This is a genomic window from Vibrio agarivorans, from assembly GCF_030409635.1.
Lineage (GTDB): Bacteria > Pseudomonadota > Gammaproteobacteria > Enterobacterales > Vibrionaceae > Vibrio > Vibrio agarivorans.
Genome location: NZ_JAUFQF010000004.1, coordinates 2,012,907 through 2,243,592, shown reverse-complemented (window position 1 = coordinate 2,243,592; position 230,686 = coordinate 2,012,907). Strand labels below are relative to the sequence as shown.

The following is a 230,686-nucleotide window of genomic DNA, read 5'->3' as shown; positions in this document are numbered from 1 at the left end:
AACCTCCAACAAATCTAACGGACTCTATTCTGGAGTAATATTTCTCTTTAACATCAGAGTTAAGGCGTACACGGGATTCTGAATCTGAAAATGCTAATTTAAACGAGGAAAAGCTAGGTGTTGACATTTTTACCAAACAAGTCGCATTTTCTTTTCTTAATGTTTCAGGATCTTCTATATCTTTAGCGTTGATAATCGCAATCTTTTTATCGCGTTTATAATCAGGATTTTTATTTAAAAGAATCTGGTGATTTGCTTGGTCGCCTTGTTCTTTTAAAGCATCTAATGAAGTAGGGATTTGCGCCGCAACTAAGTTTTTATTCTTCCAAATATTGTTTAATTTTTGCTTTAAGACTCCGCTATCATCTGTGCAATGTGCGGCATAAACGAAGCCGCCTTTATCTATAACAGTTGATAGAATAAAGTCAGCACTTTTCGTTGAAGGGGCTGTTCCATTAGATGTATCTATATCAAACTCATACAAATAATTGTTTAACATTTGAATGCTTGTGCTTTCTGGATATAGACAAACCAAGTGTATTTTTTCACTTGATGCGATCTCAAAGCCAGGAAAGACAACGATTCCTTGTGCATTGAAGGTTTCTTTAATTTTTGCTACTGAATCAACATTCCCGTGATCAGCTATTCCTACAACCTTTATTGATTCTTCAAGACAAACCTCTAATAATTTTTGATTATAGTCATCTTCTGAAAAATCCTGATTTTGTCCTCGATACGTTATATAGCTAGCTGGATTTACTTGTAGTGCGCATTTCCAAAATTTTGCCTTAGTGTGTTCGGCAGTCATATTCATATATTTAGTCCTTAAATTTTGCACCGAGGCTTGCAGGGCTTTATAACATTTTAATAGGGATCTGGCCCCTTTTGTCAAAAATGTCGCGCACTACTAAGTCTCTCTAACTATCTAAATAATCGCAGAAAAACTCGCCAAACACCACTAACAAATGCCGAAAAAACGAGCTGACTTGAATACGTCTAATTCGCTCATTTTCATCGTCTTTCTGCACTCATTGCTCGATAATCTGTACATAACGCCAGTACCTTGTATTGCGATGACTACAAAAGAATCATCACTCTTGGGCATAAGAAAAAGTAGGGCAAACAGGATCAGGGTACTGCAGAGGGGACAGCATTCGTAACAAGGAACGGGGCATCTTCTTGTTACATCCCTACCTCAAGGTAACTTTTGACTTTGAAACGACTCCTGGACAGTCATGAATCATCAAAAAGTCATCAATGGTTTTTAAGTTCTGCGATGGCATTTGAGGACCAATGGTAACTGTCTTGATATGTGACAAATCAATTGGAACTTCTGTATAAGTTGTTAAGCCAAGTCTGTGGGGACGATACTTTATAGAGCTATCATTAGCACCATCGATACTGAGCACCCACCGAACTTCTTCTTCGGGTTTAAATGACTGGTTTTTAAAACCTATTAGTGCGGAGATAATCGACTTTACGTACTTTTCCCTGCCATTCGGCGTTGATAGAAGATTGTTTAAAGATTCATCGTCGGCCTTGAGGTTCCTATCTTTAATAACCGCTCTACGCTTGCTGTCAAAGTCATATACACAATTGATTTTTCTTGCATTGGCATCGATAAATCCATCTTCAAACTCAATGCAAACCCCTAAGCCTAGAGTTGTATAAGCTCGCCATTGGCTAATATCATCTTTCAAAGTTGAAGCGCTAAAAGACATCTGATACCTCAGGTGAGTATCAATAGTGGCATCGATTAGCTTGAGGGCGCTTTTACACTGTTCTTCCTCATATTTGAGACCAAGGACCTCAGCGAGAACCTGATGTAACTCAAATCCTTCCATCTCATCATTCATAAAAGCGAGACTACTAAACCAAACTTTTCTAGTTTGAACAATGTGAAACAGTGACTCAATATTTGTGTAATGGAAATAACTCATCTATACGCAATCTCTTGATGCTGAAAGGTCTCTAATTATTGACGTTACACAGATAAGAAATAGTTGGTCAAACAACCTCAACTTGATTTGTGAGGTCGAGCGTTACTGGCACAAAAAGGGGCAAATATGTGTTGATTATTCGAATGGCACTCTTGTTTGGAAACAGTCTGAATAGGCTTTAAACGATTCATAGACATCTTTAGTTAGCTGAGGTTGCCCAGTTAAAATAGATGCGAGAACTGCAACCAATCCATTGACACCATTTGAATTTTTGAGGACTTGCTCTAACATGGGTAACGGATAGCCTTTACTATGTCTTTCGATTACATGTAATCCACCATGTACGTAAGAACTGAGTGGCTTCCACGAGTATTCTTTGAATTCGAGAAGTGGGTCTACAGCATTTTTAGGAGCGTGTTTCTCAAGTTGGCTAATACAGGTCAGTAGGTATATTTCACACATTATGATATCTGCGAGCTAAGCTTCATCATATTTGCCCAAATCTAATTCAGTGAAAAACTTATCGCCTTCCATTAAGTCATCTTCTTTGATGTCGAAAAACCGAGAGTAAACCAGCCTAATTTTATCTTCTTCCGTAAGAGCATCATTTTGCCCTAGCCCTAGCTCTATTGGTGTTACATGTGCAAATTCATCAGCGTGTACAGTAGAAGAAGTCATTCCCTCAAGAAGTTCTTTTTGTGATGGTCGTATTTTACTCATTCTTCACCTCTCAGCACTTGATGACATTAGGGAATGTATAGCATAGTGGATTACAAGACAACACAGCAACCCAATTGACTTTCGCATTGGCTAAGGTATGGCGGGCAAGACTGCTGGCCACTATCCATGAGCATCCTCAGTTATGGCTACCAACGCAGATACCAAGCCAATGGATAGTCGATTGCCGCTGTGTTGGTCGGGGGAAGCATGCACTGGAATACCTTTCTCGTTACCTCTATCGAGGCGTGTTACCCGATAACGATATCATCAAGGTGGATGAGAGTGCGGTGACGTTCCGCTACAAAGAAAGTAAAACCCAGCATGTGGCAATTAACTTCTTGATAATTGCCACATAAAATAAAAAGGCCCCACTTTGGAGCCTACGAACTTTCCATATCAAATTCTGTCATTTTTTGCACTAACTCAAGCTAGAGCTTGAAACTCTTGTGTAGATCGTCCCGTTTTTTAGAGGAGGATTACATCCTACAAGGTAAGCTTTATACATTCTTGCATAGTGAGTCATAGATATTCTTGCTTTCTGAAGCCGTGGACTGTTCCTACCGATTTCAAATCCAAGTTTTGATATTAGCGAATTAAGATATCGCGTAGCTTGAGAGGGGGTTTCAACCCTTCTGAGCTTAAAGTAATCAGGAAAGTATGAATTTAGTATTTTCTCATTCTGATGCAACGCATTAACAAGTCTAACCCTCTCGTCATAGTTCAAAAAGAGCTTGGATTTTTTATCATTAAATTCATAGTATTGAAACAGCACTGAACAGATTAACGACGCTACACGTTGGGTTTCTGGTGAATAGTTTTCTTGTCTCTTCAACCGTTCATCACTTAAGACAAATGGTAAGTGTGCAAACAATACTCGATCAAACTGCCGATGAAAAACAACATCTTTTTCAACCACTTTTGGTAGACTGTAGAATCGTTTAATGTCAAAACGCTCTAAAGATGCTAGATCTTGTGATGTTCTTTGACTGTACATCAATAGTGAGGTCGCCGTTTCGGAAGTAAGATCTCTTGCGTTAGTAACAGCTATTATTTCCCTTCTATTTTTTTCTCTTTTTCTCTTTAAAACATCATGATTTGCTGATTTCCGCTGTTGCTCATCTCTAGTAATGCATGCCACTTCGAAACCCAATTTTTTCAACGTAAACAACAAAGAAATTGGTAGTAACTCATTCAATTTTTGTTTTTGCTGTTCAAATTTTTGCCTTTGTCTTTGCTTGTCATTTGAAGCTGCTAAAAAGTCGGAGTCGATGTACTCACCGTCATTTGAGTAGGAGATGACATCTTTCACAGCAAACAATAATTTTGATGCCAATCTGAAGCGACGAGCAAAGTTAACTAACTCGCGAGGTATATAGGTTCCGTCGCACACGATACAAACCTGGTCTGTATAAGACTTTATGATAGAGAACCCAGCGCCGAGGCAAGGAGATGCGATAATTGCGTTGTAACTGCCTATCTCATCATTTGGGTTTGCTAGGAATGCCGCTTGAGCATCCATCTCTTTGTTATCTGCATGAATAACTAACACTCCATGCTCTCGTGCAACGCTCTCGCAATCAAGCCCGTCACTATTTACATATCCCAAGGCTACAACAGATTCCTTCAGGGTTTTTAGGCTATCGAAGAGAATTACTTTATTAGTAAGTAAAGCCTTCTTTAATGTCTCAGGGTTTTGTAGAAATGTGTTCTTATCTTGAATCGTAGCCTGCATACCGAGATACGGGTTTTTACTACAATCAACAAGAGTTAGGTCACCTCTCAGTGTTCGTAAGAATCCCAACGAAATGTCAGTAAGATCTGCGTCAGCAACTAAAACACGAGGGGCATGTTTTATGATTAAACACAGCGCTTCAAAAACTTTGTCAGCTTGCATCGTTTTAGAGTTTTCACTGCATACTACCGTTTTAAACACTTTTTCAAATTCATCGATAATGATAACTTCTGCATCATAGATCTGGCACAAAAGATGTGGTTTCCAGATGCTGTTTATGACGACAGCAGTAGCATTGGCTTCTCTAAGATATTTTCGGTTCTCATTTTGGTACGAGACTGCCCCAGTCTTGTCACAAAACTGATCAACCAAAGCAATCAAATTCGAGATGTATACAACTCTATTGGTTGATGATGCCTGCTTCGCCATTGGCGAAATTATTTTTTCTGTTTTTCCAGTGCCAGTTGCAGCATAGACAGCGACAGTGCTTAGTTGACTCAGTTGCTCCGAGAGCAAGTCTAAGCTACTCACTTTCATTTCATTGTTAATTTCTGTCTCATGTACGAAGTCTTGCTGAACCATTTTTTCTATTTGTGAAATCCTTCTTTCTATTGCTCTTATCATAGGATTGCGTAACGTTTCATCTGATACGTATTCATCCACAAGGTTTTCTGATGAGCTATAAACTATCGGGATTTTCTTTACTGCCTCCCTAGCCGCATAAATCAAAAATGTGCCATTTCTGGTTAGCTCAAATGACCGAAATAGATAAGCTAGCCGATCTTTTCCTACGGGTGGAAAAACCTCATCGTTGGCTATATCAATCACTTTTACACGATTATGAAATAAATTACCCCTTAATGCTGCGATAGCATTTTTACGGTCATTTCTTGTATCTACAACAAGGGTTACTGCCTGCTGTGCGTTGCGATAATAACTACAAATCTCGTTAACATCTGATACATCGTCTTCGAGTGGCATAACAACGGTATCAAATTCAGTTTTGTACTCTAGATTTGGAGACGCTAAAACTAATACTCGTCTTGATTGACTCTCATTCACTACGCGATGCGCAAAAGGGAAATCTGGTGCTAAAATTGTCATTTTTTATTCTCTTTATTATTGTTTTTATTGAGGGAGAAAAGTGCAATTCGACTGTGATATATATAAGTAACAGGGACAAAATGCACTTTTCTGGTCAGTCAGGCATAAATGCCTGAAGTTCAACTTATGAGCTACTATGTGGGGATGGTTTAGTTGTGATTTTCTCAATTCTACCCTCGAGATAGCCATTCCTAACAAGTAGAGTTTCAATGGTCTGATTCAGGCCATTGAGTTGCTTTTCAAGAGCGTTATTGCACTCTTTCAAGCTATCTCTCTTCACCTCTAATGTAGTGACCTGTCTCTCTAGACCAGCGTTAAGATCCAACTTTTTTTGTTGCTCAGCTAATTGCTCTAGACGTTTGTCATGTTGGATTTTAAGCTCATCATACTCACAATTTAGTTGCTTGTAGGAAAGGCTTAAATCGTTTAACTCTTCTAACTCGACCTGTAAACGATCAATCACCAAGTCTGATTCTAATAACTGTTCAGAACATTTCGCTAGCTCAGAGTGTGCTGATTGGGTTTGACTATTTACAATTGCATAAATATCTTTGTCTACTTCAACCCACAGCCTCTCTATGTCAAGTTGAATTGCTTCTTTCAAAGGTTTGACAAACCAATCGGGCGCATTTCTAACCAATACTTTTTCAGGTTGCGCTGACGTTATAGACGTATAAGCAACTCGTGCTTTAGCGTACTTCCCTCCCGCTGCATTTTGCAGTTGTGATGGGTTTTTAATTGGTTTTCCGTTCGACTCTGCTAACTGGATTGCATCTAGATAATCTTCATATTTGCAACCTAGTTCGGTGTCATAACCAGCGGATTCCATCGCCTTGTTATAAGCTGCTTTCATGTAATCAGTCATAGATAGCTCCTCCGAAATGAGTTAAATGCTCGTTAGTAAGTTCGTATGTACGTAAGTAAGTCCGTGAGTTAGTAAGCTTCATGACTCACCCTCCCTCGTTTTTGCTTCTAACCACTGCTCAATAGTGCTAGCTCTCCAACCAACCACCTGATCAGACAATTGGATCGGTTGTGTGATAATGCCCGACTTTCTCCAGCGCCAGAGTGTCGTAGTCGTCACACCTAGAATTTGCGCCACTTCTTTTTGTCTTAAAAATTTATCTTCCATTTTCTTCTTCTTATTTTGTTTTTGAACTTGACGCTATAGTAAGTAATCCGTTGTAATGACATAAGAATCATAATTACCTTAAACCCTATTGACAGACGAGATGAAACTGTGGGTAATGAATTACGTAAAGAAATGAAAATAGCGATAGACCAGCTTGAAGTTCGTGCGAAGTTAGAAGGAAGGCGTATAGTCAAAGCGAAAGGGGTAAAAAACATTTTTATTGGCGAGGCATATAAGGATATAAAGCTAAACCTAAAGATATCGTCAGTGCTGGCCTGTGAAATGACTTTTTCGAAAAAGTATGAAAAATCATCACCGTCTTCTGTTCTAGAGTTGATCTATGCTTGCCGCGGATTGAACAATACCATTGAACAACTTCAGCGTTTCCAGCTTTCAAATTTAATGTCATATCCAATTGATGTGATTGATTATGTTGACACACTAGAACAAGAACTATCGTTTGCAAAAGGACGTACATATGAAAGACGTTCTTCATCAACAAAAAATTCAATCCCCTTCTGTGCTCTGTGCTGGAAACGTACGTTTTCATCAGATTACTACTGTAAAGATCACCATAGCACCCGAAATCATGCGATTCACAAACAGGCGAAGAATCAGCTTTTTACAGCAATAAAAACGCTATGCGATGATGAAAGTACCCTGGAAAAGTATGACTATTACCAAAAGGGATATTTGAAAGGCGGCAGATTAGCGCACAACCTTTACAGTTGGACAGCGAGCTTCGCTCCTAACATTCAAATACCGATAGTCAGTCACACTCTTTCTGACAACCCTTTCGATAAGACAATTGCTTCAACTATCCAAACAGTCAAAAAAATCTACCCTATAACAGCAAGCAAACTAGCTCCAACACTTGAAAATAAAACTGTTTCCGATTTGAAGGTGTGGATCATCAAAATCATAGATACTTTAGATTCAACAGAGGCCACAGTCTGGGCATATAAAGACGTTGAACTGTGGCTAAAGAAGTCATCAGAACAAGAGTTACTCTCAACACTACTGAATGTTCTACGCAGGTATGAAGCTTTTAAGACGATTCAGAGCGCTACGTCTACTAGCGGTCCGACAAAAGGTAAAAACGCTAATGTGGAGCTTAGGGAAAGCATACAGCGGCTAGCTAAGCAGCAGAGAGAACAAACAGGAAAGGTGAATCAATCAGAAATAGCTAGGAAACTGGATCTATCCCGACAAAGAATTAGCATGTTGATGAAAGAACTAGAAGGCAAAGCCTAGGGTCATAAACACTGAAAGCGGTACGCTGTATTCAGAATGCAGATTGAAAAGGGCTTTCAACTAATTACATTAAGCAACACGCTTACTTGACTAGTTACTTGACTAGAAATGGCAGAAAACAAAAAGGGGTTAGCAAGTACTAACCTGCTAACCCCCGAAATAAATGGCACGCCCTGTAGGATTCGAACCTACGACCACATCCTTAGAAGGGACGTGCTCTATCCAGCTGAGCTAAGGGCGCGCTACAGGGATGTAGTATAAGGCGAGAATCGTGTAAATCAACGGGTTTATTCAACTTTACTAATCAAGTGCTTAATTTTAAATCACGAATTGTCTAACTGTTGGTTTTTAACACAACGCAAACGTTTGCCTATAGATGTTATCAATTAGATCTGCGACAATACTTGCCGATATATGACCATAAAATCGAAAGGAATGTCATGTCTGCTCAAAATATTGATGGAAAGCTGATTTCTCAAACTGTTCGTTCAGAAGTTGGGGCTCGTGTGAAGGCTCGACTGGATGCTGGTTTACGTGCTCCTGGGTTAGCTGTTGTGTTGGTAGGTGAAGATCCTGCTTCGCAAGTTTATGTGGGCAGTAAGCGCCGTGCGTGTGAAGAAGTCGGTTTTGTTTCTAAATCTTTTGACTTACCCGCAACGACTTCAGAAGAAGAGTTGCTGTCACTGGTGGAAGAATTAAACAATGACCCTGAGATTGACGGCATCTTGGTTCAATTGCCATTACCAGCGGGTATTGATGACACTAAAGTGCTTGAGAGTATCACTCCAGAAAAAGATGTTGATGGCTTCCACCCATATAATGTTGGTCGTCTTGCGCAACGTATTCCTAAATTACGCTCTTGTACACCGAAAGGCATCATTACCTTGCTAGAGCGCTACAACATCGAAACTCGCGGCAAACATGCCGTTGTGGTTGGTGCTTCAAACATTGTTGGTCGCCCAATGACATTGGAATTGCTGCTCGCGGGTTGTACAACAACCACATGTCATCGCTTCACCAAAGATCTTGAAGGGCATGTACGCCAAGCCGATATTGTTGTCGTCGCTGTCGGTAAACCTAACTTCATTCCAGGTGCATGGATTAAGAAAGGCGCTGTTGTAATCGATGTTGGTATTAATCGTCTTGATAGCGGTAAGTTAGTCGGCGATGTCGAATATAACGTAGCAAAAGAGAACGCGAGCTTCATAACGCCAGTACCTGGAGGCGTTGGCCCAATGACCGTAGCAAGCCTAATTGAAAATACGATGATTGCTTGTGAGCAGTTTCATACCAAATAATCACCGTTGCTGAAGATAATTAAGCCCTCCCATTGCGGAGGGCTTTTTATTCGGTTCCATTCGTGAAATACAATGGATAGTGACGTCTGACAAATCCTTGCTGATGCATCATGTCTTTGAAGCTTGGCCCAGTAAACAGTTCAACAATCAATTCATTCCCTTCGACTCGCAGCACTTGGCCCTCTAGATCTAAAGAATGCCCGCCTTTTAGCGCGATACGTCCTGTCACCATAATACCCGGTAAATACACTTCGGGGTGACGCATTTCAACACGCACTCCCCCTTCCGAAAGCTCGTTGACATGAAAGTGCTGATCATCCAAACGAATCACAGGTCTCGCGCGTTTTGGGTAGCGCAGGCGAAAATGACGGCGTTTTTGCTCAAATTCTGGAAGCGCTGTTACAGATGGCAAAACTAATTCTCCTTAATTAGATAAAAATTGAGTCAAAGATCGTTTAGAATGCATAATACTCAAGAATATCAGACCATAAATCAATGATTTCGGACATATTTACTAAAAACACATTAGTGTTGGGGATAGTCATCGCCCTAAGTGCTTGCTCTCACAACCAAGCAACGCAACTTGGTATGCGTGGCAGCACAGTTAACGTTTATGCCCAAGGCATGACTAACATTCAGTTGTGTGAAACTTTGTACTACGGCCGCAGCACAACGCAAACTCAAGTTGCAATCGGTGCTGAATTTAATCGACGTAACTTGAGTAAGTCTTGGTGTGATGAGCAGTATAAAATGTGGTATCTCGAACGTGCCGCCAAATCACTGCTTGCTGCATCAGAGGCAAAGTCTGATGCAGAAGCGGCTGTTCAACCAGTAACAATGGACTGAGCTAACAAAACTATTAGCCCTTAACCATTAGTACTGTTTGATGACTTGAGAAGATGGGATGCGGTGTCTTGAGCTGTAGATACCATCATCGGCTTTTACACCGCAAGAAATTACCATGGTGATCTCTTCATCTTGGCTTAGCTTTAATTCTGCTTTAATGCGCTTAGAGTCAAACCCTTCCATTGGACAAGTGTCGTAGCCCATATCCTGCATCGCTAACATGAAAGTCATTGATGCCAGTGATGTGCTTTTGTGTAAACAAACACGTAAATCAGCTTTGCTCACTTCACGAACCATCGGTTTATTACGCCCTACCCACCAGCTATAACACTGACGAAGTAATCCTCGAACACCCAATTTATCGTTGTTGTATAACGTTGGAATCAACTTGTCGTAATATTGCAGCGCTCGTTTTGCGATAGCATCATCACGACCTTCAAAAGCGTCTCGCACTTGTTGCGCATTGAGCTCCGCTCTTTCTCGCCAATATTGAGGTGTTGTGGTGATAACCACCAATTCATTCGCGGTTTTTGCGGCATTTTGACCCATGCAGTAGTGAGCGATCTTTGCCCTCACCTCTTCGCTAATTACGCGATGAAACTTCCACAACTGCATGTTGCTGCTGTTAGGGCTTAATAGTGCTAATTCGAGTGCCTTTTGCACATCGTCATGGTTGAATTGAGCACTTGGGTCATATTTACGAACAGAACGACGGGCATGAAGAAGTTCACTGAGAGTTTTGATGTCTTGCATTTGAAACTTACTGCTGATTTTTAACTGGCGCGATTATACGCAACTTACTGCAAAAATACTCTGACTTATGCACTCTACCCCTTACTGCATATGACTTGGTCACAAATAATTCATAATAAAAAATTCACAGAACATTCATTAATTTACCCCTTTAAGTACATCTAGGAATGAATTTAGACAAAAATAGTATAAAAACGAGTTTGACGGTTAAATATTCGCCATCTAGATTTTTATCTCTAGTCCACAAAAACATAGGGGAATGTTATGAGACGCGCGAGTACATCTTATCGTTTGCAGTTGATCAAAGAAGCGGCTTTAAAGACTCAAGGAGTGCAAACGCACGACCCTATGGCAGACTATATCCATCACCTGATGGAGGAACGACCGGATAAAGATAGTGTTATTGAAGCCAACACCAGATTCAGCGGAGCACACTTCGATGAAAGCGCTGGTGGTTGGGTCAGTGACATGTGGAATATGAAATAGCAAGTTTTGACCACTTTACCGCATTTATTCATGAAGCCCTCGAAAATGAGGGCTTCAATATATTTAGCACCTGAGCTTTAAAAACCAGAACCTAAATTAAAATAGAAGGCATTTTCATCGTCACTAAATGCAAAGTCCATTCCCATATGGATGCCATACCGTCTTGCGATTTGGTAGCGAAAACCGACCCCGTATGCCCACTCGTTCTCTGAGTATAGATTTGACGCCTGATCAGCAACACTGCCAACTCCACCAAAACCTAATAGTGACCAACGGGGACCGATGTGCCACATTAGCTGGGCTTGCAGAGTTGATACCGTATCACCAGAGTAGGCATAAGCAGCAATGCCACGCATATCAATATAGGGCTTAGCCAATGGGGGCAGGGAAAGACCAGGAAAGTTTGGCGCGTTGGATTCTTCCTTTTGCTCTAAAGAATCTAACGTAGCATACCCTACCAATGTAAAGCGTGAGGATAAGGGTTGGTATTTTGTCACACTGAATGCAAAGGTATCGTATTCAAAATCACTACCGAAAGCGTCACGATACCATTTGTATTCCGTTTCAATACTCATTCCTTCGGTCGGGAAAAAGAAGCTATTCGTCGTATCGTACTCTAGCGTTATTCCTAGCCCGGATGTCGTTGAGCTCTCTCCAAAGCGTCGTTTAAAAATTGCATCGACAAAATTATTGCTTGAGCGGATTTCTGAACGAATGTAACTCTGAGAAAATCCCAAAAACAAATCACTGTCATCCATACGAAACTGAAGGTGCTGTATACCACCAAGCCCTTTGGTATCTGTCTCTATTGTGCGTTCAAACAATCCACCCACATCGACAAAAGCATTCCCATACCCCGCTCCCCCCATATAACGAATAGAATCCTGCTTCCAAGTCCGTCGATGACCAAACGCAGCAAACCAAGTACCGTTTTCAGTTGCAGCGCCACCGAACACCGTTACAGCAGGAGGAATTAGCCGTGCACCACCATCGAGAGAGTGTAATGCCTGCTTCTTACGCTTCTCTTTCTCTTGCTCATTTTCATGAAGAAATACACCGAACATGCCTGCACCAAATCCCACTGCGGGTTCAGTAATAACAATCGGTACGGGTAAGAATCCGTAAGCGTTTTCTGCTAGATACTCCCCCATATCGAACATACCGTCGATTGGATCAGTAAATGTAGAAGCATGGCTAGAAAATGAAATGAGGCTGATAGACGTAAAAGCAAGGCAGAGCGTCTTTTTCATGGTCGAGGGTCCTTCTCCCGATCAATCAAAAAGCGACTCTTGGGGTCCGTTTGAATCGTCTTCTTGAGGGTGATTTATCTTATCTTTCATCATTTTGCGACGATATCGCTGGCGACACAAATGAATAATATGTTTCTGCTCTCGCGGTGTGAAGTTAAGCCAGTTAAAGCGCTCTTCCCTTTTTCGCATACACCCTTTGCAATAACCACGCTCATCAGTGCTACACACTCCGATACAAGGGCTAGGTATATTAAAAAACTCAAGTTGTTCCTTCACTAAAGTTCCTCTCTGCTCTCTACCTAAGGGAGTTATTGCAACATTTCATCTATACTATATGCAATCATGACAGTGCGCTAACAAAAACACTGTTTTATTATATACAATTCAACACATTGCTAGTTGGCACTTACGCCATTTATTTTTTGGAGTTTATCCTATGAAGCTTAGTTCAAAATCACTGCTCGCAGCAATCACATTACCTGTGCTACTGACTGCTTGCCAGAGTAATGGAGAGAGTATGGAATTGACAGCGACTGATTTCCAACACCACAACTGGGAGTTGGTACAAATTGATGGTCAAGATATCACACTTGAAAATGAGCAAGCGGCACCACGCCTTGAAATCGGCGAAAACATGACAGCCAATGGTAACGCGGGTTGTAACAACTTTTTCGGCCAAGCTGAACTTAAAGACAATCAAATTCGCATCGACAAAATGGGCATGACAATGAAAATGTGCCCTGACGCTGCAATGGAAATTGAGCAAGCGATGTCGAAAACGTTAATGGAATGGAGTGACGTGACTCTAACGAAAGAACAGATGGTTCTTTCAAACGGCATTCATACGCTAACGTTTAACTTGCGTGACTGGGTAAATTAATTCCATTACTCCGTTCGTTAAAAGAAAGGCTCGCAATTGGTTTGCGAGCCTTTATGATTTTGTCATACTGAGCTTGACTCAGTATCTACTCAAGGCGCACTCTCCGCCCTTTTCTTGTGCTGTAACTAGACCCTGAAACAAATTCAGGGTGACTGGCTAATGAATAACAACCAGAATAAAAATTTGATAAGTTACAACTAACAAAAGTTAAGAGAACGAGCCCACATAAAAATTAAGAAAGGACTAATGTTTTATAATGGCTTACGCTCAAACAACATCACCTTCAAACTCGCCTCCGCGTCTATATCTGCAAACTCTGGAGGGTTGTCTAGACGTTCAACAAACTGAATCTCTGGCGCTTCTTCTTGCATTGAATCAACAATGAACTCACTGCCCACTGCGGGTGAATTGACACATGCCATCACTTTACCGTTCTCAGTAAGCAAATCAGGCAAGCGGCGTAAGATCTTTTTATAGTCTTTGGTTAGCGCAAAACTGCCTTTCTGAAATGATGGCGGATCAATAATGACCAGATCATAAGGGCCATTTTTCTTGATTTTTCCCCACGACTTAAAGATGTCATGCGCCATAAATTTTACTTGCTGAACCTTGTGTCCATTCAGTTTATGGTTTTCGCGCCCCTTGCTTAGTGACGCCCCTGCCATATCCAGATTCACCACTTGATCAGCACCACCCGCAATCGCCGCAACTGAAAAGCCACAAGTATAGGCAAACAGATTAAGTACGTTTGCATGTTTCGCGTTCTGTTGTACCCACTCTCGGCCCAAGCGCATATCAAAGAACAAGCCCGCATTTTGGTTCGAGCCAAGGTGAAGCTGATATTTCAAGCCATTTTCAACCACAACAGGTCGTGATTCTAGCTCACCGCTAATGACTTCTGCTGGTGCTCCTGATTCGTATCGGTGCTGCAATAAGATACAACGCCCTTCGCGCTGTTGCCAAAGGTCACCCTCTGCCAAAGCAACCAGTGCTTGTCGTAGTGCATTGAGAAACTCTTCATCCACCGCCTTAAACAGGCTCACGACGAGTTGACCTTGCAGCCAGTCACAAGTTATCTGCTCAAGCCCTTCCCAACGACGACCACGACCATGAAACAGCCTGCGAACTTCATCCGGTGCGACTTGTAGTGCTTGCTCTACCTGTGTGATGAATGTAGAGAGTTGTTGTAACTGCATGTATTTAACCTGTAATTGATTTTGGTAATGTTGGCCATGAGAGTTGCCAAGGTGACGCCCATTTCTGAACCGCTTCGACCACTTTAGGGGCTTGCCATAATTCTCCCGTGCTGTCAGTACATGGGTCGACTTTCAATCGATATGTCTTTCCCTGATACTCAAAGCCGATACAGAATGCGTGTAAATAGCCTCGATCAGCCTCGCTCTGTGGATTGTAAATCGGATCACCTACAATCGCTGAACCGACTGACTTAACTGCAACACGGATCTGGTGTGTTTTGCCAGTATAGGGCTTGCAGAGAAATAATCGTTGCCCTGCGCTTGTTGCCTGGGTAAAAAACTGCGTCACGGCCGGATTTTCAGTGGTCGGGTTTAGCTTCCACGCAGAACGACGTGAACGGCTCATATCACCACATATTAGGCCTTGTTTCTTCTTGGGCTTTTTATCCGCGATAGCAAGGTAGTATTTTTCAACTTCTCGCTGAGCAAACTTGGATGATAGTTCAGACGCTGCAGCGCCGGTTTTAGCCAACAACAGAAGACCGGATGTCATTTTGTCGAGTCGATGAACTAAATACAATGAGTCACACCCAAGTTGCTGACTCACTTCTTCCACCAACATGGTATCGCCATCATCTTTGTGTACAGACACATTGGGATGTTTGTTTATCACCACAAAATCAGGTGCATCAAAAACTATATCGAACATAAGCCCTCACTATTTGTCGCGCAGTATACCCACTCAACGCAAATACTTGAACTAAGAACTTAACGCTAGATTTTAAGTGGGATTCATTTGTGGGACTGCTTGGCAAAATGTGTGCTATATCAACGTTACGTAATGAGGTTTCTTGGGGTTGCTATTGTTTAAGTATATGATGTTGCTTCCTCTTCGAGTTGGCAGGGCCAAATGGACGCTTTTTATCACTATTTCACGCTTACGTTAATTGGGCTTTACTGGTTTCTCGTTGCGGGTGTTACCCTTCGAGTGGTTCTAAAAAGACGATCTGTCAGTGTCTCGCTTGCATGGCTAATGATCATCTACATTATTCCTGTGGTTGGGGTCATTTGCTATTTCATGTTTGGCGAGCTGAATCTTGGACGCAAACGTGCTGACCGCGCTTTAGAGATGTTTACCCCTTTTGGTGATTGGTTTAGCTTGCTCAATGAGTGCCAAGCTCATACTCCAGAACGTATGGATGTTCATATCTCTCCTATCGATGAGCTATGTAATCGTCGTATCGGTATTCCAACACTGTGCGGTAATAGTTTAGACCTTCGCACCAACCCAGATGAAATTCTAGAGTCGATCATCGAAGACATTAATCATGCTCAACACTCCATTAAGATGGTGTTCTATATCTGGCACCCCGGTGGACTGGCTGATGCGGTAGCCAGTGCTCTGATTCAAGCTCGGAAGCGTGGTGTTGAAGTTAAAGTGCTACTCGATTCAGCGGGTAGCCCGCGTTTTTTCCGCAGTTCTTGGTACACAATGATGAGAGATGCCGGCATACAAGTCCGCCAAGCTCTCTCGGTTAAGCCTTGGCGAATGTTCCTTCGCCGTCTCGACCTGCGTCAGCATCGCAAAATTATCGTCATTGATGACGAAGTTGCTTATACAGGTTCAATGAACCTTGTTGACCCTAAGCACTTCAAACAAGATTCAGGTGTTGGTCAATGGATTGATATTATGATTCGCGTAACAGGCCCTACGGTGAATGTTCTTTCAGCGATCCATAGCTGGGACTGGGAAGTAGAGACCGGTAAACGTGAGTTGCCAAAAGTACCAGAGTGCCCGATTATCGAGCCTGAACGTCCTCTGCCGATTCAAGTCGTGCCGTCTGGCCCGGGTATGCCTGATCATCTCATTTCACAAGTACTGACTCTCGCGATTCATCAGTCTAAGCACACAGTACGCATCACCACACCCTATTTTGTGCCTAGCGCTGATTTGACAGAAACCTTAAAAACCACCGCTCAGCGTGGCGTTAACGTTGAGTTGATTATTCCTCATAAGAACGACTCCTTAATGGTGCAATGGGCTTCTAGGGCGTTTTATACCGAACTGCTCGAAGCTGGTGTCAAAATCTATGAGTTTGATGGTGGGCTACTGCACACCAAGTCGGTGGTGATTGATGATCTGTTTTGTCTAGTGGGTACGGTTAATATGGACATGCGCAGCTTGTGGCTCAACTTCGAGGTCTCACTCGCTGTTGAAGATCAAGAGTTTACCGACCAGATGACGCATCTACAAAAGCAGTACATCAAGCAGTCATATCCGGTTGATCTCGACAAATGGCAAGAGCGCCCTGTTAAAAACCGTCTGTTAGAGCGCTTTTACTACCTGTTTAATCCCTTACTCTAGTGGTACAGCCAGCTAGGGGTTGCAAAGATGTCTTTTTGTTGAGAAGGTCATAGCTATAACTGAACTCAACCGAATAAAGGAATATCAATGTCTGAAGGCAAAAAGACTACGCTGATCACAGCGGGACGAGACAAAAAATGGACGCATGGTGTGGTTAACCCACCGGTTCAGCGCGCCTCAACGATTGTGTTTGATACGGTTGCAGAGAAACAACAGGCCACCATTAACCGCGCCAACAAAACCCTGTTTTATGGACGCCGAGGCACTGAAACACACTTTGCTTTCCAAGATGCCATGACAAAAGTTGAAGGCGGCGCAGGTTGTGCTTTATACCCGTGCGGTACTGCTGCCATTTCCAACGCTATTCTATCCTTTGTCGAAACGGGTGATCACGTGCTTATGATCGATACCTGTTATGAGCCGACTCGTGATTTCTGTAATACCATTCTCAAAAAGATGGGCATTGAAACCACCTATTACCCACCTGAGGTGGGTGAAGGCATTCGTGAATATATCAAGCCTAACACCAAGATACTCTTCACTGAATCTCCAGGCTCGATCACCATGGAAGTTCAAGACGTTCCAACGCTTGCACGCATTGCCCACGAGCAAGATATTATTGTCATGCTTGATAATACTTGGGCTGCGGGCGTTAACTTCTCACCATTCGAACATGGTGTGGACATTTCCATCCAAGCAGCTACCAAGTATATCGTTGGCCACTCGGATGTGATGCTTGGCACAGCGGTCGCGTCAGAAAAATATTGGGATCAACTGCGTGAACAGAGTTACCTGATGGGACAGTGCGTATCACCTGATGACGCGTATCTAGGTCTGCGTGGCCTACGCACAATGGATGTACGCCTCAAACAGCATGCAGAAAACAGCCTCAAAGTCGCACAGTGGTTAGCAGCACGCCCAGAAGTCGACCATGTGCGTCACCCCGCACTTGAGACTTGCCCAGGGCACGAGTTTTTCAAACGAGACTTTACTGGTGGTAACGGCTTGTTCTCATTTGTTCTTAAAACTAGCAATAGCAAAGCGACGACCGCTCTACTCGATGGTATGGAACACTTTAGCATGGGCTATTCTTGGGGCGGTTTTGAAAGCTTAATCTTGGCGAATGAGCCGAGAAGCTTTAATAGCTTGCGTACTGTTGCAAATCCAAATTTCACAGGCACACTAGTACGCCTGCATATCGGATTAGAAGATATCGAAGACTTGATTGCAGATTTAGAGCGAGGGCTTTCTCGTTATAACTCTGTAATTTTAGACAGTGTCGCGACTGCGTAGAGCGCATCACCATCTACAAACCATTGATATAATAAGAAAGAGCGGCCTTGTATAGCCGCTCTTTTTATTTCAACCATTGCTTCTATTGTGTCACAACAGGGTACTCTTTGAACATTTCATGAACCTGCTCAACGATAAACTCTTGTCTATCCGCCGGCTTCATAGTTTCGCGCAACTGTCGTTGAGAAATCGAGCGCCAAACGACTTCGTTTGTTTCACTGTCGACCAAATCAACGGCTATCTTGCCGTATTTTATCTCTGTAACTCGTGTTGGTGTACTTGCACCAATGCCGTAGCCCATTCTGCTATGACGGCTGCCGGAGCCAATACCAAAGCTGAATGTTGGCCCGTCTGCACGAAGTTCACTGGCTTCGAGAATATCAAAACGTACCACAAGGTCGTTGTTCTGCTCTGACGCTGATAACCCTTTCATCTCCAACTCTGTATTGACTGCTTGCTGGATTCGGCTGCCATCAAGGCTCAAAGGCGCATCGCCTCTGTCTTCAAACTGGAAGGTTTTGTAAGCGGAAAAATTTGCGCTGGCATCATAGTCGGTTGCCACGCTCGATGCGCACCCCGATATAACTACCAATGCCGAAAGAAGTGTGATGGATCTCTTGAGCGAATTTAGCATTACTGAACCTCTTTTTGCTAAGTGCTTGGAATAATTCTAGTCGATTTCTCTGTATCGATTTTGCAACTAGCGCAACGCGAATACGACCTATTTAATTTGCTTATAATTATGTACGAACTGCCGCAAGGTTTGTTTTGTCACCGTTAAAACTTTATCTATTACGACAAACACAATCGACATCATGATCATTGACGATGCCTGTCGCTTGTAAAAACGCATACATAGTAGTGCTACCAACAAACTTAAAGCCGCGCTTTTTCAGATCTTTAGAGAGTGCGTCAGAGAGCGGTGTCGTCGCGGGTGGGTAGTCATCTTTCGCTCGAACATCCACCACTTGATTATCAACAAAGCCCCAAACATATCGACTAAAACTGCCAAACTCTTTTTGTACCTCTAAAAATCGCTGTGCATTATTGATTGCTGACTCGATCTTCGCCCGATGACGAATGATGCCCTCATCTTGCACAAGTGCATCCACTTTGTCGCTGTCGTAAGTAGACACTATTTGAGGGTCAAAGTTCGCAAATGCGTTTCGATACCCTTCACGGCGACGTAGAATTGTGTACCAACTTAAACCTGCTTGAGCTGATTCAAGTATCAGGAACTCGAAGAACACTCTGTCATCATAGACTGGAACGCCCCACTCTTTATCATGATATTCAACATAGTCAGGCTTACTCTCATCAAGCCAATGGCACCGTTTCATTGCATTTACCTCACAAAGTACACCTTGAAAGAAAGAGTACCTCAAAACAAAGCACGCCTCATCAGAGGCGTGTGAACTATATACCTTCAATAGACGGCATATTTTCAATAGCTTACGCTGGAATCTTCACCTTGTGCAAGATGCGATACAGAACCGGAACTACAATCAAGGTTAAGACAGTAGCAAAGCCCAAACCAAACATGATGGTCACTGCCATTGGTTTAAAGAAGATATCCGGTAGCAACGGAATCATACCAAGAATCGTGGTGATTGCCGCCATACAAACCGGTCGAACACGACTCAATGCGGCATCAACTACGGCGACATAAGGCTCTTTTCCTGACTCGATCTCAATGTTGATTTGATCAAGCAATACAATACCGTTTTTCAATATCATGCCAGACAAACTCAAGAACCCGAGCAACGCCATAAAGCCAAACGGAGTATCAAGCACCAGTAGGCCGGTGGTGACCCCTATCAATGCCAGAGGCACCGTACACCATACAATTATCGGCTCTTTAACCGTGTTAAATAGGAACACAGTAATCAAGAACATGAACAGATAGCCAAGCGGCATCGTGGTAAACAGCGATTCTTGTGCGTCACCTGAAGACTCATATTCTCCGCCCCACTCTAATGAGTAACCCGGAGGCATCTCTATCGCCTCAATCAGTGGCTGTAAGCGTTTTTGTAACGTTGCGGCGGTTTCTTCACCAAGCAGATCTGGGTCAGCAAACACGGTTAACATACGTTTGCGGTTCTTACGCACAATAATTGGGTCTTCCCAATAAATGTCATAGCCCAATGCGACTTGCTGTAGCGGAATATAATCCGATTGCGCTGGACTCCAAATCCGCATCCCTTCAATACTGCGAACATCAACACGTTCATCTTCAGGCAGTCGTGCCACGATTGGCATTAGGGTCGTACCATCACGGTAGACACCCACTGATTTACCTGAGAACGACATGCTAAGCACATCATCAACATCCGACTTGGTAATACCATAACGACGAGCTTGGCTTTCATTAAACTGTGGTTCAATGACTTTGGTACGTTCACGCCAGTCGTGACGGATGTTTGTTGCACCTGGGTCTGCGTGCATGAGATCCGCGACTTGCGCTCCTATACGGCGCAACTCATTTGGGTCAGAACCAATAATTCTCGCTTCAATTTTTGCACCACCGCCTGGGCCTAACTCAATCTTTTTCAGTTTGTAGTTAATTTCTGGGTAGTTTTGTTCCACATGCTCCCTAAAGCGAATCATTAACGGATCTAGGTTAAGGAAATCGTCTACACGCGTGGTAATTTCACCATAAGCGGCGTAACTCTTTTCAGGTGCGTAGGTCAGCATAAAGCGCTGTAAGCCCTTACCTGCTGTAGTGGTGATATGCTCAACATGATCTTGAGTCGAAATCCATTGTTCTAACTCACGCAGCTTGTCGTTGGTTGCGCGAATATCCGTTCCCTCTGGTAGCCATATGTCTACCTGAAACATCGGCGTAGTCGACGATGGGAAGAAGGATTGCTTCACAAAAGTGAAACCATAAATACTCACCACTAAGCCGACAATCAGCACTGTCATGGTTATCCAAGCTCGATGCATACAATATTCTAAGAACTTCTTATACATGACAAAGATAAAGCCATTGTAAGGATCACTGTCTTCACTGGCCTCAGGGGTTTTCTGGCCTTTAAAAAACAGGTCTGCGAAAAACGGCGTTAGTGAAATGGCGGTAAACCAACTGAGCATCAGCGAGATCAGTAACACCGTAAACAAGGTGCCACAATACTCACCCGTAGCATCCTCAGACAGGCCAATCGGTGCAAATGCGGTGACCGCAATGACAGTCGCACCAAGCAGAGGCCACTTGGTTTGCGTCACGATATCTGTGGCGGCTTGTAACCTTGTCCGGCCCTTTTGCGTGCCTATCAATATCCCCTCAACCACCACAATGGCGTTATCCACCAGCATCCCCAATGCGATAACCAACGCACCAAGTGATATACGTTGTAACTCGATACCGTAGTATTGCATGAAGATGAACGTACCGAGCACAGTCAAAAGGAGAATCAAACCGATGAGTAAGCCCGAACGTAACCCCATGAAAAACAGAAGCACAACAATAACGATCGCAACTGCTTGCCCTAGACTGACGACAAAACCACTCACCGATTTGTCAACTTCTGTTGGCTGGCTGTAAACACGCGCGATTTCAATGCCTACAGGTTGCTGGTATTTTAACTCGGCAAGCTTTCTATCAAAGGCTTTGCCGATCTCAACAACGTTCACACCCTCAGCAAAAGACACTCCGACGTTGAGCGCCGTCTTACCATTAAAGTTGATGATGTTGGACGGAACTTCCACAAAGCCACGTTTGATATCTGCCACATCACGCAAGTAAATTAAGCCATCCGATGAACCCCCACCGGTAAGAATCAGGTCACCGAGCTGGTCAACGTCTTTAAACTCACCCGTAGGATGAATGCGAATATATTCGTCACCGATTCGTACCGCACCAGCATCAGATACCACATTCTGCGTGGAGAGTAGGTTAAACACTGTATCAGGAGAGAGCCCGAGGCTACTCATTTTCTTCATTGAGATTTCGATGAAGACCTGCTCTTGTTGATCACCAGAGACCGAGACTTTGCTAACCCCATCCACCAGCTCGAGTTCACGTCTTAGGTAATCGATGTAGTCCAATAATTCCTTATATGAATACCCTTCACCAGTGACCGCCAGCAAAATACCAAACACGTCGCCGAAGTCATCAATCACCTGTGGGTCATTGACCCCCGGCGGAAGTGACGGTTTTAAATCATTGACCTTTCGACGCAATTCATCCCAAATTTGCGGAAGATCATCTGGACCGTAGTTATTTTTCATTGTTACCGTAATCTGAGACAAACCACGGCTTGAAATAGAATTTATTTCATCGACGTAAGAAAGTTGTTGTATGGCTTTCTCTATTGGGTAGGTGACTTCCTCCTCTACCTCCTGTGGCGTAGCGCCCGGATATGAAGTGACCACCATCGCATCTTTGATAGTAAAGGCGGGATCTTCTAAACGCCCTAGTTCAAAAAATGCTGCTGCACCGCCAATAAGAAATATCAATGATATCATCCAACTGATAACGCGATTGCGAATAAAATAGGCAGCGATGCCCGTGATATCGTCATCACTCTGAACAGCCTTTTGTGGCATGCTTTCACTACTCATTACCCGCCTCCTGCGCTGCTGAGCTTTCAATCAAATTCACTGTCATTCCATCTCGTAGACGAGAAAGCCCTGAACTGACTATCTTTTCACCTTCTTCTAGTCCACCCAATATTTGAAGGTGATTGATAGAAGCACTTCCTACCACAACCTGACGCTTGCTCACGGTATTATCTGCGTTGTAAACCCAAACGAATTTATTGCCTCTATCCAACGTATCTCCATCTTCATTAAAGATAGTTTCGATAGGCACTTTAACTCCAGCATTGAGGCTTAAGCCTGCGCCCTTCGCATCGGACGTTACCTCTACCGCCATACCATCTAAAATCAGGTCATCTTCGGGAACGGGAAGTGACAGTGTCACTGAAAAAGTCCCCGTATCTGGGTCTGGTTGAGTGGTAAACTCTTTGATTCGAGCGGGATATTCGTTGCCACTTGGCACTTTGACTTGAGCCCCGATCTGATCAAGCACCTGATTAGTGGGCTGTTTCTGGTAGAGCTGATCAGGTAGCTGAATAACCACCTCGATATCATCAATGCTGTGTACATTGACGATATTTTGCCCTACTTGAATATTCTCAAATTGGTCTACAACGACACGCGAAACAATGCCATCCATGGGAGAGCGTAGCTGAGTAAATGACAGTCTCAGTTCGGCTAGATCTAGCTCCGCTTTGGCAATTTGGCGCTCTGCGGCAATCTCATCAAATTGTGACTGAGCAAGGAGGCCTTTTGTTACAAGAGGCTTTGAACGGCGTACTTGACTATTGATAACAGAGTATCTTGCTTTCGCATTGTCTACATCAATCTGATAATCAGTCGGGTCTAATACGGCAATTAAGTCACCTTTCGATACCTTATCCCCCTCTTTAACGATTAAGCGGCTGATCTCGCCAGACACCCGAAAACTCAGGTGAGAACGCTCGGCTGCATTGGCTATGGCGGGGAAATAGAGCTTATCGACTTCATCGTTTTCCCCAACTAAAACCACTTTTACACTCGGTACAAAAACCTCAGGCTCTACTGTGGGACGCTCACAACCGACCATCATGGTACTCAACAGAATCGGAACTAGGATATTACTTTTCATATTACAGACCTCGCTCCTTCACCCACGGACGTACTTTTATGCCATCTTGTAAACTTGCCACTCCAGAGACCACAATCTGATCCCCATCGTTCAATCCTGAAACCACCTGCCTTTGTTGGTTTAACTCGACTGGAATCCGCTTCACGATCCCCTCGTCATTTACCCGCCATACATAGTTACCTCCATCAACATCCTGAATAGAGGTAAGAGGAATGCGACTCGCGTTTGATTTCGGCGCGACTAAATTAACGCTACCCACCATCCCTGGTAAAACCCCAATATCACTAGGACGATCCATTATCATGGTCACTTTATATGACGCAGTGGTTGGGTCGGCTTCAGTATCAATTTCCTGGAATGTTAGCGGAAAGCTTCTCTCAGGAAAGGCATCAAACTGCATGCTCGCCTGGACTTGTATCGCTTGGCTATAACGACTAAGAAGATGATCCGGTAACTGGAAAACGATTTTCAATAGTTGGTTGGTTTGAATGTTCATCACCCCCTGCTGGGCAGCAACGTATTCGTGATTGTCAGCCGGGATGATAGAGATTGTTCCGTCATAAGGCGCAACTAACTGGGTATATCTCACATTGGCTTTGGCTTGATTTAAGCTAGCGCGTGCGACATTAAGATTGGCCTTTGCCTCATCGTAATCTTGCTCAGAGACCACTCGGTCTTTTCGTAGCCGCTCTGCTCGCTTGAACTGAACATTAGCTAGGTTGAAGTTTGCTTGTGCCTGCTGCGCTAATAAGGTGTATTCATCAGGGTTAAGGCGCGCAAGCACATCCCCTTTATTAACCAACTGCCCTGACAAAGCATCAATGCTCATCAGCAAACCAGGAACACGAAACGCTAGCACTGCACGATCACCCGCTTCGGATACCGCTGGAAAGCTTCGCTCAAACCGGCTATTGCCTACTGATACTGTGGTCATCTTGACCGGTCGTGACTCCGGTTCAGGTACCGGAGGGAGTTCTTTACCACATCCTGCTATCGCAGCAGAAAAGGCTATAAAAACAAGTGACTTCTTAAACATGGTCCATCCATCATTATTTGTATCCTTATAACAAGAAAGATAGATGACCACACCGTTAATCGCTAGTTAACGCACTGTTATTTTTCATAAAATATCGAGAGACGACAAATAAAGAAAAACCCAGCACATCACTGTTTTAAACAGCAATAATACTGGGTCTTGTCTTATGTGGGTTAACTAACGCTTATAGTTTCGAAAATTCTCTATCAAACTTAAAGCGCTCTGAGGTCACATAACTTTCTATATTTTGTGTTCTCGATTCTATTTCATCGAGATCTCGCGATACGGTCGCAAGTAAATCTGCCGGTGCTCTTCCTTGCTGCCACACTTTACTTTTTAAGGTGTGATCTTTTTTCTCTTCCCATTGAGACTGATAGCCCTTTGGTTGTTTCTCTATCATCAAAGTCATGGCTACATAGGCTACCACCACTAAAAATGCGCCGCCTAGCAACGCTAAAGTAATGGCGATGATTCTGACTAACCACACCTCGATATTGAAGTAGTTGGCTAGACCGGCACAAACACCGGTCAATTTGCCATTAATTGGATCGCGGTATAACTCTTTACGCATCATATCTTCGCCTCCAATCAGGTGTTTCACTATCTAAAACGCTCTCTAGGTGAGACACTCTTTGCTTGAGCTTATCGGCACGCTGCGAGAGCTGTTCAAGCTTGTCTAGATCTTGACTCGATAGCCCCGTTGCCGTGTGCTTTTTGCTTCGATAGTGAAGAAATAGCCATAGCGGGGCCACAAAAATCAGGAAAATGATCAGTGGTGCTGAAATCAAAAATGAACTCATATTATTTCGACTCCTTCTCACTCAGTTGCTGTTTTAGCTTTTGCAGTTCGTTCTCAATCTCGTCTTCTACTTGAAGCTCCATGAACTCTTGCTCTAAGTTGCGAGAAGATTGGCTGTCTAGATGAATGTCCGCCTCTGCTTCAAGCTCATCAATACGACGCGAAAACTGCTCGAACTTCGCCATGGTTTCGCGTGTTTTGCGAGAGTTAAGCTGCTGATTAACATCCTTGCGATTTACCGCTGTTTTGGCACGAATCATCAGCGCTTGCTGCTTGGCTCTTGTCTCGGTAATTTTACTTTCTAGCTTATCGATTTCTATTTTGAGTTTGTCGATATTTTCGTTAACTAACAACTGTTCATCGAGCAAAGTTTTATGAATATCACTGACTTTCTGCTTCTCCATCAGCGCAGCTCGTGCAAGATCTTCACGCTGCTTGGTCAGTGCTAACGTCGCCTTGTTCTGCCAATCTTCCACTTGCTCTTCGATATATTCAATTCTTCGGCTGAGCTCTTTTTTGTCTGCAATCGCCTTAACTAGATTGCTGCGAACTTCAACCAACGTATCTTCCATCTCTTGAATGATAAGGCGAATCATCTTTTCTGGATCTTCGGCTTTATCGAGCAGTGCACCGACGTTAGAGTTAATGATGTCTGCGAAACGTGAAAAAATACCCATAATTGTTCCCCTTTGTTTACACATGTTCAAAGCAACTAAACAAAGACTAAACTTTGTTTGTTTGCATTGCTTGCTGTTACTTGCGACTACCCGATGTATTGCGATAATCGTGCCAACCAAGTCAGCCCCGTAAAATCAGCACCTTAGGGACTTGTCGCAAATAAACCGATACCACGAACATGCGAAAATAGCCTATCATTGGTTATTATTACCTCCATGCGGTTAATTTATGCTCCCTAATATTCGTGGTAGTTCCAGCGAGATTTTGTCTGTTCTCGATAAAGTGTCTAACATCGCCAAAATTGACCGGCCTGTGCTCATTTTGGGAGAGAGAGGAACGGGTAAAGAGCTGGTAGCTCAGCGCCTCCATTATCTTTCTCAGCGTTGGGATCAACCTCTTGTCTCGATGAACTGTTCGGCGTTATCTGAAGGGCTTGTGGACTCTGAACTCTTTGGTCACGAATCTGGGGCGTTTACTGGTGCCAACAAACGCCATCAAGGTCGGTTTGAACGTGCAGAGGGGGGAAGTCTGTTTCTTGATGAGCTTGGAACCATGCCGCTGAATGTGCAAGAAAAGCTGCTACGTGTTATTGAATACGGTCAATACGAGCGTGTTGGCGGCTCATCAATGATCAACACCGATGTTAGGCTAATTTGTGCCACGAATGTTGATTTGCTTGAGGCGAGTAAGACTGGTCAATTTCGTGCTGATCTGCTCGACCGACTGGCTTTTGATGTGATTCACCTGCCCCCACTCCGTTATCGAAAAGACGATATTCTTGAGCTTGCGGAACACTTTGCGTTCAGTATGTGTCGTGAGTTAGGCCTATCACACTTTGAAGGGTTCAGTCACATCGCCGTTAATCAACTACTCGATCACCACTGGCCAGGTAATGTGCGCGAACTGAAAAACGTGGTAGAGCGTGCGGTGTATCAGCACGGCAGTCACAATGCTCCCATTCAACACATCACTCTTAACCCTTTTGTTAGCCCGTGGTCAACGCTCTCTAGTAAAGCCGTTGATACGAAAAGCCCTGATGTAGATGACATAAAAACGCAAGAGCGTACACTAACCTCCCCCTCCTGCGATGATGTGGATATTCCAGATGACTTAAAGCAATGGCTTAAAGACCAAGAGTGTCACTGGTTGCAAATGGCTTTAGCGAAATCTCAATTTAATCAACGACAAGCAGCAAAACTGTTGGGGTTAAGCTATGATCAAATACGTGGTTTGGTGAGGAAACATCAAATTACGAACGTTTCTTAAACAAGACCCATGTATGCCATAAATAAAAAATGAGTTTAGCCTGCGTTTTTTATTGGCCATTATTGTTTTGAATAAGGCATAATCCACCACTTAACCTATTTTTATGTTTGCGCTATGAAAGCACTGATTCGCTTGACATTAGGCCTATTAGGGGCCGCGACTCTCTCTGGTTGTGGAGAGCCGATAAAACACACCAAAATCCGCCAAAGCGGGTTTGTTTTTTGTGGTCAGGGTGTGCCGCAAACGTTCAACCCACAACTGGTGGAAAGTGGTGTAACCGCTGAAGCGATCAGTCCGCAAATTTTTGATACGTTATTAGTGCTCGATCCTAAGAGCCACCAGCCTACGGCAAATATTGCCCAGAGTTGGGATACGAATGAAGATCGCACAGAATACACTTTCCATTTACGATCTGATGTTGAGTTCCAAACCACACAATGGTTTTCTCCAACACGCCCTCTTAATGCGCAAGATGTCGTCTTTTCGTTTGAGCGTATAATTCACTCTCAACACCCGTTTCATTATAGCGGGGGTGGCAGCTATCCTTGGTTTAGCAGCATCAACTTTGCCAGCCTTTTAAAAACCGTCGAAGCGTTAGATGCACATACAGTGAAATTCACACTCAATCGCCCTGACAATGCTTTTTTGTCGAATATTGCAACGGCATTTGCGGTTATCCACTCCGCTGAGTACGGCAACGAGCTCTTGTTGCATGATGAAAAAAACAAGCTAGATTCGCACCCAGTCGGAACAGGTCCTTTCTATTTTGACGAATATCAGGTCAATGACTTAATTCGGTTGAAACGTCATGAAGGCTACTGGAATGGCGTAGCCAAAATGAAACAAGTGATTTTTGACGTATCGGTACGTGGAACAGGCACGCTCGCCAAGCTTCTTCGTCAAGAGTGCGATGTGTTGAGTTCGCCTATATCAAGCCAGCTTCCGGTTATTAAAGAGCAAGATGATTTGGTGCTTAACACCAAACCTGCGATGAATGTGTCGTTTATATCCATTCACACCTTGCACCCTGCATTGAGTGACGCTCGCGTTCGTAAAGCACTCAGCCTTGCCATCAATCGCCAAAACATTTTGGAGTCTGTTTATTACGGCACGGGAACCCAGGCATACACCTTGTTGCCCCCCTCCTCTTGGGCTTATCAGCCAGATGCTACGCAGGTTCGCTACGACCGTAATTATGCCCTTGGTCTCTTGCGTGAGGCAGGTCATGACCGAGGCCTTGTGCTCTCAATGGCGGTGCCACTCGAACCTAAAGCCTACAACCCAAGCCCCCGCAAAACTGCAGAGCTGATCCAATCAAACTTTGCCGATATTGGTGTGACACTCCAGTTGGTTCCAGAAGAGCGCCTTAACCGAACGGATACTGAGCGAAACAGTCGCTTTGACCTTGTTCTCGCAGGCTGGGTGGGAGATACCGGCGATCCTGATAACTTCTTGCGTCCGTTACTCTCTTGTGATGCAAAACCGTCTGGTTTAAACCTGTCGTCTTGGTGTAATACTGACTTTGACTTCCTGATTGATCTCGCTTTAGAAGTGGATAAACCCCGCTATCGCACCAATCTATACAATCAAATTCAGAACTTACTCAATGAAGAAGTACCTGTTATCCCAATCGCCCATGGTATGCATTTTCAAGCGCACCATGAGTCATTAAAAGGATTTAAAATGAGTCCATTCAATGTTCAACCATTGAACGATGTGGAGCGTGCTCAATAATGTTTGTCTACGCTGTTCGTCGCTTTAACTTGTTTGTCATTACTATGATGATTATCACCATGGTGGGCTTTAGTATTCTAAGGCTAGATCCTCTCTCGCCATGGACTCAATTAGATTTCTGGCAAGGATGGCAAACCTATCTTGGTGAACTAATTCACTTGAATTTTGGCATCAGCAAAAGCGGCGTACCCGTGATTGAAGATCTGAAAATGGTCTTTCCTGCCACCCTAGAGCTTTGCATTATTGCGTTTATTTTAGCCCTTGCTATTGGAATCCCTCTCGGGACTCTAGCGGGTATGCGTCAAGGTAAATGGCAAGATCTGTCAATCTCATTCACGGCGATGGCAGGACAATCTGCACCGGTATTTTGGGTGGCCCTGATCTTGATTATGGCTTTCTCTCTAAACTACGAGATGTTTCCCGTCTCTGGCCGCTATGACTTGCTGTATGAAATTCCAAACGTGACTGGTTTTGCCATTATTGATGCCTTTATGATGAAGAGTGAGTATCGTACCCATGCACTGCAGAGTGTGCTTGACCACCTTGTTCTTCCTGGTTTCGTCCTAGCCCTATCCCCTACCATGCAAGTTATTGGTTTGATGCGTGCGTCAGTAGCGGAAGTGATGACCAAAAACTACATCCGGGCTGCGCGTATCAAAGGTTTGTCTGCGTATGAGATCATCACCGAGCACGTGCTGCGTAACGCGATTCCACCTATTGTGCCCAAAGTAGGAGTTCAGCTTTCTAGCATGCTCACGCTCGCCATCATCACCGAAACCATCTTTAACTGGCCAGGGATTGGGCGCTGGTTGCTAGATGCGTTAGGAAATCAAGATTACGTGGCGATACAAGCTGGCGTTATCGTCATTGCAACATTGGTGTTAAGCGCCAATATTCTCTCAGATTTGGTTGGCGCAATGATCAACCCGCTGGTAAGAAAGGAATGGTATGCTAAGCAATAACGTCTACCAAGAAGAGCAGATCCCAACCCAGTTTGAGCGATTCTGGCGCAGTTTTCGCAGCAACAACCTCGCGATGTTTAGCTTATGGTGTCTTGGGCTTTTGACGCTCATTACTTTGTCAGCAAACTGGTTAACACCGCATGACCCACAAGTACAATCTGGTTACCTATTACTGCCGCCTTCATGGAATGCAGAGGGCACTATCGATTACTTTTTGGGAACCGACGACTTAGGCCGAGATATTCTCTCTCGTCTCATTAAGGGCTCTCAATTGACTTTTGGTGCAGCGATTATCGTTACGGTTGTCGCGGCTGCTATTGGCTCACTCATTGGCGTTCTCGCCGGAATGACCAAAGGTCTACTCTCAAGTACGTTGAACCACTTGCTAGATACCGTAATGTCGATTCCATCGCTACTATTGGCCATCATTTTCTGTGCCTTTTTGGGCTTCGGCGAGTTCAATATTTTGCTAGCGATTGGCTTGGCGCTGATCCCCCGATTTATCCGCTCTGTCTATATTGCTGTTCACAGTGAGATGGAAAAAGACTACATCATGGCGGCGAGACTCGATGGCGCAAACAATATTTACCTCCTGTGGAACTCGATCCTGCCGAATATCCTTGCAGTGTTTGCGACTGAGTTTACATTTGCACTCGCGGCTGCCATTTTGGACATCACTGCCCTTGGTTTCTTAGGTCTTGGCGCTCAAGCCCCTAGCTCTGAGTGGGGTGCAATGCTCGGTGATTCGGTAGAGCTTATCTATATTGCTCCTTGGACCGTCACCCTACCCGGTTTAACCATTATGTTTACTGTTATTGTCGTTAACTTGGTTGGCGATGGTGTTCGCCAAGCGCTTAACGCAGGGGTTGAGTAATGCCCATTCTAGATATTCGACACTTAACAATTGAAATTGAAACACCACACGGTATCGTTCGCGCGGTAGACCGTATGAGTATGACCCTTACTGAGGGAGAAATTCGTGGTCTTGTAGGGGAATCTGGCTCTGGAAAAAGCCTAGTAGCCAAAGCCATTGTGGGAGTCTGTAAAGACAACTGGCGTATCACCGCAGACCGAATGCGTCTGGGTGATATAGATTTACTACAGTTGACCCCGAAGGAGCGACGTCGCGTGATTGCACGCGACATTGCCATGATTTTCCAAGAGCCCTCAACCTGTTTAGACCCTTCAGAAGACATCGGAAGGCAGCTGATTGAGTCTATCCCTTCACGCATGTTTGAAGGTCGATGGTGGCAAAGGTTCCAATGGCGTAAAAAACAAGCCATTGCGCTACTCCATAAGGTTGGCATCAAAGATCACAAACGGGTGATGGACAGCTACCCGTATGAGTTGACCGATGGAGAGTGCCAAAAAATCATGATCGCGATGGCGATTGCTACCAAGCCTAAACTGTTGATTGCTGATGAGCCTACTAACGACTTAGACCCGATCACACAGTCACAAATTTTGCGCCTCTTGAGTCGGATGAATCAGCTGCAAAACACGACGATTCTGTTGATTGGTCACGATCTCACCACCATTACTCAATGGGCGACCCGAATTACCGTTATGTATTGTGGGCAGTCGGTCGAATCTGCCAGCACCAAGAAGCTAACTAAAGTACCTAAGCACCCGTATACTGTCGCTCTTCTCAAAGCAGTACCCGATTTTAGTGAATGGGTTCCTCATAAACAGAAACTGCAGTCATTGCCGGGGTCGATTCCACCGCTGCAGCATTTGCCGATTGGCTGCCGTCTCGGCCCTCGTTGCCCGTATGCACAACGTGACTGCGTTGAAATGCCACGAACAAAACACCTTCGTGACCACAAATTTGCCTGTCACTTCCCGCTTAACTTGGAGAAGAAAGCATGAGTTCTTTACTTGAAGTCCAAGAGTTAAGTAAGACATTCACCAACCGCTCTGGTATTTTTCGCAAAACGGTTCAACAAGCAGTGAAGCCTGTAAGCTTTACGCTAGAAGCCGGCCAAACGATTGGTTTTATCGGTCAAAATGGCTCGGGAAAGTCGACTCTTGCTCGCATGTTAGCCGGTGTTGTTGAACCCACTTCAGGCACTATCGCCGTCAATGGGGAAACCTTAGCGCATAAAGATTATTCGACCCGCTGTAAATTGATTCGAATGATTTTTCAAGATCCTAATACGTCATTAAACCCTCGCATTCAGATTGGCCGTATTCTAGAAGGTCCGCTAAAAAGAAACACCAGCATGCCTCCCGAAGCGCGAATGGAGCGTGTAAAGGCGACGCTGCTCAGAGTCGGCCTGCTTCCAGAGCACGCGTACTTTTATCCACAGATGCTAGCGGCAGGACAAAAACAACGTGTTTGTTTGGCGCGAGCATTAGTGCTGCAACCGTCGGTGATCATCGCTGATGAAGCGTTAAATGGTCTCGATATGGCGATGCGTTCGCAGATCATTAATCTTTTCTTAGAACTGCAAGAAGAGATGGGCGTATCGTTTGTCTATGTATCACAGCATATTGGTATCGTAAAACACATTACCGACAAGCTGATGGTGATGCACGAAGGCGAAGTTGTGGAGGCTGGCGATACACATGAAATCCTAAGCCACCCTCAGCATTCGGTTACACAGCGTTTGATAGAGAGTCACTTTAATAAAGCGCCTTGTTTTAAATAATATCATTGAACCTACCAATCAATTGAATTCTAAGGGGCAGATCGTTAAGATGTGCCCCCTTTTTATGCTGGTAAAACCCTAAGCCGAACCATGAAACTGAACCAAAGCCCAGTGACACAGCATCAATTTGATGGTCTCTCCTTCCACTTAAAAAGAGACGACCAGCTCCATCCTCTGTTCAGTGGCAACAAAGCTCGTAAGTTCAGTGCACTGCTCAATCCAAAGCTTGATGAGTCAGTACATGCAATTCCAGAAAATATTGACACCCTAATATCTTACGGTTCAGTTCAAGCTAATTCATTGTATTCACTTGCCGGTCTGGCGAAAATCAAAGGCTGGAAGCTCGAGTATTACGTCCACAACATCCCTAGCTGGCTCAAAGCGCAGCCGATAGGAAACTATCGTGGTGCATTGGAGCTTGATGCTCAAGTGATTTCAGTAAAAGAGTTGGACAACGCGATTCACCCTAGAGAGTTTATCGATCGCATTCGAAAACCCACAGACAACTGTTTGGTGATCCCTGAAGGGGGGCGTTCAACACATTCTGAGTCTGGAATTAAGCAACTTGCTATAGAGCTACTCGAATATATCCAAATGCAGTCAAACTCACACTTTACGGTTGCCCTCCCCTCCGGCACTGGCACCACCGCTTTATATCTCCACAAGTATCTTAAACCTTACAATATAGAGGTCGTAACCTGTGCATGTGTGGGTGGAAAGCAGTACCTAATTGAGCAGTTTCAAGAGTTAGGTGAAACTGATTTCCCAACCATCATCAAGCTTGAAGATAAACATCATTTTGGTCGTTTGTATAAAGAGGACTATGAGATCTGGGCTGCTCTTGAAGCGCAAACACACGTTGAGTTTGATCTGTTATACGATCCTCTAATGTGGCGCTGTATCAAGTCATGGGCATCACAGAACCTGAAAGGGGAACTTCTCTATGTCCATCAAGGTGGTATTCTAGGCAATGAAAGTATGCTGCTGCGTTACCAAAGAGAGTTTGGAGTGGAATCTACATGGTAAAATTATTCAATGGCAAAGTATGGTCTTCTATGCTGTCTCTTTTGCTATCAGCCTGTTTTCTATCAAGCTATGTATATGCAAACGACAATGTTGTGACCAAGGCATCAGTGGGCAAAAATAAAAGCAAGCCTATCGTAGTACTAGATGGTGCTCAAACCAATCAGCGTATTTGCCTTTATCAGGGTGAAGCGTATTCACTTGGGGCTATTTTAGAGATCCGTGACCTTGTTCTAGTATGCCAAGAAAGCAATGATTTTGAGCTTAATGGAACCTTGAAATGGGTACTGTTAGAGAGCAGTCATACGCGAAATACTCATTCTGAATAAAATGTCTATCGATCAAGCAGCGCTCACACTGAGCGCTGCTTAATGAACTCTATTCCCACCAATAATCCAACGGCATTGTCTCTCCAATCACCAAACGTTCTCCCATTTTAGGCATCACGACTTGTACCCCTCTTTCTTGCGCGTTTTTAACTGCGCGATTAATTGGCTCTTGCCAATCATGAATGGACAGGTCGAACGTGCTATTATGAATGGGAAACATCACTTTCCCTTTGAGGTCGATATGCGCTTGAACACTTTGCTCGGGAAACATGTGAATTTGCGACCATGCCTCGTTATAAGCACCTGTTTCTATGAGTGTTAGATCGAAAGGACCGTATTTGTCACCTATTTCTTTAAAGCCAGAGAAATAGCCTGAATCACCACTGAAAAACACACGTTGACTTGGTGCTGCGATCACCCAACTCCCCCATAAGGTGTGGTCTCGATCCAACCCCGTTCTGCCTGAGAAATGCTGAGTTGGCGTAAGGGTATATTCAACACCATTGAACACATACGACTCCCACCAGTTTAGCTCAATGACCTTATTGGTCGGCACTCCCCATTTTGCAAGGTGCTCACCCACCCTCAAAGGCACAAGAAACAAAGATGTTTTCGCTGCAAGTTTCTTTACTGCATTTTTATCTAAGTGATCATAATGGTCATGACTAATCACAATTACATCAATAGCAGGCAGTTCTTCAATCGTGAGCGGTGTTTGATGAAAACGCTTTGGGCCCGCCCACTGTACCGGTGAAGCTCGGTCGCTAAAAACTGGATCTGTCAAAACAAACTGCTGTTCGATCTTTAATAAGACACTCGAATGCCCTAATCGGTAGGCGACACTCTCTTCTTCTGCAATTAATTCATCCTTGGTCATTGCCATTACAGGCAATGCCGATTTTGGCGTTGGTTCAACACGGTCGGCATTGAGGTACATCTTCGTGATATCTATCAAGTCTCTAAACCCTGACTTATATTCCATCTCATTATTGGTGAATTTTTTTGGTAAAGCTTGAGATTCACTGCCGCTAAGGGTGGTACAAGTCAATTGAGTTGATGCCATGAGTATCGCTCCTAATAGGAAAATTCGACTAACTTTCACATTACGTCTCTAGATGTAAACTACACCGGCTAGTTTACTTAATGTCATTTAAAAGTAAACTAGTTGGTGTAAAATAAATGGTGGCGGCAAAATGAGACGGTAGAATGACATGACAGTGACAAAAAAAAGTCGCAGTGAAATCAAACGTGAAGCGATTTTGAGTGCAGCTCGCGAGGCGTTTTTAGAATATGGTGTGGCAAACACCAGTATGGATAAGTTATCTGCATTGGCGGGCGTTTCTAAGCGGACAGTCTATAACCATTTTGAGTCTAAAGAGGCGTTGGTTCTTGCCCTACTTTCCTGCTTGTGGAGTAACCAAGAAGCGCTGGATGATGAATTTTTCCTTGGTGAGTTAACGCTCAAAGAACAGCTAAAAAGCCTAATTAAAGAACAGATTACCGTTGCCAGCGATCCTGCTTATATCGAACTTTCTCGCGTAGCGATGGGTCATTATTTATTTAAACCAGAAGAGTTAAGACAGCAAGTTCGCAGTATTGATAAAAAGAAGACAAATCTCTATCAATGGCTGTTTCTTCAAGCGGAGAATGGTCGTTTGAAATTACCACTTACTCAAGTTGAAACCGCAATGACACAGATCCATCACCTCGTAAAAGGGGCTTGCTATTGGCCGCAGGTAACGGGTTTAGCTGATATATTGTCGAGTGAAGAAGCTAATCAAGTCGTCAATGATACTGTCGAGCTTTTTTGGGCAAGGTACGGGAAGTAACTAGTTAGAAGAAATAAGAAGGTATTGGAAATCAGCCACTTCATCCTTCACTGTTAGGTTAACAATGAAGGATGATTATCAACAAATTAGCCTTTATAGATACAGCCAGCTGTACAAGTTTCCTTGATCTCAACTTTGCTCAGTAGTGGAAGTGAAGGCTTCAACTGTTCCCAAATCCATTTTGCTAACACTTCGCTCGTTGGGTTCTCAAGACCTTCAATATCATTCAAATAGTAGTGGTCAAGGCGGTCATAGATCGGCTTAAATGCCGCTTTGATTTCCGCGAAATCAACAACCCAACCCGTGTGCGGATCAACTTCCCCTTCAACATAAAGTCGAACTAGAAACGAATGTCCATGTAAACGACCACACTTGTGTCCTTCTGGCACATGCGGCAGGTGGTGTGCGGCCTCGAACATAAATTCTTTGTAAAGTTCGGTTCTCATCTTGGTATCCGGTAATTTTAAAAGCGCAATTCTAAGCATTCACTCCATCAATCACAAGCGTTTGCCTAAGCAAACTGTTGCCAATCTTTAACACATTATCCAATTTGGTCGTGGAGATTTCATAAGACAAACGTGACATTGAAAAAATCGCCTCAATCAACAAATAAGGGCTTGAAGCTATAGAATTGCTAGGTAATATGGTCGTTTGATTTAAAAAATTAGTATCACTGCGTAATTTGCTTAAATTTCACACGTTTTGTGAGCAGTTAAGCCTATTGCTCAGTTTAGTATCCCTCAATGGAGAATGAAATCAACATGACTTACGCGCCTGTAAAAGACGTACTTGGCGGCAAGCTAGCGGTAGACAGTGAAGTAACTGTACGCGGCTGGATCCGTTCACGTCGTGATTCCAAAGCTGGAATCTCTTTCCTTGCCATTTATGACGGCTCTTGTTTCGACCCGATTCAGGCCGTGGTCCCTAATAATCTTAATAATTACGAAGACGAAGTACTAAAGCTAACTACTGGCTGCTCTGTTGAAGTAACAGGTAAGATTGTTGAGTCTCCTGCGAAAGGTCAAGACTTTGAACTTGCTGCGACTGACGTTAAAGTCGTAGGTTGGGTTGAAGACGCAGAAACTTACCCAATGGCGAAAACTCGCCACTCTATCGAGTACCTACGTGAAGTTGCACACCTGCGCCCACGTACTAACGTAATCGGTGCTGTTGCGCGTGTTCGTAACTGTCTATCTCAGGCAATTCACCGCTTCTACCACGAGCAAGGTTTCTTCTGGGTATCTGCTCCACTGATCACAGCTTCTGATGCTGAAGGTGCTGGTGAAATGTTCCGTGTTTCTACGCTAGACATGGAAAACCTACCTCGCACAGATAAAGGCGATGTTGACTACAACGAAGATTTCTTCGGTAAAGAGACATTCCTAACGGTATCTGGTCAGCTAAACGCAGAAGCTTACGCCTGTGCACTAAGCAAAGTTTACACGTTCGGCCCTACGTTCCGTGCTGAAAACTCAAACACAAGCCGCCACCTAGCGGAATTCTGGATGGTTGAGCCTGAAGTGGCATTCGCTGACCTAGACGATGTTGCTAAGCTGTCTGAAGACATGCTTAAGTTCGTGTTTAAAGCCGTACTTGAAGAGTGTCGTGATGACCTTGAGTTCTTCGCTCAACGCATCGACAAACAAGCAATCACTCGTCTAGAGCAGTTTGTTTCTTCTGACTTCGCACAAGTTGACTACACTGACGCAATCCAGATTCTTCTAGATTCAGGTCGTGAATTCGAATTCCCAGTTGAATGGGGTATCGATATGTCTTCCGAGCACGAGCGTTACCTTGCTGAAGAGCACTTCAAAGCACCGGTAATCGTGAAGAACTACCCGAAAGACATCAAAGCATTCTACATGCGTGCGAACGATGACGGTAAGACAGTAGCGGCAATGGACGTACTGGCACCTGGTATCGGTGAAATCATCGGTGGCTCTCAACGTGAAGAGCGTCTAGACATTCTTGACGAGCGTATGCGTGAAGTAGGCATCGACCCAGAACACATGAGCTGGTACCGCGACCTACGTAAATACGGTACAGTGCCTCACGCTGGTTTCGGCCTAGGTTTTGAGCGTCTGGTTTCTTACGTAACAGGTATGGGTAACGTTCGTGACGTAATTCCATTCCCACGTACACCGCGCTCGGCTAACTTCTAATTACCGAGTTAGAATCTGATTTTGAAGCCTCCTTAACAGGAGGCTTTTTTTGTTTGTTAGCCCCAGAATGGACCATTGAGCAACTGCGCTGGGTCGATTTCTACACGAACGAATAACCCAGCTAGTAAACAACCTTAACTTGATTTTTACCCGCTTTTTTCGCCTCGTACATAGCTCGGTCTGCTAATTTTAGACTCTCTTCCAAATCAAGCTGCGCCACAGATACAAATACTACCCCTACGCTTGCACTCACTTTGCTATGCACTCGCTCTAGGCTATGCATTCGGTTGTCGGTGAAAAGATTAAGTATCTCATGTCCCATCTGAACCACTTCGGCTTCATCGAAAGCGTCCTCAACGAAGATGGCAAACTCATCACCGCCTAACCTTGCAATATCATAGTCTCCAAGTTCTCGCCCTAAGCATTGAGGGACGAGTTGTCTTATCTTTTGACCAAACTCCCCAAGTACTTTGTCGCCATAATCATGCCCATACTGATCGTTTACTTGTTTAAAGTTATCAAGGTCGATATACACCAATGCCGACTTTTCAAACAACATACGCTGAGTTGAGTGGTAAAGAATAGAACGAAAAGTGGCTCTATTTGCCAATTGAGTCAGAGAATCAAAATACGCGAGCTTATGGATACCCTCTTCATGCATTTTCATGATGTAGTCATCCATTTTCTGTTGGAAGAAGATCGCGATATGACACATTCCGCCCAAAGCCATAAGAGTCAAAACAAAACGAAGCTTAATTAACGCGTTGTAATCCGTGACAAGCCAATTTTGGTTGAGGAGAACAGAGAGCACCGCCACAAACGTGAGGTTTAACAACAGGCCGACCTTAAAACGATTGATAAAGATTACGATCGCTGCAAGCGGATAAACCCACATGATGCCGGTGTTGTCATGCCCACCGGTCACGACGAGATATAGGGATAAGCTATAGATGATTAACGTCAAACCAATCAAGCCCCACTCTCGGCGGTAGCTCAACAAGTACAAATTAGCCGCTCCCCAAACTGAGAAGAAAGCGAGTGTACCGCCAATCGCAACGCTACCAATCCAAAAGGCTTGAATAGAGAATACCGTTAAAAAGATTAAGCCAAAGATCGCTAAGGACTTGACCATAAGGTGCTGTCGACGCTGCTTGTCTTTGACAACTTCCGACAGTTTTTCAGCAACAAAGCTGTGGGCATGTGTAGTCAATGTTTACTCGCTCACTAAATGACGACTGTTAAAAGAGCACGTCCTCTAAACTCGACATTCTTCTTTCCGACAGGTGAAGTGCCAGATTAAATTTATTATTTATTAGTATGAAACACACTGTACACATACGACTTAATAACAAAAGTTAGATTTCGGCACAGTTGAACCTAATGTAGCAACATATCGCTTATTTTTCCTTAAAAAGTAAACGCTAGATGACTAAATCATGAGCCAAGTTTTATTTTTGATAATAGTATCAGCTCTCTACCCTTTGTCCATTCAAATGACTAATGCTTGAGTTTTAACCAATTCACCTCAATGACAGCTAAAAATAGTCTTACCGATGTTCCTCCAATGGCCATCAGCACGAAAACGTTTGCTTATAATCCCCTGCATAGCGATAGAAAATACTCGAGACAAACTTTTTACTCAGTTTAATTCTCAATAAATCGTACTTTTCTTACTGATTTTGTTGTTTATTGACGAGGTAAAAGGTATAAAAAAGCAAGCTATCTTCTACTACAAGGACGAGACTGATGTTTGAAAAAGTAATCGCAGCTCCAGCGGACCCTATTCTTGGTTTGACTGAAGAGTTTAAAAAAGACCCACGTGCTGAAAAAATCAACCTAGGTGTTGGTATTTATAAGAACGAAGATGGTCAAACCCCTGTATTGGCTACCGTTAAAAAAGCCGAAGCCGCACTACTTGAAACGGAAAAAACAAAGTCTTACCTAACGATAGAAGGTACCGCAGAGTACGGGTTAGCTGTACAAAAGCTGTTATTTGGTGACAATTCTGACATTGTTAGCCAAAAACGTGCAAAAACAGCACAAGCGCCAGGTGGTACAGGCGCACTTCGTGTTGCGGGTGAATTTATCAAACGCCAGCTAGGTGACGTGAAAATCTGGATAAGCAACCCGACTTGGGCGAACCACAATGGTGTTTTCACTGCTGCCGGCATCGAAACCGCACAATACGATTACTACAATGCAGAAACCAAAGATAAAGACTTTGACGGTATGCTAACTAGCCTTCAAGCCGCAAAAGAAGGTGATATTGTTCTTCTACACGGCTGCTGTCATAACCCAACAGGTATTGATCCTACTGCTGATGAGTGGGAAGCACTTGCTAAACTGACCGCAGAAAAGAAACTGCTACCATTGTTTGATTTTGCCTACCAAGGTTTTGCTTCAGGTGTTGAAGAAGATGCCGCAGGTTTACGCACATTCGCAAAATACTGTGATGAGATCTTAGTCGCGAGTTCATTCTCTAAAAACTTTGGTTTATACAACGAACGTGTTGGTGCCTTCACGCTTGTTGCAAAAGCTGAAGATGTAGCAGCTACCGCATTCTCTCAAGTGAAAGCTATTATTCGTTCTATCTACTCTAACCCACCAGCGCATGGTAGCGCGGTTGTGACGCATATTCTGAACAACCCAGAGCTGCGTGCAGAGTGGGAAGCTGAAGTTGCAGAGATGCGTGACCGTATCCAAGAGATGCGTGAGCTGTTTGTTAGCACGCTAAAAGCGGAAGGTGTTGCAGCGGATTTCAGTTTCATTGAGCGTCAGAACGGCATGTTCTCTTTCTCTGGTTTAACCAAAGATCAAGTAACTCGCCTAAAAGAAGAATTTGGTATCTACATCGTAGGCTCAGGCCGCATCAGCGTTGCGGGTATGACGAAATCAAACATGGGTCCACTGTGCAAAGGTATCGCAGCTGTGCTTTAAGCCCTAGCCCAACCCTTTAGTAGTATTTCAAAGCCAACCACTCGGTTGGCTTTATTTTTATCGGTAATCAGACACATTGTGGCTTGAAGTTAGCTACCTATATAACTAAAATTTCACCGATTTTTGATTACACCGGATGTTATCGCACAAGAAGCCGCTCCGTGGCTCTACTTTTCCACCAACTCTGTAGGTAAACGATGAACAACGATAAGCGCCCGCTTTATATCCCTTACGCCGGTCCAGCTCTTCTAAGTACCCCTCTTTTGAACAAAGGCAGTGCATTTTCTGCCGAAGAACGAATCTCTTTTAACTTAGAAGGCCTTCTCCCTGAAAACACCGAGACGATCCAAGAACAAGTAGAACGCGCCTATCAGCAGTACCTCAGCTTTGAGAATGATATGGATAAGCACATCTACCTGCGTAACATTCAAGACACTAACGAAACACTCTTCTACCGTTTGGTGCAAAACCATATCTCCGAAATGATGCCAATCATTTACACACCAACCGTTGGCGCAGCGTGTGAGAACTTCTCTAACATTTACCGCCGTGGTCGTGGTTTATTTATCTCTTACCCAAATCGCGATCGCATTGATGATCTGCTGAATAACGCAGCTAACCACAATGTTAAAGTGATTGTTGTGACAGATGGCGAGCGCATCTTAGGTCTAGGAGACCAAGGTATCGGTGGTATGGGTATTCCTATCGGTAAACTTGCACTTTATACCGCCTGTGGTGGGATCAGCCCAGCTTATACGCTACCGATCGTGCTCGATGTTGGCACCAACAACCCACAACGTTTAGCTGACCCTATGTACATGGGTTGGCGTCACCCTCGTATCACAGGTCAAGAATACGATGCGTTTGTCGAAGAGTTTATCCAAGCGGTTCAACGCCGCTGGCCAGATGCCTTGATTCAGTTTGAAGACTTCGCACAGAAAAACGCAATGCCGTTGCTTGAGCGTTACAAAAACCGCATCTGTTGCTTCAACGATGATATCCAAGGTACGGCAGCAGTAACCGTAGGCTCTCTGCTTGCCGCTTGTCACGCTGCGGGCAGTAAATTGTCTGATCAACGTGTGACCTTCCTCGGCGCTGGCTCTGCGGGTTGTGGTATTGCAGAAGCAATCGTTGCGCAGATGGTATCTGAAGGTATTTCAGAGCAGCAAGCGCGTTCACAAGTCTTCATGGTCGACCGCTGGGGCTTGCTACAAGAAGGTATGCCAAACCTACTCGACTTCCAGCAGCGACTGGTACAAAAGAAAACCGACACCGCTGATTGGGAAGGTTCAGAAAACGGCTTCTCGTTGTTTGATGTCATCAAGAACGCTAAACCTACGGTATTAGTAGGTGTGTCAGGTGCGCCTGGCCTATTTAGCCAAGATGTTATCCAAGAGATGTACAAGCACTGTCAGCGCCCTATTGTGTTCCCACTATCGAATCCAACCAGTCGAGTAGAAGCAACACCGGTTGATATCTTAACTTGGACTGAAGGCAACGCACTCGTTGCTACCGGAAGCCCATTTGCACCTGTTGTCATCGATGGCAAGACTTACCCAATTGCACAGTGTAATAACAGCTACATCTTCCCAGGAATTGGCTTAGGCGTGCTTGCTGTGGGAGCAACTCGCGTCACCGATGAGATGTTAATGGAATCAAGTCGCGCACTGGCAAGCTGTTCACCACTGGCTATCAATGGTCAAGGTGCGCTGCTTCCGCCACTCGAAGAGATTCACTTGGTGTCGAAGAAACTGGCTTTCGCTGTCGCCAAGAAAGCGATTGAACAGGGTGTTGCGCTAGAGATCACAGATGAAGCACTAGAACATGCAATTGACCAACACTTCTGGCAGCCTGTTTACCGCAAGTATAAGCGTACAGCTTTCTAAGTTAATTTAATCACTTACAACGCCCTTGCCCTAATGCTAGGGCGTTGTTTTATCATGGATGTTATGTTGAACTTCTTTGCCTCAATTGGCCAAAATTTTTATCCCTATTTGTCTGAAATTTCCACGGCTTTAATCGCCTGCCTTCTTGTTATGTGCGGTGGTGAAATCAATCGCTTTTTACGTAAGCTACTCCGAGAACAAAATTTTATTGTCAGAACGCTCATTTTCATTATTATCAATGCTTTCGGTTATGGTTTATTGATTGTTAAAGCAGCTCCTTATCTCAGTGACGGGCTGCGCCAAATGTCATCTTCCTATATGGCAATCACGATCATCGTCTCATTTATCGTGGTTGGGGTTTGGGCACAAAAAAACCGACAAATCTAATTCACTAAGGATATTGTGATGTTTCGATATTGCATACTAACGCTAAAGGGGCTGCTTCTGGTGGTCGCGCTTGCGTTTGTGTCGGTCATCGCAATTGACACCTGGATTACCAAACAAAACCGCTCAGTTATTTATACTGAACTGTCTGAAGTACCCAACTTTGACGTAGGCCTAGTGCTCGGAACCAGTAAATATCTTGGTCGGACTCTCAACCTCTATTATCAATATCGTATCGATGCAGCCCAAGCCCTATTCGAACAAGGCAAAATTAGCCATGTACTTTTGAGTGGTGATAACGCTCACCGCTCATACAATGAGCCTTGGACTATGAAGCGTGATTTTCTCAAATTGGGCTTTACTGAAGATCAAATACACTTGGATTATGCTGGCTTTCGAACGCTCGATTCTGTGATTCGCGCCAAAGAGATTTTCGACACTAATCGATTTATCGTCATTACACAGCAGTTCCACTGTGAGCGCGCCATGTTCATCGCACGGAACATTGATATTGATGCGTCGTGTTTTGTCGCACAGACGCCAGGAGAGACCTTGTCATTAAAACTGCGTATTCGAGAGCTTCTAGCGCGAGTAAAGGCGGTACTCGATCTGTTTATTTTCAACACTCAGCCTAAGTTCCTTGGCCCTAAAGAACCAATCCATTCTGAGGAAGCACTCTCTGAAGAAGTGCTCTCACAGTTATTGCCAACCTCGGCTGCGCTTCCTATTCCAGTGAGCTCTGCAGTCACGAACTAAGAAGACAGCCCCCTTCACACGCTAACATTGCCTGATCTCGACCTTGCTTTTTCGCTTGATAGAGAGCCTCATCAGCGCGAGCAATCGCAACTTCAGGCTCTTCATGCCCTAAGCGAGCAATACCGATACTGCAGGTCAACACTTTATTATGAGTCCATTTATGCAGTTTGACTGATTGTAGAATTTTATCTGCGAGCTGCTCTGCGCGCGCTTGGGTAACATCGGGACAAAACACAATAAACTCTTCCCCTCCCCATCGTACGACTCGGTCTACCGGTCTTACCTCACGAAGAATGACCATGACAAACTCTCGCAGAATGTCGTCCCCCATCGAATGGCCATAGGTGTCATTGATTGACTTAAAAAAGTCGATATCTAGATACAAAATGCCTAACTTGGTTACTGCGTGATCATCCTTGGCAGCTTGCGCTTTAAGCCAGTCTCGCACTGCATGGCGCGTCATTGCACCGGTAAGAGCATCACGATTCGCCAATTCGGCGTATTCAAACGTTTGTGCGCGAAGTGATTGGTTTATCGCATGCAAGTGCTGTTGACGTAGTTTGGCACGCTTCAACTCTTCGCGACTAAGTCGAACCTCTCGATAAGAAAGGTAGATCCCCATAAAGATCCACACCATCAGCAGAAACAAGAACACATTCTCTGCAGAGGTGTAATTCCCGACAAACTCAATTCGATGAATAACTAAACGATAGCGACCTTCACCCAATCCCGAGCCAGTAGCAAACTCAATTTTATTGACATTGGTTCGCTCAGGGGCAGAGTGTTTAATTGGAATTTCATTGTCTACCAGCCACCAAGACATCACTTGAAGTGCATCGAGAGGGACGTCAAACGCATCTTTATCTTCACGTGGATAGTAGTCTAAGCCATTGTATTTATGAGTGTACTCATCAGATAAATTGGAATATTCAGGGTTGAAATTACGCAAATAAAAACGCATTCGAGGATGCTCACCCGTCTCTATGTTGACTAAATCTACATTGAGCTTAACGGTGTGATAGCTTGATAAATCGACACCCTTAGCCGGATTATCAGTCAGGTGGACGGAGACACCACAATACGGCCACGGATAGTTTTCCGAGCGCTTGATTTGGCATTCAAGCAGTGCGGAATCTCCAACAAAATTCATCTCAGTCGTTGAAGCGCCACCTTGAAGTTGATCGTTGGTCGCTAGAAAATTGAAATTGTTAGGCTTGATCACCGTGCTCTTCTTATCACCCCACAGAGCAAAACAGATCAAAACTACGCCGCTAAACAGGATGGTTAACCATACAGACCGACTAATGTACGTCATCTACTTCCCTCAAGCCCAGTCGCTCAACTGGCACACGCACTCTCAAAAACGAGACATTGATTCACGGTAGTGTCACCACTAAGTGAGTATCAACACAATAATCTCGGTTATAACATTATTCGCTTACCGAACAAAGTACGCTTGCGCTGCAAATGTGATGAAAACGATCAAATCTTCACGTATCCATTACAATATCAATGCAAAATATCTATCCAGCTCGAAACTTCTAAGTTGATGACCTCTATAGACAACTCAGTATACTCAATATGCAATTCCAAAAGCTGGTCATCAAAAAGTACGAGTGAGCTAGATTAACTAGCCTGCGTCCTTTCTTCCCTCCTATCCTTTGGGAAAAAAATCGACACAGAGTGAACTATATTCTCAATCAAGACTAGACAAAGAGACAAGGCTCAAAGGAAAAGAGTTGATTATGAATGTACTCATTGTTGGAGGCGTTGGTGGTATAGGGCAGGCATTAGTGTCATTATTTCACGATATTGGCCATAACGTCTTTGCTACCTATCATCACACCCCTCCGCCCACTTCTTACGGACGTTGGTTTCAGTGTGACGTCACCGACGAAGCTTGCATAATTGAGCTCGCAAAAGTGTTACCCAAATTAGACATAGTGATTAATTGTGTCGGTATTCTTCACACTGACAACGCAACACCCGAAAAAACCATTCAAAGCCTAGATGTTGAGTTTTTTACGCGTAATATAGAAACCAACACGCTTCCAACATTACTCTTGGCTAAGCACCTTCAAGCTCATCTCACGTCTAAGCATGCTACCTATTTTGTTGCCTTGTCGGCCAAAGTTGGAAGCATTGAAGACAATCAACTTGGTGGTTGGATAAGCTATCGCGCCTCAAAAGCTGCCCTTAATATGAGCATTAAAACCATCGCTATTGAGTGGAGAGCAAAGCTCCCTCGCTGTTGCGTCATTGCGTTTCACCCTGGAACTATCGACACCCCACTCTCTGCCCCTTTTCAACCGCGAATCCCATCTCATCAGCTACATCAACCAGAATGGCTTGCGAGCAAACTACACCAGTTGCTTAACAAGCTGGAACATTCTGATACCGGCCAGCTGATTGATTACAACGGAACAAAATTGCCTTGGTAAGGGCTTATACAGTCTAACAATTGATATGTCACACAAGTGCATTATTATACAAACACCAACTATTGATTTGATATAAATAGCACCTGCTATACCGACAAAGTTCGGTGAAATCACTCAATTTTTCACAAAATTCCAACCTCTTTGCACTGTTTGATTTTTAGACTAATTTTGCGTAATTAGGCATTCCTTTCTAAATTATGATAGGCTTGCCGCCGGTTGTGACTAGCACGCTTAACTCCCAACTAGATTACTTCGTAACTATCGACTATTTTTTAACGAAGATGTTGGAGACATTTTGAGCTTTGTCTCCGTGGGTTAGCACAGTGACAACAGTCAATATTTTATTGGTTAGGTTCTCCTCGCGTTGTTTTGTAACGGAGCCATTTTGGTACAACACAGGGGGAACAACAGACAATCTCGATTTAAGAGCCTAAATCGCTCTTACAACATTTTTGGGAATGATCACGACACATATGATCACAGGCGAACATACACACACCGCCTATATAGACCCTCAAATTAGCCTAAGGCGCACACACTTTGGTTTTCGTTCTACACAAACCTGCGAGATATTCTGCTTTCCAATAAAGTAATGTTAACACTCAAGCATCAGGAAGAATGTGAGAGTAAGATTACAAGAGGCTTTATGAATCAAGTAATTTCTGTCGGTGCTTTAGAATCGTTTCTGATTGCTATCATCGTTCTTTTTTTAGGTCATTTCATTAATGCAAAACTGCCACTATTGAAGAAGTTCAACATACCTGAACCGATTGTTGGCGGTTTGATTGTAGCTTGTATGATCACCATCTTACACTTTAACGGTGTTGATCTAGAGTTTGACTTACCACTACAAAATACATTTATGCTGATGTTCTTCTCAACAGTAGGTTTAGCCGCAAACTACACCCAGTTGATGAAAGGTGGTGCTAAGGTTTTCCTATTTTTGGCTGTCGCATCGGTTTATATCATTATTCAGAACGGTGTCGGTGTTTCTCTCGCCACGATGCTCGGCTTAGACCCGTTAATGGGACTTATCGCTGGCTCTATTACACTTTCAGGCGGACATGGTACGGGTGCGGCTTGGTCAACAACCTTCCAAGAAGTGTATGGTTTCGATAACGTTCTCGAAATTGCTATGGCTTCAGCCACATTTGGCTTGATCATCGGCGGTATTATCGGCAGTCCGGTAGCGCAAAGACTGATCCAGAAAAACAACATGGAGTCGGAGTACGGTGTTGGCACCCACACCCATGAAAAATTCCCTGAACTCGTGACCTACAATGAGTACGAAGAAGATAAAGTCACCGCGAAAAAAGTCGTCGAAAAGCTGTTCTTCTTACTTATCTGTGTCACTGGCGCAAAATATGCGGAGCAATGGGTTGCGACATTTGAGATTAGCTGGCTAATGATCCCTGACTTTGTTTATGCCCTGTTTATTGGTGTAATCATCACTAACTTCCTTGAGGTGACAAAGCTTAGAAAGCTCGACGCTGAAACGATTGATATGCTCGGTACGGTATCCCTGTCGCTATTCTTGGCCATGGCATTAATGAGCTTACGCTTATGGAATATCTTTGACTTGGCGATCCCGTTCTTGATTATCCTCGCAGTTCAGTCTGTGGTGCTTGCTGTGTTCTCTTACTACGTCACCTTCAAGGCGATGGGTAAAAACTACGACTCGGCAGTTATCGCAGGTGGACACTGTGGTTTTGGCCTCGGGGCAACGCCAACGGCGGTCATGAACATGGGCACCATCGTTAACCGATTCGGTCCTTCACCACAAGCATTTATGGTAGTGCCAATTGTTGGCGCGTTCTTCATTGATATCGTCAACTTAATCATCCTTCAGGGTTATATCTCCTTCTTAGGTTAACCCGATTAAAATACTCCTAAGCGGCCTCATTGGCCGCTTTTTCATTCCTATCTCATCCCTACTTAATAACAATTTCAAACTCTAAAGACAACGCACTGCGCTAACCTCTGATTAGATATGGGGAATTACCTATCGCCTCAAAGGAAGATGCATGCCAGAGTTAAGTCATAAACGTTTTGAAGTTCTCGATTCATTTCGGGGGATCAGTGCAATATGTGTTGTGGTTTTCCACCTACATTTTGTCGGCAGCTTTACAGAGTGGTCTTTTTTTCGCGGCAGTTATTTATTTGTTGAGTTTTTTTTCGTTCTCAGCGGATTTGTTCTCGCGCACGGTTACGGCATGAAAGAGGGTTTGAAGTTCACTCCTTACATAAAAGCGCGTTTCTATCGTATCTATCCGCTTCATCTAACCATGTTGATGGTGATGTTTGGGTTTGAAATAGCCAAACTAATAGCCTTTGAATTTGCCGGAATTACGTTCAATGACATTCCTTTTACCGGTAGTAACCACCCTATTCAGCTTATTCCCGATCTGCTACTTATTCAGTCATGGTTTCCGGCAACCGCCAATGGTAGCTTCAATTACCCCGCTTGGAGTATCAGTATTGAGTTTTACCTCTATATCATTCTTTTCATCACAATAAGCGTATGCAAGCAGCAGCGTGCACTGCTTTGGGCATCGATTTCTCTAGCCACACTTGCTTTATTAACACTGTTCCCTCAAAGCCCCCATCGGGTGCCTTTAACAGGTCTCGCCTGTTTCTTTGGCGGTGCTAGTATCTATATGTTGTATCGACAGCTTCACGCTATAAAGGCGTCGTATGTCGTAGCAACGCTGCTTGAGTGTCTCGCACTATTAGCCATCATCGCTTTAGTCCAGTCTGACCCCTTTACCTACAGAATGCAGTTAGCCATCGTTCTATTTTTGGCTGCCGTATTACTATTTGCCTTCGAACAAGGCGCGCTGTCTCAGCTTCTGAAACACCGCCCATTCTTACGACTAGGCGAGCTTTCTTATTCAATTTATATGATTCATGTAGCTCTAATATTTGTCTTTACGTCGGTGTTTATCGTATTTAACCGTAAGTTCATATTGGATATCGCTCCAACAATTAACGGCCAACGCTATATCACTCTCGGAGATGATCACATCAACAATCTTGTTGCCCTGTTGTTAGTCTTTACCATTACTATTTGTGCTCGATGGAGCCATAAGCATATTGAACTTAGAGGACAGCGACTTGGTAAAGTCCAACCGATTCAATCGACAACACAACCTAAAACGCCTCGTCAAAAGCAGATATAAGAAAGAGCACGCTATTTTTCAGCGTGCTCTTTTTACTCTTGTCATTAATCATGTTGTGATGTATGAGCTATCCACGAATGAAACGGTTATAGACAAACAGCAGTACAAACGCACCTAAGGTAGCAGTGACAATACTGCCGATGTTCACACCGTCTGCACCGCCAAACCCTAAGAAACTTCCGATAAAGCCGCCAACGAAGGCCCCCGCTATACCGAGTAAAATCGTCATGATCCAGCCACCACCATCTTTACCCGGCATCAACCATTTTGCCAACGCACCGGCAATCAACCCTAAAATAATCCACGAAAAAATTCCCATCACTCTCTCCTTACTTTAGCAAAAGAGAAAAGCCAAACAGCTTTCCAATAATACGTTTAAAGCATAGATGAGCTTGGCTAAATCGCTATTTTTACAGTTATAAACTCCTCAGGATTAAAACGATTGAGACAGTGTTAACGCAAGGGATTACTCCGAGTGGGCATTAAAAAACCCGATTCAGCTAACTGAATCGGGTCTAAAATTAGTAATGGCTTATCAGGCTGGCTACTTATAAGAAGTTTAGTGATGCCGTTATTGCAAAAGTACCGATATCGCCTTTATTCATGTCGTATACCATGTACTCTGCACCCACTGATAGTGGACCGAACACTTGATAATCAGCACCTACACCATACATGATGTCATAGCTGTCTTTATCATAGTCGCCGCTTGCCGACCAAGAGTGCGCACCCGCTTTACCATAAATTTGAAGTGGACCAAAGTTAATGCTTGGCTTTGCTGCGAAATAGATAGACTCAACGTCAAACTTCTCAGAAGCAACCTCAAAAGAACCGTGGTTAGTGTAACCTAGCTCAAGGCCAATGAATGGTAGAATACCTGTACCAGCGTGAATGCTAAATGCAGTGTCATTGCTGCTCTCTAGATCAGATTGACCTACAGAAGCACCAGCGTAAATCCAAGAGTCCGCTGCCGCAGTGGCAGATGCACCCATAAGTGCAACAGCTAAAAGCGCTTTTTTCATAATTACCTTCTTAATCTCCATGTTTTGCCAAGGCGGCAAAAAATGCCAGTCCTATTAATTGTCGGGGATTCTAAAGCATACAACGTGCCAATGACTACCATTAATTCAGCACGCTGATGCTTTTTGTTATTCTGATGCAAAATAAGCGCTTACGGTTAAATCGCTTCTATCGCATTTTTTACTCGTTTATCTGAAACCGGATACGGTGTACCCAACTGCTGTGCAAAATAGCTCACTCGCAGCTCTTCCAACATCCATCGGATCTCTTTCACCTCAGGCGGAATCATCATGCCTTTTGGTATCTTGTTGAGAAGCTCTTTATAGTCACTCGCTACTGATTCAATCTTCAGCATATGTAAGCGGTCTTTATTCGGATCGATCGGCAGCTTTTCCATGCGACGTTCAATCGCCCTCATATAGCGTAGGATGTCTGGAAGACGTTTCCAACCGCACTCAGTGGCAAAACCTTTAAAGATCAGACCTTCTACCTGCGCCTTAATGTCCGACAACGCAAATGCCATGGTAAAGTCAATCTTACCTTTTAGCTTTTTGTTGATATTAAATGCGGTAGTCAGAATGGTTTCTACCTGTTTGGCAATCTCTACCACGGTATCACCCAGCTCCGCTCTAATGTGTTCCTTTAAGGCCTCGAACTGCTCAGGCTCCCAAACGATGCCGCCTTTTTCCTCGATTAATTTATCAATACCACAGGCAATACAGTCATCAATAAGATCCAGCACCTTGCCGTAAGGGTTAAAATATAGACCTAGCTTTGACTTGTTTGGTAAATTACTGTGCAAATATTTGATCGGTGAAGGCACATTCAGAAGCACCAATCGACGCTGACCGGCCTGCATCGCTAGCTGCTGCTCTTGCTCAGTCTCGTACAGTTTGATCTCAACGCTATCTTTGTTATCAACCAACGCAGGGTAAGCTTTTACATCATAGCCGCCGCGCTTTTGTTGATAGACTCTTGGTAGCTCACCGAAGCTCCAAGTATGTAAGCCCTGCTGCTCAATATCATCGTCTGCCACTTTAGATAGTGTTTGCTGAACTTTCTCTTTTAGACTCTCTTTCAATTCATGCAGATCAGCGTGCTCTTTAAGTTTACGATTACGGTGATCAACAGCGCGGTAGGTCACCTTCAAGTGATCAGGAACTTGATCCAGCTTCCAGTCATCACGCAAAATTTCTGTGCCTGTCATGCGACGTAGCTCTTTCTCTAGTGCATCCAGCAATGGCATTTCCATTGGAGTAACGCGAGCGAGGAATGCATCGGCATAGTTTGGTGCAGGTACAAAGTTTTTGCGCAGTGTTTTCGGCAACGATTTAATTAGACTCACCACAAGCTCATGGCGTAGCCCCGGGATTTGCCAATCAAAGCCTGCAGGTTCTATTTGATTCAGAATTGGCAACGGAATATGCACAGTGACACCGTCATTATCATCGCCAGGTTCAAACTGATAGCTTAACTTGAGTTTCAAGCCATTTTGGTGCCAAAAGTTTGGATAGTCTAAATCAGTGACATGGCTTGCATCACCCTTGAACAGCATCTCTTTTTCAAAGTTAAGTAGCTCACTGTTCTGCTTTGATGCCTTCTTCCACCAGCTATCGAAGTGACGTCCAGAGACGACCTCGGTGTCGACACGTTGGTCGTAAAAATCAAACAGTTCATCGTCATCCACCAAAATGTCACGGCGACGAGACTTGTGCTCTAGTTCTTCTACCTCTTGCAGCAATTTTCGGTTTTGCTTAAAGAAAGCATGCTTGGTTTCCCACTCACCTTCAACTAATGCACTGCGAATGAAGATTTCGCGGCTCACTGGCGTGTCAATGCTTCCGTAGTTAACGAGACGTTTTGGCACGATTGGGATGCCATACATCATCACTTTTTCATGTGCCATCACTGCTGCACGTTTCTTTGACCAATGAGGTTCGCTATAACTGCGCTTGATGATGTGTTTTGCTAATGGTTCGATCCATTCTGGCTGGATCTTGGCAATGATACGTCCCCAGAGCTTAGAGGTTTCCACAAGCTCTGCCGACATGATCCATTTAGGTTGCTTCTTAAATAGGCCTGATGCAGGGAAAATATGAAAACGGGCATTACGTGCACCCTGATACTCATTTTTCTCCTGATCTTTCATGCCCACATGAGAGAGTAAACCCACCAACAATGCAGTGTGTACACTTTGATAAGACGCTGGCTCATCATTGAGTTTGAAATCCATTTCACGCATCGCTTGATGGATTTGGAAGTACACATCTTGCCACTCACGAATACGCAAGTAATTGAGATAGTCCTGTTTACATTGTTTACGGAACTGGTTGCCTGATAACGCTTTTTGTTGCTTTTGGATGTAATCCCAAAGGTTCACGAATGTTAGAAAATCTGACTCTTCATGGAAGAATCGACGGTGCTTATCATCTGACGATTGCTGCTTATCGCTTGGGCGTTCACGTGGGTCTTGAATTGACAGAGCTGAGGCAATCACCATCACCTCTTTTAACGCGCGCTCTTTTGGCGCTTCGAGCACCATTCGAGCAAGACGTGGGTCGATAGGTAGGCGAGCTAATTGTCGGCCAATATTTGTTAAACGCTTCTTCGGGTCTTTCGCTTTGTCATTAATCGCACCCAGCTCTTCCAACAGACGCACACCATCTTGGATATTGCGTTTATCCGGCGCTTCAACAAATGGGAAGGCTTGAATATCACCAAGGCCAAGTGCGGTCATTTGCAGAATAACAGAGGCTAAGTTAGTTCGTAGGATCTCTGGGTCTGTAAACTCAGGGCGAGACTCAAAGTCTTCTTCAGAATACAGACGAATACAAATACCTTCCGCGACACGACCACAACGGCCTTTACGCTGGTTGGCACTCGCTTGTGACACGGGCTCGATAGGAAGTCGCTGAACCTTTGTACGATAACTGTAACGACTGATTCGCGCAGTACCTGGGTCAATCACATACTTGATTCCAGGAACAGTTAGGGAGGTTTCAGCCACGTTAGTTGCCAATACGATGCGGCGTCCTAAGTGTGGCTGGAAGATTTTATTTTGCTCCCCCGCCGAAAGGCGCGCATAAAGCGGAACGATTTCTGTGTCACGCAGCTTACGTTTGGTTAGAGCATCCGCTGTATCGCGAATTTCCCGCTCACCATTCATGAATATGAGGATGTCCCCTAACCCTTCATCACACAGTTCGTCCACCGCATCGAAGATACCTTCCATTTGGTCTCGGTCAGCATCATCTTCGTTGCTGAGGGGGCGATAACGAACATCAACTGGATAAGTGCGGCCTGAAACCTCAATAATAGGGGCATCACTAAAGTGTTTAGAGAATCGCTCTGGGTCGATAGTCGCAGAGGTGATGATCACCTTTAGATCAGGGCGGCGTGGTAGGAGTTCTTTCAGATAACCCAAGATAAAATCGATGTTTAAGCTGCGTTCATGCGCTTCATCGATAATAATGGTGTCATATTGATTTAAGAATCGATCGTGTTGAATCTCAGCCAGCAAGATACCGTCTGTCATCAATTTAATCTGGGTATTTTCCGAGATCTGATCATTGAATCGAACTTTATAACCAACAAACTCACCGAGCTTGGTTTCCATCTCTTCAGCAATACGCGTCGCTACTGAGCGTGCTGCAAGACGACGTGGCTGTGTGTGGCCAATGAGGCCGAACTTGCCTCGACCCAGCTCAGCACAAATCTTTGGTAGCTGCGTCGTTTTACCAGAACCTGTCTCACCGGCAACGATCACGACTTGATGGTTCTTGATCGCCTCTGCAATATCATCGCGCTTTTGGCTAACCGGGAGTATTTCCGGGTAGTCGATAGTCACAGGAGCGTTACCTCGCTGCTCAGCTTCCATCATCGACTTTGCAATATCGAGTGCAATTTCATCAAATACCGCATTACGCGAGGCTTCTTTTTTAATTTTGCTTGCCCCTGAAATGCGCTTACTCAAACGAAAGCGATCGCGCATCATACACTGGTTCAGTGCTTTACGAAGAGATTGGGGACTATTGGCTTGTGCTTGCTCAGGATTAGCTTGCTGAGCGTTTTTATCTGGCTGAGACGAAGTCAAAGCATTTCCTATTATTCTTACTCTTAAAACTGCGCGAATTGTATCACAGATTATGACAGTTTTTGCGCGCGCCATTTATGCAAAACCCAGCCGAAGCTGGGTCTGAGTTATTGAGTGCAGTGATTAGCTTTACGTGATTAGCTTTCTCTCATTAGAAATCAAACTGCAGATACACCATATTATAGTTACTGCCACCTTTCATGCGACCATATTGCGCTGATTGCTCAAAAATTGCAGAACGATGGTGCAAGGTATAACCAAGCCATACGTCGTTCCAGTCACTATTGTTAAAGGCATCACCTAAATTGAAATCGAATGAGATATCAAGGTAGTTCAACAAACGACTTGGTGTTGTGTAGTCCTCTTTTTCGTCAATCATATCGACATACTCTAAGTAGGTCGTGCGATCGACCCAAGAGAGACCTTCGGCAACGCCGAATCGCCATTTAAATGGCCACTGAAAAGTATAGTAGGCTTTAACCGCAGCAATATACTCTGTGCTGTGTCCTTGAACTTCCGACGACCAGTGATGGCCGATGCCCGGTGTGAAGTAGATTTCGAGAGGCAAACCAAATAAAGTATCGCTCACTGGGTGACCATAAAACACCGATGTCATCTGGTTATTGTATTCGTCTTTTTCAACATCCCAGCGCAGCAAAATATCACCCATGTTCGAGATCGTACCCCAACCATGAGCGACACGAACATACGGTTTGGCTTTGACATCCGAACGACGTGTTTGCTTAGGTTCATTAAAGAAGCCAAAACCAACGTACACTTCACCTTGAGTATGGCTATCAACCGCTTGGCTTTGATAAGCATTGTCATCCAACACCGTTAAACTGGTTGAACCCATTAAGTACAAATTAGAAGCCAGGTGATAACGCCCTTCTATACCAATATTCGCATCAATACCGGCCCCGATACGCTCGTTAGTCAAATCTTCGACGGCGTAATAATGCGAGTTGAAGTCTGCCGATTTATAACGCAATGTCACACTTGGCTTGAACCACCAGCTTTCGCCACTGTATTCGGTAGAGATTCGCCAGTTACCATGAATACTACCGTTGCTATCAGACAGAAGCTCTAGCTCTGTTTTTGTCGCATCAGTCAATTGATAGCCAAGTGCGCCACCAAGATCCACACGCGCACCGCCGTATTCATGTTGTAGATCTTCAGGTAGATCGATAAAGCGTAAACGACTTATTGCGTTGAACGACCATTTTCCTTGCTCAAACGCTTTATAACCAGCACTCACTCCATCAACAAAAAAGTAATCATTCTCAAAATGAAGCAGTGGAATAAAACTGCCTGTTGAACTGTCACTCTGGTCTAGATCATACGGAGTAGTCGCAATACGGTATTGCGCTGAAACACCCCAGGTTTGATGCTCATTCTCGCGTTCAAGAGAAAAAGGCGATCTTGATTCGGTTTCAGCATACGCGCCACATGACAAAATGCTGCTTACCAATGTCCAATTTATTAAAGTTGAGCTTCTCATTGAGCCTCTAATCATAATTTTGAGGGACTTATTAGCCGTTCACTGACAGGGAAGTATACCTACCCTTCATGAAAAAATCGTAAAATCCTTGTAAAACAGACAGCTATCTTTCCACATAATTTAGTTTAACCCGTACGTAAACACCCCACACAGTGCTATCCATTCGTGATCGGGCGCACATTATGTCATTATCATTAAAGATTTGCGATAATTGGTCGCTACTCCATGTATAAAAACATTAATATCATTAATAGTTGAGCGACAAGATTGAAAGTCTCTGATTTAAAAATCATTTTGGAATCCCTACCGCAACACAGCGACCCCGAAGTCGTCACGGGTGAAGTATGGCTTCCTGAACGTCTGATTGATACCCAGTTTGACAACGAACTATTACATTTAACATTCGATAACGCCCCCAACGATCTCATCAAAGATGAGGAAGGCCGAGGGTTTGTTGAGCATGAAATAGCTTTGCTACAAAGCAAAGTCATGCAAATTTTGCACGAACCTGCCTCCGTAGCCGACAAAGCTGAAGCCCTTGTGGGGTTAATTCTCATGGCGCATGAAAACTCCAGCGCTCAAGTTATCGAAACACTTGAAGAGCTCGAAGACGAACCAACATTTTCCTAGCACCAACCTTTCTTCGCATGCCCCGGCGGACAGAAATCTCCGTCGGATCGATCCCCATCTTTTGTACTCACTTTCACTTCAACATCTTTTACTTCACCTTCGACACGTGTCAGTTGGCACGCCGTCAATGAACTCACAACAAACATCATTGCAACTAAAACCTTCATAAACCACCTCAATGCCGCATTCTTGCACTTTGCTCATACATAAGTTTAGTTGCCTTAACCAAAACACAGACGTCTTTCTGTCCTAGCGAGTTTTGAGGAAACACTCTTACTATGGTGATTTCCGCTTCAACATTCGTACATTATTTCAACATTTTCACTCTAAACGCTTGATCTCCAGAAAAAACAGTAATACTGTATAGGCATACAGTATGTATATGGAGACAGTAAATATGTATCACTTCGAATCACACATGCACCATTCTACTTCTGGTTTTCAATCCAATAGTTCAGCAGGCATCCCTCAATGTGTCTTCACTCAACTGTCTCATGCATCACACTCTCGTCAGTGGATTTTCTTTACCGCCCAATGCCCTCGTCCAACTTACGGTGAATGCCTACACTACTCGGTCGATGTGGATAAAGTCATGCAACTCAAACCTTCTCATCAGTACAGTGAGTTAGAGGTCGTGACACGCGTTCTTCAAGCGCGTAATGCCAGTGCTATCGTTACTTCCGGTCAATTTTCTGCTGTAGAGAGGCATTGCCTAGAGTCACTGGCCAAAGAACAAGGTTGCCAAGTTGTCTTTCTAAATGATTCAGTCGCGGCTTCCAACCACTTTGACCGTATTCACTAATTAAGCTTATTCATACCAAAACACAGCGTTTGCTCGTTGCTTATTTTCGTTAACAGAGACTCAAGGCATGCTGTTGAACAACAATGAAGCAAACGTTTGCTTTTTCACTGGAACATCGCTTTCGTTCTGGTATTATTCCTTCCGTTGTACCTATCCTTGGAGCCTTCAGGGATATTTTATTAACCGACTATCCCGCTATCGCTGGATAAATACACGATAGGAATGCCTAGATGAGCCTCGCTGATCAAGTTCTAGCCGTAAATGATGATCTTCCAATCCGCACAGATAAGCCTGTTCACAGTGGTAAAGTCCGCTCTGTTTATTGGCTAACAGAAGAAGACAGCCGTCGCCTGATTAAAGAGAAAGGCTACGATGTCGCTGAAGATGCCCCACTGGCTATCATGGTGATCAGTGACCGAATTTCTGCCTTTGATTGTATCTGGCGTGGTGAAGGTGGCTTGAAAGGTGTTCCGGGTAAAGGCGCTGCACTCAATGCAATCTCTAACCACTGGTTCAAACTGTTCAAAGATAATGGTCTTGCAGATAGCCACATCTTAGATATTCCTCACCCATTCGTTTGGATTGTGCAAAAAGCCAAACCTGTGATGATTGAAGCGATTTGCCGCCAATACATTACCGGCTCAATGTGGCGTGCCTACGACAAAGGTGAACGTGAATTTTGCGGTATTGAACTTCCTGAAGGTCTAGAGAAAGATAAAAAACTTCCAGAGCTGTTAATGACACCATCAACTAAGGGCATTCTAAAAGGTATCCCTGGCGTACCAGAAGCTGATGATGTGAACATTACTCGCAACAACATTGTCGACAACTACTCTGCATTCAACTTTTCAAATGCCGAAGATATTGCACTGTATGAAAAACTGTTAAAAGAAGGCTTTGGTGTCATTAGCGATGCACTAGAAAAAGTCGGTCAGACTTTCGTAGATACAAAATTTGAGTTTGGTTACGTAACGGATTCAAAAGGTGTAGAAAAATTGATCTATATGGATGAAGTCGGTACTCCAGATTCTTCACGTATTTGGGACACAAAAGAGTATCTAGCAGGTAACATCGTAGAAAACTCAAAAGAGGGCTTCCGTCAGTTCCTTCTTAACCACTTCCCTGACCCTGATGTTCTTCTTAATAAAGAGCGCATGCCTGAGCGTGATGTACTCGCGCGTGATAACGAGCTTCCAGTCGACGCGTTGATGGATATTTCTCGCACTTATACTGGTATTGCAGAGAAAATTACAGGTAAAGCAATCACTCTGAGCGAAAACCCAAAACAAGAGATCATTGATGTTCTTGATAAAGAATACGGGTTGATTGCCAAGTAACCGTTATTAGCACTTATCATCTTCTATCAAGCCAGCACTGCTGGCTTTTTTCTATTTAGTTATGCGCGATTAATAGTTTGCATAATCCAGGAACTCTCTTCACAATACGCACCCTTTGATTTCATAGAGTATGCTTAAGTCTGCATCTCTCTTCTATTACGAGCACCGTATATGAGTTTCACTTCCCTAGGTCTATCCGTTCCACTTTTAAAAGCGATTGACGAACAAGGTTATACCGAGCCATCGCCAATCCAAGCGCAAGCGATCCCTGCGGTTATCACAGGTAAAGATGTGATGGCAGCTGCGCAAACCGGAACTGGTAAGACTGCGGGTTTTGTGCTGCCAATTTTGCAGCGACTGTCTAACGGTCAACGTGTGCGTAGTAACCATGTTCGTGCGTTGATATTAACTCCGACTCGTGAACTGGCCGCTCAGGTTCAAGAAAACGCCTTTAAGTACAGCCGCTATACTGACCTTAAATCTACGGTAGTTTTTGGTGGGGTTAAGATTAACCCGCAGATGATGGCACTTAGAAACGGTGTCGATGTCTTAGTCGCAACGCCAGGTCGTCTACTCGACCTTTATCAACAAAATGCGATTAAGTTTGAACAGCTTGAAGTGTTAGTTCTTGATGAAGCGGATCGTATGCTCGATATGGGGTTTATTCGTGATATCAAAAAGATTCTCGCTTTGTTACCTAAACAACGTCAGAACCTACTGTTTTCTGCGACTTTTTCTGACGAAATCCGCGCGCTTGCCAAAGAGCTTGTCAATGACCCTGTTGAAATTTCTGTTAGCCCAAGAAACACCACGGCAGAAACCGTTGAACAGTGTATCTACACCACAGACAAGCGTAAAAAAGCACCACTGCTTGTTAGCCTCATCAAAGAGAATAACTGGAAGCAGGTGTTGATTTTTGCTCGCACTAAGCACGGCGCAAACCGATTAAGTTTTCACTTGGATAAACAAGGTATCTCATCAGCTGCCATTCACGGCAATAAGAGCCAAGGCGCTCGCACACGTGCACTTGAAGGTTTCAAAAATGGTGAAATTAGTACCTTAGTCGCGACGGATATCGCCGCGCGTGGCATCGACATTTCTCACCTGCCTTATGTCGTTAACTTCGATTTACCCCATGTCGCAGCCGATTACGTTCACCGAATCGGTCGTACGGGCCGTGCGGGTGCTGTGGGCGAAGCGGTATCGCTAGTATGTAATGATGAAGTGAGTGAGCTGTTTGCAATAGAACGCCTTATTCAAAAACTCTTGCCACGCAAAGAACACCCTGAATACAAAGCGGTTAACGAAGTGCCTGAATCGGTATTAGATACTCGTCCTACCAAACCAAAGAAACCGAAAAAGCCGAAGAAGCCAAAGACAGCGCAGATGAATGCAGACAAGCCTGAGCATGCAGATGGACAACGCTCATCGAGTAAGCGTCGTGGTAATAAGCCTGTGAGCAAGAACCCTCGCCATAAACAGGTAAGAAAATTCAAACCAAAGACGACACAAAGCGACAAATAGCAACACGCACTGCTGCTGTTCATTGCAAACGATAAGACCAGTTCATTTCTGGTCTTTTTTTTCGCCCTAAAATGGGTAACTTAACACGTTTGCTCATTGCCAATTATTTCAACAATCAAAGCCAGCATGGCATAAAAATCAATAGACTAGCCTGCGACACGCTATACATCAGTGAATACCTTAGCTAACATGCTACGCTTTATATGAATAAAATCATTATCGCGTCACAGAAGGAAGGTTCATGGAAGTTGAGCTGCTCGAAATTCAAAGTTTTTTATCCATTCATCCCCCTTTTGACGAACTGCCAGAAGAGGTCATGCAACATGTCACTAAACATGTCGAGATCTCCTACTTTCGAGCTGACACCCCCATCATCCACTTTGGCGATCCTATCCATGACCTTTATGTCGTAAGAACTGGCGTTGTCGAGGTATATCGCCGCAAAGGTGAGCTCTACAATCGTCTTGATGAAGGCGATATGTTTGGTCAAATGGGGTTATTAACCAACAACAAAGTGCGCTTCCCGGTCAAAGCGATTGAAGATACCTTGGTTTACTGTATTCCAGAGCCCATCTTCCAAGAGCTTTATGATGAGTTTGATGGCTTTGCGGATTTTGTCGAGATTGATGATAAGCGACGCCTTCGCAACGCCATCTCTGTCTCGAACGAAGAGAACGACCTAACGACAGCAAAGGTTCGTTCACTTTTAACCGGTGATGTGCCTCAGATTATGCGTGATGAAACAATTCAAGCAGCGGCCGTCATGATGGCCGACCAGGCCGTCTCCTCACTGTTAATCATGGATCCAAACATTCCTGATGATGACGAAGAAGATCGCTCTCAACTAATTGGTATTATTACCGACCGAGACCTTTGTACTCGTGTGTTAGCCGCTGGTTTAGACCCTCAGGCGCCACTTGATACTGTAATGACAACCGAACTGGTGTCACTTGATCACAACGCTTACGTTTATGAAGCGATGCTAACGATGCTACGTTACAACGTTCATCACCTGCCAGTGCTAAAAGATAGAAAACCGATTGGCGTGATCGAGACTACCGATATCATCCGCTATGAATCACAAAACTCACTGCTACTAGTAAGTAGTATCTTCCAGCAACAAACTATTGAAGATCTCGCCGCACTGTCTGAACAAGTAAAAGATAGTTTCGTGCGCATGGTCAATGAAGATGCTAACTCGCACATGGTGGGCAGTGCCATGTCAGTTATAGGCCGTTCGTTTAAACAGCGAATTATTGAGCTTGCTGAAGAAGAGTTGGGTAACGCCCCTATCCCATATTGTTTCTTAGCGCTTGGTTCTATGGGCCGCGACGAGCAGCTTATTGTCACAGACCAAGATAATGCCATTATCTTAGATGACAGCTTTGAGAAAGAGAAACACGGAGAGTACTTCGAGAAGTTCGCCAAATTTATCTGTGATGCCCTCGACAAGTGCGGCTACAGTTACTGCACTGGTGACATTATGGCCACAAACCCTGAATGGCGTATGACGCGTCGCGAGTGGGAGGCGTGTTTTGCTAACTGGATCGATGATCCAAATCCAAAAGCGCTACTCAACGCTTCTATCTTCTTCGACCTCGATGGTGTCTATGGTCGCTTAAAGTGGGCAGAACAACTCAACGGATTCATTGTTCGTCGCGCCCGAAAGAACAATCGCTTCTTGGCCTGCCTTGCACGTAATGCGCTGAATCGCACGCCGCCACTCGGCTTTTTCCAGGGTTTTGTTATGGAGAAAGACGGCCAACACAAGAACTCTATCAACTTAAAACGTCGTGGCACCGCCCCGCTTGCCGATCTCATTCGTGTTCATGCTATGGCTGTGGGCTCTAGGGCTAAAAACTCCTTCGAGCGTCTCGACGACATTATCGATGCAAACATCTTACCCAAAGGGCGAGCCAAAGATTTACGTGATGCGATGGAGTTTATCTGCATGGTTCGCATTCGCCACCAAGCACTTGATGTTGAACATGGTATTGAAGCTGACAACAACATCGAACCAGACAACCTGTCTGACTTTGAACGTCGAAACCTCAAAGATGCGTTCCAGATCTTAAGCAATGCGCAAAATTTCCTTAAATTCCGCTATCAAGCCAGTAACAATTTTAGGTAGGTGCCTATCATGATTAAACGCCTATTAGAAGCACCCAGTATTGACTGGGCCGGTAAATTTGAAAAACGTGCAGCCCTGTCTGCACATCCCGCATTGAAGGCATTCTATCAATCTGGCCTACCAGACGGTGATACGCCCCTTAAAAATATTCGCTTCCTCGCGATGGACTTTGAAACTACAGGCCTTGACTACAAAGACGACAGTATCATCTCTATCGGTGTCGTCCCGTTCGATTTAAATCGAATCTATCTGCGGGAAGCGCAAGAGTGGAAGGTACGACCACGCAAACAATTAAGCGAAGATTCAGTTGTAATACACGGTATCACCCACTCAGACCTCATTGATGCGCCGGATTTTGAGGATGTGATTCCTGAAGTGTTGAAATCGATGCAAGATGTCGTGACTGTGGTGCACTATCACCACATTGAGCGCCGCTTTCTTGATCACGAATTTCGCAGTCGATATGGCGATCGCGTCGAGTTTCCATTAGTTGATACCATGGCGATAGAGTCAAATATCCAACAAAGACTCAACGGTGGGCTTATCAACAGACTAAAAGGTAAGACAACCGAGTCGCTTCGATTGGCCAAATCCCGCGAGCGCTATGGTCTGCCAACCTACTCTCCGCACCATGCTCTCACCGACGCAATAGCAACGGCAGAGCTTCTTCAGGCACAAATTCACTATAACCAATGGCAAGAAAGTCGAATCAAAGAGATCTGGATCTAATTCCCAGTTAAAGTTTCTCCGCTATCTATTTGAGATTTCATCAATTACTAACTATATCTACTGTATGCGTTAGTCTTTGTAACAGCTCAACTTTTCACCACAGGCGGAGATCCAATGAAGGGAATCATTTTTACCGAATTTTTAGAGTTGGTCGAACAAGAGTTCGGCCTTGAAGTCCTTGACAAGGTGTTAGAGCTCTCTGACGATGAAGGGATTTACACCTCTGTGGGCAGTTATGACCATAAAGACTTGGTCAAACTGATCGTCAACCTCAGTAAAACGACCGAAGTGCCACCCGACCAACTACAAGAGGTGTTTGGTGAAACTGTCTTCAAAAATTTGCTTGCTACCCTCCCCTCTAATGCCACTTTGGTAGATTGTACCCACTGCTTTGAATTTGTCCGTCACGTAGAAGAGTACATTCACGTTGAAGTTAAAAAGCTCTATCCGGATGCCAACCCTCCAAAGTTTGAGTTCATTTCAGAAACAGAAACTGAGCTCGTATTCGATTACAAAAGTGCACGCTGTATGGCGCACGTCTGTGTCGGATTATTAAAAGGTTGTGCCAAACACTTCGACCAATCGATTGAGATGGCAATGGCACCCTTAAATGAGCAGGGAAGCGAAGTGCGTTTCACTGTAACCGCCGTTTAGCAATACAACCATTCTAAACGACACGAGGCAACGTCTTGACTACAGAGAACAATGATCAAATTGCCAGCAGAGCAATGATGCGAAAGCTTGCGAGAGAAATCGCCTCTCGCAAGCAAGCCGAACAGTTGCTTGAACAAAAAAGTCTTGAGCTATTCCAAGCGAATCAAAAGCTGGAAGTTGCGGTCGCGCAACTAGAAAAGTCTTCAGCAGAAAACATCGTTAAGTTAGAGTTTCAACAACAAATCGACTCGCTACTGATCTATTTTGGGCAAGCTTTTCTTAATCATCATCTCGACGACATTCTTATCGGAAATTTAGTTAAACGAATCATTGAAACTCCACTCGTCGATACATGCCACGTTAAATTGGATGAAGACCTGCTGCTCAATTTACAAAAAAGCGATTACGGTAGTATTGAGCTTGCTAAAGTCTTCTCTAAAACACACTGGGATGATCAAGTCTTACATATCGCTCTCATCGCCAATAGAAAAAATATCGGCACCTTGAGTATCAAAGTGGTTAATGAGAACTATGAATTAGATTTTTTCCAACGCTCTTTCCAACTAATTGCTGATTTGCTCTCTGGCGCAGTGAATCGACAGTTAATTATCGATACCAATATCGAGTCACGGAAGAAAGCCGAGAAATCAGAGCAAGCCACACGTGATTTCGTGGCTATGATAAACCACGAACTCAGAACACCTCTTAATGGCCTACTTGGCAGCTCGGAACTACTGCAACAAACCCCATTAGACAACCAGCAAACAGAGTTAGTGAATAACCTCTCCCAGTCCGGTGAGTTTCTTCGGGTTATCATTAACGACTTACTGGATTTCAGTAAGATCAACGCTGGTATGTTTGAGTTGATTCCTAGCAATTTTGAATTCAAAACACTCTCAAACACATTGACGAGTATTTTTGAGCCCAAAGCGACAGAGAAATCTCTTAACTTTACCATCTTAGTTTCAGAATCCATGCCCAGTGCTTTTAAGGGTGATTTAGAGCGAATCACTCAAATTTTGGTCAATTTGATCGGCAATGCTATCAAGTTCACTGACTCCGGCGCGATTACTGTGCGTTTTGACTGGTCGAAACACATCTTAAATTTCGAGGTAGAAGACACCGGGATTGGTATCAGTGAACAGGCACAGAAAAAGCTCTTTCAACCTTTCACGCAAGCAGACCGTTCGAGTAAAAGAAACTTTGAAGGGACAGGGCTAGGACTTGCAATATGTCACCAGCTTATCGAGCTGATGGGTGGTAGTCTCTCTCTGCGAAGCGAGCTTGATAAAGGCACACGATTTTTTGGCCACATCCCGCTTGAGATGCTTTCCGCCGAAGAAGCCCGGCCGAAAACCGAACAAGACAAGACAACAAACGTACTACCGGAAAACCTCTCGATTCTCGTCGTTGAAGATATCAAGATGAACCAGATCATCATAAACCAGATGTTGAACAAGCTGGGTATTACGCCTGATATTAAAGAAAACGGTGTAGAGGCTCTAGAAGCGATAGAAAGCAAAGAGTATCACTTGGTATTTATGGATTGTCGTATGCCTGTAATGGATGGTTTTGAGGCAACAGCCAAAATGCGTGCAGCTGGTTTTCAGGGACCGATTCTCGCATTAACTGCCAGTACTACATTAGCAGAAAGAGAGTTGTGTATTGAATCAGGAATGAATGACATTTTGACAAAGCCTTATCGAGCAGAAGAGATCTCAAATGCGTTGTCAAAATGGCTAATAAACGGCTTCTCAAATTGAGAAACCCCATTATCCGGCTATTTCTCATTTTGAGAATATTGCCTAGAACAAACTTAACGCATTGAATATATAGATTATTTATTTTTGGCACAGATACTGCTTTGTAGGAGTAACAGACAAATGTCGTTACGGAGACATCACCATGGAACTACAAACAACAGCAATCAATGAACAAGTACTATCTCTGGCAATTTTCGGCGATTTTGATGCATCAGGAAGCAAGCAAGCGCAGATCTGTATCGACTCTCTGCTGCAAGGCGATGATCATCAAGAAATCGAAATCGACCTGGCTAATGTTGAGTTTCTTGATTCATCGGGTATCGGTGCCATTGTCTACTTTTATAAACGCTTGGTTGAGTCAGAGCGCAACATGCGAATTGAAAATGTGCATGGTCAACCATTAAAAATGATGGAACTGCTTCGCATCGGCCAAGCGATTCCGCTGAACAAAAACGCGCTAAGCACGGAGAAGGGAGAGCTCGCTGTCGCTCACTAACCCTTAGCTACCCGCAGTCGCGTACCGAATGCATAAAAAGATATAACGGTAACGCAAGGAGCATAACGTTATGAAGCTAGAGTTGATTAGAAATACATGTGTCGTAGCCTGCGCATTAAGCTTGGTTGCTGGTTGCTCTAGCTATCCCGAAGAGGGTAAAGGCGGAATGGGAGAATATACTGCAACATCAGAGTTTTCTCCTGTTTTACCCGACGAACCCCTAGGTCCCGAACATGGCCTGCGCTTTGATTTTCATCTCACTCAACTGCACCTTGACTCATTGATCCAACAAGGTGCTGAGTGGTGCTTCCCCGCATCAGTCGTTCAAGCGAAAACCAAAGAGAATCGTATTGCCCGGGAATTGGAAGGAGGATTGCTGGTTGATGCAGCCAACGACATTGTTATTCAACGCAAAAACCTTGGCCTTCTCGAGCGCCGACTCGATTACGTCACTAACGAAGCTGAATGCGTTCCACCCGAGCACAACCTCGCTTTTCAGAGTGAAGTCAGTGTGATAAATCAACTTGTTGAGATCTTGAACGTCGATAATCAGTTTGCGGTCAACTCGGTTGAGATTAACCCCAAATACATGGGTAACCTGGCGGAAGCGGCTAATATTCTCAAACAGTATCAGCACCTCAATCTTCGCGTAACCGGGCATGCTGATGCCAGTGGCACCCAATCATATAACGATACGCTAGCGATGGGACGTGCAAAACAAGTTGAGCGCTACCTAACTATTTTTGGCTTGTCGCCAACACGTATTCAAACGCTCTCTGTAGGGGAAACTCTCCCCCTTTTTGAAGGTGATAGCCCGGGGGTCAAACTGACCAACCGTCGTGTCAGCATCGATATCGTCTCCACTAAATCTCAAGGAGGCGGAAATGCCCAATATTAGTCGAAATTTTTTGCTCTTTGCCGGCTTACTACTCTCTATTTTTGCATGGGCCAAACCGGTACAGATCGGTGATCTGGTTCAAGTTAACCTGCCGGGAGAAAGTACATTAAACCGCGGTTTTCAGGTAGACAAGAATGGTCGAATAAACCTTCCGGAAGTCGGCCCTACCTATGTGGCTGGTTATGATGAAGAGCAGCTTCAACGTGTTGTTTCTGATGCGTTGAGTACTGCATTTCGTGACGTAACGAATGCCAGAATCTACGTCTCCGAACGTCAAATATTGGTTTCAATCCAAGGTTATGTTCGTTCTCCCGGCGAATATACATTGCCGGAGAGCTCTACCGTGCAAATGGCCTTGTACGCCGCAGGTGGGTTAAGACCTGGCGCACAGTTAGACAAATTGCAGCTTAAACGCGGCTCGACTCGCCAAGACTTCAACTACAAACGCTTCCTTGACACTGGGGACAGCCAGTCATTACCTGTCCTTCAGTCACTCGACGCTATTTTTGTACCTGCATCACCGCTAGTTGGTAATATCGAGCAAGAATTTGATGCTGCGAAACTGGCCAACTCTGGCGACAGTGCAGATTCTCGCATGGCGATTAAAGTCTTTGGCGAAGTTAACGCACCCGGTTCTTTCAGCTTTAAAGAAAATACCGACTTGGTGGATATTATCATGCGCTCAGGCGGCGTCACTCGCTATGCCAGTGTCGAACAGATTCGTGTTATCTCAGACAACACCCCTACCCTTTTCAACTTAAAACAGTATCTCGATTCAGGTGATGCGAGTTTGCTTCCTACTCTTACACCGGGCTCAACGGTGTTTGTTCCTAAAATGGAGGAGGAAATCAAAGCTGGGGCGAATACTGTCTATGTCATGGGCGAAGTCGCAGCGCCGGGGGCATTTGAAGGAAATAAAGGGGCGACCTTTATGGACATCCTTGCCAATGCGGGTGGCCCGACACGTTTTGCTGAATCTCGACAGATCCGTGTTCTAAAAGCATCGGGAGAAGTGATTAAATTTGACCTCACGGCTTACACTGAAGGGCTTAATGGCTTAAAGCCACCGCCAATCCAGCCAGGTGATGCGATTTTCGTCCCCGAGAAAACCGATATGAACGAAAAATCTTGGCTCAAGATTTCACCCGACAGAGCGGTTAACGTGATGGGCGAAGTCGTTCGTCCCGGCCGCATTGAATGGTCTGATGAAATGGATTTGATGGACTTGCTTGCTCATGTTGGTGGGCCGACTCTGCGTGCAGACACAACCAAGTTAGAAATTGCCACTGGTCGTGGGCCAGTGCAGGTATTTGATTTAGACCAATACATCAAAAATGGGGCTCGACGCTCTGAATTACCAGAGATCTACGCGGGTACTATCATTCGCATTCACGATCTTCCGCAAGATCCCTCTGACAACAAATCGCAATGGGTACGCCAAAGCTCTGATGCCTCTATCTATGTCTTTGGTCAGGTCAATGCGCCCGGGCGCTACCGCTTTACCAAAGAGATGCACTTCTTAGACATTCTGTCTGCTGCTGATGGACCGACAAAAGATGCAGATATTCACAATATACGTGTCACTCATCGCGACAAACCCTATTCGAAAGTCAGTAAACTGAATCTGTCTCTTTACTTTGAGACTGGGGATGAGTCTATTTTGCCAATCGTGCTACCGGGTGACACCATTTACATCCCAGAAAAAGACAAAAACTGGCTTGACCGTCCGAAAGAGACCACCGTGCGTGTACTTGGCGCAGTGCGTAACCCGGGCCGTTATGTCTTCGACGACAACATGACTATACTCGACCTGCTTGCCGAAGCTGGCGGACCGACAGAGTTTGCTTATTTGGAGAAGATAAGTGTGGTAAATCTCTCATGTTGCCAAAACCAAGCCCGCACTTTTGACCTGATAGAGTTCAGTAAAACGGCCCAATATCGCGACCTTCCAGTGATTCGCTCTGGTGATACCGTTTATATTCCTCATCGTAGAGACAGCTTCATGGAAAAAGCACGGAACAGTCTGGATGATGTACTGCGCATTGCCACAGCAATCGCATTGATAGGAGCGTTATGATGACGATTTCAAGTACCCATGCGGAGATGGAGCAGATCTTTATCAAGCTAGAACTTGCTGAGGCAAAAACCATCTGTATTACCTCTGACAAGCCGCGCTCAGGGTCCACCAGTCTTGCCTCTGCGCTGACTGAACGCTATATGCTCGCAGGCTACAAGACCCTGTTGGTGGATTTTAATCTATTCAACCCCTCTTTTAGCGATATGACGCTCAATCACACCACCAATAACGAGCCTTTAGTGCTGAGAGAGGATACTCAGCAAGTTTTCAGTGGTATCGCAGCACCAACCATTTTGTCTGATCAACTCGCCTATCGCGACCCGACGAACCTCAGACACAACATCAAACAGTGGACTCACCACTTTGACCGTATTGTATTTGACACTTGTGCCCTTTCTCAAACCAATCAATCGAACATCCCTACCGCGGTAGTTGCCCACGTTACGGATGCTTCTGTACTGGTTGTGGCAGGTGGGCAAACCACTGGCGAGGAGCTAAATAGTGCCGTAGCACAGCTCAAGGCAACGAATGCGAATATCGTCGGCATCGTTCTTAATCAATTTGGTCAAAGTACCTTGTCAGAAGAGCTTGTACGTGTCGCAGACAAAGGCCGCTTCTTGCCACAATCTTGGAAGGTAGGCATAAAGTCGTGGCTCAATAAAAGCACACTCTTTCGACAAGCGGTATAACGCGAATTTCAACTAAATGATACACCCTCATGACGTAGCACTCGTGAGATAACAAAAGGATAATACGTTATGTCTTCAACTCCATTCCCAATCATTGACCAAAGCGTGGTAGACCAAGTGGTTAGCGACACAGGCATTGAAATCTTACCTTTGTTGATTGATAGCTACTTAGAAGAGTCATCAACGCGTTTAGGCAATATGGCTCAAGCAGTTGAAAAAGGCGATGCCCAAACGCTCGAATTTGAAGTACACACTCTCGGCAGCACCTCTTTGGCGATCGGGGTCGAAGCATTAGGTCGATTATCACGCCAAATTGAGCATTTATGCCTTGAAGGGAAACACGATGAGGCTTTTGCGCTCTACCCTCAAGTCACTGAACTCGCAGAACAGTCGCGCAGCGCTTTGCAAACCTTGAAGCAGGGTCTATAACTATAAATACAACACAATTTACTAACTAATTGAACTAATAATAAAAATCAGCGCCGTATGCTGAACAAGGATGTTTTATGAGACCCAAAGTTCTCTTGGTGGAAGATTCAACTTCACTGGCTATTCTCTACCAACAGTACGTCAAAGATGAGCCTTACGATATGTTTCACGTTGAAACGGGTCGTGAGGCCAAAGCGTTTATTGAAAAGCAGTTACCACAACTGGTCATCTTAGATTTAAAACTCCCAGATACATCGGGGGAGGAAATTCTCGATTGGATCGTCGCAAATGAGTTCCCAATCTCAGTCGTCGTGGCAACCGCTCATGGTTCAGTAGACATCGCTGTTACCCTGATTCAAAAAGGCGCCGACGACTTCCTTGAAAAACCGATTCAGGCTGACCGCTTGAAAACATCGGTGAGACTGCACCTCAAACGCGCCAAGCTCGAAACCCTCGTCAATAAGATGGAGTCGGAGTTCGACAGGACCAACTTCCACGGTTTCATCGGCTCAAGCTTACAAATGCAAGCCGTCTACAAAACCATTGAATCAGCTGCCCCGACGTCTGCGAGTGTCTTTGTCCACGGTGAAAGTGGTACAGGTAAAGAGGTGTGTGCAGAAGCTATCCACCAGCAAAGCACTCGTGCAAATAAGCCATTTGTCGCCATCAACTGCGGAGCTATTCCAAAAGACTTGATGGAGAGTGAGATTTTTGGCCACGTAAAAGGCGCATTTACCGGGGCGACTACTGACCGTAAAGGTGCCGCAATGCAAGCCAATGGCGGCACGCTGTTTCTAGACGAGCTGTGTGAGATGGAACTCGAAATGCAGAAGAAGCTACTGCGCTTCCTGCAACTGGGGACTTTCACCCCTCTGGGTGGTAGCCGAGAAATTAAAGTGGATTGCCGTATTATCTGTGCAACTAACCGCGATCCACTTCAAGAGGTGGCCGAAGGGCGATTTCGTGAAGACCTTTACTATCGTGTACACGTTATTCCGATTGATATGCCGCCACTGCGCGAACGTGGCCCTGATATTGTTACACTGGCGAATCATTTCGTTAAGCTCTATTCAAAACAAGACAAAAAGAAATTCAAAGGTCTTAGTAAAGATGTTGAAAAATACTTCTTAAGCTATGAATGGCCAGGGAATGTCCGCCAACTGCAAAATATTATGCGTAATATCGTAGTGCTTAATGATGGTGATTATGTCGAAATGGCCCAACTGCCTCCACCACTTAATTCGGCGGTTGTCACAGAGACAAAAGCGAGCCCGCAACCTCAACCCGTTTCTGCTCCGCAACCCGTTGTAGACGATGAAGCGCACGTTGCTATTGTTCCAACTTCGCAAGCCGAATCTGTGCCCAAACAAGAGCCTGTGAGTGAAGCCATCGTTCATGAAACGACAACAAAACCGCAGACCATACGCCCAATGTGGCAAGTAGAAAGGGAAACCATCCAAAATGCGATTGAATACTGCGATGGCAATGTTCTCAATGCCGCGGTGTTACTCGACCTCAGCCCATCGACGGTTTATCGCAAAAAACAACAATGGGAGCAAGAAGAAGAGCAGAGCTAACCTGCTCTTTTCTCGATTATGGTTCTGCAGGTGAGTGATACATCAAACAATCACATATCAAGCAACAGCTCTCAGCCCTCACAAGGAGAAATCTGGCTACTTCTAGACAGTTTCACCTTTGGGGGAATAGAGACCCACGTTGTTGAACTTGCTCATGGACTAATTCAATTTGAACAACCTGTTCGAGTCGTGTTACTCACTCAGTTCGATACCCCATCAGCGATTATCGACAAGCTTACTCAAGCAAAAATTCCCTACAGCTACTTATATCAACTTGCCCAAGCAAATCCATCGAGACAGGTTTGGGCGCTAATGAAGCTGTGCTTTAACGCCTGTCAACAATGGCAACCCAAAGTGCTACACGCTCACGGGTATAAGGCAAACCTCATCAGCAAACTGTGCTCTGGCTCAACGCGCCAAGTCGCTACCTTTCATTCAGGTGAAACACCCACAGGCGCAGTGCGCCTCTATGACTGGCTTGATCGCTACAGTGCATGTCTTTCTAGTCATAACTTTACCGTCAGCCCTCAAATTGCAGACAAGATTCCCTATCGCACCCAAACTTTGAATAACTTTGTTAATACGCAAAACCTAAAGCCCTCTGCGGGTAAACGTATCGCGTTTGTCGGCCGTTTAAGTCACGAAAAAGGGCCTGATACTTTTATTGAAATCGCTCAAGCCCTACCCGAACATCATTTTTACCTTTATGGGGATGGCGACATGATGGATGAATTAAAAAGTGTTACCCCAAACAACGTAACCTTTGAGGGGTTCCAGGCGGATATGACAAAGGTGTGGCCGCAGATCGGATTACTACTTATCACCTCACGCTATGAAGGCTTACCAATGACTGCGCTTGAGGCAATGGCTCGAGAAATTCCGGTCATCAGTTTTGCTGTCGGTGCGGTGGAATCCTTGATTCAGCATGAACATAATGGCTGGATCGCACGCAATCAAGACGACATCATTCATTATATCGAGCAGTGGCACTCTATCGAGCAACATTGTCGCCAAACGTTGACAAGCAACGCTGCAAAAACCATCACTGAGTACTACTCAACACAATCTGTCATTCCTCAACTCATTGAATCTTATCAATAGGGAAAATTAGCTATAGTTTTGCCTATCCTAACGACAAAATTTGTTCGTTAGACTCCTTCCCCTTTTTATCCGTTAATGCGCACTCCGAAATGAGCCCTATCTGTTTCGGAAACGGGTTGCTCCCAACCCCATTTTACTTCTGTCCCTACAATTTAAAATATAAGTTAGGGGTTATTTTTCTCTGATTGTTTTGTGAGATTCGCGATGAAAAGCAATGCATCTCAACTCGACCAAATCCGAGCTGATTACAATGTTCATTACTGGAGCCAAGGCTTCTACGGCATCAACGACTATGGCGAAATGTATGCGTCACCGACGACAAATCGTGACCATCAAATACCGTTTAGCACAATTGAAAAAGAACTAGAATCTAAGCAGATTAACTTGCCTGTATTGGTTCGTTTTCCGCAGATTATTCACCAGCGTGTAAATAGTATTTGTCAGGCGTTTAATCAGGCAATCGAAGAGTATCAATACCCGAATAACTACCTGTTGGTTTATCCAATTAAAGTAAACCAACAAAAAGAAGTCGTGGATGAGATTCTTGCAAGCCAAGCGTCTCTTGAGCATAAGCAACTCGGCTTAGAAGCAGGCAGCAAACCTGAACTTCTTGCGGTATTAGCGCTCGCACAACAAGCGAGCTCAGTAATTGTCTGCAATGGTTACAAAGACCGTGAATACATCAGACTGGCTTTAACCGGTGAAAAGCTGGGCCATAGAGTGTTCATTGTTCTGGAAAAACTTTCAGAGCTTGACATTGTACTCGAAGAAGCGAAAAACCTTGGTGTACCACCTCGTCTGGGTATTCGTATTCGTCTGGCGTCTCAAGGTGCGGGTAAATGGCAGGCAAGCGGTGGTGAAAAATCAAAATTTGGTCTTTCTGCATCCCAAGTATTAACTGTAATCGAGCGATTAAGAACACTGAACCTACTCGATAGAATGCAGCTTGTGCATTTCCATTTAGGTTCACAAATGGCCAACATTCGTGACGTTAGAAACGGAGTGAACGAGTCTGCTCGTTTTTACTGTGAGCTGCGTAAACTCGGTGCGGCGATTGATTACTTTGACGTTGGAGGCGGGCTGGCTGTCGACTACGATGGTACTCGCAGTCAATCTTCGAACTCAATGAACTACGGCTTAGCAGAATACGCTCGTAACGTTGTTAGCAGTGTCGGTGACGTGTGCGTTGAATATAGCGAGCCCATGCCAGTAATTATCTCTGAGTCTGGTCGCTCACTCACAGCGCACCATGCAGTATTGATTTCGAACGTGATTGGCACAGAATCATACCAGCCAGAAGTGATTGAAGAGCTAGAAACAGACGCGCCAGTGCTGCTGCAAAACATGTGGCGCAACTGGCAAAACTTACAAGATGGGACTGACGCTCGCGCGCTAATTGAGATTTACAACGACACTCAAAGTGATCTGTCGGAAGTGCACTCTCAATTTTCAATGGGCTTGTTGAGCCTACAGCAAAGAGCTTGGGCAGAAACGCTTTCATTGAGAATTTACTATGAGTTGAATCGACAGATGAGTGCGAAAAACCGCTTTCATCGACCGATTATTGATGAGTTGAACGAACGTTTGGCCGATAAGTTCTTTGTTAACTTTTCGCTATTCCAATCACTGCCTGATGCATGGGGTATTGATCAAGTTTTCCCTGTCATGCCGCTATCTGGACTAGGACAAGCCGACGAACGTCGCGCTGTCATGCTGGATATAACATGTGATTCTGACGGGGTGATTAACCACTATGTTGATGGTCAAGGTATTGAAAAAACTCTACCAGTACCAGCATGGAGCCAAGATAAGCCTTATCTAATGGGGTTCTTCTTGGTCGGTGCTTACCAAGAGATCTTAGGCGACATGCACAATCTATTTGGTGATACACACAGTGCGGTGGTGAATGTTGATGAGCATGGCCAATTTGAGGTAAGCAACATCAACCCAGGTGACAGTGTTGAAGATATGATGCGCTACGTGCATATCGATGTAGATAAAATCCGTGAAAACTATCGTGCGCTAGTAAGCCAACGAGTTGATGCACATGAGCAAGCACTGGTGCTTGCTGAGCTTGAGCAAGGCCTCACAGGCTACACCTATTTAGAGGATTATTAACATGAATGATTTGTTCTCAAAAACTGATTATTCACTGTACTCAAATTCGATGTCTTTTGTTCGTCGACCTACGGTACAAAACCCGGTAGATGCAAGTGCAGATGTGGTGGTTCTTGGACTGCCACTCGATCTCGCGACTTCAGGCCGCTCTGGCGCACGCTTGGGCCCTGATGCGATTCGCCGCGCGTCAGTGAATCTCGCGTGGGAAGGTAAGAAATACCCTTGGGACTTTAATCTGTTTGAAAAAGTCAAAGTGGTTGACGCTGGTGACTTAGTATTTGATGCCGGTGATGCCGAAGATTTTACGTACCGTTTAGAAAACGCGGCTAGCGAAATTATCCGTAGCGGTAAGACACTTCTTGGTTTGGGGGGCGATCACTTTGTCACTCTTCCGATATTGCGTGCTCATGCAAAACAGTACGGTGAAATGGCACTGATTCACTTTGATGCGCACACCGATACGTATGCGAACGGCAGCACATACGACCATGGAACCATGTTCTACCATGCGCCGAAAGAAGGGTTAATTTCTGCCAAGCACTCGATTCAGATTGGCATTCGCACAGAATACAATAAAGAAGATCATGCTTTTAATGTGATTGACGCGATGAGAGCCAACGACTTGGGTGTTGACGATATTGTCGCGCGAATCAAGGAGACCGTGGGTGATAAACCCGTTTACGTTACCTTCGATATCGACTGTCTTGACCCAGCATTTGCACCAGGAACCGGTACACCTGTGATTGGCGGCCTAAACTCCGATAAGGTGATGAAGATCCTGCGTCAATTGGTTGGGCTGAATATTGTTGGAATGGATGTGGTTGAGGTTGCCCCTGCTTATGACCAAAGTGACATTACTGCATTGGCTGGCGCGACAATCGCGTTGGAAATGCTCTACCTATGGGCTGCTGGTAAGTCACTAAACAAGTAATCCATGATCCTGTTGTTAAAGCCACCCTATCTCAATTTGAGAAAGGGTGGCTTTTTTGCATTCTGATTTAGAGACAAAAAGCATCTCAAAATAAGAATCCCTCTGCCCTTTTGCTATTTTTATCATTCTCATTTTGACAAAAACAACCACCAAAGACACGTAAGGCACTGATTAATAAATAATTATTCTAATTGGCATTGTCTTTGCTCTCTCCTTAGTAACTCACAAATAACAAGCACGGTTAGTAGCGGCTTACAGAGATGCTTATCAGCATCACGAGGAGAACACTATGAATAAGAAAATCCAACTCCTTATTGTTCATTATGGCGATAATTGGATCCGAGGCAGCGAAGTATGCCTAATGAACATGATTGAATCTCTTGATGACCGTTATGAACCCGTTGTGTGGACAAATAATCCTGCACTAGCAAACTACGCAAACGCTAACCAGATCCGTGTAGAGGAAACCGAGTTTCCAACCTTAGTCTCGCTTTATTCTGGTCAAAGAAAATTAGACTGGAGCGAATGGTGCGTACTTTATAACAAAGCGCGTTATCTCATCCGCAAATATCACATCAACTTAATTCATGTAAATAGCGGAGCGCCTTGCCAATGGATGTCAATGGCAGCACGCACAACGCATACCCCAATGGTCGCTCAATTACATTGTGAATATAACCTTCATGACCGTTTTACTTTAGGTCTGCATGCCGTGCCTAATATCATTACTGTTAGTCACGCGGTGAGTCAGTCTTTACTTGATGAAGGTTATGGTAAACATCGCTTGCACGTCATTCATAATGGCGTACCTGCTCAAAATGCTGACGATATCGAGACTCTAGACATCCGACAACAACTAGGCATCAACCCCGAGGCCAAAATCATTCTCAGCATTGGTTCACTGATCGAGCGCAAAGGCTTTGACCGCCTTATCTCTAGCCTTTTTCACCTACGAGCACAACACATTGACTGCCACTTAGTCATCATTGGTGGCGGAGAGAACCTAGTGCTACTTGAGCAATTTGCTGATGCCATTCACATGCAAGACTACGTTCACCTCGTCGGTGAGCAAGACAATGTCGCTTCATGGTTACATGGCGGGGCTGACATGTTTATCAGTGGTGCGCGCAGTGAAGCGTTTGGTTTAGTTATCGTCGAAGCTGCTCTCGCAGGTTTACCGGTTATCGCACCTGCTACTGGCGGCATTGTCGAAGTGGTTAAAGATCGTGAGACGGGCTTGTTGTATCCCAATACCAAAGACGCCGTTGATCACATCACTCATCTTGCTAGCTCTATTATTTATGACCCTGACTATGGTCAAGAGCTTGCGACTGCTGCAAAAGCTTTTGCAGAACGTCACTTCTCAGTGGAAAACAATGTCTCTCACATTGAAGCAGTCTATGAACGAGTGCTTATGCAGCCGAATCAACATCGAACTATATTTGGCGTTATTGCACGCTGCCTACGCCCTATCAAGACGCTCTTTCGCAAACATGTCGTTGCACGTTTTTTAAATCGAGGAGCGAGCTATGAAAACTGTTAATCAACAACATGTCATTGTCTACGATCCTATCCCATTCCATGGAGGCTCAAAAGTCGCAACGCTCAACGCAATGGAGCAGGCCGATGAGAATATCCACTTTCATGTGATCTCTTCTCATCCTAAGAGCTGGGCGCTCAAAGAGACGGTAGTCAATGTCAACCTATCGATCAGTGTGTCTCAGCTGCCTTTACCACAGTCCCTAGCGAGGCATACTCAAGGGGCACTTTACTGGTTAAAACAGTGTTATCTGCTTATGATGCTGGTGATCTATACGCTGGCGTTGTGTACACGCTACTGGCAGCTACCGAGCAAAATTATTTTAGCATCTGGCCCGGGTGTTGATCTCGCGGGCTACCTACTCGCTTTTGTAATTCGCCTGCCTGCCGTGCAGCTTGTTCATGGCCCCGTTGGTAAAAGCCGAGCATCAAAATGGTGCTTGTCTCAAGGCCATCCAACCTTCTATCTTGAGTCTGCAAAACCATCACTAATCACAACGTTAGCAACACCATTCGCAGAGCTACCTAAGCATTTTCATCCGTTTGTCAATGGTATACCGCGCTCCCAATGGCCAACAGACAGACATGAGAACAAAGATTGGCACCACCCAACTGTATTTTGGGCAGCATCACTTTTGAAATGGAAAGGACTCGACTTACTCGTAAATTCGTTACAGCGTCACGAACTTAGTCAGCACCTACACAGCACCATTTGCTATATCAAGCCCGAAAAAACATCAGCAGAGGTATGCCAAGCCCCTGTCGCGCTTGAAAACAGTCACTGGCATCGCTCCCCCTCGCAACTCGATGAGCTCAGAGCAGCTAGCGATATATACGTATCCACTAGTCAATACGAACCTTTTGGCTTGTCAACTTTGGAGGCGTTAGCAGCAGGGCTGATTGTGGTGATCCCCGCTGATGGTGCCTACTGGGATCACAAACTTCAACACGGGTTCACATGTTTCAAATATCGCCAGAATGATGCAGATAGCTTGAACCAAATTCTTGAACACATATGCCGAAATCTCAGTACCTGCCAAAAAGTCGGTAAAAATGGTCAGAAAATTGCAAACCAGTATAAAGCCAGCGACACCTATCGTGATATCGCCCAAGCAATGCAAGGTAACGTCACCAACCACAGGTCGCACAAACTGGGAGAATTGTAATGTCAGCAAGCAAATCAGCAACGGGCCGTTTAGCTACACTCTTTCACTCGCAAACGGGTGCTATGGCGAGCTATGCCGTAGCACTGTTCTTCATGAAAGGCCTGTCGCTCATCATGCTGCCTATCATCACGCGCTACCTTGCCCCAAATGAAATGGGCCAACTCGAGATATTGGCCGTCACTGGTGCGTTAATGGGCATTCTCTTCTCCGTCGCCTTGCACGAAGCGCTATACCGTTTTGCGGGCGAGGCCAAAGGCAGTGAACAAAAACATATTGCTAACCAACTGTTTACTCTTACATTTCTATTCTCGTTTATCGCGGGTCTCTTTTTCTTGGTACTTATCGCAACAAGTGAGTGGCCAACAGAGTGGGAACTAGAGAAAAAACCTGTTCTTATTTTGTTCGGCTCTTTGACCATCGAGGGCGCATTGGCCATGTCACTGGCATGGCTCAGAATGCAAGACCGAGCACGTATTTTCAGTTTGATTTGCATAATGACAAGCACACTGCAAGTCACTTTAGTTCTTATCAGCATCGATCTCGGATATGGTATTGAGGGTGTACTGGCTTCCGGATTTATCGCCCACCTTTTGCAATTGGTTTGGGTGGTAAAAACCAGTCAGTTACGTTTTCAGTTACCGCCAGCACTTTTCATTAAAACGTCGTTGCGATACACGGCTCCAATTATGCTCTCTGGTTTGTGTGCATTTGGGCTCAACGGCGCAGAGCGTTGGTTTATTCTTGAAGGTGAGTCATTCACCACTCTCGGCCACTATGCGATTGCGGCTAAGTTTGCTTTAGCAATGTGTATCCTAGTGCAACCTTTTGGGATGTGGTGGATGCCCAAGCGTTTTGCGATGCTCGATTCAAACCCAGAAAATGCGACTAGAATTACTGAAAAAGGTATCGCATACATTTGTTTACTGGCTCTTAGCATCAGTTTGTTTGGACAGTGGGCACTGGAATTTATACTGACCGATACCTATACGCCAGCGTCACAGTTGCTAATAGGAGCCCTGTTCATGGTATTAGGGAAAGAGGTCTGCGAGCTCGTCAATTTAGGGCTTTTGAAGCAGAAGAAAACCAGCACGTTATTCTATATTAACCTAGTTACAGCCTGCGCTGCACTGCTTTGCCTCGCGCTCACTTATCAATTTGGGATTTGGAGTATCATCATTACTATCGGTGCGGCTCAACTCCTAAGAGCCGGCTCAATTTTCTATTTCAGCCAGCGTAATTTTCCTATGCCATATAGGATTCATAGGGTGGGATTTATGATACTAGCAACCTTGGTTGGCATGTATCTCCTACATCAACTTGAGTCTGTGCTTAGCCTAATTGTGGTTTGGTTTATCTCCTGTGCTAGTGTCCTTTGGGTTGTTGCACCCAGAGTTAATGCTCATCTAAACCTCTTTTCAAGACCGAGCAGCAAATCGCTATGAATCACTCATTGTTCACGCCTGCCCCCCTTTTAACGCTGCTCTTTATTTTCATAGTGGGCGCAGCATGGATATTAGTGCCGCACCCTGCGCTTGTTATTGTTCTGTGCGCGCTACCCATCGCTATTTTGGTCGTGATTCGTCACCTTTTTTGGTTCGTGATACTTTTCGTTGTGTTCTCTTTTTTCCGAATACACGAAGTGATTCCACAGCTTATGCCGTTCAAGCTCCCATTGTTGCTATCACTCGGAGCACTGGCATCACTGTGCTGGCACGCCTTTATCAGTCGCACCCTACCTCTCTATTGGCATCATTCAATGAAGTGGTTAGTAATATTTTGGGTACTGGTCGCTGTCGGGCTTGTGTTTGCCTCAAATCGTGGCATTGCCATTACGTCGTTCAAATCGGTGTACTGGAAAATCATTATTATGACGTTGGCAATTATCTGGATCGTTAACAACAAAGAGCAGCTTTCTCAAACATGCTGGCTTATCGTCTGGGCGGGCTTGCTGGTGGCAGGAGTCGCGATTTATAACGCACAAGCTGGCATCGGTTTAGTAGAGGGTTCACGCGTCACTATCGGGCGCAACATTGGTTCAATGCTCGGAGACCCGAACGATCTTGCGCTCGTACTGCTGTTTCCACTCGCATTCTCGGTCAGTTTCTTATTCAATACCCGTTTAGGGCTTGCTCCAAGAGCGTTTGGTTTGTTAGTCGCCGCCTCTCTGTCACTTGCTATTATCGAAACCCAAAGCCGTGGTGGTCTGCTAGGCATGCTTACAGTGTATGGCGTTTTTATGCAGCAATCGATCAAATCGAAAACCTTGCTGGCTTTTATTGCCGTCGCCGGTATCGCGTTTCTGTATGTTGCAGCTGGTATTTCTGACCGTGCTTCCGGAGGCGCAGCAGAAGAAGGGATTGATGCCTCTGCAATGGGGCGTATCTACGCATGGGAAGCGGCCGCTCGCATGGCACTGGGTAATCCCCTAACGGGAGTTGGCCTAAATAACTTCTACTTCAATTATTATTTTTACAGCTCTCATTGGGACGGGCTCAACCATGCTGTCCACAGTACGTGGTTTGGTGTTTTGGCTGAAACCGGTATCTTAGGGCTGATTATTTTTGTCACACTGATTGTATCACTCGCCAGAACCGCCAAGCAGTCCCTCAACTTGCTCAATCAACAACAATCCCCCTCTCCTTATTTAGTCTCTGCAGCCAAGGCCGTGTTCGCAGGCTTAATGGGGACGATTGTCTCAGGTACCTTCCTCACTCAAGGCTTTGTTTGGCCCATTTATATCCTCGCTGCGCTCATCATTTCCATCTCAACCATCGTTCAAAAAGATTCTCAGAATGAGAAAACAAATTAACGTTAATATAAATAACTGAAAATTAAACGTATTTTTATTGGCACACAATATGAAACGTCCTTAGTAATCCGGGAGTTTTTGGATTCCAAATTGAGAACAGCTTTTCAATTTGCGTCCGACACCCGTTCCATAACACATAGAGGACGTGACGATGAATTATGCCCCAGTAATGCAACTCAAACGTTGGCTGAAAGAGAGCGACAGCCCTACAGCACAAAAAATGTTTCACCTCGCGAAAACGCTGCGTGTTTGTGATATTCGCTATCCAAAAGTCGTCAATCAAGCGCTGTACACACTGTACACTGCCGGACGAGACAGCTGGAGCAACCTCATTAGGGTTCTTATCCAAACCCCAGCATTTCGTGGACGCTGCACCCATTGTGGTGACAAGCTGTATCTGTATGCCGGTATGCCCTTTATCTCGGGCCCACTCAACATTGATGTGGGCAACGATTGTCGAATCTCCGGTCAAACTACGTTTTCTGCAAGTGGTCATTGCCACTCACCGACACTGCAGATCGGCAACAATGTCGGGATAGGTTGGCAAACGACTATTGCGGTGGGTACCAAGGTCATCATCGAAGACAACGTAAGAATCGCGGGACGCGCTAACCTCTTTGGCTATTCTGGCCACCCTCTTGATGCCCAGCGCCGTGCTGCTGGAGAACCCGACGATATTGATCAAATCGGCGATATCGTTCTGAAAAAAGACTGTTGGTTAGCCACCAATGTGATTGTCAAAGCGGGTGTCACCATTGGTGAAGGAGCGATTATCGCCGCAGGCAGTGTCGTGACCCAAGACATCCCCCCTTACGTTATTGCAGGTGGAACGCCAGCCAAGGTGATAAAAACTCTAGAGCCAAGCTCTATGCAAGAGGAGGCTCATTATGCGTGATCTCATCGTATTCGGCGAAGATTTTGGTGGTCTTCCGTCTAGCACACAGCACTTGATCTCTAACCTGAACAAAGAGCGCAAGGTGCTTTGGGTCAACTCTATTGGTCTGCGTAAACCTCGCTTGTGCGTGAACGACGCGAAACGTGTCGTTGATAAAGCACTTGGAAAAGGTAAGCAAGATTTTGTCCACTCATCCGCTAAAGTGGCAACGCCTGACAACATTAAAGTGGTCAACCTACGTACCATTCCGGCTCCCAAGCACACTTGGGAACGCCAACTGGCTAAAACCATGATGCTGACACAATTAAAGCCACTGCTTGAGAAATATCGGATTGAAAATCCCATTTTATGGTCTTCTCTGCCTACAGCGGCTGACTTATGTGGAAGTTTGAATGAAGCTGCAGTTGTCTACTACTGTGGTGATGACTTCAACTCACTCGCCGGGGTTGACCACGACACAGTAAGTGAACATGAAACCCATATGGCGCAGCAAGCGAATATTATTCTTGCAGCTAGTCAAAATATCAGTGGTAAGTTCCCACAAAGCAAAACTCACGTTCTGCGTCACGGTGTGGATTATAACCGTTTCACAACGCCAGTAGAGCGTGCTACTGATTTACCTCAGGGCAAACCTATTGCTGGGTTTTACGGCAGTTTATCCGAGTGGCTTGATTACGACATGATCAATGCTGCAGCAAAGGCACTGCCTGGATGGAACTTCGTATTTATCGGAAAAAATGAGCTACGCTACAATCCGCTGGCTGATTTACCCAATATTCACGTGCTTGGACCTAAGCCTCACTATGAGTTGCCAAAATATAGTCAACATTGGGACGTAAGCCTACTACCCTTTAAAGATAACGAACAAATTCGTGCCTGTAGCCCGTTGAAGCTACTCGAATATATCGCTACTGGAAAACCTGTTATCAACACACCCTTTCCTGCAGCTAAAACTTATGAAAACCAGTTGAATCAAGTGAATAGTACCGACGAGTTCATCACTGCGCTGCGTCAGTATCCTCGCCTGGTTCAAACTCGACCCGGGACGGTAGAGTCAGAAAGCTGGGCATCTCGCGCCTTGTTTGTTGATTGGTTATTGGAGCTACTATGACGCAGTTAAAGTTAAGAATTAGCAACATAATATTGGCAGGATGGCGCCGCCGTTGGGTAATCGTATTACCCATGCTCATCTTGCCTATCATTGCGCTAGGTGTTTCTAAACTTGCCCCGCTAAAATACACCTCACACACCAGTATGCTGATACAAGAAACAGCGAAAATGAATCCATTCTTGGAAGATATCGCGGTTTCTACCATGCTGAACGATCGGCTCAATGCGGTTAAAACCCTGTTAAAGAGCCGACACATACTCACTATGGTCGCAGAGGAGCGCGGCCTGATTAATGAAAACAGTTCCCCTTCGGATAAAGACCGAGTGATTGGTAAAATTGCTGCAAATTTGACTGTCAGTCAAATGGGAAAAGATTTACTGAAGATCCAATACACAGCCGATTCACCAGAGGGAATGAAAGAGCTGTTAGAGTCAATCAGTGAACACTTTGTCGAGCAGATTCTCGCACCTGAGCGCTCCTCTATTCGCGATTCTAGTACTTTTTTATCGCAGCACATCGATGAACGTTTTTCTGAGCTACAGCAAGCAGAGCAGCGATTAGCGGACTATACCAACCAAAACTCTGCATTGACGCCAGAGCTGCAAAGCCAAAGCTACGCGCGTATTGCCTCACTCAAACAAACCCTAGCAGAAAAAGAAGCGCAATTATTTGGGCTCGAGAAAGGCTTGGGCTCGTTAGACCAACAACTGTCTCAAACCAACCCTGTCGTTGGGCGAATTGAAGAACAAATTATCGAAATTCGCAGCGAGCTAACATTACTGCAAGCTAAATACACCGACAATCACAGTGCGGTGCAAGCAAAAAAACGCGAACTTGAACGTCTGGAGCTAGAAAGAGAGACACTTCTTCAAACTCAACAACCTAGTCTCAACACTGAACAGCTTTGGGATATGGCAAGCAGCCAAAACCTTCAGTCTTCCAGCTCTGTTCAGCCTCTATTGATGACACAGTTACAAAGCCTACAAGAAGCACGCGGAAAATACGAAGCATTGAAAGAAGAGACGTCTCGCATGCGTTCGATGATCATTGAACTTGAAGAACGCACCCGCAGTTTCGGGGATGACGTCAAAGAGATCTATCGCTTACAGCGAGATGTCGAACTTAAGCGTGACCTATATGAAGAGTTACTACAGCGCTATGAAATGGCTGAGCTAACGGGATCACTCGGCGAGTTTGAGGAGGATAAACGTGTAAAAGTGATCGATTTGCCCTACACCCCGAGCACGCCATCTAACTTACCTACTATTATTTTTGTTATCGCTGGACTGTTCGGCGGGATTGCTATGGGTATTGGCATCTCAATCATCATTGAGTTGTTCGATTCGACTATTCGCAACGCCTCTGACATTGAGAATCTAACCGATATTCCTGTCATTACCTCACTTCCTAAATTTCCAAACCCTCACGCGCAAATTCATTCTCAAATTGAAAAAAACTAATCAAACCGATCTCAAATCACTACAAATCAATAATTTAAAAACTGGCACGTACCATGCTTAGTCTCTTGTAGCAACGTCTTAAAAGAAACTAGAGTCGACACAGGAGGCTAGCATGGGAAGCGGCTATAACAGAAAAACCATCTTTCACATCGTTCAACACTTGGCACCGGGCGGACTTGAAAGCCTAGCGCTCGACTTCATTACTTTTGCCGATGACAATACCGATGTTTATGTTGTAAGCCTTGAGGGAACGAAAGTCCGCTCCACAGTCATGTGGCCAAAGCTTGCACAGTTTGAACAAAAACTTGTGTACTTAAATAAAGAGCCGGGCTTTCAGTACGAGGTTATCGAAACACTGATTGCGCTGTTCAGAAGCTGCAAAGCAGATGTCGTTCATACCCATCACATTGGTCCGCTACTCTACGGTGGTATCGCTGCTAAACGAGCTGGTGTTCCCGTTCGAGTTCACACCGAGCATGATGTCTGGCATCTAGCAAACACAAAAAACCGCATCATGGAGTCGCTGCTTCTAAAGTATGTCCAACCAAAACTGGTTGCGGATGCACATCATGTTGGGCAACAGCTCAGCGATCTCTTCGGCTACTCTGAGCTTTCCACAATTCAAAACGGCATTGATGTTTCCCGCTTTACTCAGGGTTCTAAAGACAAAGCGCGTGAGAAGTTTGATATTCCCAGTAATGCGTTAGTGATTGGCAGCGCAGGTCGCCTTGAAACCGTAAAGGGGCATGATGTTCTCATTAAAGCAATGCGATATGTACCGAACAACATCCGCCTAGTCATTGCTGGTGATGGGTCGCAAAAACAAGCGCTGCAAAACATCATAGATACCCTACAGCTCAATGACCGCATCACGTTATTAGGTCGCATCGACGATATGACGAGCTTTTATCAATCTCTTGACTTGTTCTGTCTGCCATCACGGTCTGAAGGTTTCCCGCTCTCCTCGCTTGAAGCTCAATCCTGTGGTATTCCCACCGCAGTCACAGACGTTGGTTCATCCAAAGAAACCCTTTGCCCTCACAGTGGTGTTTTAATTAAACCCAATCGCATCATGGCAATGGCTTGTGCTCTAAGCCGCAGTGCGAAAAGTCTCACTAATGTATCCCCCCGACAGCATATTGTTGATAACAACGACATAAGAAAAATGGTCAGCAAATATGAAATGCTTGCATTTAAAGGAGAAATAGCATGAGTAATTTTGAATGGATTTGGCTAGCCATCTTTATCACCAGCAGCTTTCTGATTGTTTACCACCACGTTGGCTATCCGTGGTTGCTTAAGATGTATTTGAAGTACCGTACGCGAAAAATCAAGAAAGGGAATGAACGTCGCTTTGAGTTTAACCACTCAGACTACTTCCGTCCGAGCATTACGGTCATTGTCCCCGCCTACAACGAAGAAGCGTGGATTGCTCAGAAGATTCGTAATCTTGCTATGGTTGATTACCCACGTGACAAACTTCGTGTTGAGATCTACTGCGATGGCTGTACTGACAACACGGTCGATATTGCTCAACAAACCATTCAAGAAGCCACCTGTGCTGACACCTTATTTATCATTCATGATTGCAAGCAAAACCGTGGTAAGGTCGCTGTGATCAATGAGGCGATGAACTCTGTCGAAACTGACTTGACCACATTTAGTGACGTCTCAGCCATCACCTCTATCGATGCCCTTCTCATTGCGGAGCGTCATTTTGAGAACCCAGATGTAGGTGTGGTCAATGGCCAATATGTGTTGTATGAATCTGGCTCTGCTGGTGAAGAAAAGTATTGGAAATATCAGTGTGATATGAAGTTTGCTGAAGCGAAAATGGCGACAGCCATTGGAGCACACGGCGCATTCTACATATTCCGCACCGCACTCTTCACTCCACTGGGCACAAGTATCATCAATGACGACTTCATCATACCCATGGAGATCGTCAGTCGCGGTTACGAAGCAGTGTACGACAACAATGTGATTGCAACCGAGATGGAGCCCACTGACCTTTCAGATGACTTCTCTCGCAGATTGAGAATCTCTGCGGGAAATATGCAACAAGCGATGTTCTTGGGGAAACTTTTCCACCCGCGCTTTCGTCGTGTCGCCTTTGCCTTCTTTTCTGGTAAAGGCCTACGCCTACTTACGCCTTACCTTATGTTAGCAACGTTTATTAGTAGCATCATGCTGATGGACAACCCTCTCTTTTTTGGCATGGTGCTTGCTCAATCATTGATATATGCAGTTGGGATAGCCTGCTGGCTGTTCCCAGCGGTGACAAACATCAAAACATTCCAGTTAATTCACTATGTATTGATGGGTCATACTGCCAATTTAATTGGTGGAATCAGGTATTTAGTTAATCGATGCCGAGCTTAAACGTCAGATTCGCAATTTGAGGAAAAGGATTATGTACACACTAACAAACAACAAGACATCAGTAAGTTTCACCAAACGTAGCTTTGACGTTTTAGGATCCGTTGTTGGCTTAATACTGTTCCTCCCCCTTTTCCCTATAATTGCCCTAGCAATTATCGCTACATCAAAGGGGCCCGTTTTCTACAAGCAAACGCGTGTTGGAAAAAGTACACCAGAGCATATGGCGCTGTTTGAAATCATCAAATTCAGAACCATGTACCAAGATGCCGAAGCGAAAAGTGGTGCGGCATGGGCGACAGATAATGACCCTAGAATCACTCCGGTCGGTCATTTTCTTCGCAAAACACGTTTAGATGAAATACCACAACTGATTAATGTACTGAAAGGCGAGATGTCGTTGATCGGCCCGCGTCCTGAGCGACCAGTGTTCTACACAACACTCGAAAGAGAAATCCCATTCTTTGCAGACAGAACCTATGGTGTTCTGCCCGGTATCACAGGCCTAGCCCAAGTTAACCAAGGCTATGACACCAGCATCGAGGATGTGCGCTCTAAAGTCGGTTACGACCATAGCTACGCATTATCTCAAAGCAGTTTCAAAAGCTGGCTGAAAACCGACATGTCGATTCTCCTGCGCACTATCGTTGTGATGGTCGACGGCAGAGGCAAATAAAATTTGGAAATGAGAAAATTACTTCTAGTTTATTGTTGTCGGTTTCATGATTGTTCCTGAGCATTATACGTTTTCGCCCAAGCCCTGCTTGGGCATTTTTTTGTCTTGCATTTAGTGATTCATTTTCATTCTCAATTTGACAAACTCACCACTGTTCAACCCCCTAAATCTGTCATTTATCCAAATCAATGCCTCACTTTACTGGCACGTAATTCGCTTGTACCTAGTTTAGTTTGCAATACATCGAAATGGAGCAAGGTGCTATGAGTGAAGAAGAAACCGTTATATCGAGTAAACTCTACCAAACGCTAGTACTAACAAGTTTATTACTCTTCAACCACCAAACTTATGCCGCAGACATAAAAGCCTGCCCTAATGAAGCGTTTGCAATAAGCGCACAAGGTGAGCTCATTGCGATAGAGTTGGTGAGTGGCAAAACGACTGTTCTAAAGGAGCCGTCAGAGCACACCCGTTCAATAGATGCACTCGCGATCCATCAAGGAAAACTCATTGGCTTTGACTCTTCACGCCATGCTTTGACTCTTTTTGATGTGAATTTAAAGCCCACGTACATCACGATCGAAGACTTTGAGATGCAAACGGGTATTATCGCTGGTGAACAAGTGAGTGGTCGTTACTTCCTCTATGCTTCGTCATTGGGTTTGGTCGAGCTTACGATTCCTCAACAAATAACCCAGGCAGTTAGCTACACAACGATCAATCACTCAAGTGAGTTTACATTTCGAGATATGGCCTTTAATCCTCATGACCAACACCTTTATGCCATTGATGACCGTTCTAACTATTTATATCAGATTGACGTGAACACGGGGCATATTCAATTTCTGGCTACACTTAGTTCTGAACATTCACTACAAGCAAATTATTTCGATGAGTACGGGTACCTATATGCCAGTGAAAGTGATAACTCCACTATCTATAAAATCAACATCAATTCAGAGACGGCGAACCTAGACATTGAGCGCTTTGCTGATTCTAATCATGACGCTCCGATTCGTGATGGCGCAAGATGTGCAGAGGCCCCACTTCACCCCGCCATAGCCAACACCGACTTTGGTGATGCGCCCAACAGCTATCAGACAAGGTTAGACAGTAATGGCCCAAGACACGAGTTTGATGGTCATACATACCTTGGAAGTACTCAACCTGATAGTGAACATGATGCGATAACGGGTGCCCTTAGAGATGAGCACCATCAACTAAATGATGAAGACGGCCTAAGGTTCGTTACATCAATTGAGCCGGGCAAAGATGCCATTGTTCAAGTCGAGGCGTCGACTGCGGGTATTCTCACCGCATGGTTTGACTGGAACCAAGATGGCGATTTTAAAGATGATAATGAGCATGTAATTCAAGACTTATCATTGCAAGCTGGTACACAAGCCGTTACCTTCTCTGTTCATGACAGTGCACTAACAGGGCAAACATGGTCTCGTTTTCGCTTTAGTCAACAAGAAGAACTCAACTATTCCGGCGGTGCCTATTCAGGCGAAGTAGAAGATCACCAAGTCTCCGTCACCACTTCAGAGCAAACGGTACGCTACTTCCCTAGCCCCAATGGGTTCCTAACATTGGCCTATGAAGACTATTGGCCGTATACGGCTGATTTTGATATGAATGACGTAGTGATGTATTACCGTATCACAGAGTTTTATCAGCAAGACAGGCTAACCAAAACCTATATTGAAGGCCGTCTCGCTGCTTTAGGGGCAGACTATCGCAATGGATTCGCTGTTCGCCTTCAAGGTCTCGACAAGCACGATATTGATGACAGCAACTCATTCTTAATCTACAACGATGAAGTTCAACCAAGCAATGGGTTGGAACTTGATAGTCAAGAAGCTATTTTTATCATCGCAGATGATCTTAAAACGATCGCAAATACCCAATGCCCTTATTTCCGCACAGACAATGCCTGCCAAGAAAACGAAGTATTTAGTTTCAAATTGATAATAAACTTAAATGCGGATGCAGATATCTCATCACTGTCTGGCATCCCTTACGATCCCTTCATTTTTGCTACACCGGGATATTATCACGGTGAGGCTCTTCCCCTGCACCCTGGTCGCACTTGGGAAGTTCACCTCCCCGACCAGTCGCCAACCGAGAAATTTAATGCCGCGGCCATGTTTGGGTTGGGCGATGATGACAGTCAATCCGCGCAAGGGAAATTCTTTAAAAGTGACAACAACCTTCCTTGGGCAATGCTCATTACCGATGAATGGAAATGGCCGGCTGAGCGTAAAGACCCAGTGATGGCTTACCCTGCATTTGTTGAATATGCTCAAAGCGGAGGTTTGCTTAAAAAGGATTGGTACAAATCACCTCAGTCAGAGGCTATTTATCAGCGTTAAATAAGAACTCATATTAACAAAGCCTTCTTTGAAACAAAGAAGGCTTTTTTGTATCCCGCTCGTGATTCTCAGAATGAGAAAACTCATTGGCTGTTTTTCAAATAAACACGACTTTCCCTTTCTCATTTTGAGAAAAAACCAAAAACCAGAACAAAAACCATTAAATTCAAAGGTATAAAAACTGGCACAGTATTCGCTATCTCTTAGTTATGTAACTTCTACGTCAGAGAACAAGGAACAGTGTTATGAAAAACCAACCAACATTTTCAATCAAAAAAACGAGCATCCTTATTGGACTCGCTATCATGGGTCAAAGCGCCTACTCTCAAGCAGCTCCTTTTGATAGCTGCCCAAGTCAAGCCTACTTATTCCAGTCAAAGCCAGTACAAGTTTACGGTGTGAATCTAGTGACAGGGCAATCGACATTGCTGCAGGGCGATACGGGTACAACAGCTAACGTCAACGGTGTCGGCTTCGATTTTGATAGCCGTTATATTTTTGGCTATGACACTACCAACAAAAAAATTGTTCGCTTGGGTAAAGATTTCCAAGTGGAAGACATCAACACAAATGGCCTACCTACTGATTACACATTTTATGTTGGCGATGTGTTTAACAAGCACTATTTCCTGTACAGAAAAGGCAAAGGTTTATTTAAAATTGACCTAACTCCATTAGATTCTAATCCAAACGCGGTGCTAGACGTTGTACAAATTAGCTCAACAGCAACCGTATCACTTACCGATATGGCATTCCACCCAGGTGATGAAAAACTGTACGGTGTTGATAATGGCTCTGGCATGCTTTATCAATTTGATACCGACACTGGGAATGCAACGCTTATTGGCGATATCGGTGAGACAGGAACATTTGGTGCGGGGTATTTTGATGTTAACGGTTACTACTATTTGTCTCGTAACCAAGATGGCCACATTTTCCGCATTGACCTTTCTAGCCAATCTAACATCGACAACGGTAACGTCACAGCGGTTAAATTCGCAGACGGCCCTGCTTCAGGTCAGAATGACGGCGCTCGCTGTGCTAATGCGCCTCTGATTGATGAAGATTCAACTATCGACTTCGGTGACGCGCCTGACACTTATCTTACTACTTTAGAAAGTAACGGCCCTCGCCACCAGCTTGATGGCGTAACTTACCTTGGCTCGCAGCAGCCAGATGGCGAACAAAATGGCCTTATCGCCCCCCTAAGCGACGATACGGTTGGAATCGATGATGAAGATGGGATTAATTTCGTTACTGCTATTGAACCCGGTCTCGATTCAGTACTTCGTGTCAATGCATCGACTCAAGGCTACCTAACAGCTTGGTTCGACTGGAACCAAGATGGCGATTTTGATGATGAAGGTGAGCATGTCATCCAAGACCAACTGGTGAATGCTGGTGAGCAAAATGTTGTGTTCAACGTTGATTTCAATGCGCTATCCGGTGTGACATGGGCACGCTTTCGCTTTAGCCAACAAGAAGGGTTGAACTACTTCGGCGGTGCTATGTCTGGTGAGGTTGAAGACCACCAAGTCACTGTGACTGGTGCTGGTATTACAGTACGCCACTTCCCGAGCGAAACTGGCTACGCCACACTCGCTTATGAAGATAACTGGCCATACACCGCGGATTACGACATGAACGATGTTGTTATGCACTACCGTGTCACTGAAATCCTTCGTGATGGCAATGTAGAGAAGTCTTATATTCGCGGTCGCCTAGCGGCAGTGGGGGCTGATTACCACAATGGTTTTGCTATCCGTCTTAAAGGTATCCAAAGAACCGATATTGACCAAACCAAGACTCGCCAATACCACAACGACGCATTGCAAGATGAAAGTGGACTTGAGCAAGACAGCAACGAAGCCATCTTTATCGTTTCATCTGATGTAACAGCGATGAAGGTCGACTGTGCTTACCACCGCACACAGGTTGGTTGCCAAGAAGACGAACAATTTATGTTCGAGCTACACGTTTCGATGAATCAAGGCACTGATACAACGTCTATGCTGGGTATGCCTTACGACCCGTTCATCTACGCAACACCAGGTTACTACCACGGTGAAGGACTTCCATTCCATCCTGGTCGCCAGTGGGAAGTGCATTTGCCTGACTATGATCCGACTGAGAAGTTCAACGGCGACGCAATGTGGAACCTAGGTGTTGATGCAAGCTCTCCTGAGGATGGCGTCTACTTCAAAACAGCAGGTAACCTACCATGGGCAATGCTAATGACGGAAGAGTGGCGCTGGCCGACTGAGCGTACAGACCTTGTTCAAGCTTACCCTCAGTTTGCACAATACGCAGAAAGCGCCGGTTCACAAGCTCACTCATGGCATCTACGTGAAAATGCTGTTGACTCAAAAATCTACGAATAATCCAGACGAAACGAATTGAAAGGAATACGACTATGACTATGCCAAACAACAAAATCTACCTAGCCTTAGTAATGAGTTTCGCTCTAATAGGTTGTGGCGGCGGTGGTGGCGGTAGTGCCGCTCCCGCTCAAGCAGCCGAAGATACAGCAGAAGCTGTCGCTGAAGAGACAACAGAAGTCGTCGAAGAAGTAGAGTCCGTGGTTGAGAGTACAGCCCAATCGATGCAAGATCTTGTTATCCCAGATGGCTTTAGTTTTGACCCGATCACCGAAATGAACATCGATATTGATATCAGCAACCTGTCTACTCAGCGTGCATATGTGTCCATCTACAGCGAATATGAGGAAACAGACTCAGGCACACTCGCTCCGAGTGGCGACCATAAGCTAGCAGGCCAAGCGCTTGAGGCGGGAATGGGAAACATCGACATCGTATACGCCGATGGTGTTGAAAAAGTGCTCGCTGAAATCTGGTTCTACGATGGCAGCGACCCAATTCAGAAAGAACTGACCATCGATGACAACACATTCTACTACTAACCTACATCACACTTTCTAATATAAAGCAGCGAGTCATTCGCTGCTTTTTCATTAACTTAGCTTAACCATTAAGTCAATCTCTCTCTACATTGATCTAAATCAATAGCCACTCTTAAGCGAAAGCATTATGTTTAAATTGTTAATCAAGTGTAAAAAGGAGATTATATTATGGACTTGAAACAAGACTCTCGTTGCTACACCGACATTTGCGTTAACGGCCTTTGGTACCACTATGACCACTGTACTACTCATGCTTACGTGCTTAAGGGCGGCGCTGCGCCCTCAATCCAACTCAGATCTGAACCTAAAACAGAAGAGGAGCTTATTCACTTACTGCAAGGGCTCACCCATTAAATATTGATCGACTCAATATCACATATTGCAAGGCGACAATGACAAACAAATCGAACTCAAACTTTGGAACAATAAACCGCTGTAGAGATCACAAAATGTGATCTCTATTCCATGAATGGTTTATTCCATCCATTATCCGTATTATTATGGCCGACTATTTTTTCAGGGATAAGAAACTAGGTACATGGAATCGCGTTTCCTCAATTACTCTCAACAGTCTCGCATCAAAATTCTCTCCCTATCGAGTCTTTGCTTTGCCGTTCTGTTACCTGTTTTGGCCCTGATTAACACAGTCTTAGACCAAGAATACTCACTCGCCCTGATTCAGCTCACTTGCAGTGTATTTTGTGGATTTGTTTATTACTGCAGCCGGCAGCGTCGCGACAATCATCGTATCGTCTTTGCTTATGCTTATGTCACTATCGCACTGTCATGTGCGACGACAATGCTCTCCCCTTTATCCACTGGCGCTGTCGCATGGTCGTTGCTGTCTCCGGTACTGTTATACGCACTACTTGGCGAACAAAGAGGATTTATAGCGACATTGGTTTCTCTATCGCTGCATCTTGCTCTGCTCATTGAAATGGTATTCCCCAATAAAATTTGGGCCTCATCAGTCATCATGAATGTCGGGCTGTGCTTTATCGCTATTTGGGTACTCACTCATGCTTATGAACGTAACCGTGAACAAGCGGAGCTCACACTGCACAACCTAGCCACCAAAGATGCGTTAACCGGATGTTTAAACCGCCTTGCGCTTATCCACAATTACGAGAGCCTGCGTCAGGAGCATTCATCCCACCCGATGTCGATGCTTATTTTAGACATCGATTTTTTTAAGGCCATCAATGACGAGCATGGTCACTCATGTGGTGACAGGGTATTACAGGAAATGGGACAGGTGCTTACAACTCTGACCAATACCGATATTTACCGAATTGGCGGCGAAGAGTTTTGTTTACTTTTGCCAAGAGAAGACCTTGGGCAAGCAGCAAGATTAGCCGAAGCACTGCGCAACGAAATAGACCAACATCAATTTCTGTCTGGGACTAAGAACCTGCATCTGACATTAAGTATTGGTGTGTGTGCTTGTGAAGAACATGAACTCAGTAAAGTACTGATGATGGCGGATGTAGAGTTGTACCGCGCGAAGCAGAGCGGCCGAAATCAAATCAAAGTGTGCAGTGATGAAGGACACACCATCACCGCCGCACACGTCTAAAATTATTCATCAAACACAATGTTGTAGTTCTCAGTGTAGTTACAATGTGGCGCTCGACTGCAGATAAAAAATCGACGTCCTTGGAATTCTCCTTGCGTGGCGACACGAATCACCATTGGGCTTTGACACTTCTTACAAAAGCGGACTTCTTGATCTGGTTCGATCAGGTCAATGTGTGCAGCCAACAAACGTCTTAAACGCCCAACTTGATAGCTGTGTTTGGTGGACGTGCCGATAAGTGGGATATTCGCGCTCTTACACACATGCATCAATAGCCTTTGACGTTCTGTCTTGCCTTTATCCAGCGCTCGACCATCATCAAGCTCGATAATAACTCTCGGCTCGAGTGTACGAGGGTCGCAAATCACGTAATCGAAGTAACTTTTGGCAATGCGACTATTCGAGATAAACCACTGCTTTTTGTTGGTTGCAATAGGTGACACGACTTTCGTCATAGTGACTTTGGGCATAATGACACCGTGCTTACCCACCGCCTCTTGTAGCGCCTGTAAAAATGATACCTCTTGTCCATTAAGGACGGCAGCGCGTTTTTTGTAACGACTGTCTTTTAGTTCATCCGATTTAATCACTCGTTTTTGAACAACAACAAAGAAGATCACCAACACGATCAATATGATAAAAATGCTTTGCATACTCTCTATAAGCCCGACTCAACAACTTCATGAGATTGTAACCAAAAGCGCACTGATTGCCTCTATATTTTTGCTTACTGACGGTGAAAAGCACCTCAATATTGACCATAAACATCCCATGAAATCGCTGTGTAAATATTGCACACATTAGGAAAATTACTTGATCTAAATCAACCCGCGCTCGCTGTAAAGTGGCTAATGTTTAGTCAGGAATGCTTGAAGTTTTGACGAAAAGTAACCGTAAAAGGGAGGAACTATGAACAAAGATTGTTTAGGAATCTGTCTATCACAAGGAGTGCTACAAAAACACCTACAAACCACTTTTACTCATGTGAGAGCTTATTCACCCAACCGGGAAATCGAATCTTCAGACGTTATACTTGCCTATCCTCAATTATCTGGCCAGCAAGTTCTTGATTCGATGCAGGGCTCAAGCCGCTTAATATGGAGAGCTGAATTCTCCTGCGAGGCATAAAGCGAATGTATCAAAGCCAACGACAATTCATCCAAATAATACCGAACGATTGACTATACTCATAACTACATCAATCTGTTCGGTATTTTTTTATGCAAAAAGCTTTGATGAACAAGTCCTTGCTATCGATATTGGCTATCATTCTCGGTCTATTCGCCTTACCCAGTCGAGCCGCAATGAGCTACTCCCTTAACTGCACCCTAAAAGAGAGCGATGATCGCTTCATCTATTTTCCCACTCAGTTGATATACCACAGTGAACAATTTGCTGTGTTCCATAACTTCAAAGGACGCGTAGTGACTCAGGTTGATTTGAAAACGAATCAAATGATCCGCACTACCTTTATTGGCGAGCCTTTCGAACCTGAATACCAAATCCTGTTTGGTGTGTGTGAGAATGCCAACCACACACTTTCGCTGTGGTCACGGGAACAACAAATCGATAACCCAACGCTTTAGATCGCAAAGTCCAGATAAACCTGTTCAACCCTCTCCCCTAAATCACCATATTGAGGTAAAACTGGCGCATATTTCTGTCTCTAAGTAACTAAAATGACTACACAAAGAATCGCCAGTTTAGAGCTCGGTAGAGTCATCGCAATTATTGCTGTGATTGCTATTCATAGCCAACTAATGACCACATATCCGTTATTCAATAGTGAGCCTTGGCTGGGAAATTTCATCAATCAACTCTCTCGTTTCGCCGTACCATTCTTCTTCATAACGTCAGGTAACTTTCTACAACCGAAACTGAGCACGTCACCCAAGTCAACAGCTTGGCGTTATTGTAGACCTCTACTTTATCTGTGGCTGGTATGGAGTGTAGTTTATCTTCTCGCTCCTTTTAATCTCTATCAATTATCGCAACAAGGATGGTTAGCGGAGCGCACTGGTTACTGGAACTATTTAGCACAAAACCCAATCAACGCCTTACTGGAGGGAGGGATGGTTCACCTCTGGTTTCTCCCCGCTCTGATTTTCGCTGTTGCGATTATCGCGGTGTTTGAACAGGCGAAGAAAAGGCAATGGTTGCTCGGTGTCGCTGGTGCAATCTATATTTATGGTGTTCTCGCGGGCAGCTACCAACCATTGACGGAATACAGTGCCCCCTTCTTTACTCGCAATGGGCCTTTTTTTAGCTTACTCATGGTGACTATTGGCTATCTTGTTCGCCAGCACCGCTATACGCTAACTTCAATGCAGGCATTAATCGTAATGCTGATTGGTTTAATTGGTCATCTGACAGAAGCATTCGTATTAAGTCATTTTGATATCGACTTTCGAATTCACGACTTTCTTTTTAGTACGCCATTATGGGGACTAGGCTTGTTTCTACTGCTATTAGCCAATCCAAACTGGGGAAATCATCCACTGATATTCGCCATCGCAAATATGACATTAGGTATTTATGTTATTCATTTACTGATCATTATTTACATGAACAACATAAGTGGCTTTAATGGTCTTGAGGGCATCGCAAAGGATAGCTTGGTGTTTGTGGGAGCTATCGTAGTGTCGGTCGGTCTCACCTACCTTCTCAACAAATCACCTCTAAAGAGGCTGCTTTTTACTCGTTAAGTTAGCAAGGAAGTATCGCTTATGACAAAGTTCAAATCCCTAGTCGCACTGTTTGGGGCTGTTTTTCTCTTTGGATGTACTGGAAAACCCCAATCGGTTGAGCCTGTCACGCGTTTCAATCTCGACCGCTACCTTGGTACTTGGTATGAAATTGCTCGATTGGATCATAGCTTTGAGCGTGGACTTAACCAGATAACGGCCACCTACTCTCTCAATGAGGACGGCAGCGTCAAAGTGTTAAATCGAGGCTGGAATGAAGAAAAAGGTGAATGGAGTGAGGCAATTGGCAAGGCCAAATTCGTTGACGGTAACAATCTCGGTCACCTAAAAGTATCATTTTTCGGCCCGTTTTATGGCAGCTACATCGTCTTTCATTTAGAGCCTGACTACTCTACCGCACTCATTAGCGGACCTAATTTAGACTACTTTTGGATCTTGTCGCGTTCATCGTCCATACCACAAGAAAAAATGGAGCAGTATCGCCAAATCGCACAACAAGCCGGGTTTGACACCAATCAACTGATTTATCCGACTCACTGATTGGCTATACAAACGACTAAGAAGTGCTTTCACTGATACTGATTGCACTTCTTTTTCGTTATTTTGTCTTATGAAATGTTAATTTCTGTTACCAGAGCCACCAATCACACCACTTTTTTGATTCAGCGCAGTCTTTTTTCCTACTATTCGGTCTAGGCTGACTCTTCCGTTCCAGAAGAGAAGAATTATGACTCAAATTAACCAACAGCGCCTTGTCGATCATTTCATTGAACTCGTAAAAATCGACAGCGAATCAGGCAACGAGAAACAGATCGCTGAAACACTAACAGAACAACTTGGCAATCTTGGTTTCACGGTGCACAAACTTGAAATGCCAGAAGGTTACACCAACGGCTTCAATGTTTATGCACGTCTAGAGGGTAAACTTGATGACAGCATTCTTCTAAGCTGCCACATGGACACAGTCGCTCCAGGTAACGGCATTGAGCCTGTTATCGAAGATGGCATCATCCGCTCTGCTGGCGATACTATCCTCGGTGGTGATGACAAATCAGGCATCGCAGCTATCATGGAAGCGGTACGTGTGATCAAAGAACAGAACGCTGACCACAAGACCATTGAACTTGCCTTCACCGTTTATGAAGAAGGCGGTCTATACGGCTCTAAGTTCTTCGACATGACTAACGTAACGTCAAATAAAGCGATTGTTTTGGACTCAGGCGGTCCAATTGGCACAATCATCAACGTTGCTCCCGGCCAACAGAGCCTTAAAGTGACGATCAAAGGTCGTCCTGCGCACGCTGGCCTCGCGCCAGAGCAAGGTATTAGTGCTATCGGTGTCGCTGCTGATGCTATTGCTAACATGAAGCTACTGCGCATCGATGAAGAAACAACAGCGAACATTGGTACCGTTAACGGTGGTCAAGCCACAAACATCGTAATGCCTGAGCTGAAAATTGCTGCTGAAGCGCGTTCACTTTGCGACAAAAAATTGGAAGCACAAGTTGCTCACATGGTTGAGACATTCCAAGCGGCTGCAGACAAACACGGTGCAGAACTTGAAATCGAATCTAACCGTGCTTATAACGCATTTAAGATTGACGAGTCTGATGCTCATATCGTTGATGTTAAGAGCGCTTTTGAAGCGATCGGTATCGAACCACAATGCCAACCAACAGGTGGTGGTAGCGATGCAAATAACTTCTTCGCGAAAGGTATCAATACGCTAAACCTATCTACCGGTATGGCAAAAGTTCATACTACTGAAGAGTACATCGCGATTGACGACATGGTGAAGATTTCTGACTTCATCCGTCAATACATCACACGCTAAACCCGTTGTTATTCTTTTAAGGGCGCTATCAAGCGCCCTTTTTCTGCTCTATACAAAGAGAACCTTTCAGGTTGCTTTAACGGGCTACCATCTGTTGGTGACCTACCATCACTCTAACGCCATACATGAGTTTTATTTGAGTAATGAGCGTAAAACCTCTAGATTAAACATACATCCACTTTATATGTTAAGATCCATGAATAAGCCACCAGCAAGCCAGTTACTTATAGGAAGCTTAGAAACCGAATTTCTCACCGTTTCTCATATGGTTTATCTCTATTGTCAAAAGCACCATCAAGGCACCGCTATCTGCGAGCAGTGCCAAGCACTACTCAACTATGCCGAGGTGCGCCTTGATCGCTGTCCCTATGGTGAATCAAAGCCCGCGTGCAATCAATGTCCGATTCATTGTTACAAGCCAGAACAAAAAGCCGAGATGAAAGCGGTTATGCGCTACGCTGGCCCAAGAATGCTCTTGCATCACCCTATTCTTGCTATTCGACATTTGGTAACAGAACGAAAAGCTTTTCCGAAAAAGCCACCTGTCGGCGTTTCAAATCGCGCCAAGCGCAAGAGTAAAATCAAAAACTAAACTATGGATTAACCACTAACCATTGCTGCGATAACCAGTAAAACGGTGAACCATTGCGATGTGGGGCTGTGCAGTTAACGCGATGACGACCATTCACCAGCTCCTTAGGCGGAAGTACAGTAAAGCGGGTGTCGTCATGCCAATCTAACTCAACACTCTGGCCGTTAAAATAACACTGAAGATGAGGGTAGTGAGCTTCATCGGATGGAGTTAATTCAACCGTAAGCGGCGGTAGTGCATCTGTTACTACTGGGTCAGGCAGCGCTGAAAAGTCTGTCGGCAAAGCACGAGCACTAGTTTTAAAACGCAGCGATGAGACACTCGCATAGTTACCCGCTGCATTAAATCTAGGCAGGGCTTGCCAATCACTATGTTGCTCTATCGACCCTGACTGCTGACCAAAGGCAATATACCCATGTGCTTTTAGCCAATCGCGTAGCTCATGGTTATATTCGCCATAAGGGTAGGCAAACAGCATCGGCGCGTGACCAATCTCCTGCTCAATTCTTAACTGGGCTTGTTCAATGTTACGCGTCGCAGATTGAAACCAATCTGTATCTTGCAAAGACTCTCGCACCAGAAAAGCATGATCAAGCGTATGGTTGGCAATCGTTGCGCCGTTTTTCGACATCTCGCGCAACTGTTCCCAATCACAATAGCCCTGATAGTTGGCATCAACTGGATCGGTCGTAACAAAGACGGTGAAAGGCAGATTGCGTTCTTTTAGGATGGGGTACGCGGTGTCGCATACAGAGCGAAATCCATCATCAAACGTGAGAGCCAGTCGCTTTTGTTGTGTCTCTTGACCTGACTGTACCTCCCGAACCGAAGTCTGCAAATCAACGATTTCATATCCCTGCTGTTCAAAGGCATCTAACTGTTTTATAAAATCATCCACGCGTGTTGAGGTAGAGTGTGGTGTTGAATCGTCGACATGATGGAAAATAAGAACATTGAGGGCATCAGCATTCGCTGCCGATGTAAACATAAGTAAAGGAAGAGTAAAAAACTTGTGGTTCATTGATATTGGGTGTCAGTTAGATCATTGATATTCGCCAAATGATAGCAGGTTTCTTTGTTTCCTTAGCGTCAGTTGATTGTCAATTCTCTCCTTTCGTGTGTTGCTCTAGTCGGTAATATCCCGAGATTAGGCATTTTCTGACTTCGAGCGGTTTAATCTCCATGCCCTTTGTCGCTAGCTTTGATAGAATCTTGTTTTTACATCTAAAAGTCGCTCAAATGGCCCTAAAACCCACCATCTATAAATTTCGCGTCTCACTAAGTGATATGAACCGCGATCTATACACATCCAGCAACCTAACCATTGCGCAGCACCCTTCTGAAAATGAGCGTCGCCTTTGTGCTCGCATTCTGGCCTATTGCCACGGCTACACAGAAGATCTTGAATTCACTAAAGGGTTAAGCACCACCGATGAACCTGATTTATGGGAAAAAGAACTTCACGGGGATATTCGCCGTTGGGTCGAGCTTGGTGAGCCTGATCTGGATCGTGTAAAAAAGGCCTCTCGCATTGCAAGCAGTGTCTCTGTTTATGGCTACAACACATCCGTTGATCAATGGTGGCAACAGAATCAAACCAAGATTACCGGATATTGTGACGGAATTTATCAGCTAGATAGCGATGGGTTGGATCAATTTGGTCAAGCGTTAACACGCACGATGGATCTGTCTGTTATGCTCAGCGGCAATGATATCTATGTAGATACGGGCTCTGAATCGATTACTGTTACTATCAACACGCTCTACGCAAAAGAGTAGTCATATGATGAGTGAAAACAGCCTACATTCGCAGATTTTTCAACTGGGCTTTGTGTTACCTGCCCAGTCACCTTCTATTTCGATATCAGAAGCTGACTTGCAAGCGATAGTTGAGCATCTGACGCCGCTGTATGAAAAAAGCATCGTTAAAAAACCTAATTTAACGACACCTGAAAGGCTGCTTGGGCTGTTTTCTTATCACCATCAAGTCGTGTTGGGAGAGTTTATTGAACAGCGTGAAGCGCTACAAAAGATGCAAAACGTCTTCAAGCAGCACCTTGACGTTGACCATCAAGACAAATTTTCTGCCCCAATTCTCAAGCAGCTATGGCTAGCGACTCACCTCTGGCTGTTTCTACAAGGACGGATGAACCTTGACTACAGCCTAGCCAACGATCACGCTACGCAGGTTGCCAACCATATCACCAGTATTGTTGAAGTCGACAGCAATAAACTTCGCTGTGAACTCACTCAAACTTATTATCAGGGAGTGAGTATTTATCAAGCCACAGAAACGAAAAAACCACTTTGGAAAAAGTGGTTTGAAAAGGTGCTAAACTAACATAGTTAACGGTTAAATTTTCGCGTTTGTCGAAAGCAACCGAGCTGTAGCTTGTATACCCGACAGATTATTTTCAATACCATCAACGGCTTTCAATAACATCGGATTCTGTTGACTCCTCTCTGATTTCGATGAGAAAAGTGAACCTAACGATGAACTCAAGCCAGAAGAACCGCTTTCAGTCATATAATAAAAATCTAAGTGATAACCTTGTTGATACTTCCACAAACAAGTATAGAGTGATTCATCACTATTTGAGTTGATGCTCTCGGTTTTTGCATAAACCAATGCACCAACACACGATGGGCGCTTCACCGCTTGATTAGACTTAAGTGACTTACTACCTACAGGGTTTACCAAAGTAAATCTTGGTGCCTCCTTGGGCAAAGGTGCTGGTGGCATATACTCCACCACCCTCTTGGTGTCACCTGCCTGATTTAGAGCCACCTTAATTGCTTCAGTTACAGACTGATAACTGACATATTCTGGAACATCAACTTGATAGACCGCGTATGTGTTGACATTCGTCGTCGGCCTTTCCGTAACCGAAGAACATCCTACCATGGCTACCATTGTCGCCACTGACAATAAACTCTTTTTCATTATTATTCCGTTTTATACACTTTTGTTACCTTTAGAGCCCCTCGGCAACAAAATGACCTAACCTGTTATAGAAAAGTCATTCTATATAAAACAGCATGCTTAATACAATAAATTTATATTACAATTTCTTCAATTATAATTCCCGAGAATAAAACAAACCTTACTCAATTAGAGCATGTTCCTTTGCATCATCAATCTTCTAATACCATTTACATTTCGAATGCTCAGCTGCTGAACTTCAGGTGATACGTCCACTTTGTACACGCTAAGATTGAGCATGCTTAAGTCATAGTTAAGTAGCGCCAGAGAAGTTCTCAGTTTAAGTTCTCCATTGTCCATACCAAAGTCTATTTCTACAAGGCGTTGCTGATGTTCATTTAGGCGCTGGTCCGGAATTAACTCAATATCGACCGGCGTAAACCAATCATCATCATCGTCTTGTAAGTTCTCAGATACCCCAATGAGATCAGGTTGACCAGAAAAGCGACTGATCACAAAGTCTCGGTAGTCACGATTCTTTTCGCAATAAGCGCGGACGTGCCACCTCAGCGGGGTTTGAACTAGTGTGTGTGGCGAGATAACACGTACTTCGGGGTGTGGATTACCTAACGACAGGTACTCAATTTCCAGTCTTTGTTGTTGACTGATTGCTTTGACTAGTGACTGCAATATCACCGGCTTAATATTGCGTGGAGGAGAGGACACGCTGGCGATGCGATCAAAGCCCCAATCGAAATGACTCCCCTTTGAAACCAAGCGTTGATTAAAAGCCAATAGATTCAAATAATCTTCTGCATTGCCACTAGTTAATACAGGTCGAAACATCGACGTTGGGCGATAGCCTTTTAGTTTTAGATCGTATTCCAAATTCCCCGGTGCAATGTCCGATAGATAGGTATTGATATCTTTTGAAGCTTGCTGTCGCCCAATATCAAAACACTGACACAAATGATTTGTTGTCAGGCGTCCCTCCCATAAAGCAATAATTTCCACCAAACGATAGCGGTTTAGACGATCGTGACTATAAGCACTGAGATCAGGTTTGTTCTTAGGTTCGAGAGACATAAGTAAATATCAAAAATAGATGAATGCCTCATAGTACCACCCTCCTTAGCCGCAGGTGAATACTGCTCAAATATACATACCAAACCCACTCATTGAGCTCGTAAATACCGGAGTTAGAACTCATTTGTTCAGACCTGTCTATTCAGGCGACATGCTAATTTAAGTGTCACTTCGCAAGCCCGCAAATGCTCTTTATTCTGTTGTTCGAAACATTAAAGAAGGATTCAGCATTGAATAAAAACATATCTGAAATAGCATTCATCGACAAAGCAAAAGGGGCTCTGCTAGGGTTAGCTCTGGGAGACGCGCTTGGTACAACCCTTGAGTTCAAGCCCAAAGACAGCTTTGAACCTATCCATGACATGATTGGCGGCGGGCCGTTTGGTTTGCGCGCGGGTCAATGGACAGATGACACGTCGATGGCGCTCTGTCTTGCTGAAAGCTTGCTTTGCCAAGGAAAGATGGATACGACCGATCAAATGCAGCGTTATGTTCGCTGGTGGAAGCAAGGAGAAAACTCCGTCACAGGCCACTGCTTCGATATCGGAATCACCGTTTCAGGTGCCTTGAGTCAATTCATCAATACTGACAACCCTCTTTGTGGTTCTAGTGACGAGTTTAGTGCTGGCAATGGCAGTTTGATGCGCCTCGCGCCTGTTTGTATCTTTAGTCATCCTTATAAAGGTATTCGACTGACGAAGGCACTGAGTAATGCTAGCTTGAGCTCAATGACCACCCACGCCGAACAGCGCTGCGTGGAAGCCTGTCAAGTCATGGCCTGGTTGATGTATCAGTTGTTTCTTGATAGCAATCTCTCTAAAGCCGCGCTTTTCAAGCAACTCAAGCATGCATTCGACAACCTTCATCCAGAGATACAGGTCATTGTAAACGGCTCCTATCTTGAGAAAGATCGTAGTGACATTCGCGGAACTGGGTTTGTGATTCACTCTTTAGAAGCCGCTTTGTGGTGTTTTGCACATAGTGATAACTTCGAGCAGGGTGCCTTGATGGCAGCAAACCTCGGTGATGACGCCGATACCACCGCCGCCATCTATGGGCAACTTGCTGGCGCTTTCTATGGCATCGAGCAGTTACCACAAAAATGGCTATCAAAACTCTATTGGCGTGAAGAGATAGAAATGATGGCGCAATTGTTGGCAACTACGCCGTCATTACGTCAAGTGTCAGCATTCATTGCTGACATCAGAGCTGCGCCGGTTAGCAACAAGCTGTCAGTGCTCTACCAAGCGGCATATCAGCATAAAATACTCCTGAGCGACTATGCTTGGACTGACAACACTCATAATTCAACCATTGGGATACCACTCAACGACTCGTCAATCCCCTCTGAATTGCAAAAAAAGAAACGTGTGTTAATCGCCACTATGGGCCTTTCTGATTGCTGCCGCGCAGTAACGTCAATGACCCGGGGGGACCGCTTCTGTGGTGGCTTATGGGATAATCTATGCGTCGATGGTACGATTCAATTATGGCTTAATCGTTTGTGTGACCTTACGGGAGAAGTGCACATTTCTCTAACTGAAGATGACATTTGCTAGCCCTTAAAAACGAAGCCCACCTATTGGTGGGCTTCAGATTCTTGTTGTCTTTCCTTGTACTTTTTATAGAGATACATCCCTGAGAGCCTAATGATTTTGCTTGATAACCAGAACATTGAGACCTCATAAAATACGCATATAAGATACCTATTGCTGTCCGCTTTTTCACCTACCCGAAAGGATAAAACCACAACTCAACTGTTTAGTCATTTTCTGCGACAGCAACCCACAAAGCATTTTGTACATCACAACTTATTTAAACATTGCGAAACATAATCGTTATAAATTGATCAAATCAAGCAAACGTTTACTCAAAACATGCTAGTCTCCTACCGTTTTGATTTTTTCACTCATGTATAGGGAAATATAGCCATGTTGAATGCTATTCAGGGTGCACAAATGCTGTTTGTTGCTTTTGGTGCGCTCGTTTTAGTGCCGCTACTGACGGGACTGGACCCGAGCGTTGCGTTATTCGGTGCTGGTGTCGGTACGCTTCTATTTCAATTCATCACTCGCCGTACTGTTCCGATCTTTCTCGCCTCTTCTTTTGCCTTCATCGCACCTATCATGTTTGGTGTCCAAACCTGGGGCGTGCCAGCGACTATGGGTGGCTTGATGGCGGCAGGTGTGGTTTATGTCGCCATGGGTGGCCTCATTAAGGCAAAAGGCATTGAAATTGTACATCGTCTACTACCACCCGTCGTCGTTGGGCCTGTGATCATGGTTATTGGCCTCGGGCTTGCGCCGGTTGCGGTAAACATGGCCCTTGGCAAAACGGGTGATGGTGCGGTTCAGCTTATCGATGCCAATGCGGCATTATGGGTCTCAGCCACCTCCCTCATTACAACGATCGCGATTAGTGTCTTTGCAAAAGGGTTCTTAAAGCTGTTACCTATTTTCGGTGGCATCACTGTCGGCTACTCGTTGAGCCTAATTTTTGGCATTGTTGACTTTACTCCTGTTGCCCAAGCAGCATGGCTAGCATTACCCAACTTTACAACGCCTGAGTTCAACATCAATGCCATCCTATTTATGATTCCTGTGGCAATTGCACCCGCAGTAGAACACGTCGGTGATATGTTGGCGATTTCTAACGTCACGGGTAAAGATTATCTAAAAAAGCCGGGACTGCACCGCACAATCACAGGGGACGGTGTGGCGACGATTGCCGCTTCAATGGTTGGCGCGCCACCGAACACAACCTACAGTGAGGTCACGGGGGCAGTGATGTTAACTAAAGCGTTTAACCCAATCATTATGACATGGGCAGCCATCACCGCCATTGCACTTGCATTGATTGGTAAACTTGGCGCGTTGTTACAGACTATCCCAATTCCAGTTATGGGAGGCATCATGATTCTATTATTTGGATCAATTGCAACGGTTGGCCTAAACACCCTAATTAAAAACAAAGTCGATCTTCATGATTCACGCAACCTCGTTATCGTGGCGGTGACACTCGTATTTGGTATCGGTGGCATGGCATTTGGCGTTGGCGACTTCAGCCTTCAAGGGGTAAGCCTATGCGGTATCGTGGCAATTTTACTCAACCAAATTCTGCCTCGTCAGCTTGGTGAAAACCATGTTGTAGATAACGCACAAATGGAAGAAGACAAAGCATAAAGTCAGCTCATCATTTGGCACATTCGCGCCCTAACCTGCAGTTATACTGTAAGGTTGGGGCGTTTTATGTTGGCCTAACCTTAGTTTAGGCTGCTATAACTTTATTAGTTTTCGACGCTTTAGGGATTACTATGAAGTTCATCAGCTTGTCACTACTTACTCTACTCCTCTCTCCGATTTCACTCGCAGCAAATTATGGTGTTGAGGAAATTGCTAACGACCTAAACATCCCATGGGGGATTGAGTTCGTCTCTGATCATCAAATGATCGTGACAGAAAAAAGCGGACAGATTTCACTGTTAGACATTGTTTCAGGTGAGAAAACACAGCTTCATCAAGTAAACGATGTCGATACATCGGGGCAAGGTGGACTCCTCGATATCGCGCACATTCGAGACACCCAAGGTAACCTCACACTCTACTTTAGTTATAGTAAGACGAGTAAGAATGGGACGACACTTGCTATTGCAAAGGGGCATCTATCAAATAATGAGCTGTCCTCTTTTGAAGATATTTTTATTGCTGATGCCCATAGTGACACTTCGCGCCACTTTGGCAGCCGAATCGCGATTGTTAATGGATACCTCATGATTACCCTTGGTGATCGAGGAGAGCGTGACAATGGCCAAGATACGACAAACCATGCTGCTTCGATATTGCGTCTCGATTTAGAGGGTAACCCACCTATCGATAACCCCTTTTACCACCAGCAAGATGCCAGAGCTGAAATATGGTCTTATGGTCATAGAAACCCACAAGGACTCTTTTTCGATGTTGATACGCAAACGTTGTGGTCAGTAGAACATGGTCCGCGCGGGGGCGATGAAATCAATCGTATAGAAAAAGGTGCAAACTACGGTTGGGCTCGTGTGTCTCATGGGCGCGAATACTGGGGGCCTCTAGCCGTGGGAGAAGCAACAACCCTTCCTGGCATGGTCGACCCTGAGCTGGTTTACATCCCGTCTATCGCTCCGAGTAATCTTGTCCTTTATCGAGGTAATATCTACCCAGAGCTTGATGGCAAACTGCTGATTGGCGCGCTTAAGCTCGCTCACATCAATGTGGTCGACATATCGGGTAACACCCTGAAAGAATACAGTCGACTATTAGAAAGCTTAAACCAACGCATCCGAGATATTACGATTGCCCCTGACGATCATCTCTATTTTTCCACCGACAGCGGCAATATATATCGACTCGTCATTAAGTGACCATTGTTGATGTTTCATTTTATCAATATCATGTTACTTGAATTTGATTCCAGCAATCATTAGGTTGTTGTTATCCACTCAAATAAGAAAGAACCGATAGGCGAAGTGATGAGCACAGAAAACACACAACAAGCCGCATGGCAGACTGCTATGCCAGAAACACAATTCGACTTTATGAAAAAAGTCCTCGCCTCCCCGTCTCCAATTGGTTTTGAAGCCGCCATGAGTTATGGCGTTATCAAGCCTGAATTCGAGAGTTTTATGCCGACTGGTTGGGGTATCCATCAGTTTAAAGGTAATGCAGGCCTTGTGTTTGACTCTCACCCTGGCAGAGATGATTTGGTCAGCGTCATGATCGTCGGTCATGCCGATAAAATTCGTATGCAAGTCCGTAAAATCGACAACGATGGCAAGGTATGGATCAATACCGACTCCTTCTTACCGACAACGCTGATCGGCCATGAAGTCAAAGTGTTCTGTCAAAACCCTGAGCAACCAAGCAGCTACAAGGTCATTGAAGGTTGTACTGTAGAAGCACTTGGCGCGATTCACTTCTCAACCCCTGCGCAGCGCACGGGTGAGCAAGGCATTAAGCCTGAGTCTATTTACCTTGAGTTACACACTCATGGTGAAGACCGTAAAAAACAAGTAGAAGAGTTAGGCCTGCGCCCTGGCGACCCAATCATTCTTGACCGCCCTATCAAGCGTGGTGTCTCACCGGATACCTTTTACGGTGCCTATCTTGATAATGGCCTCGGCTGTTTCTCTGTGACTGAAATTGCTCGTTTGGTGGCTAGCGAAGGGCTGAATAATGTTCGCGTCATGTACACGATTGCGACACATGAAGAGATTGGCCGCTTTGGTTCGACCCAATTGGTTGGTGAGCTCAAGCCGGATGTATTGATCGCAACCGATGTAAATCATGACTATGAAGCAGCGCCGGGTATTGGTGGTCGTAATATGAACCCGTTAAAAATGGGCGATGGTTTCACCATTTCGCGTGGTTCAGTGGCGTCTGAGTTTTTGGTCCAAGCGATTCAAAACGTCTGCCGTGATAATGATATTCCGCATCAATTGGACTTCTCCGGTCGTGACATGGGAACAGATGGTATGGCTGCAGCACTGGCTGGCGTTGACAGTGCGGCTATTTCTATCGGCTATCCTATCCGCAACATGCACACATCATCAGAGTCAGCACATACTGGAGATTTGTTAGCGTCAATTCATGCGATCGCCGGCCTACTACGTGAATTTAACGCGATGAACAGCGGCCAAGGCATCACTCGTGATGATCTGAAAAATAGCCATATCCGCTTAGACCACATTTAAAACTCGTTTCTATACATTTGGCACTCATCGCTAGTTATTAAATGAGTGCCTTTTGGGAATAGCGTGTGCTCTCAGCAACACTTCGGCACGCTGCGAACTTGATTACGTCCGGAGCGCTTGGCGACATAGAGAAACTGATCGGCGACACTGAGAGAGTCTTTAATATTGCGAATCACTGGTGCGATACCCGCTGAAATGGTGACTTTAGGATTGTTTGACTGCTGCTCTACGCTGGTTCGGACGCGTTCAACTACATTGCAAGCAACCGCGATATCTTGAGTTTTAATGACCACGGCGAACTCTTCACCACCGAGTCTAAACGCATAATCATGCGCACGAATCGATGACTTGATTGTGTTCGCGACCTCGCGAATTACCTTGTCTCCGATTGCGTGGCCAAAGGAATCATTAACGCGTTTAAAGTGGTCAATATCAATAATAGCGATGAAATAGTGGTCACGCTTCAATAGGCTGCTTTCAATATGATTAAGGTAATGACGGTTATTAAGCGTAGAAAGCTCATCAATGTAGCTAATCTGCTCCAACGCTTTCTTCTTCCTCTTAGTACCAATAAAAACGTTAGTCAGCACCATTAACAGAACCGCAAGAACGAACGTGACATAGATATGGGTTGGAACAATTTCTGCGTTTGTCACTAGATGCACTAGATAAGTTTTTTCACCCAGTAGATCTGAGGTGACTTGAAAAACGACCGTTTGTCGACCAAGGTCAATAACCCCGTTACGACGATTTATCCTATGGATCTGTGAGAGCACTTCACTGTAGTCATCTGAAAGGTAAGCGTTACTGATAATGTCGTGATATTGGCTCCAATGTACAAAGCCAGTATCCGACATGATGAACATGCCATCATAAAGATAAGAAACAAACATGTGAGACTCGATCTCGAGTTGCAACTCCCCTACAACTATTTGGTCATCATAAATGGGCTGGGTCAGCCGATGTAAGCTAGCATGATCGTCATGCCCCTCGATAAGCTCTACAGACATTCCGAGATTACCCATTTGCTCGACAGGCTGTATCACTGCACTTTTTAGGTATGTTTGGCCACTCATAAGCGCTGAGGCCAGAGTGTTGAATGCTTCAGGATCTTGCGCATAATTTAAGGCAAGAGGCGTCTGTGCCAGATTCAGATAGGATTGCAGTATATTCAGATTTGATGAGAACAGCTGTTCAGACTTTTCGACCTTAATTTGGATATCACTAAGCGCATTACTTTTGATGTAACTGATTGGTGTATTGACCAAAAATATAAATAACAACAAAAAAAGTAGCGTCTTGAGCTCTACATTCTTTATGTTGGGAAACTGCCTATTTGTACCCCACAACATCGCCTTACCTGTCACGTCCTTGTTACAGTCGAATTCTACTTTTTGAGTAGAAAACGAACGATACTGAATACTCAACTAACTTGATAGTGAATCTTTTTTGACAGTTAATTTAACAACTTACAGTTATATGTCGTTTACGGTACCAAACTCATTTGTCGTCCTGACTTTATCTAGGTGATGGTGTACATTGTTTGTCACTTATCACAATCACTCGGGTTAGCTATGAAGTCCACTGCCTTTGTTGATGCAGGTGTGCAATACCAGCCTCACTATTTTAATGTTCCACTCAATTATGATCATCCTGAAGGTAAAAGCCTGGAAGTATTCGCTAGAGAGGTGTGTCAAAACGATTCAGCCAGCAAGATCAAACCATGGCTCATCTATTTTCAAGGTGGGCCTGGCTTCCCTTCACCAAGACCCAACGGCACTTCGGGCTGGCTGAAACGCGCGTTAAAAGACTACCGAGTCTTACTGCTAGATCAACGCGGAACTGGCAACAGCAGCGTCATCTCTCATCAAACCCTACAAGGAATGACGGCCAAACAGCAGGCTGAGTATTTAAGTCACTTCCGCGCAGACAACATTGTTCGAGATGCCGAATTTATCCGAGATGCTCTCGGTATAAATACGTGGTCAACGCTGGGGCAAAGCTTTGGTGGGTTTTGCACCTTAGCTTACCTCTCCATGTTTCCACAAAGCCTAGAGGCAAGTTTCATCACAGGAGGCGTGCCGTCTATTGAGCGTCACCCTGACGATGTGTATCAAGCAACATTTAAGCGAACGCAAGAGAAAAACGCCGAGTTCTTTACTCAGTTTCCTGCTGCGCAAGGCCTATGTAAGAAGATAGCCGATCACCTTCTTATTCACGATGAGTACCTGCCGAATGGACAAAAACTTACCGTAGAACAATTCCAGCAATTAGGCATTAACTTTGGTGTGAGTGACACTTTCCTGCCGATGTATTACCTGCTTGAGAACGCTTTTGTTACCGAGCAAGAGAAGCCCCAACTGCGCTACGAGTTTCTCAATGAAATTCTCATGCAGCAGAATTTTCAAACTAACCCTATCTATGCCATTTTGCACGAGTCTATCTACTGTCAGGGCTTCTCCTCTCAATGGAGCGCGCATCGTGTACGTCAGCAATTAGACAAGTTTGACTATGCTCCTAACAAGCCGTTTCTGTTTACCGGTGAAATGGTTTTTCCATGGATGTTTGAGCAATATGTCAACCTTAAACCCTTGCGACAAGCTGCCGAGATATTGGCTGAAAAGAGCGATTGGTCAAACCTATATTGTGCGAAAACACTTAAGCAAAACACAGTACCTGTCGCTTGTGCCGTATATGCAGACGATATGTTTGTTGAGATGGATATCAGCCGAGAGACCTTGGCGAACATACCCAACTCAAAGGCTTGGATCACCAATGAATACGAACATAACGGTCTACGAGCGGATGGTGAACACATCTTGGATAGACTCATTTGTATAGCCCAACAGATCAAGGCCAACCAAATCCAAGACAGTTAACGATTAAGTTCCGAAAATGGCTAGCGCATCTTAATCGCCTGAATACAATTAAGATGTGCTATCGCATTTAGGAGCCTCATCTTGTCACAGTTTTCAAGCCCTACTCTTTCAAACGAGCAATGCCGTCTTGCCCGAATGGCAAGAGACCGTCGTTTTGATGGTATGTTTTTTATTGCAGTAAAAACCACGGGGATCTTTTGTCGCCCGATTTGCCCTGCGAATTCACCAAAAGAAGAGAACGTCGACTATTATCAGAGCGCAGCCACAGCTCTGCATGCAGGGTATCGCCCCTGCAAGCGCTGTCACCCTGATAGTGCTCCAAGTTCCTGGCGCTGGCTCGGCGTAGAAACCACCTTTCAAAGGGCCATCAATGAAATTGAACAAGGCTATTTGCAACAGAACGCCATTCCTTCACTTGCGGATAAGCTTGGTATCAGTGACCGCTATTTGCGTGCACTGTTTGAGCGTTATTTGGGTTTGTCACCTAAACAGTATGCGCTTTACCAGCAGCTGATGTTTGCTAAAAGCCTGATACACAATAGCCAGCTATCTATGACTGAAATCGGTTTTGCTGCTGGCTTCAATAGTACACGTCGTTTCAACGATGCTTTTATAAAAGCACTCAAAATATCACCAACGGATTTGAGGAAAAACAAACAGCCTGCTCACAAAAATACCTTATCTTTAGCGGTGAGGACACCTTATGATTGGCGTCATATGCTGGAGTTTTATCGTTTGAGAGGAATCGCTGGAATTGAGAAAGTCGAAGACAATCGATATTCCCGCAACTGCACAATCAACGGCTCACGTGCGTGGTTCGCCGTGGATTTTACCCCACTTGAAAAAGGCGAATTCACCATTGAAGTGGAATTTGATCTTGAAGATATTCGCCAATTAAAAAATCTCGTACACAACCTGCGCCGGATGCTGGATGTGGATTCAGACATCCATGCTATAGAGACGACATTATCTCGCCTAGAGCCACGCCTTATAATTCGTTCTGGAATTCGTATTCCCGGCGTGTGGAGTGCATGGGAGGCAGGGGTTCGCGCAATACTAGGACAACAAGTCTCTGTAAAAGCCGCAATAGGACAACTCAACTTACTGGCCGCTACCCTCGGCAATCATAGAGAGATGATCTTTCCTACACCACAAGCAATACATGAAAGTGATATAGACTTTTTGAGGATGCCTATTTCGCGCAAAGAGACACTCAAACGTTTTGCAGCTCATATTATCGCGCACCCTGATAGCTCGCCAGACTCATGGTTATCGATAAAAGGCATTGGGCCTTGGACCGTCAACTACGCCAAACTGCGCGGATTGTCTGAGCCTAACTGCTTTCTTGATGGCGATCTGATCGTTAAAAAGACCGTTAGCCAATTTCCTAAAGTAAACAAACAATCGGTTTCTCCTTGGGGAAGCTATGCTACCTTTCACTGCTGGAGTCATGCTTAATGCACTACTACACCACATTCACTAGTCCTCTAGGAAAAATAACCGCTCAAGCCAATGAGCTTGGCCTTACTGGGGTATGGTTTGAAACTCACACCACTCAGCCACAGGATTTAGGCAAGCGTGATGATCATCATGTCACGTTGCAACAAGCCCAACAGCAGATCACCGAGTTTTTTGCACAAGAGCGAACATGCTTCGAGCTCCCTTTAGCGGCAGAAGGCACCCCTTTTCAGCAGCAAGTGTGGCAAGCACTGCTCGCCATACCATATGGACAGACTTGGAGCTATCAACAAATAGCCAATCACATTGGTAACCCTAAAGCTGTTCGTGCGGTAGGGGCTGCGAATGGTAAAAATCCTATCTCTGTTATCGTCCCCTGCCACCGCGTCATTGGAGCAAGCGGCAAGCTTACTGGGTATGCAGGAGGTATAGAGCGAAAACAGGCTCTACTCGCGCTTGAACGCTCGACAAGTAATGATTAAAAAGAACAACCTATTAACATCCCTCTACGCTGAACGTTAATTTTTTGGTGCACCATAAAATAGCACGTTGCACCAAAAGTGATCGTGCGCGCAAACGTTTGCGCAAGTTTACATACGGTATCCAAGTTTATTGTCGTTTTTAGCATTTTTTACCTATCAGTCACTTGAATCACGCTGTAGTTAGGTGTAAAACACACCACATAATCATCTGTAACTAGAGTCGTTCCTAGGTGCAATGACTATAAACATACAATATGACAGGCAGGAGTTGCTAAAATGTTAAATAAAGATGGACTACTTGGTAATCTCGGCGTTCAAGTCGTGATTGCCATGGTTGTTGGTACATTGGTCGGTGCGATGATGGGTGAAGGCGCGGTTGTCTTTGCACCACTAGGCGCAATTTTCATTAACTTAATCAAAATGCTGGTTATTCCATTGGTTGCGGTTGCACTGATCTCGGGCGCAGCAGGTCTTGGTAACAGTTCAAATGCAGGCAAAGTGGGCTTTGTTACTCTAGGTTACTTTGGCCTAACATCAGCGCTTGCCGTTGCACTTGCGCTTGTTATGGGTGCAGTATTCCAACCGGGCGTTGGCATTGACGTATCTGGTGTTGAAGGTATGTTCTCTGCAGAATACGCATCAAAAGGTGAACTACCAACATTCTGGGCAACCATCACAGGTATGATCCCAGAGAACGTATTCCAATCTCTTAACGAAGCTAACATTCTTCAGATTCTTGTATTCTGCCTCTTCTTTGGTATCGCACTTTCTAAGCAGTCTAAAGAGCGTCGTGAGCCTATCGTAAACGGTGTTAACACCATCGTTGATTCAATGGTATGGATGATCAACAAAGTCATGATCATTGCTCCTATCGGTGTATTTGGCCTAATGGCGGAAGCTGTTGGTACATTCGGTTTCGGCGCACTGATGGTTGTGTTCAAACTGTTCTTGGTTTACGTGGCCGCAATACTTGTGTTTGGCTTCATCGTCTACCCACTCATGATTCAAGTCTTCACTAAAACATCAGCGAAGAAATTTTTGTCAGTGATGAAGAAGCCTCAAGCCGTTGCACTTTCTACGTCATCGTCAATGGCTACTCTGCCTGTGACTATGAACACAGTAGAAAATGAACTGGGCGTGAAAAACTCTACGGCGTCATTCGTTCTGCCGCTAGGTGCAACAATCAACATGTCTGGTAACGCAATTTACTACGGTTTGGTTGCTATTTTCTTCGCACAGCTATTCAACATTGACCTATCAATGGGCGCTTACATCGCGATCATCCTAACTTCTACGCTAGGTGCAGTAGGACAAGCAGGTGTGCCGGGACCATCTTTCCTTGTTGTAGCAGTATTGCTAGCAGCAGGTATCCCAATCGAAGGTCTACCACTATTGTTTGCTCTAGACCGTATCTTCGACATGATTCGTACAGCACTGAACATCACTGGTGATGCAGCGTGTGCGGTAATCGTTGACTCTCTTGTTGAAGAAGAAGACTTTGAAGCGCAAGCTGAGCTTGAAAAACAGCAAGCTTAATTAAACTGTCTGAGCTTCCGAGCCCAGCACTTGCTGGGCTTTTTTTCGTTCATTCGCTGCCTAATCACGACTAATTGTACCTAATTGTCATTTCCACTAGGTTTATCAGTGCGGTTTTGGGTACACTACTTATCACGTAAGCCCTAAGTAGCCAGAGTTATGAAACAGCTCATCGATTTTATCCCGCTGATTGTCTTCTTCGCTTTGTATAAGATGTACGACATCTATGTAGCGACAGGTGCTCTGATTATCGCAACCGCGATTCAAATTGCCCTCACTTACGCTATCTATAAAAAAGTCGAAAAGATGCAAATCATCACCTTTGTCATGGTGGCGATATTCGGCGGCATGACGATTTTTCTGCATGATGACAACTTCATTAAATGGAAAGTGACCATCGTCTATGCCACATTTGCCATTGGCTTAGCGGCGAGTCACGCGATGGGTAAATCAGCCATCAAAGCTATGTTAGGAAAAGAGCTTACGCTCCCAGAGAAAGTGTGGGCCACCATTAACTGGGCATGGGTGGGTTTCTTCACTCTATGTGCAGGCCTCAACCTCTATGTTGCATATCAACTTCCCCTCGATGTTTGGGTCAATTTCAAAGTCTTTGGCTTACTCGCCGCGACGCTTGCCTTTACTGTAGTAACGGGCATTTACTTGTACAAACATCTACCAAAAGACAATCAAGATAAACAGGATTAAGACACCATGACCCCCTCTCTTCCAGAGCCGACTGGCAGTTTATTGCTGCGTACACTCGCAATGCCAGCGGACACTAATGCGAATGGCGATATTTTCGGTGGTTGGATCATGTCTCAGCTCGACTTAGCGGGCGGCATTTTAGCCAAAGAAATATCAAGTGGTCGTATCGCAACGGTATCTGTTTCAAGTATTGAGTTTAAAAAACCTGTTAAAGTGGGCGATGTTGTCTGTTGCTATGGTGAATGCACGCGTATTGGTCGTACATCCATGTCGATTCATCTTGAAGTGTGGGTTAAGCCAGTGAAAGAAGATGGTGTTAAAGACCGCTTCCAAGTATGTAAAGCGACCTTCAATTATGTTGCTATCGACAGTCAGGGTCGCCCTCGCCCGATTAAACCTGAATAATACCAAAATGCACTGAAAGGAACTCAAACTATGTGGTATGTCATTTTTTCTCAAGATGTTGAAAATTCATTAGAAAAGCGCCTAAGCGTTCGCGCAGATCATCTTGCTCGTTTATCAGAATTGCAAGAACAAGGCCGCTTACTCACTGCTGGTCCAATGCCTGCTATTGACAGTGAAAACCCAGAAGGTGCGGGTTTCACTGGTTCAGCTGTGATCGCCGAGTTTGACTCCCTTGATGCAGCGAAGGCATGGGCTGACGCTGATCCTTACATTGCCGCCGGTGTTTATGCCAATGTTATTGTTAAACCATTCAAAAAAGTCTTCTAATTATGCGTAAAGCTCTCTCTATTGCTTTAATGATTCTACTGTCTGGCTGTGCATCTAATGATGACAAACAGAAGCAGCTTGAAATGCTGGCCTCCAACCGAGCGAGCCTATTAAGTTCAGAGCTACCTATTGAGCATGGGCCACTTTCTATCATGCGAGCCTCTTCGTCAGGCACAACCATCGAGATTATGATCATCTATAACGATGATGCTCCAGGCGCTATCTCTACTCAACGATTGCTCAACGCGACTATGAGTCATTATTGCAGTGACGAAGCTGTAAGAAAGAACATGGATGTTGGCCTTACTTATCGATTAAAGATCCGCAACAGTCGGGGTCAATTGATGGTTGACCAAATGATCGATGAGACTCAGTGCCAATAACGGTTAAACTTTCGTCAAATCAATACTCTGAAAACTATCGTCAGCTTGCATAAACACAAAGCGCACTTTATAGTGCGCTTTGTTGTTATAGACTTATTACAAGTCGTATAAAAAGATACACGGAGTAACAAAAAATGAAAAAACTAGTATCAACATTAGCAGTGTCAGCGGCCCTTGCTTCATCGGCAGCTCTAGCATCAACCCCTGTGATGTTCTCTTCTCTAGATAACTTTAACGCACCAGACGAAAACGCTGTTGGCGGTGTTCGCCTAGCCGTACTTCACGGTCAAGTAGACCAACTGAAAGGTGTCGATTTCGCTGTTTTAGGTATGTCAGAAACAAACACCACGACTGGTGTTAACTTCGGCCTATTCTTTGGTGCCAATAAAGTAAACGAAAGCATGAAAGGTGTTTCTCTTGGTCTATTTAACTGGAACACGGGTGAAGCAACAGGTGTTAACTTCGGTACAGTAAACATGACGCACGACGTGAAAGGCCTGAACGCAAGTTTTGTGAACTACTCTACGGGCAACACTCTTGTTGACTTCGGTACAGTGAACTTGTCTGAAACATCAACTGTCCAGTTTGGTCTGTTCAACAACACGACAAACATTGAAGGTGTTCAAATCGGTCTTATCAACTGTGCTGCGAACGGCTTCTTTCCTTGCTTCCCTATTGTTAACTTCGCGAAGTAAGTACGTATTTATGACGTAAGAAAATGCCGACAACAATGTCGGCATTTTCTGTTTTGTCGTCACTCATTTTTGGGGCGTTTCTAGCGACCCTTCTGGCCACTATCCCTGCAATAGACGTGGCATTTTCAACTTGGCTAGCCCATAGGCTCCGCACGTTACATTATCTTGTATCGTGCCATCGATAAGCATTTGTTCAAATGTATGGATTGGAAACGCACAGCTAACAAGGTCTTCTTCTTCACTGTCTAATTTGCATCCGATAAAGTTCAACTTGGTCGCGAGATAGATATGACAGGTCTGATTCAAAAAGCCATACGCGATAGATTGTGCGCCAAGGTAATGCATTTCATCGGCTTCAAGCCCCGTCTCTTCTCTTAACTCTCCCTTTGCTAAATCAATATGATTAGCGTCGGGTTTGCTCTCCCATGCCCCTTGAGGTAACTCCCAGCAGCGCTTGCCAACGGTATAACGAAACTGCTCCACTAAATGAATTTGCCCTTCATCTACAGCAATGATCACCGCACAATCGGGTTTATCGACAACGCCATAAATCCCCTCTGCACCACTGGAACGTAGTATTTTATCTTCCCTGACACTCATCCACTTGTTTTGATAAACCACTTCTGAACTGAGTGTTTTTATATCTGTCATTTTCCTAGCCCTTAAAATATCAGTTACCTCATCATAAGCGATGAAACTTGCATGAAATAGTCTAGGCATCACATCTTTCGCCACTATTGACCTGAATTAATATTAAATACGTACTACAGAGAGAATAATAATCATCACCATAAAACAAGGAAGAACAGATGTTACGTAAAACCCTGATTGGACTCGCACTTATCTCATGCGGTGCATTAGCTGGCGAGACTACAACATACTCAATACAAGGCGTCGACTATGAAGGATATTGGTCTCCTGTGAGTGACGATGCGCCATTGGTTCTACTCGTCCACGACTGGGACGGGCTCACTGACTATGAAATTGAGCGTGTGAAAATGCTCAACGAGTTGGGCTACAACGTGTTCGCCGCAGACCTATTTGGTAAAGGCGTTAGACCGACTGAAGTCAAAGACAAAAAACAACATACAGGCGAGCTGTATAAAGATCGCGACAAATTAAGAAGCCTAATGCAGGGCAGTCTTGACCAAGCAATTGCACTTGGGGGAGATGCTGACAACACCGTTGTCATGGGTTACTGTTTCGGCGGAGCGGCAGTATTGGAAGCCGCTCGTGCAGGTATGAAGGCGCAAGGTTTCGCCACCTTCCACGGAGGCCTCGGCACCCCAGAAGGTCAAACCTATGCTGACGTCTCAGCACCGATCCTTGTGATGCATGGTACAGCTGACACCGCTATTCCGATGTCGCAATTTGCAGAGTTAGCAGACAATCTTGAGGGAGCGAAAGTGGATCATGAAATGGTCACTTACAGCGGTGCTCCCCATGCGTTTACTGTTTTTGGCAGCCCTCGATATCACGAGCAAGCCGATAAAAAATCATGGATGGCGTTTACCCAGTTCCTAACCGATCAAACTCAAGGGTAAATGAACAATCTGGAATTCTTCAAAAACAGGCCTGAGTACGGCCTGTTTTTTTTGGAACAAATGGTTACTTCATAAAGTTCACAGCACAAATCTTATTGCCATCTGGGTCACGAAGATACCCAATATACAATTTAGTACCTGCCCCTTCCCTAACTCCTGGTGGATCTTCAATCGGCTTGCCCCCGGCGTCTATACCTGCTTGATGAAACTCATCCACCTGTTCAGGCTTCGATGCCCTAAAGCCGATAGTGCTGCCATTCCCGTGAGTTGCATCACTACCATCTATGGGCTTAGTCAAAGAAAACACACCAGACTCTGTCACATAAAAACAACGTCCTTTGGGGTCGATAACCCCGGGTTTGTGGCCGAGCTTTCCTAGCACAGCATCATAAAATGCCTTTGAGTGCGCAATATCATTAACCCCAATCATCACATGAGAAAACACTTTTCACTCTCCTTAGTTATTGAAATGTGCTCTCATAAAACTAGCTACTTTTGCGATATTTGACAGAGCAAACGTCCTTCAGGTGATAAAACTCTGCGCTGGGTCAACAGCAGACAGCTAGTAATCGAAAGGTTCATCATGACAAAAATCGCCATCATGATAAGCAGCTGATATTTAATCGCGATGAGGGGAGATGTCCCAGACAAGATTTGCCCTGTCATCATTCCAGGCAGTGATACCAACCCCATCGTTGCCATTGTCGCAAGAATGGGGGCGAGTGACTTTTGCAGTGCTATTTCGACAAAGGGTCGTGAGGCATAAGTTGGGCTTGCCCCCAGAGAGATCTTACCCGCATACTCCTCTTTTCTCGCATCAAATGAACCAAAGAAGTTCTGCAGCGCGACGATATTACCGCTAAGACTGTTCCCCAATAACATTCCGGCTAGAGGAATCACATATTGCGCACTGTAGTAAGGGTCGGGTTGCACAACGCCCACACAGAGAAGAAGCAACACCGGACACAAGCCAATAAACAATCCAGAGAATACCGGGAGAAGCAGCAGAGCTTTCGGCAGACGCGCTTTACTCACTACAGAGCTCGCTCCAATTAGCATCATTACGACTAGCCAAACAATATTCACCAATAGACTCTCCAGCGCAAATAAGTACTCGAGATAGAGACCTATCAACATTAGTTGAATCGCCATACGGCCGACACCGAGCAGCATATCTTTCGCCAGTGACAGTCGAAAAAAGGCATTGATGCCTAACGGGATGACAAGCAATAAAGAAAAGAGTATCAGGTGAACAAAAGAGATATCGAGCGCGTCTTGCATATTTTATCTGTCGTCGATGAAGGCGTGTTCCAAATAATACCAGAAGCTTGCTATAGTTTGAAAAACGGCGAGGAAGTATCATCATGAAAACAATCGGTTTGTTAGGTGGCATGAGTTGGGAATCAACCGCGCATTACTACCAAGAAATCAATGAAGGGATAAAGCAACAATTAGGTGGTCTTCATTCAGCTAAGATCTGCTTATTTAGTGTCGACTTTCAGCCCATTGAGCAACTGCAGCACGCTGGAGATTGGGCACAGTGTGCCGAGATTCTTTCTACTCACGCCAAAGCGGTAGAGTCTGGTGGTGCCGATTGCCTTCTCATTTGTACTAATACCATGCACAAAGTTGCGCCCGAGATTGAACAGCAGCTTTCCATTCCACTTATCCATATTGCTGATGCGACAGCAGCAACACTGGTTAATGATGGCATTCGTAAAGTCGCTCTACTAGGAACTCGGTTCACAATGGATGAAGGGTTCTACAAGAATCGAATCCAAGATAAGTACAACATTGAAGTCATCGTTCCTCACAGTGACGATCAAACCTTAGTCCATAACATCATTTATCAAGAGCTCTGCCAAGGGGTGATCAAATCGCAATCGAAAGAGGCTTATCTTGAAATTATTCATAGTTTGTATAAACGCGGAGCTGAAGCCGTTATTTTAGGCTGTACAGAAATTGGGTTGTTGGTTCAGCAAGATGACACACTCGTTAAGCTCTATGACACCACCTTGATACATGCCCAAGCCGCTGTCGATTTTGCCCTATCTGAATAGAATTAAACTGACTCTCTAGAATTGAACTAAGCTGATTGTGAAAGCGCTGTTTATCTATGAATAGATTAAAAAGGACAAGAAGCTATGCATACCATTGTCAAAGACTTAGAGAGTCGTTATACGGTAAAACAATATGATCCCACCAAGAAAATTCCTCAAGAGAGAATCGATATTCTAAAACAGGCAATGAGACTGTCTGCCTCATCAATCAATTCTCAGCCTTGGAAATTTATCTTGCTTGAAAGTGATGAGGCCAAACAGCGTTTCCATCAAACCTTTGCGATCAAGTATCAATTTAACCAGCATCACGCTATCGAAGCATCGCATGTTCTACTGCTTGCCTATAACCCTAAGTTCACCAAAGAGCAGTATGCTCGCTGTGTAGATGTAGAGGTCGAATCCGGTCACTTACCAGCAGAAATGTACGACAACATGCTTAACGGCGGATTCACTTTTGCCGAACTCAATACCGACGAGGATGGCTTCAATGGTCACTGGACAAAGGCCCAACTCTATTTAGCGCTGGGTAATACACTGCATGTTTTAGCCCGCTTGGAGATAGAATCTACGCCAATGGAAGGTGTCGACTCAAAACTCATTGCAGAAGAGTTCAAAGATGAGTTAGATGGCTATGTGTGTGAAGTGGCGCTTGCCATGGGCTATCACAAAATAGATGAAGACTATAACCATGGTCTGCCGAAAGCCCGTCTACCTCTAGACGAGATTTTTGTGACTCTTTAGTTAACCCATCGCTTTATCAAAATAGAGTCAATGCTAGACAAATAAAAGAAAACCCAGCGCAAGGGCTGGGTTTTATCAATTTAAACTCGAAAGAAACTTAAACAAGCTCAGCTTGAAGCCAAGGCCAGCCCTGTTTCTTACGGCTTAGTGTATTTTCCATCATAAGCACGCCGTCTTTCTCATGCTTAACTAGCTTCTCAGCCCACTCACCTTTGTAAAGAAGGCGAGTCTGTGCTGTTGTGATATCTGTTAGCATTACAGCAGCAAACGCCAGACCTTCGTCGTTACAACGACGCTCAAGGTCAGCTTCAAGTGCTTCAATCATACCGTCAACTTGCTCAAGTGTTGCTAGCTCAACCTGACCTACAACAACATCACGCTCGTTAAATGGGTACGCTTTAAGATCTTTCTCTACAAGTTCTGCAGCAGAAAGGCCTTCGATGTTAGTTTTTGCGATAAGAAGCTCTTTGATAAAGGTATCTAGGTCTTCAACACCCGCAATTGTTGCTAGCTCTTGCACCGCATCTTTATCTTTCTGCGTACACGTTGGAGAAGCAAAACCTACTGTATCAGATAGAATTGCTGACATCATAAGTACTGCTAGAGGACGTGTAATTTCAGCTTGTTCCATCTTGAATAGGTTGAACAGGATTGTACAAGTACAACCTACTGGCCAGATCCACGCTTCAAGCGGGTTTACTGTCATCACATCACCTAGGCGGTGGTGGTCAACAATACCTAGAATCTCTGCTTCAGCGATATCATCTGGAGCCTGTGCTACGTCAGTGTAATCTACCAGCCAAATTTTCTGGCCTGCTACTGAAGTGCACATTTCTGGTTGATCCATACCAGCAGTTTCAAGAATGTGTTGCGTTTCACGGTTGATGTCGCCTTGACGTACTGCTTTCGCTTCAAGACCACGCGCTTTTAGAAGTTCAGCAGCAACCAATGCGCCACAAATGCTATCACTATCAGGGTTCTTATGACCAACAACTAGAATCATCTTGCTTCCTATATCATCAGGTTGACTCAAACAGTGCGACGCTTTACCTATCGCCTGCCAGTCTAGATTATAAAATTCTATTTCAACCACCAAACGGATTCAGTGGTTGTTTCAAAGGCCGATACTTTACCTGATTTTTCTATGCGTATCCAATGAAGCTTTATCGTGTTTGCGAGTTAAGCCGTCACGATCGCACGACTTGATAGGCCAGCATCAAGTGCAATTTCTAATACCTGAAGCCTCTCTTCTGTCAGGCGCTCTCCCGTCCAGTAATCATACCAATGCACAGGACTGCTTGAGGTCAGTGTCATAGTGAAAGGAGTATCATCGTAGTTAAACAAACAGTGCAGATCATTTTTCTCAGACAAAGAAAGAAAAGCATGATTCATCGACAGAGAACGGAAACTGGCCGCTGCTTGACTGTGCTTTTGTCGCACCATCAGCTTTTGCCAGGTATGAGTCGCAAACGGGGTGAGCTCGGGAAGTGGGTCTCCCGAGAGCATCAAGCCGCCACTCGCTAGTATAACGGTACGATGGAAATCATAGTATTGACGTTCCGTGCCTTGATTCGGCAACGACACCAATGTGATGCAGTCTGGGTCAATTTGCCAAAGCTGGCGATGTTGCCAACTTCGATAGAAGGTTTCTAGGGCAATCTGTCTAAAGCGCTCTGGGTGACGCTCGACATCATCCGACACGCGCATCGCGTCAACGGTTCCCAATGAAGGCCACATTGGTGCATTACAACCAAGGATCCAGCCATCTCCAACACCATCGGCAATCGCCTGCATTCCCATACGATAAGCCTGAACGCCGGTGACACCCGATTGATAACGCACGCCCTTGAGCGTCCCCCAGTAGTTTGCATCTAACTTAAACAGTTCAACACCCCACTCTTCGCGCATTGTTCGCAAAACGCGAATAAGGTGGTCTTGCACTTCTGGATTAGACGTATCCAAAATATACCAAGGCGTACAGCGCCAGCCGCCATAAGTAATGTCCTCAGCCTTAAGTAAGTCACCGTGGTCTGTTTTTACAAACCAATCAGGGTGCTGACGAAATACATTGGACTCTGGTTGCGCAATAAAGGGGGCAAGCCAAATCGCTGGTCGCTTCCCTTTACGTTTGATTTCTTGAATCAGCCCTTTAACACCCGATGAGAACTTGTCCGATGGGTCTAACCAGTCTCCCATAAAGGCCTGATAACCATCATCGAGTAATACCCACTCTAACGGATCTAAATCACCGCGCATGGCATCAAGGTTTTGTATCACATTGTCTTGTGTCACCTCGGCATAATAGGCATACCATGAGCACCAACCTACAGGGGCTTCTGATCGCACATGAGGGCGTGGCGGGTGATTGGCTTGAATAAGCTGGGCATACTGTTGATACAAATTTGCGAGGGAGTCTGCCTCAAGAACAGCAACAGATTCAAGTTCGCTATTGGTCCAGTCTTGAGGGTACGTGTGCTCACCATCGATATAAGCGGCGATCACTCTCCCTTGCTCAGTCTCTTCGATTTCAAAGTAACCTGCAAATCGATGGCAAGAAGTAAAACCAAACAGTACAAATGAATCGGCCTCTTCAATCACTAACGTGTTATAGAAACGCTTAGGGTCGTTTTGTCCATAGATTCGATAACTACTGTTATTGTCCGGGCAACGACCAATCTCTTCGACTTGTGTCAGCGTACCTCGGCATTGCGACAACATCTGAAAGCCATCGCCCAGCAAAACCGAGGAGCTTTCAGCGTCACACGGCACTTGGCACAGCTGATATCGTTCATGAATAGGCGCATTATGTAGGCCGATATAATTAAACTGTAGCTGTTGATGAACAAGTTTGACATCGATATCGGTATTTTGAATTGTCGCGACCTTATGACAAGGCAACGTGATTTGATAAGTCATAACACACCATTAATATAAACCACCAGACGTGCTCTGGATAACTCCAAGCATGTACCGAACGCGATCCTGTGTCATGACTTTTTCATTGAGAACGTGAATAAGCTGTTAGTGCGATCACGTTATGAGAGAATTTGAACGCACCAAGGAAAAACGGCCGCAAATGAGCGGCCGTCAAAAATGGGGGGAACCATTAAAATATAATTCTGTCTGCCAAATGACTCACAGCCAATGCAAAGTAATAAGAGCGATTCCACTTCATCAACACGTTGTAATTGTTATAAACCAGATAAACGCGCCCATTGTGATCATCAGGCATGATCAGCCATGCTTTAATATCTTCGTCTAACTTAGGCAACGGTGTGCCGTCATAACGAGTGACACCTAGCTTTGACCACTCTTGAAGGTATTTGCCTTTTTCAGCCTCACGCCCTTGTAACGATTCGTCGAGAGAGCCTGGAACTTGCACCTGTCGTCCCCAGGTAAAGCTATCATCCCAGCCTGATTGACTGAGATAATTTGCCGTTGATGCAAACACATCAGGCTTACTATTCCAAATATCCTTTTTGCCATCACCACTACCATCTGCAGCAAACGCCAAAAATGAACTTGGCATAAACTGACATTGACCCATTGCCCCGGCCCATGAGCCCTTCATATCATCAAGCTCGATATGTCCCTGCTCAAGAATTTGCAATGCCGCCATCAGCTCTTTTTTGAAAAACGCTTCACGACGACCGTCATAAGCCATCGTCGCGAGCGCATCTACGACTTTGTAGTTTCCGGTAAACTTACCGAAGTTACTTTCAACGCCCCATAGAGCTACAATAAAGCGCGGCTGAACGCCATATTCGTCACCAACACGTTTAAGCTCAGAATAGTGTTCTTTATATAGCGCTTTTGCTTGGTCGACCTTCCACTGTGGCACAGCACGAGGAATATATTCATCCAACGTCAAACGCCGCTCTGGCTGATTTCGATCCGCAACGACCGCTCTCGGGCGATGCTCTACATCTGCAAGTGCTCGATTCACTAACGCTGTATCAATACCTTGAGCAATGGCTTCTTGCTTGAGCTCTGCCACATACTCTTCAAAACTCTTTTCATTTGCCATAACGCCCATAGAGACAGCGGCAGACAAGATTCCAACTAACCAACGTTTCACAGTACACTCCTTTGTTAATCGCTGACAGCCAGTGAACTGGCTCTTTTATTTTACTGCTGTTGTTGCTTACTTGCTTTGTATTCTTCCAGCAAGTTTTTTGGCGGCGGTGGCAGTTGTAGGAAAAAGCCCTTTTCAGTAATCGACTCTTTCACCTTGTTCACATCCACCAAAGCTAACTCACGTGTAGCTATATTCAGTGTCATAACCAGTACAGGCTTGCCAAACATGTGCATCAACTCATCCGGAACAGCCGAAAAATCGTCTCTTTTCGCCACATAAAGATAAGCACCGTCTTTCTTGGTGCTTTTATAGATTGTACAAAGCATAGCCATCCTACTGCATGGTTTTGGCTCACAGCGCTACAAAGCGCTAATAAACACACATAATTTAAGAATTTCATACCAACAACACTTGCTGATATATAGCGGGAAATATAACATGAGTTCCCTAGGTAAAAGCAACGTCCTTTGTTCTCAGGCTTAAATAAAATGGCTCAAACTCCCGATTTAAAAGGCAGCAGTTTTACGCTGTCAGTGCTTCATCTTGCTGATATTGATGTAGACGGAAACTTAACATTCCTGCGGGAGAAAACTGAGCAAGCCCCTGCTTTTTTTGCCCATGCCCCCGTGGTCATTAACGTATCCCAATCAAGCAAAGATATTGATTTCAACACCCTGAGGTCGGGCATCCTTGATGTGGGTATGTTTCCGGTGGGCGTCACCGGTTGTAGAGATAAACGTCAGCAAACCCTCGCGGTTGAGGCGGGTTTAGCGGTAATGACTGCGAGTCGCTCAGGCAATCAAGCGCCAGCGCCGCTTGCGCCACTAAAAATTGTCCGTACTCCTATACGCTCGGGGCAACAAATTTATGCAAAGGACGGCGACTTGCTCGTATTGAGCCATGTCAGTGCTGGAGCGGAAGTGATCGCCGATGGCTCTATTCATATTCATGGCACACTGCGTGGCCGTGCGATAGCGGGAGCAAGTGGTCAAAAAGGTGCAAAGATACTCTGTAAAGATTTACAAGCTGAGCTGGTTTCTATCGCAGGCACATACTGGCTCAGTGACCAAATAAATAGCGAACACTGGAAGCAGAAAGTCATGGTCAGTTTAGATAACGACATTCTGCATATCGAGTCGCTAAAAGCATAAAACTAAAAGGAATAATACTAATATGGCACGCGTAATTGTTGTGACCTCTGGTAAAGGCGGCGTTGGCAAAACGACTTCTAGCGCTGCAATCGCCTCTGGGTTGGCACTTAAAGGTAAAAAAACGGCAGTCATCGATTTCGATATCGGCTTACGTAACTTGGATTTGATCATGGGCTGTGAACGCCGTGTTGTTTACGATTTTGTAAACGTCATCAATGGTGAAGCGACCCTGAATCAAGCGTTAATTAAAGACAAACGCAACGAAAACTTGTTCATTCTTCCTGCATCGCAAACGCGCGATAAAGATGCGTTAACACGTGATGGTGTAAAACGTGTTCTTGAAGAGTTAGATGAAGCGGGCTTCGATTTCGTTATCTGTGACTCACCTGCAGGCATCGAGCAAGGTGCGCTAATGGCGCTTTACTTTGCCGATGAAGCCATTGTTACCACAAACCCTGAAGTGTCATCAGTACGCGACTCTGACCGTATTCTTGGTATTCTCGATTCTAAGTCTCGACGTGCAGAAGAAAACCTTCCACCAGTAAAGCAGCACCTACTCCTCACTCGCTACAACCCAGCGCGTGTTAACCAAGGTGAAATGCTCAGCGTTGAAGATGTTGAAGAGATCCTGCATATCTCTCTACTGGGTGTGATTCCAGAGAGCCAAGCAGTACTCAATGCTTCAAACAAAGGCGTCCCGGTTATTTTTGATGAGGAATCTGACGCGGGTATGGCCTATGCTGATACTGTAGAACGTCTACTTGGCGACGAAGTGACATTCCGCTTCTTAACCGAGGAGAAGAAAGGCATCTTCAAGCGACTTTTCGGGGGTTAATACAGCATGTCACTACTTGAGTTTTTTCGACCGCAAAAGAAGCAATCAGCAAGCCTCGCTAAAGAGCGCTTGCAAATCATTGTCGCCGAGCGCCGCAGCCAAGATGACCCAGCACCAGATTACTTGCCTCAATTAAAAGAGGACATTCTGAAAGTCATCAGTAAATATGTTGCCATCGACCCAAACATGGTTGACCTGTCTTTTGAGCACAAAGATGATGATATCTCTGTGTTAGAGCTGAATGTGAAGCTGCCTGAAGATAATTAATGTTATTCGTGATTAAACACGACTGAATAAAAAAGAGAGCCAGCATTCGCTGGCTCTTTTTTTTGATTACGATTAAGCTCTACGCGTTCTCGAGTTCGAACTCTCGCATAAAGTCCACCAGCGCTTGAACGCCTTCGATTGGCATCGCGTTGTAGATTGAGGCGCGCATGCCACCAACAGCTCGATGTCCTTTTAATGACACTAGACCACGCTCTGTTGCGAGTTCTAAGAACTTACCATCCAATTCCGGTTTCGCCAGCTGGAAAGGTACGTTCATCAGAGAACGGTTGTTAGGGTGTACTTGGTTGCGGTAGAACGGAGATTGGTCAATGTAGTTATACAAAATTGCCGCTTTCTCACGGTTTACCTTTTCAATTGCGCCTACACCGCCTTGCTCTTTTAACCACTTAAATACAAGTCCAGATAAGTACCATGCAAACGTCGGTGGCGTATTGAACATTGACTCTTTTTCAGCCAGAACCTTGTAGCTCAAGACACTTGGTAGCATCTTGTGCGCGAACTCAAGCAGATCATCACGCACAATAGCAATCGCGATACCCGCCGGGCCAATGTTCTTTTGCGCTCCCGCGTAAATGACACCGTATTTTGACACATCGATTTTGCGCGACAAAATAGTCGACGACATATCAGCCACAATGGGCTTGTCCGTCACTGGAAGATCATTGATTTCGATGCCATCGATGGTCTCATTTGGACAGAAATGCACATAAGCGGCTTCGTCTGCCACTTGCCACTCTGTCGCAGGTTTAATGGCGACTTGACCATCAATTTCAGTTTTTGCATCAAAAACATCAACGTCACAGTATTTTTGTGCTTCGTCGACAGCACTTGTCGCCCAGTAACCACCGTCGATGTAGGTTGCTGTTGTATGCGAACCTAGTAGATTCAGTGGTACAGCAGCAAACTGAGCGCGAGCGCCACCCTGGCAGAATAAAACTTTGTAGTTGTCTGGAATTTCAAGCAAATCACGTAAGTCTTGCTCTGCTTCGTCAGCAACCTGAATGAACTCTTTGCTTCGGTGACTGATCTCCATCACTGAAGTCCCTAGTGCGTTCCAATTCACAAACTCTTGCTGCGCTTTTTGCATTACCGCTTTCGGTAAAGCTGCTGGCCCTGCACTAAAATTAAAAATGTTGTCGTTCAAAGACTCCATGATGTCGGTTGCTCCTGCATAAATATCGATTACTTGTTGGTTTAATACCATTTTTACACGCAATAAAAAAGCCCTTCTCAACGCTCGTGACGAATATTTCTTCGCGCAACTAGAACGTCAGGAAGGGCATTAGGCTCTACCACCCGTTAAGGGGCGACCATTATTGCATCATCATAGGCAGCATGAGCGCCATCAACGGGATAGTTTGTCCACTTTCAAAGACAAGATTACCTTGCTCTAACTTTGCATTGATCGTGTAGCCCGTGTCTGTCTCTTTAACAATTTCCATAATAATGGCTTCATCAATTCCCTCTTCGATGAATGGATATTCATCCACCAACTCATGAGTAAAGACTGTTTCTAACTGTCCTGTTACAGCATTACTTACACTGATAGGATCGGTTGTTAGGCCGCTAGTCCCTTCTGGCACTTCGAGCTTCCACTTTGATGAAAAATCACCGTCACCCAATGTTAACGCCATATTGTCCATCGACAAGAAGAAGCCACGCTCAATCAAAGACTCCATATGTGGCAAACTGGCGATCACATCTTGCTCGGTTAAAACCGAAGCGTTTTGATAAATGTCCATAATGGCAGCAAATGACGGTTGGTCTAGATCACCAATGGTAAAATCGATATTCAAGTTACTGATAATGCCATCTGTGGTATCCACTTCACCCACAATCACTTTATGAGTGCTACTCAAACGATCTGTCTCTACGTTTTCTTCCGCTGTAAAAGTGTATTTCGCATTTTGTAGTGCCATTGGTGATGACACGCCATCAAACAGTTGTACTTGCTCTACTTCAATACTCTGCTCGCCTAACCAAATGTACTTCGCCTTCTTGCCCTCGCCTTGTGCTTTAAGGCCTTCAATCGTAAAGCTTTCACCTGTTTCAAACTCTAGTGAAATAGATGGCACCATCATGGTAAAGTCAAGCTCACCCAACACCGTCACAGAGCCCTCTGCAACTGAAGGTGAGATAGTCAGTGACACCTCTGGGTTCTCTTCTGGCGTGTAGTGCCAGCTTGCTACATTCAGCTGATAATCTGTATTACCGTTAAGCTGAGTCGTCGTCTTTAACTCCGCAGGAATTGGAAAGTTCTCAACGGTCGAAAGTGCAGAGATACTCGCGATACCATGTGAGATTTGGCTATCAACTGTAAACTCTGTCGGCAAGCCATCGGCTTCTAACTGTGCTTTAAACACTTCATCGCGAACCGCATAGCGAGTTTTTGCCACAGAAGATAAGTAGCCACGATCATATTGAACAATTTCAGCTATCAGTACATCGTCATTGATATCTGCAATCGCATCTTCAATAACGCGTTCACCAATTTGTCCGACCGCAAGAGGCCAACAAAGTCCAAGGGCGACTACACCACCAATCGCACCTAATTTCTTTAGCTGTGTCATAAATTACTCGTAATAAAATTAAATCAAAACATTGAGATAAGTCAGAGTATTGCTTTTATTTGCCTCAAGAGCAAATTTCTCACACCTAGCTCTCAAACTCTTCCTTCATTCACTGGTAAAGTAACCTTACGGGCCGTGTATGTATTGTTCACTGCCGTGTTGATTAGTCTTCAAAACAGCAACTTAAAGGACGATTTTTTGTGAAGCGGTTTGCGATTTTATGTGTGTTTGATGATGATTTTGCCAAACAAGCGATTGAAGCATCGCTAACGTCTTTTATTCACGCCTTTGATATCCGTTACGTTAGTAAACTTGAACAAGCGCGAGAGATCATTAGCTCTGCTGCCAACGAGCAACCCCTTGCCATGGTCGTGGCTCAACATTTTAACGGCTTTGAAGGCTCTAAGTTATTAATAGAACTTGAGCATAATCCGATACATAAACCCGCAAGGCGCATCCTTGTCTCTTCTGAACAAGATTTCGGTGCCATTATTAGCGCAGTTAACCTCGGCCGTCTTGACCATTGCGAAACCTTGCCACTTAGAACTGATTCCATCCGCCCAGTCATCGTTAAAGAGCTGACTTCATTTATCATCAATCAAGATGAAGACAATATTCTCAACTATGCGACTGTGTTGGATCAAAAACGCATATTACGCAGCCACATTGATGCGAAAGTGCAACATTATCAGCGCGGATTTATCGACTACCACTTAGTGTCAGACCAAGAGCTAACAGAAAAGGTCATTCAATCACTACGCGAGTTTTTTGCCATCAGTGACGAATCCAACGCCTGCAGAACCTACTCTGCTGATCACCTATTAACCAAGGAAGGGGAAGATAACCGCTTCTTATGGTTCATCACTGAAGGTGAAGTTGCTCTGTATAAAAAAGATGATTACGGAGTGCAGCGGGAAGTGGTACGCCACGGAAAGGGGAATATTGTAGGCGGCATGTCATTTGTGACAGGCGAGGCTTCATTCTCTACTGGTTTAACCTTATGCCAGACGGAAGTGATCAAGCTTGACCGTGACATTTTTACTCAAGTGATGAACTCCAATACTGAGTTATTGCCGCTGTTCACTAACTTGTTACTGCGACACTTCAACCGGCGCTTGCAGCGCAGTATCTTTACCAAACTTGAACTGCAAAAAACCATCGAGTCCTTAGAGCTAGCCCACCAACAATTGATTGAACGTGAAAAAATGGCCGTGCTTGGCCAACTTGTGGCGGGCGTTGCTCATGAGATCAACAACCCTATTGCTGCCATCATGCGCGGTACGGAAGTGGTGATTCAAAATGTTCAAAAACTGGTGGAAATGGACTATCAACCCATCGATAAAACAATGAGCGAGCAGCTCTTTCAGCATGCGCTGGCCTCACACCCGTTATCAACGGCTGAACTTCGTAAACGCTCTCGAGAACTTGAAAAATCCCTTCCAGATCGCGTTGTTGCGAAAAAGTTGGTGAACTTGGGACTAGAAAAAGACACCACCTTGCTTAAGTTGGCAAAAAACCAGCCAGAAAAAGCAAAAGCTCTTCTTAAACACTACGAAACGCACCATCAAACAGGCAGCACGCTGCGCAGCATGGATAACTGCTCTAAACGAATAGCTGAAATGGTAAAAAGTCTCAAAGGTTACGCAAAGCCAGGTGAAGAACATTTCCAATACGCCAACATTCATGAAGGCATTGATGACACGCTGGTCATGTTTGAAAACAAACTTAAATTCCACCGTGTAGAAAAAGAATACAACGAAGTCCCGCTACTTTATTGTCAACCTAATGCACTTCAGCAGGTGTGGACCAATTTAATTTCCAACGCGATCGATGCCTTCCCTGAGCATGGCGAACTGACGGTAAGAACCGCACAAACACTGCTGGAAGGTAAAAGTTGGATTAAGGTGAGCGTTCAAGATAATGGCTCTGGTATCCCTATAGAGCTGCAAGAAAAAATATTTACACTCAACTTCACCACGAAGAAAGAAGGACACTTTGGCCTTGGCATTGGCCTATCTGTTTGCCAACAGGTGGTTGCACTCCATCAAGGTCGTATTGAAGTCGAATCGCAGCCAGGTCAATCTACTACGATGACCGTTTGGTTGCCGGTGTTGCAACAAAATATCAAGGAGAGCTTATGAGTCAGTACCTTATTTTATGCGTCGATGACGAGAGATACGTATTAGATAGTGTGTTGCAAGATTTAGAAGATTTTGAAGAACACTTCATTATTGAAGCCACTGAATCGGTCGCTGAAGCCAAAGAAGTGCTGGCCTCTGCGCAACAAGATGGTCAACAGTTAGCTTTGATTCTTTGTGACCACATCATGCCGGAACAAACCGGCGTGTCATTCTTGGTAGAACTGGACCATGCAAAAGCAACTTCCCAAGCCAAAAAAGTTCTGCTTACTGGGCAAGCGGATCTTGAAGACACCGTTAAAGCCGTGAATGAAGCACACCTTGACTACTTTATCGGCAAACCATGGAAAGGCGATGAGCTACGACATATTGTGACTCAACAACTCACAGAATATGTCATTCAACATGATGATAATTTGATGCGATGGACAGCAGTGCTCGATACTGAGCGTATTTTAAACGCCCTTTCTGACAAAAGAGCACAATTTGGTGAGTGATTGATTGTGATCTAATGACTTGATTCCATCGATAGATTATCATTGTGGCCAAATTAAGGGATAAGCAAAGAAGAACAATGACCGTTCTTCTTCGGACAGGTTTGTCGTGCATGTAGGGAAACAATTCATCTTCCCACCCTCACGACATCTTGCTTGTAAAAAGACTAGTTAAATAAGGTGTTATTTTAGTTATGCGTAAAACTGTAGTAGCAGTCGCTCTCGCATTGATTTCAACTCAAGCATTAGCGAATTCAGATAGAGAGCGTGAACGCGCGGTAATGAGTAACTTTAGTTACGACTACCTAGAAGCTCGTGTAGGTATCAGTCCTGTCACAGTGGGTGCACAGTTCAGTAAGAGTATCCACCCAAATGCGCACTTTGTTGCTCGTATCGATACAGAAATGGAAAGTGACTACGATGCTGCGGCAGGTCTTGGCTTCCATGCTCCAGTGAGTAACTGGGCAGATGTTACCGGTGAAATGCTTTTCCGTGTTCAAGACTTTAATAGCACTGAGACAGGCGTTGAAGTGAATCTAGGTGTTCGTCAATGGCTTGGTCCTCAACTCGAAGTAGGTGGTAAAGTCGGCTACGTTTCAATCAAGAGTGAAGAAGAAGTGATTGGTTCACTTCATGCTCGTTTCCACTCTACAGAGCTATTCTCACTAGGTGCGGAATTCCGTATTAACGACTCTTATGGCGAACAGCTAATGCTGTCGACTCGTTTCAAATTCTAATTTGAAACCTAATATTCAAAAAGAGGAGGCTTGTGAGCCTCCTCTTTTTTCGCTATCGATAAATTAACTGTTTTGACACGACTCCAATTTCAATATGAGTTCGTTCAAATGAACAATTGAGTCGACCGTTGCATCTGTGGACTGTTGTGTTGAGTTAAGCAGAACCGCTTGTAATCCCGCCTCTCGCGCGGGGTAAATGTCTTTATCAAGGGTATCACCAATCATCACTAGCTCGGATGGAGCAAGCTGTAATTGTTGAGCGATTTTGCGATAAAAATCAGGGCTACCTTTTGCGAGAGACAGATTTGCGTAACAAAAGTAGCCAGAGAGGTATTTCGCCAAGCCCACTCTGGCAAATGCTTGTTCAATATCTTGTGCAGTGGATTCTTGTGCGTTCGTCGCTATATAAATAAGATAATGCGAGGATAAAAACTCAAGCACTTCTTGTGCCCCTTCAGTCGCTGTAACCACCGGCCAATCGCACATCTTCCCAATATTGCCGGGGGTATCAACCATCAACGTATCCCCCCAGTCAAACAATATTGCTGATGGCATAATTTTTGTGCTCATCAGGCACCTCTAACTAATCCGTAAACAGCATGGTCAACCACTCTATCACTCAATCGCTCTGCACGTCGGATTACACCTTCGAGCTCAAAACCCAAACGCTCACAAACACCTCGACTAGCGGCATTTTCTGTTGCCGCACTGATTTGGACTTTTCTCATGTTTAACGTGCCAAAGGCATAATTGACGAGATGTTGAACCGATCGCGTCATGATACCTTGCCCTTGATGAGACGCCGCGAGCCAATAACCTATCTCAACTCGCTCAAGTTGCCTATCAATGGTGTTGTAACTGATATTACCGACAATTTGGCCGCGAAATACGATTGCACATGTCATGGATTTACCATTGGTATAGTCATTCAGTGATTGCTTAACAAACACCTCAAAATCACCGATACCTTCAATACTTGGCGGCCAAGCAAGCCACTCACTCAAATAATCTAGATTCTCATTAAGCAACATCAAATACGCCGTGCAAAACGAGGGCTGAACTAAAGCTAGTTCAATATCTTCATCAACCTTCATAGTAAACATCAACCACCGTCCTTGTTGGGCATAGTGAGTTTGCGAGGAATGAAAGATGGACACGCTTGGCGGTCTGCCATCGTAGGTTGATCCCATGCTCCACAGAGATCTTTTTGATTGTCACGTGTGCGTGTAAAGTGCCTGCACTGACCACAACGAAAATTCATCGCAACTCCTTTGCTTTTGTTTCTTATCGATTTTTCATTCATCAAGCCTATCATTAGTGGCCAATCTTGTTCAATTAACCGACACTTACCTTCTTGGTCATTCTCATCCTAGCCTTAGCCAAGTAAGATAGCGTCAATATAAATAAAAATTAAAGGAAGCCTATGTCGATCATCGCAAAAGGAACGCTGAGTAAAATGAACGCCAGCCTTGACGGGGAGGTCTCATACCGATTGCCTGTTGGAGAGGAGCTCGTCGAACTTAATCCGTTTATTGGTAAAACACTCACACTCACTCACACTGGTAACATCTTTTGCTGCAGCTGTGGCAAGAAAACCAAGAAAAGCTACTCACAAGGCCACTGTTTTGTATGCATGAAGAAACTCGCTAGCTGTGATATGTGCATAATGAAACCAGAGACCTGCCACTATGACTCAGGAACCTGCCGTGAGCCAGAATGGGGCGAAGCGAACTGTATGGTTGACCACTTTGTGTATCTTTCAAATACCTCTAGCTTGAAAGTCGGTATCACACGTCATACACAAATACCTACACGCTGGATTGACCAAGGGGCAACACAAGGCTTACCGATTTTACGCGTCAAAACACGCCATATCTCAGGCCTCGTAGAAATTGAAATCGCAAAACATGTCGCTGATAAAACTAACTGGCGAACACTACTGAAAGGTGACGGTGATCCGCTTCCGTTAGAAGAACGCGCGAAAGAACTACTTGAACTGGCTGCACCTAAAATGGCTGAAATCAAAGCACAGTTCGGTGAAGACGCCGTTACTGTTTTAGACGAAGCGATCACGCCATTACAATATCCGGTCAAGCAACACCCAGTGAAAATCACCTCACACAACTTTGATAAAAACCCTGAGGTCACTGGCACTTTACAAGGAATCAAAGGCCAGTATCTCATTTTCGATAGCGGTGTCATCAATGTGCGTAAATTTACGTCTTACGAAGTCGAGGTAAGCGCTTAATAGCCCTGACTTCTATTCAAAAATAACAAAACCCAAGCATTCGCTTGGGTTTTGTTATTTATAATGCTGACAAACTGAGACCGCGCTTATTAGGCTCCTTAAGCAACTTCCAGTGAATACCTTGAATTGCGCCCGCAAACTTCCATCGAAGTTTGTCATCAACATCATTGCCGTAGGTACTTTTTACCTTTTCAAAAACTTGGTCTGCACCGAGCTCCATGAAGGTTTGTACATCTTCAATACCGGATTTTTTCACCATACGCTCTAAAGTGAGTTGCATATTCGGTAAGTCACGTAATCGTCGGTTTAAATTTGATTTCTTCTTGGTCCGCTGCTCTACCGCTAAAGCAATTGAGAGTCGCATCAATGTATCAAGTTTAGGACTACCGTAACTGTATAACTCTGTAACGTCATAGTAATTCACCGTTGCCGTTGTTTGTTTTTTCACATGCCGATATTTCTCACAGTGAAGTGCCGTCAGTCTGTCGTCCAACTCTCCTCCACCTCGCAAATAAAATTTACCCGAGATGAATTGGCAAAACATCGCTTCTTGTTTGAACATTCCCACACCACCAAACATCGAGCGCTTTTGAAATTTTCCGAACTTGCTTACATAATTTAAAAATAATTGCTCTGTCATATCCTTTGATCCATTTTAATCATTGCCCCGATTAACGTCGATCACCAGATAACAGCTGCGAAAACAAATTGAATTATTGGTTATATTATTTGTAATTTATGACCTAACCATAAAGTTTGAGCTTTTATGAACTGCGTTCCAACTCTTTTGTTGCAGTAATGATAGTTCACGACAAAAATTAAGTCCGGACTAAAATCACATTCGTGTCGTTAAATATAAGAAGTTTATCGATCGATATCACATAAACGATGCATTTTATGCCTCGAGTCGAATTTTGGGTTGACATATGCACTTGCTCATAAACCTAATTGATATTTACAACGGTTAAATTTACGTGCTAGATGATCACGATAAAAGTATGAAATCAATGAATTTCAGCGATTTGTTATCTCATGATGCGGGGTTGTGAGTATCTGCTTACTATCTGGCTAATAATACAGCATGCAAAAGCCAAACTATTGCGTTATCGGAATATTAGTCGGTAAACTGCAACTGTCGGATTATTGGTATTCATTCATGCATCACTTGTCATTTTTTTGGCTCTCACCAGAGCGAGATAACATTCTAAAGGGACTGGAAAGCGAGTTCTTTGAGCGTGTTAAACAGTCTGTCTCTACAGGCAAAATTTCACTGCCACCGATTCCCGAGGCGGTGATCACTATCCAGCGACTCAGTGCCCAAGAAACCACCACCATATCCGATATTGCAGACTGCTTACTCGAGGACCCGAGCCTCGCTGCAACCGTTATCAAAGTAGCAAACTCGGTTATTTTTAATCGTCGTAACATTACCTGCACCGATCTTATTACAGCCGTTTCTCGATTGGGTATCTTACGCGTCCGCGATATTGTCACTGCTCAAGCGATTGAGCAGCTTAAACTCTCGGTGAAGTTTAACCCGTCGTGTAAGAAAATACTGGCACAAAGTGCCGCCTCATCGCGTGAGCTTGGAGCGACAATGGTTCTCGTGCTGAAAGAGCTAAAAGGCCTTGATAGTGCTCATTACCGCGCTGTAGATATCGATAAAGCGCTTTTGGTGGGTTTACTGGCTGATATTGGCTTATTCAGTCTTGTGAACGAATATCACTTCTATCTTGAAGAAGGAAACTATTTAGACCAAGAGCTCGCTTTGCCAGTTTTTGATGCTTTGTGCAGTAACGCCAGTAAACTCGTTTTAGGCCACTGGGGCTTTGACAATGATTTTATCAACGTTGCCACCAACCGCTCAACAGACAAAACAGAATCTTCCTTCAGTTATTTGGATTTAGCACGCGTTGCCAACCATGTTCTACTCCATCGTAGAGACGATGAAAGCATTGATGAGCATTTCGTTGAATTTGATGCAAATGGCGCAGAAGTCCTGTATAACCTCAGTAACTTAGATGAGTTAGAGTTCCGAAATCAACTATCAGATGTATTGAAATCAAGCGGACTCTAACCGCAGGAATTCGTCATATAGGTTAGTGATTTATGTTTTCAGGGATGATTTTTATCTTTACTCCACTATTTCTGGGGTATCTATTCGTCGTACGCAATGAAGCACGGCTAAATGCGGTCAATCGTACGACCTCTTATCTGATATACATAATTCTAAGCCTGATGGGCCTAAGCCTTGCAGCGCTGGATAATCTTGGCTCAAACTTACAACTTATCATCACATACAGCGCGACTTTCTTCATTTGTATTGGTGTTGCTAACCTTTCTGCCCTGCCATTTGTCGATAAGTGGCTACCGATCAAAACCGACAACCTTCACCAACGCGTCCCACTATCACAAATGGCTTTAGAATCGGTCAAACTGATCTTTGTGGTTGGAGGGGGCCTCGTTGCCGGCTTATTGCTGCCGATAAGTTTGGGCTGGGTAGATACCGCAAGTGAGTGGATCTTAATCATATTGCTGTTCTTCATTGGAATTCAGCTGCGTAATAGTGGGCTAACCTTAAAACAAATCATCCTAAATAAACATGGCATGGTGCTTGCGCTGGTGATCATTCTCACCTCTTGGGTTGGTGGCATTACTGCTGCTTGGTTGTTAGACATCTCAATTTTCCAAGGTCTTGCAATGGCCTCTGGGTTTGGGTGGTACTCCCTTTCCGGCATCTTGATGGGCGATGCCTTTGGTCCAGTGTTTGGTGGCGCGTCCTTTATGCTAGAACTGGCGCGTGAACTGGTGGCTTTAGTGCTCATTCCAGTCATGATTCGTCGTCTACCTTGCACTGCTATTGGCTATGCGGGTGCAACAGCGATGGACTTCACACTTCCCGTTATTCAAACTACGGGTGGTGTACGTTGCGTTCCAGTCGCGATAGTAAGTGGCTTTATTCTTAGCTTACTGGTGCCTGTTCTTATGTTATTCTTTGTCTCTCTTGTTGCGTAAACGTAAAATAGTTAACGATAAGGAAATACAATGAAACGTTATGCTGTAGCGACTCTTACTGCCCTTCTCTCTTTTGGTTCTTTTGCTGCTGACGATACTCAATGCTACGCGGAGAAATATGATGCTTACATCGATGCCTCGCTTCAATGGTATGCCGATCTTACTGAGTTAACCGCTGAAAAGTACCCTGACCTTGAAGACGTAAGCGAATGGTTTCTCCAAGGAAGAAAAAACCACTTCGAGCTAAACCGCACCGCAGTTCATTATTACCTCACCAATGAACCCCAGAAAATCGCGACAGAACAGCCAGTTGAATCTTGGTTGAGCCTTGAGCAAAGTGAAGTAAAAACACTGACAGAACGCAATGACAATTTAGGTGAAGTCGCTCGCACTACCTACCAAGACCGCCAGGCCAAACCTCACGCCAAAAACTATGAACTACGCTCAGCTTTTGCCGACTTACTGAGCCACCCAACAGAGATTCAACCTTTGTTGAACAAATACAACCAATCTATTGAACAAATTCAAAGCAAAACCTGTAACAAGTAAGGTAACTGATGAATTTGGCAGCACACTCAACCAAATTGTTGCAGACATGCACCCACTTTTGGTTTAGATTGTGCTGCTCGCTTTAGTAAGAATACGCGAATAGAGTTATGGATCAAAAAACCGCAGACGTAAACTTTGATAGTCTCTTACGAATCTTTACTGTGCCTGAAGGCCCAGATTCGACCCTGACACAAATCGAAGCCAAACTATCTCACAACCTCAATCACTTTCTGCGCGAGCACATCGTCGCGGAAGAGAAACCCTTGCGAGAAATTGAGAAAGACTTCTCAAGCCCTGCGATCCCTGAACAGCCTCAATTTGTTTCTGATCATACTCAGCATCTACTCGACACATTAGTCTCTCATTCGGTTCATACCTCGTCACCGAGCTTTATTGGTCATATGACGTCTGCGCTCCCTTACTTTTTGATGCCTTTATCAAAGATCATGATCGCGCTGAACCAAAACTTGGTCAAAATTGAAACCTCAAAAGCTTTCACGCCGTTAGAACGTCAGGTTCTCGGTATGCTTCATAGACTCATCTACGGTGAAAACGACGCTTTCTACTCTCAGTGGATGCACAGCGCAAATCACTCTTTGGGTGCCTTTTGCTCAGGTGGGACTATCGCGAACATCACCGCGCTTTGGGTAGCGCGTAATAACGCACTCAAGCCACAAGGTAACTTTGGTGGTGTCGAGAAAGAAGGACTTTTCGCAGCCATGATGCATCATGGTTACAAAGGACTTGCCATTCTCGTTTCTGAACGCGGACATTACTCGCTGAAAAAAGCAGCCGATGTATTAGGCATCGGTCAAAAAGGGCTAGTTGCCGTCAAAACAGACAGCAACAACCGCATCGTTCCATCAGCATTAAAAGCGAAAATTGCTGAGTTAAAAGAGCAAGGTATCAAGCCATTTGCCGTGGTTGGTGTAGCGGGCACAACTGAAACCGGTAATATCGACCCACTTCGCGATATTGCTGAGATCTGTGCTGAAACCGATTGTCACTTCCACGTTGATGCCGCTTGGGGTGGCGCAACCTTGATGTCCAACCACCACAGACACTTGCTAGACGGTATTGAACTCGCAGATTCTGTGACCATCGATGCGCATAAGCAGCTTTATATCCCGATGGGTGCAGGCATGGTGTTGTTCCGCTCACCAGAAGCGATGAAATCGATTGAGCATCACGCCCAATATATTCTGCGCAAAGGCTCAAAAGACTTAGGCAGTCATACTCTTGAGGGCTCGCGCTCTGGTATGGCGATGCTAGTTTATGCGGCTATGCACATTATCAGCCGCCCAGGATACGAAATGCTGATTGATCAAGGTATTGAAAAGGCAAGCTACTTCGCAAAGCTGATTGAGCAACAACCTGACTTTGAACTCATCTCTCATCCAGAGCTGTGCTTGCTGACCTATCGCTATGTGCCTTCGCATGTGAAACAAGCCCTTGAGTCAGCGACACCAGCACAACAAAGTAAGATCCACAATCTGCTGAATGAGCTCACCAAGTTCATTCAAAAACGTCAACGCGAAACTGGCAAATCGTTTGTTTCACGCACACAGTTAAATCCGATTCGTTGGGATGAACGCGATACGATCGTATTCCGTGTCGTGCTTGCCAACCCTCTCACAACAACACTGGTGTTAGAGAGTGTTCTGGAAGAGCAGCGCTTGATTGCGACTCAAGTACCAAGCCTGATGCATAAATTGGAAGAGCAGTGCGCGAAAGTAATGAAAACTAGTCATGCTTAAAACGACAAAGAGCGATAAACTTCCGTTAGGACTTTGTTGCTCTTTGTTCGTTGAACTGAAAATTTCTTTCTATAATCTTGTAATTAAACCAACAAAATGTGCAAAAACTCACAGTTTTTCTGCGTAAACTCCCCCATTCACGGGCGAAGTTCGTAGTTTTCTTAAATTTTGTTTGAGGCTTGTCATATTATCATTAAATAGATAATGGATTTAGTTTCGAACGGTTTATACTGAAGTTTGTGGCGCTGGCGGTCGTTTTTGGTTGAGTATTTCCCTAGAAAGCCAACATCTTAGTAGCCAGCTAGTTGTTCTCTATTCCCTCGTGAACATTATGAATACATTAGAAAAAATTCAAAATAACATTGAAAACTTTAGTAAGTCTGAGCGAAAAGTTGCTGAAGTCATAATGGCTTCACCTCAGACAGCTATCCACTCAAGTATTGCGACGCTAGCAAAGATGGCGGATGTTAGTGAGCCAACGGTTAACCGTTTCTGTCGTCGCTTGGACACTAAAGGTTTCCCAGATTTTAAGCTGCACTTAGCCCAAAGCCTTGCTAACGGTACACCTTATGTGAACCGCAATGTCGAAGAAAGTGATGGCGCAGATGCCTATACACACAAGATCTTTGAATCTACCATGGCGTGTCTTGATGTCGCAAAAAACAGCTTAGACTCTACACAAGTGAATCGTGCTGTCGACTTGTTAACTCAAGCTAAACGTATTTCATTCTTTGGTTTAGGCGCATCGTCTTCTGTTGCGCGTGACGCACAGAATAAGTTTATTCGCTTCAATATTCCGATCAGTTGCTTTGAAGATATCGTTATGCAGCGCATGCAGTGTATTAACTGCACTGATAATGACGTTATCGTTCTGGTTTCACACACGGGTCGAACTAAGAGCTTGGTCGAAATTGCTCATCTTGCGCGTGAAAATGGCGCAACAGTGATTGCAATTACTGCCAAAGACTCACCGCTTGATAAAGCCGCATCACTGTCGATTACGCTAGACGTCCCAGAAGATACAGACGTGTATATGCCAATGGCAAGCCGTGTCGTTCAGATGACAGTCATTGATGTCCTTGCGACTGGATTTACACTTCGTCGTGGCTCAGGCTTTAGAGAAAACCTACGTCGAGTAAAAGACGCATTAAAAGACTCGCGCTACGAAAAAATTACTCCAATGTAAGTGTGACGGCTCGACTATGCCTTGCTAAGCCTAAACATAGAACGCAAAAAAGACCTTCATAAATGAAGGTCTTTTTTTATCTATTCCAAAATTACGAAGCTCTTTGTTCCATTATATATCACTCGTTTCAGCACTAGAATCATGCACTAGCTCTACGAGTAGATAGTCGTCTTTAATCTCTGTTTGTTTTGTGCAGCTGCCATCACATTCACACACTGACTCAAGAATGTTGATTAGGCGCTCTCTGTCCAACGTGCTGGCGTTGCCACGAATGTCCACTGATTTAAGCGCACTCTCAGCCACCAATTCAAAGGTTGTGCTGCAGACACCAAACTCACCCAGCTCAGGAATATCCAATCGCGATAAAATGCTTTCAACCCACAGGACGGCATCATGTAGGTTTGCATTTTGTCTGCCAGTTAAAATCTGAGCCATGCGCTGATAGCGCTCGAGAATCAGCTCTTCACCATTTGCTTCTGCATTCAATATATTTTCTCGCATCACAAATGGCGCTAGGCGACCTGTAATCACACCGTGAGGCGCTTTGAGCTCACCACCCAGCGCAGACGCTAAACCATGAATACCACCCAACTTAGCGTTGGTGAGCGCCATTCCACCGAGCATAGCTGCAAATGATAGATCTTCACGTGCCTTGTGGTCATCATGTAAACACGCATCAATCACCGAGCGACTTAAACGGCGGAACCCTTCTTCACATAGCATGTCACTGAAGGCGTTTGGCTCGTTACACACATAAGCTTCCATTAGATGTGTAAATGTATCCATCGCTCCACGAGCAGAAATAGACTGGCTAGTGCCATAGGTGAGTGTTGGGTCGATAATTGCCACCTTAGGGAGTATATCTTGATCGCGTAGGCTGACTTTAATACGGTCTTGTCCTGAACGGAGCACCGCATTTTTTGTTACTTCGCTGCCTGTACTTGCAGTGGTCGGAATGGCGATAACGGGTAAAGGCCGGGTTTTGAGGGGGACATTTCTACCCACAGTTTCAACGTAATCGTAAACATTGCCCTGATTTGGGATCACTGCAGCAAGCGCTTTACCCATATCAATCACACTGCCTCCACCAAAGGCAACAATCACTTCTGGATTGAACTTGCGCCCCAATACAGCCGCTTCTTCTACCATCGTAATATTTGGCTCGTTGCCAACGGCTATATGCTGATAGCGGAGCTGCTGTTTCACCAAATAATCAAGCACAACTGAACTGCGTTGAATCCCTTTCCCTGTGACTAGCAGTACACTGTAACCATATTGTCGAATCAGTGATAGTGAATGTGCGAGTGAGCCTTCACCGAAGATCACTCGCCCACTGGTCATAAAGTTGAACATAGACTCTCCCTTTCTAATTCTTTCTCTATGATGATAATTAACCATGTTATCGATAGTCGATTTGACCTAGTGCAAAGCTTTCTAATTACCCTTATTAATTTTAGGGTAATTTTGAGAGAAATCACATCGCTTAAACATCAGTCAATAGCTTTTATCTATCGCAGTAACAGGTATTCACCACTTTATTTTATGACCACGATCAGGCATAGTTGTTCACATAAAACAAAGGAGAAAAGTTTATGTTTGTTGTTATCTTTGGTCGCCCTGCATGTCCATACTGTGTTCGCGCAAAAGAGTACGCGGAAACGCTAAAAGAGAAGCGTGATGATTTTAACTACCGTTATGTAGACATCCACGCTGAAGGTATCTCAAAAGCAGACCTCGAGAAAACAGTTGGTAAACCTGTAGAAACAGTTCCTCAGATTTTCGTAGATCAAGAGCACATCGGTGGCTGTGACGACTTCGAAGCGTACGCGAAAGAGCACTTAGGTCTATTCGCTTAATCAGCGACTCGCTCAATAGATTACAAGATTATATCAAACCGCTGTTTTTACGGCGGTTTTTTGTTATTTCTTAAACACAAAACTGACCCAAAATTGACTTCAGTGAGGTCGGTTAAATTTTTTATGCGTTTTCACTAAATTATGCTTATCATTTACTAATAATTCAGTACAATTCGCACACTTCCTGTCCACCCCCTAAAATCTGGTTCAAAGCCGTGAACATTGACGTTGTTAGCCTCTTAGAGCACAACCCTATTCTTCTTATCTTTGTCGTTCTCGCCATCGGTCTCGCGATCGGTAAAATTCGTTTCGGTAACTTTCAGCTCGGTAACTCTATTGGTGTTCTGATCACCTCATTGGTTATGGGTCATTTAGGTTTCACCTTTAACCCAGAAGCACTGACCATTGGCTTCATGCTGTTTATTTACTGTGTCGGTATCGAAGCTGGGCCTAACTTTTTTGGTATCTTCTTCCGTGATGGCAAACACTACTTTATTCTGAGTATGGTGGTATTAGTTAGCGCGATCTCTATCACCTACTTCGCGACACAGTTTCTCCATCTCGATTTAGGTTTGGCTACTGGTATGATGGCGGGTGCATTAACGTCAACTCCCGTACTCGTTGGTGCGCAAGATGCATTAAGCTCAGGATTAGCTGAAATTCCTCGAGATATGGAGTTTGCTGCGGTATTAGAAAACCTGTCAGTCGGTTATGCGATGGCCTATTTAGTTGGCCTTATAAGCATGATTGTATTTGCTAAGCTGCTACCGCGCCTTCAAAAGCAAAACCTATCCGACTCTGCTCAGCAAATCGCACAAGAGCGCGGCTTGGGCAGTTCTGGTCAACGCAAGGTCTACCTTCCTATCATACGTGCCTATCGTGTTGGCCCTGAATTGATTGATTGGACAGACGGAAAAAACCTGCGTGAACTCGGTATCTATCGCCAAACTGGCTGTTATATCGAACGTATTCGTCGTAACGGAATTCTGGCGCACCCAGATGGTGACGCAATTCTGCAAGAGGGTGATGAAATTGCTTTGGTGGGCTTCCCTGATAGCCACGCACGTCTTGACCCAAGCTTCCGTAACGGTAAAGAGGTCTTTGACCGCAACCTACTCGACTTACGCATCGTTGAAGAAGAGATCGTAGTAAAAAACGATTCTATCGCCGGTAAGCGCCTTTCAGATCTTAACCTATCCGAATATGGCTGTTTCCTTAACCGTGTAGTACGTGCGCAAATCGAAATGCCGATGGACCATGATATTGTTCTCGCTAAAGGTGATGTGATTCAAGTCAGTGGTGAAAAGAGTCGTGTGCATGGTCTTGCTGAGCGCATTGGTTTCATCTCAATCCACTCACAAATGGCAGACCTATTAGCGTTTTGTAGCTTCTTTATACTGGGTATTATGTTTGGTTTGATCACCATGACCTTTGGCCAAGTCTCATTTGGTTTAGGTAATGCAGTGGGTCTCTTGCTTTCAGGTATTACCCTAGGCTTCTTGCGTGCAAATCACCCGACTTTTGGTTATGTCCCGCAGGGGGCGTTGAACCTTGTCAAAGACTTAGGCTTGGCATTCTTTATGGTGGGAATCGGATTAAGTGCAGGTGGCAAAATGTTTGAGCACCTTGCAGACGTTGGTTTTCAAGTGATTACTCTTGCCTTGGTTATCAGTGTGCTGCCGGTTGTTTTTGCTTACCTTGTCGGTGCGTATATCTTAAAGATGAACCGTGCGTTATTGTTCGGCGCGATCATCGGTGCTCGTACCTGTGCACCAGCCATGGATATCGTTAATGACTACGCAAAATCGACCATTCCTGCTCTAGGCTATGCCGGCACGTATGCGATTGCCAACATACTCATGACGCTGGCAGGTACGATTTTAATTATTCTCTACTAACGTTGCTCACCCTAGTGGTTTGAACGGATACCAGCATAAAAAACGGCGAGCCAATTGGCTCGCCGTTATAATTTCACTACGAAAAAACTGTCTATTTGTGACGTTCTTTGAGCTTATTGATGACATCATCCATCGATAAGCCTTGATCTTGTAGTAACACAAATAAGTGATAGATAAGATCAGCTGATTCACATACTAGCTCCGCCTTATCACCCGACGTCGCCGCAAGCGCGACTTCAACACCCTCTTCGCCCACTTTTTGCGAAATACGCTTGGTGCCACGGGCATAAAGACTGGCGGTGTAAGAGGATTCTGGGTCGGCACTCTTGCGGGCAGCCAATAGCTGCTCAAGTTGATGAAGCCACACCATTTGTGACTCTTCTTGCTTATCGCCATCCCAACAGGTCGTTGTTCCCGTATGACACGTTGGACCAATTGGATCGACCTTAACAAGTAACGTGTCGTTATCGCAATCTAGGGCGATATTTTTTAGCTGAAGGACGTTTCCTGAGGTTTCACCTTTGGTCCATAAGCGCTCTTTCGTACGTGAAAAGAAAGTCACTTGGCCTGTGTCGCCTGTTTTTGCGAGCGCATCGCGGTTCATGTAGCCCATCATCAGCACTTGGCTCGATTGAAAGTCTTGCACAATCGCTGGTACGAGCCCTTCAACTTTATCCCAATCAATGCGCTCTGCTAGTGCGCTCACTTCTGCGGTTGCAAAACTCATAGTCGCACCTCAATGTCCTGCTGTTTTAGATACTGTTTTAGCGCGCCAATATTAATGACTTGCTTATGAAATACCGATGCTGCCAATGCTCCATCAACATTCGCCTTTTGATAGGCTTCAGCAAAGTGTTCCATTGCGCCAGCGCCACCAGAAGCGATCAGCGGCACATTGCACACTTCACGCACCATATTTAGCTGTTCAATATCATAACCATTGCGCACGCCATCTTGGTTCATCATGTTTAAAACGATTTCACCCGCTCCGCGTTTTTGTACTTCTTGAACCCAATCTCTGGTTTCCCATTGGGTCGCTTTTGTGCGCGCTTCATCGCCAGTAAACTGATAAACCTGATATTTACCTGTCTCTTTGTCGTAGTATGAATCGATACCAACAACAATACACTGCACACCAAATTTATCGGCAAGGTCAGTAATGAGCTCTGGGTTTGCCAGTGCTGGAGAGTTGATGGATACCTTGTCTGCACCGAACTCTAGAATGCGTACTGCATCATCAGCAGATTTAATACCACCAGCAACACAGAATGGAATATCGATAACCTCTGCGACGCGAGCAACCCAGCTCTTATCGACCACACGGCCATCACTCGATGCAGTAATATCATAAAACACCAGCTCATCCGCCCCTTCTTCAGCATAGCGCTGAGCGAGTGGAACGATGTCACCGATAATTTCATGATTGCGGAATTGGACGCCTTTAACAACTTGTCCATCTCGGACATCAAGACAAGGGATGATTCTTTTGGCAAGCATTGTTACAACACCTCCCAATTACACTTCTGATTCAAACTAAACTCCATTTAAAAGGTGTTGCCATCTACGATTAGTTGCAAACATCTTGTCCGCGTGTAGATATGTCTTACCTTCAATGTACACATTTTCAGAAGTCAGTAAAGGGCTATTCACAATTCCGCTATGAATTAACAAGATAATCGCTTTTGTTTAGCTTGCTTGGAGCTCTCCATACAAGGTTTTATACACCCCATCCTGAGTCACAAGGTCATTATGGGAGCCCGATTGCTTCACTCTCCCATCTTCTAACACATAGATAATATCCGCTTGCTTTACAGCCGATAGTCGGTGAGCAACGATCAACGTGGTGCGATTCGCTAAGAACTGCTGCATTGCTAGATGAAGAGCAGCTTCCGTTGCGGTATCTAACGCTGATGTTGCCTCATCGAGTATGACAAATTTAGGGTCAGCTAAAACCATTCTGGCAATGGCTAAACGTTGGCGCTGTCCTCCAGACAGTCGAACACCATTGCGACCTAATGGAGAGTCTAGCCCTTCGCTCAATGCTTCCACCACCTTCTTCAGTTGAGCGACGGCTAAAGCCTGCCAGAGCTGCTCATCGGAATAGATACCATTCCCTAAGGTGAGGTTGTGGCGTAAGGTGTCATTGAAAATCGCAGGCTGCTGAAGCACGACAGCCATGTTATCACGCAGTGATTCGTAACTGACGTCCTCGACATGGTAGCCATTGATCAGGATGTTGCCTGAGTCTTTTCGATATATTCCCATTAATAACTGAATGAGTGTTGACTTGCCGCCCCCAGAGGCGCCAACCAGTGCAACACGCTTACCTGCCGGAATGATTAAATTCAGGTTATTTAGCACCGTTCGCTCATCGTCATACTGAAAATTGACGTTTGCAATCTCTACAGATAGCGGCTGATGTGCCTCAAATGGGTTTACCTTTGCTTTTGGCCTACTCTCCTCTTCAAGCGCGAGCAGTCCATTCAATCTTTTCATTGCTGCCGATGCACTAAACCACGCATATTGCACACCGAGTAACTCTTGCACTGGGCTAAGCATATACCATAAGTAGCCAAAAATAGCGAAAATCTGACCAATGGAAAGGTCACTGAAAAGCACCATGATCATCGCAGCAGCGCGAAAAATCTCAAAGCCAACTAAAAACATGAGAAATGACATTCGATTGGCCGCATCAGATTGCCAAGCGAACTGGTCGGCATCTTGCCTGATGGCTTCAGCATCTTGCTTGAGTTTATTTAGGTAGGCATTCTCTCGATTAGCTGCACGTAATTGATAAAGCCCTTCAAGCGTCTCAACTAGACGTTGTTGAAAGCGCTCGAAAGATTGATTTTCACGTTTCTTGAGGTGCTTAACGCGCTGCCCGAGTTTGCGAGAAAGCAATACAATGACCGGGTTCATGGCCAAAATAAATAACCCTAACCGCCACTCCATCCAGAGCAAGATCACGGCAATACCGACTATCGTCAATGTACTCACAATCAAGCGGCTTAATGTGTCTCCGACAAACTTATCGATTGTTTCAATATCGGTAACAAGATGAGAAGTAATAGCACCACTGCCCTTTTGTTCATATTGACGCATGCTCACCCGCCCTAGTTTATCCAACAAAGCTTGACGAACTTGACATGTCAGTGTTTTCGACACCAAAGTGAACTGGCGATTCTGAATAATGTTGAGTAGTTGGCTAATACATCGCATCACGATAATCATAACTAAACAAAGCGCTATGTATTGTGTCGGCCCCTGCCATGCTTCAGGTAGTAGGCTATTCATTATAGCCACACCACCCGCAGGTTGATTCAGTAGTACCTCGTCAACCATCAAAGGCAATAACAAGGGAATAGGAACGCTGATTAAGGTGGCGCTGATAGCCAGAAGATTGGCAAAGATGAGTTTTTTCTTATGCTTTGTCGCTTGCTGATAAAGCCATTTAGGGGAAAGGGTTGTTAAGCGCTCGCTGCCCACGCTCGTCTCCAATTGTCTCTGTCACAATAAAAAGCCCCGCGCAACGTTGCCCGGGGCTGAAAATGTTAGCCGGCTGGAATTAGCCTTCGGCTTGCTCTTTTTGGCACTGTACATGTCCTTCGGTTAAATGAACAACATCCACCATATCGAAACCGTTCACATCAAACGCTTGACCAAACCCTTTGACGTAACGACCTTTCTCAGGTTGAATTTGATATAGACGGAAATCACCCAAGTTACTCAGGTTTTCGATGATCTCGCCAAATTTGATTTGTAAAGCATCGACACCCTGAGCCCACATCTCAGTATCACGCTCGACCTGTTTCGCCTGAGCTTCAAAAGAGAGCCTGCGGCGCGCAAAAATGTGCTTTGCCTTTGCTTCATCCTCAATCAACATGATTGAGAGATTGTTGTTCGCTTTCAGGTTTTGCCCATGAGCCGCAATATCACTAATCAAAATAAAGAAGCCCGCCTCGGTAAAAGCAAACGGCACATAGCTTGCCGTTGGACGCTGCTCTTTGTCTATCGTCGCCAATTGCAATGTTTGGCAGGTATCGCGAAACTCCTGCATTTCAGGCACCAGTCGCGACTGTAATCGCTCTTGTTTTACACTCGGATTCACTGGGTCAATTCCTTCTTCATTGCAGCGAATGCAGTTAACTGCTCTGGGATAAGATTACGCGCTTTGTCACGACCTAAATAAACTCGGAAAACACAGCTACCTTCTTGATTAAAAAAGGCGATATGGTGTGTTTCAGTACCATGAAACAGCTTGCTCACAAAAGCTATATTAGTAATTAGATCAAGTTTTAAGTGGCCGTGTAAGCCTGCTCTACCCATAATATTGTAGTAACCATGTGCGCTTTTTCCTTTCGGGAAAGGCCCTTTAAACTCAAAGATAGAACCCCATGAATTGACAATTGTCGTAACATTTCCCCATTCTGTTAGCTGGGTTAGTACACCTTCAGCGTGTTCGCCACTCACAGTAGTCACCATTTCAGCAGGTAGTGCTAAGCTCGCCTCCGCTTCGGTTAACGATAAACGAAGCGCGATATCAGTTACTGATAGGCTTGGCTCGGCGGCACAAAGTTCAGCGACGTTTTGTTGAGCTTGTTCGAATGTACAAGTTGCGTACATGATATTCTCCTTGAGATTGCACTCTGTGTGCTTATTTATTTTAGTTTCGATTCTAATTGCGGTCGTTTTCTATCGACTTACAAAATTCATTACGCGGCTTGGCGCTGCTTATCCAGTTCTGAAACTGTATTGATTAGATTCTGTGCTAATTTTACGTTCCAAAACTCACCTGCAAGTGTCAGCGATAAGTAATCTTGACTGACCTTCACTAAGCCGTTGGTTTGCCACTTTTCAAATAAAGGCAATGCGGCGGAATAACAATCCCAGCCTGCATTTCGATTTAAGGCCTCTCTTGCCAAAACACCTCGGTCAAACGCAGCTCGTATTCCATTGGCCAACGCTTTATTGCCAGTGCCTTGCATCAACATCGCGACAGGGTATTGCTCCGCTTTTACTGACTCAATATATTGCGTCATATCTCGCATCTGCATCATCTGTAGGCCACCGACGTTGCCACCTGCACCGGCACCTAGCGGTAACACTTCCGCAGTGGTTTTTGCCAAGCTGTTGTAAATGCTGCGCTCGCGATTGTCTTTTGCCCAGTGATTGCAACTAAGTCGGCGTTGATGATGCTGTGCCATATAGTTCACACCCATCTCATACATGGTCGCTTTCGTTGGCGTGTCGGCCGGTGCTGGCAATTTGCCAACTTCAACCATTTGCTGCATTGGTAGGCCTTGCATGTCGATCAGTTGGTATAGATCAACACCATGTGCGCCTGACTCACGATACCCGTCCAAATCTCGCTGCCACACATCGAGCGTTTGATGAGGTAGTCCAAACAATAAGTCAATAACGATAGGGGCACTGTTGTAAGCAACGAGATCTTGAATGCGGCGCATAGCAACATCACCATCATCCAAGCGCTTGGCTGCACGTCTCACCTTGGTGTCAAAGCTCTGTATACCAAACGAGAAACGGTTAAAGCCTCCTTCTAGTGCTGATTCAAACTTATCAGCGCCAAACCGGTTAATTCGACCTTCAAGCGTTAACTCGCAATCTGGAGTCAATGGAAAATGCTGGTGAATCAACTTTCCGAGTTGCTCTAACTGTTCAGCACTTAAGTCTGTTGGCGTTCCTCCGCCGATATACACGGCGTGAAATGGTGCTGCTTGCGTCCAAGGTTGTGCGGCTTTGCGCTCAAGCTCAATCACTAGCGCTTCGAAGTACTCATCAATCATCTTTTTGCTTGATGCGTACTGGAAGAAATTGCAATAAGTGCAGCGTACTCGGCAGAACGGGACGTGTACGTAAAGACAGCGTGCTTCTGCTGAAGGCGTTGAGAGCGATAATGCTTGATTAAGTCGCATCTGTGTGTCACTTGCAGGGATAGGAACAGCTCCTCCCCCAGAGTGAGCACCACCTTTACGTTTGAATGCATAGCGGAGTGGATCCGGGGTGTGTATCCCGGTGATATCAGTATTATCTAAGTCAATCATGCTGCTTACTTGCTTTGAAAATAGAGAGTTAGCCACCCATGACTAACCTTGTTTTGCCGCACAATAATACTAACTGTAAATACAAATGCAATTGATAATTGATCTTATTTGCATTTAATGGATAATGGATGCCGCTGATATCGTGATGAGAGCTCATAGTATTCTTTAACCAAGGTCTCTCATTGTTTCAGCGATTTAAACTGAATTTACGGATAGATAAGATGACTAAAAAGACTCTGATTGCAGCAATCGCCACACTGCTCGTTTCCCTTCCATCAATGGCAAAAGACGTCAGAATTATTAGTGCTGGCTCCACTGTGACAGAATTGATATACGCTTTAGGAGCTCAAGATAAATTGGTTGCTGTTGATTCAACTAGTCAATCTTTCGTTGCAGAAACGGATATCCCACAGGTTGGCTACCACCGACAACTCTCTACAGAAGGCCTGCTTGCGCTTGCACCAAGTATAATTATCGGCTCTCCTGAAATGGGTCCTGAAACCACCATTACCTCACTCAAAAATGCCGGCGTTGATGTCGAAACCGTTTCTACAGGTATTGATAGAGCAAGTATCAACAACCGTATCGATCAAGTAGCGATGCTTACCGACACCCAAAACAAGGCACAGGCACTCAAAGCCGATATCAACCAAAGATTAGACTCCTTGGAAGGACAGACACTTCAAGCTCCACCCAAAGTCATTTTTGTGATGCTGAGTGAAGGACGCCCTATTACGGTTGCGGGTCAAAACACGCCAGTCGATGCAGTGATCAAAGTCGCCGGTGCAAACAACCCTGCTTCACCTCAATTTGAATCTTATAAACCGATGTCAGTCGAAGCAGTATTGGAACTGCAACCCGACTATATCCTAATCGCTGAACGCACCTTAGGCACAATGGGCAGCATCGACGAGATAATCGCTAAAATGCCCCTTCTCGCTGCAACTCCTGCAGGCGCTAACAACAACATTATTCCTATTCCAGGTCGAGCAATTATTGGGGGCTTTGGACTAGAAAGCTTGACGCTTGCTGAGACGCTTCACGAGCGTTTCGAAAGTGAGGCGAAGTAAAAATGTCTCAATTGTTGCAAAGGCTAAGCTCTCAACGCCTACCTCTAGCGAGCCTTTTGATTTTTGGTGCGATATTGCTTTATGCCGCGGTCATTAGTTCGATTGCGATGGGGCCAATGGACATTGGTTTCGCTGATAGTATGAAGGCACTGCTCCCTTATGAGTCTGATTTACCTCAACATGTTTTGATGGTGGTTCAACAGGTTCGACTGCCGCGTACTCTCCTGTGTATTGCAGTTGGTGGCTTACTCGCAATGTGTGGTACCGTCATGCAAGGACTCTTTCGTAACCCTCTTGCAGACCCAGGAATCATTGGTGTATCAGCAGGGGCATCACTAGGCGCAGCCATCGCGATTGTCCTCTTTGGCTCACTCGCTGCTAGCTACCCTATCGTACTGCTTTTTGGCACAGTTCCAGTGTTTGCCTTTCTTGGCGGCGCTATCTCAACCGTCTTGGTCTATAAGCTCGGCACCAGCTCAAGTGGTACCTCTGTCGCTATGATGCTGCTTGCGGGTGTTGCGATTAGCGCACTTGCTGGCGCTGGTCTTGGGTTAATGAACTACTACGCAGACGACCAAGCTTTACGCGATCTCTCACTATGGAGTATGGGCTCACTTGCTGGCGCTGACTGGAAAGGTATCTTGCTCGGGTTTACAGCACTGATCGGCTTGTTCCTTCTATTCTATCGTGATGCAGATAAGTTGAATGCTTTACTCCTTGGTGAAGCTGAAGCCAATCACATGGGTATTGATGTACAGCGATTAAAAAAGCGCATGATACTACTCACGGCGGCCGGCGTCGGTATCACTGTCTCTCTCGCAGGTATGATCGGCTTTATCGGTCTGATTGTGCCGCACATAGGCCGTATGATCGGTGGGCCAAACCATAAGCGTCTTATTCCTTTGGCAATGATTCTTGGTGCGTTGCTCCTGCTTGTCGCCGATATGCTTGCTCGTACTGTGGTCGCACCACTTGATATGCCGGTTGGTATCGTCACAGCACTACTTGGTGCACCGTTCTTCATTTGGTTACTGATTCAACAAAAAGGTCGACTGGCATGAGTGCAATAGCATTTTCAGATCTTAACCTAACGTTAGGAAAAAAAACGATCCTCAAGCAGACCTCTGCATCCATTAAGGGGGGTGAATTTACCATTCTATTAGGCCCAAATGGCACTGGAAAAAGCAGCCTGTTGAAGTTAATCAGCCGTGAATGGCAAACCAAAGGACAGGTCTCTTATTTTGGGCGTAATCTCGATGAATGGAATCCTGCTCACCTGGCTAAGCATGTCGGTGTATTGCCACAACACAGCAACCTCACTTTTGCCTTTACTGCAAGAGAAGTAGTTGAACTAGGGGGCCTAAACCTACACTCATGCCAAAAAGGCATTACTAAGATTGCTTCGCAAAATATGCAGCGTACTGAGGTTACTCATCTAGCCGATCGCCTTTTTCCCTCTCTTTCTGGGGGTGAGAAACAGCGTGTTCACTTAGCTCGTGTTCTAACGCAAATCTCTCAAAGTGAGGACAAGTGTGCCCTGCTGTTGGATGAACCAACATCAGCACTAGACTTAGGTCATCAGCATAGAACACTCCAGTTGGCTAAAGAGATGGCCAATCAAGGCTCAGCCGTTGTCGCGGTCATCCATGACTTAAATCTTGCCGCTCAATATGGCGATCGACTGATTGTGCTCAATGAAGGTCAAATTGCAGCAGATGGTACACCAGAAGAGGTGCTTACTCCTGCGCTTATAGAGTCGGTTTACAACTGGAAAGTCAATGTGATGACTCACCCGAGTGGTCACTACCCTATCGTTATTAGTTAATTCCCTTGGAGTATAAGGATGAATAAAATCGTTATTTGGGGCGCTGGCAGTGGCCTAGGGCTCGCTATGGCGGAATATTACCAGTCGCAAGGTTTCACTGTTTACGGTGTCTCACGCAATCCCGATAAATCAGATCGTATGCTTAAAGCCTGCAATGAAACCTTCGCTTGCGATGCGACCCAACAAGATTTAGTTAATGAGACCGTGAACAAACTGCCACAAGATGCTTGGGTAATATCGACTATGGGTAGCTTTAGAGCTGAAATTCCTGTCGATTATATCGGGCATAGGTATCTCATTGATGCATTAGAACTACACAATCAGTCTCGATTCTTGTTAGTGACATCATTAGGTTGTGGTGACTCGTGGCAATATCTCTCCGATGCTGCAAAGAGAGGCTTTGGCGGTGCGGTCAGAGAGAAAACTCTTGCAGAGGCTTGGCTACAAAGCAGCACACTGCCCTACACTATTCTTCGGCCAGGCGGCTTAGTCGATGGGCCTGAAACGCAATTGGGAGAGTTATCTCAAGGCATTGAAGTACACGGTATTATTCACCGTAGTGAAGTGGCTCGTTTGTCCCACCAGTTACTCTCAAATCGCGACAGCCTCCATAAAATTTATCAGTGTATCGATCCTAACGCCAACAAAAGCTCTCGTTAGAATACTTAAACAAGTAGAAACCTACTTCTAAATCAAATTGTTAAATTTATAAAAATAACATTTGCAAATGATAATCAATCTCAATATCATGCGCATTATTAATAATTAGCAACAAAAATAGTCAAAGGGATAAAATGACTCATTACAAACAATCTGCTCTTTCTGCAGCCATTTTGCTCGCTCTTTCCAGTGGTAGCGTGCTCGCTCAAGACAATCACACCTCAACAGAATCACCATCAGCTCAAGCAGATGAAGTGATGGTTATCACCGCAACACGAAGCTCTAGCCCGATTGAAGATACAGCTGCCTCTGTTGCTATCATCACGGCTGATGACATTGAAGCGAATATGGTCACGGATCTTGGCGATTTATTTAAATATACGCCTGGGGTGACGGTTGATTCCACTTCTCGTCAAGGTGTGCAAGGTATCAACATCCGCGGAATGTCAGGTAATCGAGTCAAGGTCACCGTTGACGGTGTGGCACAATCGAACCAGTTTAAGAATAGCTACGACTTCATTAACTCTTCTCGTGCTGATGTTGACCCTGATATGTTGAAAGCGGTAGGTGTGGTGAAAGGTGCCGCCTCTTCTTTACATGGTTCAGATGCCGTTGGTGGTATCGTAGCGTTTGAGACTAAAGACCCGAGTGATTTCCTCCGTGGGAAAGACTTTGGCGGTCACGCGAAATTCAACTACTCATCGGCTGACAACACATTCAGTGAATCTGTAGCATTGGCAAATCGCTTTGGCGATTTAGAATCACTTGTCGCGTATACACGCCGTGACGGTAACGAAATCGATAACTTCGGTTCACCTGACGAGCAAGATACCTCTGTTGATAACCTACTGATCAAACTTCAGTACCAATTGAACCCGTCACATCGCCTCGAATTTTCAGGTAACTACCTAAAAAATCGTGCCGATATGACCATCAAGGATGAGAACTACACGAATTACAACGGTGAAGACGAAACTGAACAATATCAAGTTGGCATCAAACATATTTGGGACGCTTACTCTGCGATCGCTGATACTGTTGTTTGGCAATTAGACTGGCTTTCAAAGGAAGAAAACGGTGTGACAAACCGAACCTACCTTTCTGACGGTAACGTTCAACGTAAAGACTATGTCTATTCAGACGAAGGGGTTCAATTTGACCTACAAATTGACAAACACTTTATGGTCGGCAACACACAGCACTACGTGATCTATGGTGCGGCATTCTTTGATAAAGATATTGAGAATACCAACCTTGAATACAACACCACTCGTCCAGATAGCGAAATATTCTACATGCCAAACGCAAGCGAGCGTCGTTATGGTCTATTTGCCCAAGATGAAATCTCATTTGGTAACTGGATTGTGACCCCTGGCATCCGTTATGACTCATTTGAAACCGACCCTGGTGATGCAAGTGATAACCCAAGTGAAAACCCACAAGATGTGTACACTAAATACTCAGACTCTGCCTTCACGGCCAGACTAGGTACAGTGTACAAGATCAACAATGAGCATCGCTTATTTGCCCAAGTGAGCCAAGGTTTCCGTGCACCAGATTTTCAGGAGTTATTCTACTCTTATGGCAACCCAATGTTCGGTTATGTCAGTGCACCAAATCCAGATCTTAAAGCAGAAGAGAGTATCTCTTATGAGTTAGGTTGGCGTCACAACCATGCTATTTCATCTACTGAAATTGCTATCTTCTATAGTGATTACGATAACTTCATCGACTCTGAATGTGTGACAGGCTCTTGGACTCCATCAGACCCTTGTGTAAATATGCACGTCAACAAAGACAAGGCTGAAATCCGTGGGGTTGAATTAGGCAACAACCTATCGTGGGATGAGTTTGTTTCAGTTAGAGGTTTCAGCTCTCGAATCGCAGCAGCCTACACAGAGGGCGAAGACGGTGATGGTAACCCACTGAACAGCATCAACCCTTGGAATCTTGTTGCTGGCCTAAACTATGATTCTGAGTCCAACTGGGGAACCTCATTGAATGTGAATTACACCGCAAGCAAAGATGCGAGTGACATCAATGGCGACTACCTACCAATCTCTAGCGCAACCATTGTTGATGTGACAGCTTACTACAAGCCAATCCAAGATCTAACGCTGCGTGCTGGCATCTTCAATCTAACAGATGAAGAGTACTACAGCTGGAACGATGTACGTGACCTCGTTGCTGAAGACAAAGACAAGACTCAAGCGGGACGTAATTGGTCAATTACGGCAAAATACGAGTTCTGATGTAACCTTCTCAAATAGCCAAATTATACAACACCGTTAACTGGATAAAGGGTCTGAAATCATCAGACCCTTTTTTTATAAAAAATACAAGTAAAGCGATTTATAGTCAGGTAATCTTCCGTTAGTTGTACTTTTTCGATGAAACTCTTATGAACTACGAATCTTTTGAAGACATCTATAACCGCGCCTGCCAGCGAAAAGGCGGTCGAGCATCACTCGAACTCCTCCTCACACAACCCCTTACCAACGAACAGCTGTCGACTATTTCTGATGACCGATTTCTCGCTCAGTTTACCAAGTCTATCTTCCAGTCTGGGTTTGTGTGGCGTGTGATTCATAACAAATGGCCAGCTTTCGAAGAAGTGTTCTGGGAGTTCAATATTGAAAAACTATTGATGATGCCTGCTGACATGCTAGAGCGAAAAAGCCAAGATGAACGCATCGTGCGAAATTTCACTAAGGTCAAAACCGTGCCAGCGAATGCTCAGATGGTGCGCAACGTTCAGCTCGAGCATGGCAGTTTTGCTCAGTTTATCGCAGACTGGCCAGAAGAGAACATTATTGGGCTTTGGCTCTACTTGAAAAAGAACGGTCAACGCTTGGGCGGAAACACTGGGCCATACGCCTTGCGCCAAGTGGGAAAAGATACCTTCATATTGAGCCAAGATGTTGAAAGCTACCTAAGAGCACATAACATTATCGAAGGTGGTTTGTACACCAAGCGAAGCCTAGAAGCCACGCAACGCGCTTTCAACCACTGGCGTGAAGAGTCAGGTCGTAGTTTAACTGAGCTATCACGTTTAATTGCGTTTGGTGTCGGTGAGAATGTCGTTTTAGCGTAGAGATTAACAAAATAGCGTCTTGATTTGAAAATAAGCAGATAGTGCGTAAAAACGCCCAGTGAAAATCACCGGGCGTTAAAGATAATAACGTCGACTGTAGTCAGTTTAGCCTAAGCGGACCTCACGAATTATTCAGCCCAGCAAGCGAAGGCCTCTTCAGCCGTAAACTTACCATCCAGCAGAGCACGGCCAACAATCACACCCGCTACACCACTGCCTTTCAATGCAGCAATATCGTCTAACGAGCCAATACCGCCAGATGACTGAAATTGAACTTGAGGGTACTGTTTGCAAAGATCGACATATAGCTCTACGTTCGAGCCCGCCAGTGTGCCATCACGTGAAATGTCGGTGCACAGTACATGCTTAAGACCTACTGTAAGGTAATCATCAATTAACGCTTCAATGGTTACGCCAGAATCTTCTTGCCATCCAGAAATCGCCACTTTACGAGTGCCTGATTCATCGATGTTGATATCCAATGCCAACACAATCTTTTCGGCACCGTATTTCTCCATCCAGCCTTTAACGAGCTCTGGCTGCTTTACTGCCGTTGAGCCGACGACAACGCGCTGTGCACCTGCTTCAAGCAGGTCTACGACATCTTGCTCAGTACGAACGCCACCACCAATTTGAATACTCGCTGGGGTGCTATCAAGTAACTTTGCAATCAAGTCGAGTTGACGTGCTGTCGTATCTTTTGCTCCAGTAAGATCCACTAGGTGTAACCAGTTTGCACCGGCTTGGTGATAAAGGTTGAACTGCTCTGAAGGGTCTACTTTATATTCTGTTACTTGGCCGTAATCGCCTTGGTATAGCCTGACAACCTGACCTTCAATCAGGTCTAATGCTGGAATAATCACTGGTTAATATCCTTATTCTTAAAGCTCTAAGAAGTTCTTGATCAATGTCGAGCCCGCTTTTGAAGAGCGCTCCGGGTGAAACTGTACCCCGTAGTAATTACCACTTTGTACCGCTGCCGTGAATGGCTTGCCATAATCACAACTCGCAATCGTGTAGTCGCCGACAGGCATCGCAAAACTGTGTACAAAATAGAAATACTCGCCCTCTTCGATACCTTTAAACAACGGGTGCTCTGGTGTTGAGGTGACAGTATTCCAGCCCATATGTGGAAGCGGTAGATCGCCAGTTTCTAACAGGCGAACTTCACCATCACAAAGACCTAAACACTCCACCAGCTCGTCGGCTTTTTGTCCTTTCTCTTGTGAAAGCTTACCGAGTAGTTGCATGCCAAGGCAGATGCCAAGCAGTGGTTTTTCAACACGCTTAACCAAACCAATTAGGTCACGCTCTTCAAGGTTTTTCATCGCCTCGCTTGCCGTACCAACACCTGGTAAAAACAGCTTGTCAGCGGCTAGCACCACTTCAGGGTCTTTGGAGATTGATACATCGTAGCCGAGACGTTCGATGGCAAATTTTACGGATGAAACGTTGGCACATCCTGTGTCAATAATGACGACTTTTTGTTCTGTCATTGTATCTTCCTTACAATACGCCTTTACTGCTTGGTAGCTCATTGCCTTCAACTTTTACCGCTTGACGAAGTGTACGACCAAAGGCTTTGAAGAGGCTCTCAATGATGTGGTGATCATTATCACCGTTTGAAGAGAGGTGCAGCGTACACGCCAGTGTGTCGGTCAGTGAACGGAAAAAGTGAACCACCATCTCTGTCGACAAGTCACCCACCTGTTCACGACTGAACTCTGCTTCAAATTTAAGATATGGACGACCAGAAAGATCTAGGCCACATTGAGCAAGACACTCATCCATCGGTAAGCTAAAGCCAAAGCGGCCAATACCACGCTTATCACCCAATGCATCCTTCAGAGCTTGGCCTAACGCTAATGCAGTGTCTTCAATTGTGTGGTGATCATCAATGTGCAAATCACCCTCGACTTGGCACTTCATTTGGAAGCCACCGTGAGTCGCGATTTGATCAAGCATGTGATCAAAGAAACCTAGACCAGTCGAAATTTCGTTACCGCCCTGCTCATCAAGGTTCACAAACACTTTAATGTCCGTCTCTTTGGTTGTACGCACCACTTCTGCTGTGCGCGCTTTCACCGTCAGGTCTTTAAGGATTTGTGGCCAACCCATTGTTTCCGGGTTGTACTGAATACCGCGAATGGCCATATTCTCAGCCAGCTGTAGATCCGTTTGACGATCGCCAATCACCACTGAGTGTTGAAAATCCACTTTGCCACCCTGAAGATACTCTTTCACCATACCCAATTTTGGCTTGCGGCAAGAGCAGTTATCTTCTTCAAAGTGAGGACAAATTAGAACATCATCAAACTTTACACCTTGAGATTCAAAAATCTCCATCATCATATTATGTGGTGCGTCGAAATCAGCTTGTGGATAGCTGTCTGTGCCTAAACCATCTTGGTTAGTCACCATCACTAAACGATAGCCTGCATCTTGCAACGCTAACAAGCTCGGGATAACCAACGGCTCAAGTTTTAGCTTGTCTAGACGATCAACTTGGAAATCAACTGGCGGCTCAACAATTAAGGTGCCGTCTCGGTCAATAAATAGAATTTTTTGTTGCTTGCTCACGCGAACTTCCTTATTTCAATTTTTTTAACAGGCTAGCATGCTCATGGCCACCAGCCTATTGGTGTTCTTTATTTGCCGGTTTTCTATTTAGCTATAGTAATTACGAATGAAGCTCAACGTCTTCTCACATTCATCGCGGCTACCGACACTGATTCGTACACAATCTTCAATCGGTGAGTTACGCAAAATAATGCCATTATCCCATGCGGCTTTGAACAGGTTGTCACCATGTGGGAACTTGACGAGTAAGTAGTTACCCCACCCTTCAAATACCGTTAACCCTTCGAGGGTCGACAAGCCTGCTTGAAGATAGGCACGATTCGCATTGAGATCGAGAACCTGGAACTTCGCTCGAGCTAACCCTGCTTCAGACAGTGCTTGCGTCGCAATATCCGCAACAGGCACAGGGACAGGATACGGGGCAATCACTTTCAATAGCACATCGATAAGTGCTTCATTGGCTAACGTAAATCCGCAGCGAAGACCTGCCAGTGCAAACGCTTTCGACAATGTGCGTAAGATCGCAAGGTTTGAGTATTTCGCGAGCAAATCAACCGTCGATGCTTCTGGGCAGAAATCTATGTAGGCCTCATCCATCACCACGATGGCACGATCTTTTGTCATCTCAAGTAAGCTGACAATGTCTTCACGATTGACCAAGTTACCAGTTGGATTGTTTGGGCTACACACGAACACCAGCTTAACGCCATCGAGATTTTGCTCTATCCCATCAAGATCGAGCTGCCAATCTTGTGAGAGTGGCACTGTTTTGCGCTCAACACCAATTGTCTCTGCGCTGATGGCATACATACCGTAAGTAGGTGGGCAATACAAAATCGCATCTTCACCCGGTTCACAGAAGGCTCGGATCAGTAGTTCAATACCCTCATCTGCACCGCGTGATGTGAGTGTTTGCTCTGGTTGAACGCCTGCATACGCAGCATAAGCCTCAATCAAAGACTTTGGCTGACATTCACTGTATCGATTCAGACGCGCAAAGTCGGTTTTGTACTCATTATCAAATGGCGATTCATTCGCGTTTAACCACACATCACCACTGCCACCAATGCGACGAGCGGATAGATACGGCGTTAGTGCTTGAACCTGCTTCCTTGCGAGCTTTTCCATTACCCCTCTCCTTGTGTCAGCTTTTCTACACGAATCGTCACTGCACGTTTGTGGGCATCAAGACCTTCTGCTTCAGCCATAGTCACAACCGTTGGCGCTAGGTTAAGTAAGCCCTCTTTTGACAGCTCTTGAACCGTCATTCGTTTACTAAAGTCCGCAAGTCCTAAGCTTGAATAAGTGCGCGTATAGCCATAGGTTGGCAGAACGTGGTTGGTTCCAGATGCATAATCACCTGCCGACTCTGGAGACCAGTCTCCTAAGAAAATCGAACCTGCGTTATCCAACAGAGGCAACAAATCGCGTGGATTCTTAGTCTGAACAATTAAGTGCTCTGGACCATAGTAATTGGAAATAGAAACTGCTTGAGTCAAAGACTCCGAGATAATAATCAAACTCGAAGCCAACGCTTGCTGAGCGATACCTGCACGTGACAATTTAGCCAGCTGACGCTGAACAGCATCCGTCACTTGATCGGCAACGATAGGTGACGGCGTAACTAAAACAACTTGAGAATCTGGGCCGTGCTCTGCTTGAGAGAGCAAGTCAGCTGCAATGAAGTCGGGATCAGCCGTCTCATCAGCCAATACAAGCACTTCCGATGGACCTGCTGGCATATCAATTGCTGCACCACGGAAGTCATTGCTCACTTGACGTTTCGCTTCCGTCACATAAGCATTACCCGGACCGAAAATTTTGTCGACTTTCGCGACAGTCTCAGTGCCGTAAGCCATCGCCGCTACCGCTTGACCACCACCCACATTGTAAACTTCATCAATGTTACACAGCTTCGCGACGTAAAGAATTTCATCTGCTATTGGCGGAGGTGAACACAACACTACCTTGCGGCAGCCAGCAATTTGAGCTGGTACGCCAAGCATGAGTACAGTTGATGGTAGTGGCGCACTACCACCAGGGATATACAAACCCACTTTATTGATTGGACGAGTTACTTGCTCACACACAACACCTTGCTGCGTTTCTACACGCAGCGGTTGCGGCTTTTGTGCTTCGTGAAACTTTGCAATATTGGCATAAGCCTGCTCTAGTGCCTGCTTCATTTCAGCAGAGAGTCGCGCTGATGCCTCGTCAATCTCTTGTTCTGATACGCGAATTGATGATGGCTTTACACCATCAAACTTCTCAGTTAGTTCAAGCAGTGCTTCATCACCTTTAGCGCGAACTTGGCCGATAACCTCAGACACTGCTGCGGTAATATTTGCGCCTTCCGTGATCGCTGGGCGCTCCATAATCGAATCTTGCTGAGATTCACTCAGCGATTGCCATACAACCGTTCTCATCGCCTTACCCCATCATTTTTTCAATCGGAAGAACAAGGATCGAGCTTGCACCTAACTCTTTAAGCTGCTCCATTGTTTCCCAGAATAGGTTTTCTGTACTGACAAGGTGAATAGCCACTTTTTCTTTGTCAGAAGAGAGAGGAAGCACGGTTGGATCTTCTGCACCCGGTAGTAGCGCTTTCACTTGCTCTAGCTTATCCACTGGTGCATGCAGCATGATGTATTTCGACTCTTTAGCTTGCTGAACGCCTTGCATACGCGTCAATAGCTTCTCAATCAATGCTTCACGTTCAAGCTCAAATTCGCCAGTACGTTTAATGAGCGTTGCTTTAGACTGGAAGATGATTTCGGCTTCTTTAAGACCATTAGCTTCTAGCGTTGCCCCCGTAGACACCAAGTCTGCAATTGCATCGGCAAGACCTGCACGTGGAGCAACTTCAACAGAGCCAGTTAGCATACAAGTTGAGAACGGAACCCCCTGCTCATCCATGTAGGCTTTAAGAAGCTGAGGGTAAGTCGTGGCGATACGCTTGCCTGCAAGATCTTGAGGGCCGTTGTATTCTTGATCTTTGTTAATAGCAATAGAGAGACGGCAGCCGCCAAAATCAAGGCGACGTAGAGGAACAAATTCACACGGCTCACCGAGTGCTTTACGGTCAAGACGAACTTCTTCCAGCTCATTCTCACCAATAAAACCAAGGTCAACGACACCATCCATGATAAGACCAGGAATGTCATCATCACGAACCAACAGAAGGTCAATCGGCATGTTCAGAGAGTGAACGACAAGACGCTCACCCATGATGTTGAATTTTACACCGCACTTCTTAAGTAGATCTTGGCACTCTTTACTTAGGCGGCCTTTCTTTTGAATCGCAATTCTTAAACGCTGTGTTGTCATGACGAAATCCCTGTTCCTATTTTGTATAATTTTTCAAACCTGATAAAAGCAAAAAACCCTCGAGAGATTGAGTCTCCCGAGGGTTGGTATCTTGTTAGTATGAGATTCAAACCACCGGGAGTAACCTGTCTCCCGGGTACGCGTACATCGCCCGAAAGACTAAATTGGGTGATGGTGATGATGAATGTTCATTCCAAATGTACGCATAACTAAAGTTTCTTTCCTTAACACTATGTTCAACACACTAACTAAGGTGAAATGAATTTTCAACACTTTTGATTCGTTTTTTTGCAACTTTTTAAGTTACACTTTTTGTACTCGCATATAGCTCTCTATCTCGATGCGCTCTAGCACTTTTATAATCACCATAGCCGAAGAGCGCCGAGCGTTTCTATCTAGTGGCTGGCAAGTAATCTCACATTGATAGATCCATTCTCTACCAGTAATTGGAACTAAGTCACCTTGAGCTTTCACGGTTTCGTTGCGTTCACTGACACGATGTATCCATGTCGCCACATCTGATGAATCCCTATCCATATTTGAGAAAAGTAAGCTCGCCTGCCGGCCTTCAATAGACACCATATCTAAACCAAGCCAATCAAGCGCAGCATCATTTGCAAAGTTAACCTGCCCCTTATCATCAACGGTAAAGATCATATCAGTGATGCTACCGATTAATAATTCATTGAAGTGATTTTTTGACTCTAGCTCTTTCGCCAAGCTTTTGTAGTTACGACTGAATACGAGTAACTCATCTGGACCGCTGTCTATATCAATCGATGAGCTTCGTCGCAGGCTCTGAACCATGTTTGTCACAGGCTCAAGATTGCGTCGGCTGAAGAGAAGCCAAATGCCAGTGATCAATATTGCACCCAATGGTAAGGAGATAATCGCTACCCAGGTTGCCGTATTTACATTAGCGATCGAATAATCTTCATACATAATCAAATCAAAATAATGTTGATCAGCTTGATAAAGCCCGGACCTTGACACGTATTGATTTGATTCGAATTTAAGGGTCTCTAGCCTCACGTCAACCTGCTTTGATAGGTCAATAATATTAACGACTTGAGAGTTTGCGGTAATGTTTTCGATATAGAAACGCTGGCTCATGAAGGAGGTATAGCGATTTAGTACATTACTCGTCACCTCAGAGAAGGCTAATATATAACGCTCTGTACTCCCCTTTAAAGGCAGGTTAGCAGCACTGATCACGCGACCGTTGAACACGATGAGTACTTCCGTTTTCGTTAAAATCTTACTTAATACTTCAGGATCAGATAACTTACTGAGCAGTTGGCGATACATATTGTAGTTGTAACGATTAACTATAAAATCGGGTTGTCCATCATCGAGTAAAACGACAAAGTCCGAGCTTCTTGCTAGCCGACGTTCACGAATCATACTCTCAAGTTGCTCGTAGTCCTCTCTCTCTAAAATATCCTTGACAAAAGAGGTTGATAACCCGACTTTAAAGTCCTGATGATAAATTGATCCTGAGTTCGTGTAATACCCTAAAATAAACGACGTTAGATCTTCCACCTGGTGCTCGACTCCCGCCTTTCTCTCGTAATAACTGATTGTTATTACCGAAAGCACATAGAACATTGACACAACAGAGAAGGCAAGAACGTAAACTAACTTTATATTTCTAACCAGCGAATAGGATTTTTCTTCTTTTTCCACGGAGGTTAACCTTTACTTTTACTTGTTATAAACTCACTCACTTCCACTATTGCTTTTTCAACTTCCTGTTCAAGAGTGTGATAATTTTCTTCCATTATTTGACCGTTTGAACGGTCTGATTGTTTTTCAATTTGTTTAGCTAATTGATATGCAGGCCCACAACCTAGATACATAAATACACCCTTCAACTTATGTGCTGCCTCTTTAATTAATATAGGGTTATTCACTTTAATTGCGTTCTTTAATGTATCCATATCTTCTTGGTAAGAGTTAAGAAAATCATTTAGTACATCTAGGGTGATTTCCATATCATCGCCATTAAGTTCTAATATTTTAGAGGCGTTAAAACGCTCAGATAGCACTATAGGATTAGGTGGCACATCATCAATATCAACTAGTTGGGAAGTAATCCCGAGGTCATCTAACCAGTTTTCATTTACCCCTACAAAACTTGGAACGTCGTCGCTTGACTCAGGTATCGGGTAGCACTTTTGACCATGCAAATGCTCATTAGCTTTCAGCACAACCTCAGATAAATCATTAATTGTACAAGGTTTTGATATAAAACCATCAAAACCAACCTCATCAAGATCAAACTCTAGGTCACTGAATACGTCCGCAGTAATTACGACTAAATATGACTGTACTCTCTTTGGTAGAAGGTTCAATTTCTTTGCTAGTTCAATACCATCCATCACTGGCATGTGGCAATCTGAGAGGACAATATCAAAATGCTGTTGTTGATAATATTCAAAACCTTCTGCGCCATTATTTGCTATTGTGCACTCAAGACCTAATTTAGCAAGCTGACCAATTAATACCTTTTGGTTCACTAAATTATCTTCAACCAGCAAAATCGAAAGGCCTAACTCTGCTAAATTACTGTAGATTAATTGGCTTCTATCTCGTGTGGGTAAATCATCCGTCAATCGTTGAGCAACAATGATAATACTAAATACAGTGCCAACAGTTTCGATCGAAGATACCTCTATTTTCCCATCCATAGCATCCACGATTTCTTGGCAGATACTTAAGCCTAATCCACTTCCTCCAAAGCGTCGGCTGATATGATCATCAGCTTGGACAAACGGCCTAAAAAGTTTCTCTAATTGTGTTTTAGACAAACCAATCCCACTATCCCTAACCTGTAATCTCAACTTATCGGCAAAGGTGCCATCTTCATTTAACGAGGACTCTATAGTCTCAACACTAACTTCAACAAATCCTTCCTGAGTAAATTTGGTCGCATTGGAAAGCAAATTGTTAATGACCTGCAGCCAACGAACGGGGTCAATATTATAAGTACGTGATTCCATGTTGCTGGGAACTTTAATATTGAGGTTTACCCCCTTCTCTCTGGCACTGAACTCAAAATTCGCGGCCGCCTGATTTAGAAGGCGATATAACTCAGTAGGAACAGGAGACAACGTCATCTTTCCCGCTTCCATTTTAGAAAAGTCCAAAACATCATTGAGCAAAGACATGAGGTTGTAGGCTGAGCCCGACAGCACTTCGAGCTGGTCTTTCTGCTCTCCTGATAACTGACTAAATGTAAGTGCTTCAGCCATACCTAATACACCATTCATAGGGGTGCGTATCTCATGACTCATTTTGGCTAAAAATTCTGTCTTGGCTTTTGCTAACTGCTTGGCTTGTTGATGGGCTTTCTCTGTTTCGTTCAGTGCTTGCTTTAGTTGACTTTGTACCAAAGTCATTTTCCTGACTTGCACTCGGTGATAAAACATAAAGCTCGTCATACCTGCAAAAATCAGGATCAATATCCAGAGGTAGTACTCAAACTCTTCATGGTCGAAAATATCAACTTGCTTAACGCTTAATCTCCACTTTGCTGTCACTGTATCGATCACTGTTCGATCCAACTCTTGTATGGCGGTGTTTAATAGTTCAACCAACTCCATTTCATTGGCATCAACTTCTAAACTAATTTTTCCTGTAGGAAACTCTCTTGCGACAGAAATATTATTGAGATTGTGAAAACGATTCCTAGCGAGGATATAAGTTGTACTCAATTGATTCCCTATAAAACCCTTAGCACGTCCATCCGCTACTGCACTTAGGGCATCTGTCGTTGTATCAAAGTACAATATCGGACTCGATGGCAATCGCTCTGATACTAAGTCGTTAATATTTGAGCTAGACACCGCAGCAATCACTTTTCCATTAAGTTCATCCAACCCTCGATAAACCCCTCTAGAGACTAACGATAACTCCACTTCATCAATCGATTGTGTTGCGACCAGCCCAGCTAAAAGCTCTGGCTTTTCAAAGTAAATGCCAGGAATAAATTTCACCTCGCCACGATTAAGCGCTGCAATTGCATCTGCTCTTGATGCAAAAGTAATCGGTTTAGGCGTAAAGCCAATATGACTACCAATCACATCAATGATGTCTTGATAGTAGCCATCCAGAAACAAATCCTCTCCTTCAAAAAAAGGCGATTCACCCGACACGATATAGGCATAAGGTATTTCGGCGTTTTTTGCTAAATATCGCTCTTGTTCTTGGGTCACACGAGGCGAATAGCTGCCAATCAATAACTTAATTGAGGGAAGGTTCGCCGCATATTGATCAAGCCATATTTGTCTCAAGCCCACCGCCTCTTCGCTGCGCACAAAGCGGTTTAAATTAACAATGAGGCTTATATCTTTTGGTTTGGCAAACGCACGAGCATATAGGGGAGCTGTACTGTCTAATTTAGATTTAAAATGATGAAACTTGCCTACTCTCTTTAATGCCTCGTCTAACTTCTGTGAGCGAATTGAATAAATATAACTAAGATTGTCAACATACGACGCTATGTGGTCAGCATCAACTGTACGAAGGAGTATCGAGTATGAGTCATTAGTATTCGGTGGCGTACTTTGAATACCTAGGTGGAATGCTGCTGCTTCATTACTCTTCGATTTCAGTGTAACCCGCTCATAGAGCTTTGCTCTATATTCTATATAAGGCACTGAACGATACAGTCTCTCGACACCTTCTACTTGGTCGCCTACACCAAGTATATGGATCTCATCCTTGTAAAGCATCTCAAGTAACTTACTGTGGGGCTGCCAAATAATCTCTAGTTCAAAGTCATTCAGCCTCGCCCACTCTTGCCAAAATAGTTCAATATATTTGGCCTGAACAGTGACCGCTTGCTTATTGAGAGCTAAATCATTAGGCAGCGGCAACCCTTGCATATCAAGATTCAAAATGTCGGTTGGTAAGCCGAGAGTCACCTGTTGAACTGACGCTTCAGGTTGAACTGAACTAGCGTGCGTAAACACTCCCCATAGCAATAACAACAGGAACGTTTGTACTTGTAACCACCTTTGTAGAACAACTTGAACCATCAAAATACCTCAGCACTTCTGATTGTTACAAAATTATAGGAAAAGTGTTTCGGCATCTCTGTTATCTAAGTAACAGTTGTTAAAGACCCAACCAGTCTAAAATCATGCCCTAACACGCAAGATATGCAGTAATCCGTCCTATGGTCAAAGAATTTCTTCAGCCTTATCTGTTTAATCATGAACGTCCTATTCTCATTATTGATGATAGCTCTGTTTACCGTTCGGCAGCGAAAGGGATTCTACAAAAGTTAGGTTTTGAGGCGCGCAATGTCCACCAAGCCCAAAACGGAAGAGAAGCGAAAGCGCTATGTATCGAACACAACTATGCAATCATCTTTTACGATTACAACTTGGGGGCAGGCCTAAGCGGTTATCACCTAATGGAAGAGCTTGTTAGTGAAAAAATCATTGCTAGTGACTGTACTAATATCGTGGTCAGCGCCGAGGGCACGCTCAATGTGGTTCGTAGCTTTATGGAACTCTCTCCAGATGGCTACCTTCTTAAGCCTATCAGTCATGATATTCTTAAACACAAACTGCCAGCAATAGTGAAAACCAAAGCCAATCTCAGTGAGGCTTATACCGCACTTGATCAAGGGCGTTTTGAACGAGTGCTTGAGGTAACAGAAGAGACCATTCAAGAGGACGAGAACACCTTGATCGCAGCTCAAGCTCTCAAGGCCCGTGCTCAAATTGAACTCAACCTTTTGCATGATGCGCGTAACACCCTCGTTAGCCTTCAGCAGGTAACTCATCTGCCTATTAGCTACTTTATGCAGTTTGATATCGCGCTAAAGCAACGCCAATACAAGCAAGCGCAGTTTATTCTCGATCACATGCCAAAAAACTCGGTCTCCGCCCCTTTAGTACTAGATAGACAAACAACCGTGCAAATCATGCAGAGTCGTCTAGAAATGGCGTTGGTCAGTCAAAAACGTTCAATTAAGCTCTCTGCTATGCGCTTAGAGCGTTATTGGATTCTAGGCTTGATTGAAATGGCGCTATGTGAATTTTCAGATGCACAAGAAACTTTTGAGTATATGACAAACCATTGTAAGTTAACTCGTTTTGACCATGTCGACACGTATAACCTTGGTGCTCAAATGCTACTGGATCAGTGTCAATTTTCTCAAATTGAGATTAGAAATAAAGAACAGACCCAACTACGCTTCTATGTGGATGCAATGAAAAAACGGGGCAAACACAGTGACTACAATGTCACTGAGTCATTGCTAATCGCTCGCTATCAACTGCTTTATGGAAACCGAAAACTGTTTGTTAACGCATTTAACCTCGCGCAAAACAAGATGAAAGACTCCTCTTTAGACACCTTGGGTCTTTTCAATTGTATTGAGCTATTGAAGATAGCTGCACTTACGCAAAACGATCGTCAGGTTAACCGTATGCAAGAACAGATTAGAACGCTGCTAAAAGATCACGATCCTGTGGAATCAAAGCTGATTCAATCTTATCTCGCTCAATGGCGTAACAAAACCCAGCACAGCTATACGCAAGCAGAGTCACTACGTAAAGATGCTGACACACTCCTTAAAGCCGGAAAAAATGAGCGTGCTATTGAATTGCTTATGCAATCGTTAGATCTCAATAAAGTCGATACTATGACACCTCGCCTACTACTATTTGCTCTCACTCGTACGATGCCGCCTAAAATGTCTCGCACCGATTGCATTAGTTTGGTTTACCGGAGTATCCGACGTGTCAATGCGACGCCATATATACAGACGGCAGAGTTTAAGTCCGTCTGTAAACAGCTAGAAAAAAACCTTCTTGTTCCCGATTTCGCAAGGGCTTTATAACCATGAACAGTGTTTATCAGAATATCCTCATTATCGAAGATGAAAGACTACAGCGTCGTTTGTTACAACGTGCGCTAGAGTCACTCACTGACGCTAAGATTCACATTGCTGAAAATGGTCTTGAAGGATTAGAGCTTGCCACTCAATTCAACCCTGATTTAATTTTCTGCGATCTTAAAATGCCCAATATGGATGGCGTTCAATTTGCGCAGCAGCTTGTCAATCTATCCATTGATACCAAACTTGTTTTCATTAGTAGTACTGATAGTGACATTCTCAATGCCGTTGTCCATATGGCGTCTAATCAAGGCTTAAAACACTGCACTAAGCTTAATAAACCCATTTCGAAACAAGATATTGTTCGAGTTTTACAGCAGCTTGAGCAAGTCAATGTCGTTTCTCACAATAAAGATATTCCGACGGCTCTGATACTAGAAGAAGATGAACTCCAACTTGCACTCATTAACAAAGAGATCAGCCCTTTTTATCAACCTCAGTTCGATGCAAAATCTGGTGGCATTGTCGGTATTGAAGCGCTTGCTCGCTGGCATCACCCGACCGAAGGGATCCTAACCCCTGATCGCTTTCTACCCGCGATTTCTGAGTTCGGTCTCAATTATTTACTCTGTAGCACAATGCTCAGGCAATCATTCAGCCAGTTAAAACAGTGGCACAACAAGGGCTTTTCTGTTGCCATGTCTGTCAATGCTGCTCCGAGTGATTTGATGCAAGCTAACTTTGCAGACCGTGTCGTTGGCTTACTCGAAGAGTTCAGCCTGCCCGGACACTTTATCACCTTGGAAGTAACAGAAACCGAAGTTGCCTCAAATCTAAACCTTTTAATTGAGCACACCTCACGCCTTCGATTGAGTGGTGTTAACATCTCTATTGATGACTTTGGTATTGGTTACTCATCACTTGCTCAGTTGCTATCAAGTCCTTTTAATGAACTAAAAATTGATCGCTTCTTTATTAATGAAATGCTGACTAGCAACAGCCACATGGCCACGATTGAGTTTATCGTGTCATTAGCTAAAAAACTGGGATTGACCGTTGTTGCAGAGGGGGTTGAAAGTAAACAGCAAGCTTTAGCTTTACAGCAAATGGGATGCGATGTCCTACAAGGGTTTCTTTTTTCTAAGCCTATTCCTGGTGAGCAGCTAGAAGCTCTGCTTACAAAAAACTTTGCTCCCCACCTTTGAGGTAGAGTCATGAGTTATGCAATCTCTTGGCCATGTGAATTATCACACACCTTGCAGCAAAAGCTGTTAGCAATATCAACGCCACTAAAAAACGCCGCCACGCTGACGCAGTTTGCCACGAATGTCATAGCAAAAACGTATGATAATAATCAACGAGGCATCGCATATATTAGTGAAGGCGTTATCTCAATTTGTTTCGATAGTGATCGAGTTCAAACACAAAACTCCGTCATATTAAGCAAAGGGGTATGGATTGATAGTGAAATGCTCATCGCAGCACTGCAGATGGGCGGCTTTATCGAAGAAGTAGAGCCTTTGAAATACCTTTGGTTTCGTGAAGAGCAGTTGCTGACAATCTGCGAACAACACCACGAGTGTTATAAGCTTTTACACCATTATAAAAGACCAATGAACCAACAATGGTTGCAAGCCCAACATATTTCACAACATGTGAGAGATGTTCGTGTCGCGTATTTATTGCATGAACTAGCACTACAAACCTCGACAGTCCTCGGCGCTAAGCCTCTTTTGTTACTCTCTCAGGATCAACTAGCAATTATGACTGGCCTATCCAGACCTAGAGTGAATGAGGTCCTTAAAAAATTCAAACATGATGGTTTGATAAGCCAGGCTCGGGGGCGAATTTATATTGAAGACACGACTCAGCTTGCGGCTTATTTACCACCTCGTATTTCTCTAGGCAGAGAGAATAGTATATAAACACGGCCGACGTTTACGACACTCAAGACACTCCAACCATCTCACAAATCAAAGCCCTTCTATTGTTTATAGTTGGGTGCGTTGGAGAGCCTGACCAGATTGACAAAAGTGTTCCTAAAAGAACAGAGCTAGAGAAACGCGATCGTTAATATTGTTCGAATTTTCACAGCTCGGTAAAGGCAATGGACCAAGAATCTGTACAAGCTCTGCTACAAGAGCTCGCTTATGAGCAAAAGCATGGGACGCCATTTGCTGTTAAAGCACTCATTTTTTATATGAAGCAAATACTGAACTCATTTGAACGTGGAGAAACGTCCCTTCACAGTGGTGATGTACTCGCTATGCGCAAGGCTGTGGACTATTGGTTGCTTGATGAATGTAAAGCCAAACTTAATTCACGGATAAACAAAGAAAATCTAATTCAGCCAACATTCCAATAATGTTTGAGGGGAGCGTTCTACCCCTCTCGCTTTTCAGAACACAGCAGACTATAGACACCGTTAATGATTGAAACTACCATCGGGTTACTCGCCCTAACACTGATCTCCATGTTTGTTTGGGTTTATTCTTTATCCCTTCGCAAAGCTCGTCTTGAGAGAGAAAAAAGAGACAAAGATAGGCTTTATAAACAAGTGCTTGCTAAATCGTTAGAGCAAGAGAAGCAAGAGCGCTTAGCAAAAGCCGAGTTTGGGCATATTCCGAGTATCTTTTATGCAGCCAAAGAGGCTGAAAAAAGAAACAACTATGTCGATGCTCTTAAATGGTATGAAAAAGCAGGCTTTCTCAATAGCACATCCGCTATCAAGGCCATTATCAGCATCTGTCAATTACACCCCGATAACCTTGTCCTTAAAGATAAGCTTCGCTTTTGGAGCCAAGTTAGCAAAGGGATCAGTGGCGATTTAGATGCGTTCTATAACGCATCTGTCATGTTACTCGGAGAAGACAGTATGATGAGCCACCCTGATAAAGCGATAGAGTGGCTTGAGCACGCTGCAACCCAAGAACATATTGACTCTATACTCTTTCTGGGTCATTGGTATCAATCGGGCGATAGCTCTCAATATGATATTGATAAAGCCATCCACTGGAATAGGATTGCAGCGAGATTAAATTCCCCTACAGGAATGATTCGTGTCGGTTTTCATTATTTAGAAGGCTTAGGTACTGAAACCGATACTCTCCGCGCGGCATACTGGTTCGAGCGCGCCTCAGAAAAAGGCAGCACGAAAGCGATGCTTTACGCTGGTAAATTATGGATGGGAAGAAAAAACTCTGTCGCCTACATTTGGCTCTATATCGCCAGTGAGATGGGTGAGCAGGATACGCTACCACTGCGAGATGAGATTGCACAAACTCTTGGGGTTGACAACATCATTAACCTACAGGGTCTTGCAAAGCCTTTACTCATCAACATAAAAGACGGCTCGACCGTCAAACACAGTATTACTAGAGCATTGAATAACTGGTTTCGTCGCTCTGTACCGATTCCACAAACCCAAGCTAACCTAAACTTAAAACTAACGGAAAAAGAGCATCATATCATCAACCATCTTTCAAATAGCCAGGAGGCGGCGCCCTCTGACAAAGAGGCAAATGCCGCTGAGACTCACTAGCACGTCCTGTATCACGGTTGCCTCATAAATACCCTCAGGTCTGGCTAATATTCACAGCGATAATTTTCTTTTCTAATAGAACGTTTTAGAAGCGGTTACTCTAAAACGCTATAGAGTTCGCTTGCAGTCTGTGCATTACTGAATATACTGTACAAATATACAGGTATTTTATTATGCATGAACTCATCTCTCATCTAAAAAATAAGCAATGGCTATGGCAAGGCAGCCAGCAGCCGAGCAAAATTGATCGCCTCAGCACGGGCTTTGATCACCTTGATCAACAGCTCGGTGGCGGCTACCCGAAAAATGGGGTTATTGAGCTTTCAAGCCCTCTTGGTATTGGTGAGTTGCGCTTATTACAGCCTCATCTTGCCCTTTCCGAAGACAGTCGGTTAATTGCTCTGATTGGTTTGCCGGATCAATTCTGTTTAGAGTCTTTCACTGCTATGGGGATCGCACACTCTCAACTGTTACTGGTAAATGCTCCTGAAGATAAATCTCAACTTTGGGCAGCAGAGCAGTGCTTAAAAAGCGGTGCCTGTAGCCATGTTCTTCTGTGGCAAGAGTCACTCGAAGTTCATCATGCTCGTCGCCTACAGGTTGCTGCTGAGCAAGGTGATGCGATTCAATTTTTATTTACTCAGCGAGAGCAACGCAGCTTCTCACTACCCGTTAACTTAAGCATGAATTTGGCTGCACAAGCTCATGGATTAACCATCACGATCACCAAACAAAAAGGCGGTTGGCCTAGCCAGTCTTTCGACCTCGACTTGCGCCAATACTGGCCTCAACTCGCACCGAAACAACATGCTGCTACGGTCATCCCTTTCCCACTCCAAAAGCAAGGGTGAATGATGGTACTTTGGATTTATTTGCATTTTCCTCGTCTGCAACTTGATGCCTTATTTACCCATCAAGCGAATGAAGCGCAGGTTCAAGGTGAAGAAAAAGAACATCCTACAGTTGTGGTTGAAACTCGTCATCACAATATTGTGCAAGCCAACGATGCCGCTTTAGCCGATGGTGTGAAGGTAGGAATGGGGCTAGGCAGTGCCTCTGCGCTGTGCCCGAAATTGAACGTGCACCCTTTTGATCTTCTATCTGAAGAGGTTAAATTACAGGAAGTCGCGCAATGGTTATACCTCATCACTTCCGATATTGTGCTCTATCCACCCAATGGTTTGTTGCTCAAAGCCACCAATATGCTCACCCTATATGAGGGGCTGGAAAGCTATTGGCAAGCAGTAAAAAAGCATCTCGATAGCCTTGCGATCTCTTATCAATTTGCTTGCGGGTTTTCTCCCTATTCTGCCATGTTGCTCGCCAAGCAAGGGGCGAATCTATTGAGTGAATGTCGCGATACTATTGTTTCGACGCTCTCTCCTTTACCTCTGCACTATAGTGAGCTCGAAACTAAACACGTTGAGCAGTTAAACCGTGTAGGAATTAAAGACTTCGCAGGCCTACTTGCGTTGCCATTGAAAGAGGTGGCACGTCGTTTCAATATTGATTTGGTCAATTATGTTGGGCGTCTGCTAGGGCAGCTCTCTCACCCCGTGCGTTTTTTTCACCCTAAAGAGCAATTTGAGCGCAGCCTAGAGCTACTCTATGACGTTGAAAATATTCAGTGGCTGCAACGACCGCTAACGCGGCTGCTCAAACAATTAGATTCATTTTTAACTCTGCGTAATCTTGTCGCGTATGAGTTAATCTTAACGCTACACCAAAGGGATAACCCGCCGCAGAACGTCACCTTTACATCTGGCGGTGGCGACTACCGCTATGAAAAGTGGCTAAAACTCTGCGCACTTACATTAGAGTCGATCAAACTTGATGCGGCGGTCTATCACCTCACTTTAAAAGCGGTTCGCGTTAGTCAAATCAATCAAAACTACATTGATATTTTTGAAGGGGATAAAGGTGGGCAAAATCAAGCCGATTTAATTGCGCTACTACAAGCAAAACTGGGAAATCATAACGTCACTCGCCCACTCCCTAGCGCAGACCATCGACCCGAGAAATCGACCCGCTATATTAATGCTGACCGCGATATTGCAGCATTGCCCACCTCCGAGATACAGCGCTTACGTCCTACTCGCCTTGTTCAACCACCACAGCGCTTGACCGAACACGTTGAGTTAATCCACGGCCCGGAGCGCATTGTGACTGGATGGTGGGATGGCGATAGTGTGACGCGTGATTATTTCATCGCTCAAACGCCACAAGGTCTTTGGCTATGGGTATTTCGCACTGAACAAAAGTTGTGGTTTTTACATGGCTACTTTAGTTAGCCACAGAGTCGATCTATGTCTTATTCTGAGCTTTTTTGTCAAAGCAATTTCTCCTTTCTAACCGGCGCTTCACACCCAGAAGAGCTCGTTATTCAGGCTGATTTTCTGCGCTATCATGCGATTGCCATTACTGATGAGTGCTCAGTGGCCGGCGTGGTACGCGCTCACACTGCGATTAAGCAGCACAATCTGAACGTAAAACAGATCGTGGGGAGTCTCTTTTGGCTCAATAATGAGTGCCAAGTCGTCTTACTCTGCCCTAACCGTCAAGCCTATGCCGAGCTATGTCGTATCATTACCAATGCGCGCCGCCGCGCCGATAAAGGGCATTATGAGCTTTCAGAGTGGGACTTAATGTCGGCCCGTCACTGCTTGATTTTATGGCTACCACAGAATAAAAGTTGCGATAACCACTGGGTTAAGTGGCTTTATCAGCATCACTCAACGCGCTTATGGCTCGGGATACAACGTCACTTAAAAAGCGACGAAGGGTGCTATATCGACTATTGCGAACAGTTAGGCCGAGAGTGGCAAATTCCAATTACCGCTTGTGGTGGAGTACTCTATCACTCAGCTAATCGCTTACCGCTACAACATACCCTAACGGCCATTAAACACAGTACTAGCATTGAATCTTTAGGCCATCACCTATTGCCAAACTGTGAACAAGCACTGCGCAGCCAGGAAAAATTACAGCGCCTTTTCAAAGCCGAATGGCTCGCTGAGACAAAATACATAGCCGACTTATGTGAGTTTCAACTCGGTGACTTGCAATATGAATACCCGAGTGAACTTGTACCCGATGGCTATACCGCGATGGAGCATCTACGCGTTTTAGTCAATAAAGGCGAGCATATTCGCTTTCCTGAAGGCGTTCCAGAGAGCATTCGAGCGACGATAGACAAAGAGCTCGACCTGATTGAAGAGCTGCATTACCCCTTCTTTTTTCTCACTATTCATGATGTGGTGATGTTTGCCAAGCAACAAGGCATTCTCTATCAAGGGCGCGGCTCGGCGGCGAACTCTGTTGTTTGTTATTGCCTAGAAATTACCTCTGTTGACCCTCGGCAAATCTCGGTGCTGTTTGAACGTTTTATCAGTAAAGAGCGTAATGAGCCGCCTGATATTGATGTTGATTTCGAGCATGAACGCCGCGAAGAGGTGATCCAATATCTCTATCAAAAATATGGCAGAGAACGTGCTGCCCTTGCCGCTACCGTGATCTCTTATCGCTTTAAAAGCGCAGTAAGAGATGTCGGCAAAGCCTTAGGTATCAATGAAACTCAACTCGACTATTTCATCAAAAATGTTGATCGACGAGATCGTCAAACCGGGTGGGAAAGCCAGATTGTCCAGCTAGGGTTAGACCCAAGCACACTCAAAGGCGAGCAGTTTATTGCGTTGGTCAATGAGATCCTTGGGTTTCCTCGCCACCTCTCGCAGCATGTTGGCGGCTTTGTCATTTCATCAGGCCCTCTTTATGAGTTGGTTCCCGTCGAAAACGCAGCAATGCAAGAGCGAACCGTGATTCAGTGGGATAAAGACGATTTAGAAAGCCTGGGATTGCTGAAAGTCGATGTTTTAGCCTTAGGCATGCTCACAGCGATACGTAAATGCTTCTCACTGATTGAAAAGCATTACGGGCATCGCCTCTCTATTGCAGATATTACCCGTAGAAAAGATGACTCTGATGTTTATCAGATGATTCAACGGGCTGATACTGTCGGTGTATTTCAAATAGAGTCTCGCGCGCAAATGAGTATGTTGCCGCGCTTAAAACCACGAACCTATTATGACCTAGTTATTCAGATTGCGATCGTCAGGCCTGGACCGATTCAAGGCGACATGGTGCATCCATTTCTAAAAAGGCGTAATGGTCTTGAGCCTGTGACTTACCCTTCAGAAGAAGTCAAAGAAGTGTTATCACGCACAATGGGTGTTCCAATTTTCCAAGAGCAGGTAATAAAATTGGCCATGGTCGCAGCGGGCTTTAGCGGTGGTGAAGCCGATAAATTACGCCGTGCGATGGCTGCATGGAAAAAGAATGGGGATTTAGCCAAGTTTGAGAAAAAGCTGATCGATGGCATGAAAGGCCGTGGCTATGAAGAGAGCTTTGCTCAGCAACTTTTCCAGCAAATTTGCGGTTTTGGTGAATATGGCTTTCCTGAAAGTCATTCCGCGTCCTTTGCTGTTTTGGCTTATTGCTCTGCTTGGTTGAAATATCACTACCCAAGTGCCTTTTATACCGCGCTGCTCAACAGTCTGCCGATGGGTTTTTATAGCCCTTCACAGCTTATCCAAGATGCACAGCGCCACAATATCAACGTGCTTCCCGCTTGTGTTAATCAATCCACTTACGATCATCATCTCGACGACTCCTCTCCTAGAGGTTCGATTCGACTTGGCTTGAGGATCATTAAAGGCTTAAGCCATGAAGGCGCTCTTGAAGTTATAAAGCAGCGTCCCTCTGTCGGTTATCAACATACGGGCCAGCTCAAACATATCGGAATCAATCAGAAAGATCTTAATGCGCTGGCATCCGCCAACGCAATGCAGTCTTTCGCCCACAATCGTTTTGCAACACGCTGGCAAATGATGGACAACCTCTCTGATCTTCCCTTATTTGCAGAACTAAACGAAAACGACACCATGCAACCTTGCGCCCCTTCTGAGGTCGAAAACTTATTAGAAGATTACACCGTGACTGGCCTCTCTCTCGGTGAGCACCCCATAACACTGCTCGACAAAGCTCGTGCTTTACCGCGCTTTGTCAGAATGAACCAATTGATCACACGCCCACATAAATCACTCGTCACCGTAGTTGGTGTTGTCACGGGCAAGCAATCACCAGGCACCGCTGGTGGCGTCACTTTTTTCACTCTTGAAGATGATACGGGCAACATCAATGTGGTGGTATGGAAAGCCACTGCAAGAGCACAAAAACAGGCGTATCTCACCGCAAAGGTATTAATGGTAAAGGGAATATTAGAACGAGAAGGAGAAGTCACTCACATCATCGCTGGACGCTTAATCGATGTCAGTGACAAATTAGGAAAATTAGACAGCCACTCTAGAGAGTTTCACTAGTGGCTATTTGAGTGGGTCATTATCAGGTAAAGCACTATGTAGCCAAATAGCCAAGCGCTTTTTAATGTTGGCTCCATCTTGTTTATCTGCTGGCAGTGGGGTGATCTGATTCACCTCCACCAAAAAAAGATACACTGCCTTGATCTTTATTGGCTGCGATGAGCTTGGCAGTTCAATCCCTTGCATCTTAGCCATCTTAAAGCCGACTTCTATCGCCTTTTTTACCAGTTTATCTTCATTAGGTATCTTCGATACTTTCGACATAACCATCACACCTTGTATTGGGTCTTGCTAGCAGTATAACAAAGCCCGAGAGTGCGACAGTTAGATGGCTCTCAAAGTCATTCATCTACAGCCACTTTCCTTCTATCGCTCTCGATGATACTCATAGCTTACAGCGACAACCAATAACGCAATGTCATCAGGGCTCGCTCAGAGAAATCCATCTGCTTAATCTTGGCTTTGGTGGTGAGCGCTAGCTGAGGCTCATCGGTGATGATGCCATCAACACCGAGTAAGAACATACGCTGCATCGCCTCGGCTTCGTTGATCGTCCACACCAACACTTCTTGTTCACGCTGTTGGATCTCTATAATACGCCAAGCTGTTAGCCACTGCCCGCTTACCATCAACATATCAACTTCACGCTCGAGTTGCGATTCACCAACACCAGCAGCATAGATAAGAGCGTATCTCAGGTTATCAGGGCGACTGTCAGCAAGCTCGAACATCAGCTGAGACAGTAACTCGCCATCTAAACTTGAAACAATCATTGGTTGGGAGTAATTCGGCAGTAGCTTCGCCATCGCCATGGCTAAATCGACACTTCGGTTATACCGTTTGAGCTCAATATTGAACTCTATATCATCAGCATAATGATCCAACAAATGATCAAGTAACGGTGGCGGTGTTAGATTTTTATCTTCATAGGCCGCGCTGATTTCCGCATAAGTTGCCTCTTCAACCACCAGCGACACACCTAACATACGTCCTAAATCACGGTCATGAAAAACCACTATTTGACCATCTTTGGTCAACTGAACATCAATCTCTGTGCTTTGAATACCCAGTTCAACCGAATATTGGATACCCGCCTCGCTGTTTTCAGAGCGCCCAAAACCACCCGCTCGGTGCGCGGTCACATACCCTGTGGTATCAGTTTGCACATGCTGCGCAAATTGCTTGATATCGTAATACCCATTGAGGCCAGCCAAGGCAATAAATGACACCATAACAGTAATCATTAGCGTGCGCCGTTTTGTATCCTGCATTAGGCCAACAAAGCGCGCTTGTTCGTTAACCAGCTTTAGACGCTTTGTCTGCAGTCGCAATACATAGTACTGACAGCTAGCATAAATAAACCGGTCGATAAAACTCAAAACTAAGGCGACACCCAACAATAGAGCGGTCGCAAGAATAAGCCAAGGGTAACGCTCTGGGTCTGTCGTTGCCCAATTCAAAATGGGATCCAATATAAACAGGAAGGCCGCAGCAAACATCGCTGCAATCGATGCTCTAGCCAATAACCACAGTATATGGCCACCTAAAATATGCGGATAAATCTCGCGACTGAGCCTTTGTGCTTGCTTGAACAGCTGCCATTGCGAACAGTTTTGAAACAGGCTCAATGGTAATGCAAGCCACCAGCTCGCCCAATAACGCAGCACTAACAATACCAATGGGAGCATCGCTAAAACGACGATCCCAACCGCAAACCATAATGAGCTCGCCTGATTGCTAAGATAATAATTAATGTCCCAATCACTGAGCATCAAGCCATAAATCCAGCGTCCAAACCAAAGCACGGTCGCAAACAACAAGCTAATACCCAACGACTGAGCAATAAGCACTTTCACTACACGAAAGCTTCGTTGGATGAGCAACCCAAACGTATCGACAATCGAACGTTTACCAACATCCTGCTGCGCAAGCAAAATGCTAATGGTTGAGTGCTCGACAAAAAACGCAAAGCTCATGTTGGTCACTACCCACAAGCTCAACAAAAATCCGGTCGGTGACAATAAAAAAGAAAGCATTTCTTGATTGGCAATCGCATTGACACCATGCAGTTGCATCAGCTTAGAACTGAGCCATAGGTCAAGGGGAACAAACAGTGTCAACAGCGTCGCTCGCACCAAGAGGAAACTCGCAAACATCTGCAAGCCAGTGGTGCGAATTCGGTGCCACATGAAATATAGGATATGTCGGCTGCGATTGAGGGTTGCGCGGATCAAAGAGAAACTGCCTGTAGTGAGACTAAATCATGCCGATATGATAGCACTTCATAATGCCAGAGAAGTCTAATTCTTTATCTGAATGGAGCGGAAAGCGGATGATTTTGCGTATCCAAGAATTAATTTTTATATTTATGAATCATGAGAGAGGCCAGCAATACCAATGGGTTCATGGATTTCTCAACAAAAGCCCCTTTCTATAAGCAAAACCTAAAAAAGTCACCCGAAATTATCAACTATACCATCAAGTCGCACAAAGCAATTCTCAACATTTTTTTGCTGTCCAGCGTTCTGCGATACAAGCAAACAGTCCTCCTTTGCATCATACAGTCTCTCAGACAACCATAACTCACAGACAACCATAACTCCGCGTAAGAAGCTTTTGGACAAAAGTGATTTAGTGACTTTACTAAATTAGTATTATATAGATTACTTTTTGTAATACTAAACTCCTGATCAGGAGACCCCTTTCACTCTGTTACTACATCTTGAAAGTAACAACTGCTGCCCACTCATTGAATCCAATATATATGTAAACAAGCTGGTCGGTTAAACGCTGATCAGAGTATTCAAATACATAGTTGCTTGCATCCATTGATACCTAAAACGTAGAACCGTCTCAATTTCTGGTTTTTTTCTTTAAAAATTATCCAATTAGTTAGCGAAACATCTATCTGTGTATTTTACTTAAAATAGTGCAACCACGATTCACGGATGAGAAAAATGGCTAACAAAAAAAACGTCGAAGCAAACAAGAAAAATACAGAAATCAAAAATAAGAAAAGTAACGAGCTAGAACAAAAGAAGCCAACCAAAAAAAAGAAGCTCAGACTGCATTCACACCTAAAAGTTAATATCCCGCTTTTTCAATCACTCATGATGATACTGCCATCATTGGCTAAACACACAGCTGCCGAGGATGTAGACAATTCCGGTGATAACGCAGATCAAGTAGCCGCAAATAACGTGACAGCAAAAGATTCCAGCGACCACCATGGAAAAATGGACTCATCAGCGGTTACTCATCAAGAGGCTCAAACGAGCGACAGCGACGTAAACTCTACCTTAAGTGCAAGCCACGCTCCCCATGGCTCGAGCTCTCACTTGGTTCCTTCTCATCATTTATCGACGCTTTCTCACCCGCAAGTCCATTACATTCCTTCGGTATCGATGCCGACTATCTCATCAGGAAGTAACGGTCAGCCGACTCATTCGAATGCGCCTACAACGACCGCTTTACCCGTCACCTTCATGCCAGAAGTCATAAAAGGTACCTACGGAGAGCTTCATGTTGATGCAAATGGTCAATACACGTTTGTATTAAACCCAAAATCGCCTCAATACATACTGTTGAATCAGCACCAACAAGGTACTGATCATTTCTTGTTGCATCTATCTAACGGCTCGAGCGTCATTGTTCAAGTTCCGGTCACGGGTAAGCAAGACACGCCAAGTATTTCTGGAGACTTAACAGGTGTCGTCACAGAAGATCACAATATTGATTCACAAGGCTTGTTACATGCGAACGGTAAAATTGATGTCATAGACCCTGATCAAAATGAAAGTTCGGTTGCGCCGGAAGTTATCTCTGGGAAGTATGGTTCATTAACTATCGATTCTGATGGACACTGGCAGTATCAAGTTGATAACTCTCTTTCTAACGTTCAAGCGCTAACCGGGGCGACTTCACTGCATGAAAGTTTCACAATTCACACCAAAGATGGCACACCGCAAACGATCGATATGACGATCGGCGGGAACGACGACAATGCCGTGATTACAGGCGTGGATGCTGGCACGGTAACTGAAGATTTAACAACGCAAGTCCAAGGACAGCTTTCGGTAACGGACTCTGATCTTGGAGAAGACCACTTTCAAGCCTCACAAGTAACTAGCAATTTCGGCACGCTCAGCATCACCAAAGACGGTGCGTGGATATACAATTTAGACAGCAATAACCTTGTAGTTCAAGGACTTGGCCAAGGTTCGACTGCGACAGACATAGTCACTGTTTACTCAGCCGACGGCACAGCGCATCAAGTTATGGTTACGATCAATGGGACTAACGACAAAGCAGTTATTGGTGGAACAGACTCAGGAACTGTCACCGAAGAGTCTCAATTGCAAACATCCGGTACGTTGACTGTCACTGATATCGATACTGGCGAGGCACATTTCTCCAACACAGATATCGTAGACAACTTGGGGACTCTACATCTGACCGACTCAGGTGCTTGGACTTACGACCTCGATAACACAAATCCTATCGTTCAAGCGTTAGGCGTGAATAAAACAGCCACTGATACTATTACTGTACATTCTGCTGACGGCACGCCGCATCAAGTTACGATTACGGTAAATGGCACCAATGATACTGCTGTGATTGGTGGCACCAACTCAGGTGCGGTAACCGAAGAATCTCAATTGCAAACCTCTGGTACGTTTACTGTCACTGACGTTGATACTGGCGAAGCACATTTCTCCAACACAGATATCGTAGGCAACTTAGGTACTCTACATCTGACCGAATCTGGGGCTTGGACGTACGACTTAGATAACACTAACCCAACCGTTCAAGCGTTAGGTGCGCATAAAACAGCTACCGATACTATTACTGTCCACTCCGCTGACGGCACGCCACACCAAGTGACGATCACCGTGAATGGCACCAATGATGCTGCTTTAATCGGTGGGACAAACTCAGGTGCAGTAACCGAAGAGTCTCAACTTCAAACCTCTGGCACCCTTACTGTAACCGATGTTGATACTGGCGAAGCACATTTCTCCAACACAGATATCGTAGGCAACTTGGGGACTCTACATCTGACCGACTCAGGTGCTTGGACTTACGACCTCGATAACACAAATCCTATCGTTCAAGCGTTAGGCGTGAATAAAACAGCCACTGATACTATTACTGTACATTCTGCTGACGGCACGCCGCATCAAGTTACGATTACGGTAAATGGCACCAATGATACTGCTGTGATTGGTGGCACCAACTCAGGTGCGGTAACCGAAGAATCTCAATTGCAAACCTCTGGTACGTTTACTGTCACTGACGTTGATACTGGCGAAGCACATTTCTCCAACACAGATATCGTAGGCAACTTAGGTACTATACATCTGACCGAATCTGGGGCTTGGACGTACGACTTAGATAACACTAACCCAACCGTTCAAGCGTTAGGTGCGCATAAAACAGCTACCGATACTATTACTGTCCACTCCGCTGACGGCACGCCACACCAAGTGACGATCACCGTGAATGGCACCAATGATGCTGCTTTAATCGGTGGGACAAACTCAGGTGCAGTAACCGAAGAGTCTCAACTTCAAACCTCTGGCACCCTTACTGTAACCGATGTTGATACTGGCGAAGCACATTTCTCCAACACAGATATCGTAGGCAACTTGGGGACTCTACATCTGACCGAATCTGGGGCTTGGACGTACGACTTAGATAACACTAACCCAACCGTTCAAGCGTTAGGTGCGCATAAAACAGCTACCGATACTATTACTGTCCACTCCGCTGACGGCACGCCACACCAAGTGACGATCACCGTGAATGGCACCAATGATGCTGCTTTAATCGGTGAGACAAACTCAGGTGCAGTAACCGAAGAGTCTCAACTTCAAACCTCTGGCACCCTTACTGTAACCGATGTTGATACTGGCGAAGCACATTTCTCCAACACAGATATCGTAGGCAACTTGGGGACTCTACATCTGACCGAATCTGGGGCTTGGACGTACGACTTAGATAACACTAACCCAACCGTTCAAGCGTTAGGTGCGCATAAAACAGCTACCGATACTATTACTGTCCACTCCGCTGACGGCACGCCACACCAAGTGACGATCACCGTGAATGGCACCAATGATGCTGCTTTAATCGGTGGGACAAACTCAGGTGCGGTGACTGAAGAATCTCAATTACAAACCTCTGGTACGTTGACTGTCACTGATATCGATACTGGCGAGGCACATTTCTCCAACACAGATATCGTAGGCAACTTAGGTACTCTACATCTGACCGAATCTGGGGCTTGGACGTACGACTTAGATAACACTAACCCAACCGTTCAAGCGTTAGGTGCGCATAAAACAGCTACCGATACTATTACTGTCCACTCCGCTGACGGCACGCCACACCAAGTGACGATCACCGTGAATGGCACCAATGATGCTGCTTTAATCGGTGGGACAAACTCAGGTGCGGTGACTGAAGAATCTCAATTACAAACATCCGGTACGTTGACTGTCACTGATATCGATACTGGCGAGGCACATTTCTCCAACACAGATATCGTAGGCAACTTGGGGACTCTACATCTGACCCAATCTGGGGCTTGGACTTACGACCTCGATAACACAAATCCTATCGTTCAAGCGTTAGGCGTGAATAAAACAGCCACTGATACTATTACTGTACATTCTGCTGACGGCACGCCGCATCAAGTTACGATTACGGTAAATGGCACCAATGATACTGCTGTGATTGGTGGCACCAACTCAGGTGCGGTAACCGAAGAATCTCAATTGCAAACCTCTGGTACGTTTACTGTCACTGACGTAGATACTGGCGAAGCACATTTCTCCAACACAGATATCGTAGGCAACTTGGGGACTCTACATCTGACCGAATCTGGGGCTTGGACGTACGACTTAGATAACACTAACCCAACCGTTCAAGCGTTAGGTGCGCATAAAACAGCTACCGATACTATTACTGTCCACTCCGCTGACGGCACGCCACACCAAGTGACGATCACCGTGAATGGCACCAATGATGCTGCTTTAATCGGTGGGACAAACTCAGGTGCGGTGACTGAAGAATCTCAATTACAAACATCCGGTACGTTGACTGTCACTGATATCGATACTGGCGAGGCACATTTCTCCAACACAGATATCGTAGGCAACTTGGGGACTCTACATCTGACCGACTCAGGTGCTTGGACTTACGACCTCGATAACACAAATCCTATCGTTCAAGCGTTAGGCGTGAATAAAACAGCTACCGATACTATTACTGTCCACTCCGCTGACGGCACGCCGCATCAAGTGACGATCACCGTGAATGGCACCAATGATGCTGCTTTAATCGGTGGGACAAACTCAGGTGCGGTGACTGAAGAATCTCAATTACAAACATCCGGTACGTTGACTGTCACTGATATCGATACTGGCGAGGCACATTTCTCCAACACAGATATCGTAGGCAACTTGGGGACTCTACATCTGACCGACTCAGGTGCTTGGACTTACGACCTCGATAACACAAATCCTATCGTTCAAGCGTTAGGCGTGAATAAAACAGCCACTGATACTATTACTGTCCACTCCGCTGACGGTATACCACACCAAGTGACGATTACCGTAAACGGTACTAATGACTCCGCTGTAATCGGTGGGACAAACTCAGGTGCAGTAACCGAAGAGTCTCAACTTCAAACCTCTGGCACCCTTACTGTAACCGATGTTGATACCGGCGAAGCACATTTCTCCAACACCGACATAAAAGGCTCATTAGGTACTTTACACCTGACTGACAGTGGTGCTTGGACGTATGATCTCGACAACTCAAATCCTGCAGTTCAAGCACTAGCTAAAGGCCAGCACGCCAAAGACATCATTACCGTTCACTCTACCGATGGCACCCCCCATCAAGTGGCTATTACAGTAAATGGTGCAAACGATGCAGCTCAAATAACCGGAACAACAACCGGAGCGGTCACCGAAGATCGTATTTATGGCATGCAATGGTTAGTTGTAAATAGCCACATGCATGTCACTGATACCGACGCAGGGGAGGCTCACTTCGACCCTGTGCTACATGCCCAAAATAATGCAGGCATTGGCTACACCTCCACACTAGGAGCTTCGGTTGTTGTAGCACCCGATGGCGATTGGCATTACCAACTGGATAATAATATTCAGCAGGTTCAGTCTTTAGGCCAAGGTCAGTCCTATATCGATAAGGTCACAGTGCATACAGCAGATGGCACAACGCAAGAATTACAAATCACCATTACGGGTACCAATGATGCACCAACGGTTACAGGCAGTCGTGTATTACCTGCTGGTACCGAGGATCAAACTCTTCGCATCACTCAGACTCAATTGCTAGCAGGTGCGACGGATATTGATAAAAACGATTCCGGCACTTTGCACGTTGACGCAGTAACCGCCGATCACGGCACAGTTACGCATAATGCCGATGGTTCATTTACGTTCCATCCAGACCAAGATTATAACGGTCAGGTTAAATTCACCTATGATATCAAAGACGCTCATGGCGGCTCAGTACAAGCCACTGCATCGTCTACTCTTGCTGCTGCTGGAGATGCAGCTACCATCTCAGGTGTCGATACAGGTGATGTTCATGAAGGACACACTTTTACCGCACCAGACGGCAGTATGACTGGCGGCTATGTTGATGACCGTTCACCTGATCATCAGCACGGAAACATAGGGAAATTGTGGAACGATGAAATCCATACCGATGGCCACCTATCGATAGTGGATGCTGATGCAGGTGAAAGCTATGCCCAAACAGGCACTTATTATGGCACTCATGGTCGTGTCATACTTCAAACTAACGGGGACTGGACCTACTATGCTTCCATCGGCCAAGGTGCAACCGGCAGAGCTATTGATCATCTGGGTACAGGGGAATCACTAGTCGATACTGTCACCGTTAAATCTGCAGATGGCACCACACACGATATTGTTGTTACCATTCATGGCGATAACGACCGTCCGTATTGTTCTGGTGAGGTGCAACTTAACAGCGGTAAAGAAGATCTTGCTCAAACCATCACTGCATCTGAGCTATTGGCAAACACCGTAGATGTAGATACGAACGACATAGGCAAACTGACGATTACGAATCTTCATGCCGATCATGGATCTATTCTAGATAATCAAGACGGTACCTTCACTTTCACGCCAACCAAAGACTATAACGGTCAGGTTCATTTCACTTATGATGTGCAAGATGCCCATGGCGGGGTTACGCATACAGGGGCGAATACGATACTTGCTGCAGTCAATGATACAGCAGTATTTAAAGGAGCAATTACAGGCTCGGTAACTGAAGACTTAAACGCCCATGCCGCAGTTGAAGGTGGCAACTTCGCCTACAAACTGGAGAGTAGAGGTACTCTTGATGCAATAGATCCAGATAGCGGAGAAAGTGGCTTTGACTTTAAAACAATAGCCACCGTATCTTTACATCCAGAGTATGCACCCTATACCTCTTCTCTTGGCGGGTTGCTAGGAATAGATAGGGTCGGTAACTGGAACTACTATATTGATAACCGTAAACCTGAAATCCAACATTTAGGGGCAGGTGAAACCCTAACTGACACTGTGACTGTCCACTCTAAAGATGGAACTCCTCAAGTCATTACCATCACCATTAATGGCACAAACGACCAACCCGTGGTAAGCCGTGAAGTCACCTTAAATTCAGGAACAGAAGATACAGCTTTAACCTTCACGGCTCATGAATTATTAGCCAATGCGACTGATATTGATGGTAACGATGCAGGACAACTGACTGTCGATAACCTGCAAGTGGATCATGGCTCTGTCGTTGACAACAAAGACGGCACCTACACCTTCACACCAGAAAAAGACTACAACGGCGATGTACACTTCACCTATGACGTCAAAGACGCACACGGCGGAGTAACCCACACCGGAGCAAGTACAACACTTGCCGCAGTCGATGACAAAACCATTATTTCTGGCGTTGACCATGGTGTAGCGACTGAAGATGTAGCCACTGTTGTTTATACGAATCCCCATATTATGGACGCTGTTGATTGGCAAGCGCTACAAATTACGGATATAGACAGCCCTAACACTCAAGTCACGGTCGAATTTGAAGGCAAACAATACACATGGAATATAGGCAGTGACCTAAATGTTACGACTCCTTATGGCAGATTCCAGTTCCACACTATCGCAAGTGGACCTCATCAAGGTGAGCATTCGTGGAGTTATATTGGCGACAATAATAATGTTCACGTTCAAGAATTAAAGCATGGTGAATCATTCACTGAATCTATAAGACTAATAGCAACCGATGGTACTGAGTTTCCTATTACGGTTAAGGTTAACGGCACAGAGGATGGGGTCGTCATCGATTCCAAATCAGAACTGGGTCATGTCGTCGAAAATGCCCAAACAGGTGCTTCAGTTTCCGGCAATGTAGTCGCACACGATGTTGATCTCCACGATACGGTGAGCTGGACACAAACACCAACAGGTGGCATTAGCGGTCAGTATGGCACGTTCCACCTAAGTGCAGACGGACAATGGCATTATGACGTTGATCAGAGCAAAGCGACAAAACTAGGAGACGGCGACGAATATTGGGAGCACTTTACGGTTGAGGCAGTGTCTACTGATGGTAGCCATGTCTCGAAAAGTGTCTCCGTTGTTGTGCATGGCGATAATGATGTACCAACAGTTAGTGGCGAGGTCACTTTACCTTCAGGTAAGGAAGATACTTCAATACATATTACACAAGCTGAATTAATCGCTAATGCGACAGATGTTGATACTAATGATAGAGGTTGGTTACACATTGAAAACTTGACTGCAGACCACGGCAGCTTGGTATCAAATTCAGATGGCAGTTTTACCTTTAACCCCGACCCGAATTACAACGGAACGGTCCACTTTACTTACGATGTTGCCGACAGACACGGTGGCATTGCTCATACAGGGGCAAACACAACCCTTGCCGCTGTTAATGATGCGGCTGTCATCACAGGGACGGGCGGGCATCTGCTTGAGGAAGATAATCTCTATTACGGCTATACGATTAAAACAAACGGCCAATTTCATGTCGTTGATCCTGATGGGCCAAGCCAGTCAAAATTTCCGGACGGTTTGCATCACCACACAGGAAGTCTTGGTGGAACATTGCAACTCTATGGTAATGGCAACTACTTTTACCATATTGAGAATAGCGCGGTTAATCATCTAGCGAAGGGACAGGAAGCTAGGGAAACTTTTACTATTCACAGTGTCGATGGAACGCCACATCAGGTTGAATTCGTCATCGAAGGTACTAATGATGCACCTTTTGTGCACGGAGACGTTACTCTCTCGCCTGGTACTGAAGATACCACTGTTACACTGCATGCCTCCGACTTGCTCGCACAAGCCGGTGACTATGATGATGGTGAAACCGCGCAGCTGAGCGTGCATAACCTAAGCGCAGATCACGGTACAGTCACAGACAATAAAGACGGCACCTACACCTTCAAGCCAGATGCTAATTATAACGGGACGGTCCACTTTACCTACGATGTGCAAGATCCTCAGGGTGCGACGGTTGCTACCTCAGCATCCATGGCCTTAGCCGCCGTGGCCGATACGCCTGTCTTGAGTGTCGACATTACGGATACTTCTGATAATACCTTAAATGCCAGCGAATCTGGTGCGGCCGCTATCTCAGGGTCGCTTGACCCTAGCGTAGCCTCAACACTTGACCGCATTGAGATCACCGATGGCACAACGACGGTCACCGTCGACAAGGCCAATATCACTGTTGCTACAGACGGCACCTATCAAACAACCGCGGATCTTTCCTCCTTAAAAGACGGAACGCTGACTGTGACGGCGCATGCGACAAGTCACGACGGTACAACCGCAACGACGACTGACTCGATTACCAAAGATACTCAGGTTAGCCTTCCTACGATTACTTTTGAAAACGCAGGGGCTGACAACTTATACAGCAAAGCTGAAATTGCCCGAGGCCATGCAAATACGATCACAGCAACCGTTACGCCTCCTGGTGATGCCAAAATCGGTGAGCATCTTGTCGTTAACGGTCAGGATCATGTATTAGATGCTCATACTCTTCAGCATGGAATACAAATTGAAGTTCATCCCGGTTCCAATATACAAGCAACAATGACTGACGAACACGGTAATAGCGCAGGTAGCCAAGGTTTTGCTGCCAGTGCGATACCTGAACCGATCGTTGTTAAACCGCCATCGGGAAGTCACCAAGTGTCTGGCACGCTTGGGGTTCCGCCACTATTACCATCGTTAACTCCCGTACCATCCACACAAAGCGGTTGGCGAATCCATTTACCTAACGGACAGTACGTCACTAGTCATCATGGGCAATACGGAACATTAACTATTGATCCTCAGACTGGTCATTTACATTATCAAGAGCAAGCCCAGGTTCATACGGGCCCTCATGGTAGCGCTTCGGGTGTCGGCCAGCATGAAGATAAATTTGAAGTAGCATTGCAAGGGACAAATCAGGATGAAGTGGTCGCCCATGTGAATATCCAGATACTCAGTCATGGGCCTGGACATAGTGGTAAGCTGACAGTTGGAACCGAGGTGGTTGATATGACGATCACTCCTGTCGTTCACACATCCCACCCCGCTCCACCACCACCGCCTCCTGAGCCGAATGATGATCCAGACATAGCTTTACAAGCAGGTTTTACTGTCATGCAAAGCGATGACACTTATCTAGATTTAACCCAGCACGCTCATCAAGAACCCGATCAGAAAACCAGCCACCATGGTGCAGCCGCCTATCTGGATGCATTGGGCATTAAACCCGATGCGACATCGACAACGGTTCACGATCAACCTGCGGATATGGATATCGTACTTTCACAAGTCGACCAACCAGATGCAGCAACACATGACCAAGTGCACTTGGATATGTCAGACGCGCTCGAACACCATGATGCGGCCAATAACCATAACCAAGACGAGGAGCACCATCATCACAACGACGTAGACGGACTGCCGGACATTGATCCAAATAGTTAACCGATAACGAGACAAAACAGAAGGGAGCACATAATGTGCTCCCTTTTTATTATTTGCAGTTGTTATTCGTTTACTCTCATCGACTACTTAAAGTGACTACCTTTCACCAAATGCGACACTGACATTGGTGTAAATTGGCTTCCATAGGTACTGGAATACAGATTTCTCACCAGTAGTGATGTCTACCTCTCCCGTCATACCTGGCAAAATAGAAAAGCTTTCAGGGTTATCTCGGAAGTATGGGGTATCAACCGAGACGACGACTTCATAATAGATCTCGCCACGCTCGCTTTGACTAGTGGTCGGTGAAATACTCTCAACCGTTCCTTGTAGCGCACCAAAGCGGCTGTAATCAAACGCATCAATCTTGATACGAGTCGGCTGACCTACACTCACAAAACCAATATCTCTTGGCGATAAACGAGCTTTAAAGTCCGCTTTCCCACCAACAGGCACAATTTCAACCACAGTGCCACCTGGCTGAATAACACCACCGTTTTGCGTACTAGGCAGGCTTTGCACCAAGCCTTGTAGTGGCGACACCAACATGGTGTTGGTCAATTTAGCTTGGCTTGAACGAACTCTAGCATTCAATGCTGATAAGTCAGATACGGCTTTAGAACGATCGTCGCTCACCTTCGCTTTCGCCTCTGCTAAAAGCTGTTCAATTTTTTGCTCTGTGCTGTCTGCTTGCTTGATTAACAGAGCTTTCTTACCACGAGCTTCTTCGATTTTCTGTTCGATACTGGCCAGTTTTTGTCGCATTTCAAGCACACGTAAACGTGAAATATTACCCGCTTCATACCCCTTCTCCAGTATGTCCAGCTCTTGCTTGGTCGCATCCAACTCTTTCTCGTAGCTAGGCAAAGACTTTTCAACACTTCGAAGCTGCTCAGAAATCTGTTCGCTCTCTTTTTCAAGTACTACCCGCTTTTGAAAATAGAGTGCTTTCTGTGCATTCAACTGCGCTTTTTGTTGGCTAACAATCTCTGGATAATCCACTTCGAACTCAGCAAGATTCGGTTCACGCTCTTCTAACAGAGCATTCATACGCTCAATACTGGCTAGAAGCGTCACTTGTTGAGATTTCAATTCTTCAAGAGCGGTACGTTGGAAGGTCGCATCAAACTCAACAAGTGGCTGACCTTTCTCGACCAACTGACCTTCTTTAACGAGAATTTGCTTTAATTTACCGCCAATCGCGCTTTGAAGTACTTGCTTCTCGCCTTCTGGAATAACTGCGCCTTTGGCTTTGGCAATTTCATCAACTTGGGTGACGACAGACCAAGTGGCAAAAGCGATAACACACAAAGCAACTGACCACGTCGCCAATGCCAATGTACGAGCCGTATTTTGTGATTCAACAAGTTCACCGTAACGCTTGCCCTTCTCGATAGATTGTTTAGCCATTAGCGACTCCTTGCTTAGACTCTGATTGTTCTTGTTGAGCTGCATCTTGCTGAGCAGACGGCTCTTGTTCTTGGGAAGCTTGAGGCTCTGAATGCTGTTCCTGCTCCAAAGGCTGATCCGCCTCTAAAGGACCGGCATAAACCACAGCACCTTCACTTAACACCACGACTTTATCGGCAAGCTTGATTAAATCCGGATCGTGGGACGTGTAGATCACCGTTGCTTTTCCTTTTTTCGATTGCACAAATTCACCAAATATACGCTTAGCATTTGGATGAGCATCAGGCACAGGGTTATCCATTAAAAACATTGGGTAGTCATAAACCAGCGCTTTCGCGTCAATGAGGATCTGCGCGACGCTACCAGACAACATATCAAAAAGGCTGTCCGGCTGAATACTGCTGATGGAAGTATCGAGCCCACCAGACAATGTCTCGAACCAACGCTTTCCGCCGACCATTTCAATCGCAGAGATCATCTTCTGGTCTTCGACTTTATGACCGTCGTTTAGCCACTCTCGAATACTCAGCGTGAGCAAATCAGGATACGCGGCTCGTATAAAACACCAGTGACGATAGAGCTGCGGGTCGTATTGAACGAGGTTAACGCCTTCAAGCTCGACCATGCCGTTTTGGATAGGCTGTAAACCAGACAGTACTTCGATCAATGTTGATTTACCGCTCCCAGAAGGGCCAGTAATCGCAACAATTTCACCCGCTTCAATATCAAAGCTCACACCATTCAAGGCGGGGCGACTCTGTTTAGGATAACGCAGGGTCACTTGTTCTAATTTCAAGTTAGGCGCTACCACAGATAGCGGGTGATGCTGGTAACTGAATTCACGCTCAGACGGCTGAGACAAGATACGGTTCACTTGCAACTTGGATTGATTAAAGCTATTAAAACGCATCGCGCTGTTTGCCAACACCTGAGCTGGCCCCGTCACCTTGGATATCAACATCATTGAAGCAATCAAACCACCAGGGGTCATCACTTGTTCAAAAATAAGCCCTATCCCCAGTCCCATCACAGCTAATGTCGAACCAACACCAATGAAATAGTAAAGCGAGGTATAGCGACTCTGGAGAACAGATTGCTTAAATGTAACTTTAGAAGCAAGAAAGTTGGCCTTTTTGAAGCGTTGAATCCAGTGCTCCGAGAATCCGGCACTGCGAATAAAAGCGAGTTTGGATGATAGCTCATTGGTCATGTTTTGACGGTTCGTACCCGCTACCGTCGATTGCATTGAGCGCTTGCTGCTTGAGCGCATCGAACGCTTAGCTAATAGGTAATACAGAACCAAAGAAACGATAGGAACCAGTACCAACCACCCACCTAACACTCCTATTGCAAGTACAAAAATGAGAATGAATGGCAGATCAAACAGCGCATTTCCTAATGGCCCCGATAACACCCCAGAAATTCGCTCCGACAACATCACTTGATTTTGTTGACTAGAAGAGGATGTTTGCTGATTTTGAGCATAGCTATTTCGAAGTAGACGCTGCACGAGAGCTTGAGATATCTCACGACTCACTCGGTTTGAAACTGAAGCAAACACCTGGCTACGTAGTGTTCTTAACCAACCCATCATCACAAACAACAACGCCGCGCCAATGGCGATACCTTGCAGCTCATGTCCTGCGTCACCACCAATCACATGGTCATAAATCGACATAGTGATGAAGGGGACAGCAAGTGCAAACAAGTTGGTAATAAAACTGACCAACAACAATTTAGGAATGATGGGACGAAACGCATGTAACCTTTCGCCAACCCAATCAGGAGAGGCTTTCTCTAATGGCGGACCTTCGATAACGATGCAAAACTGCGGGACATCGGTGATGTCGTCATTGGCACTAAACGAAACAAATTGTTTGGATTCTATATAGCCAGAAACCAGCCCACTTTCACCAAGCACCAGTAAAACCAATTTATGCTCACCAACTTCACCTAGGTTGGCAACCAAGCGATAAGGTAATGCAAGCCTATCGAACAGGGCAAACATATCGTCCATTGACTCAATACCATTCTCATCAACCCATTGGTGTGCAAACAACTGGATATTCGCGTTAACTTCCAAATGCTTAAGAACGGAAAGGCTTTCCGTTTCTAAATGATTCATCACCTCTTGTCGACCATTCGTATCTGCACGGTTACCAGTATCTAAACGATTCATACGATAGCCTCCTGATTGTTCCCACTTTCTTCGGCCATAGTTCGGCTTTCCACTGTAATGATTCGATTAGCTAATTCGCGAAGTTTAGAATGGTAGCTCACCATCAGTATCGTTCGTCCTGCCGTCACCTCTTCTTCCAGAACCTTAGCCAGATTTCCAAGGGTATCTAAATCAAGTGAAGAATCTGGCCTTTCTAATATGATAATTGGTTTATCACTTGCCAGTTGAGTTGCGATGTTGAGCATTTTCACATTTCCCATACTCAATGAAAACGCAGTCGTATGGCCAATTTGTGTCTCTAGTCCATCGGGTAAACGAGTGATTTCCTTGGTTAACCCCAAGCGCTTCGCGTAGTCGCCGGCACGTTGAGTTCTTTCGGGGTCGAAGCCACATAAGTTGTCAAGAATGGTCCCCGACACCAGTTGCCCTTTAACGCCACAGTAGGCAGTAATGTTGGTTACGGATGCAATGGAAACAGCAGCTCCGTTAATGAAGCACTCACCCGCTTTCAGATCATCAATACCTGCAATCGACGACAATAAATGACTGTTGGTATGGCGCTCCTCACTCACTAACAATACCAACTCACCTTTATTCAATCTGACATCCACATGAGCGAATTCACCGTATCTTTCAACGGTCGCTTGCTTGATTTCCAACGTCTCAAAGTCAGATGAGTCGCAATCAGAACGCTCAGAATCTGAAGACTCACCTATCGACAACTCACTCAATGTTTCTATTGCCTGATTAGCGCTGTGTATTGAATTAAGCTTGATTCGAATCCCAACCAAAGCGCTTAACGGCGCAACCGCTCTACCCGATAAGATAGAGCATGCTGCCAACCCACCTGTAGTTAACTGGCCATCTAACACCCACAAGCTGCCAGTAATCACGAGTAAAACTGACGTCGCTAAGGCGGCAAGCTGAATACATTCTTGGGCAAAGACATTCTGTTCTTCTTCTCTCGCTTTAGATTGTGACCGAACGTGATTGAGGGATTTAAACTGATTGAAGATTCGAGACTCAACAGCCTGACGTTTGATTCCTTGAATGGTTTGGCTTAGCAAAATTAAAAACGCTTTTCGCTCCTGCTCATCTTGGGAAGCTTCTTCACTTAGGCTTTTAACGCGAATAGAAGATAACCAAACAATTCCAAGAGTAATCAGCCAAACTGCCAAAGGTATCGCCACTAGCTCACCGCCGATGTAAGCCACTAAGCCCAAGAAGATCAAGGCGAAAGGCAAATCAATAAAGCCTGCCATTACCCCACCAGAGTACCAATCTTTAACTTTGGATACAGAGCTAAGCCCTTCTTCTATACCACCAACACCAATATGGCGAAGATGGTGAGACGAAGCCGTTGTAACTCTCTCGATCAAGGTTTGATAGGTCGCTTTCTCGGTATTACTGGCCGCAGCAGACAAAAGCCAAGTTCGCACAAATCGGATTAGCGCTTCCATAGCGACAGCCAACGTCGCCCCCGCTAATAACAGAGTGGCAGTCCCATAACTCTGGTTAGGTAAGATACGATCGTAAATTTGTAAAACCGTTAGCGGAACGGCGAGAGAAAGAAGATTTATGAGCAAAGAAGGCAGTAGGACTTTCCCCACCACCCCTTTGTTTTTCATTGAACTTACGGGCATACACAATCCTTATCCATGCTTATGAAATAAGATTGGTACAGGCTACTATGTTATGCAAGGTAAGGGGCTGATTTAATTTAATTTTAAGATATTGCTAGAATTTTGTTATTTCGAGAAAATCTTACAGCCAAAATCACACGTTATCACTAATTAAGTTATAACGAGAAACATCTAACTTTAGCTAGTTCTGTTCAAATCAAGATTTTCAATATTAGAGCTTCTTTTAGATTAGTAAATGTATGTGTGATTCATATTAACGGATTATGAATGAGCTTTTATACTAAATGATATTGGGGCACTTTTGAGTTACGAAGTGCTGAGGCTCTCTATTTTGGGTTAGCAATCCCAACTCTTGTATTGGCAAATGTGACGAAAGTCATCTCTTTCATGAATTCCATTGATTTGGTCACTACCGGTTCATCATTAATTCCGTCAAAATGGTCAAACGTACTTCCAAGCTGAACTAAATCACTAAGCATGCCATCATCTAAAATTGACGCATATCGAACATTATTTTCACCAAGGAAATATAGTTTATTACCGTCTGTCCACAGGGACTTTAGCTCAATACCCTCAATATCTATGACGTGCCAAGTTGTGGCAAGATCTTGGCTGTAATAGATAACAGATTCGTCCTTGTCAAACAGTGCAATAAGGTCGCCTAGAGGATGCATCGTTGGTATGCCTGATACCTCAGTGTGCTCTTCCCAGTTATTGCCTTTATCACTAGTGATCCAAAAAGAGGTAGAGTCCTGGTTTGTTACAGTTCCAGCATAAACATCTTCTCCATTAAAAAATCGGTATTCAGCATCCAAAGCCATAGGCATTGTTAGCCAGGTTCGACCGAAGTCACGACTCTCATAGGCTGTTCCTGCAACAACATATTGCTCATCACCGAATGCGTTCGTGTGAAGTGGATCTCTAAACCAGCTTTGACCCCCATCTACACTAGCGCTATGGTAAGCAATAATTATATCGCCACTTGTGTTTGCTAATTCAAATCGTTGTCTACCATCACAACTACCTTCAGACGAGTCGCAATCTTGGTTCACTGTATCTGAAGTAAAACTAATTGCTCCTTCCGGTGTGTGGTAAGTTTCTTCTCTGTAGAGATGGCTACCAATGGTGCTAGGTGTTCGTGAGATTACATACATGTAATCATTAACTACATCGTAAGTGAACTTGAATTCCGATGCATTATCTAAGCTAACTCCTCGAACTGTATTCCAGTCCTTATATCTATGGTATGCGTTAGCATCATCTTCAGTGCACCCGACTAACATCATTACTGCCGCTGTCGTTATTGCTAAATAACTTTTTGTCACAAACTGCCTCAAAAGTATCACTAGGGAGCTATTGCTCCATTGAAAGGCAAAATAATAACGTGTAATCAGATGGTTAGTAGTTTAAATATGTAAAAAATCATTTATTAAACATATACATAACAGCAACGAAAAAACAACGCCAGGACTCACTTTAAGCTTGTTTACCTAATGAACCCTTCGTTGACGATAATCAGGTAATTTACCATCATTTATCACAATTCAGTTGTCACAATGTGGTAAATATCTGTTAAAGCAGACGCACGAGACATAAGTAAAAGTAAGGAAAAGTAATTGTAGCCTTCGTTACAGAGGCAGGGCGCGAGCATACTTTGCTCATTTTATAAGCCAAAGAATACTTGCGCTCTATAATCGTCACACCAACCAGCTTTTTTAAGCTTTTGTCTTTGACTCGCAGCGCCACATTCACATTGCTTCAATATATTCATGACGAAGCGCCTAAACAACGCTATATTCTCAACTGCACCATCTAGACAGATTCTTGAACTATCTTCTTTGAAAACTACATCTAAAACATAATGTTGGCTATTCTCAATTCGCCAGTGCTGGCGAATATAATGACCAAGCAATTTGTGATTCGGTGAAAGTGAGCTGACATAATACGATGTATCTACAGTGCCTTTTCCATTGACCGTACGATGTCGCTCTACTGCAATAATGCTGCGTATCGTAGGCCATTTCTCTGTAAGTTCCTCTGGCAGTGTTGCTTTCAGTTGGAACACTATACGCTCTTCTTTTCTGCTATGACGAGTCTGCGTTACTTGCGTCACCACTTTTTCTTTTTTGGCGTCAAAAACGGCTTGGAACGGAGAGATAACTGCTTCCCGTAGTTTAGGTTGGTTCTTCTTAACCTGAACAACCACATGGGCTTTTTTCTCGGCTATCTTTTCCAATGTCTTTCGTTGACAGTGCAAGGCATCAACCGTTATGACGCTGCCCTTAACGTTAATAATATCAAGCATCTGCCGTACAACATTGATTTCGCCATTTTTCGTTTCTGTCAGTTTTTGACTAAGTACTAGACCGCGCTCTGCATCATAGGCAGTCACTAATTGGAGTGCGGTTTTTGGGTCGGAGCGATAAGAGCCGCGAAGTGCCTTACCATCAAAAGCGATTACTGACTTGCCCTGGCTTTCTCTTTGCTCATTTATCCACAATGAGAGCGCTTCAAGTAAAGATTCCGCTACAACTGAGCGCAATATTCTAGCGATAGTGTGCCTACGAGGGATGCCATGAGTGAATGGTCGATACTTTCTCAGCCATTCAAGCTTGTGTTCACCATATGTTTCGATGTCTTGCCAGCCCTCACTGCCAGCAGAGATGGCGCTAATTACAAGGAAAATAATATCAATTAAATCATGTCGTTGATTGATATCTGAGCGAGTATCTTCGACAACAGAAAGGTGTTCTATAAGACTCAAGGTTGGTATCAGTTTATGAATTTGAGCCTATTAGATCATATATCTTAACAAAGTGCGATCCCGCCCTGGGCGAACAACAGCTCCGTTATCCTTGGGGAAAAAGTGATTTACGAAAAACCTGTTTAGCAATTATTCAAGACCACCTTTCACTATTGAGTCAGAGAAATTATCTGACCAGCTACCCCTAAAACACTGACTGAAAGTATTAAATATGCAGATAAAAAAAGATCAAGCATAATTTTTTCTCGCGATTAGGAAATAATCAGTTATCTTAACTCTGCCCTTCACCATAAAAATAGCTCTTTCTGTATAGGCAACTAGCTACTAACTAATATATTTTTATTTTGAGTTTTCTTTGGGCGGACTTGTAGTTGAGTACTTGCCAAACACGTGCGATGAAACTAACTTAGACCCGGAGTAAGAAATACACTCTACATATTGTGCTTCTATGCTCCAGAAACAACAAAACCCCGAAAAGTTGCGCCAACAACTTCCGGGGCTTTGCAACGAAGCTAACCAAAGCATTAACCGTGTTCAGTAACTTCTATTTCGTATCACAAACACGATAGTAGACAGGAACACCTTGGTTAGCAACTCAAAATTGAACCAGAATGAAGGTGTTTTTATGAAGAATAAGACCTCCCATGTGCGTCAAGCCTTACTGCAAGCGCTTATTCACGCCATCCTAAAAAATCCATTCCGCTGCTATAACGGGTTACTGCTCTGTATCGCAGAAATTCGCGACATCATAGACAAGTTCAACTGGGATTAGCCCATTGGCGGGGCTTCCCGCCTAGTCTTATTTCTGCCCTAAGCATATATGCCTTAACTAGTAGGGAGTAGTTGTAAGATTCCACCTTTGTGCAAGACCCTTTTGTATAATTGGATACTAGGGTTTGTCCAGTAGGCTGGACAGTTAGGGCATTGAAGGAGTAGTTGCAGAATTCTGCAACTACTGAGGGTTGGTCATTAGTCAATCCGATGGGGTTTACCATGGCTCCTGAAACGTCTTGGGCCAAAGGCGTGTTTACCAACGCCGGCGTCAACACTATATCTCATGCTGTAAATACCTTCAGGGCATCGAGCATTCTCAACCTTAAAGTTAATTAACTCTTTTTAGCCCATTCGGGCAAGTTTTGAATGTGGTCCTCCCAATCCACCACATCAATCTCATACACCACTTTATTACGCACACTTTCACCAGCAGCATGCATTGCAGATTTAGAGCCCGTGATCAGCGGGTGCCACTCTGGTAGCGGATTATCTTCCGCAAGCAGGCGGTACGCACATGTATCAGGTAACCAATGAAACTCGTGGATCTTTTCGCGTGTCAGCTTTAAACACTCTTCACCCGAGTTAAAGCGGTTTGGGTAATCCTTACATGAACATGTTTTGCTATTGAGCCAACTACACGCCACGTTGGTGTAATAAACCTCATCTGAATCTTCATCCATTAACTTATGTAGGCAGCACTTACCACAGCCATCACACAGCGACTCCCACTCTTCAGTCGTCATTTCTGCTAGGGACTTTTGCTCCCAAAAATTTGCCATGTTGTGTACCTATCTCGTTGCAATGTGGAATCAGGGGCAGCATGTATAAACCTTTACGCTCAAAAGTGCAAGAATCGTTCAAATTTCGTCACATAAAAAAGTGCTTTCATCTTGAGCAAAAATAACGATAATTGCCGTCCCCTTTTTCACTATGGTCTTTATTATGGAATGTCGTCTCGGTTGTGGAGCTTGCTGTATCGCCCCTTCAATTAGCTCTCTTGGCAAACCTGCTAATGTTCGCTGTGAGCATCTCGATGACAACAATCTGTGCAAGATCTTTGGCCAGCCACAAAGACCGCGTGTCTGTCATGATTTTAAAGCCGATAAAGACATCTGTGCCGATAGCAACGAGAAGGCGTTAGCGAACTTGATTTACTTAGAAAAAATCACCTAATTCATCACACCCTCTCTTATCACGTCTCATTGCTGAGAGTAATGCGGTAAATATTCGGCTTTTTCTTCCTCAATTTTCTTTTCGTCGCCATATCTCTGATTTTCTTTACTAGTTTCTGAACTAAGGCATGTTCATTAACAGGGAAAGAGAGAATGAATAAATACTTAGCAGAATTGATTGGTACCTTTTGGTTAGTGCTTGGCGGGTGTGGCAGTGCTGTATTGGCCGCTGCCTTTCCTGATGTCGGAATTGGTCTACTCGGTGTGTCATTAGCCTTCGGTTTGACCGTGGTGACGATGGCATACGCGATTGGTCATATATCAGGGTGCCATTTAAACCCAGCAGTCACAATTGGCCTTTGGAGCGGAGGTCGCTTCTCGACTAAAGACGTTGTTCCTTATGTCATCGCACAAGTGATTGGTGGTTTGTTAGCGGGTGGCGTTCTCTATGTCATTGCGTCTGGCCAGGCAGGCTTTGCACCTTTAGCCATTGGATTTGGGCTGACTCTGATCCACCTTATCAGTATCCCTGTCACCAACACCTCAGTAAACCCAGCACGAAGTACAGGTGTTGCGATGTATGTCGGTGATTGGGCTGTCTCGCAGCTATGGCTTTTCTGGGTAGCACCGATTATTGGTGCGGTGCTTGGTGCGATTATCTACCGAGTAATTGCAACAAAAGAAGAGTAACTCCTTCTACTGAAAAGAAATGTTATCTTATCTTAAAGAAAAAGGCACACCATCAACCGGTGTGCCTTTGCAATTTATCGTTTATCGCCTGGGATAAAAATGTGATTAACGTTCCCAGTATGCCTCTTCAAGGCTATCTTCACGCTCAGGTAGGCCTTTAGATAGACGTGGAGAGTGCTGCGCCAAGACTTCATAACTTGCGCGGTTTGAGTATTTACAAACTTGCGAGAAAGACGAGTAAGTCAAGAAAGCGTGAGCGTGCTTGCTTGAGTTTGGTACATTCTCACGATGGTATTTGTTCGCAGCCATATCATGCAATAAAGCAGACAATGCCGCATCACCTGCACCATTGGTGTTTTTGATCTTCTCAGGACCGCCCATATAAGGCGCAATATGAGAGTAAACTTTAATCGCATTGTCACACAGTGACTTAGATACCGGGCGGCTAAACTCGTAACGGTTAAATTCTGCAATCGAGCCAGGTAATAGTGGTAGAGAAGTTTCTCGCTTCGATTCTTCTTCGGTGTAACCTGCCATGAACAAGCCAACAGGCCCTGCAGTACACAACACCAAATCAACCCAATCCAATGTCTTATCCGATGCTGCAAGCGGGTCAGCTTCACCAGTGAGGGCTTCGGCTTCATCTTCATTCATTGCAACAACAGTGATGTTGTCTTTCAAGAATTGCTGCCAGTATTCAGGATCGTCTTGAATCACGAACTTAGTGCCGAGCGTCAGTACAACCGGTACGTCATACTTCTTCGCATATTCAATGGCCTTCATTGTAGCAGCTGGCATTGGGTCGCCATCTTTACAACGCACTAGATAAGCCGTTAGCACTAATGCAGACGCACTTTCAAAAATCGCCTCAGGAATGCTCTCTGGACGAAGCTGGTTCATTTGGCCTTCACTAATCGCGAAAGTACGCTCGCCATCTTCAGTGATCAACGCAAAACAGCGACCAATCGCCCCTTCAACACCTTGTAGGTAGTTCAGATCCATACGGCTTGATGTGTTACACAGGTAACGATAGCCATAACTACCAATTTTGATCTCTTGGCTCATGACACCAAGTAACGTTGAGCGGTCATCGGCAAGCACCGAATAGTTGTGCAGCGTGTTACCAATCGTACCACCCGCATACTCATTGGTGATCAACTCAGACTGCTTAAGCTCGTTATAAAGCGCCTCAGCGGTCTCATCGTCAATCACAAGTGAGTGACCTTTACTCAAACCGTACTTTTCGATCAGTTCCGTGGTGACATTCGCTTCGATATCTACCAATGTTTGGTCAATACCGATGATGTGAGTACGCGACATGGTTTTGTCATCTTGAGCTTGGCTCACAAGTGGGTCACGTGCGTGGACAGGAAAATAGTGTTTCGATTTACGCTGGCCTGGAAATTTCATTTCGGATCTGCTTTGGAAAAGGAAAAAAGGCAGTTTACCCCTCTGTGTGACGTACATCAATTAATCAAACAAACGCAAACGTTTGCTTTATTATTTTACTCAGTTACAATCCGCATGCCTGAGCAAAAAGGCGCGCATTAGTGGTCATTTTCCAAAAATGATTTCGTATGGATCGAGACACCGATGCCAGCCAAGGAACGCTAGAATTGTGATTTCGATCTCGGAACTGTCACCGTGAAATAGTTTCTGTTAGAATCACCGTCCAGTTAAATTGAGTGGTGTTAAGTAATGTCAGATAACCGTTCTGCTAACAGCGATAAAAAAGTTATTGTCGGTATGTCCGGCGGTGTGGACTCGTCCGTTTCTGCCTATCTTCTAAAGCAACAAGGCTACCAAGTGGAAGGCCTGTTCATGAAGAACTGGGAAGAGGACGATAATGAAGAATACTGTACAGCTGCAGAAGATCTTGCTGATGCTCAGGCGGTCTGTGACAAGCTTGGTATTCACCTTCATACCATTAACTTTGCGGCTGAATATTGGGACAACGTTTTTGAGTATTTCCTTGCGGAATACAAAGCAGGTCGTACCCCTAATCCAGATATTCTTTGCAACAAAGAGATCAAATTCAAAGCCTTCTTGGATTTTGCAGACGACGTACTTGAAGCTGACTACATTGCGATGGGTCACTATGTACGCCGTTCATTCCCAGAAAATGGCGAAAAGCCACAAATGCTTCGTGGCATAGACGGCAACAAAGACCAAAGTTACTTCCTATATACACTAAGCAGTGATCAAGTGGCGCGCAGCCTATTCCCTGTTGGTGAGCTTGAAAAGCCTGAAGTACGCCGAATTGCTGAAGAGCAAGGTCTTATCACAGCTAAAAAGAAAGACTCAACAGGTATCTGTTTTATCGGTGAGCGCAAATTTACAGACTTCTTGTCTCGCTATTTGCCAGCGCAACCAGGTAAAATTGAAACACCTGAAGGTAAAGTCATCGGTGAACACCAAGGCTTGATGTACCACACGCTAGGTCAACGTAAAGGCCTGCATATCGGTGGTCAGAAAGGCGGTGGTGGTAACGAAGACCCATGGTACGTAGCAGAAAAAGATCTTAAGCGTAATGTTCTGATTGCAGTTCAAGGCGCGGAACACCCTCTGCTAAAATCACAAGGTCTAGTGGCTTCTCAACTGCATTGGGTAGATCGTGAAACAATCACTGAACCGTTTAAGTGCTCAGTGAAAACACGCTACCGCCAAACAGACATCCCATGTACGGTTGTCCCTGTAGATGAGAAGACGATTAAAGTTCTGTTTGATGAGCCTCAAGTTGCCGTGACTCCTGGTCAATCGGCAGTATTCTACCAAGGCGAAGTCTGTCTTGGTGGCGGTATCATCGAAGATCGCATCTGATGACTAATGACTATCGCTCGTTGAGTGATAGTCAATTTGAGACAATAAACTGTTAGCTATTTAGTTTTTAAGGAGAAGTAAAACGTGGCACACGACCTCTACGACCGCACAATTGCCTTTGCGGGTATTTGCCAAGCGGTGTCCCTAGTCCAAGATGTGGCTAAGAATGGGACCTGTGATTCTGACGCGTTTGAAACTTCTCTAAAAGCGATCCTCAATACCAATCCAAACAGCACTCTTAATGTTTATGGCCGCGAGGCTGATTTACGTATCGGTTTGGAATGTATTGTTAAAGGTATCGATAACTCGCCTGCGGGTAGCGAAATCACCCGTTATATCATTAGTTTGATGGCACTTGAGCGTAAGCTAAACAGCCGCCGTGATGCGATGTCGCAACTCGGTGACCGCTTGAGTATGCTAGAGCGCCAGCTCGACCACTACGAACTGCTAGACGAGCAGATGCTCAGCAATCTCGCCAGTGTCTACCTTGATGTGATCAGCCCTATAGGCCCCCGCATCCAAGTGACAGGCACACCAGCAGTGTTGCAGCAGACAGGCACACAGCAACGCGTGCGTGCTCTGCTTCTTTCTGGTATTCGCAGTGCCGTGCTTTGGCGTCAGGTAGGCGGTAAACGTCGACACCTTATCTTTAGTCGTAAGAAAATGGTCGAACAAGCGCAAATCTTGCTTGCTCGCATGTAACTCAACGACAACTCAGATTTATTAACTCTTAACCTCAACACTCAGGAGAACAACATGGAACTGTCAGCACTGACTGCTGTTTCACCGGTAGATGGCCGTTACGGTAGTAAAACGATTGCGCTACGCAGCATTTTTAGTGAGTATGGCCTTCTCAAGTACCGTACAATCGTTGAAATCCGTTGGCTACAGAAGCTTGCGGCAACTGCGGAAATCGCAGAAGTGCCTGCATTTAGCGCTGAAGCAAATCAATTCCTAGACGACGTTGCAGCAAACTTCAACGAAGAAGACGCTGCTCGCATCAAAGAGATTGAGCGTACAACAAACCATGACGTTAAAGCGGTTGAGTACTTCCTTAAAGAGAAAGTTGCAGGTGTTCCTGAGCTACACGCAGTAAACGAGTTCATTCACTTCGCTTGTACTTCTGAAGATATCAACAACACGTCACACGCTCTAATGCTGAAAGAAGCACGTGATACTGTGATTCTTCCAGAAATCAAAAACATCATCGATGCAATCAAAGCACTTGCTGTTGAATACCGCGATATCCCTCTTCTATCACGTACACACGGCCAGCCAGCTTCACCTTCTACTATGGGTAAAGAGATGGCAAACGTGGCGTACCGTATGGAGCGTCAATACAAGCAGATCGAATCTGTTGAAATTCTAGGTAAAATCAACGGTGCAGTAGGTAACTACAACGCTCACCTTTCTGCTTACCCAGAACTTGATTGGCACAAATTCTCTGAAGAGTTCATCACTGAATCTCTTGGTGTCACTTGGAACCCGTTCACGACGCAAATCGAACCACACGATTACATCGCGGAACTATTCGATGCTGTTGCACGTTTCAACACTATTCTAATCGACTTTGATCGTGACGTATGGGGTTACATTGCACTAGGTCACTTCAAGCAGAAGACAATTGCTGGTGAGATCGGCTCTTCAACAATGCCTCATAAAGTAAACCCAATCGACTTCGAAAACTCTGAAGGTAACTTGGGCCTAGCGAATGCGGTATTTGGCCACCTAGCACAGAAACTGCCTATCTCTCGCTGGCAGCGTGACCTGACTGACTCTACGGTTCTACGTAACCTAGGTGTGGGTGTTGGCTACGCAATCATTGCATACACTTCGACTCTGAAAGGTATCAGCAAGCTTGAAGTTAACCGCGAAGCACTACTAGCAGAGCTTGACCAAAACTGGGAAGTGCTAGCAGAGCCAGTACAAACAGTAATGCGTCGCTACGGCATCGAGAAGCCATACGAGAAGCTAAAAGAGCTAACACGTGGTAAGCGCATTAACGGTGAAGCTATGCGTAACTTCATTGACGGTCTTGAGCTTCCAGAGCACGAAAAAGCACGTCTAAAAGAAATGACACCAGCGAACTACATCGGTCAAGCGATTGAGCTAACTGATTCGCTGTAAGCACTAACAAGCTATAGTTCTAGCCCAGCACATCGCTGGGCTTTTTTGTAACTGAAGTTTTTCTAGCTGAAGAGTTTGAAGCTGAAAATAGGTAAAAAAATAGGAGACCTTGTCGGTCTCCTGTTTTCATTATGGTCGAGTGGGGCTGATTTACAGCTCAACTTCGGCTTCCTTGCGTCTTTTCTTCCATTCCGTCAATAACAGCATACACAGTGAAGTGACAAGCATGATCATATTGTGGAACTACCTTAAAATGTAAAATTAAAAAGAGCGCAGTAGTTAGCTACATAGCTTTGTTAATTATAGCAAGTATTTAACGTTCCACAGAGTGACAAAGACGAAAAATGCGAGCTACCCGCGATTCATCAACTTCTGGCGCAGGCGTTGCTGCGCAACATCTACAAGCAAATCTGGTTGGAACTTGGAAATCAGGCGATCACAGCCAACTTTTTGCACCATGGCTTCGTTGAAGCTACCACTTAATGAAGTGTTCAATGCAACGTAGAGGTTTTTCATTCGCGGATCAGTGCGCACTTCATGAGTCAGCTTATAACCATCCATCTCTGGCATTTCGGCATCAGTTATCATCATAAGCAGCTCTTGGCAAACGTCTTTACCTTCATCAGCCCAGCGCTTCAAAAGACTCAGCGCTTCAGCGCCGTCGCGACACTCAATAATCTCGATACCGAGTTGCGACAGTGTACCTCGCACTTGAGAGCGTGCCGTTGACGAGTCATCGACAACCAAAATCTTCTGCCCATTCATATGGTGAAGAAGGTCAGAATCTAGCACTCCCTCTGAAATACTGACATCGTAATCGATGATTTCGGCCAACACCTTTTCCACATCAATAATTTCGACGATATGATTGCTCTCACCTTCTTTAATTTGAGTAATGGCAGTGAGGTAGTTGTTACGACCGGTCGTAATAGGTGGTGGCTGAATTTCTGTCCAAGCAGTGTTAACAATATTACGTACTTGCCCGACCAAGAATCCCTGCACAGAGCGGTTATACTCGGTAATGATCAAGTTCTGCTCTTCGTCGTTCCCTTGAAGCGTGCTTGGAAAACCAATTGCAGCACGTAAATCAATAACAGGTACTGACTCGCCTCGTAGTGAAGCGACACCTTTAATATTGTGATGCGAACCCGGCAGCTTGGTTAAAGGCGGTACTTTAAGTACCTCTTTGACTTTAAATACGTTAATGGCAAAGATTTGTCGGCTGTTTAGACTAAACAGCAACAGTTCGAGACGGTTTTCACCTACGAGATTGGTTCGTTGGTCAACAGCGTTGAGAACTCCGGACATAAGTCACTCTCATCAAATTGTTAGATTACTTCCATTTATAGACGCTAATTTTACATGTGCGGCAATGATGTGTTAAGCACTCATTTGCAAACGAGTGCGCTACCGCAAATTGTGTAGGATAAATAACCGCTAAGATTATGAAATAAGTAAGAAAAGTTATCCTTCAACCACAGTCATCAAAAGCAAGCCATCATAAAGGGCTTGTTTGATCAGTGCAGCGCCTGGCATTGTCGCTTGTTTATAAAAGCGTGATTCTACTAACTCAAGATCTTGGTGATACACAGGTAAAGTTTGCGTCTCGATACACTCTTGAACGGCAGGATAGAGAATTTCTTTAGCCTGATTGATCGCACCACCAATTAAAATCTTTTCTGGGTTAAACAAATTAATCACTATTGCAATCGCTGAACCTAGGTGGCGGCCAAGCTTTTCGACCACATCAACGGCAAGCTTATCCCCCTGAGCCGCTGCAGCACAGATGCTCTCAACTGAGACCTCAAACTCACCCTCTAGAATAGAAGATTCACCCGCGGCGATCCGCTCAGTTACTTGGTCTCGAATCGCTTGTGAACTCGCAACAGTCTCAAGACAACCTCGATTGCCACAATGACAAGCTTTACCGTTAGGGTCTATCTGAATGTGCCCGAGCTCACCAATGTTACCGTGACGGCCTTGAAGAACGCGTCCATCAAGGATAATACCCGCCCCTAAGCCATGGTGGATAGAGATAAGCACAGAGTTATCGTTATCTTGCGAGTGGCCATAAAGCTTCTCTGCCAGCGCCCAAGCGCGCGTATCGTTGGCAATAAACACGGGAAGACCCGTCGCTTTGTAGATTTCAGGACCTAGGGCAAGGTTCTTTACATTGTAATGGGGCATCTGCAAAACGATACCTTCATCAGAATTCACCAGACCAGGCAAGGTGATGGCAATACTGGTTACTCTGTCCAGCTGCTCGGAATAAGATTGGAAGAATTCATCGATCTCATGCAAAAGACGCTCAAGCAGGTCATCTTGATCCAACTCGTGAATCTCTATCTTGGTATCGATAAGAACTTCACCACCGAGCTCATGCAAAGCGATGGTCAAATAACCTCGCCCTAAACGGATGGATAGGAATTGCCAACCTTCATTGTTCACCTGCAATCCAACCGCGGGACGACCGCGACTCGTTGCTTCTTGAACCGTAGTCTCATGAATTAAGTGAGCAGCAATAAGTTCACGAGTAATCTTTGTGATACTCGCTGGTGCAAGCTCACTCTCTTTCGATAAATCAATGCGTGAGATAGGACCTTTTTGATCGATCAGTTTATACACACGGCCAGCGTTAATCTGTTTAATATGATCGATGTGCCCAGGATGAGCCGTGTACATAGTGAACTCCTAAATCAATAACCTAGCAATTTTTTTACTTTGCGAAGTAATTGTGAAGTAGTTTAATAGCCATGCGTGACCCATATCACAAAGTCCTTGTAATGTTTGGGCGTGTTATCAAAGTTCACCTGACTATTTGTGCAAATAACACACAAACCAAGAGGAGCAAACCGTGGCTCTGGCCAAAGAGAAGGCTCAAGGGCTCACTCGTTCTTGCGCTAATTTCTCGGCGCATATAAAGTCTTTGATAAACCGATAACCTGCGTCCAAGCCAAGTTGATAATCGTGAGTAAGATCTTCTTTGGTACTCATTAGAGCGCTCGAACGAAGCGTTTCTTGTGGCTTAATTTGAACGATAAAACAATCATCCGGCGGGTTGTTGAGAAAGTCTTGCGTCAGAGAATAGGTCTGATAGTGAATAAGCAGCATATCCGCTAATCCAGAGTCGAAATTATCGCCAAATACATGACTGAGACGATAAATATCTTGAGCGCCAAACAACCATCTACCGCCATTTAACAAAGGTAGATGAGCGTGTTTTTCTTCCCTTTCCCGATTGGCTTGGCCTATCTTTTGTTCAACAAAACCACTCCAGCTTGCCTTCCACTTTTCAACCTGATTCTCCCAACCACCATCACTTTGATGCTCTCTCTCAAACTCAATCTGAGTCGATAGAGACTCTTCTAGTGGCGACATTTCATCTTCAGTACGAATAGTTATGATAGTGCGGGCATTATTTCTCCAGGCTTGCTGAATGGGAATAGCGGCAGAAATACCACCGTCATAGTAGCGATGACTACCCACCGCCACGCTATCACGATAGAGATAGGGAATAGCGCAGGTGGCAACCAATACCGAAAACCAGTCATCTTGAAGCATTGGAAGATATCGATCTTTTAAAGTATCAGCGCAAGTGACAGCAGCATACGCTTTGCGATCACCTAAAACCTGGCGTCCGAGGTCAAGATCGAGCTTCAAAGGATACTGCTTAAGTTGTTCAAACCCCCACTCTAGATTCAGATAACGATGGCGTTTGAGAAAACCAAACAGACTAAAAAAATCATCACTGGTGGTGACATCAAGTAGGAAATGTCGACCTAAGGTATGCTGCCTGCATAGGTAGGCGCACAAGTTGAGTGCGCCAGCCGATGTACCGTAAAACTCATCGAAAGGGTCAAAGTCACTCATTATAAAGGCATCTAATACACCTGCAGTAAAGATACCTCTTTGACCGCCCCCTTGGGTCACGAGAGTCGTTTTTCCTTGGCAATATCGACTTAAACGATCAAGATTGAGATCGCTGCTTATGTTGGAGACACTGCCAAAATTTTTCGACATTTAAGGCTCTAGTTGGCGATAGCGACCAAACCATACCCAATCAATACCGTGAAGATAACGGCAACGATAACCAGTGCAAAGCGTAAATTTTGATCCATAATTTTATTCCTTGTTATTGGCGTAGGTATAAAGAAATCATAGTTTCTTTTTTATTGATTACATTAACTATATACAGTGGTGTGAAGTGACTTCAATAAAAGCAAATAAGTTCTTCACAATTATGACGTTATGTTCACAATTAGAAGATATAGCGAAATTCACAGCAAAGGGAAAAGTCTATGCAAAAGCAACTCTACCGTTCTATGTCGGTTAAGCCTGTTATATTCGGCGTTATCGCTTCGGTATGCTCAATTCCTGTCTTAGCCAGTGATATATACGTAACTCCCTGGGTAGGCATCACTGGTGGTGGCAAAGTGGTTAACGAAGATGGAAAAGAGTTCGACTTCAAGCCTTCTGAAAATTTTGCGCTGCAAATAGAAATGCCTATACAACAGGGACGCATTGGCCTTTTCTATCATTATCAAGGTACTGAGGTCGACGATATTAACGCGAAAGTAGATAGTCACTATCTGTTATTTCAAAGTGCTGTACACTATGACGTCCATGACAAACTGACCACTCATCTGGGTATTGGCCTTGGTGGCGCTTATACCGAGGCAGATTGGGTAAAAGACAACTTGGGCTTCGCTGCAAGCATCTATGGTGGCGTCGAGCACGAGCTACAAGATAACCTTTACCTGACTGGCCAAATACGCTGGCTTGGCACTGTGGTTGATAACGACACTACCGCGATATGCAATCTACCTAGTGGCCAAGACGGAAACTGTGTTATTCGCTTCAAGACTGACTGGATGAACCAATTTTCGGCCAACCTTGGTGTCACTTTTAAGTTTTAAGCTGCCGAACAATCTGTGGGTGTGATATACACCCACTTTCCACTTGCTGCACAATCCGTTACCCTATCGTTTTCAAACCTACCTGCCCTTACTTATGCTAAACAAACCCAATGCAGCAATCTTCGTAGACGTACAAAACATCTATTACACGACTCGCGAAGCGTTTAATCGCAACTTTGACTACAACGTGTTTTGGCGTGAAGTTGAGCAGGAATATTCAATCGAGCACGCTTATGCGTATGCGATTGCCAGCAAGCAAGAGAAGCAGCGCCAGTTTCACCACATATTGCGTGGTATCGGCTTTCAAGTGAAGCTCAAGCCTTTTACTCAGCGTTCAGATGGCAGTACCAAAGGTGATTGGGATGTGGGTATCGCTTTGGACGTATTCGAAACCGCAAACCAAGTAGATACAGTGATTTTGCTATCCGGCGATGGAGATTTCGATGTGTTGGCAGAGCGCATTCAACAACGCTTTGGCGTTAAGGTTATCGTGTATAGCGTTAAGCAACTAACGGCTCAATCCCTGATTGATCAAGCCAGTCAGTATGTCGCTATTGAGGATCATTTACTTCTGTAGTCTCAACCTGCTCTGTACTTTCTTGAGCAGCAGCTTCTGCTTCCATTTTGGCGCGTTCCGCTTTTGAGATGTATCTTGGCTTGTTGCTCTTGTGAAGCTTCGCGTTCATTTTCTTTTGCTTAGCTTTTAAAATCGAATTGATTTTCTTTTTGCGGTTCATGCTTGCCCCCTAAAAATAAGGGGCGCAGTATACCCCTTCGCCGTTGTGAGTTAAAGTGAGATACGCTCACGCCCATGCGGAGATGCTAAGTCCAGAACAGGCCCCATTGGAACAACCTGTGTAGGATTGATACCAACATGACTGAAGTAGTAATGACGCTTGATATGATAAAAATCGACCGTCTGCGCAATGCCATCCATTTGATACAGCTCTTTCATATACGCATTCAGCGCCGGATAATCGGCAATACGTTTTTGATTGCACTTAAAATGCCCGACATAGACAGCATCAAATCGGATAAGAGTAGTAAACAGACGCCAATCCGCTTCAGTCAGTGCCTCTCCAACTAAATAACGAGAGGTGGTTAGGTGCTCTTCCAGCTGTTCTAACGCGCTGAATAGTGCACTAAAAGCCTCTTCATAAGCTGATTGCGATGTTGCAAAGCCACAGCGATATACGCCATTATTGATGTTTGGGTAGATAAACTCATTCCACTTATCAATATCGCTTTGTAGGTGAGTTGGGTAGTAATCGTCTGTATTACCAGTTAAATCATTAAATACTGAATTAAACATGCGGATGATTTCTGAAGATTCATTACTCACGATAGACTGTGTCTTTTTATCCCACAACACTGGAACCGTCACTCGACCAGTATAATCCAACTTGGCGCGGGTATAGACCTGATGTAGCCTTGTGGCACCGAACAGAGGCTCAGGCTCAATAAACTCCCACCCTTCAGAGAGCATGTCCGGACTGACAACCGTCACATCGATATGCTCAGATAACCCTTTAAGCTGACGCAATATCAATGTGCGATGAGCCCAAGGACAGGCAAGTGAGACATAGAGATGGTAACGTCCTGACTCCGGCTGGAACTTCGCTTGTTGATCATTCGTCACCCAGTCACGAAAACCAGCATCCTCTCGTACAAATTTACCACCGCTTTTGTTGGTGTCATACCAGACATCATGCCAAACACCCTCAACCAACTTACCCATATCCCTCTCCAAATCGAGTCATCGTTCAATCAGTATATAAGCTCTACAAAAAGACAAAGCCCATTTTTCCTGTTCAACATCATCAAATTATTTGAACCTCTTGTAAGGACAGACAAGATAAGACCCGTACTTTCCTTCAAACCTTGAAAGGACAGGCAGGATAAGCTAATCATGCCTGTCCTTATAAGAATAAAATCGACATTCGCTTGGAAGGACAGTCTAAATCTCAGTCTCCTTCACAATCTCAAACGCTTGTTGAAAGAACAGTCCACAATCTAATGCGAGCAAGTTATCGCGCCTGTCCTTACAAGGAAAAGCAAACGTTTGGCTTTTGGATAAAAAAAGCGCGGTTTCCGAAGAAGACCGCGCTTAAGCCCGTCACAGGCTGAATGGGTAAGGCTTACACTACGACGTGTAAGCAAGACACAGCGTGGGTGTCGTTACCTTGAATGGTCGGTTTGCGTTGTGCGCACTCGTCGGTTGCTTGTGGGCAACGCGTACGGAAAACACAACCTGAAGGCGGGTTGATAGGTGAAGGAAGGTCGCCTTCCAGCATCTCTATCTTCTTCGCGCGCTCAAGCTTTGGATCTGGGATTGGCACGGCAGACATCAATGCCCTTGTGTAAGGGTGTTTAGGGTCAGCAAATAGGGCTTCAGCTTCACCAAGCTCCACTGCATTACCTAGGTACATAACCAGTACACGATCCGAGATGTGTTTTACAACAGAAAGGTCATGAGCAATGAAGACTAGCGACAGGCCAAGCTCTTTTTGTAGCTCTTTTAGCAGGTTCACCACCTGTGCCTGAATCGATACATCCAGTGCAGAAACCGGCTCATCACAAATAATCATCTTTGGGTTAAGAATCAAAGCACGCGCAATACCGATACGCTGGCACTGACCACCGGAGAACTCATGTGGGTAGCGGTTGATAACGTTAGGTAGCAGACCTACTTTCATCATCATCTCTTTAACGCGATCTTTTACTTCTTCTTTCGACAATTGCGGGAAGAAAGTACGCAGTGGCTCAGCGATAATATCACCAACTGTCATACGCGGGTTAAGTGATGCCAACGGGTCTTGGAAGATCATCTGCATCTCTTTACGAGTATTACGACGTTCCACCTCTTTCATTTTTATCACGTCTTGGCCAAGCCAAACAACCTCGCCCTCAGTCGCTTCGACCAAGCCGATAATTGCGCGGGCGAAAGTCGATTTACCACATCCAGACTCTCCAACAACGCCTAATGTCTCACCTTCATAAAGGCGAACATCAACACCATCTACCGCTTTAAGGTTCGCTGGCTTAGACCAAGGCCAAGCCGATTTAGAGGCAATGCTAAAGTGAACTTTAAGGTCTTTTACATCTAACAGTAATTTCTTTTCTACGCTCATTTTGCCCAAGCCTCCCAATCAGAAAAACATGCACGGTGACGGTTGTCGCCAAACGGCGTCAGAATCGGTGCTTCACGCTTACAACGGTCTGTCACACGGTGACAACGCTCTTGATAAGGGCAGCCTGGTGGCAAACGAAGTAAGTTTGGTGGATTGCCTGGGATAGTAGGCAGAATTTCACCTTCCGTATCCAAGCGAGGGATAGCTTTTAATAGGCCTTCAGCATATGGGTGGCTTGGGTTGTAGAAGATATCGTCAACCGTGCCATACTCCATCGTACGACCTGCGTACATCACCAATACCTTGTCGCACGATCCCGCAACAACACCTAAATCGTGGGTGATCATAATGATCGCCGTATTGAATTCAGATTTCAGCTCGTTCAATAGGTCCATGATCTGTGCTTGCACCGTCACGTCTAGTGCCGTGGTCGGTTCATCTGCAATCAGGAGCTTAGGACGACAAAGCAGCGCCATTGCGATCATGACGCGCTGACGCATACCGCCAGAAAACTCATGCGGATACATAGTGATACGTTTACGCGCCTCAGGAATTTTTACCGCTTCGAGCATGCGTACAGACTCTTCAAACGCTTCTGCTTTACCCATGCCTTTATGTAGCATCAACACTTCCATCAGCTGATCGCTAACTTTCATGTATGGGTTTAGAGACGTCATTGGGTCTTGGAAGATCATTGCGATCTGTTCCGCACGAACCTTATTTAACGCTTTTTCTGGAAGGTTTAGAATCTCGTTACCTTCAAATTTTGCACTACCTGAAATGATGCCGTTTTTCGCCAGCAACCCCATGATAGCAAATACCGTTTGTGATTTACCTGAACCAGATTCACCTACGATACCGAGTGTCTCACCCTGATTAAGTGAGAAATTTAGATCATTCACTGCGGTAACAATACCGTCTTGAGTCGTAAACTCAACGCGCAGATCTTTTACGTCTAGTAAGCTCATTGTTACTTCCTCAATCTTGATTAACGGTCTTTTGGATCTAGCGCGTCACGCAGACCATCACCGACATAGTTAAAGCAGAAAAGTGTCACTACCATAAATGCCGCTGGGAACGCCAGCTGCCAGATAGCCACTTCCATCGTGTTCGCGCCCTCTTGGAGCAATGCGCCCCAACTTGTCATCGGCTCTTGAACACCCAGACCAAGGAAAGAAAGGAATGATTCAGTCAAAATCATGCTTGGAATCAATAGCGTAGAGTAAACCGCAACGATACCTAATACGTTTGGAACAATATGACGAGTAATAATATTCCACTTACTCACACCACACACGTGTGCTGCTTCAATGAACTCTTTACTACGTAAGCTCAGCGTCTGACCACGCACGATACGCGCCATATCCAGCCAAGCAATCGCACCGATAGCAACAAAGATCAGCACGATATTACGACCAAAGATCGTCACCAAAACGATAACCAAGAACATAAATGGTACGGCGTATAAGATCTCTAGAATACGCATCATCACGCGGTCAACTTTACCACCGATAAAGCCTGAAGCCGCACCGTAGAGCGTACCAATCAAAACCGCAACAAGTGCGCCCATGACACCCACCATCAGCGAGATACGGCCGCCAACAAGAGTACGAACATATAGGTCTCGACCAAGAGCGTCTGTGCCAAAGAAGTGCGACCAAGATGGTGCAGAGTGGATCGCGTACCAATCGGTATCATCAAAGCTGTACTGCGCAAACATTGGCAGAAAAATCACCGACAATGTCATAATCGTAAGGACAACAAGGCTCGCCATCGCCGCTTTATTGCGCATAAAGCGAATGCGTGCGTCTTGCCATAAACTGCGACCTTCAATCTCTAGGTTCTCAGAGAACTTCTCGATCGCATCTAAATTTTCTTTTTTCGTTAACATGTTAGCTCTCCAACCTAGTAGCGAATCTTCGGATCGATGTACGCCAGAAGAATATCAACCACGGCGTTGAACAGAATAAACAAGAAGCCAATTAGGATAGTGACCCCCATAACCAATGAGTAATCACGGTTAAAGGCAGCATTAACGAACAGCTTACCGATACCCGGTAAACCAAAGATGGTTTCAATAACCACTGAGCCTGTGATGATGCCGACAAACGCAGGGCCCATGTAAGAAACCACTGGCAGCATCGCTGGGCGCAATGCATGTTTGAAAATGATGTAACGGTAGCTCAAACCTTTCGCGCGAGCGGTGCGGATAAAGTTACTGTTTAACGTCTCAATCATCGAACCACGTGTAATACGGGCAAAGGTCGCCACATACAACAGTGACATACCAAGTACTGGCAACGCCATATACTTAAAGCCACCGTCATGCCAACCACCAGCAGGCAGCCAACCAAGATTAATTGAGAAGAGATAAATCAGAACAGGTGCCAACACGAAGGATGGCATCACCACCCCGAGCATGGCGGTCGCCATAATACTGTAATCGAGCCAGGTATTTTGCCGCAGCGCCGCAATGGTGCCGACCCCTACCCCCATAATGACGGTAAAGATAAAGGCAGCAAAACCAACCTTTGCAGACACAGGCAATGCGCCTGAAATCAGCTCGTTTACTGAGAAATCTTTGTATTTGAATGAGGGACCAAAATCACCGCGTAGGATGTTTCCTAAGTAGGTAAAGTATTGCTCCGAGACAGGCTTATCTAAGCCATATTTTGCGTTGATGTTTGCCATAACTTCTGGCGGCAAAGGGCGCTCAGTCGAAAATGGGTTACCTGGTGCGAAACGCATAAGAAAGAAAGAGACCGTGATCAATACCAACATGGTTGGAATTGCTTCAAAGATCCTTTTCGCTATGAATTTAAGCATAAACTCACTCTTTCAGTCTGTGACATGTGTAATTAAAAAGCTCCATTGCCAAATCCGGGCAATAGAAAACTCAAGAGCCTGCCGTAACAGGCTCTTATTCTTATAGTTTTACGATTTAACGTATTGCTAGCGCTTAAACGCTATTACTTGATGTAAAGATCTTTCGAGAAGATCTTGTTCTCAGCGTTGTTTGATGGGAAACCACCAACCGATGGAGAAACGAGACGTGAGCTAACGTACTGGTAGATAGGCGCAATTGGCATATCACGAGCAAGTAGCTTTTCAGCTTCTAGGTAAGCAGCTTGACGATCCGCTTCGTTAGTCGCTAGCATCGCTTTCTCCATAACCTGATCGTACTCAGCATTGTGGTACTTAGGATCGTTAGAGCTGTTGCTTGATTGCATTAGCGATAGGAACGAAGATGCTTCGTTGTAGTCACCACACCAACCCGCGCGAGTCACATCAAAGTTACCTTGACGACGAGTATCTAGGTAAGTTTTCCACTCTTGGTTTTCTAGTGTGATATCAACACCTAGGTCTTTCTTCCACATAGACTGGATTGCAGTAGCAATCTTACGGTGGTTTTCAGACGTGTTGTAAAGAAGGTTGAACTTCAGTGGGTTAGATGCATCGAAGCCCGCATCAGCAAGAAGCTTCTTCGCTTCTTCTACACGTTGCTCTTGAGTCATTTCACCGTAAGCAGGTAGCTCAGGGTTGAAGCCAGCAGTGATTTCCGGAGTTAGGAAGTAAGCTGGTTTCTGGCCTTGACCTAGAATGATGTTAGTAATGACATCACGGTCAATCGCGTACGATAGAGCTTGACGAACGCGCGCATCATCAAATGGTGCTTTTGCGTTGTTAAAGCCGTAGTAGTAAGTACATAGGTTACCCACTACAGAAACTGATTCTGGGTGCTCTGTCTGTAGACGTTTGAAGTGCTCGATTGGCAGTTCGTTAGTGATATGAATTTCGCCAGATAGGAAGCGGTTCATCTCAGCAACTTGGTTTTCAATCGGTAGGTAAGTCACTTTGTCTAGTTTGGTATCAGCGTTGTCCCAGTAGTTATCGTTACGAACAAGCTCGATGCGCTCATTCACTACCCAGTTGCTGATCTTAAATGCGCCGTTACCAACAAAGTTTTCAGGCTTAGTCCAAGTGTCACCGTGAGCTTCAACTGTCGCGCGGTGAACCGGCTTCATTGTTGTGTGGCCCATCATTGCAACAAAGTATGGAACTGGCTTTTCAAGAGTCACTTCTAGTGTGTTTGCGTCGATAGCACGCACGCCTAGAGTCTCTTTATCTGCTTCACCTGCGATAATCGCTTTTGCGTTGTCCATACGAGTGTATTCAACATACCAAGAATAAGGAGAGGCAGTTGCAGGGTCGACAGCACGCTTGAAGCTGTATACGAAGTCTTCAGCAGTAACTGGGTCACCGTTAGACCACTTAGCGTCTTTACGTAGATTGAAAGTGAAAGTTTTGTTGTCTGTCGTTTGCCAGCTTTCTGCAACACCAGGAATAGTGTTACCGTCAGCATCTTGGTTTACTAGACCTTCCAGAAGATCACGAATTACGTGAGACTCTGGAACACCTTCCGTTTTGTGAGGGTCTAGAGAAGCAACTTCAGTACCGTTACCACGGACTAGTTCTTGAACGGCTGGCGCCTCAGATTCTGTTGCTTTAGGTTGAGCAGCTTGTGTTTCTTCTGGCTTTTCACCACAACCAGCAAGCGCAAGTGACAGGCCCGCACCCAAGAATAGAGCGCGAGTGATTTTATTCTTATACATGCATTTAACTCCAAGTTATATTTTTGCATCCATGACTACTTTGTGCGCAAGCTTGAACGGAAAGCTATGGGCTTAGGCTGTATAAAAAGACCTAAAAATCCCTTAATCACACAAAGATTACGGCACACATTACCAACCATCGAAGCAATTTGCCACAAAAATGTAACCAACCACCCCATAACTTTCCGTTTTAGTATAAAATTCAGCATAAAATGCTACTGAGAAATCAAACTCAAAAATATTTACGCAAATTTTATTGGTCAGACTAGTTTGCTGTGCCAATTTCGCTGAACGAAACGATAAAAGCAGCATCTTGTGCTGCTTTTATCGGCAAAAATTTAACAAAACCACCACTTAATTGCTAACACAGCGGCAGTAAAAGCTGATCTATCCCACAGCTTTTTTGATACAGATCAATTTGTATGATAATTACGTGACTCATGGTGAATGAGCAAAGTGACCGCCGCAGTTCATTAATCAAACCAAATAAAAAAGGGAGACATGCGCTCTCGCCAATGCCCCCCTCGATTGTTTTACTGTTGTCTAGCGCTTAACAAAAAACAGGGTCACTTTCCCGACTTCGATACCGAATTTTTTTATCACTGCGACGTTGAACATATGGCGCTCATCTTGACGATACATCCAATCCTCAAACGTAACATGATAAACGTCTCCATCAACTGACAACGCCATTTCGTACTCCCAGTAGAGTGCATTGCCTTCCTCGTGACCATGAGCTTCACCAATCACATCATCGGCTGTGCCTATGTAAGCCCCACCACCTTGATTTTTGATGGTCCAAATACGCTGAGAGATCTCTCCGTCAGCGAACGTAAAGTCTTCCACCAGTGTCAGTGTGTCTCCATCAATCGACCCCACTATCTTCACATCAAAACGTCGAGTTTGCTTACCGGTGTAATCCTGAACCATACCCCAAGCTTGAGTCTCACCCTCGAAAAATTCGAACAGTGCAAAAGGTGGCGTTGTTTGAGCGTAATCTTCCAAATCTGCGCTGCAGGCAGCAACCAGTACAAGTAGAGAGGCAATAAACCAGCGTTTCAGCATTTAGTTATTCCTATTCGTGTTCATATTCATGCCAATCAGTTGGCGTCTTAGTTTTGGGTATTGAGTTTTTGATGACAGCCAGATAGAAAGAAACGCATCACTGAAATTTTCATCGTCAATTTTTCCCACTGAAATCCAGCGTTCACTGCCGCTGCGCTTGAACTTAAAGACACCCGCTTCCCCATCACTGATATACATCAGCGAGTCTCCGTCATTAACATTTGGGAAAATAGTCTCGAGTTGAGCCAACCAATCTTCAAAGAGAGACGATTTAAACCCCATTTTCTGCCATTGGTCCCAAGTGGCCTCCACCAACTGACTGGATGAAATACTTCGCTCATAAATGATGGTCAGCGCGAGCGGGTGAGGTGATACATCGTGAGAAAGGCGGTATTGTCCGTCTGGGGTGAACAGATTGGATTGATAAACATCGAAGAACAGCCAATCCAGATCCGCTGACCCGACCCTTTTCCATTGTTCAACGTCAGAAAGATCGGGTTGTAAAGAGGCAGGTTGAGCCACACTTAGGCAACTCCAAACAAGTGTCAGTAAGACAGCTAAATTTCTCATGTCATTCCCTTATTTCCTTTTGCACTAGAGGAAAGCGTGCAACGAGAAGTGACGCTATTGCTAACATTAATACCCATTCAACAAAGAGGACACTGACAAAAGACTTAGTGCTGAATGTCGTAGTAACAGCTCCAAACTTGAGTCCGGCAAGATAACTTAAGCTACCACCCAACCCACCTACACATAGTACGGTCCATTTCGGAAAACGGTTTAGTTGAGGGAGTAAAATAAATGCGTAGAGTGCGAAAGCGAGCCATAAACAGAGCAGCCATACTGGCAGCCAAGGCGTTTGAAACTGAAGCAGTTCGAGAAAGGTATTCAATGTATCAACGGCAAAGCCAAGAGCCACTAATAAACTCAAGCCTATCCAGCCAATTTGGTACAAACGTGAAGCCAAACAACCGCCCAATATGAGTGTAACGATGAGAACTATTAAGGTTGACTCTCGCCCAACGACCGCTAAGAACCAAATCGCTTGAAACCAAACAGAAATGATCACAACAGCGTAGCGTTGGACGAGGCTCATAGTCATAACGGGCGCTCAAATGTCATTTGTACCGTACTGATACTTTTTGCTTTGAAACCGCCCTCGCAATAGCAGAGGTAATAGCGCCACATACGTATAAAACGTTCATCATAACCAAGACTGCGAATCGCTTGCTCTTGATGGTTAAAGCGCTCGTGCCATTCATTGAGTGTCTTGGCGTAATCTAAACCTATATCAAACACATCACGAATCACAAAATCGCTGCGTCTCGTTGCTGTCTCTGCCAGTTTAGAAACAGACGGAAGAAAGCCGCCAGGGAAAATATACTTTTGAATGAAGTCGACGTTCTGGCTGTAGCTCTCAAACCTTTGGTCGGCAATCGTAATCGCTTGAATGGCAAAGCGACCACCTTTGACCAGCAATGACTGACACTTTGCTATGTAAGACGCTAAGAATTGCTTACCTACCGCCTCGATCATTTCAATCGACACCACTTTATCGAATTCCCCTTCCAGCAAACGATAGTCTTGTTTTATTAACGTTACCTGTGATTCAAGACCCAAGCGTTTAACCTCAGACTCTGCATAGGCAAACTGTTCTTCCGATATGGTGGTTGTCGTCACATGACAACCATAAGTCTGTGCCATGTAAATCGCCATCGCCCCCCAACCTGTGCCAATTTCAAGCACACGATCGCTCGGCTGCAGTTGCAGTTGCTGACAAAGGCGTTCCATTTTGTTAATTTGTGCCTGTTCCAGTGAATCAAAAGTGTTGAGATAGAGCGCAGACGAATAAAGCATGTTTTTGTCTAAAAACAGCTCGTACATGTCATTGCCTAAATCGTAGTGGGCACCAATATTCTTTTTCGACTGACTCAAGGTGTTGCGGTTGAGCCAGTGACCCACTTTATAAGCCATTTGAGTCAACCATCCAGATTGAGTCTCCATAGCATCTAGCGTGCTCATATTGCGTGCCATGAGCTCCATCACGGCTGTGAGGTCAGGGCTCTCCCACCAACCATCCATAAATGCCTCGCCTGCGGCAATACTCCCGCCTTTCAACATGCGAGCAAAAAATCGTCCTTCGTTAATAATGATGGTAGCCGTGACCTCCGCGTCTTGGCGCTGACCAATCGTGGTCACTTGTTGCTGCTCGAAATAACGCTCAACAATGGTTAAGTGCCCTACTGGGAGTGCTTCTAATTTTCCCATCAACCATTGACGAGCACTGCGATCAATGCGTGTCATCTGCTGAGGGAAAGTTAACGTCGTCGCATTCATCATTACCAACTCTCCTTATTTGTCTTTTGTTGGTCATATTTCGGGTGAGAATATAAAGGGACGCCTTTGACCCACAATTTGAGTGCATGCCAATAGATACCCCACATCACTTTCACGGTCTGAATCGGTGTTTTCACCAACAGCCATGCAAGGTTTCTCGAACTGAAAGGGCTTTGTTTCATCGCCATCGTGGCGTCAAACGCCTTGTATTGCTTGTGACATTCCAAGTGAACGTGGAGCTTATCTCCAAGTGGTTTGAGCTTCCATTTGTACACTTGGTCAACAGGGTTGAACGGAGAAACGTGAAACGCTTTATCATGCTGCCAGTTCTCTCCGCTCTGGCCAGGATCGGCAGGCAAGGCGTAGTAGTGGCGCTCATTCCAAGGTGTGTTACTCACCTCTGCAAGCAGGTAACGCCAAGAACCCTGTTCATCATAAAGGTAATAAAAATTGACCGGGCTAAAATAGACACCGAAATAGCGCAGATGTATCACGGCTTCCACACGGCCTGTTATCCGTTCACCCGATAGCTCAAACACTTTCTCTTGCACCGCCTCTTTAAGACTGCCCTGTCCAAGATAATCACTGCGCTTAAATCGAGCCCAGTGCCACCAGCGTTGACCAAATGCCACCACAGATGAAGTCAGTGCATCTAACTCATCTAAATCAATACAAGGCATAAACAGGGTGTAGTTGATGTGATGTTCGATTGGCAAAAAACGTCTGTGCCTTACATCCCCCACATAGATACGGCTTCTCATCGTGTACTCCTACTCATCATCACACCTAAGCCGCCCCAAGACGGGTTTGTTCATGATCACGTTCATGAGCATAGTCATTGAGACCTTTAACCACATCGAGTGCACTGCGAACACCATCTTCGTGGAAACCGTTGTGCCAATACGCACCGCAGAACCAGGTGTTGTTTACCCCACTCACTTCGCTCTTACGTGCTTGAGCCGCAATCGACTGGGTGGTAAACACTGGGTGATCATAGATAAAGGTTTTCAGAATCTTCTTAGGGTCAATCTTTTGGGATGAGTTTAAGGAGACACAAAAAGTGGAAGGCGCTTCGATATGCTGCAAGATATTCATGTTGTAGGTCAGTGCAGGAAGACGCTGCTCTTCTCCAGACTGTCCCGATAAGTAGTAGTTCCATGATGCCCAAGCTGAGCGGCGCTTTGGCAAAAGGGCATCATCGGTGTGCAGGATCACCTCGTTCGCTTGATAAGTCATATCCGTAAGTACCTGCTGCTCTACCTCACTTGCATCCCCGAGTAGACGCAGTGCTTGGTCGCTATGACAAGCAAAAATAACGTGGTCAAAACGCTCTGATTCGCCCTTCGATTCAACAACAACGCCGGCATTATCTCGCGTCACACGACTGACTGGTGTATTAAGGCGAATATTATCTTTAAAGGCCGCCGTTAGAGGCTCAATATACGCATGTGAGCCACCTTCAATTACATACCATTGTGGTCTGTTGGTAACATCAAGTAGGCCGTGATTTAAGAAGAAGCGAAGGAAGAATGATAATGGGAAAGCACGCATGTCCGCCAATGTTGACGACCAAATAGCAGCCCCCATCGGCAGGATATAATTTTCACAAAAATAGTTAGTGAAATTATGCTGCGATAAAAAGTCGCCAAGCGTTATATCGTCATCTTGCGTCACATCCGCACACGCTTTCGCTAACTTATTAAATCGCAATATTTCGTAGATAAAACGATAGAATTTCGGTGAAAGCCAGTTACGCTTTTGTGCAAATAAAGTAGAGACGGTATGTCCATTATACTCTAAGCCGTTACCATCGTTACGCACCGAAAAACTCATCTGAGTGGGGATCCCTTTGACCCCGATTTCGTTCATCATTTTAATGAAGTTCGGGTAGGTGCGATCGTTATACACAATAAAACCCGTGTCTACATCGAAGCGTTTTCCCTCCACTTCGACACTTTTTGTCGCCGTGTGGCCACCAATATAGTCATTGGCTTCAAAAACTGTGATCTCATGCTCTGATGCCAAATGATACCCACACGTAAGCCCTGATATTCCACTACCTATGATGGCAATTTTCATTGTCCGTTCTCCTTAACCCCAACCAACTTAGCAGTGATCTTTGCCTGCCACTGATACGGCAGCGTCCCAATCACTCTCAAAATCCACGTAAATCGTCGCGGGAAATAGATGTATTCTTTACCACGGCTTAATCCTTCTATAATCTTTTTCGATGCTTCCTCAACACTGATCAACATTGGCATATCAAAGTCGTTTTTATCTGTGAGGGGCGTTTTCACAAAGCCCGGAAAAATCACAGATACCGCTACGCCTTTATGCGCTATGTCGTTGCGGTAACTACGAGAAAAGTAACTTAAGGCGGCTTTTGACGCGCCATAGGCTTCAGAGCGAGTCAAAGCGACTTCGCTTGCAATAGACCCCACGAAAGCAACGCGCATACCTTTAGCAAATTGGTGTTGTACCGCCTCTATGCAGCGCACAACGCCATGGAAATTGATATCCATTACACGCGACATCACGTCACTGTCTATAACACCTTCATCAATATACTCACAGCTCCCTGCGTTAAAGATCCACAAGTCTGGGAGTGCGGGTAACGTCGAAAGCGCTTGCTGAGTCTGCGCCCTATCAGAAACATCAAACTGAAGGGAGTGGATTAACCCGCTGAGGCTTTCTAGCTGGGCGAGTTTTTCTTGGTTACGACCACAAGCAATCACCTGCCAACCCTTTGCGGAATAGTCCTTAACGAGTTGCTCACCAATGCCCGACGTCGCACCGGTGATTAGTACCGTACTCATGACTGGCCCAACTTACGTTTGATGGACGTTATCACACGCCCTAACAGAGGAAGACGCTCGTAGAGCATGGCGCCAAGATCGAAATAGTCCTTATGATGAATAACCTTGCCTTCTGAGAACTGCACAAAAGTCATCCCTTCCACTTGAATTTCTTTACCAGAAGAAAGCTTTGGATGAGTCAAAAACATCAACCAGCGAATGTAGCCTCTGTCCTCAACCTGATCTGCAGAGGATATTAGAAAGCGACAATCAGTCACATTGCTGTACATCGACACGAAATACCTCTCAAGCGTCGTGAGGCCATGCATCTTATGAGCAGGGTCTTCAAATACCACATCCTGATGGTAGATATCCCCCAGCGTATCCAAATTGTTCTTGCCAAGTTGCTGGTAGAACTCCGCAACACTTTCGACATCCATGACGACTACCTCTTGATGGTTGCTTTGTACAAAATATATTCTTGTACAAGTAAACATAGTTCAGCTTTAAAAAGTTGTACAAAAATAATTTTGTACAACTTTTCTTAACTGGCTTA

The 230,686-nt window shown here is 44.8% G+C and carries 207 protein-coding genes, 1 tRNA gene, 1 pseudogene and 1 other annotated feature (1 of these 210 running past the window's edge); of the genes and pseudogenes, 117 read left to right on the top strand and 92 right to left on the bottom strand.

Features of this window, described 5'->3' with window-relative positions; translation table 11 throughout:
• From QWZ05_RS18885 to QWZ05_RS18875, 4 genes are all read right to left on the bottom strand, one after another.
• Positions 1-814: the 5' end (the start) of a TrlF family AAA-like ATPase gene (locus QWZ05_RS18885; protein WP_290300035.1), read on the bottom strand. Its footprint begins 1,841 nt before the window's first position; the window shows 814 of its 2,655 coding nt (coding positions 1-814); the start codon lies at positions 812-814; its stop codon lies off the left edge, out of view.
• A gap of 376 nt (positions 815-1,190) precedes the next feature.
• Complete coding sequence (locus tag QWZ05_RS18880; RefSeq protein WP_290300033.1) at positions 1,191-1,940, bottom strand: DUF2971 domain-containing protein; 750 nt, start codon at positions 1,938-1,940, stop codon at positions 1,191-1,193.
• A 135-nt stretch (positions 1,941-2,075) separates the two neighbouring features.
• Positions 2,076-2,402: a DUF6988 family protein gene (locus tag QWZ05_RS22400; protein WP_390215911.1), complete on the bottom strand. Its 327-nt coding sequence runs from the start codon at positions 2,400-2,402 to the stop codon at positions 2,076-2,078.
• A 15-nt stretch (positions 2,403-2,417) separates the two neighbouring features.
• A complete protein-coding gene (locus QWZ05_RS18875; RefSeq protein ID WP_290300031.1) occupies positions 2,418-2,660 on the bottom strand; it encodes a hypothetical protein in 243 nt (80 codons plus the stop codon).
• 80 nt (positions 2,661-2,740) lie between these two features.
• Between QWZ05_RS18875 and QWZ05_RS18870 the strand changes: the two are divergent.
• Positions 2,741-2,977, top strand: a pseudogene (locus tag QWZ05_RS18870) (transposase); the annotation flags it as partial.
• Positions 2,978-3,078: 101 nt separating this feature from the next.
• Here QWZ05_RS18870 and QWZ05_RS18865 read toward each other — a convergent pair.
• From QWZ05_RS18865 to QWZ05_RS18855, 3 genes are all read right to left on the bottom strand, one after another.
• A complete protein-coding gene (locus tag QWZ05_RS18865; RefSeq protein WP_290300029.1) occupies positions 3,079-5,496 on the bottom strand; it encodes a DEAD/DEAH box helicase family protein in 2,418 nt (805 codons plus the stop codon).
• A gap of 124 nt (positions 5,497-5,620) precedes the next feature.
• Positions 5,621-6,361, bottom strand: coding sequence for a hypothetical protein (locus QWZ05_RS18860; RefSeq protein ID WP_290300027.1), 741 nt, complete (start codon positions 6,359-6,361; stop codon positions 5,621-5,623).
• Between the two features lie 78 nt (positions 6,362-6,439).
• Positions 6,440-6,628 carry a helix-turn-helix transcriptional regulator gene (locus tag QWZ05_RS18855; RefSeq protein ID WP_290300025.1) on the bottom strand — a complete coding sequence of 63 codons (189 nt, stop codon included), beginning with the start codon at positions 6,626-6,628 and terminating at the stop codon, positions 6,440-6,442.
• 108 nt (positions 6,629-6,736) lie between these two features.
• On the opposite strand from QWZ05_RS18855, the gene QWZ05_RS18850 reads away from it, so the two are divergent.
• Complete coding sequence (locus QWZ05_RS18850; protein WP_290300023.1) at positions 6,737-7,882, top strand: hypothetical protein; 1,146 nt, start codon at positions 6,737-6,739, stop codon at positions 7,880-7,882.
• A 164-nt stretch (positions 7,883-8,046) separates the two neighbouring features.
• Here QWZ05_RS18850 and QWZ05_RS18845 read toward each other — a convergent pair.
• Positions 8,047-8,123 (bottom strand) — tRNA-Arg (locus QWZ05_RS18845).
• 199 nt (positions 8,124-8,322) lie between these two features.
• Between QWZ05_RS18845 and folD the strand changes: the two genes are divergently transcribed.
• Positions 8,323-9,180 (top strand): bifunctional methylenetetrahydrofolate dehydrogenase/methenyltetrahydrofolate cyclohydrolase FolD, encoded by an 858-nt coding sequence (gene folD, locus QWZ05_RS18840; RefSeq protein WP_290300021.1) that lies wholly within the window; start codon positions 8,323-8,325, stop codon positions 9,178-9,180.
• Between the two features lie 46 nt (positions 9,181-9,226).
• Here the strand turns inward: folD and QWZ05_RS18835 are convergent, their stop codons facing one another.
• Complete coding sequence (locus tag QWZ05_RS18835) at positions 9,227-9,592, bottom strand: PilZ domain-containing protein (protein WP_290300019.1); 366 nt, start codon at positions 9,590-9,592, stop codon at positions 9,227-9,229.
• An 83-nt stretch (positions 9,593-9,675) separates the two neighbouring features.
• Between QWZ05_RS18835 and QWZ05_RS18830 the strand changes: the two genes are divergently transcribed.
• On the top strand, positions 9,676-10,026 hold the full coding sequence (locus QWZ05_RS18830) for a Rossmann-fold NAD(P)-binding domain-containing protein (RefSeq protein ID WP_290300016.1): 351 nt from the start codon (positions 9,676-9,678) through the stop codon (positions 10,024-10,026).
• 27 nt (positions 10,027-10,053) lie between these two features.
• On the opposite strand, the gene QWZ05_RS18825 is transcribed toward QWZ05_RS18830, so the two are convergent.
• Entirely contained in the window at positions 10,054-10,779 is a 726-nt protein-coding gene (locus QWZ05_RS18825; protein WP_290300015.1) for a nitroreductase family protein, read from the bottom strand.
• 264 nt (positions 10,780-11,043) lie between these two features.
• On the opposite strand from QWZ05_RS18825, the gene QWZ05_RS18820 reads away from it, so the two are divergent.
• Positions 11,044-11,265: a hypothetical protein gene (locus QWZ05_RS18820; RefSeq protein ID WP_264877308.1), complete on the top strand. Its 222-nt coding sequence runs from the start codon at positions 11,044-11,046 to the stop codon at positions 11,263-11,265.
• A gap of 77 nt (positions 11,266-11,342) precedes the next feature.
• On the opposite strand, the gene QWZ05_RS18815 is transcribed toward QWZ05_RS18820, so the two are convergent.
• Both QWZ05_RS18815 and QWZ05_RS18810 read right to left on the bottom strand, forming a co-directional pair.
• Complete coding sequence (locus tag QWZ05_RS18815; RefSeq protein WP_290300013.1) at positions 11,343-12,515, bottom strand: BamA/TamA family outer membrane protein; 1,173 nt, start codon at positions 12,513-12,515, stop codon at positions 11,343-11,345.
• 21 nt (positions 12,516-12,536) lie between these two features.
• Positions 12,537-12,791, bottom strand: a complete 255-nt coding sequence (locus QWZ05_RS18810; protein WP_264877306.1) for a DUF1289 domain-containing protein — start codon at positions 12,789-12,791, stop codon at positions 12,537-12,539.
• 160 nt (positions 12,792-12,951) lie between these two features.
• Here QWZ05_RS18810 and QWZ05_RS18805 point away from each other — a divergent pair, with 160 nt between their 5' ends.
• On the top strand, positions 12,952-13,395 hold the full coding sequence (locus QWZ05_RS18805; RefSeq protein ID WP_264877305.1) for an META domain-containing protein: 444 nt from the start codon (positions 12,952-12,954) through the stop codon (positions 13,393-13,395).
• Between the two features lie 251 nt (positions 13,396-13,646).
• Here the strand turns inward: QWZ05_RS18805 and QWZ05_RS18800 are convergent, their stop codons facing one another.
• On the bottom strand, positions 13,647-14,591 hold the full coding sequence (locus QWZ05_RS18800) for a class I SAM-dependent methyltransferase (protein WP_290300011.1): 945 nt from the start codon (positions 14,589-14,591) through the stop codon (positions 13,647-13,649).
• 4 nt (positions 14,592-14,595) lie between these two features.
• Positions 14,596-15,300 (bottom strand): TIGR01621 family pseudouridine synthase, encoded by a 705-nt coding sequence (locus QWZ05_RS18795; RefSeq protein WP_290300009.1) that lies wholly within the window; start codon positions 15,298-15,300, stop codon positions 14,596-14,598.
• Between the two features lie 201 nt (positions 15,301-15,501).
• Here QWZ05_RS18795 and cls point away from each other — a divergent pair, with 201 nt between their 5' ends.
• Positions 15,502-16,956 (top strand): cardiolipin synthase, encoded by a 1,455-nt coding sequence (gene cls / locus QWZ05_RS18790; protein WP_290300007.1) that lies wholly within the window; start codon positions 15,502-15,504, stop codon positions 16,954-16,956.
• An 87-nt stretch (positions 16,957-17,043) separates the two neighbouring features.
• Positions 17,044-18,249, top strand: coding sequence for a cystathionine beta-lyase (locus QWZ05_RS18785; RefSeq protein ID WP_290300004.1), 1,206 nt, complete (start codon positions 17,044-17,046; stop codon positions 18,247-18,249).
• Positions 18,250-18,331: 82 nt separating this feature from the next.
• Here the strand turns inward: QWZ05_RS18785 and QWZ05_RS18780 are convergent, their stop codons facing one another.
• From QWZ05_RS18780 to pspA, 8 genes are all read right to left on the bottom strand, one after another.
• Positions 18,332-18,883 carry a DUF4136 domain-containing protein gene (locus QWZ05_RS18780; RefSeq protein WP_264877300.1) on the bottom strand — a complete coding sequence of 184 codons (552 nt, stop codon included), beginning with the start codon at positions 18,881-18,883 and terminating at the stop codon, positions 18,332-18,334.
• Between the two features lie 151 nt (positions 18,884-19,034).
• Positions 19,035-19,589: a DNA-3-methyladenine glycosylase I gene (locus QWZ05_RS18775; protein ID WP_264877299.1), complete on the bottom strand. Its 555-nt coding sequence runs from the start codon at positions 19,587-19,589 to the stop codon at positions 19,035-19,037.
• Between the two features lie 112 nt (positions 19,590-19,701).
• Entirely contained in the window at positions 19,702-22,797 is a 3,096-nt protein-coding gene (locus QWZ05_RS18770; protein WP_290300835.1) for an efflux RND transporter permease subunit, read from the bottom strand.
• A 7-nt stretch (positions 22,798-22,804) separates the two neighbouring features.
• Positions 22,805-23,899, bottom strand: coding sequence for an efflux RND transporter periplasmic adaptor subunit (locus QWZ05_RS18765; protein WP_290300001.1), 1,095 nt, complete (start codon positions 23,897-23,899; stop codon positions 22,805-22,807).
• A gap of 1 nt (position 23,900) precedes the next feature.
• The gene (locus tag QWZ05_RS18760; protein ID WP_290299999.1) at positions 23,901-24,935 is read right to left on the bottom strand and encodes an efflux RND transporter periplasmic adaptor subunit; all 1,035 of its coding nucleotides are present in this window, start codon (positions 24,933-24,935) and stop codon (positions 23,901-23,903) included.
• Between the two features lie 184 nt (positions 24,936-25,119).
• Positions 25,120-25,509: an envelope stress response membrane protein PspC gene (gene pspC / locus QWZ05_RS18755; protein ID WP_264877296.1), complete on the bottom strand. Its 390-nt coding sequence runs from the start codon at positions 25,507-25,509 to the stop codon at positions 25,120-25,122.
• Entirely contained in the window at positions 25,499-25,735 is a 237-nt protein-coding gene (pspB, locus tag QWZ05_RS18750; RefSeq protein WP_264877295.1) for an envelope stress response membrane protein PspB, read from the bottom strand. The genes pspC and pspB overlap by 11 nt, the downstream gene beginning before the upstream one ends.
• 1 nt (position 25,736) lies before the next feature.
• The gene (gene pspA, locus QWZ05_RS18745) at positions 25,737-26,411 is read right to left on the bottom strand and encodes a phage shock protein PspA (protein WP_264877294.1); all 675 of its coding nucleotides are present in this window, start codon (positions 26,409-26,411) and stop codon (positions 25,737-25,739) included.
• A 229-nt stretch (positions 26,412-26,640) separates the two neighbouring features.
• On the opposite strand from pspA, the gene pspF reads away from it, so the two are divergent.
• The 8 genes from pspF to QWZ05_RS18705 all read left to right on the top strand — a co-directional run bounded on the left by pspF (position 26,641) and on the right by QWZ05_RS18705 (position 34,377).
• Complete coding sequence (gene pspF, locus QWZ05_RS18740) at positions 26,641-27,678, top strand: phage shock protein operon transcriptional activator (RefSeq protein ID WP_290299995.1); 1,038 nt, start codon at positions 26,641-26,643, stop codon at positions 27,676-27,678.
• A gap of 114 nt (positions 27,679-27,792) precedes the next feature.
• A complete protein-coding gene (locus QWZ05_RS18735) occupies positions 27,793-29,412 on the top strand; it encodes an ABC transporter substrate-binding protein (protein WP_290299993.1) in 1,620 nt (539 codons plus the stop codon).
• Positions 29,412-30,374, top strand: a complete 963-nt coding sequence (locus QWZ05_RS18730) for an ABC transporter permease (protein WP_290299992.1) — start codon at positions 29,412-29,414, stop codon at positions 30,372-30,374. The genes QWZ05_RS18735 and QWZ05_RS18730 overlap by 1 nt, the downstream gene beginning before the upstream one ends.
• Complete coding sequence (gene sapC, locus QWZ05_RS18725; RefSeq protein WP_264877290.1) at positions 30,361-31,248, top strand: putrescine export ABC transporter permease SapC; 888 nt, start codon at positions 30,361-30,363, stop codon at positions 31,246-31,248. The genes QWZ05_RS18730 and sapC overlap by 14 nt, the downstream gene beginning before the upstream one ends.
• Positions 31,248-32,243, top strand: coding sequence for a peptide ABC transporter ATP-binding protein (locus QWZ05_RS18720; RefSeq protein WP_264877289.1), 996 nt, complete (start codon positions 31,248-31,250; stop codon positions 32,241-32,243). The genes sapC and QWZ05_RS18720 overlap by 1 nt, the downstream gene beginning before the upstream one ends.
• Positions 32,240-33,025 (top strand): peptide ABC transporter ATP-binding protein, encoded by a 786-nt coding sequence (locus QWZ05_RS18715; RefSeq protein ID WP_264877288.1) that lies wholly within the window; start codon positions 32,240-32,242, stop codon positions 33,023-33,025. The genes QWZ05_RS18720 and QWZ05_RS18715 overlap by 4 nt, the downstream gene beginning before the upstream one ends.
• 90 nt (positions 33,026-33,115) lie before the next feature.
• On the top strand, positions 33,116-34,051 hold the full coding sequence (locus QWZ05_RS18710; RefSeq protein ID WP_264877287.1) for a 1-aminocyclopropane-1-carboxylate deaminase/D-cysteine desulfhydrase: 936 nt from the start codon (positions 33,116-33,118) through the stop codon (positions 34,049-34,051).
• A complete protein-coding gene (locus QWZ05_RS18705) occupies positions 34,045-34,377 on the top strand; it encodes a YnjH family protein (protein WP_264877286.1) in 333 nt (110 codons plus the stop codon). The genes QWZ05_RS18710 and QWZ05_RS18705 overlap by 7 nt, the downstream gene beginning before the upstream one ends.
• 49 nt (positions 34,378-34,426) lie before the next feature.
• Here the strand turns inward: QWZ05_RS18705 and QWZ05_RS18700 are convergent, their stop codons facing one another.
• On the bottom strand, positions 34,427-35,440 hold the full coding sequence (locus QWZ05_RS18700) for an MBL fold metallo-hydrolase (RefSeq protein ID WP_264877285.1): 1,014 nt from the start codon (positions 35,438-35,440) through the stop codon (positions 34,427-34,429).
• A 148-nt stretch (positions 35,441-35,588) separates the two neighbouring features.
• Between QWZ05_RS18700 and QWZ05_RS18695 the strand changes: the two genes are divergently transcribed.
• Positions 35,589-36,206, top strand: coding sequence for a TetR/AcrR family transcriptional regulator (locus tag QWZ05_RS18695; RefSeq protein ID WP_264877283.1), 618 nt, complete (start codon positions 35,589-35,591; stop codon positions 36,204-36,206).
• 86 nt (positions 36,207-36,292) lie between these two features.
• Here the strand turns inward: QWZ05_RS18695 and queD are convergent, their stop codons facing one another.
• Positions 36,293-36,652 (bottom strand): 6-carboxytetrahydropterin synthase QueD, encoded by a 360-nt coding sequence (queD, locus tag QWZ05_RS18690; protein ID WP_264877282.1) that lies wholly within the window; start codon positions 36,650-36,652, stop codon positions 36,293-36,295.
• Between the two features lie 315 nt (positions 36,653-36,967).
• On the opposite strand from queD, the gene asnS reads away from it, so the two are divergent.
• Positions 36,968-38,368, top strand: a complete 1,401-nt coding sequence (gene asnS, locus QWZ05_RS18685) for an asparagine--tRNA ligase (protein WP_264877281.1) — start codon at positions 36,968-36,970, stop codon at positions 38,366-38,368.
• Positions 38,369-38,489: 121 nt separating this feature from the next.
• Here asnS and QWZ05_RS18680 read toward each other — a convergent pair whose 3' ends face one another.
• Positions 38,490-39,578 (bottom strand): GGDEF domain-containing protein, encoded by a 1,089-nt coding sequence (locus QWZ05_RS18680; RefSeq protein ID WP_290299986.1) that lies wholly within the window; start codon positions 39,576-39,578, stop codon positions 38,490-38,492.
• Between the two features lie 536 nt (positions 39,579-40,114).
• On the opposite strand from QWZ05_RS18680, the gene QWZ05_RS18675 reads away from it, so the two are divergent.
• The 4 genes from QWZ05_RS18675 to QWZ05_RS18660 all read left to right on the top strand — a co-directional run bounded on the left by QWZ05_RS18675 (position 40,115) and on the right by QWZ05_RS18660 (position 44,331).
• A complete protein-coding gene (locus tag QWZ05_RS18675) occupies positions 40,115-41,305 on the top strand; it encodes an amino acid aminotransferase (RefSeq protein WP_290299985.1) in 1,191 nt (396 codons plus the stop codon).
• A gap of 197 nt (positions 41,306-41,502) precedes the next feature.
• A complete protein-coding gene (locus QWZ05_RS18670) occupies positions 41,503-43,191 on the top strand; it encodes an NAD-dependent malic enzyme (RefSeq protein WP_290299984.1) in 1,689 nt (562 codons plus the stop codon).
• Positions 43,192-43,254: 63 nt separating this feature from the next.
• The gene (locus tag QWZ05_RS18665) at positions 43,255-43,578 is read left to right on the top strand and encodes a DUF3392 domain-containing protein (protein ID WP_264877646.1); all 324 of its coding nucleotides are present in this window, start codon (positions 43,255-43,257) and stop codon (positions 43,576-43,578) included.
• An 18-nt stretch (positions 43,579-43,596) separates the two neighbouring features.
• Positions 43,597-44,331, top strand: coding sequence for a SanA/YdcF family protein (locus tag QWZ05_RS18660; protein WP_264877277.1), 735 nt, complete (start codon positions 43,597-43,599; stop codon positions 44,329-44,331).
• On the opposite strand, the gene QWZ05_RS18655 is transcribed toward QWZ05_RS18660, so the two are convergent.
• Positions 44,321-45,646 carry a GGDEF domain-containing protein gene (locus tag QWZ05_RS18655; RefSeq protein ID WP_264877276.1) on the bottom strand — a complete coding sequence of 442 codons (1,326 nt, stop codon included), beginning with the start codon at positions 45,644-45,646 and terminating at the stop codon, positions 44,321-44,323. The two genes, QWZ05_RS18660 and QWZ05_RS18655, sit on opposite strands and share 11 nt — an antisense overlap.
• Positions 45,647-46,076: 430 nt before the next feature.
• On the opposite strand from QWZ05_RS18655, the gene QWZ05_RS18650 reads away from it, so the two are divergent.
• The 3 genes from QWZ05_RS18650 to QWZ05_RS18640 all read left to right on the top strand — a co-directional run bounded on the left by QWZ05_RS18650 (position 46,077) and on the right by QWZ05_RS18640 (position 49,951).
• Positions 46,077-46,772 carry an SDR family NAD(P)-dependent oxidoreductase gene (locus QWZ05_RS18650; protein ID WP_264877275.1) on the top strand — a complete coding sequence of 232 codons (696 nt, stop codon included), beginning with the start codon at positions 46,077-46,079 and terminating at the stop codon, positions 46,770-46,772.
• A gap of 646 nt (positions 46,773-47,418) precedes the next feature.
• Positions 47,419-48,645 carry a sodium/glutamate symporter gene (gene gltS / locus QWZ05_RS18645; RefSeq protein ID WP_264877274.1) on the top strand — a complete coding sequence of 409 codons (1,227 nt, stop codon included), beginning with the start codon at positions 47,419-47,421 and terminating at the stop codon, positions 48,643-48,645.
• Positions 48,646-48,796: 151 nt separating this feature from the next.
• Positions 48,797-49,951 carry an acyltransferase family protein gene (locus QWZ05_RS18640; protein ID WP_264877272.1) on the top strand — a complete coding sequence of 385 codons (1,155 nt, stop codon included), beginning with the start codon at positions 48,797-48,799 and terminating at the stop codon, positions 49,949-49,951.
• A 67-nt stretch (positions 49,952-50,018) separates the two neighbouring features.
• Here QWZ05_RS18640 and QWZ05_RS18635 read toward each other — a convergent pair whose 3' ends face one another.
• From QWZ05_RS18635 to QWZ05_RS18620, 4 genes are all read right to left on the bottom strand, one after another.
• Positions 50,019-50,270: a GlsB/YeaQ/YmgE family stress response membrane protein gene (locus QWZ05_RS18635; RefSeq protein WP_264877271.1), complete on the bottom strand. Its 252-nt coding sequence runs from the start codon at positions 50,268-50,270 to the stop codon at positions 50,019-50,021.
• A gap of 229 nt (positions 50,271-50,499) precedes the next feature.
• Positions 50,500-50,973 carry an outer membrane beta-barrel protein gene (locus QWZ05_RS18630; RefSeq protein ID WP_290299983.1) on the bottom strand — a complete coding sequence of 158 codons (474 nt, stop codon included), beginning with the start codon at positions 50,971-50,973 and terminating at the stop codon, positions 50,500-50,502.
• A 155-nt stretch (positions 50,974-51,128) separates the two neighbouring features.
• Positions 51,129-55,064: an ATP-dependent RNA helicase HrpA gene (hrpA, locus tag QWZ05_RS18625; protein WP_290299982.1), complete on the bottom strand. Its 3,936-nt coding sequence runs from the start codon at positions 55,062-55,064 to the stop codon at positions 51,129-51,131.
• 151 nt (positions 55,065-55,215) lie between these two features.
• The gene (locus QWZ05_RS18620) at positions 55,216-56,565 is read right to left on the bottom strand and encodes a MipA/OmpV family protein (RefSeq protein ID WP_264877268.1); all 1,350 of its coding nucleotides are present in this window, start codon (positions 56,563-56,565) and stop codon (positions 55,216-55,218) included.
• A 267-nt stretch (positions 56,566-56,832) separates the two neighbouring features.
• Here QWZ05_RS18620 and QWZ05_RS18615 point away from each other — a divergent pair, with 267 nt between their 5' ends.
• The gene (locus QWZ05_RS18615; protein ID WP_264877267.1) at positions 56,833-57,195 is read left to right on the top strand and encodes a VC1380 family protein; all 363 of its coding nucleotides are present in this window, start codon (positions 56,833-56,835) and stop codon (positions 57,193-57,195) included.
• On the opposite strand, the gene QWZ05_RS18610 is transcribed toward QWZ05_RS18615, so the two are convergent.
• Positions 57,192-57,362 (bottom strand): hypothetical protein, encoded by a 171-nt coding sequence (locus QWZ05_RS18610; RefSeq protein WP_264877266.1) that lies wholly within the window; start codon positions 57,360-57,362, stop codon positions 57,192-57,194. The genes QWZ05_RS18615 and QWZ05_RS18610 overlap by 4 nt on opposite strands.
• A gap of 230 nt (positions 57,363-57,592) precedes the next feature.
• Here QWZ05_RS18610 and QWZ05_RS18605 point away from each other — a divergent pair, with 230 nt between their 5' ends.
• The 31 genes from QWZ05_RS18605 to QWZ05_RS18455 all read left to right on the top strand — a co-directional run bounded on the left by QWZ05_RS18605 (position 57,593) and on the right by QWZ05_RS18455 (position 95,357).
• Positions 57,593-57,997 carry a hypothetical protein gene (locus QWZ05_RS18605; RefSeq protein WP_264877265.1) on the top strand — a complete coding sequence of 135 codons (405 nt, stop codon included), beginning with the start codon at positions 57,593-57,595 and terminating at the stop codon, positions 57,995-57,997.
• A 230-nt stretch (positions 57,998-58,227) separates the two neighbouring features.
• Positions 58,228-59,334, top strand: a complete 1,107-nt coding sequence (locus QWZ05_RS18600; protein WP_290299981.1) for a phosphoribosylaminoimidazolesuccinocarboxamide synthase — start codon at positions 58,228-58,230, stop codon at positions 59,332-59,334.
• A gap of 171 nt (positions 59,335-59,505) precedes the next feature.
• Positions 59,506-60,858: a DEAD/DEAH box helicase gene (locus QWZ05_RS18595; protein WP_264877263.1), complete on the top strand. Its 1,353-nt coding sequence runs from the start codon at positions 59,506-59,508 to the stop codon at positions 60,856-60,858.
• 241 nt (positions 60,859-61,099) lie between these two features.
• Positions 61,100-62,989, top strand: a complete 1,890-nt coding sequence (locus QWZ05_RS18590; protein WP_264877262.1) for a DUF294 nucleotidyltransferase-like domain-containing protein — start codon at positions 61,100-61,102, stop codon at positions 62,987-62,989.
• 9 nt (positions 62,990-62,998) lie between these two features.
• Positions 62,999-63,718 carry a 3'-5' exonuclease gene (locus QWZ05_RS18585; RefSeq protein ID WP_264877261.1) on the top strand — a complete coding sequence of 240 codons (720 nt, stop codon included), beginning with the start codon at positions 62,999-63,001 and terminating at the stop codon, positions 63,716-63,718.
• Positions 63,719-63,832: 114 nt separating this feature from the next.
• Entirely contained in the window at positions 63,833-64,372 is a 540-nt protein-coding gene (locus QWZ05_RS18580; RefSeq protein WP_264877260.1) for a heme NO-binding domain-containing protein, read from the top strand.
• 74 nt (positions 64,373-64,446) lie between these two features.
• Positions 64,447-66,135 (top strand): ATP-binding protein, encoded by a 1,689-nt coding sequence (locus QWZ05_RS18575; RefSeq protein ID WP_290300832.1) that lies wholly within the window; start codon positions 64,447-64,449, stop codon positions 66,133-66,135.
• A gap of 142 nt (positions 66,136-66,277) precedes the next feature.
• The gene (locus QWZ05_RS18570; protein ID WP_290299979.1) at positions 66,278-66,631 is read left to right on the top strand and encodes an STAS domain-containing protein; all 354 of its coding nucleotides are present in this window, start codon (positions 66,278-66,280) and stop codon (positions 66,629-66,631) included.
• Between the two features lie 70 nt (positions 66,632-66,701).
• Positions 66,702-67,529, top strand: coding sequence for an OmpA family protein (locus QWZ05_RS18565; RefSeq protein WP_264877257.1), 828 nt, complete (start codon positions 66,702-66,704; stop codon positions 67,527-67,529).
• A complete protein-coding gene (locus tag QWZ05_RS18560) occupies positions 67,516-69,606 on the top strand; it encodes an SLBB domain-containing protein (protein ID WP_290299978.1) in 2,091 nt (696 codons plus the stop codon). The genes QWZ05_RS18565 and QWZ05_RS18560 overlap by 14 nt, the downstream gene beginning before the upstream one ends.
• Positions 69,603-70,295 (top strand): P-loop NTPase family protein, encoded by a 693-nt coding sequence (locus QWZ05_RS18555; protein ID WP_290299977.1) that lies wholly within the window; start codon positions 69,603-69,605, stop codon positions 70,293-70,295. Before QWZ05_RS18560 ends, QWZ05_RS18555 begins: the two co-directional genes overlap by 4 nt.
• Before the next feature lie 69 nt (positions 70,296-70,364).
• Positions 70,365-70,724: an Hpt domain-containing protein gene (locus QWZ05_RS18550; RefSeq protein ID WP_290299976.1), complete on the top strand. Its 360-nt coding sequence runs from the start codon at positions 70,365-70,367 to the stop codon at positions 70,722-70,724.
• Between the two features lie 77 nt (positions 70,725-70,801).
• Positions 70,802-72,301, top strand: a complete 1,500-nt coding sequence (locus QWZ05_RS18545; RefSeq protein ID WP_290299975.1) for a sigma-54-dependent transcriptional regulator — start codon at positions 70,802-70,804, stop codon at positions 72,299-72,301.
• 30 nt (positions 72,302-72,331) lie between these two features.
• On the top strand, positions 72,332-73,402 hold the full coding sequence (locus QWZ05_RS18540) for a glycosyltransferase (RefSeq protein WP_290299974.1): 1,071 nt from the start codon (positions 72,332-72,334) through the stop codon (positions 73,400-73,402).
• Between the two features lie 204 nt (positions 73,403-73,606).
• Complete coding sequence (speA, locus tag QWZ05_RS18535; protein ID WP_290299973.1) at positions 73,607-75,520, top strand: arginine decarboxylase; 1,914 nt, start codon at positions 73,607-73,609, stop codon at positions 75,518-75,520.
• 1 nt (position 75,521) lies between these two features.
• Positions 75,522-76,451 (top strand): agmatinase, encoded by a 930-nt coding sequence (speB, locus tag QWZ05_RS18530; protein ID WP_290299972.1) that lies wholly within the window; start codon positions 75,522-75,524, stop codon positions 76,449-76,451.
• A 289-nt stretch (positions 76,452-76,740) separates the two neighbouring features.
• Positions 76,741-77,994: a glycosyltransferase gene (locus tag QWZ05_RS18525; protein ID WP_290299970.1), complete on the top strand. Its 1,254-nt coding sequence runs from the start codon at positions 76,741-76,743 to the stop codon at positions 77,992-77,994.
• A complete protein-coding gene (locus QWZ05_RS18520) occupies positions 77,981-79,156 on the top strand; it encodes a glycosyltransferase family 4 protein (RefSeq protein WP_264877247.1) in 1,176 nt (391 codons plus the stop codon). The genes QWZ05_RS18525 and QWZ05_RS18520 overlap by 14 nt, the downstream gene beginning before the upstream one ends.
• Positions 79,156-80,598, top strand: coding sequence for a lipopolysaccharide biosynthesis protein (locus QWZ05_RS18515; RefSeq protein ID WP_290299967.1), 1,443 nt, complete (start codon positions 79,156-79,158; stop codon positions 80,596-80,598). The genes QWZ05_RS18520 and QWZ05_RS18515 overlap by 1 nt, the downstream gene beginning before the upstream one ends.
• Positions 80,595-81,965 (top strand): O-antigen ligase family protein, encoded by a 1,371-nt coding sequence (locus QWZ05_RS18510; RefSeq protein ID WP_290299965.1) that lies wholly within the window; start codon positions 80,595-80,597, stop codon positions 81,963-81,965. The genes QWZ05_RS18515 and QWZ05_RS18510 overlap by 4 nt, the downstream gene beginning before the upstream one ends.
• 151 nt (positions 81,966-82,116) lie before the next feature.
• Positions 82,117-82,860: an acyltransferase gene (locus QWZ05_RS18505; RefSeq protein ID WP_290299964.1), complete on the top strand. Its 744-nt coding sequence runs from the start codon at positions 82,117-82,119 to the stop codon at positions 82,858-82,860.
• Positions 82,853-83,971 carry a glycosyltransferase gene (locus QWZ05_RS18500; protein WP_264877243.1) on the top strand — a complete coding sequence of 373 codons (1,119 nt, stop codon included), beginning with the start codon at positions 82,853-82,855 and terminating at the stop codon, positions 83,969-83,971. The genes QWZ05_RS18505 and QWZ05_RS18500 overlap by 8 nt, the downstream gene beginning before the upstream one ends.
• Entirely contained in the window at positions 83,968-85,431 is a 1,464-nt protein-coding gene (locus tag QWZ05_RS18495; protein ID WP_264877242.1) for a GumC family protein, read from the top strand. Before QWZ05_RS18500 ends, QWZ05_RS18495 begins: the two co-directional genes overlap by 4 nt.
• Positions 85,432-85,543: 112 nt before the next feature.
• The gene (locus QWZ05_RS18490; protein ID WP_290299961.1) at positions 85,544-86,644 is read left to right on the top strand and encodes a glycosyltransferase; all 1,101 of its coding nucleotides are present in this window, start codon (positions 85,544-85,546) and stop codon (positions 86,642-86,644) included.
• A complete protein-coding gene (locus tag QWZ05_RS18485) occupies positions 86,641-87,813 on the top strand; it encodes a glycosyltransferase family 2 protein (RefSeq protein ID WP_264877240.1) in 1,173 nt (390 codons plus the stop codon). The genes QWZ05_RS18490 and QWZ05_RS18485 overlap by 4 nt, the downstream gene beginning before the upstream one ends.
• A 31-nt stretch (positions 87,814-87,844) precedes the next feature.
• Positions 87,845-88,486: a sugar transferase gene (locus tag QWZ05_RS18480; RefSeq protein WP_290299957.1), complete on the top strand. Its 642-nt coding sequence runs from the start codon at positions 87,845-87,847 to the stop codon at positions 88,484-88,486.
• Positions 88,487-88,749: 263 nt separating this feature from the next.
• Positions 88,750-90,861, top strand: coding sequence for an LruC domain-containing protein (locus tag QWZ05_RS18475; protein WP_290299956.1), 2,112 nt, complete (start codon positions 88,750-88,752; stop codon positions 90,859-90,861).
• A gap of 245 nt (positions 90,862-91,106) precedes the next feature.
• Entirely contained in the window at positions 91,107-93,242 is a 2,136-nt protein-coding gene (locus QWZ05_RS18470) for an LruC domain-containing protein (protein ID WP_373875568.1), read from the top strand.
• 32 nt (positions 93,243-93,274) lie between these two features.
• Positions 93,275-93,781 (top strand): hypothetical protein, encoded by a 507-nt coding sequence (locus QWZ05_RS18465; protein ID WP_290299954.1) that lies wholly within the window; start codon positions 93,275-93,277, stop codon positions 93,779-93,781.
• Between the two features lie 168 nt (positions 93,782-93,949).
• A complete protein-coding gene (locus QWZ05_RS18460; protein WP_264877236.1) occupies positions 93,950-94,135 on the top strand; it encodes a hypothetical protein in 186 nt (61 codons plus the stop codon).
• 184 nt (positions 94,136-94,319) lie between these two features.
• Positions 94,320-95,357, top strand: coding sequence for a GGDEF domain-containing protein (locus QWZ05_RS18455; protein ID WP_264877235.1), 1,038 nt, complete (start codon positions 94,320-94,322; stop codon positions 95,355-95,357).
• 2 nt (positions 95,358-95,359) lie between these two features.
• Here the strand turns inward: QWZ05_RS18455 and QWZ05_RS18450 are convergent, their stop codons facing one another.
• On the bottom strand, positions 95,360-96,010 hold the full coding sequence (locus QWZ05_RS18450) for a DUF2726 domain-containing protein (RefSeq protein WP_290299952.1): 651 nt from the start codon (positions 96,008-96,010) through the stop codon (positions 95,360-95,362).
• Positions 96,011-96,577: 567 nt separating this feature from the next.
• Here QWZ05_RS18450 and QWZ05_RS18440 point away from each other — a divergent pair.
• The 5 genes from QWZ05_RS18440 (at position 96,578) to QWZ05_RS18420 (ending at position 100,488) form a co-directional block, all read left to right on the top strand.
• Positions 96,578-96,943, top strand: coding sequence for a hypothetical protein (locus QWZ05_RS18440; protein WP_264877232.1), 366 nt, complete (start codon positions 96,578-96,580; stop codon positions 96,941-96,943).
• Positions 96,944-97,036: 93 nt separating this feature from the next.
• Positions 97,037-98,062, top strand: coding sequence for an acyltransferase (locus QWZ05_RS18435; protein WP_290299951.1), 1,026 nt, complete (start codon positions 97,037-97,039; stop codon positions 98,060-98,062).
• Positions 98,063-98,083: 21 nt separating this feature from the next.
• Complete coding sequence (locus tag QWZ05_RS18430) at positions 98,084-98,602, top strand: lipocalin family protein (RefSeq protein WP_290299949.1); 519 nt, start codon at positions 98,084-98,086, stop codon at positions 98,600-98,602.
• A gap of 187 nt (positions 98,603-98,789) precedes the next feature.
• Entirely contained in the window at positions 98,790-99,896 is a 1,107-nt protein-coding gene (locus tag QWZ05_RS18425) for a M20/M25/M40 family metallo-hydrolase (RefSeq protein WP_290299947.1), read from the top strand.
• Positions 99,897-100,092: 196 nt separating this feature from the next.
• Positions 100,093-100,488, top strand: coding sequence for a nitrous oxide-stimulated promoter family protein (locus QWZ05_RS18420; protein ID WP_290299945.1), 396 nt, complete (start codon positions 100,093-100,095; stop codon positions 100,486-100,488).
• A 1-nt stretch (position 100,489) separates the two neighbouring features.
• On the opposite strand, the gene QWZ05_RS18415 is transcribed toward QWZ05_RS18420, so the two are convergent.
• A complete protein-coding gene (locus QWZ05_RS18415; protein WP_290299943.1) occupies positions 100,490-101,509 on the bottom strand; it encodes a polysaccharide deacetylase family protein in 1,020 nt (339 codons plus the stop codon).
• 218 nt (positions 101,510-101,727) lie between these two features.
• On the opposite strand from QWZ05_RS18415, the gene QWZ05_RS18410 reads away from it, so the two are divergent.
• Together QWZ05_RS18410 and QWZ05_RS18405 are read left to right on the top strand one after the other, a co-directional pair.
• Positions 101,728-102,267 (top strand): YaeQ family protein, encoded by a 540-nt coding sequence (locus tag QWZ05_RS18410; protein ID WP_289961020.1) that lies wholly within the window; start codon positions 101,728-101,730, stop codon positions 102,265-102,267.
• A 4-nt stretch (positions 102,268-102,271) separates the two neighbouring features.
• Entirely contained in the window at positions 102,272-102,829 is a 558-nt protein-coding gene (locus QWZ05_RS18405) for a hypothetical protein (RefSeq protein WP_264877225.1), read from the top strand.
• A 12-nt stretch (positions 102,830-102,841) separates the two neighbouring features.
• Here the strand turns inward: QWZ05_RS18405 and QWZ05_RS18400 are convergent, their stop codons facing one another.
• Positions 102,842-103,432 (bottom strand): hypothetical protein, encoded by a 591-nt coding sequence (locus tag QWZ05_RS18400; protein ID WP_290299939.1) that lies wholly within the window; start codon positions 103,430-103,432, stop codon positions 102,842-102,844.
• Between the two features lie 168 nt (positions 103,433-103,600).
• Positions 103,601-104,497 (bottom strand): BrxR family helix-turn-helix transcriptional regulator, encoded by an 897-nt coding sequence (locus QWZ05_RS18395; protein WP_264877223.1) that lies wholly within the window; start codon positions 104,495-104,497, stop codon positions 103,601-103,603.
• A 230-nt stretch (positions 104,498-104,727) separates the two neighbouring features.
• Here QWZ05_RS18395 and QWZ05_RS18390 point away from each other — a divergent pair, with 230 nt between their 5' ends.
• The 4 genes from QWZ05_RS18390 (at position 104,728) to QWZ05_RS18375 (ending at position 110,219) form a co-directional block, all read left to right on the top strand.
• Positions 104,728-106,056, top strand: coding sequence for an ADP-ribosylglycohydrolase family protein (locus QWZ05_RS18390; protein WP_290299937.1), 1,329 nt, complete (start codon positions 104,728-104,730; stop codon positions 106,054-106,056).
• Between the two features lie 372 nt (positions 106,057-106,428).
• The gene (locus QWZ05_RS18385; protein ID WP_290299935.1) at positions 106,429-107,679 is read left to right on the top strand and encodes a uracil-xanthine permease family protein; all 1,251 of its coding nucleotides are present in this window, start codon (positions 106,429-106,431) and stop codon (positions 107,677-107,679) included.
• 131 nt (positions 107,680-107,810) lie between these two features.
• Entirely contained in the window at positions 107,811-108,890 is a 1,080-nt protein-coding gene (locus QWZ05_RS18380) for a PQQ-dependent sugar dehydrogenase (protein ID WP_290299933.1), read from the top strand.
• A 108-nt stretch (positions 108,891-108,998) separates the two neighbouring features.
• Entirely contained in the window at positions 108,999-110,219 is a 1,221-nt protein-coding gene (locus QWZ05_RS18375; protein ID WP_264877219.1) for a M20/M25/M40 family metallo-hydrolase, read from the top strand.
• Between the two features lie 71 nt (positions 110,220-110,290).
• On the opposite strand, the gene QWZ05_RS18370 is transcribed toward QWZ05_RS18375, so the two are convergent.
• The gene (locus tag QWZ05_RS18370) at positions 110,291-111,571 is read right to left on the bottom strand and encodes a GGDEF domain-containing protein (protein WP_290299931.1); all 1,281 of its coding nucleotides are present in this window, start codon (positions 111,569-111,571) and stop codon (positions 110,291-110,293) included.
• Between the two features lie 222 nt (positions 111,572-111,793).
• Between QWZ05_RS18370 and QWZ05_RS18365 the strand changes: the two genes are divergently transcribed.
• The 9 genes from QWZ05_RS18365 (at position 111,794) to QWZ05_RS18325 (ending at position 119,089) form a co-directional block, all read left to right on the top strand.
• Positions 111,794-113,098, top strand: a complete 1,305-nt coding sequence (locus QWZ05_RS18365; protein ID WP_290299929.1) for an alpha/beta fold hydrolase — start codon at positions 111,794-111,796, stop codon at positions 113,096-113,098.
• A gap of 81 nt (positions 113,099-113,179) precedes the next feature.
• Complete coding sequence (locus QWZ05_RS18360; RefSeq protein WP_290299927.1) at positions 113,180-114,556, top strand: AlkA N-terminal domain-containing protein; 1,377 nt, start codon at positions 113,180-113,182, stop codon at positions 114,554-114,556.
• Positions 114,556-115,038 carry a methylated-DNA--[protein]-cysteine S-methyltransferase gene (locus tag QWZ05_RS18355; protein WP_264877215.1) on the top strand — a complete coding sequence of 161 codons (483 nt, stop codon included), beginning with the start codon at positions 114,556-114,558 and terminating at the stop codon, positions 115,036-115,038. Before QWZ05_RS18360 ends, QWZ05_RS18355 begins: the two co-directional genes overlap by 1 nt.
• Positions 115,039-115,314: 276 nt before the next feature.
• Entirely contained in the window at positions 115,315-116,574 is a 1,260-nt protein-coding gene (locus QWZ05_RS18350) for a dicarboxylate/amino acid:cation symporter (protein ID WP_264877214.1), read from the top strand.
• A 159-nt stretch (positions 116,575-116,733) separates the two neighbouring features.
• Entirely contained in the window at positions 116,734-117,279 is a 546-nt protein-coding gene (locus tag QWZ05_RS18345) for a septation protein A (protein WP_264877213.1), read from the top strand.
• 6 nt (positions 117,280-117,285) lie between these two features.
• On the top strand, positions 117,286-117,684 hold the full coding sequence (yciA, locus tag QWZ05_RS18340; protein ID WP_264877212.1) for an acyl-CoA thioester hydrolase YciA: 399 nt from the start codon (positions 117,286-117,288) through the stop codon (positions 117,682-117,684).
• A gap of 30 nt (positions 117,685-117,714) precedes the next feature.
• A complete protein-coding gene (locus tag QWZ05_RS18335) occupies positions 117,715-118,011 on the top strand; it encodes a YciI family protein (protein WP_264877211.1) in 297 nt (98 codons plus the stop codon).
• Positions 118,012-118,013: 2 nt separating this feature from the next.
• Complete coding sequence (locus QWZ05_RS18330) at positions 118,014-118,394, top strand: GspS/AspS pilotin family protein (RefSeq protein ID WP_290299923.1); 381 nt, start codon at positions 118,014-118,016, stop codon at positions 118,392-118,394.
• A gap of 134 nt (positions 118,395-118,528) precedes the next feature.
• A complete protein-coding gene (locus QWZ05_RS18325; RefSeq protein ID WP_264877209.1) occupies positions 118,529-119,089 on the top strand; it encodes a VC2662 family protein in 561 nt (186 codons plus the stop codon).
• Between the two features lie 99 nt (positions 119,090-119,188).
• Here the strand turns inward: QWZ05_RS18325 and QWZ05_RS18320 are convergent, their stop codons facing one another.
• Positions 119,189-119,740, bottom strand: a complete 552-nt coding sequence (locus tag QWZ05_RS18320; RefSeq protein WP_264877208.1) for an NUDIX domain-containing protein — start codon at positions 119,738-119,740, stop codon at positions 119,189-119,191.
• A gap of 158 nt (positions 119,741-119,898) precedes the next feature.
• On the opposite strand from QWZ05_RS18320, the gene QWZ05_RS18315 reads away from it, so the two are divergent.
• On the top strand, positions 119,899-120,633 hold the full coding sequence (locus tag QWZ05_RS18315; RefSeq protein WP_290299919.1) for a dienelactone hydrolase family protein: 735 nt from the start codon (positions 119,899-119,901) through the stop codon (positions 120,631-120,633).
• Positions 120,634-120,697: 64 nt separating this feature from the next.
• Here QWZ05_RS18315 and QWZ05_RS18310 read toward each other — a convergent pair whose 3' ends face one another.
• Positions 120,698-121,078 carry a VOC family protein gene (locus QWZ05_RS18310; protein WP_264877206.1) on the bottom strand — a complete coding sequence of 127 codons (381 nt, stop codon included), beginning with the start codon at positions 121,076-121,078 and terminating at the stop codon, positions 120,698-120,700.
• Between the two features lie 44 nt (positions 121,079-121,122).
• The gene (locus QWZ05_RS18305; RefSeq protein WP_264877205.1) at positions 121,123-121,914 is read right to left on the bottom strand and encodes an ABC transporter permease; all 792 of its coding nucleotides are present in this window, start codon (positions 121,912-121,914) and stop codon (positions 121,123-121,125) included.
• A gap of 83 nt (positions 121,915-121,997) precedes the next feature.
• Here QWZ05_RS18305 and QWZ05_RS18300 point away from each other — a divergent pair, with 83 nt between their 5' ends.
• Together QWZ05_RS18300 and QWZ05_RS18295 are read left to right on the top strand one after the other, a co-directional pair.
• Positions 121,998-122,693 (top strand): aspartate/glutamate racemase family protein, encoded by a 696-nt coding sequence (locus QWZ05_RS18300; protein ID WP_290299915.1) that lies wholly within the window; start codon positions 121,998-122,000, stop codon positions 122,691-122,693.
• Positions 122,694-122,777: 84 nt separating this feature from the next.
• Positions 122,778-123,434 (top strand): nitroreductase family protein, encoded by a 657-nt coding sequence (locus tag QWZ05_RS18295; protein ID WP_264877203.1) that lies wholly within the window; start codon positions 122,778-122,780, stop codon positions 123,432-123,434.
• Between the two features lie 97 nt (positions 123,435-123,531).
• Here the strand turns inward: QWZ05_RS18295 and QWZ05_RS18290 are convergent, their stop codons facing one another.
• The 4 genes from QWZ05_RS18290 to QWZ05_RS18275 all read right to left on the bottom strand — a co-directional run bounded on the left by QWZ05_RS18290 (position 123,532) and on the right by QWZ05_RS18275 (position 127,838).
• A complete protein-coding gene (locus QWZ05_RS18290; RefSeq protein ID WP_289960986.1) occupies positions 123,532-124,437 on the bottom strand; it encodes a manganese-dependent inorganic pyrophosphatase in 906 nt (301 codons plus the stop codon).
• A 176-nt stretch (positions 124,438-124,613) separates the two neighbouring features.
• Positions 124,614-126,350: a glycoside hydrolase family 36 protein gene (locus QWZ05_RS18285; RefSeq protein ID WP_290299912.1), complete on the bottom strand. Its 1,737-nt coding sequence runs from the start codon at positions 126,348-126,350 to the stop codon at positions 124,614-124,616.
• A 190-nt stretch (positions 126,351-126,540) separates the two neighbouring features.
• Complete coding sequence (locus tag QWZ05_RS18280) at positions 126,541-127,470, bottom strand: lytic murein transglycosylase (protein ID WP_373875574.1); 930 nt, start codon at positions 127,468-127,470, stop codon at positions 126,541-126,543.
• A 92-nt stretch (positions 127,471-127,562) separates the two neighbouring features.
• Positions 127,563-127,838 carry a YcgL domain-containing protein gene (locus tag QWZ05_RS18275; protein WP_264877199.1) on the bottom strand — a complete coding sequence of 92 codons (276 nt, stop codon included), beginning with the start codon at positions 127,836-127,838 and terminating at the stop codon, positions 127,563-127,565.
• 162 nt (positions 127,839-128,000) lie between these two features.
• Between QWZ05_RS18275 and minC the strand changes: the two genes are divergently transcribed.
• Genes minC through minE form a run of 3 tightly spaced genes read left to right on the top strand, consistent with a single transcriptional unit; the run spans position 128,001 to position 129,765 of the window.
• Positions 128,001-128,663, top strand: coding sequence for a septum site-determining protein MinC (gene minC / locus QWZ05_RS18270; protein WP_264877198.1), 663 nt, complete (start codon positions 128,001-128,003; stop codon positions 128,661-128,663).
• A gap of 22 nt (positions 128,664-128,685) precedes the next feature.
• The gene (gene minD, locus QWZ05_RS18265) at positions 128,686-129,498 is read left to right on the top strand and encodes a septum site-determining protein MinD (protein ID WP_264877197.1); all 813 of its coding nucleotides are present in this window, start codon (positions 128,686-128,688) and stop codon (positions 129,496-129,498) included.
• Between the two features lie 6 nt (positions 129,499-129,504).
• Positions 129,505-129,765 carry a cell division topological specificity factor MinE gene (minE, locus tag QWZ05_RS18260; protein ID WP_264877196.1) on the top strand — a complete coding sequence of 87 codons (261 nt, stop codon included), beginning with the start codon at positions 129,505-129,507 and terminating at the stop codon, positions 129,763-129,765.
• A gap of 79 nt (positions 129,766-129,844) precedes the next feature.
• Here minE and serC read toward each other — a convergent pair whose 3' ends face one another.
• Positions 129,845-130,939 carry a 3-phosphoserine/phosphohydroxythreonine transaminase gene (gene serC, locus QWZ05_RS18255; RefSeq protein ID WP_264877643.1) on the bottom strand — a complete coding sequence of 365 codons (1,095 nt, stop codon included), beginning with the start codon at positions 130,937-130,939 and terminating at the stop codon, positions 129,845-129,847.
• A 160-nt stretch (positions 130,940-131,099) separates the two neighbouring features.
• Positions 131,100-132,356 carry a DUF945 family protein gene (locus tag QWZ05_RS18250; RefSeq protein WP_290299909.1) on the bottom strand — a complete coding sequence of 419 codons (1,257 nt, stop codon included), beginning with the start codon at positions 132,354-132,356 and terminating at the stop codon, positions 131,100-131,102.
• A 200-nt stretch (positions 132,357-132,556) separates the two neighbouring features.
• On the opposite strand from QWZ05_RS18250, the gene QWZ05_RS18245 reads away from it, so the two are divergent.
• From QWZ05_RS18245 to QWZ05_RS18235, 3 genes are all read left to right on the top strand, one after another.
• Positions 132,557-134,497 carry an ATP-binding protein gene (locus QWZ05_RS18245; protein WP_264877194.1) on the top strand — a complete coding sequence of 647 codons (1,941 nt, stop codon included), beginning with the start codon at positions 132,557-132,559 and terminating at the stop codon, positions 134,495-134,497.
• Positions 134,494-134,991, top strand: a complete 498-nt coding sequence (locus QWZ05_RS18240) for a response regulator (protein WP_264877193.1) — start codon at positions 134,494-134,496, stop codon at positions 134,989-134,991. The genes QWZ05_RS18245 and QWZ05_RS18240 overlap by 4 nt, the downstream gene beginning before the upstream one ends.
• A 191-nt stretch (positions 134,992-135,182) precedes the next feature.
• Entirely contained in the window at positions 135,183-135,725 is a 543-nt protein-coding gene (locus QWZ05_RS18235; protein ID WP_264877192.1) for a porin family protein, read from the top strand.
• Between the two features lie 63 nt (positions 135,726-135,788).
• Here QWZ05_RS18235 and QWZ05_RS18230 read toward each other — a convergent pair whose 3' ends face one another.
• The 3 genes from QWZ05_RS18230 to QWZ05_RS18220 are packed head-to-tail and all read right to left on the bottom strand — an operon-like array spanning position 135,789 to position 136,986.
• Positions 135,789-136,295, bottom strand: coding sequence for an HAD family hydrolase (locus QWZ05_RS18230; RefSeq protein ID WP_290299907.1), 507 nt, complete (start codon positions 136,293-136,295; stop codon positions 135,789-135,791).
• Complete coding sequence (locus tag QWZ05_RS18225; protein WP_290299904.1) at positions 136,295-136,828, bottom strand: GNAT family N-acetyltransferase; 534 nt, start codon at positions 136,826-136,828, stop codon at positions 136,295-136,297. The genes QWZ05_RS18230 and QWZ05_RS18225 overlap by 1 nt, the downstream gene beginning before the upstream one ends.
• Entirely contained in the window at positions 136,828-136,986 is a 159-nt protein-coding gene (locus tag QWZ05_RS18220) for a hypothetical protein (RefSeq protein WP_290299902.1), read from the bottom strand. The genes QWZ05_RS18225 and QWZ05_RS18220 overlap by 1 nt, the downstream gene beginning before the upstream one ends.
• A 162-nt stretch (positions 136,987-137,148) precedes the next feature.
• Here QWZ05_RS18220 and QWZ05_RS18215 point away from each other — a divergent pair, with 162 nt between their 5' ends.
• Positions 137,149-137,973 carry a DUF2797 domain-containing protein gene (locus QWZ05_RS18215; RefSeq protein WP_290299900.1) on the top strand — a complete coding sequence of 275 codons (825 nt, stop codon included), beginning with the start codon at positions 137,149-137,151 and terminating at the stop codon, positions 137,971-137,973.
• Positions 137,974-138,031: 58 nt separating this feature from the next.
• Here QWZ05_RS18215 and QWZ05_RS18210 read toward each other — a convergent pair whose 3' ends face one another.
• Complete coding sequence (locus tag QWZ05_RS18210; RefSeq protein ID WP_290299898.1) at positions 138,032-138,613, bottom strand: TfoX/Sxy family DNA transformation protein; 582 nt, start codon at positions 138,611-138,613, stop codon at positions 138,032-138,034.
• A 516-nt stretch (positions 138,614-139,129) separates the two neighbouring features.
• On the opposite strand from QWZ05_RS18210, the gene QWZ05_RS18205 reads away from it, so the two are divergent.
• From QWZ05_RS18205 to QWZ05_RS18185, 5 genes are all read left to right on the top strand, one after another.
• Positions 139,130-140,050, top strand: a complete 921-nt coding sequence (locus QWZ05_RS18205) for an HDOD domain-containing protein (protein ID WP_290300829.1) — start codon at positions 139,130-139,132, stop codon at positions 140,048-140,050.
• A gap of 32 nt (positions 140,051-140,082) precedes the next feature.
• Complete coding sequence (locus QWZ05_RS18200) at positions 140,083-140,988, top strand: LysO family transporter (RefSeq protein ID WP_290299896.1); 906 nt, start codon at positions 140,083-140,085, stop codon at positions 140,986-140,988.
• Between the two features lie 30 nt (positions 140,989-141,018).
• Positions 141,019-141,537, top strand: coding sequence for a hypothetical protein (locus QWZ05_RS18195; protein ID WP_289960972.1), 519 nt, complete (start codon positions 141,019-141,021; stop codon positions 141,535-141,537).
• 107 nt (positions 141,538-141,644) lie between these two features.
• The gene (panP, locus tag QWZ05_RS18190) at positions 141,645-143,294 is read left to right on the top strand and encodes a pyridoxal-dependent aspartate 1-decarboxylase PanP (RefSeq protein WP_290299892.1); all 1,650 of its coding nucleotides are present in this window, start codon (positions 141,645-141,647) and stop codon (positions 143,292-143,294) included.
• A 331-nt stretch (positions 143,295-143,625) separates the two neighbouring features.
• Positions 143,626-144,480: a MurR/RpiR family transcriptional regulator gene (locus tag QWZ05_RS18185; protein ID WP_264877184.1), complete on the top strand. Its 855-nt coding sequence runs from the start codon at positions 143,626-143,628 to the stop codon at positions 144,478-144,480.
• A 111-nt stretch (positions 144,481-144,591) separates the two neighbouring features.
• Here QWZ05_RS18185 and QWZ05_RS18180 read toward each other — a convergent pair whose 3' ends face one another.
• Positions 144,592-145,833, bottom strand: a complete 1,242-nt coding sequence (locus QWZ05_RS18180; protein ID WP_264877183.1) for an iron-containing alcohol dehydrogenase — start codon at positions 145,831-145,833, stop codon at positions 144,592-144,594.
• A 239-nt stretch (positions 145,834-146,072) separates the two neighbouring features.
• Here QWZ05_RS18180 and QWZ05_RS18175 point away from each other — a divergent pair, with 239 nt between their 5' ends.
• The gene (locus QWZ05_RS18175; RefSeq protein ID WP_164648584.1) at positions 146,073-146,336 is read left to right on the top strand and encodes a GrxA family glutaredoxin; all 264 of its coding nucleotides are present in this window, start codon (positions 146,073-146,075) and stop codon (positions 146,334-146,336) included.
• A gap of 215 nt (positions 146,337-146,551) precedes the next feature.
• The gene (locus QWZ05_RS18170) at positions 146,552-148,234 is read left to right on the top strand and encodes an aspartate:alanine antiporter (RefSeq protein WP_264877182.1); all 1,683 of its coding nucleotides are present in this window, start codon (positions 146,552-146,554) and stop codon (positions 148,232-148,234) included.
• A 91-nt stretch (positions 148,235-148,325) separates the two neighbouring features.
• Here the strand turns inward: QWZ05_RS18170 and hisIE are convergent, their stop codons facing one another.
• The 6 genes from hisIE to hutW form a co-directional block, all read right to left on the bottom strand.
• The gene (gene hisIE / locus QWZ05_RS18165) at positions 148,326-148,961 is read right to left on the bottom strand and encodes a bifunctional phosphoribosyl-AMP cyclohydrolase/phosphoribosyl-ATP diphosphatase HisIE (RefSeq protein WP_290299889.1); all 636 of its coding nucleotides are present in this window, start codon (positions 148,959-148,961) and stop codon (positions 148,326-148,328) included.
• Complete coding sequence (hisF, locus tag QWZ05_RS18160; RefSeq protein WP_290299888.1) at positions 148,958-149,731, bottom strand: imidazole glycerol phosphate synthase subunit HisF; 774 nt, start codon at positions 149,729-149,731, stop codon at positions 148,958-148,960. Before hisF ends, hisIE begins: the two co-directional genes overlap by 4 nt.
• A 189-nt stretch (positions 149,732-149,920) precedes the next feature.
• Positions 149,921-151,720 (bottom strand): ABC transporter ATP-binding protein, encoded by a 1,800-nt coding sequence (locus tag QWZ05_RS18155; protein ID WP_290299887.1) that lies wholly within the window; start codon positions 151,718-151,720, stop codon positions 149,921-149,923.
• Positions 151,721-151,799: 79 nt separating this feature from the next.
• Positions 151,800-152,342, bottom strand: coding sequence for a heme utilization protein HutZ (gene hutZ, locus QWZ05_RS18150; protein WP_290299886.1), 543 nt, complete (start codon positions 152,340-152,342; stop codon positions 151,800-151,802).
• The gene (gene hutX, locus QWZ05_RS18145; protein ID WP_290299885.1) at positions 152,339-152,857 is read right to left on the bottom strand and encodes a heme utilization cystosolic carrier protein HutX; all 519 of its coding nucleotides are present in this window, start codon (positions 152,855-152,857) and stop codon (positions 152,339-152,341) included. Before hutX ends, hutZ begins: the two co-directional genes overlap by 4 nt.
• Before the next feature lie 89 nt (positions 152,858-152,946).
• Positions 152,947-154,296 carry a heme anaerobic degradation radical SAM methyltransferase ChuW/HutW gene (hutW, locus tag QWZ05_RS18140; protein ID WP_290300828.1) on the bottom strand — a complete coding sequence of 450 codons (1,350 nt, stop codon included), beginning with the start codon at positions 154,294-154,296 and terminating at the stop codon, positions 152,947-152,949.
• Between the two features lie 221 nt (positions 154,297-154,517).
• Here hutW and QWZ05_RS18135 point away from each other — a divergent pair, with 221 nt between their 5' ends.
• The 6 genes from QWZ05_RS18135 to QWZ05_RS18110 all read left to right on the top strand — a co-directional run bounded on the left by QWZ05_RS18135 (position 154,518) and on the right by QWZ05_RS18110 (position 160,945).
• Positions 154,518-155,366 (top strand): heme/hemin ABC transporter substrate-binding protein, encoded by an 849-nt coding sequence (locus QWZ05_RS18135; protein ID WP_290299884.1) that lies wholly within the window; start codon positions 154,518-154,520, stop codon positions 155,364-155,366.
• 2 nt (positions 155,367-155,368) lie between these two features.
• Positions 155,369-156,427 carry a FecCD family ABC transporter permease gene (locus QWZ05_RS18130; protein ID WP_290299883.1) on the top strand — a complete coding sequence of 353 codons (1,059 nt, stop codon included), beginning with the start codon at positions 155,369-155,371 and terminating at the stop codon, positions 156,425-156,427.
• On the top strand, positions 156,424-157,191 hold the full coding sequence (locus QWZ05_RS18125) for a heme ABC transporter ATP-binding protein (protein WP_264877172.1): 768 nt from the start codon (positions 156,424-156,426) through the stop codon (positions 157,189-157,191). The genes QWZ05_RS18130 and QWZ05_RS18125 overlap by 4 nt, the downstream gene beginning before the upstream one ends.
• An 18-nt stretch (positions 157,192-157,209) precedes the next feature.
• Positions 157,210-157,851, top strand: a complete 642-nt coding sequence (locus QWZ05_RS18120; protein ID WP_290299881.1) for an SDR family NAD(P)-dependent oxidoreductase — start codon at positions 157,210-157,212, stop codon at positions 157,849-157,851.
• Positions 157,852-157,985: 134 nt separating this feature from the next.
• A complete protein-coding gene (locus QWZ05_RS18115) occupies positions 157,986-160,103 on the top strand; it encodes a TonB-dependent hemoglobin/transferrin/lactoferrin family receptor (protein ID WP_290299878.1) in 2,118 nt (705 codons plus the stop codon).
• A 149-nt stretch (positions 160,104-160,252) separates the two neighbouring features.
• Positions 160,253-160,945 (top strand): DNA-3-methyladenine glycosylase I, encoded by a 693-nt coding sequence (locus QWZ05_RS18110; RefSeq protein ID WP_264877169.1) that lies wholly within the window; start codon positions 160,253-160,255, stop codon positions 160,943-160,945.
• Positions 160,946-161,073: 128 nt separating this feature from the next.
• On the opposite strand, the gene hisA is transcribed toward QWZ05_RS18110, so the two are convergent.
• The 8 genes from hisA to QWZ05_RS18070 form a co-directional block, all read right to left on the bottom strand.
• Positions 161,074-161,808, bottom strand: coding sequence for a 1-(5-phosphoribosyl)-5-[(5-phosphoribosylamino)methylideneamino]imidazole-4-carboxamide isomerase (gene hisA / locus QWZ05_RS18105; protein ID WP_290299876.1), 735 nt, complete (start codon positions 161,806-161,808; stop codon positions 161,074-161,076).
• Positions 161,809-161,826: 18 nt separating this feature from the next.
• Positions 161,827-162,441 carry an imidazole glycerol phosphate synthase subunit HisH gene (hisH, locus tag QWZ05_RS18100; RefSeq protein ID WP_264877167.1) on the bottom strand — a complete coding sequence of 205 codons (615 nt, stop codon included), beginning with the start codon at positions 162,439-162,441 and terminating at the stop codon, positions 161,827-161,829.
• A 10-nt stretch (positions 162,442-162,451) separates the two neighbouring features.
• Positions 162,452-163,525 carry a bifunctional histidinol-phosphatase/imidazoleglycerol-phosphate dehydratase HisB gene (gene hisB / locus QWZ05_RS18095; protein WP_264877166.1) on the bottom strand — a complete coding sequence of 358 codons (1,074 nt, stop codon included), beginning with the start codon at positions 163,523-163,525 and terminating at the stop codon, positions 162,452-162,454.
• Positions 163,526-163,612: 87 nt separating this feature from the next.
• Positions 163,613-164,653 carry a histidinol-phosphate transaminase gene (gene hisC, locus QWZ05_RS18090; protein ID WP_290299874.1) on the bottom strand — a complete coding sequence of 347 codons (1,041 nt, stop codon included), beginning with the start codon at positions 164,651-164,653 and terminating at the stop codon, positions 163,613-163,615.
• Complete coding sequence (gene hisD / locus QWZ05_RS18085) at positions 164,653-165,951, bottom strand: histidinol dehydrogenase (protein WP_290299872.1); 1,299 nt, start codon at positions 165,949-165,951, stop codon at positions 164,653-164,655. Before hisD ends, hisC begins: the two co-directional genes overlap by 1 nt.
• 4 nt (positions 165,952-165,955) lie before the next feature.
• Positions 165,956-166,852 (bottom strand): ATP phosphoribosyltransferase, encoded by an 897-nt coding sequence (gene hisG, locus QWZ05_RS18080; RefSeq protein ID WP_264877162.1) that lies wholly within the window; start codon positions 166,850-166,852, stop codon positions 165,956-165,958.
• Between the two features lie 51 nt (positions 166,853-166,903).
• Positions 166,904-167,036: a sequence feature (His leader region), on the bottom strand.
• Positions 167,037-167,155: 119 nt separating this feature from the next.
• Positions 167,156-168,538, bottom strand: coding sequence for a PAS domain-containing protein (locus QWZ05_RS18075; protein ID WP_290299869.1), 1,383 nt, complete (start codon positions 168,536-168,538; stop codon positions 167,156-167,158).
• A 5-nt stretch (positions 168,539-168,543) separates the two neighbouring features.
• On the bottom strand, positions 168,544-171,894 hold the full coding sequence (locus tag QWZ05_RS18070) for an ATP-binding protein (protein WP_290299868.1): 3,351 nt from the start codon (positions 171,892-171,894) through the stop codon (positions 168,544-168,546).
• Positions 171,895-172,034: 140 nt separating this feature from the next.
• Here QWZ05_RS18070 and QWZ05_RS18065 point away from each other — a divergent pair, with 140 nt between their 5' ends.
• The 8 genes from QWZ05_RS18065 to QWZ05_RS18030 all read left to right on the top strand — a co-directional run bounded on the left by QWZ05_RS18065 (position 172,035) and on the right by QWZ05_RS18030 (position 182,627).
• Complete coding sequence (locus QWZ05_RS18065) at positions 172,035-173,711, top strand: response regulator (protein ID WP_264877159.1); 1,677 nt, start codon at positions 172,035-172,037, stop codon at positions 173,709-173,711.
• Positions 173,712-173,713: 2 nt separating this feature from the next.
• Positions 173,714-174,913, top strand: coding sequence for a two-component system response regulator (locus tag QWZ05_RS18060; protein WP_290299865.1), 1,200 nt, complete (start codon positions 173,714-173,716; stop codon positions 174,911-174,913).
• 9 nt (positions 174,914-174,922) lie between these two features.
• Positions 174,923-175,633: a Crp/Fnr family transcriptional regulator gene (locus QWZ05_RS18055; protein ID WP_264877156.1), complete on the top strand. Its 711-nt coding sequence runs from the start codon at positions 174,923-174,925 to the stop codon at positions 175,631-175,633.
• Between the two features lie 182 nt (positions 175,634-175,815).
• Entirely contained in the window at positions 175,816-176,073 is a 258-nt protein-coding gene (locus QWZ05_RS18050) for a hypothetical protein (protein ID WP_264877155.1), read from the top strand.
• Between the two features lie 63 nt (positions 176,074-176,136).
• Positions 176,137-177,249 carry a tetratricopeptide repeat protein gene (locus QWZ05_RS18045; protein WP_264877154.1) on the top strand — a complete coding sequence of 371 codons (1,113 nt, stop codon included), beginning with the start codon at positions 176,137-176,139 and terminating at the stop codon, positions 177,247-177,249.
• A 173-nt stretch (positions 177,250-177,422) separates the two neighbouring features.
• The gene (gene imuA, locus QWZ05_RS18040; RefSeq protein ID WP_264877153.1) at positions 177,423-178,100 is read left to right on the top strand and encodes a translesion DNA synthesis-associated protein ImuA; all 678 of its coding nucleotides are present in this window, start codon (positions 177,423-177,425) and stop codon (positions 178,098-178,100) included.
• Between the two features lie 3 nt (positions 178,101-178,103).
• The gene (locus tag QWZ05_RS18035) at positions 178,104-179,540 is read left to right on the top strand and encodes a Y-family DNA polymerase (protein WP_290300826.1); all 1,437 of its coding nucleotides are present in this window, start codon (positions 178,104-178,106) and stop codon (positions 179,538-179,540) included.
• A 15-nt stretch (positions 179,541-179,555) separates the two neighbouring features.
• On the top strand, positions 179,556-182,627 hold the full coding sequence (locus tag QWZ05_RS18030) for an error-prone DNA polymerase (RefSeq protein WP_290299860.1): 3,072 nt from the start codon (positions 179,556-179,558) through the stop codon (positions 182,625-182,627).
• Positions 182,628-182,630: 3 nt separating this feature from the next.
• On the opposite strand, the gene QWZ05_RS18025 is transcribed toward QWZ05_RS18030, so the two are convergent.
• The gene (locus QWZ05_RS18025) at positions 182,631-182,891 is read right to left on the bottom strand and encodes a DUF5062 family protein (RefSeq protein WP_264877151.1); all 261 of its coding nucleotides are present in this window, start codon (positions 182,889-182,891) and stop codon (positions 182,631-182,633) included.
• Between the two features lie 128 nt (positions 182,892-183,019).
• Complete coding sequence (locus QWZ05_RS18020) at positions 183,020-184,861, bottom strand: glycerophosphodiester phosphodiesterase (RefSeq protein ID WP_290299856.1); 1,842 nt, start codon at positions 184,859-184,861, stop codon at positions 183,020-183,022.
• Positions 184,862-185,584: 723 nt separating this feature from the next.
• Between QWZ05_RS18020 and QWZ05_RS18015 the strand changes: the two genes are divergently transcribed.
• Complete coding sequence (locus QWZ05_RS18015) at positions 185,585-195,694, top strand: VCBS domain-containing protein (RefSeq protein WP_290299854.1); 10,110 nt, start codon at positions 185,585-185,587, stop codon at positions 195,692-195,694.
• 96 nt (positions 195,695-195,790) lie between these two features.
• Here the strand turns inward: QWZ05_RS18015 and QWZ05_RS18010 are convergent, their stop codons facing one another.
• The 5 genes from QWZ05_RS18010 to QWZ05_RS17990 form a co-directional block, all read right to left on the bottom strand.
• Positions 195,791-197,104, bottom strand: a complete 1,314-nt coding sequence (locus QWZ05_RS18010; RefSeq protein ID WP_268679578.1) for an HlyD family type I secretion periplasmic adaptor subunit — start codon at positions 197,102-197,104, stop codon at positions 195,791-195,793.
• Positions 197,097-199,283, bottom strand: coding sequence for an ABC transporter transmembrane domain-containing protein (locus QWZ05_RS18005; protein ID WP_290299849.1), 2,187 nt, complete (start codon positions 199,281-199,283; stop codon positions 197,097-197,099). The genes QWZ05_RS18010 and QWZ05_RS18005 overlap by 8 nt, the downstream gene beginning before the upstream one ends.
• Positions 199,280-200,926 (bottom strand): ABC transporter transmembrane domain-containing protein, encoded by a 1,647-nt coding sequence (locus QWZ05_RS18000; RefSeq protein ID WP_290299847.1) that lies wholly within the window; start codon positions 200,924-200,926, stop codon positions 199,280-199,282. Before QWZ05_RS18000 ends, QWZ05_RS18005 begins: the two co-directional genes overlap by 4 nt.
• Positions 200,927-201,252: 326 nt before the next feature.
• Positions 201,253-202,251 carry a WD40/YVTN/BNR-like repeat-containing protein gene (locus tag QWZ05_RS17995; RefSeq protein WP_290299845.1) on the bottom strand — a complete coding sequence of 333 codons (999 nt, stop codon included), beginning with the start codon at positions 202,249-202,251 and terminating at the stop codon, positions 201,253-201,255.
• A gap of 338 nt (positions 202,252-202,589) precedes the next feature.
• The gene (locus QWZ05_RS17990) at positions 202,590-203,690 is read right to left on the bottom strand and encodes an ISAs1 family transposase (protein ID WP_290299843.1); all 1,101 of its coding nucleotides are present in this window, start codon (positions 203,688-203,690) and stop codon (positions 202,590-202,592) included.
• Between the two features lie 625 nt (positions 203,691-204,315).
• On the opposite strand from QWZ05_RS17990, the gene QWZ05_RS17985 reads away from it, so the two are divergent.
• On the top strand, positions 204,316-204,462 hold the full coding sequence (locus QWZ05_RS17985) for a hypothetical protein (protein ID WP_264877140.1): 147 nt from the start codon (positions 204,316-204,318) through the stop codon (positions 204,460-204,462).
• Between the two features lie 334 nt (positions 204,463-204,796).
• Here QWZ05_RS17985 and QWZ05_RS17980 read toward each other — a convergent pair whose 3' ends face one another.
• Complete coding sequence (locus QWZ05_RS17980) at positions 204,797-205,243, bottom strand: YcgN family cysteine cluster protein (protein WP_290299842.1); 447 nt, start codon at positions 205,241-205,243, stop codon at positions 204,797-204,799.
• Positions 205,244-205,406: 163 nt separating this feature from the next.
• Between QWZ05_RS17980 and QWZ05_RS17975 the strand changes: the two genes are divergently transcribed.
• Together QWZ05_RS17975 and QWZ05_RS17970 are read left to right on the top strand one after the other, a co-directional pair.
• Positions 205,407-205,637 carry a YkgJ family cysteine cluster protein gene (locus tag QWZ05_RS17975; RefSeq protein WP_264877138.1) on the top strand — a complete coding sequence of 77 codons (231 nt, stop codon included), beginning with the start codon at positions 205,407-205,409 and terminating at the stop codon, positions 205,635-205,637.
• Between the two features lie 152 nt (positions 205,638-205,789).
• Positions 205,790-206,326: an aquaporin gene (locus QWZ05_RS17970; RefSeq protein ID WP_290299839.1), complete on the top strand. Its 537-nt coding sequence runs from the start codon at positions 205,790-205,792 to the stop codon at positions 206,324-206,326.
• A 105-nt stretch (positions 206,327-206,431) separates the two neighbouring features.
• Here the strand turns inward: QWZ05_RS17970 and QWZ05_RS17965 are convergent, their stop codons facing one another.
• Complete coding sequence (locus QWZ05_RS17965) at positions 206,432-207,736, bottom strand: inosine/guanosine kinase (RefSeq protein ID WP_264877136.1); 1,305 nt, start codon at positions 207,734-207,736, stop codon at positions 206,432-206,434.
• 288 nt (positions 207,737-208,024) lie between these two features.
• Between QWZ05_RS17965 and mnmA the strand changes: the two genes are divergently transcribed.
• The 3 genes from mnmA to purB all read left to right on the top strand — a co-directional run bounded on the left by mnmA (position 208,025) and on the right by purB (position 211,273).
• The gene (mnmA, locus tag QWZ05_RS17960; RefSeq protein WP_264877135.1) at positions 208,025-209,146 is read left to right on the top strand and encodes a tRNA 2-thiouridine(34) synthase MnmA; all 1,122 of its coding nucleotides are present in this window, start codon (positions 208,025-208,027) and stop codon (positions 209,144-209,146) included.
• Positions 209,147-209,230: 84 nt separating this feature from the next.
• A complete protein-coding gene (gene hflD, locus QWZ05_RS17955) occupies positions 209,231-209,848 on the top strand; it encodes a high frequency lysogenization protein HflD (RefSeq protein WP_264877134.1) in 618 nt (205 codons plus the stop codon).
• 54 nt (positions 209,849-209,902) lie between these two features.
• Positions 209,903-211,273, top strand: a complete 1,371-nt coding sequence (gene purB, locus QWZ05_RS17950; protein ID WP_264877133.1) for an adenylosuccinate lyase — start codon at positions 209,903-209,905, stop codon at positions 211,271-211,273.
• Between the two features lie 351 nt (positions 211,274-211,624).
• Here the strand turns inward: purB and QWZ05_RS17945 are convergent, their stop codons facing one another.
• The 4 genes from QWZ05_RS17945 to cydH form a co-directional block, all read right to left on the bottom strand.
• Positions 211,625-212,581 carry a chemotaxis protein CheV gene (locus tag QWZ05_RS17945; protein ID WP_264877132.1) on the bottom strand — a complete coding sequence of 319 codons (957 nt, stop codon included), beginning with the start codon at positions 212,579-212,581 and terminating at the stop codon, positions 211,625-211,627.
• A gap of 156 nt (positions 212,582-212,737) precedes the next feature.
• Positions 212,738-213,955, bottom strand: a complete 1,218-nt coding sequence (gene mlc, locus QWZ05_RS17940) for a sugar metabolism global transcriptional regulator Mlc (RefSeq protein WP_264877131.1) — start codon at positions 213,953-213,955, stop codon at positions 212,738-212,740.
• 195 nt (positions 213,956-214,150) lie between these two features.
• On the bottom strand, positions 214,151-215,293 hold the full coding sequence (locus tag QWZ05_RS17935; protein ID WP_264877130.1) for a patatin-like phospholipase family protein: 1,143 nt from the start codon (positions 215,291-215,293) through the stop codon (positions 214,151-214,153).
• A gap of 8 nt (positions 215,294-215,301) precedes the next feature.
• Positions 215,302-215,391 (bottom strand): cytochrome bd-I oxidase subunit CydH, encoded by a 90-nt coding sequence (cydH, locus tag QWZ05_RS17930; RefSeq protein ID WP_290299833.1) that lies wholly within the window; start codon positions 215,389-215,391, stop codon positions 215,302-215,304.
• 204 nt (positions 215,392-215,595) lie between these two features.
• Between cydH and QWZ05_RS17925 the strand changes: the two genes are divergently transcribed.
• Positions 215,596-216,189 (top strand): porin family protein, encoded by a 594-nt coding sequence (locus tag QWZ05_RS17925; protein WP_390216860.1) that lies wholly within the window; start codon positions 215,596-215,598, stop codon positions 216,187-216,189.
• 94 nt (positions 216,190-216,283) lie between these two features.
• Positions 216,284-216,766, top strand: coding sequence for a LabA-like NYN domain-containing protein (locus QWZ05_RS17920; protein WP_264877127.1), 483 nt, complete (start codon positions 216,284-216,286; stop codon positions 216,764-216,766).
• On the opposite strand, the gene QWZ05_RS17915 is transcribed toward QWZ05_RS17920, so the two are convergent.
• From QWZ05_RS17915 to QWZ05_RS17845, 15 genes are all read right to left on the bottom strand, one after another.
• On the bottom strand, positions 216,741-216,926 hold the full coding sequence (locus tag QWZ05_RS17915) for a DUF2986 domain-containing protein (RefSeq protein WP_264877126.1): 186 nt from the start codon (positions 216,924-216,926) through the stop codon (positions 216,741-216,743). The genes QWZ05_RS17920 and QWZ05_RS17915 overlap by 26 nt on opposite strands.
• A gap of 50 nt (positions 216,927-216,976) precedes the next feature.
• Positions 216,977-217,927, bottom strand: coding sequence for a glutathione S-transferase family protein (locus QWZ05_RS17910; RefSeq protein WP_290299829.1), 951 nt, complete (start codon positions 217,925-217,927; stop codon positions 216,977-216,979).
• 400 nt (positions 217,928-218,327) lie between these two features.
• Positions 218,328-219,320: a murein tripeptide/oligopeptide ABC transporter ATP binding protein OppF gene (oppF, locus tag QWZ05_RS17905; protein ID WP_290299827.1), complete on the bottom strand. Its 993-nt coding sequence runs from the start codon at positions 219,318-219,320 to the stop codon at positions 218,328-218,330.
• Positions 219,317-220,288 carry an ABC transporter ATP-binding protein gene (locus QWZ05_RS17900; protein ID WP_290299825.1) on the bottom strand — a complete coding sequence of 324 codons (972 nt, stop codon included), beginning with the start codon at positions 220,286-220,288 and terminating at the stop codon, positions 219,317-219,319. Before QWZ05_RS17900 ends, oppF begins: the two co-directional genes overlap by 4 nt.
• Before the next feature lie 20 nt (positions 220,289-220,308).
• Entirely contained in the window at positions 220,309-221,211 is a 903-nt protein-coding gene (gene oppC / locus QWZ05_RS17895; protein WP_264877122.1) for an oligopeptide ABC transporter permease OppC, read from the bottom strand.
• 14 nt (positions 221,212-221,225) lie between these two features.
• Positions 221,226-222,146, bottom strand: a complete 921-nt coding sequence (oppB, locus tag QWZ05_RS17890; RefSeq protein ID WP_264877121.1) for an oligopeptide ABC transporter permease OppB — start codon at positions 222,144-222,146, stop codon at positions 221,226-221,228.
• 143 nt (positions 222,147-222,289) lie between these two features.
• Positions 222,290-223,933, bottom strand: a complete 1,644-nt coding sequence (locus QWZ05_RS17885) for a peptide ABC transporter substrate-binding protein (protein WP_264877120.1) — start codon at positions 223,931-223,933, stop codon at positions 222,290-222,292.
• 543 nt (positions 223,934-224,476) lie between these two features.
• Positions 224,477-224,998: a DUF3833 domain-containing protein gene (locus tag QWZ05_RS17880; RefSeq protein ID WP_290299821.1), complete on the bottom strand. Its 522-nt coding sequence runs from the start codon at positions 224,996-224,998 to the stop codon at positions 224,477-224,479.
• The gene (locus tag QWZ05_RS17875) at positions 224,999-225,568 is read right to left on the bottom strand and encodes a chalcone isomerase family protein (protein ID WP_290299819.1); all 570 of its coding nucleotides are present in this window, start codon (positions 225,566-225,568) and stop codon (positions 224,999-225,001) included.
• A 1-nt stretch (position 225,569) separates the two neighbouring features.
• Positions 225,570-226,100 carry a DUF2878 domain-containing protein gene (locus QWZ05_RS17870; protein ID WP_290299818.1) on the bottom strand — a complete coding sequence of 177 codons (531 nt, stop codon included), beginning with the start codon at positions 226,098-226,100 and terminating at the stop codon, positions 225,570-225,572.
• The gene (locus QWZ05_RS17865) at positions 226,097-227,338 is read right to left on the bottom strand and encodes an SAM-dependent methyltransferase (protein ID WP_290299816.1); all 1,242 of its coding nucleotides are present in this window, start codon (positions 227,336-227,338) and stop codon (positions 226,097-226,099) included. The genes QWZ05_RS17870 and QWZ05_RS17865 overlap by 4 nt, the downstream gene beginning before the upstream one ends.
• On the bottom strand, positions 227,338-228,096 hold the full coding sequence (locus tag QWZ05_RS17860; RefSeq protein WP_290299814.1) for a DUF1365 domain-containing protein: 759 nt from the start codon (positions 228,094-228,096) through the stop codon (positions 227,338-227,340). The genes QWZ05_RS17865 and QWZ05_RS17860 overlap by 1 nt, the downstream gene beginning before the upstream one ends.
• Before the next feature lie 25 nt (positions 228,097-228,121).
• Positions 228,122-229,414, bottom strand: a complete 1,293-nt coding sequence (locus QWZ05_RS17855) for an NAD(P)/FAD-dependent oxidoreductase (RefSeq protein WP_290299813.1) — start codon at positions 229,412-229,414, stop codon at positions 228,122-228,124.
• Positions 229,411-230,151, bottom strand: coding sequence for an SDR family NAD(P)-dependent oxidoreductase (locus tag QWZ05_RS17850; protein ID WP_290299812.1), 741 nt, complete (start codon positions 230,149-230,151; stop codon positions 229,411-229,413). Before QWZ05_RS17850 ends, QWZ05_RS17855 begins: the two co-directional genes overlap by 4 nt.
• Complete coding sequence (locus QWZ05_RS17845; protein WP_290299810.1) at positions 230,148-230,570, bottom strand: nuclear transport factor 2 family protein; 423 nt, start codon at positions 230,568-230,570, stop codon at positions 230,148-230,150. Before QWZ05_RS17845 ends, QWZ05_RS17850 begins: the two co-directional genes overlap by 4 nt.
• Between the last annotated feature and the right edge of the window lie 116 nt (positions 230,571-230,686).

Bases quoted from the DNA above. Each gene is read 5' to 3' on its own strand.
- QWZ05_RS18015 (WP_290299854.1), top strand. From the start codon at position 185,585: ATGGCTAACAAAAAAAACGTCGAAGCAAACAAGAAAAATACAGAAATC.
- QWZ05_RS18465 (WP_290299954.1), top strand. From the start codon at position 93,275: ATGACTATGCCAAACAACAAAATCTACCTAGCCTTAGTAATGAGTTTC.
- QWZ05_RS18290 (WP_289960986.1), bottom strand. From the start codon at position 124,437: ATGATTCTAGTTGTTGGTCATAAGAACCCTGATAGTGATAGCATTTGT.
- QWZ05_RS18220 (WP_290299902.1), bottom strand. From the start codon at position 136,986: ATGAATTTTCGTTGTGGTCAGTGCAGGCACTTTACACGCACACGTGAC.
- QWZ05_RS18730 (WP_290299992.1), top strand. From the start codon at position 29,412: ATGTTTGTCTACGCTGTTCGTCGCTTTAACTTGTTTGTCATTACTATG.
- QWZ05_RS18380 (WP_290299933.1), top strand. From the start codon at position 107,811: ATGAAGTTCATCAGCTTGTCACTACTTACTCTACTCCTCTCTCCGATT.
- QWZ05_RS18560 (WP_290299978.1), top strand. From the start codon at position 67,516: ATGCCCAATATTAGTCGAAATTTTTTGCTCTTTGCCGGCTTACTACTC.
- QWZ05_RS18695 (WP_264877283.1), top strand. From the start codon at position 35,589: ATGACAGTGACAAAAAAAAGTCGCAGTGAAATCAAACGTGAAGCGATT.
- pspB (WP_264877295.1), bottom strand. From the start codon at position 25,735: ATGAGTTCATTTTTGATTTCAGCACCACTGATCATTTTCCTGATTTTT.
- mlc (WP_264877131.1), bottom strand. From the start codon at position 213,955: ATGTACACGGCTCATCCTGGGCACATCGATCATATTAAACAGATTAAC.
- QWZ05_RS18130 (WP_290299883.1), top strand. From the start codon at position 155,369: ATGTCTCAATTGTTGCAAAGGCTAAGCTCTCAACGCCTACCTCTAGCG.
- QWZ05_RS18035 (WP_290300826.1), top strand. From the start codon at position 178,104: ATGGTACTTTGGATTTATTTGCATTTTCCTCGTCTGCAACTTGATGCC.
- QWZ05_RS18025 (WP_264877151.1), bottom strand. From the start codon at position 182,891: ATGTCGAAAGTATCGAAGATACCTAATGAAGATAAACTGGTAAAAAAG.
- QWZ05_RS18055 (WP_264877156.1), top strand. From the start codon at position 174,923: ATGAGTTATGCAATCTCTTGGCCATGTGAATTATCACACACCTTGCAG.
- hisC (WP_290299874.1), bottom strand. From the start codon at position 164,653: ATGGAAAAGCTCGCAAGGAAGCAGGTTCAAGCACTAACGCCGTATCTA.
- QWZ05_RS18655 (WP_264877276.1), bottom strand. From the start codon at position 45,646: ATGACGTACATTAGTCGGTCTGTATGGTTAACCATCCTGTTTAGCGGC.
- oppB (WP_264877121.1), bottom strand. From the start codon at position 222,146: ATGCTTAAATTCATAGCGAAAAGGATCTTTGAAGCAATTCCAACCATG.
- QWZ05_RS18005 (WP_290299849.1), bottom strand. From the start codon at position 199,283: ATGAATCGTTTAGATACTGGTAACCGTGCAGATACGAATGGTCGACAA.
- QWZ05_RS17965 (WP_264877136.1), bottom strand. From the start codon at position 207,736: ATGAAATTTCCAGGCCAGCGTAAATCGAAACACTATTTTCCTGTCCAC.
- QWZ05_RS18785 (WP_290300004.1), top strand. From the start codon at position 17,044: ATGTCTGAAGGCAAAAAGACTACGCTGATCACAGCGGGACGAGACAAA.
- mnmA (WP_264877135.1), top strand. From the start codon at position 208,025: ATGTCAGATAACCGTTCTGCTAACAGCGATAAAAAAGTTATTGTCGGT.
- speA (WP_290299973.1), top strand. From the start codon at position 73,607: ATGAAAAGCAATGCATCTCAACTCGACCAAATCCGAGCTGATTACAAT.
- QWZ05_RS18705 (WP_264877286.1), top strand. From the start codon at position 34,045: ATGGTAAAATTATTCAATGGCAAAGTATGGTCTTCTATGCTGTCTCTT.
- QWZ05_RS18320 (WP_264877208.1), bottom strand. From the start codon at position 119,740: ATGACAGATATAAAAACACTCAGTTCAGAAGTGGTTTATCAAAACAAG.
- QWZ05_RS18375 (WP_264877219.1), top strand. From the start codon at position 108,999: ATGAGCACAGAAAACACACAACAAGCCGCATGGCAGACTGCTATGCCA.
- QWZ05_RS18855 (WP_290300025.1), bottom strand. From the start codon at position 6,628: ATGGAAGATAAATTTTTAAGACAAAAAGAAGTGGCGCAAATTCTAGGT.
- QWZ05_RS17975 (WP_264877138.1), top strand. From the start codon at position 205,407: ATGGAATGTCGTCTCGGTTGTGGAGCTTGCTGTATCGCCCCTTCAATT.
- QWZ05_RS22400 (WP_390215911.1), bottom strand. From the start codon at position 2,402: ATGTGTGAAATATACCTACTGACCTGTATTAGCCAACTTGAGAAACAC.
- QWZ05_RS18495 (WP_264877242.1), top strand. From the start codon at position 83,968: ATGACGCAGTTAAAGTTAAGAATTAGCAACATAATATTGGCAGGATGG.
- QWZ05_RS18070 (WP_290299868.1), bottom strand. From the start codon at position 171,894: ATGGTTCAAGTTGTTCTACAAAGGTGGTTACAAGTACAAACGTTCCTG.
- QWZ05_RS18225 (WP_290299904.1), bottom strand. From the start codon at position 136,828: ATGTTTACTATGAAGGTTGATGAAGATATTGAACTAGCTTTAGTTCAG.
- QWZ05_RS18215 (WP_290299900.1), top strand. From the start codon at position 137,149: ATGTCGATCATCGCAAAAGGAACGCTGAGTAAAATGAACGCCAGCCTT.
- QWZ05_RS18590 (WP_264877262.1), top strand. From the start codon at position 61,100: ATGGAAGTTGAGCTGCTCGAAATTCAAAGTTTTTTATCCATTCATCCC.
- QWZ05_RS17985 (WP_264877140.1), top strand. From the start codon at position 204,316: ATGAAGAATAAGACCTCCCATGTGCGTCAAGCCTTACTGCAAGCGCTT.
- QWZ05_RS18240 (WP_264877193.1), top strand. From the start codon at position 134,494: ATGAGTCAGTACCTTATTTTATGCGTCGATGACGAGAGATACGTATTA.
- QWZ05_RS17865 (WP_290299816.1), bottom strand. From the start codon at position 227,338: ATGATGAATGCGACGACGTTAACTTTCCCTCAGCAGATGACACGCATT.
- sapC (WP_264877290.1), top strand. From the start codon at position 30,361: ATGCTAAGCAATAACGTCTACCAAGAAGAGCAGATCCCAACCCAGTTT.
- QWZ05_RS18275 (WP_264877199.1), bottom strand. From the start codon at position 127,838: ATGCTTTGTACAATCTATAAAAGCACCAAGAAAGACGGTGCTTATCTT.
- QWZ05_RS18510 (WP_290299965.1), top strand. From the start codon at position 80,595: ATGAATCACTCATTGTTCACGCCTGCCCCCCTTTTAACGCTGCTCTTT.
- QWZ05_RS18515 (WP_290299967.1), top strand. From the start codon at position 79,156: ATGTCAGCAAGCAAATCAGCAACGGGCCGTTTAGCTACACTCTTTCAC.
- QWZ05_RS18860 (WP_290300027.1), bottom strand. From the start codon at position 6,361: ATGACTGATTACATGAAAGCAGCTTATAACAAGGCGATGGAATCCGCT.
- QWZ05_RS18430 (WP_290299949.1), top strand. From the start codon at position 98,084: ATGACAAAGTTCAAATCCCTAGTCGCACTGTTTGGGGCTGTTTTTCTC.
- QWZ05_RS18525 (WP_290299970.1), top strand. From the start codon at position 76,741: ATGAATAAGAAAATCCAACTCCTTATTGTTCATTATGGCGATAATTGG.
- QWZ05_RS18635 (WP_264877271.1), bottom strand. From the start codon at position 50,270: ATGGGAATTTTTTCGTGGATTATTTTAGGGTTGATTGCCGGTGCGTTG.
- QWZ05_RS18580 (WP_264877260.1), top strand. From the start codon at position 63,833: ATGAAGGGAATCATTTTTACCGAATTTTTAGAGTTGGTCGAACAAGAG.
- QWZ05_RS18605 (WP_264877265.1), top strand. From the start codon at position 57,593: ATGTATCACTTCGAATCACACATGCACCATTCTACTTCTGGTTTTCAA.
- minE (WP_264877196.1), top strand. From the start codon at position 129,505: ATGTCACTACTTGAGTTTTTTCGACCGCAAAAGAAGCAATCAGCAAGC.
- speB (WP_290299972.1), top strand. From the start codon at position 75,522: ATGAATGATTTGTTCTCAAAAACTGATTATTCACTGTACTCAAATTCG.
- asnS (WP_264877281.1), top strand. From the start codon at position 36,968: ATGACTTACGCGCCTGTAAAAGACGTACTTGGCGGCAAGCTAGCGGTA.
- QWZ05_RS17915 (WP_264877126.1), bottom strand. From the start codon at position 216,926: ATGAACCGCAAAAAGAAAATCAATTCGATTTTAAAAGCTAAGCAAAAG.
- QWZ05_RS18610 (WP_264877266.1), bottom strand. From the start codon at position 57,362: ATGAAGGTTTTAGTTGCAATGATGTTTGTTGTGAGTTCATTGACGGCG.
- QWZ05_RS17850 (WP_290299812.1), bottom strand. From the start codon at position 230,151: ATGAGTACGGTACTAATCACCGGTGCGACGTCGGGCATTGGTGAGCAA.
- QWZ05_RS18280 (WP_373875574.1), bottom strand. From the start codon at position 127,470: ATGGGCGTTATGGCAAATGAAAAGAGTTTTGAAGAGTATGTGGCAGAG.
- QWZ05_RS17860 (WP_290299814.1), bottom strand. From the start codon at position 228,096: ATGAGAAGCCGTATCTATGTGGGGGATGTAAGGCACAGACGTTTTTTG.
- QWZ05_RS18030 (WP_290299860.1), top strand. From the start codon at position 179,556: ATGTCTTATTCTGAGCTTTTTTGTCAAAGCAATTTCTCCTTTCTAACC.
- cls (WP_290300007.1), top strand. From the start codon at position 15,502: ATGGACGCTTTTTATCACTATTTCACGCTTACGTTAATTGGGCTTTAC.
- QWZ05_RS18425 (WP_290299947.1), top strand. From the start codon at position 98,790: ATGACTCAAATTAACCAACAGCGCCTTGTCGATCATTTCATTGAACTC.
- QWZ05_RS18800 (WP_290300011.1), bottom strand. From the start codon at position 14,591: ATGCAGTTACAACAACTCTCTACATTCATCACACAGGTAGAGCAAGCA.
- QWZ05_RS18630 (WP_290299983.1), bottom strand. From the start codon at position 50,973: ATGAAAAAAGCGCTTTTAGCTGTTGCACTTATGGGTGCATCTGCCACT.
- QWZ05_RS17845 (WP_290299810.1), bottom strand. From the start codon at position 230,570: ATGGATGTCGAAAGTGTTGCGGAGTTCTACCAGCAACTTGGCAAGAAC.
- QWZ05_RS18555 (WP_290299977.1), top strand. From the start codon at position 69,603: ATGATGACGATTTCAAGTACCCATGCGGAGATGGAGCAGATCTTTATC.
- QWZ05_RS17900 (WP_290299825.1), bottom strand. From the start codon at position 220,288: ATGAGCTTACTAGACGTAAAAGATCTGCGCGTTGAGTTTACGACTCAA.
- gltS (WP_264877274.1), top strand. From the start codon at position 47,419: ATGAATCAAGTAATTTCTGTCGGTGCTTTAGAATCGTTTCTGATTGCT.
- QWZ05_RS18010 (WP_268679578.1), bottom strand. From the start codon at position 197,104: ATGGCTAAACAATCTATCGAGAAGGGCAAGCGTTACGGTGAACTTGTT.
- QWZ05_RS18125 (WP_264877172.1), top strand. From the start codon at position 156,424: ATGAGTGCAATAGCATTTTCAGATCTTAACCTAACGTTAGGAAAAAAA.
- QWZ05_RS18115 (WP_290299878.1), top strand. From the start codon at position 157,986: ATGACTCATTACAAACAATCTGCTCTTTCTGCAGCCATTTTGCTCGCT.
- QWZ05_RS17980 (WP_290299842.1), bottom strand. From the start codon at position 205,243: ATGGCAAATTTTTGGGAGCAAAAGTCCCTAGCAGAAATGACGACTGAA.
- hisD (WP_290299872.1), bottom strand. From the start codon at position 165,951: ATGAGAACGGTTGTATGGCAATCGCTGAGTGAATCTCAGCAAGATTCG.
- QWZ05_RS18600 (WP_290299981.1), top strand. From the start codon at position 58,228: ATGAGCCTCGCTGATCAAGTTCTAGCCGTAAATGATGATCTTCCAATC.
- QWZ05_RS18285 (WP_290299912.1), bottom strand. From the start codon at position 126,350: ATGACTTATCAAATCACGTTGCCTTGTCATAAGGTCGCGACAATTCAA.
- QWZ05_RS18490 (WP_290299961.1), top strand. From the start codon at position 85,544: ATGGGAAGCGGCTATAACAGAAAAACCATCTTTCACATCGTTCAACAC.
- pspC (WP_264877296.1), bottom strand. From the start codon at position 25,509: ATGATGCGTAAAGAGTTATACCGCGATCCAATTAATGGCAAATTGACC.
- QWZ05_RS18715 (WP_264877288.1), top strand. From the start codon at position 32,240: ATGAGTTCTTTACTTGAAGTCCAAGAGTTAAGTAAGACATTCACCAAC.
- QWZ05_RS18370 (WP_290299931.1), bottom strand. From the start codon at position 111,571: ATGTTGTGGGGTACAAATAGGCAGTTTCCCAACATAAAGAATGTAGAG.
- QWZ05_RS18665 (WP_264877646.1), top strand. From the start codon at position 43,255: ATGTTGAACTTCTTTGCCTCAATTGGCCAAAATTTTTATCCCTATTTG.
- pspA (WP_264877294.1), bottom strand. From the start codon at position 26,411: ATGGGTATTTTTTCACGTTTCGCAGACATCATTAACTCTAACGTCGGT.
- QWZ05_RS18825 (WP_290300015.1), bottom strand. From the start codon at position 10,779: ATGCAAGACATCAAAACTCTCAGTGAACTTCTTCATGCCCGTCGTTCT.
- panP (WP_290299892.1), top strand. From the start codon at position 141,645: ATGGATCAAAAAACCGCAGACGTAAACTTTGATAGTCTCTTACGAATC.
- hisG (WP_264877162.1), bottom strand. From the start codon at position 166,852: ATGACAACACAGCGTTTAAGAATTGCGATTCAAAAGAAAGGCCGCCTA.
- purB (WP_264877133.1), top strand. From the start codon at position 209,903: ATGGAACTGTCAGCACTGACTGCTGTTTCACCGGTAGATGGCCGTTAC.
- QWZ05_RS18120 (WP_290299881.1), top strand. From the start codon at position 157,210: ATGAATAAAATCGTTATTTGGGGCGCTGGCAGTGGCCTAGGGCTCGCT.
- QWZ05_RS17910 (WP_290299829.1), bottom strand. From the start codon at position 217,927: ATGGGTAAGTTGGTTGAGGGTGTTTGGCATGATGTCTGGTATGACACC.
- minD (WP_264877197.1), top strand. From the start codon at position 128,686: ATGGCACGCGTAATTGTTGTGACCTCTGGTAAAGGCGGCGTTGGCAAA.
- QWZ05_RS18485 (WP_264877240.1), top strand. From the start codon at position 86,641: ATGAGTAATTTTGAATGGATTTGGCTAGCCATCTTTATCACCAGCAGC.
- QWZ05_RS17870 (WP_290299818.1), bottom strand. From the start codon at position 226,100: ATGACTATGAGCCTCGTCCAACGCTACGCTGTTGTGATCATTTCTGTT.
- pspF (WP_290299995.1), top strand. From the start codon at position 26,641: ATGCTCCCTAATATTCGTGGTAGTTCCAGCGAGATTTTGTCTGTTCTC.
- QWZ05_RS18760 (WP_290299999.1), bottom strand. From the start codon at position 24,935: ATGTTTAAGAAGTCACTTGTTTTTATAGCCTTTTCTGCTGCGATAGCA.
- QWZ05_RS17855 (WP_290299813.1), bottom strand. From the start codon at position 229,414: ATGAAAATTGCCATCATAGGTAGTGGAATATCAGGGCTTACGTGTGGG.
- QWZ05_RS18805 (WP_264877305.1), top strand. From the start codon at position 12,952: ATGAAGCTTAGTTCAAAATCACTGCTCGCAGCAATCACATTACCTGTG.
- QWZ05_RS18065 (WP_264877159.1), top strand. From the start codon at position 172,035: ATGGTCAAAGAATTTCTTCAGCCTTATCTGTTTAATCATGAACGTCCT.
- oppC (WP_264877122.1), bottom strand. From the start codon at position 221,211: ATGTTAACGAAAAAAGAAAATTTAGATGCGATCGAGAAGTTCTCTGAG.
- QWZ05_RS17880 (WP_290299821.1), bottom strand. From the start codon at position 224,998: ATGCTGAAACGCTGGTTTATTGCCTCTCTACTTGTACTGGTTGCTGCC.
- QWZ05_RS18135 (WP_290299884.1), top strand. From the start codon at position 154,518: ATGACTAAAAAGACTCTGATTGCAGCAATCGCCACACTGCTCGTTTCC.
- QWZ05_RS18570 (WP_290299979.1), top strand. From the start codon at position 66,278: ATGGAACTACAAACAACAGCAATCAATGAACAAGTACTATCTCTGGCA.
- QWZ05_RS18500 (WP_264877243.1), top strand. From the start codon at position 82,853: ATGCGTGATCTCATCGTATTCGGCGAAGATTTTGGTGGTCTTCCGTCT.
- QWZ05_RS18620 (WP_264877268.1), bottom strand. From the start codon at position 56,565: ATGAGAAGCTCAACTTTAATAAATTGGACATTGGTAAGCAGCATTTTG.
- QWZ05_RS17920 (WP_264877127.1), top strand. From the start codon at position 216,284: ATGCTAAACAAACCCAATGCAGCAATCTTCGTAGACGTACAAAACATC.
- QWZ05_RS18235 (WP_264877192.1), top strand. From the start codon at position 135,183: ATGCGTAAAACTGTAGTAGCAGTCGCTCTCGCATTGATTTCAACTCAA.
- QWZ05_RS18205 (WP_290300829.1), top strand. From the start codon at position 139,130: ATGCATCACTTGTCATTTTTTTGGCTCTCACCAGAGCGAGATAACATT.
- queD (WP_264877282.1), bottom strand. From the start codon at position 36,652: ATGAGAACCGAACTTTACAAAGAATTTATGTTCGAGGCCGCACACCAC.
- QWZ05_RS18325 (WP_264877209.1), top strand. From the start codon at position 118,529: ATGAAAAAACTAGTATCAACATTAGCAGTGTCAGCGGCCCTTGCTTCA.
- QWZ05_RS18210 (WP_290299898.1), bottom strand. From the start codon at position 138,613: ATGACAGAGCAATTATTTTTAAATTATGTAAGCAAGTTCGGAAAATTT.
- QWZ05_RS18250 (WP_290299909.1), bottom strand. From the start codon at position 132,356: ATGACACAGCTAAAGAAATTAGGTGCGATTGGTGGTGTAGTCGCCCTT.
- QWZ05_RS18675 (WP_290299985.1), top strand. From the start codon at position 40,115: ATGTTTGAAAAAGTAATCGCAGCTCCAGCGGACCCTATTCTTGGTTTG.
- QWZ05_RS18185 (WP_264877184.1), top strand. From the start codon at position 143,626: ATGAATACATTAGAAAAAATTCAAAATAACATTGAAAACTTTAGTAAG.
- QWZ05_RS18195 (WP_289960972.1), top strand. From the start codon at position 141,019: ATGAAACGTTATGCTGTAGCGACTCTTACTGCCCTTCTCTCTTTTGGT.
- QWZ05_RS18060 (WP_290299865.1), top strand. From the start codon at position 173,714: ATGAACAGTGTTTATCAGAATATCCTCATTATCGAAGATGAAAGACTA.
- yciA (WP_264877212.1), top strand. From the start codon at position 117,286: ATGACCCCCTCTCTTCCAGAGCCGACTGGCAGTTTATTGCTGCGTACA.
- QWZ05_RS18405 (WP_264877225.1), top strand. From the start codon at position 102,272: ATGATGAGTGAAAACAGCCTACATTCGCAGATTTTTCAACTGGGCTTT.
- QWZ05_RS18355 (WP_264877215.1), top strand. From the start codon at position 114,556: ATGCACTACTACACCACATTCACTAGTCCTCTAGGAAAAATAACCGCT.
- QWZ05_RS18475 (WP_290299956.1), top strand. From the start codon at position 88,750: ATGAGTGAAGAAGAAACCGTTATATCGAGTAAACTCTACCAAACGCTA.
- folD (WP_290300021.1), top strand. From the start codon at position 8,323: ATGTCTGCTCAAAATATTGATGGAAAGCTGATTTCTCAAACTGTTCGT.
- QWZ05_RS17925 (WP_390216860.1), top strand. From the start codon at position 215,596: ATGTCGGTTAAGCCTGTTATATTCGGCGTTATCGCTTCGGTATGCTCA.
- QWZ05_RS18345 (WP_264877213.1), top strand. From the start codon at position 116,734: ATGAAACAGCTCATCGATTTTATCCCGCTGATTGTCTTCTTCGCTTTG.
- QWZ05_RS18780 (WP_264877300.1), bottom strand. From the start codon at position 18,883: ATGCTAAATTCGCTCAAGAGATCCATCACACTTCTTTCGGCATTGGTA.
- QWZ05_RS18545 (WP_290299975.1), top strand. From the start codon at position 70,802: ATGAGACCCAAAGTTCTCTTGGTGGAAGATTCAACTTCACTGGCTATT.
- QWZ05_RS18200 (WP_290299896.1), top strand. From the start codon at position 140,083: ATGTTTTCAGGGATGATTTTTATCTTTACTCCACTATTTCTGGGGTAT.
- QWZ05_RS18820 (WP_264877308.1), top strand. From the start codon at position 11,044: ATGAGACGCGCGAGTACATCTTATCGTTTGCAGTTGATCAAAGAAGCG.
- QWZ05_RS18470 (WP_373875568.1), top strand. From the start codon at position 91,107: ATGAAAAACCAACCAACATTTTCAATCAAAAAAACGAGCATCCTTATT.
- QWZ05_RS18460 (WP_264877236.1), top strand. From the start codon at position 93,950: ATGGACTTGAAACAAGACTCTCGTTGCTACACCGACATTTGCGTTAAC.
- QWZ05_RS18505 (WP_290299964.1), top strand. From the start codon at position 82,117: ATGAATTATGCCCCAGTAATGCAACTCAAACGTTGGCTGAAAGAGAGC.
- QWZ05_RS18830 (WP_290300016.1), top strand. From the start codon at position 9,676: ATGATTTCGGACATATTTACTAAAAACACATTAGTGTTGGGGATAGTC.
- QWZ05_RS18180 (WP_264877183.1), bottom strand. From the start codon at position 145,833: ATGTTCAACTTTATGACCAGTGGGCGAGTGATCTTCGGTGAAGGCTCA.
- QWZ05_RS18710 (WP_264877287.1), top strand. From the start codon at position 33,116: ATGAAACTGAACCAAAGCCCAGTGACACAGCATCAATTTGATGGTCTC.
- QWZ05_RS18175 (WP_164648584.1), top strand. From the start codon at position 146,073: ATGTTTGTTGTTATCTTTGGTCGCCCTGCATGTCCATACTGTGTTCGC.
- QWZ05_RS17970 (WP_290299839.1), top strand. From the start codon at position 205,790: ATGAATAAATACTTAGCAGAATTGATTGGTACCTTTTGGTTAGTGCTT.
- QWZ05_RS18410 (WP_289961020.1), top strand. From the start codon at position 101,728: ATGGCCCTAAAACCCACCATCTATAAATTTCGCGTCTCACTAAGTGAT.
- oppF (WP_290299827.1), bottom strand. From the start codon at position 219,320: ATGAGCGTAGAAAAGAAATTACTGTTAGATGTAAAAGACCTTAAAGTT.
- QWZ05_RS18315 (WP_290299919.1), top strand. From the start codon at position 119,899: ATGTTACGTAAAACCCTGATTGGACTCGCACTTATCTCATGCGGTGCA.
- QWZ05_RS18575 (WP_290300832.1), top strand. From the start codon at position 64,447: ATGATGCGAAAGCTTGCGAGAGAAATCGCCTCTCGCAAGCAAGCCGAA.
- QWZ05_RS18000 (WP_290299847.1), bottom strand. From the start codon at position 200,926: ATGCCCGTAAGTTCAATGAAAAACAAAGGGGTGGTGGGGAAAGTCCTA.
- cydH (WP_290299833.1), bottom strand. From the start codon at position 215,391: ATGGATCAAAATTTACGCTTTGCACTGGTTATCGTTGCCGTTATCTTC.
- QWZ05_RS18775 (WP_264877299.1), bottom strand. From the start codon at position 19,589: ATGAAACGGTGCCATTGGCTTGATGAGAGTAAGCCTGACTATGTTGAA.
- serC (WP_264877643.1), bottom strand. From the start codon at position 130,939: ATGGAGTCTTTGAACGACAACATTTTTAATTTTAGTGCAGGGCCAGCA.
- QWZ05_RS18330 (WP_290299923.1), top strand. From the start codon at position 118,014: ATGCGTAAAGCTCTCTCTATTGCTTTAATGATTCTACTGTCTGGCTGT.
- QWZ05_RS18400 (WP_290299939.1), bottom strand. From the start codon at position 103,432: ATGAAAAAGAGTTTATTGTCAGTGGCGACAATGGTAGCCATGGTAGGA.
- QWZ05_RS18660 (WP_264877277.1), top strand. From the start codon at position 43,597: ATGTTTCGATATTGCATACTAACGCTAAAGGGGCTGCTTCTGGTGGTC.
- QWZ05_RS18420 (WP_290299945.1), top strand. From the start codon at position 100,093: ATGAATAAGCCACCAGCAAGCCAGTTACTTATAGGAAGCTTAGAAACC.
- imuA (WP_264877153.1), top strand. From the start codon at position 177,423: ATGCATGAACTCATCTCTCATCTAAAAAATAAGCAATGGCTATGGCAA.
- QWZ05_RS18815 (WP_290300013.1), bottom strand. From the start codon at position 12,515: ATGAAAAAGACGCTCTGCCTTGCTTTTACGTCTATCAGCCTCATTTCA.
- QWZ05_RS18455 (WP_264877235.1), top strand. From the start codon at position 94,320: ATGGAATCGCGTTTCCTCAATTACTCTCAACAGTCTCGCATCAAAATT.
- QWZ05_RS18770 (WP_290300835.1), bottom strand. From the start codon at position 22,797: ATGCCACAAAAGGCTGTTCAGAGTGATGACGATATCACGGGCATCGCT.
- QWZ05_RS18050 (WP_264877155.1), top strand. From the start codon at position 175,816: ATGGACCAAGAATCTGTACAAGCTCTGCTACAAGAGCTCGCTTATGAG.
- QWZ05_RS18110 (WP_264877169.1), top strand. From the start codon at position 160,253: ATGAACTACGAATCTTTTGAAGACATCTATAACCGCGCCTGCCAGCGA.
- QWZ05_RS18300 (WP_290299915.1), top strand. From the start codon at position 121,998: ATGAAAACAATCGGTTTGTTAGGTGGCATGAGTTGGGAATCAACCGCG.
- QWZ05_RS18230 (WP_290299907.1), bottom strand. From the start codon at position 136,295: ATGAGCACAAAAATTATGCCATCAGCAATATTGTTTGACTGGGGGGAT.
- QWZ05_RS18565 (WP_264877257.1), top strand. From the start codon at position 66,702: ATGAAGCTAGAGTTGATTAGAAATACATGTGTCGTAGCCTGCGCATTA.
- QWZ05_RS18640 (WP_264877272.1), top strand. From the start codon at position 48,797: ATGCCAGAGTTAAGTCATAAACGTTTTGAAGTTCTCGATTCATTTCGG.
- QWZ05_RS18415 (WP_290299943.1), bottom strand. From the start codon at position 101,509: ATGAACCACAAGTTTTTTACTCTTCCTTTACTTATGTTTACATCGGCA.
- hisIE (WP_290299889.1), bottom strand. From the start codon at position 148,961: ATGAGTTTTGCAACCGCAGAAGTGAGCGCACTAGCAGAGCGCATTGAT.
- QWZ05_RS18585 (WP_264877261.1), top strand. From the start codon at position 62,999: ATGATTAAACGCCTATTAGAAGCACCCAGTATTGACTGGGCCGGTAAA.
- QWZ05_RS18875 (WP_290300031.1), bottom strand. From the start codon at position 2,660: ATGAGTAAAATACGACCATCACAAAAAGAACTTCTTGAGGGAATGACT.
- QWZ05_RS17935 (WP_264877130.1), bottom strand. From the start codon at position 215,293: ATGTCGAAAAATTTTGGCAGTGTCTCCAACATAAGCAGCGATCTCAAT.
- QWZ05_RS17885 (WP_264877120.1), bottom strand. From the start codon at position 223,933: ATGTATAAGAATAAAATCACTCGCGCTCTATTCTTGGGTGCGGGCCTG.
- QWZ05_RS18295 (WP_264877203.1), top strand. From the start codon at position 122,778: ATGCATACCATTGTCAAAGACTTAGAGAGTCGTTATACGGTAAAACAA.
- QWZ05_RS18735 (WP_290299993.1), top strand. From the start codon at position 27,793: ATGAAAGCACTGATTCGCTTGACATTAGGCCTATTAGGGGCCGCGACT.
- QWZ05_RS18650 (WP_264877275.1), top strand. From the start codon at position 46,077: ATGAATGTACTCATTGTTGGAGGCGTTGGTGGTATAGGGCAGGCATTA.
- QWZ05_RS18450 (WP_290299952.1), bottom strand. From the start codon at position 96,010: ATGCAAAGCATTTTTATCATATTGATCGTGTTGGTGATCTTCTTTGTT.
- QWZ05_RS18700 (WP_264877285.1), bottom strand. From the start codon at position 35,440: ATGGCATCAACTCAATTGACTTGTACCACCCTTAGCGGCAGTGAATCT.
- QWZ05_RS17875 (WP_290299819.1), bottom strand. From the start codon at position 225,568: ATGAGAAATTTAGCTGTCTTACTGACACTTGTTTGGAGTTGCCTAAGT.
- QWZ05_RS18305 (WP_264877205.1), bottom strand. From the start codon at position 121,914: ATGCAAGACGCGCTCGATATCTCTTTTGTTCACCTGATACTCTTTTCT.
- QWZ05_RS18720 (WP_264877289.1), top strand. From the start codon at position 31,248: ATGCCCATTCTAGATATTCGACACTTAACAATTGAAATTGAAACACCA.
- hutW (WP_290300828.1), bottom strand. From the start codon at position 154,296: ATGATTGACTTAGATAATACTGATATCACCGGGATACACACCCCGGAT.
- QWZ05_RS17945 (WP_264877132.1), bottom strand. From the start codon at position 212,581: ATGTCCGGAGTTCTCAACGCTGTTGACCAACGAACCAATCTCGTAGGT.
- hisH (WP_264877167.1), bottom strand. From the start codon at position 162,441: ATGACAGAACAAAAAGTCGTCATTATTGACACAGGATGTGCCAACGTT.
- QWZ05_RS18865 (WP_290300029.1), bottom strand. From the start codon at position 5,496: ATGACAATTTTAGCACCAGATTTCCCTTTTGCGCATCGCGTAGTGAAT.
- QWZ05_RS18880 (WP_290300033.1), bottom strand. From the start codon at position 1,940: ATGAGTTATTTCCATTACACAAATATTGAGTCACTGTTTCACATTGTT.
- QWZ05_RS18440 (WP_264877232.1), top strand. From the start codon at position 96,578: ATGCAAAAAGCTTTGATGAACAAGTCCTTGCTATCGATATTGGCTATC.
- QWZ05_RS18350 (WP_264877214.1), top strand. From the start codon at position 115,315: ATGTTAAATAAAGATGGACTACTTGGTAATCTCGGCGTTCAAGTCGTG.
- QWZ05_RS18435 (WP_290299951.1), top strand. From the start codon at position 97,037: ATGACTACACAAAGAATCGCCAGTTTAGAGCTCGGTAGAGTCATCGCA.
- QWZ05_RS18385 (WP_290299935.1), top strand. From the start codon at position 106,429: ATGTTGAATGCTATTCAGGGTGCACAAATGCTGTTTGTTGCTTTTGGT.
- QWZ05_RS18670 (WP_290299984.1), top strand. From the start codon at position 41,503: ATGAACAACGATAAGCGCCCGCTTTATATCCCTTACGCCGGTCCAGCT.
- QWZ05_RS18795 (WP_290300009.1), bottom strand. From the start codon at position 15,300: ATGTTCGATATAGTTTTTGATGCACCTGATTTTGTGGTGATAAACAAA.
- QWZ05_RS18335 (WP_264877211.1), top strand. From the start codon at position 117,715: ATGTGGTATGTCATTTTTTCTCAAGATGTTGAAAATTCATTAGAAAAG.
- QWZ05_RS18395 (WP_264877223.1), bottom strand. From the start codon at position 104,497: ATGTCTCTCGAACCTAAGAACAAACCTGATCTCAGTGCTTATAGTCAC.
- QWZ05_RS18045 (WP_264877154.1), top strand. From the start codon at position 176,137: ATGATTGAAACTACCATCGGGTTACTCGCCCTAACACTGATCTCCATG.
- hisF (WP_290299888.1), bottom strand. From the start codon at position 149,731: ATGCTTGCCAAAAGAATCATCCCTTGTCTTGATGTCCGAGATGGACAA.
- minC (WP_264877198.1), top strand. From the start codon at position 128,001: ATGGCTCAAACTCCCGATTTAAAAGGCAGCAGTTTTACGCTGTCAGTG.
- QWZ05_RS18595 (WP_264877263.1), top strand. From the start codon at position 59,506: ATGAGTTTCACTTCCCTAGGTCTATCCGTTCCACTTTTAAAAGCGATT.
- hutX (WP_290299885.1), bottom strand. From the start codon at position 152,857: ATGTACGCAACTTGTACATTCGAACAAGCTCAACAAAACGTCGCTGAA.
- QWZ05_RS18520 (WP_264877247.1), top strand. From the start codon at position 77,981: ATGAAAACTGTTAATCAACAACATGTCATTGTCTACGATCCTATCCCA.
- QWZ05_RS18480 (WP_290299957.1), top strand. From the start codon at position 87,845: ATGTACACACTAACAAACAACAAGACATCAGTAAGTTTCACCAAACGT.
- QWZ05_RS18365 (WP_290299929.1), top strand. From the start codon at position 111,794: ATGAAGTCCACTGCCTTTGTTGATGCAGGTGTGCAATACCAGCCTCAC.
- QWZ05_RS18765 (WP_290300001.1), bottom strand. From the start codon at position 23,899: ATGAAAAGTAATATCCTAGTTCCGATTCTGTTGAGTACCATGATGGTC.
- QWZ05_RS18550 (WP_290299976.1), top strand. From the start codon at position 70,365: ATGTCTTCAACTCCATTCCCAATCATTGACCAAAGCGTGGTAGACCAA.